Here is a 230,686-nt window from a genome sequence, read left to right as displayed (position 1 = left end):
CCACTTCGTGGTGATTTGGGCCGGCCGGCTTGCAGCCACGTTAAACAAGTTGCTAAAAAGGCCGGAGGTGAGAACCCCGGTCTTGAGGCTGGGGTTTTTTGCGTTTGGAGCGGAATGAAAGACATGACTGAGACCACCAAGACCGGAAACAAGAACTGGCGCCCTGCAACCAACCTGGTTCATGGCGGCACCATGCGGTCACCGTTTGGTGAGACCTCGGAGACCATCTACCTGACCCAGGGCTTCACCTACAGCGATGCGGAAGCAGCCGAGGCGAGGTTCAATGGAGAGAACCCGGGCTATGTCTATTCCCGCTATGCCAATCCGACCGTCACCATGTTCGAGGACCGCATCAAGGCACTGGAAGGGGCCGAGGCAGCAAGGGCGACGGCCAGTGGCATGGCGGCCGTCAACCTGGCGCTGATGGCTTCGGTCAAGGCCGGTGACCATGTGATTGCCGCCAAGGCCCTGTTCGGCTCCTGTCGCTATATCTGCGAAACCCTTTTGCCGCGCTTCGGCGTCGAAAGCACGTTGGTCGACGGAACAGATATCGAGCAGTGGAAGGCGGCCGTCCGGCCGAACACCAAGGCGCTGTTCCTGGAAAGCCCCACCAACCCGACGCTGGAAGTGATCGATATCGAAGCCGTGGCGCAGATCGCGAAGGAAGCCGGAGCCCGGCTGATCGTCGACAACGTTTTCGCCACCCCGCTCTATCAATCGCCGTTCAAGCTTGGTGCCGATGTAGTTGTTTACTCAGCCACCAAGCACATTGATGGCCAGGGCCGGTGTCTCGGCGGCGTGATCCTGTCCGACGAAGAGTGGATCAACGACGAGGTGATGCCCTTCATCAAGCACACCGGACCGCACATGAGCCCGTTCAGTGCCTGGGTGCTGCTGAAAGGTCTGGAAACGCTGCCGCTGCGTGTCGCTCGTCAAACGGAGACGGCAGGCCGGATTGCCGATTTCCTGGCCGGTCAGTCCAAGCTCAAGCGGTTGATCTATCCGGGCCGGGACGATCATCCGCAGGCCGATGTTGCCAAGCGCCAGATGAGCGGCGGTTCCACCATGCTGGCGCTGGAAGTCGAAGGCGGCAAGGAAGCCGCGTTCCGCTTCACCAATGCGCTTGAGCTGATCAAGATCTCCAACAACCTCGGTGACGCCAAGAGCCTGATCTGCCATCCGGCGACGACGACGCACCAGTCGATCGGCGAGGAAGCCCGCGCGGAACTCGGCATCACCGACGGCATTCTGCGCCTGTCAGTCGGTCTGGAAGATCCGCAGGATCTGCTGGAAGATGTTGAAAAGGCGTTGGCGGCGATTTAACGGCCTGAACGTTGCAGCGCCCGGATGCCTATAAGCACCCGGGCGCCGGCAGACACAAAGCAGACAGCTGCAAACCCGTAGGCCAGCACCGGAAACCAGGCGGGTACCAGCGCCATGAGCAGAAACAAGGCGATTGTTTCAGCGCCTTCAGCAAGACCGCCGATGTAATAGAGCGATTTGGAGCCCTGAGCGTCGGTCGTAAGATTGTTCTTTTCCGCCATGATGGCAAAGGCCAGGAAGGCCGAGCCGTTGGCGTAGAAGCTGGCGAGAAGAGCGGCCGCGGGCAACGCATTGCCGGCAGGATCGTGAATGGCAAAAGCAAGCGGGATTGCGCTGTAGAAGAAGAAATCCAGCGTGATGTCGAGATAACCACCGAGGTCCGTCTTGGTGGTCGCGCGGGCCAATGCACCGTCGAGGCCGTCGGCAAAGCGGTTGAGCGCAATCAGGAAAAAGCCGGCCATTGTGTGGCCTGAGGCAATGGCAACAGCTGCTGCCATGCCGGCGACAAAGCCCGCCAGAGTTACGCTATTGGCCTTGAGACCCGTGCCGGCAAGGGATTGGCCCAGCCGGTTGAGCGGCGGATCGATCAGCAGGCGCAGGCGGGCATCGAACATGAGGAGGTCACTGTTTTGGGTCTGACAGATCGTGTTCATGCAAAATCCAGCTTCAAATCTCAAGCAATTCCAGCCTCAGATGTCACAAGCCTCTTTCACGCTTGCGTCATTCGCCCTATAAGCGCGTCCTGAACGAGCGGGTGCGTCCCGTGGAAGTCACTTCGGACCGGTCTATTTCAAGGTCCGTAGTTCTGAAATTAAGGAAAAGTCGTGTCTGGCAGTTACACCGCCATCACCCAAGGGATCGAAGTCTCCGTCGAGCCGTTTTATCTGGACGATGAATCGCGTCCGGAAGAGAGCGAATACATCTGGGCGTATATGGTCGAGATCCACAACGGTGGCAGCGAACCGGTGCAACTGAAGACGCGTTACTGGCAGATCACCGACGCCAGGGGACGCCAGGAAGAGGTAAGCGGCGAGGGCGTGGTCGGCGAACAGCCGGTGATAGAGCCCGGCGAAACTTATGAATATTCGTCGCACTGTCCGCTTTCGACCGACAGTGGCATCATGGCCGGGTCCTATTCGATGGAGCGTCCGGACGGGTCCATGTTCGATGTCGCCATTCCGGCGTTTTCACTCGACCTGCCTGATGCGATCCACAGCCTCAATTGAGGCTTGCGGCCAATCAGATACTGAGTAGCCCGCCGACGAAGCCGATCAGCAGCCACAAGATCCACTTGCGGCGGTTGAAGGCCGTCAGCAACGTGACCGCAAGAATTCCGAATATCAGATAGATGATATGCCCGGCGAAGCCGGTGCCGAGCACCCAGGCAAAGAGGTCCGGATCCCGGTCTTTTGCCAGGTGGAAGTGGTCTTCGGCAAACATCACCAGGGCGTCGGCTGCAAGGCCGCAAATGAAGCCCGCAAAGGCAATCATCATTCGCGCACCCCAGTTTGCCTGCTTCGGAGCGGTGCGAACCTGGACGTAACGGACAGCATAGGGCATGGGCCGCTGCACCCGGAGCCTCTGGCGGCGCCGCCTCAGCGGATAGCGCACGCTCGTCCGCTCTCCGATTGCCTGATTGCTCATGTCCCCGTCTCCGCGCTGAAGGACCCGTAGGTCGCGGCAGCCCACAAGCGGCTGACCCCCGCATCGGTGATAGAGCGGGCCGAATTGAAGGACCGGAAACAAAAAGAGTTCAATTTGAACGAACGGATGAAGTTGACCGGGTGTTTGCGGAGGCCGCCTGTTCCTCTATCCAGGTGGTCATGGTTTCCAGTGCGCCCGGCGCGTAGGCACGGCGCCCCAGAACCATGAACAGGGTCCTTCCCCAGGAAGGCATTTGCCCTTCGAGCTGGTAGTTGAAGGCTTCCGCCCTCAGGAGCGCATGGCTGGCGTTCGGGACGATGACGAAACGATTGCCGGGATTGCGAGCCTTGAGGGTCTTTCGATAAACGCCGGAATTGAAATAGGGATCGACATTGAGGTCTTCGCCGCCATGGACCGTCAGAACAGGGGCACAAACAACTGTCAGGCTTTCGCTGGAATCGGAAGCCGCATTCCGGTGAGCGAAGGCGAAGCGGTCTTCGGGCATCGGAACCTTGTCCATGCCGCTGTCGAGATAGTCCTGATAGGAAAAATCCCGGTCGAGAAACGTTTGCCCATCCCTCGCGTCCTGCGCGAGGGCTTCATCGATCGTCTTGAGATCGGCCCCTGCAAGTTCCAGCCTGCGCCGGGTATAATAGCCTGCCTGCCGTAACCAGTTGACCGCGCCGCCGACAATCACGAAGAAATCGCCCTGTGCGGGCTCTTCCGCCAGAATTGGCAGCACCCAGCCAGCCTGGGAAAAGCCGAGAAACCCGGCTGGAGACATTCGCAATTCAGGCTGTTCTTTTGCTGCAGCAAGGGCCATTGCGGCGAGGCGAGCTCTGTCAGCCATCGAAAAGGACAGCCAGTTGCCTTCGCTCTCGCCAACCCCGGGTTTGTCCCAGGAAAAGACGGCAAGGCCGCTGTCCAGGAGGCTGCTGACAAGAGGCAGGTAACCACCTCCGGAATACCTGTCGGCAGGGCCATCCCCATGAACGAGCAGCACCAGGGTCGGGGGGGCAGGCTTTGTGTTTTCGGGGAAGGGCAGATGCAATGTGCCTGCAACGGAATATCCGTCGAAGGAAAAGACAATCGGTCGCGTCTCGTATTCAGAAAGCTCGAAATCCTGAAGTCCCTGGAAAACCAGGAAAACACCCGCCAGGACGGCAATGGATGCCGCCCCGACCCAGGCGAGGGCCTTCGATGCTTTCAAATACCCGCTCCGAGAGGATCAGATGGTCCGGTGACGAGCGATCGCACCGCGCTCGATTGCGGCAACGGTCAGTTTGTCGAGTTTGAAACGGTCGCGCAGAAGCTGGAGGATACGCAATTCCTCCTTCTCGACATGGAGATCGGCAGCCGCCACTTCGACCCCAAGGGCATAGGCCGTGTCATAGAGCTTTGCCGGAAGCACGTCGCCAACCAGTTCCAGCACAAGCTGCAAGCCGTTGTCTTCCTGCAGGATGTCGCCGCAGCGCTGGGCCGCCGGGATGATCCGGTTGCCGTCGTAGCCATTGAAAACGGGCAGCATCTTGATCATGTCGCCGATGGTGGCCAGTTCGTTGTCGGTCATCTGGTTGTCAGACGCCGAGACGATAACCATCACGTAGATAAGGGCTTCCTGTACGCTGATCGGCTCATTCATAGACACTATTCATTCTCCCGTAGCGCCAAAAGACGGAGTGTTCCTGCTTGATCGTGCGCCCGATGTAACGGGTTGGGAGGCAAGCTTCAAGTCACCGCCATGCGACAATCGTCAGACCGGTGCAGCCTGCTTTTTTTCCGCAAGCTGCGTCAGCAGGCCGAAAGAGTGCGCAAGGCCCATGGTTTCGGTCAACTTAGCTGTGGTCATGTGATTGCACATGCAGGCGTGTTGATCTAGTGTCGCGCCGCAGCAACCGGCCGAAAATCCAAAACTGCGACCGGGCTGCATTCCATCCATTCTCATGAACAGAACGACTTGAAAAATGACCGAACAATCCCTGCCTCCGCTTGACCTTTCGCAAGAGTTTGTCGAGGCGGCCACGAAATCGAAAGCGTGGCCGTTCGAAGAAGCGCGAAAACTGGTCAAACGGATCGAGAAAAAGGGAACGGACAAACCGGTTCTGTTCGAGACCGGCTACGGCCCGTCAGGCTTGCCGCATATCGGCACCTTCGGCGAAGTGCTGCGAACCACCATGGTGCGCACGGCATTCCGCCTTTTGACCGAAGACAAGATTCCGACCCGGCTGCTGTGCTTCTCCGACGATATGGACGGCATGCGCAAGATCCCGGAAAACGTGCCGGATCGCGCAGCGCTCGAGCCCTATCTGCAGATGCCGCTGACCGCCGTGCCGAACCCGTTCGGCGGCGACTTTGACAGCTTTGCCGCCCACAACAACGCCATGCTGCGCCGGTTCCTGGATACTTTCGGTTTCGACTACGAGTTTGCCAGTGCGACGGAATACTACAAGGCGGGCAAGTTCGACGACGTGCTCATCCGGGCGACCGAGAAATACCAGAAGATCATGGACGTGATGCTGCCGACCCTTGGCGCTGAACGTCAGGCGACCTATTCGCCGTTCCTGCCGATCTCGCCGACGTCGGGCCGTGTGCTCTATGTGCCGATGAAGGACGTCAACCCGAAGGACGGAACCATCACCTTCGCGGACGAGACGGGAGAAGAGATCACGGTGCCGGTCACCGGTGGCAAGGTAAAGCTGCAGTGGAAGCCTGACTTCGGCATGCGCTGGGCCGCGCTGGATGTCGATTTCGAGATGTTCGGCAAGGATCACATGACCAACGCGCCGATCTACGACAAGATCTGCAACATCCTGGGCGGCTCCGCTCCGGAACACTTCGTCTACGAGCTGTTCCTGGACGAGAAGGGCGAGAAGATTTCCAAGTCCAAGGGCAACGGTCTGACCATCGACGAATGGCTGACCTACGCCGCGCCGGAAAGCCTTGCGCTCTACAATTTCCAGAAGCCGAAGACGGCCAAGAAGCTCTATTTCGACGTCATTCCGAAGGCGGTGGACGAGTATTACACCTTCGTCCAGAAATACGAGCAGATGCCGGTGGAGCAGAAGCTTCAGAACCCGGCCTGGCATATCCATTCGGGCAACATTCCGAAGATCGACATGCCGGTGCCCTTCGCCATGCTGCTGAACCTCGTGTCCGCCTCCAATGCGGAAAACAAGGACGTGCTGTGGGCATTCATTTCCCGCTACGCCCCGGGCGTGACGGCATCGACCCATCCGGAACTGGATGCGCTTGTCGGCTATGCGATCCGCTACTTCGATGATTTCGTCAAACCCGCCAAGTCCTTCAAGGTGCCGGACGACGTCGAACGCACTGCCCTGGAAAAGCTGGACGAAACCCTGGCAGCCCTGCCGGCCGATGCGGATGGCGCCGCCATCCAGGATGCGGTGCTGGACGTTGCCCGCTCCATCGAGCGTTATCAGGACCCCTCGAAAAAAGGCCCGGATGGCGGTCCCGGCGTTTCCGTCGTCTGGTTCTCCGCGCTCTATCAGTTGCTGCTCGGGCAGGAAAAGGGGCCGCGTTTCGGGTCCTTCGTCGCTCTTTACGGCATTGCCGAAACGCGTGAGATGATCCGCAAGGCACTGGCGGGTGAACTGACGGCCTGATTTGATCGCCGGATATCGGGAAAGGCGGCGCATCTGCGCCGCTTTTTCTTTGTTGAGCGCCTGCATTCGGCAGGAAGAGGAGGATGGTCAATCCGGACCGGCAATGGTCCTGACGCGTTCGGTGCTGGCTTCCAGCCCTTCGCCGATCAACCCGGCAATGCCCAGCTCCTTCAATTTGACCAGACCGGCTGCGGTCGTTCCTGCGTAGTCGATCATTTCCTGAACATGCTCTGCCGGAGATCTGGCGTCTTCAGCCATGATCTGCCCGGCCGACAGGATCAGTTGTTTTGCTGCGCGTTCGGCAATGTGCCTCTCCACCCCGTTGGCGCGGGCATAATCAACGATACAGTCGGCGAAGAAGGCGGCAAACCCGGGAACTGGCCCGGTTATGGCGGTGAAAACCTCGATCTGCCCTTCGTCGGAAACCTCATCGCTCGGGCCACAGGCCGATAACAACGACTGGACGAGGTCCCTGTATTCCTGCGAAAGCGACGAAGCCGCACACCAGGGGGAGTAGGCCAGCTGTTTTCCCGCCGCCGGGCTCGACATGGCACGAACGACCTTTTCGGAGCCTGTGAGGGCTTTGAGCCTCTCACGCGAGACACCCGCCATGACCGAGAGGATCAGTTTGCCGGGAGCCGAAATCCTGACCGTTTCGACAAGCGCTGGTGGAACGGACAGAAGGATGACATCACAGGCATCAGCCAGAAGCTGATTGGATGCGGTGAAGGTGATCTCCGGCCAGCTTTCGAAGCCTGCGGAGGTTCCGGAGCGATTGGATATCCAGAGATGATCTGGTTTGACGCAGCCACTGTCCAGCCACGCCGTTGCGATGGCGCTGCCGAGCTGGCCGGTGCCGCCAATGATGCCAACCGTCATTTCTCCAGTCATGAAAACTCCAGGGTTCGGTCATTTCGACCCAGGGAGCGTAATGCCATTCTCGACAGAAAAGAACCCGGCCGCTTGTTCCGGGAGTGCGGTCCTGCCAGCCAAACTTCACCGCGCTGATTGAAAGGCGGTGAAGTCGGCTCATTGTAACGTGCCTGCCAGACGAGCCGGAGCAGCGCCCGGAAGTGGCCTGGCCTGATAAAGACGGGAGGCAGAGGGGGGGGGGGCTCGCAAGGGTTTATTTGTCTTCGTCGAAGTACTGGGCGCCCGCCCTCGTACCATCCACCCAGATGATATGAGCAAGCCGTTCCTTGTCCTCGCTCCGAATGCACACGGTTTTGCCCGCCTTGGCACCCGTTATGCCTTTCAGGCCGACGCCGGTCACAGAGACGTTTTCGAGTTCGACCTGCTGGATGCTGTCGTCAATCAGCACCTCGGCTTTTTTGCCGACGTCCTGTCTTGGTGACTTTCGTGGTTCCGCGTCCTTCAGATCGGTATCCATGGCTACGGCGAGATCTGTCAGGCCTTTCAGGACTTCCTTGCTGGCCTTGTCCAGATCGACAAGCGCTGCAAATGCTTCTGTGGAATTGCCCTGCTCGGCAGCGTGCAGCGCCCGGTGGCCTGCGTCGTGAACGGCCTTGTGCGGCGCGACAAGACTGCGGAACGCGGGATGTGATTTGATCTTTTCGTTCTTGATGGCGTCATACCATTTGCCGAGCCGGCAATGATGATGATCGGGCATCCCGGACGATGCCCAGTCGTCGTGTCCGGTGACGGTGTCGATAACGCGTTTCTTGAACAGAACGTGGTCTATCTTTGCCATCTCCAGCAGGGACTTGTCCGAATTTGCGTCGAAGAAGTTCTTGGCGGAACCGCTGAAGCTGTCGTTGCTCTGTTTCAGGACGCGCTGCATGGCGCTGAGCTGCTGATCCGTGTTCTGGTTGGATTCCGCGACATTGGCGACATTGCGGGCGATTTCGTGGCTGGCTTGTTTCTGCTGGTGCAGGATACCCGTTATCTGGGTGACGCGTTCGGAAACATTTCCAACCATATTGTCGATGGACTGCATGAGCTCGTTGGCGGCCGCAATGGCATCCTCACCGTTCTTGATAGCACCTTCCGAGCTTTGGATGGCCGTCTGGATCGTTTCCATTCCGGCCGTCAATGCTTCAATCCGTTGAGCAATGTCTTCCGTTGCCTTGCCGGTTTGAGAGGCCAGCGTTTTGACTTCGGACGCAACGACGGCAAAACCCTTGCCGGCTTCCCCCGCGCGGGCGGCCTCAATGGTGGCGTTCAGCGCCAGAAGATTGGTCTGGTCGGCGATCGACTGAATGACAGACAGGAATTCGCCGATCTGCGATGCAGCGTCGCTGAGGTCTGCAAGGCTCTGCGAGGTTTGCCGCGACGTCGAGGAAATGTCACCGATCGCGCTAGATACGGCAGACATCTTGTCGAGACCATCCTTGGCCGCGTTGTTGGTTTGAATGGCTTCGTTCGCCGCCCCTTCGCTGTTCTCTGAGATCTGGCCGATCGAGGTTACCAGCTGATCAGCGGCGGCGGAAATGGACTGGCCATTTGTGTTGGCTTCCTGAGTATTGCGCGACAGCAATGCCATCGCCATGACGATCTCGTTCAGCTCGCTGATGGTGTTTGCGGTCGTCCGCAGGTTTTCCAAGCCGATAGTGCCACGCATTTCGGCGTCTTCGATGCGTCGCTGTTCGGTCTCGAAGGCGCGCTGCGCCAGGATCATGTCCAGGAAGAATCGCGTCACCACGGCTTGCATTTCGGCGATCATGGCCTTTTGCGAGAACCGGTGTTTCTTGACGATGACGGGCAGGATCTCGTTGAGCAGACGGCCAAAGGCCGACATGAGCCATTCGGCCCTCAGTCCAATCTTTACATGCGCCTGACCGATACGCGCGGCCTGTCCGATGAACTCCAGATCAGGATCATGATTGAAAATGTATTCCCAGTGTTTGGTCTGCGCGTTTTTGAGCGAACTTGTGTTCTTCTCGTGCGCGCCCATTTTCTGGCGCAACTCCTCTTGGGACAGGATTTCATTGTAAAAGCGGTCCAATATGCCCGGAAGGTGCTTCTGAAGCGAGCTCCAAGCCGTCTGCGCAGAAGCCGTATTGCTTCCGGTACTCGACATGAACTTGATATATTTTCCGATATTGTCAGTTTCGACAGTGTTTTTTGGGGCCGGTGCGCTCATACGTCTTTGGTCCTTGCAATGGACTGATAGTGTTTGAGCCAGTTTCTCTTGAGTGCGTAAAAATATTTCTAATTCGTCGCGCTCGGGTTTCTACCTGCTTACTCTATTTGCCTAGGGTATGAGCTGCCTTGGGCAATTGAGACGTCAGACAACGCGGGTAAGGCCTACGGCTTGGTTTCAGACCGAACAGCTGGCGCTCCAGACTTAACGCACAGGCCGGTCCGCTTGCGGGTAGTCCTCGACTGCCAGTGAACCTTCGCCCGGTTGTTCCGGTTCGGACCTCAGGCTCCACTCGATGATTTCAGGCGCAAGTTCCTCAAGTCCCGGCAAGGCGGACGGCACTTCAGTGTCCAGCTCTGAGGTCGGCAGTTCGTTCAGCCACTCCGATTGCCACTTGCCGATCTTCCCGTCTTTGGCTTTCCGGGCGAGGTCCGCAAGGTCCGCGGGTGCGCCCGGTGCCGGATCCGCCCAGCCGTAGCGAACGAGACGTCTGCTGAGGTCCATGGAGCCGCGGGTACAGGTGGCCAGGATCTGTTGAGGACCGGTTTCCTCGATCTTTTCGCACGTCACCTTCAACTGCCGCACCAGTCCCCTCAGGAAGGTGCGCGCCCTGGCGCCGCAAGGCCACGTTCCTCCCAGCCGCGAAATACAGGTTTCGTCTGATTTCAATGGAATGATATGGGCAAGCGTGACCGTCAGCCGGTCCGATTTGAGGTGCCCGCCGTCGAGAACCTGTACCCGCATGAACTCCAGCGGGCCGTCCGGAACCGGTTCAATCGGAGGGTTCTTCAGTTCCAGATAGCGTTTGGAGGGTTCAATACGTTTCAGGTCGCCTTGGACCTTCGGTGCCGACACGCCTTCCGGCGAGACGTTGCGAATGGCGTCCGGCAGAGGTGCTGCGGCAATGACAACGGGTTCGCTCTGCGTCGATGGCTGTGTCCGGGATTGGGAAGCTTGAGGGGCCGTCTCGATCGTCTTTTCCGGCCCGCTGGCTTCTTGTGCGGACTTGGTCACGCTGCCGGCCGCTACTGGCTCTTCCTGTTGAGACGGCGGGTCGACAAACAACAACCAGGCGAGCAGACCACTTGCGGTGGTCAGCACGAGGGCAGGCGTTATGAGAGGCCGCAGCTTCATCAAGGTGTGCTCGCAGGTTACTGGCTTGCCCAGATAATACGGGCAGTCCATTCGATTGCCGAGTGCCGATGGCGCACAGGCTGTGAATTGTCCCCGATTGTACGGACTTCCAGATCCTCTGCGCTTATTTCCTGAAGTGTATAAAGCGACAGATCGCCATTGTTTAGCTTGATTGCCAGCCTGTCCCCGGCGCGAAGCGGGGCGGCGGGGGCGACCACGACGATATCACCGTGCCGGTACAGTGGCTGAAAGTCTTCGCCGCTCACCTGAAGTGCGAAAGCTGCGTCGAATTTGGGGAAGCTGAAACCTTGCCAGCTCGCTCCGGACGGACGGCCTGCGCTGTCAAAGGCATCGTGGTCCGAAGCCGCTTCCAGTCCGGCAATCGGAACCAGTGCCGGTGCACCCGCATACGGATCTTCCGGAGGTTCAACTCTCGCTGCGAAAGTGTTCAAGGCTTCGCCGGTCGCCGCCAGCACCTTGGCAAGAGACTCGGTGGACGGCCACCGCGGGCGTCCGTCCCCTGCCACCCGTTTCGAGGGGTTGAACGCAGTCGGATCCAGTCCGGCCCGCCGGGCCAGGCCAGACGGCGAAAGGCCGTTTTGCGAGGCCAGGGCATCGATGGCCGCCCAGACTTTTTCGTGTGAGAGCACGGTTACCGGTTTCTCCGAGTTGCGCGACAGGAATAAATACCTTTCGCTCATATGGGTTTTCCCGGCCAAAATGCAAAAGAAACGGTCGGGTGCCGGTTGTGCGGCTTGTTCGGCGCGGTTCGGATGAGTAGTGTCCCGACCGGCTGAGCATGTGCCGGGCCTTTGCCTGCCATGCAGTCCCTGGCAAGAGGCAAAGCGGGCAGATGACACTGATATTTAAGATCGTTCCGAAATCCATGTGGCAGGAAGCAACCGCCGAAGGTGTCTTCAAGGGTGCGCCGGTGGATCTTCAGGACGGGTTCATTCATTTTTCCGCCGAAGATCAGGTCCGGGAGACGGCAGCAAAGCATTTTGCAGGTCAGCGGGATCTGCTGCTGGCAGCCTTCGATGCGGACGGTTTTGGCGAGAAACTGAAATGGGAGACCTCCCGGGGCGGCGCTCTTTTTCCGCATCTCTTCGACACGCTGGATCCATTGACCGCGCTCTGGGTGAAGGATCTGCCGCTCGCGCCGGACGGGTCACATGACTTTCCGGAGCTGGGTCGATGATACCGCCCTTCCTTGAGAACGCGGCACTGAAGGGGCTTCAGTGCCTGGACGCCGAAACCGCGCACCGTGCAACCATTCTCGCTCTGAAATCCGGACTGATGCCGCCGCGCAGGAAGGTGTCCGATCCGCGTCTTGCCGTGAAGCTCTGGGATCTGACCTTTCCCAACCCGCTCGGCATGGCGGCTGGCTTCGACAAGAACGGTGAAGTGCCAGATGCCCTGCTGAAACTAGGGTTCGGATATACGGAAGCCGGGTCGGTTACACCCAGACCCCAGCCCGGCAATCCGCGGCCGCGTGTGTTTCGGCTGCCCGCCGATGAAGGTGTGATCAATCGCTATGGCTTCAACAATGAAGGCCATGCAGCATTGCGTCAGCGGCTGGAAGCCCGGCGTCGGTTGACGGGAATCGTCGGCATCAATGTCGGCGCCAACAAGGATGCTTCCGACCGGATTGCCGACTACGTTGCCGGCATCAACGCTTTTGCCGATATGGCATCGTATTTTACGGTCAATATCTCCTCCCCGAACACACCGGGATTGCGTGACCTGCAGGCCCGGTCCGCGCTGGCGGACTTGCTGACTGCCGTTATCACTGCGCGGGACGAGTGCACGCAGACGCTCGGGCGCCCCGTTCCTGTGCTTTTGAAGATCGCACCGGACGTGGCTGATGAGGACCTTCAGGATATTGTCGAGGAAGTGCTTGCCAAGAATGTCGATGGCCTGATCGTGTCCAATACGACAATCGGGCGGGAAGGCCTAAGCGGTAGGGGACCGGCACAGGAAACCGGCGGCTTGTCCGGCAAGCCCCTGTTCCGCAAATCGACCATCATGCTGGCACGGGCCCGGAAACTTGCCGGACCGGACCTGCCGATCATTGGTGTTGGCGGTATCGACAGCGCGGAAACCGCCTGGACGAAGATCACCGCGGGTGCGGACTTGCTGCAACTCTATTCCGCCCTTGTATTCAAGGGCGCCGGGTTGATTGACGAGATTCTGGCCGGTCTGTCCGCAAAACTGGATCAGCACGGGATTGCATCTTTGCGCGAAGCCCGTGACGCCAATGTGGACGCCTGGGCGGCGGAAACGGCCTAGACACAGTTGCACTCAGGCACTGCCGAACGTCTCCGCCGCCCGCTTTCTGCAGGCGGCCAGCAGCGTCAGGCCGCGCGTTCCGAAAAAGAGCAGGAAGGCCAGCCAAAGGCCGTGATTGCCGAAGACCGGAAACAGCAGGTAATAGGCTGCCAGATAGACGGCCAGCGACAGCAGCATCATGTTGCGCATGGTTGATGACCAGGTGGCGCCGATAAAGACACCATCCATCTGGAAGGCCAGTACGCCGAACACGGGTGTCAGAATGGCCCAGACAAGATAGGTTGCTGTCACTTGTCGGACGTCTTCGGCTGTCGTCATGAAATCGATCATGTACTGACCGAAAAGCCAGAACAGGGTCGACAGGATCCCCGCCAGGGCAAAACTCCAAAGTGCCGTCAGTTTCAGTGCACGGTCGAAGGCCGGCCGGTATCTTGCGCCGACAGCTCGGCCGGCAAGCTGCTCTGCTGCAGTTGCAAGGCCATCCAGAAAAAACGCCGCCAGCATGATGAACTTCTCAAGCAGCGCGTTTGCTGCAAGGACGATGTCACCCTGGTCCGCCGAGCGTGCCGTGAAGAATGCGAAGGCGAACAGAAGGGTGAAGGAGCGGATCATGATGTCCCGGTTGACAGCCATCATGCGGAGCAGAAGCCGGCGGTCGAAGATCACCTGCAATGCCGGCCAGGACTTTTTGCCGGTGGTGAAAACCACCAGGCAGATGCCAAGTGCCGTAGCCGCGATTTCGCTCAGGACAGTTGCCAGCGCAACACCTTCCACGCTCCAGTCCAAGCCGATGACGAACCAGACGCTGAGGCCGATATTGAGCCCGTTCAGAACAAGCTGAAGCACCAGCCCGGTTCCCGCACGTCCGAGGCCGATGAACCAGCCGAGCATGGCGTAGTTGGCAAGCAGAAAAGGGGCGCTGTAAACGCGGATATCGAAGTAGCGGCTCGTGGCGGCCTGCACATCCGCACTGCCACCCAGGAACCACAGTCCGGTTTCCCGCAAGGGGCTCTGCAGCAGGATCACCATTAGACCACCAATGGCCGCAATCACGAAGGCGCGGAGCAAGGTCGCCCTGACTTCTTCCTCGTTCTGCGCGCCGAAGGCCTGCGCCGTCAGCCCCGTCGTGCCGGATCGCAGAAAATTGAAGGTCGTGAACACCAGATCGAAAATGATGCCGCCAATGGCGATGCCGCCCAGCAAGGCCGGGTTTCCCAGGCGGCCAATCACCGCCATGTCGACAATGCCAAGCAGGGGCGTTGACAGATAGGCCAGCGTCATCGGAATGGCGATGGCCAGAACGGAACGGTGTGTCACCGCAAAGGCCAGCTTTGGCCGGTCGACGGTTGCTGAAAGTTGGGGCATCGATGGCTCGCTTCGAGAGGAGGCCTTCATGGCCGCCCGGCCTCGGCGCGTCAATTCTTTTCCGCACATACCCGGTATTCGTTTTGGCGGCTGCCCAGGGAGTGGCAGTCGATGCACTGGTGGTCCGAAAAATAGGACTTGCATCGGGTGCTCAAGGGGTGCCCGCGACGCCGAAGGCGCCTTATATTGCGCACAGATGACCCTGCCAATCGTTCACCATCCGGCCTATTGCGCCGATCTTCCCGCCAATCACCGGTTCCCGATGGACAAGTTTCGTGCCGTCGCCTCGCTGATACGGCAGGAAGGTCTGTTGGGGACCAGCCCCTTCTTCAGGCCTCGTCCAGCCCCTTTCGAGTGGGTCGCGCTGGCGCATGAGCCTGCCTATGTGGATCAGGTCTTCAACGCGCGTGTTCCGGACAAAGTGGCGCGGGAAATCGGGTTTCCGATGCGCGAAGACATTGCCCTTCGCGCACGCTGTGCAACGGGTGGGACCGTGCTGACGGGATATCTTGCACTGGAGCACGGTATTGCCTGCAACACCGCCGGAGGAAGTCATCACGCCCGGCGGGCACATGGGGCTGGGTTCTGCGTCTTCAACGACGTTGCTGTTGCCATCAAGGTGTTGCAGGCGGACGGGGCCATTAGAAAGGCATTGGTGATCGACCTGGATGTCCACCAGGGAGACGGTACCGCGGATATTTTTCAAGGTGATCCGGATGTCTTCGCGTTCTCGCTTCATTCGGAAAAGAACTACCCGGTGCGCAAGGTTCCCTCTCATCTCGACATTGGCCTTGCCGATGGCACGGGAGACGAAGTCTATCTTGCTGTTCTGGAGGAGGTGCTGCCAGACCTTCTGAGCCAGGGGCCTTGGGACATCGTCTTCTTCAATGCTGGTGTCGATCCCTATTCGGGCGACCGTCTCGGCAGGCTGTCGCTGTCCCGTGATGGTCTGCGCCGGCGTGACCGCTATGTCATCGAAACGGTGAGAAGAGCGGGGGTGTCGCTGGCCGGCGTTCTGGGCGGAGGCTATTCAACGGACATCGATGAACTGGCCGACCGTCATCTCACGCTGCATCGAACAGCGAGGGCAGTGCTGGTGGAGGAGGCGTCGTCTGCGGCGGATCAAGAACTGTCGGCACGCTAGTGCAAGGTGTCAAACCACGATATCCGATATCTGTACGGAAACATTTGCGGAAACGTTTGCCACTGAAACAGCGTCCGTACTGCCAGTGGCAACGGTCGAAGGTGTTTCCGGTTGTGCGCTGAAGTTTGAGTCCCTCAGTGCCTTGATGCCGTCCTTCAGGTCGTCGCGGACATCTTTCAGGTCTTTTTTGGACTCGCGGTTGTCACGCTTGAGCAGACGTTCGATCTGTGCAGCAAGCGACTTGATGTCGGCTGCAATCTTGGCAAGGGCTTCCTTGTCGCCCTGAAGCCCCGACCTGCGGCTTGCGGCATGGGCTATGTCCGTTTCCTGTTGCCGCTCCGTGTAGGTGAGAATGGCTGCCTTGAGGTCTTCCTGCCAGCTCTTGGACCCTTGCTCCTCAGGGGAGGTGCCATCCTTTTCCTCACCGTTTTGACTTTGGCCTGCTTGGTCTTGACCTGTCGGGCTGGCGTCTGTGACCTGGTTTTCCGAAGCCAGAGACGCTGCGTCTGCTTCGGATGCGGGGGCTGTCACGTTCGCCTGGGAAATGCTTGTGGTCGCGTCCATGGCCGTAACCGGTGCCTGCGTCCCGGCAACTTGCAGTCCCGCGCCTGCGGTGACGGCTGCCGCGCCGGTGACGTTTGACATACCCGCAAGAGCGCTTGGCCCCGATAGCCCACCGCTCAGGCTCTGTCCTGCCGATTTCAGGTCCTGTGAAGCGGATTTGAACTCCTTGGAGATCTGTTTCAGCTCCTTGAGCAGCCGCTTGGCCTGCTCCGGCGTTGCGAACCGAAGCATTTCCTTGAGCCGTTCGATACGCTCCTTGGCCTTGTTGATCTTCTGGCTGCGCAACGCATCCTTGTTGGCTTCCACTGACCGGGAAAGGCTGTTGTTGAGCTCAACGGAGTCCTTGTAGGTCTCGAACAGGGATTTTGCCTTGTCCTCGGCGTCCGCGGAGCCGCTGGCACCCAGGAAGGTTGTCAGGGTTTGCGCGGTCGCGAGCGAACCCGTGCGATTGCTCGCAAGAGTGCTAGAGCGCGAGTTGGCTTGAAAGGGGGCGGAGAATTTCGACGTTGCGATGGCAGACATGGGGGGGCCCTTCCAGGCTCGGGGAGGCCCCGCCAGTGTCGGTTAATCATGATTAAGAAAGCGTTAATTTTCGCGTTGAGGTTGCGTGTACGCTCAAGGCAGGACGGAGCGTTAAGCTGCCCCTAGCGGTCGCGTCCCATGGAGAGGATACGTGTAACCAGCCAGATCGGGACGACAACCATTGCGCCGATCACCAGGTACTTGCCCAGGCGTCCGAGTGCGTTGAAGCCCATGTTCCAGAGCCGTTCGACAAAATCGATTGCCATGGTGACAAGGTCAAGCGGGTCTAGGTTCAACGCGGACAGGATAATGCCGACAACGAACGACAGAAACACAAGCCGCAAAAGCACCTGGGCTGGCGAGCCTCCAAGAAAACGGCTCAGGCCGGTGTCGGACATATGGGTCTCCTGCATGACGTTGGTGGCAATCCTGGCCAGAAGTTAGGAATATTCGGAGCCGATTACAATGAGGCCAGAAAATCATGGCAGGTCTTCTGGACGGTTCCGGGGCGGTTCATAAATTTTCTTATTAAATAAACCTGGTGCCGTAATTCGTTAAGTTCTGTTCGTTTCCTGCCAATGACACCGGAGCAGGGGTAGCGTATCAAACTTTCAGGAATGTGCATCTTGATCGTTTGCGACCACCCACACCCGCTTGCGATCTGCCTTCCTCTACCTGCGGTGAAAGACAGCCGCCGGACCAGCCTTGATGCTGGACTGGCAGATAAGGCGCGCACATTGCGGGATGGGCCAGCCGCCATCGACCTGACCTGTCATTCAAGGTATTGAATGGACAGCCGGCGGCGGCATTGGTGGTGTCTGTCGAAAAGCCTCGACGATATCACCGGCAAATGAAACGTTCTCTGGCACGGTGGTGTAAGCCCGAATTCGCCACCGTGCCGCAATTCTCCAAATAAACCGGTTTTTCAGTTGAACTGGCCCTTCATGAGAGGCTTGCCGTGATCTTGCTTCGCGGCTGAGGATTTCCGGGACGTGGAGGAGGCTGCTGCTCCCTGGGGCCGCCTGTCCGGTTGCTCTCGCCGTGGCGCCGACAGATTTGCAGAGCGAGGTCTGGAGCGTGGCGCGTCCCGGACCTTCTTGGGCGAGATGCCGAACCAAGTCTTGACGGCCCTTGAAAACGTGCTCAGTTCCGAAAAGCCCAGGAGATAGGCGATCTCCTTCATCGGGAGATCCGTTCCCAGAAGATATCGTTCGGCGGCAGATCGTCGGATCTCTTCGCTGAGCTGGCGGAAGCTGGTGCCTTCCTTTTCCAGAAGCCGTTGAACCGCGCGCTGGGACATGCCGAGTTTGGAGGAGATCTGCGGCAAGGTGCAGGCACCGGTCGACAGGTTGGCGGCGACTTCATTGGCAATCCGCGACAGGGGTGATTCCTGCTGGCCGAACCTCTTCAGTTCCGCGTTGGCGGATGTGAGAATGATCTCGTAAAGATGGGCATCATGGCGCTGGAGGCGACGGGAGAGCAGCGAGCGCGGGAAGGAAATCCTGTTGCGCGACGCACCGAATTTGATCCGGCCCTGATATTTTTTCTGAAAGTTGGAAGTGCACCGTGGCTGCGCCGTTGCAAGCTCGATCAGGATCGGAGGCACCTTCATGTCAAGCGCGTGTTCAATCTGCTGGGTTGCCCAGCCAATGCGCGCAAACATGTTCTGCCGCCATTCCCCGCGTCCTTCCAGAATGGGCCATTCGACATAGCCGCCAGTCTCGTCCTCCTCGAATATCAACCGGTAGGCGTTGGTCCTGATCGGGCTGAACCTGACCCAGGCCTGACAGGCTTCCCTGAGCGACGGGGCACAGGCAAACAGATAGTCGAAGATGGAAAAACAGCCGATGTCGATGGTGTTGAAAATATCGAACAAGGCGGCGTCGTCGTCCAGAGCATCGGCAACATGCTCAAAAACGGCGTGCCAGGCTGGAATCGGAACCGTGCCCTGTGGATCGTCCAGAGTGCCGAGATCGAAGTCGTAGACCCTGGCCATATGTGGCCAGTCCAGATCGGCCTTCGAACAGATGTCGCGCAAAACGCGGAAGACATCGGAGCGCGCCCATTCGCCTTCAAGCGGCATTCGTTTCTCCAGCCTGCCCATGCCGTATTCGAGGCAGAACTGTGCATGACAAGTCATGCAGGATCAAGTTTTGTCGTAAAATGCTAACAAAGGACGGGCTCCATCGGCCCAATGTGGCGATGCCGCTCCGGTCAGGGAGCGGCATCGGATCGTGATCAGGCGGCGTCCTGGACCTTGGCTTCCGTCTTTGGCGGAAACTTGCCATAGAAGGTTTCGTTTTCCTTGGCCATGTCCTTGAGCAGCTTGTTGGGCTTGAAGCGCGGTCCCCATTTGCGAGTGAACTTCTTGCACAAGTCGACGAAGGCAGGTGTCCCCATCATGTCGATGTAGCTGAGTGTGCCTCCGGTGTAGGGAGCAAAGCCGAAGCCAAGGATCGAACCGACATCGGCTTCACGCACATCCGTCAGGCACTTCTCCTCGAAGATGCGGGCGGTTTCGAGTGCCTGCATCACCAGAAGCCGCTGTTTGAGCTCTTCGATGTTGAAGCTCTCGGCGGGTTTCGGCTGTCCCGTCACTTCCGGAATGCCGGGCCACAGGCTCTTGTCCTTGCCTTTGTAGTCGTAGAAGCCCTTGCCGTTCTTGCGGCCGAAGCGCTCCTGCTTGACGACCATCTCTTCCAGAATGTTGTCGAGCGGGCCTTCGACATATTTGACGCCGAGGTCCTTCCGGGTGGCGGACACGATCTTCCAGGCAAGATCCAGCGCAACCTCGTCGCCGAGCGACAGCGGTCCGACAGGCATGCCGGCCATCTTTCCGGCATTTTCGATCATGGCAGCCGGAACACCGTCCGCCAGCATCATCAGCCCTTCGCGGATATAGGTCATGACAACGCGCGAGGTGTAGAAGCCACGGCTGTCATTGACGACGATCGGGGTCTTCTTGATGGCCTTGATATAGTCAAGGGCCATGGCAAGCGCGCGGTCGGACGTGCGTTTGCCGAGGATCACTTCCACCAGCATCATCTTGTCGACAGGCGAGAAGAAGTGAATGCCTATGAAGTTCTTCGGCCGCTTGGATGCCTGCGCCAGGGAGGTGATCGGCAGCGTCGAGGTGTTGGAAGCGTAGATGGCGCGGGACTTCATCACTGCCTCGGCCTGCTCCGTCACGGCTTTCTTGATCTCGCGGTCCTCGAACACGGCTTCGATCACAAGATCGCAATCGGCAAGGGCCTCGTAATCGACGGTCGCGGTGATCTTCGACAGCAGCTTTTCCTTCTGCTCCTCGCTTGCCCGGCCACGCTTGATGGCCTTGGTGATCAGCTCTTCGGAATGGGCCTTGCCCTTGTCGGCGGCCTCCTGGCTGCGGTCGATCAGGACGACGTCGATCCCTGCCTGTGCCGTGACATAGGCAATGCCGGCGCCCATGAACCCGGCACCCAGAATACCGATCTTGCGGATCTTGTTGGGCCGCTGGTCCACCGGGCGGCGGGCCAGCTTGTTCAGCTCCTGCATGGAGACGAACAGAGAGCGGATCATGTTGGCTGCTTCCGGGGTTTGCAGCACCTTGGCGAAGTAGCGGCTTTCCACCTGAAGGGCGAGATCCATCGGCAACTGCAGACCTTCGACGACGGAACGAAGCAGGTAGCGGGCGCCCGGATAGTTGTCATAGGTCTCGCGGCGATAGATGGCGTTGGCAGCCGGCCAGAACTGGAAGCCGGCCGGTGAATAGACCTTGCCGTTCGGTAGCTTGTAGCCCTTCTTGTCCCAGTCCTTCACGGGGTCGAGACCGGCTTTCAGCATCTTCTTGGCAGCGGCGATCAGTTTCCTGGTCGGCGCGACCTCATCCACCAGTTTCATCTGCTTGGCCTGCGGGGCCCGCAGCGTGCGACCCTGCAGCAGGAATTGCATGCCCTGCTGGCCGTCGGTCATGCGCATGACGCGCTGCGTGCCACCGGCGCCCGGGAAGAGGCCAACCTTGACTTCCGGCAGACCCATTTTCAGACCCTCATCGACAACCCGGCCATGGCAGGCCAGCGCCAGCTCCGTGCCGCCGCCCATGCAGGTGCCGGCAACCGCCGCCACGAAGGGTTTGCCGCAGGTTTCCAGCTTCCGGTAGACCTGAGACAGCTTGCGTGATCCTTCGAACAACGCCTTGGCAGCCGCTTCCGCGTCGTTGCCGCGCTTGATGTGGAAGTCCTTCAGAAGGCCTTCCAGCATGGTCAGGTCGGCACCTCCGGAAAAGGCGGATTTGCCGGACGCGATCACCGCGCCCTTGATAGCCTCGTCTCCGGCAACCTGATCGACAATCGCATCCAGCTCGTCCATGACCGACAGATCGATGACGTTCATCGATTTCTCCGGCATGTCCCAGGTGATCAGGGCAAAACCGTCCTCATCGGTTTCAACGGTGAAATTCTTGTAGCTCATTTGATGGTCCTCCTCGGGTCAGACGCCGGTCGACTGCAGATGGGCGCGCTGTTGCGCAGCCGTCTTCGTGCCGTCGACGACAACGTCGCCGGTGTGTTTGGTCTCTGCGGGTTCGAACAGCATCACCCAGCATTCGTCTTCGGCGAGCGGATTGTGCTCGACACCCTTGGGCACGACATGCATGTCGCCGGCGTTCAGAACAACGTCGTCCCGGTCGCGGTAACGGATCGTCAGACTGCCCTTGACGATGAAGAACAGCTCGTCTTCGTCCTGGTGGTCGTGCCAGACGAACTCGCCCTTCAGCTTCGCAATCTTGACGCTCTGAGCGTTGACATCGGCCACCACACGCGGAGACCAATAGTCGGTGATCTGGGCGAACTCCCTGTCGATGTTGCTGATCATGGTCAGACCCGCTCGATGATGGTCGCCGTGCCCATGCCCGCGCCGATACACAGCGTAACGAGGGCGGTGTTGAGATCGCGGCGCTCCAGTTCGTCGAGCACGGTGCCGAGGATCATGGCGCCGGTAGCTCCCAGCGGATGGCCCATGGCAATCGCACCGCCATTGACGTTGACCTTTGCCATGTCGAGATCGAAGGCCTGCTGGTAGCGCAGAACGACCGAGGCAAAGGCCTCGTTGATCTCGATGAGATCGATGTCCCTGATGTCCATCTTGGCGTTTTTCAGAAGCTTTTCGGTGACATCCACCGGGCCGGTCAGCATCAGGGCCGGTTCGGACCCGATGTTGGCGAACGCCTTGATGCGTGCGCGGGGCTTCAGGCCGGAGGAGCGGCCTGCGGTGCTGGAACCGATCAGGACCGCGGCAGCCCCGTCAACAATGCCGGACGAATTGCCCGCGTGGTGGACGTGGGTGATCTTTTCGATTTCCGGATGAGCCTGAATACCGACCGCGTCGAAGCCGCCCATGTTGCCCATCATCTCGAAGGAGGGGTTGAGCGAGGCAAGCGACTGCATGTCGGTTTCCGGCCGCATGTGCTCATCGCGGGCCAGGATGGTGATGCCGTTGACGTCCTTCACCGGCACCACCGATTTGGCAAAGCGGCCCTCGTCCCAGGACTTGCCGGCACGCTTCTGGCTTTCCACTGCATAGGCATCGCAGTCATCGCGCGAGAAGCCGTATTTGGTGGCAATCAGGTCGGCCGACACGCCCTGAGGCATGAAATAGGAGGGAATGGCCACTTGCGGCTCGATCGGCCAGGCACCACCGGAGGCGCCAAGACCGACACGGCTCATGCTCTCCACGCCGCCGGCGATAACCAGCTTGTGCTGGCCTGCCATGACCTGGGCCGAAGCCATGTTGACCGCATCAAGACCGGACGCGCAGAAACGGTTGATCTGCATGCCCGGAACCGATTTGTCGTAACCGGCCGCAAACACCGCCGCACGGGCAATGTCGCCACCGGCTTCCCCAACAGGGTCGACGCAGCCCAGGACAACATCGTCCACCCGGGTCGTGTCGAGACCGTTCCGGTCGCGGATCGCCTCCAGCGCGGTGGCCGCAAGGCGGACGGCCGGCACTTCGTGCAGCGAACCGTCCTTCTTGCCGCGTCCGCGCGGGGTGCGCACGTGGTCGTAAATATAGGCTTCGGGCATCAGATCCTCCTCTAGATCGGATTCGCCTCAGGTCTTGTCCGGCAAGGGATGACCGGGCATGAGGTCGTAAGGATGTTTCCAGCCGGGCAGAGCCTTGATCCGCCCCAGCCACTTGGTGACATTCGGATAAGCGTCGAGATCGATCCCGAGCTCACCTTCGTAAAAGAGGTAGCTGCACAGCGAGAAATCCGCGCTGGTCGGCTTCTTGCCAATGGCGAACTCGTTCTTGGCAAAATGCTTGTCCAGGATGGCAAGAGCAGATTTCGAACGTCCGTCGAGCCATTTGACGACGTCCGTTTCGCCGGTCTTCATCAGTGTGCGCAGGAACCGCAGCGGGCCGAGCAAGCCGGAAACCTTCTGGTTGTCGAAGATTGTCCAGCGCAGGATCTCCCGCCGTTCTTCGTCATTTTCCCAGCCGAAGGCACCGAATTTCTCGGACAGGTCGTCCATGATGACGGCGGACTGGGTCAGGATGTCGTCTCCGTGAACGAGCACGGGGACTTCTCCCATTTCGTTCAGCGTGTCCCTGAATTCGTCCGTACGGGTCGCCCCGTTGAAGAAGTCGACCCATTCCGGCTTCCAGTCGGCGCCGCAAAGTTCCAGCATCAGGGCCACCTTGTAGGAGTGCCCCGACTGGGCCATGCAGTGAAGAACGTATTCAGCCATAACTTGAAAATCCCCTCGCAAATCAAATTGGAACGCGACTATAGCCGCCGGTTTCGATTTGCGGGCTCAAATTTCCGCCATCAGCAAGCCAGTCCCCGGACGCCTCAAAAGGCGTCCGCGGCAACCGACATCATGGTTTCGGAGCCGGAGGAAATCCGGGCGAGGTGCGCGGCCGTTTCCGGAAGGGTGCGTTCCATGAAAAAACGGCCGAAGGTGAGTTTGGTTTCCAGCCAGTCTGCCTTGTCGCCGGCACTATCGGCGATCTTTTCCTGAATGGTCTTGGCGATCTTTGCCCACATGTAGCCAAGGGCGACAAGACCGAAGAGGTGCATGTAGTCGACAGAACCCGCACCGGCATTGTCCGGGTTCTTCATCGCGTTGTTCATGAACCACATGGTCGCGGCCTGAAGATCGTCCATGCCTTTCTTCAGCGGACCGGTGAAGGCGGCAAGGGCTTCATCGTCCTTGTTGTCCTTCAGGAAGGTATTGACCTCGTTGAAGAAACTCATGACCGCGCGGCCACCGTTCGCCGGCAGCTTGCGGCCGACGAGGTCCAGGGCCTGGATGCCGTTGGCGCCTTCATAGATCATGGCGATACGGGCATCGCGAACGAACTGTTCCATGCCCCATTCGCCGATGTACCCATGTCCGCCGTAAAGTTGCTGGGCATTGACCGCATTGGCGAAGCCGGTGTCGGTCAGAACGCCTTTCAGCACCGGGGTCATCAGGCCCATCATGTCGTCGGAGAACTGCTTGGACTTCTCGTCGTCGGAGCGGTGCGAGACATCGCCGTGGAGCGCGGTCCAGATGACAAGGGCCCGGGCGGCTTCGTTGAAGGAGCGAATTTGCATCAAGGTGCGGCGCACGTCCGGATGCACGATGATCGGGTCGGCAGGCTTGTCCGGGCTTTTCGGTCCGGTGAGCGAACGGCCCTGAATGCGGTCCTTGGCATAGGTGGCGGCATTCTGATAGGCGACTTCCGACTGGGAAAGGCCCTGTACGGCAACGCCAAGGCGGGCTTCGTTCATCATGGTGAACATGGCGCGCAGGCCCTTGTTCTCCTCGCCGACCAGCCACCCGGTGGCATCGTCGTAGTTCATGACGCAGGTCGCGTTGCCATGAATGCCCATCTTGTGCTCGATGGAGCCGCAGGAAACGCCGTTGTTGTCACCGACCGAACCATCGTCGCCGATCGCGTTGCGCGGCACGACAAACAGGGAAATGCCCTTGGTTCCTTCCGGTGCGCCTTCAATGCGGGCCAGCACCAGATGGATGATATTGTCCGCCATGTCGTGCTGACCGGCGGAGATGAATATCTTGGTGCCGGTAATCTTGTAGGAGCCGTCGGTCTGCGGCACCGCCTTGGTGCGGATGAGGCCGAGATCCGTTCCGCAATGGGGTTCCGTCAGATTCATGGTGCCGGTCCAGGTACCGGCGATCATGTTGGGAAGATATTTCTGTTTCTGCTCGTCGGTGCCGTGGATGGTCAGGGCGGCAACGGCGCCCGCGGTCAGGCCCGGATACATGGAGAAGGCCATGTTTGCGGATGAGGCAAATTCGTTGAAGACGGTGGTCAGCGTGTGCGGCAAGCCCTGTCCGCCATACTCCGGGTCTGCCGACAGCGTGCCCCAGCCGTTTTCGCAAAAGGCCTTGTAGGCTTTCAGAAATCCTTTTGGTGTGGTGACGGTGCCGTCGTCATTGCGCGTGCAGCCTTCGCTGTCGCCCGTCTGGTTCAACGGCTGGAGAACTTCTTCCGCGAACTTGCCCCCTTCGCGCAGGATCGCTTCCACCAGATCGAGCGGCGCATCGGCAAAGCCCGGCAGGTTGGAATAGCGGTCGTATCCGAATACGTCCTTCAGCAGGAAAAGCGTGTCATCGACGGGAGCGGTATAGCTCGGCATGGAAATCCTCCCAGATTTGCCGGTTATGTTTGGACCTTACGTTTCCGTAAACGTCACCTTGAGGCCTGTATACGCGGTATGTTTTTTGTCGGCAAGTGGTATCCCAACGGAAGGGGTGGCAAAAAAATACGCCTAAAACATGCTGATGGGAATGATTCCCGCAGGTCAGGGACACGAATTCGTGTTGTGGAGGCGTATTTTTGACGACATTCGCCAGTTTTGGAAAATAGCGTAGCTTCCCGCAATACGTGTGAAGTGGCGGTTCCACAAACGAAAACCGCCGGCGTTGCCGCCGGCGGTTTCAAAAAACTCTGTAGCTGAAAGGGGAGGGCTTATGCCTCTTCCGCTTCCTTGTGCTTCAGCATGCCGGAGACGATCTCGACGGTGCGCGACAGTTCCTCGATGGCCTGTTCGATGTCTTTGCGCTGATCTTCCAGAACGGCGATCTGCTCGTTGAACTTGGACAGGGCGACGCGCAGTTGGGTCACCTGACCGTCGCGCAGGTCGTAGAGATCGAGCATGTCGCGGATTTCCGACAGGGAAAAGCCGACGCGTTTGCCCATCAGCACCAGCTTCAGGCGGGCGCGGTCGCGACGGTTGTACACTCGGTTCAGGCCGTCACGCTTCGGGTTGAGCAAACCCTTGTCTTCGTAAAAGCGCAGCGTACGCAGAGTGCAATCGAATTCTTTCGCCAGGTCGCCGATGGTGAACTGGGTTTTCTTGGTGCTGTCGTCGGTTGCGGACACGACGTCCACAAGATCGTCTTCATTAAGGATCGAAAGAGCTTCGCTCATAGCAGTTTGTTCTCGTTTTCCAGCCGTTGTCCGGCTCATCGTTGATGTTATGCAGTTTTCGAAACCCGCGCCGAAGACATGATCTCCGTTGCGTTCGCAGGCGATGCGGTTGTGTGCACAGTGGCTCAGCCGGTTTCTTGCGCACTGTTTAGCTTACGTTTGCGTTAAGGTCCAGTCACGGAAGGTCACAGGCAGAAAATTCGTTAACGCAGCGTTTGCCGATTCGCGTCACCCTGATCCTGTGAACAGCGGATTTTCATTCGAAAACAGTCGGTTTTCGCATTTAGCAAGCCCAATTAACGGCCTGTTTACCCTAAAACGCCAAAGTCTTTCAAAACGCTGCGCCTGTCCCGTCCCCGACGGAAACTTGGTGCAGCCTGCTCCATCAGCGGTCTGAATGACCGTCAGCCCAGGGTCAAGAGATGCCGGCTTGGAAGAAAAACGAGGCAGGACGCCGCGGCCGTGATGCGTATGAAGGCGACGACTTTTACGATGCACCACGCCGCGAGCCGGCGCGAAACCGGATCGAACGGTTGACGCGCACTGCAACGGCGCTCGGCGGACACGACCGTTATCCCTCCGAGGAGCGGGACGATGATCTGGACGCCGTGGCCGACGAACTGGACCGGTTGCTGGCCGACCAGACCGAGGCCCACCGGCCGGAACCACGCAGTTCCGAACCCCGCAGACCCGAGCCACGCCGGCCCGAGCCGCGCCAGCCTGTTTCGCACGGCAGAGCACCGCGCAGGGAACCGGGCATTGATGAAGTCATGGGGGCACTGGACCGTCTGGACGAACAGGTTCAGGGACTGGCAAGACCGGACCCGAGGGAAGATTATCGCCAGGCGCATCACTCGGACTATCGGGATGAGCCGCTTCGCTCCGCATCGAAATCGCGGCCGCGTCCTGGCAGATACGCAATCGACAATCTGCCGGCCGAAGATCCCTATTATGACGAGGACGACGCCTACGCGGCTGACTATGCCGCGCAGCCGGTCCGCCAGCGTGACCGGGACGTCCGCGGCAGAAGCGATGCGTCCATGCATATCTACAAGGATCTTGGCCGCCGTATCGACGCCCTGAGAGCGCCTCAGGAACAGGCCTTCAACCAGGTGCGCGACGAACTTGGCTCGTTGCGCGAGGCGCTTGGCGGCCTGTCACGTGGCACCAATGAGACGGTGAACCGGCAGAACGCCGAACTGCGCCGCCTGTCCGACATGGTCGAGCGTCTGCGCGCCGACAAGAAGAACGATCAGCTTGCCCGTGATATCCGCAAGGAAGTCGCGGATCTGAAAGACATGGTTGGCCGCACGAATGTGGAAGGGGCCTTGCAGACCCTCGAGCATGGTTATGCCCACATTCTGCAACGCCTCGACGAACTGTCCCGAGCCTCGGTCGACCCCCGTGTCCTGAGCGGCGTGACGGCTCGTCTCAACGAAATTGAGGACGCCTTCGCCGCTCTGCCGCGTTCCGAGCACATGATCGTGCTGGAAGACCGGGTCGTCAGCATTGCCGAGCGCATGGAAGAGCTGCTGCAACGCAAGGGGCATGCCGAAATCGAACCGCTCCGGGCAGAGTTGCGTGAAGTACGCGGCTTCGTCGAGCAGATCGACATCAAGGGCCTTGTCGAGGGCATCGACGACCGGATGAAATTCGTGTCCAGCCGTCTGGACGATCTGGAAGTGCTGGCACGCGAACAGCGTGGTCTGGACAGCCGCCTGTCCGCCATGGAACAGCGCATGCCCGAGCCGGAAACGATTTCCAGGCTGCAGGGACGGCTTGAAGACATTGTCGGCATGATGGCCGACGACCGCGCAGCTCCGGTCGATACCCAGCAACTGGGTCAGGTCGACCGGCGTCTCAATGATATCGTCGACCGCCTCGAGCGGATGGAGCAGGCCGGTCCGCTGCCTTCTGCGGACACGGGAGCCTTCGCAGCGCTGGAAGAGCGCCTGGAGCTGATTTCCGGCAAGATTGACGCCATCGAAAAGAAGTCGGCGCGCCCAGTGCCCGTTCTGGATGCGGCAGCCATGCGGGCCGGGGGCACGACCCCGGACACCAAATTCCTTTCCCAGCTGCAGGAACGTTTGAACGACCTTACAACGCGCCTGGACCAGCCGAAGGACACGGTCACCACATCCGATCTCGACAAGCTTCGAGCGGAAATCGGGTCCATGCGCGCCAGCGTTTCCGCACCTGCTTCGACCGAAGCTCTGGAGCAACGGATCGCCGATCTGGCACAGATCGTGTCGAAGGGAGCTGAAGTCACCGACGACAGCCGCTTCGAGCAACTGGGTGCCAAGGTTGCCGCGCTCGCGGAGCAGATCGAAAGCACATCGTCCCGGGCATTCAGCATCGAGCAGTTCTCGCCGTTTCTGGAGCGGATCGAAAAAGGTCTGGAACAAACCCGTTCCGACGTTGCGGGGATCGCCCGTGAAGCTGCCAGGGAAGCCATTGAAAGCGCACCGGCAGCGAAAAGCGGCCAGTATGACCAGGCCATCACGGAGCTTCAGTCCGATCTGAAGCGGTTGCTCGATGCCGCTGAAGGCAGCGACGAGCGGACCCGGAACACTTTTGACGGTGTCAAATCGGTTCTCGGATCCCTGACCGAGCGCCTGGACAACCTGGAACGTGCCGAACAGTTCGGCGATGCACCGTCAGCATCGGCTGCCGGCTTCTCGCCGATCAAGGTCGATGAACCTGCTCCGCTGTTCTCCAAGGCTCCCCAGTCCAGGAAACCGGAAGACGGACAACTGCCGAACGATGCCGCTCAGGCACCGCGTGCGGACGACCGGACGCGTGACCGTAAGGCCGACTTCATTGCGGCAGCCCGCCGTGCCGCACAGGCAGCCTCTGCAGAAGCCGCCCAGCTGGAAAAACGGCAGAAGGTGAATGAGGAGCCGGAAGAGGCCGATGAAGAACGTGGCAAGGCGCGCGTCGGCTGGCTTCGGAACGTTCTCAAGCGCGACAAGTCTGCCGCAAAAGAAGACAAGGTCGAACCAGTCGAAGATCTGGAGCTGAATGCCGAGGACGTTGCCGACCAGGCGTTCGAAACCCAGGATTCGACTGTTCTGCCGGGCGACCGCCCGGCACCGGAAGCCCCGCAGTCCTCCAGCGGCCGTCGCCGCGCCATCCTCTATACTGCCGCCGCCGTTGTCCTGTTGATCGGAACCCTGCAGGTCTTCCGCCTGGCGACCGGTGGTCCGGAAGAGGCCGATCAGCTTGCCGCCAACACGCCGGAAACCGTCGAAGCCATTCCAGCGCCGGAAATGGCCGATGCCGGCCCGGCACAGTCCGAGTTTCTGCCGGAGGCTGAAGTTGCGAGCGAGGTTGCCCTTGCCGAAAGCCGGGGTGTCGGATCGGGAGACGCCGGACCTGGCAGCGCTCTGCCGGAAGAGGCCGGTGACGCAATGACGCCGGAAGCACCGGCTGTGGCGGTTGCTTCCTCAGCTCCAACCGGGACAGCACAGTCCGCTCCGAACCTGTCGGCGCCGGTGACAGAAAGCAATAGCGTTCAGGCCGCGTCTGCTTCCGGGCCTCTTGCTCCTGAAACCGAACTCGCCTTTGCACCGCCTGCGGGCGTTGCCAGCAGCTTCGGTGAAGCGGGTGAAGGCACTGTATCCGGTTTCCAGCCGGCAAGCGAAGCTGGCGCTCCTGCAAGTCTTCTTGCCAACCTGCCGCCTGAAGGCGTCGGTCCAATGGCTCTGCGCAGCGCGGCTGCCAGCGGCAATGCGGCTGCCGAGTTCCTCGTGGGTGTGAAATACACCGAAGGCAGTGGTGTACCGGCGGATCTGTCCAAGGCGGCGGTCTGGTATCAGAAAGCGGCCGACAAGGGCCTGGCTCCGGCGCAGTACAGGCTCGCAAGCCTTTACGAGAAAGGCCGCGGCGTCGACAAGGATTTGCCGAAAGCCAAGGCCTGGTATTCCAAGGCAGCAGAAGCCGGCAACGCGAAGGCCATGCACAATCTCGCGGTTCTGTTTGCGGAAGGTGGCGGAGACCAGCCTGATTATGCCGCTGCTGCAAAATGGTTCGAGGAAGCTGCCAATTACGGCGTCAAGGACAGCCTGTTCAATCTGGGCATCCTCTATGCCGGTGGTATCGGTGTCGATAAGGATCTGGTCGCCAGCTACAAGTGGTTCGCGATCGCGGCCGATCAAGGCGATCCGGAAGCTGCCAAGCGCCGCGACGACGTTGCCAACATGATGGATCAGGAAACCCTGGCCAATGCCCGGCTTGCAGTCGAGAACTTCAAACTGAAGACACCGAACGCGGCAGCCAACAAGGTGACGATGGAACCGGGTTGGGTGGACAGCGCCTCGCTGCCGGCGGAAAAGGCATCGATCCAGGCTCCCGACAACACGGCCATGGTCAAGGAAGCCCAGGACAAGCTGAACTATCTCGGCTTTGACACCGGTACGCCGGACGGTCAGATGGGGCCGCGCACGCGCAGTGCAATCCGCGCTTTCCAGCGCAGCCTCGGAATGCCGGAAACCGGAGAAGTGGACCGCCGTCTGCTGGACGAACTGAAAAGCCAGGCGATCTAGGCCAGTCATTCGCTGAGCCAGCGGAAATGGCGTGAGTTTTGCCGATTTGCAGAAAGAAAAAACGCCCAACCAGGCTGACTGCCCGGTTGGGCGTTTTGCATGGCGGGCTGGCAGCATTGCAATTGCAGTTGGCCTTGGATCCTCGCCAAGCCAGGACCGTCCAGACGACCGTCAAATGTTGGAGCCGTGAGCCAAAAGGCGGTGTTGGAAGAGGTGGATCTGATGGCGGGATATATTCGCAACGGATTTGTCGAAATCCGCCCGGAACTGGTCTAAAATCGGCGAAGCGAACCAAACCGGTCCGCTGGTTGGTTGACATGCCGGAGGGTACAGGTCTTTAACCATTTCATCGTAATCTTTACGCAGTCTTTTCTGCAGTTTTCCGGTTGATCCCGTGCAATTATACCTGCCCATAGCCGAGATTCCGGTGAATATCTTCGTGATATTCGGCATGGGCGGCGCCGTGGGGTTTCTCTCGGGGCTGTTCGGTATCGGCGGTGGCTTCCTGCTGACACCTCTTCTGATCTTCTCGGGCATTCCTCCTGCGGTCTCTGTGGCCACTGTCACGACCCAGGTCGTGGCCTCGTCATCATCGGCGGTAGTCACCTACTGGCGCCGAAAGGCCATCGACTTGAAGCTTGGCACGATCCTGCTTTGCGGCGGTGTCATGGGGTCGCTTGTCGGTGTCATATTGTTCGAGGTTCTGCAGTCCATCGGACAGCTGGATGTCGTGATTTCGCTGTCCTATGTGACGTTCCTCGGCGCCATCGGCGGCCTGATGCTGTTCGAATCCATTCGCGCCATCCGTCGGCGCAAGTCCGGCGTTGCGCCGAAAGCGCGAAAACCCGGCCAACATAACTGGATCCACGGCCTGCCGCTCAAGGTGCGTTTCCGCCGTTCCAAGCTTTATGTCAGTGTCATTCCGGTTGTCGGGCTCGGCGCGATCATTGGTTTTCTCGGCACCATCCTTGGTATCGGCGGCGGCTTCATGATGGTTCCGGCGCTGATCTATCTGCTGCGTGTGCCCACCAGCATCGTGATCGGTACTTCCCTGTTCCAGATCCTGTTCACGATGGCAGCCGCCACCGTGTTCCATTCCATGGGCACCAAGACAGTCGATATCGTTCTGGCCATGACACTGATGGTCGGCGGTGTTATCGGCGCCCAGTTCGGGGCACGCATGGGGCAGAACCTGCGCGGCGATCAATTGCGCCTGCTGCTGGCCCTGCTCGTGCTGGCTGTCGGCTTGCGCTTTGCAGTCGATCTCCTGCTGACACCGGACGACTTCTATTCCATCGCGATCCGGAAGGGAGCGGGGGCATGAGCCGTCTGATCCTGCTTCTGTCGATTGTCCTTGGTCTGGCAACGGGCGCAGCTGCCCAGAGCCGGCCCGGCCAGGAACTGGTGACGTCCCTGTCGTCGGATCTGATTTCAATCCAGTCGAATTTCACAGGCACTGAAATCGTCATTTTCGGCCAGGCCAGCAATATCGAGCGCCAGCCCAACGACCCGAGCGGATATGAACTTGCGATCGTTGTCGAGGGCCCGCCACAGGACATCACCACGCGGCGCAAGGGCCGGTTTCTGGGTGTTTGGGTGAACCGGGAAGCCGAGCGGTTTCAGCACGTTCCTTCCTACTATGCCGTCGCCAGCACCATCAATATCGGCAACCTTGCGGACCGCACGGTTCTTGACGATCTTGGCATCGGGCTCAACCACATCAACCTGGCTGTCTCGGGCGTTTCCAATGTAGCGCTGTCCGACAGGGATGATTTTCGCCGCGCCTTCGTCCGGCTGCGGGAGCAGATGGGTCTTTACTCGGAACAGCAAACCTCGATCACCTTTCTGACCGACACGATGTTCAGAACCAATATTCCCCTGCCGGCCAACATCCCGGTGGGCGACTACAAGGTGAAAAGCTTCCTCTTCTTCCATGGCGAGGTGGTGGCCCGGACGGAGCAGACGCTGGCGGTCGCCAAAAGCGGCTTCGAACAGGTCACTTTCGAATTGGCCCAGACCTACCCCTTCTTCTATGGCCTTCTTGCCGTCTCCCTGGCCATTTTTACCGGTTGGCTTGCCGGCGTGATCTTCCGCAAGGATTAGGGCAACCGCTCAAAGCGGATGGCTGTCGGCTTCCGCCTGGACGGGTTACGTCGTTCAGGCACCACTTTTGTTGTCTGTGGGCACCTCCGTGTGCTGTCGATGGAAACCGCAGATCCGCGCACTTTCCGCTGGCGATTGCCGCCACCGCCGCTATTCTCGAGTCTGCAGATTTTTCAGACTGTTAGGGCAGGCGGATATGACAGAAGTACCCTCATCCACACCACGGGTGGAAACAGTTGTGAAACCGGACCCGACACTGGATGCAAAGGTCATCGACGTCGCCATTCGTCTGGGCGTTCTGGGGCTTTTTGCATATTTCTCGCTTCAGCTCGTGGCGCCGTTCTTTCTGTTTCTGGTCTGGGCGGTGGTGCTGACCGTTGCGCTCTATCCTGTCTTCGACTGGCTCTCGGCCAAGCTCGGCGGACGCAATGTCCTGGCCGCGGTCCTGATCACGCTCTGCTGCCTGGCGATCGTCATCGGCCCCGTGGCCGTGCTGGTCGTCAGTCTCGTCGACACGCTTCAGGGATGGTACCACGGCGTTGCCAACGGCGTGCTCAAGCTGCCGCCGTTGCCGGAGAAACTTGCCGGTTTGCCAGTCATCGGCGCAAAGATTTCGGGTATCTGGCATCTTGCCGGCCAGGGTCTGGAACAGGTGTTTGCCAAGGTTGGACCGACACTTGTGCCTGCCGGCAGCCGCATCCTCGGGGTTCTGGCATCGTTGAGTGGCAGCGTTCTGTTCTTCGTTGTCTCCATCGTTCTGTCAGGCTGCCTGTTTGTTCCAGCGCCTGCCCTCGCGAAAGGCATCAAGATGTTTGCCGACCGGATCATCGCTCCGCGAGGATCTGAATTTGTCGATCTGGCCGGCGCTACCATCCGCAATGTCTCGCGTGGTGTCGTCGGTGTCGCCGTTGTCCAGGGTCTGCTGACAGGCACCGTATTGATCGTGTTTTCCGTGCCGCTTGCCGGTGTCCTGACCTTCGTGGCCCTGATCCTGTGTATCGTTCAGATCGGTCCCGCGCTGGTGATTATTCCAACCATCATCTGGGCGTGGAGCTCCTGGGATCTGGTGCCGGCGCTCCTGTTCACCGTGCTGATGGTGCCGGTGATGCTCATCGACAATGTCTTGCGGCCGATCCTGATGTCCAGAGGCCTCGATGTGCCGATGCTGGTGATCCTGATCGGCGTGCTCGGTGGCACTATCGCTTATGGCCTGATCGGTCTGTTTCTCGGCCCGGTTATCCTTGCGGTATTCTATGAACTGGTCATTGCATGGGTGAAGGCAGGCGAGAAGCGGCCGCCTGATGAGGCGGCCACACCCTAGAGCGCCCGGAAATATCCGCTCTCAGGATCTTCTGCGAGATGGCCCGCAATCGTGGCCCAGGTTCCCTCGGCAACCAGTCCGTCAATATGCGCCTTGTGGATTGCCTCGCTCTGCCAGGTTTCGACCAGTGTAAACCGGCATGCATCCTCCTCATGTCTCAGAACCTCGACGCCCTGACATCCGGCTACGCCCGGAAGATCGGTCGCGACGGATCGCATGATGGTTTCAAATGCGCCTTGCCGGTCCTTGAGTGCCTTGAAGTGTACGACAACTTTGATGGCCATGAATGGTCCCTTCCGCGTTGGCTGTGTATTGCCGTGTCGGGATAAGGCGGGCGAGGAGACAGCGACAGATCCGTTCCTGCTGAACGCCTGCCTGATCCTGCGGAAAGGTTCAGGTGTCGTGCTTGACGGGTTTGTTCAGAGCGTCCGCATATTGACGCGGTGCCATGCCGAAAGCGGACTTGAACTCGCGTGTGAAGTGAGACGTGCTGGCATAACCGGCGATCTCGGCCGCACGCGCCACGCTGGTGTCTGACATCAGAAGATGCTGGCGAGCCCGGTCGAGGCGTATCTGCTTGCGGTATTGAAGCGGCGCTTGAGCGAACAGGGCAGTAAATCCATGCGCAAAATGAGAGGGGCTCATTGCAACCTCGCTGGCGATCTCCGCAACCGTCAGATCCGGTCGTTCCGCATGGGTCTCGATATAGCGCAATGCCTTCACCAGCCTTTCATCCGTCGCGCTGACCAAGGTTCGCAGCACGCTGAAGGCATCGGATCGGAGAATGCGGTAACAGATTTCCTGCAGGCACAGCGGTGCCAGAAGATGGCAGTCCGCCGGATCCTGAAATGAGGCCATCAGGCGCAACAAAGGACCGGCGAGGGCGTCATCCAGCGGTTCGCAGGAGATCACTGTGTTATTGGCTGCGCGGGGCACATCGGCATCGGTTTCGGCAAGACGGACCAGCGTTTGCGCGATAAGATCCGGTGGCAATTGCAGCTTGAGGGCCAGATACGGTTCGGCCGAAGACCCCTCGACAACGGCGCTGTAAGCAGTGTCGCCGTGAAACGCGATCACATGGCCGCGGTCGTTGACGATCTCGCTGTCTCCCAAGGAGACGCTCTTTCGTCCGGACACGGCGACGGCAATCGACAAGCCCCGGTTCCGGCCACGGTGGTAGGGAATATTTTCCGAAAGACGCAGCGCCCAGACAGTGGCGATCGGGGAGAGGGTGACGCCTTCTGCTGTCGCAAACGTCCGAACGGCGTGGGCCAGTTCGTCAAAAGCCGGTGAGGCGTGTTCCGTCCTGCCGGAGCTGGAGATTTGCGGGGGAGAGGTCGTCAGCATCACTCTGGCTTAGCCAAAGGAAGGCATTTGCACAAGCACTGCCAGAGAAGGTGTCAGTCCCCGACCAGCCGGCTGGCGGTGAAGGGGAACAGGCGGTCGTTGCCAAGCATGAAGACCGAAAACTGGCGACGCCGGAAAAGCATGCCATAGGCTTCATCGGTGACGTTGAGCCCGCCGGTCAGCGCGCCAAAGGCGGGCAGGACAAGACGAGTACCATCCGTGACAAAACAGGCCCGCCGGATCGAGCGGCCGAACCTGCGCACGCGGGCAGCCGGATGCAGATGGCCGCAGATTTCTCCAGCGGTGGATGTCGAGCCGACCTTTTCGATCGGTTCGTGGCGGAAAGTCAGCGGTCCGATGGTGATTTCATCGACAGTGACACCGCACAGGCGGACCGGAGCGATCGGGTCATGATTGCCGGTGACCCAGATCCATTCACGGCCGAGCTGCAGGGTTGTCAGCATCGCCCGGTAAGGCGCGGGCAATCGGTCGGAGCCGTCGGGATCGTGGAAACTGTCGCCAAGGCAAATGACGCAGGCCGGATCAAAGGCATCGATCACGCCTGCAAGTTTCTCCAGCGTTGCTCCGGTGTCATAGGGCGGCAGCATCACGCCGCGCCGGGCATAACTCGAGCCTTTTTCAAGATGGAGATCCGCGACGATCAGGGTGGATTCGTCCGGCCACCACAAGATCCCGCTGTCGTGCAGCCCGACCAGTTGGCCATTGACCTGAATGTCATGACATACCGGCGCAGCAGCATATTTGCGCAGATGGGATGTCAGGGCACTCATTCCATAGCCTCCAGTACGAGTTCTTCGGCTGCCTCGGCCAGCAGCGTGTCCATGGCCTCCCCGTAGACCGGTTCCTTCCCTATTTCCAGGAGAATTGGCACGGCGAGGGGAGAGACGTGCGGAAGGTCAGTATGCGTGATTCGTCCACGGATCCGGGCAAGAAGTTCCCCCAAACGCGAGATATCCAAAAGTCCTTCGGCGGCATCGTTCCAGGTTGCCTTGAGTAATATGTGGTCTGGTTCATGGGCTCGCAGCACGTCGTAGATCAGGTCAGAGGATACGGTTACCTGCCGCCCCGACTTCTCCAGCCCCGGATGGCGGCGTTCGATCAGACCGGCAATGACAGCACAATTACGAAACGTACGTTTCATGAGGCTGGATTCGGCGAGCCAGGCATCAAGATCGTCTCCGAGAATGTCTTCCTCGAACAATTGATCCAGCGGAATCCTGCCGGAGGAAAACTGCAGGGACAGATCGCCAAGCCCCCAAACGGCAAGCGCATAGTCGTTGGCAACGAAGCCGAGCGGGTTGGCGCCCAGGCGTTCAAGACGCTTGGTCAGCAGCATGCCGAGGGTCTGGTGCGCAAGGCGCCCTTCGAACGGGTAACAGACCATGTAATGCTTGTTGGCGCGGGGAAACGTCTCCACCAGCAAGCCGTCCCTCGACGGCAGCACGGACTTCTCCCGCTGGATATTCAGCCAGTCGCGCACCTGTTCCGGCAGGGCCTTCCAGGTTTCCGGTGTTGCCAGCATCGTGCGGACACCTTCGGCGAGATAGGTGGAGAGCGGAAACTTGCCGCCCATGTAGGACGGGATCATCGGATTGTCGGATGTCGTGCGCGAGACATAGGCCTCGTTTTCGCGGATGCCTTCGAAACGCACCACCTCGCCGCCGAAGAGGAACGTGTCGCCTGGAGCCATCTGCTCCAGAAAATACTCCTCCATCTCGCCGAGCACACGTCCGCCGCGGCCGACAGGCGCCCGTCGTCCGGCGGCCTTGGACCGCACCAGCCGCACTTTCAGCATAGGCGCTTCAACGATAGTGCCGACATTCAGCCGATATTGCTGGGCGATCTTGGGATGGGAAATGCGCCAGAGCCCGTCCTTGCCCTTTCGGAGCTTGGCGTATTGTTCGTAGCTCTTCAGCGCGTAGCCGCCGGTGGCAACGAAGTCGAGGACACGCTCGAAGGTTTCCCAGTCGAGATGCCTGTAGGTTTCCGAAGAGCGTATCTCGTCGAAGACATCCACTGCATCCAGCGGGTCAGCGCAGGCCAGACCAAGCAGATGCTGGGCGAGCACGTCGAGAGCGCCCTGGCGCAGCGGAGGCGTATCCTGGTCACCGCGCATGGAAGCAGCAAGCGCGGCCTGACACTCGAGCACCTCGAACCGGTTGGAGGGAATGAGGATCGCCTTCGACGGTTCGTCCATGCGGTGGTTGGCACGGCCAATCCGTTGCGCAAGGCGGCTTGCCCCCTTTGGTGCGCCGATATTGACCACCAGATCGATGTCGCCCCAGTCGATGCCCATGTCGAGCGAAGAGGTCGCGACCACCGCCTTCAGGGCTCCGGAGGCCATCGCCGTTTCCACCTTGCGCCGCTGGCCGACATCGAGAGAGCCATGATGAAGCGCGATCGGCAGCGTGTCGTCGTTGATGCGCCAGAGTTCCTGAAACACCATTTCGGCCTGGCTGCGCGTGTTGACGAACAGCAGAGACACGTTGTGCGCCTTGATCAGCTTGTAGATGTCGGCAATGGCATAACGTGACGAGTGGCCGGACCAGGGTACACGTTCCTCGCTGTCCAGGATCGAGATGTCGGGCTTGGCACCACCGGCGACCTCAACGACATGAGACAGGGTCCGTCCTGCCGGGTCGGGCTGATCCACAAGATAGGCGCGCAGGTCATCGGGTTCGGCGACGGTTGCCGACAGGCCGATGGTTCTGAGGTTCGGGGCAAGCCGCCGCAGACGTGCAAGGCCGAGAGCCAGCAGATCTCCGCGTTTGGACGTCACCAGAGCGTGCAACTCGTCCAGGATGACGGTTCGAAGCGAGGCGAACATGCGGGCCGAGGCCGGGTCTGACAGCAGCAGGGCAATCTGCTCCGGTGTAGTCAGCAGAATGTCCGGCGGATTGAGCTTTTGCCGCTGGCGCTTGTGTGACGGCGTGTCGCCGGTACGGGTCTCCAGCCGGACGGCGAGATCCATTTCCGAAACGGGAGCTTCCAGATTGCGGGCAATATCGACGGCAAGCGCCTTCAGTGGCGAAATGTAAAGCGTATGGATGCCGTTGCCCGCAGACCCCGGTTTGCGTTTTCCCCGTGCTTCCAGTTCCACCAGACTGGGCAAGAAGCCTGCCAGCGTCTTGCCGGCACCCGTTGGGGCAATCAGCAGCGTGGAATGGCCCTGCTGAAGATGATCGATCAGTTGAAGCTGATGTGGCCTCGGAGCCCATCCCCGTGAGGCAAACCAGCTCTGGAATCTGTTCGGTAGCAACTGCACGTCCATGGATTGGTTTTAGGCCAGGGCTTGGCGAAAGGCGAGGGGGATGTTCCTAGATTGTTCGGCTTGTATTCAGGTGACTGATGGTCAACGCTACCGAGGTATGACCTTGGTCGGTTCTTTTGAAATTATTGGATTTTTGAGAGCTCTATTGGCCACGGTTCTGTCTGCCTGTGTGGGCGCAAAGGTTTCCGAAAGCTTCGCCTGCCGCTGCACTCTCCGAAATCAGTTTGCCTTCCAGCAGCGGTATCGCGGCAGGCGAGAGCGAACAGGCAGCGATGAATTTTGCCATGCCCGGGTGCTTGAACAGCGGTGCAAGCAGCTGCCGCATCGAGTATTGCCATTACCATGATCCAAGACACCGCCATGCAGCCTTTTCGCCGCAGGGCCATGGCACAACCGCAAATCTGGCTTATCTTGCGACCGATGTCCGATCTTCTGACGCTCACACCCGAAGGCCTTTATTGCCCTGAAGCAGGTGTCCATATCGATCCTGTCCGCCCGGTCGAAAAGGCTGTCATCACGCATGGTCACGCCGATCACGCCCGGTCGGGCCATGGCGCGGTGCTGGCGACCCGCCAGACACTCGACATCATGGCAATCCGCTATGGCGAGAATTTCTGCGGGTCGGCGCAGGCAATCGATTATGGCGAGACGCTGTCAATTGGTGGTGTCGAGATCTCGCTTCATCCGGCAGGGCATGTGCTCGGCTCTGCCCAGGTTCTTCTGGCAACCAGAGATCAGCGGATTGTCGTCTCCGGCGACTACAAGCGCCAGGCAGACCCGACCTGTGTTCCGTTCGAGGTGGTCCCCTGCGATACCTTCGTGACCGAGGCAACCTTCGGCTTGCCGGTGTTTCGCCATCCCCCGGCGCGAGGGGAAATTGCCAAACTGCTCTCCTCGCTGGAGCTGTTCGCGGAGCAGACCCATCTGGTCGGCGCCTATGCGCTCGGCAAGGCGCAACGCGTCATCGCCGAATTGCGGGCGGCCGGTTATGAGAAGACGATCTATCTGCATGGCGCGCTGGAAAAGCTGACGGCCTATTACCAGAGCCAGGGGATCGATCTTGGCAACGTCGAACCTGTCGGTCAGCGTGGCAAGGAACTGGCCGGTGAAATCGTTCTGTGCCCACCCGGACAGCTTTCAGACCGATGGTCACGCCGCTTCGGCGATCCGGTTGCGGCTATGGCGTCGGGCTGGATGCGCGTCAGGGCCCGGGCTCGCCAGAGGGGGGCCGAGTTGCCGCTGATCCTGTCCGACCATGCCGACTGGGACGACCTCTGCCGAACCATTCTGGAAACGGGTGCCGGACAGATCTGGGTCACCCACGGCGCAGAGGAGGCACTTGTCCACTGGTGCGAATTGAATGGACGAAACGCCCGCCCGCTCAATATGATAGGCTATGACGACGGCGAGGACGTCGAGGTTGCGCGGGCCACACAAGGCTGACGAGCCCACGCGGAATTGCGGCACAAAGTTCCTTTTGGGGGAGAGGCAGTCATGGCAGACGACGGTGGATTTGCAGGTGCCGGAAACGGCCAGTCAAACGGTGCCGGAACTGGAGCCAATGGTGAAGCTGAAGAAGCGATCGCCCAGCTCTTCGACGACTATCAGGCCGGTTTCAACGACTACGATATCGACAGGATCTGCGATTGCTTCGCGCTGCCGACCATTATCTGGCAGCACGAGAAGGGCCATGTCTTCAACGATGACGAAGAACTGATCGAAAATATCGAGGCGCTTCTGCAAGCCCTGGAGAAGGAGGGCGTGTCCCATTCGGACTTTCACGTCGTCTCCAGCCACGTCAGCGGCTCGGCCGCACTGGTGACGCTGGACTGGAGCCAGGAAACGGCCGACGGCGAGGCCGTTTTGGAGTTCACTTGCCATTATCAGCTCATCCAGGACGGAGCGGATTGGATTATTGCCTGCATCGTCAATGAATAAAACGAAGGGCCGGAGGGCAGGACGTATTGTCCTGCTGATCCTTTGCCTGCTGTCGTCCGTTTCTGTACGGGCAGCAGCAGAGACACCGGAAACCTATGGTGCACTGACACCTGCACCGGAAGCCTTGAAAGACTGCGCGCTCCCGGCCGTGACCTCGGGCAAGGTGCTGCTGGAGACAGATTGCCGTTATACGAATCCAATTGTGATCTCAACAGGCAATGTCATTCTGGATTGCCGGGGAGGCACCATCTCGGGCATGCATCGGCGCGGCATCACCATCCGGCCGGGCCTGAAGAACGTCACCATCCGCGATTGCCGCCTGGACGATACCGGCGGCATCCTGATCGAAGGTCAGACGCCGACGGACGATGCGGCTGCACGTGACGAGGCGCGGGCAAACTCGTCGCAAGGCGTCGTGCTCGACCATCTGACCATCACTCAGTCCTACATGACCGGCGTCTTTGTCGATCACTATGTGGTTGGCGCGACGATCCGCAATTCCATCGTCGCGGATGGCCACCATGTCGGCATCTACCTGGAGCACGGATCGCAGAAGAACGTCGTTTCGGGCAATCTGATCCGCAACAACGGCCTGTTCACCAACAAGGGTATCCGGCGCATCGGCCCGACCCGCCGCGAAGGCCTGTCCGTGGATGGATCCGCCTACAATCTCATTGAAAACAACATCTTCGACAGCAATGCCTTTGGCGGCATCTTCCACTACAAGAACTGCTGGGAATTCCACACCACCAACCCGGAAAGCCGCCCGCGCCTGCAAGGATCGGACGGCAACGTCATCCGTGGCAACGTCTTCCGCAACATGGACATCGGCATCTGGGTCGCTTCGCGTCAGGCGCGGGATCTGGTGATGTGGGACTGCGGCGACAAGAGCCCCTATGACAAACCGGTTTCCCTGAACCTGATGATGGGCAAACGTCCTTGGGGGCAATCGGACAATTTCCTGGGCTACCGCTTCAATCCGGAGCTGATTGCCGGCCTTGTCGACAAGAACGCGCTTGCACCGCGCTGGCCGTTCCCGACGGAACTGCACCTCTATGAGGATTTCGCCGAAGACAATACCTATGAGGGCAACTGCTTCGAGAACCTCTTGACCGGTATCCGGATCGAGGATGACGGCAACGAGGTAAGGAACAATCTGTTCCTGGGAGATTTCGAATATCTTTATCTCGGCAGCCCGTTCCGTGCTCGGATGTTGAGCCGGCCGATAAAGGGAACCGTGATCGAGGGAAACCGGAGCGTCTCTCCCTCGGGGCGAAGCTTCCTGCAGAACAGCTTCCTCGCTGACGGTGAGTACACGGATACCGTTATCGATCAGCCAGACCCAGCATCGGCCGGGCAGAAACCGGACGTCTGCGAAACTGGGCGGAGCTAGACCAGCCAAAAGAAAAGGCCGGTGACGCTGGTCACCGGCCTATTATCAGGGCTTGGTTTTCGAAGCCTTGCGCTCCGAGCGCGAAGGCTTGTTTTTCTTCGCGGCCTTTTTCTTCGGTGGTGCGGCACTTGCGGCCGACCGGCTACGCGGCTTGCGGCGCTCGCCGTCGGGGCCATCAGCAGGGCGATCCTTCCGTTTGGAAGCGCGATCGTCGCCATCAAGGTCCCGAGCCAGTTCCTTGGTATTCAGCGGTTCATAAGCCGGGTGGTTCGGAACGAAATCATCGTCACCTGACCGGCGGCGTGGCTTGCCGCGTGGCCCGTCGAACTTGCCTCTGGGACCATCGAACTTGCCCTTGCCGTCACGCTTCGGTCGGCCGGACTTCAAGCTGTCTTCAGGTCCGAGGTTTTCATAGTCCGGTGCATCGGCACCGCGCGGACGGCGCTTGGGCGGACCCGAGCGGTCACGGCGAAAACCGTCGTCCTTCGGCGGAGCGGGTATCTTGCCACCACGCGCGTCGAGCAGCGTGATGGTCGCATTTTCCTCGCCCGTGCCTTCGCGCTTGACCACATCGGCGAAGCGCTGGCCATGGCTGCCGGCGATCTCGAAATACAGTTCGTTCTGGAAGATCTTGATCGCGCCGACTTCCTTCTTGGTGACATGGCCGGCGCGGCAGATCATCGGAAGGATCCAGCGCGGTTCCGCGCGCTGGCGGTGACCGAGCGACAGCGAGAACCAGATGCCGTCTTCAAACTTGCCGGTGATTTCCGCATTGCGGCCACCGCGTGAACCGGCATCCCGGCCCTTCAGAGACATGTCATCCAGGCCCGATACTTCTTCCGGAGCGGGCAGACGCGACTGACGCAGTTTGACAAAGGCGGCCGCCAGCTGTTCCGGGCTGTGCAGCGCAAGCAGTTCGGTGGCGATTGCCAGTTCTTCTTCTTCCAGCTCCACCTTGAGCGCCGGATCGGCCAGAAGGCGTTCCTTGTCCTTCGCACGGATGTCGTCCGCGGTCGGAGCGCCTTTCCAGGTTGCCGTGATGCCGGCAAAATGCAGAACGCGCTCTGCCTGGCGGCGGCGCGGGAAGGGCACCATCAGCACGCAGGTGCCCTTGCGCCCGGCGCGGCCCGTACGGCCGGAACGGTGCAGCAGCGCCGCCTTGCCTGTCGGCAGGTCTGCATGGATCACCAGATCGAGATTGGGCAGGTCGATGCCGCGCGCGGCAACGTCCGTTGCCACACAGACGCGGGCACGGCCGTCTTTCATCGCCGCAAGTGCGCTGGATCGCTGTTCCTGACTCAGTTCGCCGGACAGGGAGACGATGGAAAAACCGCGATTTGCGAGGCGAGATGTCAGCCGGCTGACTGCTTCACGGGTCGAGCAGAAGACGATTGCCTTTTCCGCCTCGTGCTGACGCAGCACGTTGATGATCGCGTTTTCGCGTTCGTTCGGAGCAACCGGATGAGCGACATAGTCAATGTCGCCATGCTGTTCGCGGGCATTGATGGTCGTCAGGCGCACGGCGTCCTTCTGGAAGCGCTTGGCCAATTCCGCGATCGGCTTGGGTACCGTCGCGGAGAACATCAGTGTGCGCCGGTCCTGCGGTGCGGCGTCCAGAATGAACTCCAGGTCCTCGCGGAAGCCCATGTCGAGCATTTCGTCGGCTTCATCAAGCACGACGGCCTTGATCTCGGACAGGTCCAGGGCACCACGTTCGATATGGTCGCGCAGGCGGCCCGGCGTTCCCACGACGATGTGTACGCCGCGCTCCAGGGTCCGCCGTTCCATACGAGGATCCATGCCGCCAACACAGGAGGCCGTTACGGCGCCGGCTTCATTATAGAGCCAGGTCAGTTCTTCCTTCACCTGAAGGGCAAGTTCGCGGGTCGGTGCAATGGCCAGCGCTATGGGCGCACCTGCCCTGCCGAGGCTGTCCTGTCCGTCCAGCAGGGTGGGAGCGAGTGCGAGGCCGAAGGCAACGGTCTTGCCGGACCCGGTCTGCGCGGACACCAGAAGGTCGGCTTCCGGTGGGGCGTCGGTCAGAACGCTTTCCTGAACGGAGGTGAGGTTTTCATAGCCACGTTTCGCCAGCGCGGCCTTCAGCGCCGGGGCGATAGAAGTCAAATCGGTCATAGAAATCTTTCAACTGCTCCGGATCTTCTGCATGCCAGTCAGCAGTCTACCGGATAGGGCCATCCAGTTATGGGCCCATGGATGGCCGCGGCTTATACAGGCATTTTCCGTTTCCGTCCATCCCGCATTTTGGGAGGCCGGGCATACCCTTGCTAAAATCGCCAGGGTTTACCGGGGAGGGCTCGGCTAAAGATTGGCATTTATACCATAGGTTTGGTTGTGCCCAATTCTTCATCTTCAGGTTATTCAATTTGTTAACTTGCCCTTGCGTTAGATTGCGCATCTTCTCGCTGGGGATAAGATATGTTGAAACCAATTCGAGTTCAGATCGCGCTACTGGCGATCGTTCCATTGCTTGTTTTGTCGTACTTGGGGCAATGACAATAGAAGAGGCTTGCCGGGAAAGCCGGCATGCGTCTGAAATTCTGCCTATCGCCGAAATGGCCAAAAAATCGGAAGCCGTTCTGCACGAATTGCAGAAGGAGCGCGGCCGCACGGCAGTGCTGATTGCCTCAGAATATGCCGTGGAACCACAAGGCCTTCTCCAGGAACAGCGCGCCGCAACGGACGAGGTCGTTGAGCAGCTGGTCTCCGGTCCGTCCGTCGATCAGGTCGCGACCGAGATGGCCGATGGTATTGAAGGATACCTGGAAGAAATGACGCGCGACGTCGAGGAGCGCTGCCGGGCAAGCCGCAAGCAGGAAATGGGGCAGCAGGTGAAGCTTGTGACCCAGGTGGAAAATCGTTTGAGACCCGCCTGATGAACAGTTCCGAAGGGGGCATAGGCGTGATGTATTTCGATGGCGCCCGTGTTGGCCAGTTGGTGACCTATGAGGACTTTTTCGGCCGGAAGTTTCCGATGGAAGTCAAGTGGGTGAGGGGCGACACGGTCGGGCTTCAGTATCGCGCGGAGGCTGGCAGTATGGCCGATGCAGCCTGATTGGCTGTAAGCTACCTCTCGCATCAGGCACTATAAAACTGTTGGTCTGGCCGGGCGCCTTGAAGGACGCCGGCCAAACCTTCGAAAGAAAATCCATCAGGTCTTGCAGTCCGGGTACTTTCTCGGTTCGTATAGCGCCTATGCAGGCCTTTTCTCATTTGCTTGACCGGCTTTCCCTCGAACCCAGACGTCTCGCCAAGGAAGCGCTTCTGATGCGCTACTTCCAGGACGTCGCGGACCCGGACCGCGGCTACGCCCTGGCGGCGCTGACTGGCGGGTTGCGTTTCAAGAACGCCAAACCAGCCCTGCTGAGAGCTTTGATCGGTGAGCGGACAGACCCGGAGCTGTTTGCGCTTTCCTATGATTTCGTCGGCGATCTGTCCGAAACCATTGCACTGATGTGGCCGCTGGCAACATCCGGGGATGTTGCCGTGCAAGACACAGCCCCAACGCTGTCTGAAGTGGTCAATCGGCTGGAAAACGCCGGCAAGAGCGAAGTACCCGGCTTGCTGACCGACTGGCTGGACGCACTCGATGAAACCGGCAGGTGGGCTCTGTTGAAACTGGTGACGGGCGGTTTGCGCGTCGGGGTTTCTGCAAGACTGGCAAAAACGGCGGTTGCCAGGCTCGGCGGCCTGGATGTTGCTTCGGTGGAGGAAGTCTGGCACGGGCTGGAGCCTCCCTATGAGGCATTGTTCGCTTGGGCAGAAGGCCGGTCCGGTCCGCCCGATACATCCGATCCGGCTCCATTCCGACCCGTGATGCTGGCGCACCCTCTGGACGAAACCAAAGACATGGGCCAGCTGGATGCACAGGACTTTGCCGTTGAGTGGAAGTGGGACGGAATACGCGTGCAGGCAGCCGCTGGCCAAAGCGACAACGGAGACCGCGTGCGTCGTCTGTTCAGCCGGACCGGCGAAGACATATCAAAGGCATTTCCTGACATTCTGGAACTTCTGACATTCGATGCCTGCATCGATGGCGAACTGCTGGTGGTCACGGAGGGCAAGGTCCGTCCCTTTGCAGATCTTCAGAAACGCCTCAACCGCAAGACCGCGGGGTCAAAGCTGATCCGTGAGTATCCGGCTGCGATCCGTGCCTACGACCTGCTGAGTGTCGGCGGCACCGATTTAAGGGAGTGGCCGTTTAAGGAGCGGCGCAAGGCGCTTGAAGCATTTATCGCCGGTTTGCCGGAGGGAAGCATTGATCTGTCTCCCGTGGTGAATGTAACCGGGTGGGAGGAAATCACCGCAGCGCGCGCCGATCCCAATGCCCATCTGCCGGCCGCCGATGCCGAGGCGGTTGAAGGCCTGATGCTGAAACGGTGGGATGCGCCCTATGTCACGGGTCGTCCAAAGGGACTTTGGTTCAAATGGAAGCGGGAGCCCTACCTGATCGATGCGGTGCTGATGTATGCACAGCGCGGCCATGGCAAGCGCTCCTCGTTTTATTCCGACTACACCTTCGGTGTCTGGCGCGAAGGAGAGACCGGTGCCGAGCTGGTTCCGGTCGGCAAGGCCTATTTCGGATTTACCGACGAGGAGCTGCGTGAAATCGATCGCTACGTGCGAAACAACACCATCAACCGATTTGGTCCGGTTCGGGAGGTTGTTCACGGCACCGAAAAGGGGCTTGTTCTGGAAGTCGCTTTTGAGGGTCTCAATCGCTCCACCCGGCACAAGTCCGGCGTCGCCATGCGCTTTCCACGCATTTCCAGACTGCGCTGGGACAAGCCCGCAGCCGAAGCTGACCGGCTGGAAACGCTTCAGGCAATGTTGCCCGGCGAGATTGGCTGAAGCCGGAGTGCGCCAACTGGTTTTTGAAAACCCTCCCTTAAGTCGTGCTTTGGCCATGGAAATATGGCACCCATGGGAAGACACAAACGGCCAGTTGCCATCTTTTCCTGTCTTATGGAACGAGCAGGGTGAGGAATGCGCAAGGCCGACAACCGGAGAGGCAATATGACGATCCGCAGCAAATTTCTGACTCCCGCACTCGGCGGGCTTGCCGTAGCCGTTCTTTTGGTCCCGACTGCCTTCGCTCAGGACAAGGTCGCACCTGAAATCGCAGATGCAGTCACAAAAGGACAGGCCGATCGCTATTCCCTGGTCAAGGTCGATGACGATATCCTGAGAGTGGACCGGCAAAACGGTACGGTTTCCATTTGCCTCGAGCAGAGCGACGCGTGGCGTTGCAACCCGGTGCCGCTGGCTGAAGATGCATATTTGGCGGAAATCAACGAGTTGGCCGGCGAAGTGGATCGCTTGACGGCCCGGCTGGAAGAGCTGGAAGGCAATGGCGAAAAACCCGGCAAACAGTTGCCGCCAGGCTCGGCACTCGACCGTCCGGCGCCCGGTTCAGACAAGAACGGGCGCAGTCCGTCGGCCACCGAGGAAGATGAGGAACTTGAGAAAGTTCTGACTTTCACCGAAAGCGCCATGCGCCGTTTCTTCGGCATGGTTCGCGAACTGCAAAAGGACTTCGAAGGCGAGGCCAACTGAGCGCTTGAGTTTACGCCACCCGCGCATCAGAGGTCCGGGCAAACGGAATACGGCGTATCCCGGTCAGGGGTACGCCGTTGTTTGTAAGGGGGCTTGCTCTTGCCAGAGCGCTCAGTCGATCAGCATCTTGTTGATGCTCTGATAGGCTTCGTCCGGCTGCTCGACGGCCACCCGTTTTGTCAGATCCATCGTCAGGGCGACAACATCGAGCACGGCGGCAAGGCGGTTCGTGCGGCTTTCGAACAGATGATGGCGCATGCAGAAGGTCTTCGGATGGACGCCTGTGAAGCCTGAAATCACCAGCATCGCGTCACCTGTTTTCAGAGGTGTGATCCAGGTCAGTTTCATTTCGACGGCCACCCTGCCAAAGCCATTTTCCGTCAGATAGGCGTGGGTCATGGGCGTGCGCTGCCAGACATGGGCAACGCCGTCTGTGCAGCACGACAAGGCAAATCTGTCGTCGGCTTTCCCGTCGGGGCCGATGTCACGGGGCAAGACGGTGCCTCGATAAACGATCTGGGCTCCCTTTGCCTGAAGACTGGCAAGCGTCGCGCGCGGGTTCGCCGGACCGGCGGAAATCCCCCTCGGTCCCGCCTCGGCAATCATCGGTGTCTGGAAGTCACGAAACCTTTGCCGCAGGGTTTTGGCGGCACTTGCGCTCGGCTCGTATCCGTCGAGGGCCGTTGCGGTGAGTGTGCCAGTCGACCCATCACGCATTTCGTGAATGACGGTAAGCATATGCGGGCCGTCGAAGGCGATGCTGGAATGAACCGTGATCAGGTCACCAGTGCGCATCTCCTTGTGGTAGCGCACATGGCGCACCCGGCGGGCCCCGACGACTGTTTCGCTCAATCCGGTCATGAGCCGGAACTGGCGGTCTGCTTCCTCGAAGCGGCTGAAGTAGAACTGGACGTTCAAATGATCATTTTCGTCGCATTCCCAGCGGTTCACAAATGAAAACAGCGTCGCCTGAATTGTCATAATTGTTTCGTGTACTCAGTGATTTTGATAATGCGATGTGTATTTAGACAGGTCATTTGTTGCTGTCTTTGTGTTGATTATCAACAAGAAATGTACACTGTGGAAAATTAGCTTAGGAAGTGCTGAGGAAGTGGATAAACTGACAAGAACAACTGCGGTAGCTTTTTTTAAACTTTCGGTTGTTTTTTGAATTGGTTCTAATTTTGCTGGATTTTCTTTCGGGTCTGACAGGCTGTTAGCCGATCCGGAAGTGCCGGCAAGGCGAATAAACAAACCGGGTTGGTCAAAAGCATGGTTTGACTTGCGCGTAACCCATGTTGCAAACATACTTCGCAAAGGCCGCAACAACGGGGCTTCGCCACAAAATCAAGAAGCGAGCGGGTGCAGGACGACTGCAACGCAAAGCTCAGGCGGATCCTGCGGGCACAAAAGGACCGTTGAGGGAGGAATAACAACGTGTCGGCGACATCGTATCGGTTCATTATCGCGGATGATCATCCCCTGTTTCGGGGTGCTCTGCGTCAAACGCTCGAAACACAATACCCGGATGCTGTGATCGAGGAAGCCGGTGCGTTGGAGGACGTCACGGCTCGGCTTGAACAGGATGGTGAAGTCGATCTCATTCTGCTCGATCTGTCCATGCCGGGCATGCGCGGCTTTTCCGGGCTTATGTATCTGAGGGCGCAATATTCCGGCGTTCCGGTGGTGGTGGTGTCGGCGAACGAAGATCCGCAGGCCATCCGGCGCGCCGTTGAATTCGGCGCATCCGGCTTCATTCCCAAGTCCCACGGCATTGATGTTATCCGGGAAGCTATTTCGGAAGTCATGACGGGCAACATGTGGACCCCGCCGGATGTGGACCTTGCCGCCGACGATGGCAGCGGCGACCTGGTGCAGCGCCTTGCGACGCTCACTCCTCAGCAGGTGCGCGTTCTGATGATGCTGTCGGAAGGCTTACTGAACAAGCAGATCGCCTACGAACTGTCCGTGTCGGAGGCTACCGTCAAGGCGCATGTTTCCGCGATTCTGCAAAAGCTGGGCGTGGAAAGCAGGACCCAGGCCGTCATCGCGGCTTCCAAGATCGAAGCGGGGCAATGGCAGCTCGGTGGAGAAACCACCGAGACCGCGCAGGCCCAATAAGGCGTACGCTTCCGCGTAGGTCTTCTTCATCAGTTTCCAGTGTCGGGCACGTTCTCCAATCATGGAGAACGTGGGCTTTGTCGTGTTGCCCGGAGCAATCCTGTGGTTGCAATTTAAAATGGGTAATCAACAGTCCTCCAGTCATGATTGCAAAAACATGCCTGAATCCTGACCATCGTTTTTACCGGAATTTCAGGGAATGGCTGTAACCGTCAGTGCTGCGGGGCGCTGCCACGCACAGTGCGAGTAGCCACCCTGGAGACAAGATGCGGCTCAGCTTCAATTGGCGACTGATCTTCCAGACGATCGGCATGGCCTTCCTGGTGCCAGGTCGTCAGGTCAAGGCTGACTTGCGTTTTGAAGCCGACCCACAAACCGGCAAGCAGGAAAACAATCCCATCCGGGCATTCATGCTTGCCTTCGGCCATCCGGTTGTCGACGAACTGCTGGCCCGCAGGGTTCGTGCTGCGCAGATTGCCAGCATAGCCCGACTGACACCCTTCATTTTGCTGGCAAATGTCGTCAACGTGATCGTCATCACGCTCGCGTTTCGCGATTTCATGCCCGTCGGCTACATCGCCGTCTGGATCGCGGCCATAGGCAGCTTTCTGGCCTACACCCTGTTCAAATGGCTGAAAGCCAACAGATCGCCCATACACTTTGCGTCGCGCCGGTCCCTGAACAAGGCCGTTTTGCACGCGACGATTTTCAGCAGCCTGTGGGCTGTCGTCCCGATTTCCGCCTTTGCCTATGGCGATCCCGACGGCATCTGGATCGCCTCCTGCGTGACGACCGGCATGCTCTGCGGGGGCGGCTTTACGCTGGCAACGGTCCCTCAGGCAGCGTTGCGCTGGGTCGCGATCCTGTTCCTTGCGTCTCTCGCTTCCTTCGCAATCGGGCGCAGCGCCGAACTGTGGCCGCTGCTTTTCCTGCTGAGCAGCTACACGCTGGTCGTTGTCGGCAGTGTCGCCTCGGCGGGATGGCTGTTTGCCTCGCATTTCCTTGCAGAAGCCGAGCTTGAGCAGCGCGGCGAACTGATTGCACTTCTGCTCAACGAGTTCGAGGAAAAGTCCAGCGACTGGCTGTGGGAGTCAGACAGCCAGGGCAATCTGCATACAGTTTCCGAGCGGTTTCTGCATGCCAGCGGGCGGAACAGGGCGGAGCTGGAAACCATGCGGATGGTCGATCTGGCCTATTCCCTTGACGAGAGTGACGCCCGGTCCGCGGTGACAAAGCTGGAAAACGCCATGAAGCGTCAGAAGGCTTTTCGCGAAATCGTCATCGGAGTGGACGTGAAGGGCGAAGAACGGTGGTGGTCTCTCGCTGCACGTCCGGTCTATGACAATCATGGTTCCTTCACCGGTTACCGCGGTGTCGCCTCCGATATTACCGAGGCGCGCAGGGCGAGCGCCCTGGTGTCGCATCTTGCCGAACACGATTCCCTGACTGGCATCGGGAACCGGAGCTGGTTCCTGAAACAGGCCGAAGAACAGCTGGAAGAGCAAAACCTCGCCGGTCAGAATACGCTTACCCTGTTCCTCATCGACCTGGACAATTTCAAGGTGGTGAACGACACCAGCGGCCATCCGGCCGGGGACGAGCTTCTGCGCCAGGTCGCGAGCCGCTTTACCGCGCTTGGCGAGGGCCGCACGGTGCTTGCCCGTTTCGGTGGTGACGAATTTGCCGCGCTCGGCCAGTTCGTCAACGATCAGGCCGCCTTGGCATTTGCCGAAGAACTGGTTGCTGTGACGCGCAAACCCTTCCGGATTGGTCGGCGCGACTTTGCCATCGGTGCCACCGTCGGGTTTGCCCGCCTGTGTGACAGCCGCGATACGGTTGATGATCTGATGCGCAAGGCGGACATTGCGCTCTACAAGGCCAAGGAAGGCGGCCGGGGACGGTCGCTGGCGTTCGAGCAGGACATGGAACGCGAGGTTCGCGAACGCCGCGAACTTGAATCCGATCTGCGTGAAGCTTTCGAATACGGCAAGCTCAACGTCGATTTCCAGCCCATCGTGGACGCCCGGTCCGGCAAGGTGGTGTCCAGCGAGGTGTTGGTCCGCTGGCTGCATCCGGAGCGCGGCGAGGTACCACCGGATGTGTTCATTCCGATCGCCGAACACGCCGGCCTCATTCTGCCGCTTGGCAGCTGGGTTCTGAAGAAGGCTTGCGCTGCCGCCGCGCAATGTCCGGACCTGGAAAGCGTCGCGGTCAATCTGTCGCCGGTCCAGTTCATGGATCCAAGTCTTGTGGAACAGATCCTGGGCGTGCTGCAGGAAACCGGTTTCCCGCCCGAACGTCTCGTCCTGGAAATAACCGAATCCGTGTTCCTGCGTGACTTCGGCACCGCCTCGATCAAGCTTCAGAAACTGCGTGACCTCGGTATCCGCATCGCACTGGACGACTTCGGCACGGGCTATTCATCGCTTTCCTACCTGCGGCACTACAAGTTCGACAAGATCAAGATCGACAAATCCTTCGTCGACGAAATCGGCGAGCGCAGCGACGGCCTGGCTATCATTTCGGCGGTTATTGCGCTGGCGCATAACCTTGGCCTCGAAGTCACCGCAGAAGGGGTTGAGCGGCAGTTCCAGGTGGACGCGTTGCGGACGCTCGGCTGCGATACCATGCAGGGCTATTATTTCGGCAAACCTGATCCCAACCCGATGCAGATCACCAAGATCCGCAAGGAAGACTGGCAAGATCGTTCGCCGAGTACCGCACCCAAGGACCCTGCAGCACTGCGTTCCGTGTCCTGATCTGCCTGTGCGGATGATTGCCTACGCAAATCGGTCTTCGAAGCGGGCCTATTCGGCAGCCTGGCCCGCCTGACAACGCGCCAGATGGGCACGAAGGGCAGCCGGTTTCAGAGGCTTGTTGAAGAAGGCGATATCCTTTTCCTCGGCCTCCGTGCGCACCGCGCGGCTACGGTCCGCGGTGATCAGGATTGCGGGGATCTGGCGCCCGAACTTCCATCTGAGCTTGAGGATCGCCTCGATACCGGTTCCGTTGTCCAGGTGATAATCCGCCAGGATGACATCCGGTGTCAGGCTGGCCTTGCTCAGATCATTGGCCGCCTCCACATCGTCGGCCGCCGCGATCACCTTGCAGTTCCAGTTCGTCAGCAGGTGCCGCATCCCGCTCAGGATGTCCGGCTCGTTGTCGATGGCGACCACGCACAAACCATCGAGCTGTCCCGTCATTGCGGGTGCCTGCGGGATAGGAACAAGATTGGGCATGTCGGCCGAGCGTGGCAGTTCCACAGAAAAGCATGAGCCCTTATTGGCTTCCGAGCGCAGTTCAACCGGGTGGTTCAGGACATGGCTGATCCGCTCGACGATGGACAGCCCGAGCCCCAGACCCTTGGCAACGCGCATGCCGTCGTCCAGCCGATGGAACTCCTGGAAAATCGCCTTCTGCTTGCCCTTCGGTATGCCCATGCCGGTGTCGTGGATTTCCACGATCACCCGATTGCCGCGCCTGCGGCAGCCAACCAGGACGCGGCCCTCCTGCGTGTACTTCAGAGCGTTTGACACCAGGTTCTGCAGCAGGCGCCGCATCAGCCGCCTGTCGGTCCGCACCGACAGGGAGGTCGGCATGATCCGCAGTTCCAGCCCCTTTTCCTTTGCGACCGGCTGGAAATCGAGATCGATCCCGCGCAAGAGCTCGTCCAGACGGAAGACCGTCGGCTCCGGTTTCAGGGCGCCGGTATCGAGCCGGGAAATGTCCAGAACAGCGCCGAGAATGTCTTCGACCGATTCCAGTGCCATTTCCACATTCCGGACCAGAGAGCCGTCTTCGCCATCCTTCAGCTTGTCGACGAGAACCGAGGCGTACAGACGTGCCGCGTTCAAGGGTTGAAGGATGTCGTGCCCGGCAGCCGCCAGGAAACGGGTCTTGCCGATGTTGGCCTCCTCCGCGGCGCGGGTGGCTTCCACCAGCCGTACGTTCACGTGGGTCAGTTCTTCCGTGCGTTCCCTGACCCGGCGCTCCAGTGTCTCGTTGGCGCGCGCCAGAGCTTCTTCTGCCAGCACCCGTTCGGTAATGTCGGTGTAGGTGGTCACGATCCCGCCGTCGGGCATCGGGCTGATGCGGACTTCGAACACCGCTCCGCTCGATGCCAGCTTTTCCTGAAAGGTTTCCTGGATCAGCACCAGCTTCTCGATCCGGTCGGCGACAATCGCCTCGACCGGTCCTGGTCCATGCTCGCCCCGTTCGGCGTTGAAACGCAGGATCGCGTCCAGCGTCGTGCCGACCTGGCCGTATTCGGCAGGCAGACCCAGAAGGTCGCGGAATTGCCGGTTCCAGCAGATCAGGCGCAGATCCCGGTCGAACACCCCGATGCCCTGGCGCACCTGGTCGAGCGCTGTCTGCAGCAGATCACGGTTATACTGGATGGCGATGGAAGCATCGTCGAGCAGCTTCACCGCACCCTTCGTTGAAGGGTCGTGCCGCTTGAGCATCAGGGTCAGCACCAGGCGGGACGAAGCCGCACCGATGGCACTTGCCAGAAGTTGCTCGGAGAAGCGTAGCAGGTTGGCGTCCGCCAGTGTTTTCGGATCGAGCTCGATACCGCGTTCGCTGGCAAACCTCCGGAACGAACGCGCCGTGCGTTCCTCGCCGAGATAGCGCGCAACCGTCGCCTGAAGATCACCGGCGGTAACGGACGTGCGCCAGTACCGCAAGCTGGGGGAGGGGGCGAATTCCGCAGGCACAAAGACGTTGGCCTGAAGGGTTTCCGCAGGCAGTGGTTTTCTCAGGAAGGAACCACCCACAAACAGCACGATGTTGACGAAGAGGCTCCACAGGGTTCCGTGGATGAAGGGATCGATGGTGATCCCGAGCAGAGCCTGGGGGTTCAGTTCGGTAATGCCGAACGGGCCGGTTTCCAGGAAGCCGTCCGAAATCAGGCCGGACTTGGCAAAGGTAGGCAGCAGCAGCGTATAGGCCCAGAGCACGAACCCGCCGCTGAGACCGGCAATGGCGCCCAGTGACGTGGCGCGGCGCCAGAACAGGGCGCCGATGAAAGCCGGCGCGAACTGCGCGATCGCCGCAAAGGACAGCAGGCCGATGGAGACAAGCGCAGCGGTATTGCCGGCTGCCTTGTAGTAGGCATAGGCCAATAGCAGAATGCCGAAGATGGCGAGGCGCCGGATTGTCAACAGGCGGTCGCTCATGTCCTGGCCGCCGATGTTGACGATGTCGTCCTCGCTGTGCCGGCGCAGCAGCAGCGGCACGACTATATCGTTGGAAATCATGATGGCCAGCGCAACCGTTGCGACGATGACCATGGCCGTTGCGGCGGACAGGCCGCCGATGAAGGCAAAGAGGGCCAGCCAAGGATATCCGGCATCTATGGGCAGCGCCAGAACGAAGGTGTCCGGATTGACGTCCTGCCCGAAGCGCAGCAGACCGGCCGCCGCAATCGGGATCACGAACAGGTTGATCAGCACCAGATAGAGCGGGAACATCCAGGTCGCGCGGCGCAGCTCGGCGTCGGAATTGTTCTCCGTCACCGTGACGTGGAACTGGCGCGGCAACAGCAGAACCGCAAAGGCAGACAGGCTCGACATGACGAGCCAATTGCCGATATTCAGCGGCTTTTCGAAAATCTGGGCAACTTCTGGTGCTTCCGAGATCGAACGGATCAGGTCAACCGGACCGTCGAAGAGTGAATAGGTGACCCAAAACCCCACCGCGAGAAAGGCAATGAGCTTGACCACCGCTTCAGCGGCAATCGCGAGCATGAGCCCTTCCTGGTGCTCCGTCGCATCGATATGCCGGGTCCCGAACGCCCAGCTGAAGATGGCCATGCCGAGGGCGATCAGCAGGGTGACGTCGTCGAACACCGGCGTGAAGATGTCGCCGGGTGAAATCAGCGGTCCGATCATGGTCGTGATCGACAGCGAAACGGCCTTCAACTGCAGGGCGATATAGGGAATGACACCGATGACCGCGATCAGTGTGGCGAGGGCCGCGACCGTCTGACTCTTGCCGTATCGGGCGCCGATGAAGTCGGCAATCGACGTGATGCTCTCGGTCTTGGAGATCTGGATGATCCGTTGCAGCAGGGGATACCCGAGTGCGAAAACCAGCAAGGGGCCGATGTAGATGGTCAGAAATTCGATGCCTGTGCGGCTGGCGTTGCCGACAGAGCCGTAAAAGGTCCAGGAGGTGCAATAGACCGACAGCGACAGGGCGTAGATGAAGGGGCGGCCGCCTGTGCGCGACGAATACCGGCGCGGCATCCGGTCGCCGTAGCTGGCGATTGCGAACAAGCACAGGATGTAGGCCGTTGCGGCCAGTATCACGAGCCATCCATGCAGCATGATCTGGTAACCGTCCTCCCGAGCGGTTTGGGTTCCGGCAGCCTCTTGTCGGGCCGGCTCAGACCTGTTTTTCGGCAAGCCCTTGCGCTGCCTTGCCCGATCCGAGCACAGCCAAATCAATCTGTCTATTCGCCTTGCGACTGAGTGCCGCTCACACCTTCACCAGGGTGCCTGATTGATCACCTTTGGTGAAGTCTTCTTCACATCCTTTCATGGAACATGATCACCCAAACCCGATATGGTGACGCCAGTTGACAACGAAGGACCTGCTAAGTGACCAGCCTGATCGAGCGATTGAGCCCGGAAGCCAGAACCGCGCCGGAAAGCGGTATCGTCGAAGTTTTCAATGCCGGCCGCGACCGGGAAGACCTGATCCCGCTATGGGCGGGCGAGGGCGATTTGCCGACGCCGGAGTTCATTCGCGAGGCGGCAAAAGCCTCTCTCGACCGGGGCGAGACGTTCTACACCTACCAGCGCGGTATTCCGCCGCTGCGTGAGGCCCTGGCGGCGTATCACCAGGACCTTTACGGCAAATCATTCTCGCCGGACCGATTCTATGTGACCGGCTCGGGCATGCAGTCGATCCAGCTCGCCGTGCAGGCGGTCGCGGGTGCTGGACGGGAGGTTATCGTGCCGACCCCCGCCTGGCCGAACGTGGCTGCAGCCATTGAAATTCATGGCGCCCGGTCGGTCAGCGTGCCGATGCGGGAAGGCGAAGACGGCTGGAAGCTGTCCATCGAGGATGTCGAGGCAGCCATTACACCGCAAACGACGGCTCTCTTTCTGAACTCACCCTGCAACCCGACCGGTTGGGTTGCCGATGAAGATCTGCTGAAGGCCTTTCTGCAGCTGGCGCGCAAGCACGGCCTGTGGATCATCGCTGACGAGATCTATGCGCTGTTCTATTATGGGGAAGGCACGCGCGCGCCCTCCTTCTATGATATCGCTGAAGACGACGACCGCATCATCTTCGTCAATTCCATGTCCAAGAACTGGGCGATGACCGGATGGCGTGTCGGCTGGATATCGGCACCGCCGGAACTGGGCCAGGTGTTCGAAAACCTGATCCAGTATTCCACTTCCGGCGTTCCGTCCTTTTCGCAGTGGGGTGCTGTCGCCGCCCTGACCGAAGGGCAGGCGTTCCTGAAGGAGCAGGTTGCACGGGCCCGAAGGGGACGCGACTGCGTTCTGAAGGGCCTGCAGGGTCTCAACCGCGTCAAGGTTCAGCCGCCCGATGGTGCTTTCTATCTCTTTTTTGCCATCGAGGGTGTTACGGATACACGCAACTTTGCGCTGGACCTCGTGCGCCAGACAGGTGTGGGCCTTGCACCGGGAACCGCGTTCGGCAAAGGTGGTGAGCATTACCTGAGGTTATGCTATGCGCGGCGAGAGGATCACCTGGAAGAAGCGGTGCGTCGAATTAGCACTTGGATACCAGAGATTTAGGTGCCCGACGGGTTGCTGGCCTACGGGAAAACCCTTAAACCTAGAATGGATGTGAATTCCATTTAGGTGCAGGGATGGTGGGCGACGGCGTTTTAGATCATGACGACGACAATGCAGCCGTAACGGAAGCGCGCCTTGCCAGTGTTTTCGATACGGCCGCAGACGGCATTGTCGTCATCAATGATCGCGCGCAGGTTCTTGCCTTCAACAAGGCTTGTGAGCGCCTGTTCGGCTATGAAGCGGCGGATCTTCTGGGGCGGAATGTCAACCGGATCATGCCGGAAGAATACGCCCGCGCGCATGATCACTACGTGAACAACTATCTCACCACCGGTCATAAGAAGATCATCGGCATCGGCCGCGAGGTTCAGGCCCGCCACAAGGACGGTACGGTCTTTCCCATTGAACTGTCGGTGGGTGAAGCATGGACGCCGGCCGGTCGCCAGTTCATCGGCATCCTGCGCGATCTGCGCTCGCGCAAGCAGATGGAAGACCGGCTGGCCAAAACCCAGGCGCAGCTCTTGCACATGACCCGGATCAGCGCTCTGGATGAGATGGGCGCGGCGATTGCGCATGAGCTCAACCAGCCGCTGACCGCTGTCCTGCTTTACCTCCAGTCCGTGTCGCGCAAGACCCGGGCAGACAATTCGCTTGATCCCTTCATCATCGAGGTGATCGACAAGGCGGTGCGCGAGGCGGAGCGGGCAGGGGAAATCATCCAGCGCATGCGCCAGCTCGTGGAAAAGAAGACTCCGAACCGCCAGGTGATCGAGGTTCGGGACTTTGTCGCAAGCTGTCTGGAAATGGCGGAACTCGGCAGTGGCGAAGGCGGGTCGATCATGACGGCCGAGGTAGCGGAAGAATTGCCGTCACTGATGGCCGATCCGGTGCAGATCCGTCAGATTCTCATCAACCTCCTGAGGAATGCGCGCGAAGCCGTTTGCGAGCAGGCCGATCGCAAGGTGGTTCTGGCCGTCTGCCGCAATGGCGATCGTCTCGAATTCCGGGTCACGGACAATGGTCCGGGGGTTCCCGAAGAGCTGGTAGACAACCTTTTCCGGGCCTTTACCGGTGCCAAACACAAGGGTGTGGGACTGGGTTTGGCAATATCCCGTTCGATTGCGCAGAACCACGGCGGTGATTTGCGTCTGGAACAAGCGGCAGATGGACGCGGAGCGTCCTTCCTGTTGTCATTGCCAATAGACCCACCCGAAGAAGATGTTGCAGAAAGGGCCGAAAATCACGGTCCGGCTGAAGATGAATTGAGGAAGTAATGGACATGAAAGCTGACGCGGAGGCCATATACATCGTTGACGACGACCCGGCGGTGCGCGATGCGCTGTCGGTGCTTTTCAATATGGAAGGCTATGTGGTCGAAACCTTCTCCGATGGCGATACTTTCGTGCAATCCGCGAGCAAGGCCGTGCCGGCCTGTGTCATGCTGGATGTCCATATGCCGGGCCGCTCCGGGATCGAGATCCTCAAGGCGCTGAATGCGGAGAACTATCCGGCGCCGATCTTCATCATTTCCGGCCAGGGCGATATCCCGATGGCTGTCGAAGCCATCCGCAACGGTGCTTTCGACTTCGTCGAGAAACCATTTTCCGCCGAGACAGTTCTGGAGCGGGTGAAGGAAAGCATTGCGATCACCCGGCAACGCAAGGATGAGGTCGTCACGGCTTCCTTCCAGGGGGCGGAACTGCTGACACGCCGGGAACTGGAAGTTCTCAAGGAAATTACCGACGGGGCTTCCAACAAGGAAGCCGGGCGGAGCCTTGGCATCAGTCCGAGAACGGTGGAAGTCCACCGGGCGCGGATCATGGAAAAACTTGGCGCGCGCAACGCGGCCGACCTCGTCCGCATCGTTCTGGGGCATCCTTCTTCAGGATAAGCCAGGTGCCTGTGAACGGCCGAAATGCATTTCCGATGGCCGTGAATGCCCAGACGTATTTCTGCGTACATCCGGCGCGAAAATTTTCGCGTATGAATGGAGACCGCCAGCACCTACGGCAGGGTTCGAGGATCTACATTCGTGGTTGTTCACATTGTCGAAGATGATGAAGCAGTCGCCGATGCATTGGCGATTGTGCTCGAGGATCTCGATCATCATCCGATTACATACAAGAACGCTGAAAGTTTTCTTGCCGGCGCGGCTCCCTCGTCGGACGACTGGGTAATTGTCGACATCGGGCTGCCGGACAGATGCGGCACCGAGGTGGTTCGCGAACTCATGGGGCTGCCCAGGCCTCCGAGTATCCTTGCCATCTCCGGCAAATCGAAAGTGAACCTGCTGCATCAGCTCCGTGAGCTTCCTGACCTGAAGGTTTTGCGAAAACCGCTGTCGATGGACATGCTGACGGCGGCGATGGCTCCGAAGGCGATGGCCTGAGGCCGTTTCGTCTCAATTCTTCGAAAAAACATCTCTGCGTTCGGGGCTGGAAAGTGCGGTCTTCGATCCACCGCGCATGCTCTGCGATTAGCAGATTTTCGACAGACTTAGACCTTCGTCGCCTGCGTCCTTACAACTCATATGTAGTTTATCTTACGCAGTCGACCGAATTCCCTTCTGTGCATTCCGCGTTTTAGAGTGCAACCTGCAAGCTGCGGGGTGTCGGACGGGACATCTGCAAGCAGCGGTCGATCATTCGAGCGGTGTGGACGTGAAAGCACTCATGAATGGAGACCATTCGCTGACGTAGCAAGTGAAAGCCGTGCTTCAGGCACGAAGGAGGGACATATGGCTTATCTCGACGCGGGTATCCCTGGCCAGGGCGCAGCACCAAGACTGACTGGTGCTCCCATCTGCACAACCAGCAAGACATCTTTTTCGGAATTCGGCGGCAAGGCCGTTCAGTACGATCCCCACGCTGTAATCTATTACGAAGGCGACCCAGCCAAGCGGCTCTATGAGCTGGTGAAGGGCTCGGTGATGCTTTACAAGCTGCTGCCGGACGGACGCCGCCAGGTTGTCGAGGTCCTTCGTCCCGGTGACATTTTTGGTCTCGCAGGCAGTGACGAGAACGATTGCACCGCCGAGACACTGACCAACGCCGAAATTCAGGAAATCGACCTGAAACAGGTCGAACGGTCCGATGCGCTGCAGCGCACCCTCACCAGATGCCTGACCAACCAGATGCGCGTGCTTCATGAACATGCCGTTCTGCTCGGCCGCAAGTCCGCCGTCGAGCGGGTTGCAAGTTTCCTGCTGCATCTTGTTCCGGATCGTGGTGGTGTCGGCTGCGTTGGTCCGAGCGATGACAGCAACGACGGTTTCGATTTGCGCCTTCACATGACCCGGCAGGAAATCGCCGACTATCTGGGCCTGACTATCGAAACGGTCAGCCGTGTGGTGTCCGACCTGAAACGCCGCGGCGTTATCCGGGTCGACCGCGCCGACCAGATCCATCTCAACAAGGTCTGCAGCCTGTGCCAGATGACAGGCATGCATTGATCCCTGTTTGATGTTTGACTTCCAGGGGCTGCGATTTTCGCAGCCCTTTTTCGTGGCCGGCAGCCGGTCATCAGCCTGACACCGATGGACTTCACATCAGGGGACGGACAGCCCGGGATTTATCCGGGGCTGCTGCCATTCAGACTGCTGCTGAGTGCCGGGCTTTTCCGCTGGCCTGACTTGCCGCAAGATAGGCGTCGAAAGCTGCCGCCGCGAGACGCACGTAAGGCCGGCCGGCCTCCGTCACCTCAACCCTGGCCGTTTCATCGCCTTGCTCCAGCTGAACCAGCCCATCAGCGACAAGGTCCTGCAACGCGTCGAAAGCATCGGCCAGGTGGCTTATTGTCAGTCCGAATGCCTGGCAGGCAGGTGCAACATCGCAGGCGTAGTTGGTCATCAGCTCTTCGATGATCCGTCCACGCAGCCGATCGTCGGCGGAGAGCGCCAACCCTTTCGAGACCGGCAATTCGCCTGCCATGATTGCCCGGCGCCAGTTGCCGACATCAGACAGGTTCTGAACATATCCGGCAGACAGGCGTCCGATGGACGAGACGCCGAAGCCGACCAGCTGTTCTCCCTGATCCGTCGTGTAGCCCTGGAAATTACGCTTCAGGGATCCGTCCGAAAGGGCGATGGCCATACTGTCATCCGGCCGGGCAAAATGGTCGAGGCCGATGGCGACATAGCCGGCCTTCAGCAGTTCCGCGCGGGCAAGATCCGCCAGGGCCAGCCGTTCAGCGGCGTCCGGCAGGGTGCTTTCGTCGATCAGGCGCTGGTGTTTGCGCATCCAGGGCACATGGGCATATCCGAACAGGGCTATGCGCCCCGGAGCCAGCGAGAGCGTTTTTTCCACCGTATCGAGGATCGTTTCCGGCGACTGGTGAGGCAATCCGTACATCAGGTCGAAATTGAGTGATGTCAGTCCGGCTGCCGTAAGAAACTCCACGGCCTGCTTGACGACCCTGTAAGGCTGCGGCCGGCCAATGGCCTTTTGCACGATGGGATCAAAATCCTGAACGCCAAGACTGGCCCGGTTGACACCGATGATGGCAAGTGTTTCGGCAAGCTGTTCCGTGACGAGCCTTGGATCGAGCTCGATGGCATGTTCAAGATCCGCTGCCAGGTCGAAATTGACACGCATCAGGCCCGTGAGATCGATCAGGCTCTGTCGCGGCAGGAGGCTTGGTGTGCCGCCGCCCCAATGGATATGGCGAACAGGGCCGGCCTGCCGCAGGTGCCCGGCAACCAGGTTTATTTCCTGTCCGAGTGTCGCTGCATAGGCCTTGAGTGGCGCATCCTGACGGGTTGCCTTCGTATGGCAGCCACAATAATGGCAAAGCTCACGGCAATAAGGGACATGCAGGTACAGCGAGAGCGAATCCTGCGGTGACAGCGCCTCGAGCCAGTCCGCATACACACCGGCCGTTACGCCGTCATGAAAATGCGGTGCTGTCGGATAGCTGGTGTAGCGCGGTACGTTGCGCATGGCGTAGGAGAGCGGATCTTTCATCATGTGTTGATCTATCCGTCCCGCGCCGGGACGCGCCTTGATATCGCTCAAGTTCCCATGGTGGAAAGAAACACAAATCGAGGAAGACATCCTGCGTGACCGATTTGCAGCCCGTAACCGAAGAAAAACCGCGCTCGATGTGTCTTGACCGGTACCGTCTGCACGGATCCCCGGACAGCGCTAACTTCATCGTCCGAATGGTTCTGGAAGAGCTCGGCCAGCCTTATGACTACGTGCCTGTCGACAGGTTGACCTCCGAACAGAACTCCGAGGCTTATCGACGGCTCAATCCGCAAGGCTTGATTCCGGTTCTGGAAGTGCCGGGGCAGGACGCTCCCATGTTTGAAACAGCGGCGATCGTCCTCTATCTGGCGGATACGCATGAAAGCCTTGCCCCGGAGCCTGCCTCATCGCAACGTGGCCGGTTCCTGAAATGGCTGTTTTTCCTGTCAAACACGCTGCATGCGGATTTGCGGATATCCTTCAAGCCGGAAAGATACACTCCGGAAAAAGAGTCCGCCTCGAGCCTCCACGCCGGTTTGATGCGCCGGATTGCCATCGGTTTCGGACATCTGGAAACGGAAGTTGCCGCGCGGCGCGGGCCCTATCTTATGGGGAGCGACGTTTCCGTGCTGGATCACTATCTCGCCGCTTGTGCCAGATGGGCGCAGATTTATCGCAATGCGGGCTTGTGGTCCCTGGCGGCGACACCGCACCTGCACGCCGTGTGCGAACGGCTGGAAACACGCCCTGCCATAAGCAGGGCCTGTGCACTGGAAGGAATTGAGGGTAAACCTTTCACACTGCCCCGCCCTGTTCAGTTGCCGGGGACGACTGCCTGAAAAAAGTTATGGCCGTACATGTTGATCCATGCAATCAACCATGCGCTGGCCGATCAATCCATTTATAGCTCAAGGAGCCTATCCAAGCTCAACGGTTCCCGATGCCCGCCATCTCGTTTCAATCTGCCGCCGGAAGACTGGCGGTCACGCTTCTCATTGCTGCTGCCGGAGGGGCCACCTTCAACCTGCTCGGGCTACCGGCGGCCTGGTTGTCGGGAGCGATGGTGTTTGTCGCGATAGCAACGTTGGCGCAGGTGCCGACGCTCATGCCGACGCTGCTGCGTGACGCGCTCTTCATCATGATCGGCATTTCGATGGGGGCGGGGGTCCATCCGGATATCGTCAATCGGGTGGCCGAGTGGCCGGTGTCCATGGCCATGCTGATCGTGGTCATGGTGGCTGTCACCTTTGCCGGTTACGCGGTTCTGCACTACGGTGCGAAATGGTCGAGGGAAACGGCCTATTTCGGGGCCATCCCGGGCGCGCTTTCCTATGTCATCGCTCTTGCCACCGAAAGGGGCGCCGACCTTCCACGCATCGCTTCCAGCCAGTCCTTGCGTCTGTTCGTTCTGGTGGCGGTTCTGCCCTTCGCCGTCGTGTCCTCGGCCGAACCGGCGGGCGGCGGCAGCGGTGCTGTTTATGTGTCCGGTCTCAAGGATTTCCTGATCGGCATACCGCTCTGTCTCGCCGCAAGCTGGCTTGCTATCAAGACCAGAGTGCCTGGAGGCGGTCTAACGGGCGCCTTCTTCATGAGCGCGGGTCTCAACGCGTCCGGTCTGCTTGTCCTTGTTTTGCCGAATTACGTCGTGCTGCCGTGTTTCGTGATGATGGGCGCTCATATCGGCTGCCGATTCGCGTCCATGACACTGCGCCAGTTCCTCAGCGTTCTCGGCGCATCCATGGCAGCCTTCGCAGCAGCGTTTCTGACCTCTCTTGCCGGGGCTTGGATTGTCGCCGAGCTGGTGGATATTCCCTTCGGCCAGGCGTTGCTGGCCTACGCACCGGGCGGTCTGGAGGTCATGACGCTGCTCGCCTTCATGCTGGATCTCGATCCGGCCTTCGTTGCAGCTCACCAGATTGCACGGTTCACCGGAATGGTGCTGCTGCTCCCTTTCATCACCGGACTTGTGCTGGGGCGACGAAGCTCCTGAGCCTGATCGGCTATCCGGTGCTTCGAACCACGCCGTTTGCAGAGAAAAAAGATGTTTCGGCCAATGCTTCTTCGTGCTGATTAGGAGTGAGTTCTTACGGACGGATGAAATGGAGCGTGTTGAAACTCTGCCGCCACGTGGCGACACGTCCTGCCATCGCTTCCGGATCATTCGAACGCAGGGCTTCGGCAATCAGCTTGGCCAGTTCGGCCATGTCGGCCGTTTTCATACCCCAGCGAACCAGTTCCGGCGTTCCGAACCTGAGGCCGTTCATGTCTCCCGCGACGGAGGCAATCGGCAGGCCGATGCCACAGGCCAGAAAACCTGCCTTGCGCAGTTTCTTCGAGGCTGCCTGACCGCCGCCGAAGGCGGCCGCTTCCAGGGCAAACTGGTGTGAAGAGGTTGTCCCCTTGGCGGTTGAGAACACCGGCATTCCCTCTGCTTCGAGAGCAGCGGCGAGCGCACCAGCGCTGGCGGCCATTTCGGCAGCGTAGGCCTTGCCGAAATCGCGCCAGTCCAGCAGGGTGACGGCAAGTGCGGCCGATTTTGCAACGTCGAAATTTGCGGTCAGTCCCGGAAACGCAATCCCGTCGAGCTTCCCGGCAAGGTCCTGTTCATTGGTCACGATAAGTCCGCCAGCGGGGCCGCCAAGGCTCTTGTAAGTGCTCATGGTCATCAGATGAGCACCTTCCGACAGCGGATCAGAAAAGACACCTCCGGCAATCATGCCGCACTGGTGCGCTGCATCGAACAGGACAAAGGCTCCGACTTCATCGGCGATGGCGCGGATTTCTCTCACCGGGTGGGGGAACAGGTTGAGGCTCATGCCGATCGTGATCAGCTTGGGCCGAACCTCCAGCGCCAAGACGCGCAGGCCCTCCAGATCGATCGTGTACCCGTCGGCGTCGACCGGTGCCTCATGGATGTCCAGACCGTAAAGACCGGCGCACCCCGGAGCATGATGGGTCACGTGGCCGCCGACGGATGCCGGCGGTGCGATGATGGCATCGCCCGGTTTGGTCGTTGCCATGAACGCATAAAGGTTTGCCAGCGCACCTGAGGCGACCCGGATCTCCGCGTGATCCGACTGGAAGATCTCGCAGGCAAGGTTCGCCGCAATCACCTCGATTTCCTCGATGGCTTCCAGGCCCATTTCATATTTGTCGCCAGGGTAGCCAAGGGAGGGACGGGACCCCATGCCACTTGAAAGCAGGGCTTCGGCGCGCGGGTTCATTACGTTGGTCGCGGGGTTGAGGTTGAAACAGTCCTTCTCGTGGATGGTCCTGTTGTCCTCGGCCAGGGTTTCGATACGCGCTGCAATCGCTTCAGATCCGAGGGACGCGGTTGCCTGGGTGATCTCATCGATACGGTTGGCCGCCAGGCTGGGAAGCCAGGGACACTTGTCTTGTGCGCTCATGTCGAAACTCCGGTTCAATCCAGGCAAGGTTTCCATGCCGGCTTGTCTTTGTGCAAACCAGATTTTAGAAATTTAAGGGCTAGAAAAATTAAGGCTCCTTTATGTCGGTCTCTCCTCCCGTCCCCAGACTACCTTCGCTGAACGCACTCAGAGCTTTTGAGGCCTCGGCCCGCCTCGGCGGGTTTGCCCAGGCGGCCGCGGAACTGCAGGTCACACCGGGTGCGGTGGCGGCGCAGATCAAGTCGCTGGAGCAGGAAATTGGTGCAGCGCTGTTCGTTCGTCATGCCAGAGGCGTACGCCTGACGGCCACCGGACAGCGGGCACTACCGGGCTTTGTCTCGGCATTTGACCAGTTGGGAACAGCCGTGCGCGACCTGAGACGTGACGCTGCACCCGGCAAGATCCATATTGCGGCCTTGCCGGCGCTGGCACAGCTTTGGCTGGCTCCCAGGCTGCCGCTGCTTCGCGAGACGCTGCCCGAGATCGATATCTCCGTCACCGCCATGGAGACACCACCAAACCTCAAGCGCGTCCCGTTCGATCTCTGTCTGTTTTATTGCGACACGGTCCCGGAAAACGGGGTTGCGTTTTCCTTCGACGAATTGCTGCCGGTCTGCACCCCTAGGCTTGCGGATGATCTGAAGCAGCCTCTGGATCTGAAACAGGCGGTGTGCCTGACGGACACCGCCTGGGCGGACGACTGGCAGTTATGGGCGGATGTCGCCCTGCCTGGGGCAGGGTTTGCTCCACGCGGTCCGGTCTTTTCGCTTTACGCCCTGGCGGTGGAAGAAGCGCTCAACGGGGCAGGGGTTCTGATGGCACACCGCGCTCTTGTTGCCGAACAGCTTGCGACGGGGGCATTGGTGGCCCCCTTCTCAAGTGCCGTTCCGCTGCAAGGCCGGATTTGCCTGTGGAGTCTCCCGGCGAGCCGAGGCAACAGCGCAGCCGCTGACGTGCTGGCGGCGTTACAGCGCGCAGGTTAGGAGCCTGCAGGTGGGTTCGGATCTGAGGACTGCGTGGATTTGGCTCTGTTGCCGCGCCAGAGAATGAATAGTCCCGATCCGACGATGACGGTGCAGCCGATCAGCATTTGCGTGTCGATCCGCTCATCGAACCAGACGGCGCCGAGCAGGACACCGAAGAGGAGCCGCGAATAGCGGAACGGAGTAACGGTTGCGATCTCGCCGGTGCGCATGGCCTTCATCAGGGCGCTGTAGGCAAAGACACCGCAAAAGACCGCGGTTCCAAGCGCAACGAGCGAAGCCGTTTCCGGCATGACGAAAGCTGAGCGGTCCCAGAGAGCGTAGACAACACCTGCGACGATGATCGTCAGAAACCCGTAGAACCCCAGAATATTGGTGCTGAGGGTCGCGGGGGCTGCGCGGCTGGCCAGGTCGCGGCCGGAAAATCCGAGCATGCCGATGACGGCCAGTATCGAGAGTAGGGAGAAGCTGTCACTGGTCGGGCGGAGCACGATCAGTACGCCCACCAGACCGATAAAAATAGCTGTCCACCTGCGCCAGCCGACCTTCTCGCCAAAGAACAGGGAAGCGCCCAGCACCACGAAAATCGGTGTAGCCTGCAGAATGGCCGTTGTGGAGGAGAGCGGCGTCAGCGCCAGTGCCAGAACATAGAAAAGCCGGCCCACAAGCTCGAAGGCAAAGCGAACCTGCATGACCCGCGAGAAGACGTCCCTGTTCAGAACATGCTCCCCTTTTGCTGCTGAAAGTCCGAAAAAGGCGATGGATCCTCCAATGCCGAACAGCACCAGGATTTCCGCGACAGGCAACTGTGTGGCTGCATGTTTCACAAAGGCATCTTCCAGGGCAAAGGCGGCCATTGCGGCCACCATCCACAGGCTGCCAATGATGTTGGGATGCAGACTTGCGCCTTTTTTGAAAGCAGAGGTCAAGGGACTGGTCCGGTGTCGAAGAGGGTAGAGAGATGCGTCAGGCAGGTGCTTTGGGACGGGCGAGGGTGTTGCCGTTCGTCAGCGGGGAAGACCGGGGTAACACGTTTCACCGTTCTTGGCTGCGGAAAACCGTGGGACCGGCGGATCAGAGGTGGTCCATCTTGATTGATGATGGTTCGAGTGCCTTGCCGGGGTGTGGAAATCGGGCCGTCGTCACATCCCTTTCACGGCCTGTCTTCATCCTGCCCGCGACAATTTACGCAATGCAATCTGACCTTTGGAGGCTGTTCCGACATCGTCAATTGCTGGCATGTTGATATGAATCAACGCGGCATTTTCAGAGTCGTGTGCATGGTCGTGCCATCGTTGGCACCTTGTAACGATTTCAAGACTGGGGCGCTAAAATGGCACAAAACAAGGCCAAAATGATCTCGCTCGAGGAAGGCGGCTTCGCCATCTTCCTTGTGCTGCTTGCGTTTGCCTGCATCATCGTGGCGGGCAAGACATTCGATCAGGTCATGGCATTCCACGCTGGCATAGGCGCATTGTTCGCCGCCGTCAGCGTGTTTCTGATTTTCAAGAACTACTTCGACGACGGCGGGGAAGTCATCCCGGCCGAGATCGACGGCAAACCGAACTACAACATCGGACCGATCAAGTTCGGTGCTGTCGCGGCAATGTTTTGGGGCATAGCCGGTTTCACGGTCGGTCTGATCATCGCTCTTCAGCTGGCCTGGCCTGCGCTGAACTTTGATCTGCCGTGGACCAATTTCGGGCGGCTTCGCCCGCTGCACACGTCCGCGGTGATCTTCGCCTTCGGCGGCAACGTCCTGCTGGCAACGTCCATGTATGTGGTCCAGCGCACCTGCCGCGTCCGCATGCCCGGCAAGATCCTGCCCTGGTTCGTGATCCTGGGCTACAACGCCTTCATCGTGATCGCAGGGACCGGGTATCTGCTCGGCGCCACCCAGAGCAAGGAATATGCTGAGCCGGAATGGTATGCCGATCTGTGGCTGACCATCGTCTGGGTCTTCTACCTGCTGCTGTTCCTTGGCACGCTTTGGAAGCGCAAGGAGCCGCATATCTATGTGGCCAACTGGTTCTATCTGGCGTTCATCGTCACGATTGCCATGCTGCATATCACCAACAACCTGACCATTCCGGTCTCGATCTATTCGACCAAGTCCTACATCGTCTGGTCGGGTGTTCAGGACGCCATGGTGCAGTGGTGGTACGGCCATAACGCGGTGGGCTTCTTCCTGACCGCCGGCTTCCTGGCCATCATGTATTACTTCATCCCGAAGCGCGCGGAGCGGCCGGTCTATTCCTACCGTCTGTCCATCGTTCACTTCTGGGCACTGATCTTCATCTACATCTGGGCAGGCCCGCACCACCTTCACTACACGGCTCTGCCGCAGTGGGCGTCTACGCTGGGTGCAACCTTCTCCATCATCCTGTGGATGCCGTCCTGGGGTGGCATGATCAACGGCCTGATGACGCTTTCTGGCGCCTGGGACAAGCTGCGGACCGACCCGGTTCTGCGCATGATGGTGGTTTCGGTCGCCTTCTACGGCATGTCCACCTTTGAAGGTCCGCTGATGTCGCTGCGTTCGGTCAACTCCCTGTCGCACTACACCGACTGGACCATTGGCCACGTGCACTCCGGTGCTCTGGGCTGGGTTGGCTACATCTCGTTCGGCGCGATCTACTGCCTGATCCCGTGGTTGTGGAACAAGCGTCAGCTGTATTCGCTGAAACTGGTGAACCTGCACTTCTGGCTGTCCACGATCGGTATTGTTCTCTACATCACCGCGATGTGGGTGTCCGGTATCATGCAGGGCCTGATGTGGCGTGCCTACGATCAGCTCGGCTTCCTGGAGTACTCCTTCGTGGAAACCGTCGAGGCGATGCATCCCTTCTACATCATCCGTGCTCTTGGCGGTGCGCTGTTCGTGCTCGGCGCCGTGATCATGGCCTACAATCTCTGGATGACCGTCCGTCACGGCGAGGCTGAAGAAGCCGATGCCACGCCGGCTGGCTCCCTGGCTCCGGCCGAATAAGGGAGGGACAGACAATGTCTGCATGGAAAAAACACGAAGTCTTTGAAAAGAACTCCTTCGTTCTCTTGATCGGCATTCTGGTCATGGTCGCCATCGGCGGCCTGGTCGAGATCGCACCACTCTTCTACCTGAAGAGCACGATCGAAAAGACTGAAGGCGTGCGGCCTTACACGCCGCTCGAACTGGCCGGACGCAACATCTACATCCGCGAAGGCTGCTATCTGTGCCATTCGCAGATGGTGCGTCCGATGCGCGACGAAATGGAACGCTATGGCCATTTTTCACTGGCGGCGGAGTCGATGTACGACCATCCGTTCCAGTGGGGGTCCAAGCGTACCGGTCCGGACCTTGCCCGCGTCGGCGGCAAATACTCCGATGACTGGCATGTGGAGCACCTGAAGGATCCGCGCGCGCTGGTTCCCGCCTCCATCATGCCCGGCTATCCGTTCCTGGCTGAAAACCGCCTGAACACCCGGGACATCGAGTCCCACCTGACGGTCAACACCGTGATCGGCGTGCCTTACACCGAAGAACAGATCGCAAATGCTGCATCTGACATCATCGGACAGGCGAAACCGGATACGGAAGCCGCAGACGGGTTCGAGGAACGCTGGCCGAACGCCACGATCCGCGACTTCGACGGCAACCCGAAGGAAGTCACCGAGATGGACGCGCTCGTCGCCTATCTGCAGGTTCTCGGGACCATGGTCGATTTCTCGATCTATGACGACAAGGCAAACGCGAGGTAAGGGCGATGAACGAGACATACTCCGCATTCGCAGGCTTCGCGCAAACCTGGGGCCTACTCTATTTCATGATCCTGTTTGGTGTCGTTCTGGCCTACGCATTGTGGCCGAAGAACCGGAAAAAGTTCGACGACGCTGCTCAAATCCCGTTCCGGGAGGACTGATCCATGGCAGACACACATAAAAAGGAAGTCGACCAGATTTCCGGGGTCGAAACCACCGGCCACGAATGGGACGGTCTGAAAGAACTGAACAACCCCTTGCCGAAATGGTGGCTGTATCTGTTCTACGCCTGCATAGTCTGGGCGGTGATCTATTGGGTTCTCTATCCGTCCTGGCCGCTGGTCTCCAGCTACACCACCGGTGTTCTTGGTGCCAACCAGCGGACCGAGGCCATCGCGGCCTATGACAAGGGCATTTCGGACCGGTCGGTCTTTGCCGACAAGATCGTGGCAGCCTCGCTTGAGGACATCTCCACGGATCAGGAGTTGCTGCAGTTTGCCCGGGCCAACGGCCAGGCAGCTTTCGGCGACAACTGTGCACCGTGCCACGGTTCCGGCGGTACCGGAGCGGAAGGCTACCCGAACCTGCAGGACGATACCTGGCTGTGGGGCGGTACGCTGGACGACATCCACACCACGCTGGAGTTCGGTATCCGGTCCGGTCATGACGAAGCACGCATCGGCGAAATGCCCGCCTTCGGCCGGGATGAGCTGCTGAGCCGCGAGGAGATCAACCAGGTCGCCAACTTCGTCGCATCCCGGGCAGGTCTTGAGACCGACGAAGGCATCGATCTGGCAGCGGGGCAGACTGTCTACGACGACAATTGCGCGGCCTGCCACGGCGAAGACCTGAAGGGTATTCAGGATGTAGGTGCACCGAGCCTCCTGTCCGCAAACTACCTCTATGGCAAGTCGCTGGACGCCATCAAGGCGCAGATCAACAATCCGCGCAATGGTGTGATGCCGGCCTGGGTCGACCGTCTCGACCCGGCGACCATCAAGTCGCTGACAGTCTATGTCCACTCCTTCGGGGGCGGGCAGTAATTCCTGCGGATCTGGTGCGACAAATGCGCCAGATAGCCTGAACGATTTGATCCGGCGCAAAGTGTGACGCTTTGCGCCGGTTTATTTTGAGCACTCGCTGCTAATGGTGAGTGGCGAATGATTTTCCAAAGATCCTATTGGGGCAGGATCGCGTTGAAGAGGACGGACGGTATGTCTACGGACACCGAGACGCAAGAGGGCGCGCAATCCGAAGAGTGGTTTGCATCAGCCAAAAAGATCTATCCAATGGCGACGCATGGCCTGTTCCGCAGGATCAAGTGGACGCTGCTTTTCATCACGCTGGGCATCTATTATTTCCTGCCCTTCATTCGATATGACCGCGGGCCGGATGCGCCGAGCCAGGCTGTTCTTGTCGATATGGAAGGGAGCAGGGCCTATTTCTTTTTCATCGAAATCTGGCCCCAGGAAGTCTACTACCTCACCGGTCTGCTGATCCTGGCAGCCCTGACGCTGTTCCTCATGAATGCGGTCGCCGGGCGTGTCTGGTGCGGCTATCTGTGCCCGCAGACGGTCTGGACGGACCTGTTCCTGTGGGTCGAACGCAAGGTTGAAGGCGACCGTCGCGACCGCATGGCGCTCGACAAGGATCCCTGGACCTTCGACAAGGTCCGCAAGCGCGTGACCAAGCACTTCCTGTGGCTGATGATCGCCTGGTGGACCGGCGGTGCCTGGGTGCTTTATTTCAATGACGCGCCGACCCTGGTCTGGGAACTCCTGACATTCCAGGCACCTATGATTGCCTATGTCTGGATCGCCATCCTGACGACGACAACTTACCTTCTGGCTGGTTTCATGCGGGAGCAGGTGTGCATCTACATGTGCCCGTGGCCGCGCATTCAGGCAGCCATGACCGATGAAAAGGCGCTCAATGTCACCTATCGCTGGGACAGGGGAGAGCCGCGTGGATCCTTGAAGCAGAACCAGAAACTTGCCGAGCAGGGCCTGCCGGCGGGTGATTGCGTCGATTGCTACCAGTGTTTCCAGGTCTGTCCGACCGGCGTCGACATCCGCAAGGGCATGCAGCTGGACTGCATCCAGTGCGGTCTGTGCATCGATGCCTGCGACAACGTCATGACCAAGATCGGCAAGCCGAAAGGGCTGATCGGCTACGATACGGACGAAAACATTCAGCGCCGCCTGGAAGGCAAGGAGTCGATCTACGAGATCGTTCGCGTCCGAACGGTTATTTATGTCGGCATCATTGCCGTGGTCTGTGGCATCATGCTGTTCGCGCTGCTCAACCGAGACTTCGCCGATATCAGTGTTCTGCATGACCGGAACCCGGTGTTCGTTGAGCAGTCGGACGGATCCGTACGCAATGGCTACACCGTTCGTCTGTCCAACAAGCGCCGCCACGAGCGCCACTTCATGCTGCATGTGGAGGGCATGCCGGCCAACACGCTGGTCGAAGCTGTCGGTTCGGAGGACACCTTCGCCGGCCGTCCGATCATCTCTGTCGGTCCCGATACGACCCGCGAAGTCCGTATTCTCGTGACGTCGCCACCCTGGGCAAAAATGCCGCATTCGACACCGGTCACCTTCCGGATCACTGAAAGCGTGATGGGCGAGGTGGTTACCGCCAATGATACGTTCAAGGCACCGGAAAAACCTTGAGGAGCAAGGAATGACGATGGTTGAACCGAACATGAAGGATCCCAAGGCGATTTCCGGCAAGACGGTGCTGGTCTGGCTGTTGGCCTTCTTCGGGGTGGTCTTTGCCGCCAACGCGGTCTTCATCTATCTCGCGCTCGGGTCTTTCCCGGGCGTGGTGGTGGAAAGTTCGTATGAGGCGGGACAGACCTACAACGAGGAAATCGCGGCCGCCAAGGCCCAGTCGGAACTGAACTGGCAGGTGTCGACCGAATTTGTCCGCACAACCGGTGCGGACGGCAGGTTGGTCGTCACGGCCAAGGACGCGCAAGGCACGCCTCTCTACGGGGTGGCGCTCAATGCCCTCCTGCGCAATCCGGTCCATGACGATGCCGACGTCAAGGTAGACTTCACGGCCGATGGCGGCGGGCGTTATGTCGGCGAGGTTGAAAGCCTTGCCGACGGCAACTGGACACTCATCCTGGAAATCGAAAAGGATGGTGAACGGAAATTCCGGTCCGAAAACCGGATCTTCGTCAAGAACTGAGGCAATTGCCGTGACGGTCCATCAGCGTGATTGGCAGGCGTTCGTAACACCGGGCGAAGACGGTGCGGTCCATATGGATCTCGCTGTCGACGGCATCACCTGCGCTGCCTGCATGGGTGAAATCGAAAGAGGCCTGAAACGGCTTCCGGGAATTCTTACTGCGCGTGTCAACCTGACCAGCCAGCGCCTGGCCGTCGACTGGTCCGAGGACCAGACGGGGGCGGATGAAATCGTCGCCGAGCTGGAACGCCTCGGGTACAAGGCGCACCCTTTCGATCCGGCCAGCCAGAAGGAACGCCAGGACAGGACCGGCAAACAGCTGCTGCGCTGTCTGGCGGTCTCCGGTTTCGCCGGCATGAACATCATGCTCCTGTCGGTCTCCGTATGGTCGGGCAATGCCACGGATATCACTCCGGAAACGCGCGATTTCTTCCATTGGCTGTCGGCGCTGATCGCTTTGCCGACGGTGGCCTACTCGGGGCGGCCGTTCTTTCGCAGTGCCTTCAATGCGCTTGCGTCCGGCCGCCTGAACATGGATGTCCCGATCGTGATCGGCGTGTCGCTGGCCGTTGCGCTGTCGGTCGTCCAGACCATCCAGCACCAGCATCACGCCTATTTCGAGTCCGCGGTCATGCTGTTGTTCTTCCTGCTGGTCGGGCGGTATCTCGACCACAACATGCGGGGGCGAACGCGGTCCTTTGCCGAAAATATCGCCGCACTGAAGGCGGAGGTCGCCGCGCGGATCCATCCCGATGGTGCCGTTCGCGAGGTTCCACTTTCGAAAATTGCCGCAGGTGACCTGGTCCTGGTGTCCGGCGGCGAGCGGGTTCCGGTGGATGGCATTGTGGAAACCGGCGTTTCCGAGATCGACCAGAGCCTGGTGACCGGCGAAAGCGTTCTGGTCCCCGTAACGGCTGGTCAGCGGGTCTATGCCGGCACGTTGAACGGGGCGGGGGCGTTGCAGGTTCGCGTCCAGGCGGCGTCCGGCGCAACCTTGCTGGATGAAGTCAACCGGCTGCTGGAAGCCGCGTCCCAGGCCAAGTCGAAATATGTGCGCATTGCCGACCGCGCAGCCCGCCTTTATGCGCCGCTTGTGCATGGAGCCGCTGCGCTGACGTTTCTCGGATGGCTGCTCGCGGGGCTCGACTGGCAGCCGGCTCTGATCATTTCAATCTCGGTTCTGATCATCACATGCCCCTGTGCTCTGGGCTTGGCTGTTCCCGCCGTACAGGTTGTGGCATCCGGTCAGCTTTTCCGGTGTGGCATCCTGCTCAATTCCGGCGATGCCATTGAACGGCTGTCGGACATCGACACGATCCTGTTCGACAAGACCGGAACCCTGACCCTCACTGAGCCGGATCTGTGCGGCACGATAGATCCGAACGACAAGACACTTGCTCTGGCAGGGCGTCTCGCCCTGGCCAGCCGGCATCCATTGTCGGCAGCTCTGGTCAAGGCAACTGGAGCGCTGCAGCCCCTGCCGGACGTTAGCGAGACATCCGGTGCCGGCCTTGAAACCACGGTTGCCGGACAGCGGCTGCGTTTGGGCAGCCCGCTGTTTTGCGAAGCCTCCGAAGACCACGTGGAAGCTGCGCTGCAGGCGAACCCGGGAGCCTCTCTGCTTGCCATCCGCTTCGGTATGGAGCCTGCTCGACTGCTGGCTTTCCGGCAAAGACTGCGGCCGGATGCCGGGGCGGTGATCGACCGGCTGAAGGCGGATGGCTACGCGCTGGAAATCCTGTCCGGCGACACCAGGCCCGCCGTTGCCGATTGCGCGGCAGTTTTGGGTGTGAAGGACTGGCAGGCCGGCATGAAACCGGCCCAGAAGATTGCGCGCCTGGAAGAGCTCCAGGCCAGTGGTCGAAAGGTCCTGATGGTCGGAGACGGCCTGAACGATGCTCCGGCGTTGGCTGGTGCGCATGTATCGCTTTCGCCGGTGTCGGCCGTGCATCTCAGTCAGGCCGCTGCGGACGCCGTTTTTCTCGGCGACAAATTGCAGCCGGTTGCCGATGCGCTGAGGTTGTCGAAGCGGGCAAGGGCGGCGATCGAGCAGAACCTCTGGATCTCGGTCGTCTACAACATCGTTGCCGTGCCCATTGCCGTGGCCGGTTTCGTAACGCCTCTGATGGCTGCCGCAGCGATGTCCGCATCGTCGCTCGCTGTGACTGCGAACGCACTCAAGCTGCGTTGGGGCGCTGGGGACGCAAACAAGGGAATCGAGGCCCAGGGGGCTCGTGAACCACAGGCCGCGGAATGAGATCCTCATGGACGTTCTGATCTATCTGATACCGATTGCGCTGCTCCTGGGAGCGCTGGGGCTCGGAGCCTTCCTCTGGTCGCTAAAAAGCGGTCAGTATGACGATCTTGAAGGTGCCAAGTGGCGCATTCTTGACGACGACGACCTTCCGGACAGGTGATCGCCGGCGCTCTTGACTTCAGAAGTGTGCAAGCCTAGCCACATGTCTTTGATTTTGTGATTGGAGCATTGCATGGAACAGTTTCCGGAAGCGCACAAACCGGGCTATGCCGTATATTCCAGAACATCGCTCGCTATTTACGATGCCCTGGTGCTGGGTTTGTCGAACCGCTGGATCTGGCGTTGCCCGAGCTCCCATTTGGTCGCGCTCTATAATCGGCATGTTTCCGCCAATCATCTGGATATAGGCGTGGGTACCGGCTACTTTCTGGACAAGGCCAGTTTTCCCGTTTCAGATCCAAAGGTGACTTTGCTTGATCCCAACCAGGAATGCCTCGACAAGGCGGCCGCGAGAATTGCCCGCTTGAGCCCAGTCACCATTCAGGCCGACGCACTGGTGCCATGGCCATCGGCTGTCGGCGCGTTCAAGAGCATCGGTCTCAACTACGTACTCCATTGCCTTCCGGGAACCATGGCTGAAAAGGCGGTTATTTTCGATCATGCGATCCCGCATCTGGAAGAGGGCGCAATAGTCTTCGGTGCCACCATCCTGCAGGGCGACGCACCGCGGTCGGGTGCCGCTCGCAAGCTGATGCAGATATATAACCGCAAAGGCGTCTTTTCGAATGAAGCCGACACGCAGGAAAATTTGCGAGCGGAACTTGAAAAACGCTTTGTCGAGGTGGCAGTGGAAATGATCGGATGCGTGGCTCTCTTCAGTGCCGGGAAGCCGCGGCTTGCCTGAGCCCTGTGGCGGCAAGACGCTACGGGACTACTAGGAGAGGACGTTTGACAGGGCCATGCCTGTAGCAAGCAGGACGAGCCCTATGCCGGCAAGCAGAAGGAGATTGTCTCTCAGTCTAGCGTGTGTGCCGAGGTCGGACTGCTCGTGCTCCATAGGGAGCGGATCGTCTTCCCCGAAGGTTTCTGGATCCCGGGACATGGTTCTTACAATCGTTTGCAATGGCTGCTCATTCGGTTCAATTTCTTGCCCGCAAGATGACGGCGGACAATTGAAAGTCCCGTTAATATCGGGACAGCCAAAAGATTAATTGAGCGCAATATTACCAATACGTGAAATCCCGAATTGTATTGCGATCAATTTCTCAGCCTTTCCGAAACTATCCAAAGTCGAACTCGCTTCAGCGGATGATTGAGGCGTGCCCTCGGCACGGGACTAACCCATTGTTCAGACTTTCATGGCAAAGGTTAAGTCAAACAAGGAGGATTAGGTGAGCCTGGATCTTGCCTCTCTGACATTTTTGCTGGTCGAAGACAGTGCCTACATGCGGACCATCCTGCGCACCATGCTGCAGGGGTTCGGTGCGCGGCGCATTGTCGAGGCCGAAGACGGCGCGTCCGGCCTGGAAGCCATGGACCGGGCGAACCCTGATATCCTCATTCTGGACTGGGTGATGCCTATCCTGGACGGTGCGGACATGGTGCGCATGATACGCAGTCCGAACAATCCCTTCGCCTATATTCCGATCATCATGGTGACGGCTCACACCGAGCGTAGCCGGATCGTCGAGGCGCGCCGGCTTGGCGTGCACGAATTGCTGTCAAAGCCTATCTCGGCGAAAGCTCTGTATCAGCGCGTTTCCAGCGTGATCCTGCATCCTCGGGATTTCATCAAGACAGCCACCTATTTTGGACCGGCGCCGCGCGAAATCCGGAACCGTCAGAAGATCTGGCAAGGTGGTCCGGGGCAGCCGCAGTCTCCGCCTCAGGGTGAAGGCGACGCCAACCTCACCGCGATCGGTTGATAGCAACAATCAGTTTCGGATGGAATGCGAAAGCGTCAGGCGGCTGACTGTGCCGCTGCGCGATTTTCCGCTGCCGGGTAGGACGTCGAGCTTTGCGCGTTGGCGGATTCGGCCGCTTCCGCAAATTGCGCGAGAACGTCAAGATCCACCGTGTAGTGGTCAAGCAGGAATTGGGAAAGTACATCGATAGGGAGGTGATGATAGCCTTCGATGGCGGCCATCAAAGCTTCAAGTGTGTCCAGCCGTTCGCGGAGTTTAATCATGATTACCCGATGAGCCGATTTTTTCTCACACTGGAATTTTATAGTTAATAATGCGTAAATCCGAGCGTTGCAAGGATGCGCGCACGCGGTATCACCTCCGGCACTGACCGTCCACAAACTTTTGCCGAAAATCACCGAATTTCTTGGTAAAAATCGCCAGTGCGAGGCAAGTTGTCGGGGAACGTCTGGGGAAAAACAATGGCAAGAATCATCTATGTTCTGAACGGTCCGAATCTCAATCTGCTTGGCAAGCGGCAACCGGAGATCTACGGGGCGCAGACCCTGGATGACGTCCGTGCAATGTGTGAAGCGGCAGCAGAAGCCGCGGGCCTGCAGATCGTCTTCCGTCAAAGCAATGCGGAGCACGAGCTGATCGACTGGATCCACGAGGCGCGGGAAGGCGCGGCAGGCATCATCATCAACCCGGCTGCCTATACGCACACGTCGGTTGCGATACTGGACGCCCTGAACGCCTGCACCTTTCCGGTGATCGAGGTTCATATCTCGAACATCCACAAGCGCGAGAGCTTCCGCCACCATTCATATGTTTCAACGCGGGCTGATGCGGTGATTGCCGGCTGTGGTGTCGAAGGTTACCTGCTGGCCCTGCAGCGATTGACGACTTTGTGCGCCAAGGCGTAACGCCAGGTTGATGCCAGGGAGGCCGTTTGAGGACTTTCGGACGGCTTAGTAGCCGTTGCCGTTGAAGAATTCCTTCGCGATGGTAACCGCGAGGATTTTAGCGTCCAGGGCAACTGACTGGCGCTCGACATAGGCCAGATCATAGGCCAGCCGCATGCGGGCTGCGTAGGGATCTTTTGTCTCTCCGCGGAAGCCCTTGACCTGCGCAAGGCCGGTTATTCCCGGAAGCACCTTGTGACGGTCCATATATCTGGGATGAAACTCTTCATACGGCACGCCAGCCGCCAGCATGCCGGGAACATGCGGCCGGGGTCCAACCAGAGACATTTCCCCCCGCAGGACATTGATCAACTGCGGCAGTTCATCAAAGTTGCTTTTGCGAAGAAAAGCACCGATCAACGTCACGCGCGGATCATTGGCAACGGTCTGGGTGATCCCGGAGCAGTCGCATTGGTCGGCATACATCGTACGGAACTTGAGAACGGCGAATTTTCTGCCGTTCAAACCATAACGCCATTGACGGAAAAACACCGGGCCACGGCTGGTCAGTTTTATTGCAACCGCGAGTGCAACAAATAAGGGAAAAAGCAGTGCAAGACCGACTCCGGCGCCGATCAGGTCGATGAATTTTTTCAGTCCGTTTTGGAAATACGTGCGTACTTGCCGGAGGTCGCTCCGGTCGCCGCTTGCCGTGTCGAGCCGGTTGGCATGCTGATAGCCCCACGTCGCGAGGCTTGCAATATTCATCGCATCGCGGCCGTGATCATCTGCGTCGTAAGATACTGTTTCGTCTGCCAAGATTTGCCAGCCTCAACCCGATTTACGAAACCATTCGATACGCGCCAACACCTGATCCGGAGGAAGTCGCAATCGCTATCGCATCGTTAGCAGCTGGTTAACAATATCGGGAAAATTGTTATCCATTAAGGGTTTGGTTACCATAGTGACGCGACGGGAGCAATGCGCCAAGGGCAAAAGTGATGTGAATTTTAATTAATTATTAAAAAGCAGAACGCCGGGCTAATGCCAGCCCGGCGTTTGGTTCGAGTGCAAAATTTTTTGAAAAACAGGGCCGCTTAGTAGCTGCGGCCAACGCTGGTGTATTCGAAGCCGCGGGCTTCCATGTAGTCCGGTTTATAGATGTTTCGCAGATCGACGACCTTGGGTGCGGCGACCAGTGTCTTGACACGATCAAGGTCAAGAGCGCGGAACTGATCCCACTCCGTAACGATTACAACCACGTCTGCATTTTCTATGGCGTGATAGGGTCCATCACAGAACATGACGCCCGACATCACCTTCTCGGCCTCTTCCATGCTCGCCGGGTCGTAGGCACGGATCTTGGCACCGGCGGCCTGAAGTTTTTCCACGATGTCGATGCTCGGGGCTTCACGCATGTCGTCCGTATTGGGCTTGAAGGCGAGGCCGAGCAGCGCGATGGTCTTGCCGCTGACGTCGCCGCCCATGAATTCGATGACCTTGTCGGCCATCTTCTTCTTGCGGGCCGCGTTCACCTCGATGACGGAATCGACGATCTTGAGATCGGAATGCGCGTCCGCCGCGATCCTGGAAAGAGCGAGTGTATCCTTGGGGAAGCAGGAACCACCATAGCCAGGGCCTGCATGCAGAAACTTGCCGCCGATGCGGTTGTCGAGACCGATACCCCGCGACACTTCCTGAACGTTGGCGCCGACCTTCTCGCAAAGATCTGCAATTTCGTTGATGAAGGTGATCTTGACGGCGAGAAACGCGTTGGCGGCGTATTTGGTGAGCTCGGAAGTACGACGCCGTGTCACGATGATCGGCGTTTCGTTGAGATACAGCGGGCGGTAAAGCTCCCGCATCACGTCAGCTGCCCGTTCGTCTTCGGTTCCGACGACAACGCGGTCAGGGCGTTTGAAGTCGTTGATTGCAGCGCCTTCGCGCAGGAATTCCGGGTTGGAAACGACGGCGAATTCCGCATCTGGGTTCGTCTTGCGAATGATCGCTTCCACTTCGTCGCCGGTACCGACCGGAACGGTGGATTTGGTGACGACAACGGTGAAACCCTCGATCAGGCCTGCGATTTCCTCAGCAGCCGCATAAACGTAGGACAGGTCGGCATGACCGTCTCCGCGGCGGGTCGGCGTACCGACGGCAATGAAAACGGCATCCGCCTCGCGGATAGCGTCTTCAGGAGCAGTGGTGAAGAAAAGGCGTTCTTCGGCAACGTTCTTGGCAACGAGATCCTGCAGGCCGGGTTCGTAGATCGGGATCCGTCCGTCATTGAGCGCGTCGATCTTGCTCGCATCCTTGTCGATGCAGGTCACGACATGGCCGAAATCGGCAAAACAGGTTCCTGACACCAGACCGACATAGCCGGTTCCAATCATAGCAACACGCATTGTAAATTTTCCTGCTTCTAGGTGGTCTTCAGGTGCTAGTCAGTCACCGTAAGCCTGCTAACTGCTGCCCGAATTACATGGATCGGCAGCAAAAGACCAGATCGTTGAAATCGTATGGTTTGAAATTTTGAAATTTTGCTCCGTACACTACTTTAAACCGGACAGGACAAGGCTTCTGCAATTGCCCAATCGCGTCCCAATAGTGCAGCCTAGTGGAACGACACAAAAAACGGGAGCATTTTTCTGGCTCGAGTGGTCATGGGACACCCCGCACAAAAAGCCCCTGTGCGATGGGTGTCCCGAAAAACCGGAGCAGTTGAGCCGGACTACCTTGGCGCGATGCCGCACCAGGCGGCGGAAAAGAGGGCGATCGTCTTGGTTACCCTTTTCAATGACGGCAGGTTCACGCATTCGTCGATGCCGTGAATGTTCTTTGTCAGCGGGCCATAGGTAAGTGCGGGAATGCCGCAATGGTTCATGTAGAGCGCGGCATCAAGATAGCAGGCCATGATCGACCGATTGAGATCTGTACCGGAAATGGTCTTGTGTGCGACGCCGAGCGCATTTTCCGCATCGCTGCCTTCGGTCAGCAGATACCCTGCCTGGCAAGTCCCGATCCATTCGAGCCGAGGGTTGGCTTTTTCCAGCCGGGGATCCTTTGTGCCGAGCGTTTTCAGCATCTGTTCTAGGCTGGCCATCCTGTCTTGCGGGGCGTCGCCGGGATAAAACCCGATCCTGCCTTCGAAACGGCATTCGAACGGGATGGAAGCCGGCCACTCGCCGCCGTTGATGGTGCCGATGTTGAGACTTGCAGGATTGTGCAAGGCGTCGAAGCCGGGATGTCCTGTCTTCTCTTCATTCCACCGTGCTTCGAGTGCCTTCAACTCGTTGATGACCAGAAAGGCTGCCTCGATGGCGCTCAGGCCGGACTCCGGTTCGCGCGGATGGGCAGAGACGCCTTGAACGCTGATCCTGAATTTGATCACGCCGGAATTGGCATAAATGACGTCTTCGTCGGTCGGTTCGGGAATGAGGACGGCGTCGGCAGTCGCGCCCTGCAGGATGGCGGCTGCGGTGCCGTTGCCGGTCACCTCTTCATCGATGACTGACTGGAACTCCAGAGGGCCTTGCAAGGAGAATCCTGCGGCCTCGATGGCTTCGACGGCAAAGAGATTGGCTGCAAGCCCGGCCTTCATGTCACCGGCACCGCGTCCGAAAAGCCAGTCTCCTTCGCGTACAGCGGCAAAGGGCGGATGGGTCCAGCAGGAAGGATTGGCGGTGGGGACCACGTCGACATGAGCGTTCAGGATCAGCGAGCGCCCGCCGTGTGCCGAGGCCTTGCGGCCGCTGACATTGAACGTATCCCTGTAATCGATCGTGGCGGGGGAATAGGCCGGGTGGGACTGCAGTCGGGCCACGTCGAGCGGACAGGTCTCGACCTCGTAGTCACGGCTGCGAAGAGCATCGGCAATAATGCGCTGAACACCGGCCTCTTCACCGCGCAGGGACGGCGCCCGGACGATTTCCTGAAGGAAGGCAATCTCTTTCTCGAAGGCCGTGTCGACAGCAGCGGTGATTGCGGAAATGGCTTCGTTGGGTAGTGGTTCTGACATGACGGTCCGGTTGGGATGAGTGAAGAGGCGGGCAACGAGCCCGCACCCTATCAACTGCGCCGCAGCCGTCAAATGATGGTGTGCATGAACCTGAACACCCTCTCTTGTCCGTTGAGGCAGGCGTTCGGCCTTTCTCAAGGTGAGGGGAGGTTTGCTGAAAAGCGTGTTGCGTCGGCGGCAGGGAATTGCTTGCCCGGCTTACACCGTCAGATACCGCCGGACCTCGGTTTCCGACAAATCCGCCCCGGAACCGGAGAGCACTACCTCGCCGCGGTCCATGACGGCATATTCATCCGCGAGGTCCCGGGCGAACTCGAAATATTGTTCCACCAGCACGATGGCCATGGTGCCCTGGTCGCGCAGCCAGGAAATTGCCCGGCCGATGTCCTTGATGATCGAAGGCTGGATGCCTTCTGTCGGTTCATCAAGCACCAGAAGTTTCGGACGGGTGACGAGGGCGCGGGCAATCGCAAGCTGCTGCTGCTGCCCGCCGGACAGGTCACCGCCCCGGCGGGACAGCATGTCCTTCAGCACCGGGAAGAGCTCGAAGATCGTATCGGGAATGAACCGTTCCTTGCGTGGGATCGGTGCATAGCCGGTTTCAAGGTTTTCCTTCACCGACAAGAGGGGAAAGATCTCGCGCCCCTGCGGTACGATGGCAATGCCTTTCTTGGCACGGGCGTGGGCGGCAAGGGAGGAGATGTCCTCGCCGTCCCACAGGATCTTTCCCGCGCTGATGCCGTGCTGGCCGGCAACCGCACGCAAGGTGGAAGTTTTGCCGACGCCATTGCGCCCCATCAGGCAGGTCACCTTGCCGGTCTCGGCCTTCAGCGAAACCTTTTTCAGCGCCTGCGCAGCGCCATAATGGAGATCGATGTTTTCAACTTGCAGCATGGGCTGACTTCCCTTGGCTGATCGGGATGCGATGGAGGGCCGTCTCAATGCGCCCGCTCGTCACTGCAGGAACATGACCGGCAATAACGGCGGCGAGGAGCAAGGCCTACTCGTCATCGTCCGAGATAAACTTCCACGACACGTTCGTTGGCTGAGACATGGTCGAGTGAACCTTCGGCCAGGACCGAGCCTTCGTGGAGAACGGTGACTTTGACGCCCAGGGAGCGCACAAACACCATGTCGTGCTCGACCACGACGACCGAGTGATCATTGGCGATATCCTTCAGCAGTTCGGCGGTTTCTGCGGTTTCGGCATCCGTCATGCCGGCAGCAGGCTCGTCCACGAGAAGAAGTTTCGGGTCCTGGGCCAGCAGCATGCCGATTTCCAGCCACTGCTTCTGACCGTGGCTGAGGTTGGCAGCAAGCTCGTCCCTCTTGGAGCCGAGGCGGATCAGATCGAGCAGATATTCGACCCGTCTCTTTTCGCCGCCGGAAATGACGTGAAACAAGGTGGCAAAGGGGCCACGTGGAGCCTTCAGCGCCAGTTCCAGGTTGTCCCAGACAGTGTGGCTCTCGAACACCGTCGGTTTCTGGAATTTTCGGCCGATACCGAGCTCGGCGATGGACGCTTCGTCCTCGCCCGTGAGGTCCACCGTTCCGTTGAAATAGACCTCGCCGGTGTCAGGCCGGGTCTTGCCGGTGATGACGTCCATCATCGTGGTCTTGCCCGCACCGTTCGGACCGATGATTGCCCGCATCTCGCCCGGGGCAATCGTCAGCGACAATTCGTTCAGCGCCTTGAAGCCGTCGAAGGAAACCGACACGCCGTCGAGATAAAGAAGACTGGAGGATCGTGCCATGGCTTTACTCCGCGGGTTGGGGTTCGGCATCCGCCGGAATGGTCGAGGCTGATGTCTTCTGACTGACATTGGCCGGTGCTGCCGGTGAATGCGGTGCCTGGCTCGGCGGTTGGTCCGACCCGGCCTCGAAATCCTCGGAGACCTTCCGTTGCCGCAAGGCTGTCCAGCCCTGCGAAACGGTGCCGACGATGCCTTTCGGCAGGAACAGTGTCACGACCACGAAAAGGCCGCCGAGAGCAAAGAGCCAGATGTCGGGCAGCGCGGCGGTGAACCAGGTCTTGGCGAAGTTGACCAGAACGGCGCCGAGCACGGCACCGACCAGCGTTCCGCGTCCGCCAACAGCAACCCAGATCACCACTTCAATGGAGTTGGCGGGAGCAAACTCGCCCGGATTGATGATGCCGACCTGCGGCACGTAAAGCGCTCCGGCAACACCGGCCATCATCGCCGAAAGTGTCCAGACGAACAGTTTGTAGTGTTCCACCCTGTAGCCCAGGAACCGTGTCCGGCTCTCCGCGTCGCGCACGGCGACCAGCACCTTGCCGAGTTTCGATCGCGTGATCGCCCGGCAGATGAGGAAACACAGGACCAGCGCCAGACCTGAGGCTGCAAACAGGCCGGCGCGGGTCGTGTCGGCTTGAATATCGAAGCCGAGAATGTCCTTGAAGTCGGTCAGGCCATTGTTGCCGCCAAAGCCCATGTCGTTGCGGAAAAAGGCGAGCAACAGCGCATAGGTGAGAGCCTGGGTGATGATCGAGAGATACACCCCGGTCACGCGGGAGCGGAAGGCGAACCAGCCGAAGATGAAGGCGAGGACACCCGGCACCAGCAGCACCATCAGCGCCGCGAACCAGAACATGTCGAAGCCGTACCAGTACCAGGGCAGCTCACCCCAATTCAGGAACACCATGAAATCCGGTAGCACGGGATCGCCATAGACGCCGCGAGTTCCGATCTGGCGCATCAGATACATGCCCATGGCGTAGCCGCCGAGCGCGAAGAAGGCCGCGTGACCGAGCGAGAGAATACCGCAATAACCCCACACGAGATCTACCGCCAGCGCAAGCAGGGCGTAGGTCAGGTATTTGCCCATCAGCGTGACCGCGTAGTTCGGCACGTGGAAGGTGGAGCCCTCGGGCATGAGCAGATTGCCGGCCGGTACCAGGACAATCACGGCCGCCATGATGGCGAGGAATATACCCGCTCGGGCATCCATGGCGCGGAAGAGAAAGGAGGACATCATGCTTCAACTGCCCGGCCCTTGAGGGCGAACAGCCCCCTCGGACGCTTCTGGATAAAGAGAATGATGAAGACGAGCACGAAGATCTTGCCGAGCACGGCTCCTGCGTATGGTTCGAGGAACTTGTTGACCACGCCAAGCGTCATGGCGCCCACCAGCGTGCCCCACAGGTTGCCGACACCGCCGAAGACCACGACCATGAAACTGTCGATGATGTAGCCCTGACCGAGGTTCGGCGAGACGTTGTCGATCTGGCTGAGTGCGACACCTGCGATCCCTGCAATGCCTGACCCGAGCCCGAAGGTGAGGGCGTCGATCCAGGGTGTGCGGATGCCCATGGAGGCGGCCATACGACGGTTCTGTGTCACGGCACGGGTGTAGAGGCCGAACGGCGTCTTCTTCAGGACCAGCATCAGTCCGGCAAACACCAGCATCGCGAAGACGATGATCCACATGCGGTTATAGGTGATCGTCATCTGGCCGATTTCGAAGGCTCCGGACATCCAGTCCGGATTACCGACTTCCCGGTTGGTCGGGCCGAAGATCGACCGCACCGCCTGCTGCAACACCAGAGAGATGCCCCAGGTCGCAAGCAGCGTTTCCAGTGGCCGCCCGTAAAGCCAGCGGATGACGCCGCGCTCTATGGCAACACCCACCAGCCCAGACGTCAGAAAGGCCAGCGGCAGGGCGATGAACAGCGAATACTCGAACAATTCAGGTGCGGACGAGCGGATGAATTCCTGAACCACGAAGGTGACGTAAGCTCCGATCATCACCATCTCGCCATGTGCCATGTTGATAACGCCCATGACCCCGAAGGTGATTGCAAGCCCGATGGCGGCCAGAAGAAGGACCGAGCCAAGCGACAGGCCGTACCAGATATTCTGCGCGGCATCCCAGGCCGCGATGGATTTCTCGATCTTGGTGATTTCTTTCGTCGCCGCTTCGCGCACCGCGCCTTCGGATGAGGATTGTACGGCGATCAGAAGCGAGAGCGCGTCGCGGTTGCCCATCGTGCCGAGGGTCGAGACCGCTTCCAGTTTTGCGGCTTCATCCATATTCGAGTTCAGAACCGCTGCAGCCCGTGCCTCTTCCATTACCTTGCGAACGCCGTCGTCCGTTTCGGCGGCAATGGCGGCATCCAGCGCTTCGATACTGTCCGGGTCCTTGGCCTTGAACACGGCTTCCGCTGCCGACAGGCGTACCTTCGGATCCGCGGCCATCAGGGTCAATGACCCGAGTGCGGACCGGATAACCCGGCGCAGCTTGTTGTTCACCTTGATCTTCTTGATCTCGCCCTTGGACGCCTCGCCGGTGGTTTCCGACGTCAGCGGATCAATCAAGACGTAGGCCTTGCCGGCCTTTTTGATGATGAAGACCTCGCCGTCGGCCTTGCGCACGTAAAGATCGCCGTTGCTCAGGGCTTCGAGGGCTGGGGCGACGGCAGGGTCGCCGGTTGCCACCAGCGCTCCGATCTGCTTTTCCGTTTCGGAATATTTTCCATTGGCCAGCTCGTTGATCAGCGGACGAAGCGTCTGCGGATCGCTTTGTGCCAGCGCCGGTGCGGCGAGGAGACTGGCAGCGAGGCTGAGGAGCAGTAGGAAGGATCTCATCAAGGACATCATGTCCACCGGTGTTTTGAACTTTCACCTGACGACCTCATCCTGAAGAGCCGCAGTGCGGCGTCTCGAAGGATGGGCCACTTGCTTCCGGGGTTGCCGCCCATCCTTCGAGACGGACCTTGTGGTCCTCCTCAGGATGAGGGGAGAGCTAGGAGCGTCTCTCCAGGCAAACCTTTCCGGTTGGAAAACCGGGGGAAGAAGAGGACGGGTCTCGTAAGACCCGCCCGAACTCCGTGTCCTCCCTTAAGACCCGGAGCCGCCGCACTTGCCGGTGGCGGTGTTGAAGTTGCCGCAGGAAAGCGGCGCGCGCCAATCGGAGATCAGGTCCTTGGAACCGTCCAGGTAATCCGACCAGGCATCGCCGACAACCAGGCCGGAGGTTTCCCACACGGTCTCGAACTGACCGTCTTCCTGGATTTCACCGATCAGCACCGGCTTGGTGATGTGGTGGTTCGGCATCATGGCGGAGTAGCCACCGGTCAGGTTCGGAACGCTGACACCGACAATGGCATCGATCACGGCGTCCGGATCGGTGCTGCCGGCCTTCTTGACCGCTTCAACCCACATGTTGAAGCCAATGAAGTGGGCTTCCATCGGGTCGTTGGTTACGCGTTTTTCGTCACCGATGTAGGCGTGCCAGGCGTCGATGAACTCGGCGTTGGCTTCGGTGTCTGCGGACTGGAAGTAGTTCCAGGCAGCCAGGTGACCGACGAGCGGAGCGGTGTCGAGACCGGCGAGTTCTTCTTCACCCACGGAGAAGGCGACGACAGGAATGTCTTCAGCCTTGATGCCGGCGTTGCCGAGTTCCTTGTAGAACGGCACGTTGGCATCGCCGTTGATGGTGGAGACCACGGCGGTTTTCTTGCCGGCAGAGCCAAAGGTCTTGATGTCGGACACGATCGTCTGCCAATCGGAATGACCGAACGGCGTGTAGTTGATCATGATGTCTTCTTCAGCCACACCCTTGGACTTCAGGTAGGCTTCAAGGATCTTGTTGGTCGTGCGCGGATAGACGTAGTCGGTACCGGCCAGAACCCAGCGCTCGACGCCTTCTTCGTTCATCAGGTAGTCGACGGCCGGAATGGCCTGCTGGTTCGGAGCTGCGCCCGTGTAGAAGACGTTGCGCTGGGATTCTTCGCCTTCATACTGGACCGGATAGAACAGCAGCGAGTTGAGTTCTTCGAATACCGGCAGAACGGACTTGCGCGAAACGGACGTCCAGCAGCCGAAGACGGCATCGACGTCGTTGACTTCGATCAGTTCACGCGCCTTTTCGGCGAACAGCGGCCAGTCGGATGCCGGGTCGACGACGACCGCTTCCAGTTTCTTGCCAAGCAGGCCACCCTTCTTGTTCTGCTCTTCGATGAGCATCAGCATGGCGTCTTTCAGGGTGGTTTCCGAAATGGCCATGGTGCCGGAGAGCGAGTGCAGGATGCCGACCTTGATCGTGTCTTCCTGGGCGGATGCGCCGCCGATCATCGTGGAGGCCATCAGGCCTGCCAGTGCGAGTTTGGTGAATGAGTTTTTCATGGATGTTCCCCTTTGCTTGACGTCACCGGTTCCCACGCCGGTGATTGGCGGCTGGAAGGAGTGCCGCTGTCAGGAGAGGATCGTGCACTGGCACGACTGCACTGCAACATACGTCAATTGACGTAACCGGCTTGAAAGGCCGCCCCGCCATGCCGAAGGCGAAGACGGCATGAAATGTGCTGGGTAGAGGGGCTGAATAAAAAAAACGGGGCGGAATTCAGGCAATGAACAATGGCGATTGCCGAATAAATAGTCACTTGCCCGGGAATTGGGCAGATTGTGCCGGTATGGGGATGGCGACGTGAGGGCACGTCAACGCATTCTGCCGGTCAGGCGCCAGTACAACAAATGGGTCAACAACCAGACCCTGGAAGACTATGCGCTCAGGTTCACTGCCAAGAGCGCACGCCGCTTTTCCTCCAGGGCGATTTCCCAGACGGCGATCGGTGCGATTTCTTTCCTGGCACTGGAAGCCATCGGCGGGGCGATCACCCTGTCCCACGGAACGGCCAATGCGTTCCTGGCCATCCTGGTCGGCAGCCTTGTGCTGTTGATCGTCGGCCTGCCGATCAGCCGATATGCCATGCGGTACGGCGTCGACATTGATCTGCTGACGCGCGGTGCCGGGTTCGGCTACATAGGATCGACCGTTACGTCGCTGATCTATGCCAGTTTCACGTTCATACTCTTTGCGATTGAAGCCTCCATCATGTCGAGCGCGCTGGAGTTTGCCTTCGGTGTGCCCTTGTGGCTCGGCTATGTCATCAGCGCGATTGCGGTCATTCCGCTCGTCACCCACGGCATTACCTGGATCAGCCGCTTTCAGCTCGCGACCCAGCCTTTCTGGATCATTCTGAACATCCTGCCGTTCGTCTTCATCGCCTTTACAGACTGGCAGGCCGTCGGCGAATGGCTGACGTTTTCCGGCATCGATCCGGTCACACAGGCGCCGCGCACGACAGTGGGGGGCTGGGACAGTATCAACCTGGTCAGTTTCGGTGCGGCGTCTGCGGTCATCCTGGCCTTGATGGCCCAGATCGGCGAACAGGTGGATTTTCTCAGGTTTCTGCCTGCGCAGGATTTTGCCCGCCGCAGGCACAGGCTTGCCCTGTTCCTGGCCGGGCCTGGCTGGGTCGTTCTCGGTGCTCCGAAGATGATAGCCGGGTCGTTTTTGGCGGTGCTTGTGCTGTCGCACGGTGTTCCGGTTCAGCATGCCGACGAACCTTCGCGCATGTACGCCATTGCCTTTGGCTACATGATCCCGAACGAAACCGTTGTCCTTCTGCTGATGGCGGCCTTCGTGGTGGTGGCGCAGCTCAAGATTAACGTGATGAACGCCTACGCGGGGTCGCTCGCCTGGTCGAACTTCTTCTCGCGCCTCACCCATTCTCATCCGGGGCGTGTGGTCTGGCTGGTCTTCAATGTCGGTATCGCCCTGCTGCTGATGGAACTCGGCATCTACCGGCTGCTGGAGGAAACCCTTGGCGTTTTTTCCATCATTGCAATGGCCTGGCTATCGGCCATCTCGGCGGATCTCTTCATCAACAAGCCTCTCGGGCTGTCGCCTCCGGGCATCGAGTTCAAGCGCGCGCATCTCTATGACATCAATCCGGTCGGCACCGGTGCGATGCTGCTGGCCGCCGGTCTGGCCCTTGCCGCACATTTCGGCGAATTCGGCAAGACCGCCGAAGCCCTGGCCACTTTTCTGGCCATGGCCATCGCCTTCGTGGCCGCACCTCTGATCGCCTATGCGACCAGGGGACGGTTCTATCTGGCCCGCAAGCCGCGCCAAAGTTGGCAATCGAAGGATCACATCGCTTGTTCGATCTGCGAAAACCCGTTCGAGCCGGAAGATATGGCCTATTGCCCCGCCTATCAGTCGCCGATCTGCTCGCTGTGCTGTTCGCTTGATGCCCGCTGCCATGACAGCTGCAAACCGAAGGCGCGGTTGTCTTATCAGGTCGGCACCGTCGCGGGCCGGGTTCTGCCGGAAAGGGCGATGGAATTCCTGCAATCCCGGTTGGGGCGCTACGCGCTCATCTCGGTCCTGTCCAACGCCGCGATCGGCCTGGTGCTCTGGATTATTTATGCGCAAGCCGAGAACCGTCTGGGAGATCCGACCGGCATCATCGGCCAGACGGTGCTGTTGATCTTCTTCGTCTTTGCCATTGTTGTCGGCATTGCCTGCTGGTTCCTGGTGCTGGCCCATGACACCCGCCGGGTCGCAGAAGAAGAATCCATGCGCCAGAACGCGTTGCTCCAGAAGGAAATCGATGCCCACAGCGTTACCGATGCGGCCCTTCAAAAGGCCAAGGAAAATGCCGAAGCGGCCAACCTTGCCAAGAGCCGCTACGTGGTTGGCCTCAGTCACGAACTCAGAACGCCACTTAACGCCGTCATGGGCTATGCCCAGGTTCTGGAACGGGACGACAGCGTGCCCACGGCCCGCAAACCGGCCATCAGCACCATCCGACGCAGTGCCGAGCACCTGTCGGGCCTGATCGACGGTCTTCTGGATATTTCGCGCATCGAAGCGGGACGGCTGCAGATCTATTCCAACGAGATCAACATTCATGAGTTCCTGGACCAGATTGTCGACATGTTCCGCATGCAGGCAGCCGCCAAGGGACTCGGCTTCAGCTATTCCCGGGCACCCAATCTTCCGGCTTTCGTCAGGACCGACGAAAAGCGCCTGCGACAGATCCTGGTCAATCTACTGTCCAACGCGATCAAATTCACCTCCGACGGCACCGTTTCACTTTCCGTCAGCTACCGGTCGCAGGTGGCCAGCTTTGTTGTGACAGACAGCGGACCGGGCATCGCACTTGATGAGCAGGTCAAGATTTTCGAACCGTTCGGCCGCAGCAGGACCGCCGACGGTGCCAAGACGCCGGGCCTGGGCCTCGGGCTCACCATCACCAAACTTCTGACGGAAACCATGGGCGGAGCCATTGCACTGTCCAGTGAACCGGGCCAAGGCGCCTCCTTCGAAGTTCGGCTGATGCTGGCGGCTGTCGACCGGCCGGTCGACACCATCCGTCTGGAAAAACAGGTAAGAGGCTACGTCGGTCCTCGGAAAACGGTGGCCGTGATCGATGATAATCCGGATCACCGTTCGCTCGTCTGCGATATCCTCAAGCCCATCGGCTTTGCCGTTGTCGAAGCCGACACAGGCCGGGCCTGTCTTGAGACCGTCGAGCCGCTCAAGCCGGATCTCTACCTGATCGACATCCTGATGCCGGGAATGAACGGTTGGGAGCTTGCCGAGGAATTGCGGGACAGGGGCGCGGTGGCGCCGATCATCATGCTGTCCGCCAACATCGGCGACAAGGCCTTGCGACCTGACGGCCCAGCGCATCATTCGGCGACCCTTGCAAAGCCCTTTGGTATCGGCCAGCTTTACGACCTGCTGCAAAAGCACATGAGTGTTGTGTGGACCGAGCTGCCCGTCGAACGGAACGTGGAACCAGCCCGAAAGGTTCCCTTGAAGTCGCCCGGTGCCGATCATGTCGCCGACCTGATCTCGCTTGCTGAGATAGGCTACGTGGAAGGCATTGAGGCCAAGTTGAACGAGTTGGCGAAAGCACCGGAAAACCTGCCCCTGATCGAAGCATTGAACACCCATCTCGCCCGGTTCGATTTCGATGCTTACAAAAACGTCTTGAGTGAATTGGAAACACATGACGGATGATCGTCGCGATACGGTTCTTGTGGTTGACGACAGTCCGGAAACGCTCGGCTTCGTCACAGAAGCCCTGAAAAAGACCGGCATTGCCGTTCTGGTGGCGACCAGCGGGGAAACCGCGCTGAACATCTGCAACAAGGTGACGCCGGACACGATCCTGATGGATGCTGTCATGCCAGGCCTCGACGGTTTCGAAACCTGCAGGCAGATCAAGGAAAATCCGGCGCTCCAGCACGTGCCGGTCATATTCATGACCGGACTTTCGGAAACCGAACATATCGTCAAGGCACTGGAATCAGGCGGTGTCGACTTCCTGACCAAACCGATCGACGTCGATGAGCTGAAGGCGCGGATCAAGGTACATTTGAAGAACGCCCGTTCGGTTCAAAGTGCGCATGTGGCGCTGGATGCAGCAGGCCGCCATCTGGTGGCCGTGACGCAGGAAGGGACGGTCCTGTGGTCGACACCGCAGATTCAGAATCTGCTTGCAAAAACGGGTGCTGCGGAAACCAGCCTCTTCAGGTTGGGTCGGGCCCTGGGGGATTGGCTGGACGGGCCGCATTCTGCGGGCGAGCGGCGCAAGAGTTTCATGCTCGGACTGTCGGAAAATCTTGCTGTTCAGCTTCATCCGCTCGGCCGTGTGGGCCCGGACGAGAACCTGTTCCGCGTCACTGCGGAGGATGAAGCCGGTCAGGTTCACGCGCTGCAGGGCAGCTTTGAACTCACACAGCGTGAGGCGGAAGTTCTCATCTGGATCGCCAAAGGCAAGTCCAACAAGGATATCGGCGAAATTCTGGGGCTGTCGCCGCGCACCGTGAACAAGCATCTGGAGCAGATTTTCGTCAAACTCGGCGTCGAGAACCGCGCCTCCGCCGCCGTGCGCGCCGCAGAGGTGATCTACGCGCTTTAGGACTTCCAGGTGGAACGGGTCTCTTAGCTCCCTCTGCAATCTGATAGCCCAATTGCGTTCAACCGGCGAGAATGGCGGGTTTCCGCCATCTGAAACCACTGTGCCGATTGGCTCGACAAGCACACGTGCTTAGCCTATGGATGCATTAAGCCGTTGAAGAACACGAATAACCCAGCGGCAATGCAAAGAGGAGCCCGGCATGGCGGAGTTTCGGGAAGTGCGTCGGTCGTCGCTGTTGCCGGACCGCATCGCTGCGGACATCATGGCAAAAATCCAAGATGGCGAACTGATGCCCGGCGATACCTTGCCGACTGAACATGCTCTTGCCGGAACCTTTGGTGTCAGCCGGAATGTGGTGCGGGAAGCCATTGCCCGGCTCCGGTCTGATGGCGTCATAGAATCGCGTCAGGGGCGCGGTGCCGTTGTCAAACCTGTTTCAGAACGCGAAACCTTCCGGGTCGACATACGGTCACTCGACAAGTCGGGAAATCTCGCCGACCTGTTCGAGTTGCGCGGTCTCCTGGAAATCGAAGCCGCCGGCCTTGCCGCCATGCGGCGCACCGGAGCCGACCTCAGGGAGATGCGGGCTGCGGTCGCCATTCTCGAGGGGTACAAGCAGTTCGATGAACAACGGCTGGAAGCCGACGCCGTGTTTCACAGGGCCATCGGCAAGGCGGCCGGAAATTCCTATCTTTTTGCCATCATCTGCTACATTTCCTCGCGGTTGAAGGAAACCACCCGCGTTACCTCGGATCTCTATGCAAAAGACAATCTTGTCGAGATCACCTTCAGCGAGCATAGCCGGGTGCTGGAGGCAATCGAGGCAGGCGACAGGACAGGCGCTCGTGAAGCCATGGCAGCCCATGTTCAGGGAGCAGCGTCCCGCCTCAACGTTCAGGTCAAGTTGGGCTCCAGAGTTTAGCGCAGTCGGCCCTGTTCGGTTCAATCGAACGTTGTGAGCGCTGGTTGGCAGGCCTCAATGTTTTCCGAGATACAGATTTCGTCAACATCCATTGCCGCAGTTCCCGGCAATCCGGCTCTGTAGACGCCGAATTTGAATTTCACCTTGCCGGGGTTTGCCTTTTCGTAACCGATGAGACCGGTCACGCGGGTGATAAAGGATCCGTTCGCGTAAATATCGATCAGCCCGTCGTGCCGGTCTGTCCCCTTGATCCGGTAGGTCATCGTTACCCAGTCCTTTTTCGGATCTGGCAAACGGGGCGGGGCGGTTCCGTCGATTGTCAGGAGCTTGAAACCCGAAGGAGTGCAGCTGGGCGGAGACCCATCGAAATCCTCGCCGGACAGGAAACATTTCAGCGGGGCCGTCTCTTTCAACCTCTCGGCGGTCAACGTCTCCGGTGCGGCGAATGATTGGGCCACTTCAGGCTTGAAGTACGGATCGCCATCGGCAACCGCAACCATGCAACGGCACCGCTCGTTCTGGACGGTGACATGCAGAACGCCGTTGTCGAACCTTTGCGCCACGACGGGATTGGGTTTGTAATCCTTGTGCTGCCATTTCTTCTTGAATTTGTATTTCCACTGAGCAGTGATCCAGCGGCTGGAGCCGCAAGGTGGGATGTCGCCATTGAGGCGAAACCGAATGGAATACCAGTGAGGATCGACCACATTGTGAATGTGCTTGTTTTGCAGCAGGCGTAACTCGTTGCGCTGGACGTTGTCTTCATCGCCATCGTCGCACTCTGCCGCGCTCTCCAGGCTTTTTGGGGCAATCAGGCTCATTCCGAAGTCGGACAGGAAATCCTGCGACATGTCGTCAAACCGGATTTCACCCTCTTCAGGCGCTTGCAAATCCGTGGCCGTCTCCAGATGGACGCACTCGTCAACATTACCGCGATCCTCGTCGATCGACAGAGAAAGATAGCGCTGTTTCGGCTCGTTCTGACCGTCTTCGCGGAATGCGACGAGCCTTGGGTAGTCAGCCTGGCAGACATCCCAGATCGCCTGGTCGAGGTTGCCAGCATCGAATTTTTCAGAAAGTTCAGCCGATGAGGCCGGAACGGTCAGACCTGTAAGAAGAAACAGTCCCAAGAGAAATCTGAAAGTCATTTGCTCCCCCAATTTACATTCGCGGGCCAGATGAACTCCTACGGTCTTGGCCAGTTCTCAAATCAGCTTGCTTGAGCGTGAAGCAAAACGCGCAATAGGTGTCTAAATTAGCAATTAAACCGGGAATAGAGTAGCCCGGGACCACAAAGGTCCGCAAGGTAAGGTAGGCGTTTGTGCAGCTAAAGACGGAATTCGGTTATTCAGTTACTCCAGAAAAAAGGCTGGATGTCATGGTCGATGCGCGAGACCTGTGCGCCAGAGCCGCCGGTACCCGCTTCGCGAGCGTGGTGAAGATATGTACTCCAGTTCTGGACGAATTGGTGCCGAGGCGATTTGCAGACCATTGGGCACGGACGGCGCCGCGGACTTGAAGCATATCGAGGCATTGGGCCGTGCGGTCCAGCGCGTTGACCACGTGTGTCTGCAGTGACACCGCGTAGTAACAGGAACGTTTGTCTGACCTTGTTTCGTGCCGATGGATGTTCTGCAATTTCCAGTCCGCAGCAGGGACAGGTTCAAACTCCGTACGCGCAGAAGCTTCTGATGAGACGTCAGCGCCCGAACAGTCCCGTTCGCTTTACAAGGCGCGTCAGCTTGCTGCTGTTCCGGTCGGATCGCATCGTCTGGTAAAGCCGAAGATCAAAGGCATTATGCGTTCTGATCACGTCCATCTGGTCTTCCGAAAGAGAAAGCGAAGGATAGCGGCTCGGATTGTCCCGTCGCATCGCCAGGGACAGACCTGTTTTCTGCGAGATCTGTTCGAAGAGATTCGGCATGTCATCGGTAAATCCAAGGATATCCACGGTGCGACCAGCCGAAATGGCCCGTTTCAGAAGAGCTTCGGGATCATCAATCGGGTCGGTTTTGGAAGCAAGGAGCCGGTTCGAAAGCTCTTCACCTTCCGCCTGAATAGGGAAATCACCCAGATACCGGCACATCGCATTGTCAGGAACAGGCAATGTTCCCTGATCCAGGCTTTCCCGGGCATCTGCCTCAGTCATTCTTCTGTCTGCCAGATGGTGCCGAATGAGGGAAACGGTCCGCTCCACCGGATCTCGCAGCACTGCGATCGTCAGAACGTCTTTCGGAAGATATTTTCGAACCCAGTAGTTGTAGTGCCCCCGAAACAGGCGGTACTCGGGTTTGTCCTGCAGTTCCTGCAAGGCTTTGTGGAGTGGCGGGTAGCGGCCTTGATACAGGGAAATCAGCGCTTGAGAGGGTACGACGGCTGCTTCACCAACAGCCTGTTGAAGCGCCAGGCGCAAAGATGTGCCGGCTGTTTTGGGGATGTGGCAAAAGAAAATCTTTTTTTCAAACGCCAATAATCCCTCCCGGCACCTGCAGAGTGTATCCTACACTTCGGTAGATCGGTACGGCCACACGGCACCAAACGATCATGAAAGCCTGGAAATCTTATTGGAAAGGCCGCGAAGATTGAAGGGCGCCTGTAGAGGAGGCGAGGGTCTGAGCGGTTTCGTGCGTACGGTTCCACTCGTTCACGTCCAGACCGGTGGCGGCCAGATTTGCGGTTAAGCGCACGCCCATCCTGCCGGGCTCTGCAAGTCCGACCTGCATCAGGCAGCCTTGTCCGGCCTGATGCCGGAAATGGCCTGGATGAGATTGTCTTCAGTGATTTCCTCGGAGGTGAACGTCCGGATGATCTCGCCGCTGCGCATGGCGACGATACGGTCACTGACATGCAGGACCTCCGGTATTTCAGAACTGATGACGATAACCGCATAGCCCTGACTTGCCAGATCACGGATCAGATTATGGATCCCGGATTTGCTGCCGACGTCGATCCCGCGCGTCGGTTCGTCAACGATGACTGCCTTGGCTTCCGCGGTCAGGACGCGGGCGATTTCCACCATCTGCCGGTTGGCGATGGAAAGGTCGCCGACACGCGTGCGCGCGTCGAAGCTGACCTTGAGCATCTCCGGAATGCGGTTGGTCTGTTCATGCAGTTTCTGCCAGTCGACCCGGCCGAAACTCTTCCTTGGTAGTTCACCGAGATAGATGTTTTCGGCAACCGCCAGTTCTTCTGCAAGGCTCAGTTCCTGAAGGACTATGCGCACCTAGGTATCGCGGTCGACACCGCCCACGGCTTGATGGTGCCCGTTGTCCGGGACGTTGACCGGAAAGGCCTCTGGCAGATCGCCGCGGAAATCGCCAATCTCGCCCTCAGGGCGTTGGAGCGCAGGAGCGCAGGAGCGCAGGAGCGCAGGAGCGCAGGGGCGCAGCGGCGCAAGGTGCGCCCTGACGAAATGGGCGGCGCGTCCATGACCATCACCAACCTCGGTGGCATCGGCAGAATCGCCTTCACTCCCATCGGCAACCCACCCGAAGTCGCCATTCTCGGCATCACCCGCACCGAAGTGGCCCCTGTCTGGGACGGCGAGGCTTTCCAGCCCGTCCAGATGGTGCCCCTCGACCTCAGCTACGATCACAGAGTCATCAACGGCGCTGACGCGGCCCGCTTCCTGAGTTATTACGCAGGTCCGCTGAAGAAGCCTCGGTGGATGGTGATGTGAGGCGCGCGCGCTCGTCCGGCCTTCCAAGGAAGGTTCTTCCGACAGGCAATGCCCGAAGGCGAGCTAGGAGCTCTGGATGTTGAAAAAGTAAGGGTAGGAAGAATGGCGGAGAGAGAGGGATTCGAACCCTCGGTACGGTTGCCCGCACAACGGTTTTCGAGACCGCCCCGTTCAACCACTCCGGCACCTCTCCGCGGCACTTGCGATAAACGGGTCTCAAGTGGCGCGGAACATAGACACACTCTGCGCGCCCTGCAAGCCCGGAAATGAGTTCTTTTTTCAGTTTGTGGATTGGGGCCGTTTTCGCCCGGTTTGTCTGGTTTCGAGGCGTGGATTGACAGTCTATGGAAGCGGTTGCGCGTGTTGAAACCCTGTCTGGCAGAGGCTTCTGGAAAGGGCTGGAGGGAGCATCGCGGAGATTCGGATTGACCTGATGCGGGCCTGCCCCGATAACGGCTGGAGATGTGGATCAACGTTACCCCGTTTGCGGCAATCGCGATGAACGTTGAGAGAACCCGCCGCGAAGGCGCGGGCGCAAGGGATTCGAAAACAAGCGGTTATGCGGCTAAAAGGCCAGATTTCCGTTTGACAACGAACACGGGCCGACTATATTGCGCGAGCTCGAAAAGGTTCGCTTTTTCGAGTTCTGTTTGTCGTTCAAGGCCTGCCGGGCTTTAAAAGCTTCACGCGCAACCCGACACAAAGACTTGTCAGCCAGGATCAAGACCTGGAGGGACAGGCGCCTCGGTTCGACCTGAAAAGCAGCCGGTTCGATGGTGTAACAACCCGTTCCGGTGTGTCAAAAACGAAAAGAAGGACGTGCGAGACATGTTCGCAGTGATCAAGACGGGTGGCAAGCAGTACACTGTTGCCGCCGATGACCTCCTGAAGGTCGAAAAACTCGAAGCCGAAGCCGGCAGCACCATCACCTTTGAAGAGGTTCTGATGGTCGGCAATGGCACCGACACCACCGTTGGCGCTCCGCTTGTGGAAGGCGCTTCCGTGGTTGCTGAAGTGGTCGAGCAGGGCCGTAACCGCAAGGTTATCATTTTCAAGAAGCGCCGGCGTCAGAATTCCCGCCGCCGCAACGGCCATCGTCAGGCGTTCACCCTCGTAAAGGTGACCGACATCCTGACCGGTGGTGCAAAGCCGGCCAAGAAGGCAGCGCCGAAGAAGGCAGCGCCGAAGGCTGAAGAAACCGCTGAAGCCGCTCCGGCTGCAGCAGAAGGCGGCGATGACCTGAAGAAGCTGGACGGCGCTGGTCCGGCTGCTGTGAAGAAACTGAACGAGGCGGGTATCACCACCTTCGCTCAGATCGCAGCCATGTCCGCTGACGATGTCGCACGCGTTGAAGAAGAAACTGGCCTGAAGGGCAAGTTCGAACGCGGAAATTGGGTTGAGCAGGCCAAGGAACTGGCTGGCAACTAAGCCGCCGCTCCCGAACCTAACAAGTATTCGAAGAACGAGGAGTTCTAACGATGGCACATAAAAAGGCAGGCGGCTCGTCCCGCAACGGCCGCGACTCAGCTGGCCGCCGTCTCGGCATCAAGAAATTCGGCGGGGAAGCTGTGATTCCCGGCAACATCATCGCGCGTCAGCGCGGCACTACCTGGCACCCGGGCACCGGCGTTGGTATGGGCAAGGACCATACCATCTTCGCGACCGTGGAAGGCAAGGTAGAGTTCCAGGCGAAAGCCAACAAGCGAACCTACATTAACGTGCTCCCGGTAGCGGAAGCAGCGGAGTAAAGCCGACGTGAAGTTTCGAAACGCCGGCGTCCCGTAAGACCCCGGCAATTCGAGACAGGTCAGCAATCCGACCAGTCAGAGATCCAAGGGGGAGATGGGGCGCCATCTCTCCCTTGATTTGTTTTGGCTGGAGGAAAAGATGGTTGTTGAAAGTGATGGTTTATTAGACGAAAGCAGTCTGGCTGCGGCCCCATTGCCGCAGGAAGCGGTTCGTGTGCGGCTCGACAAGCCGCGTATGGACGATTTGGCCGATATGGTATTTCTGGCCAACAACAAGAAAGTGGCGGCAAACCTTTCCACCATGCCGCATCCCTTCACATTGGAGGATGCACGGTCGCTGGTCGCCAAGTCCGCGATCAACCAGCTCCATTCTGCAACCTTTGCCATCCGCCTGAAGTTAACCGGCCGGCTGATCGGCATCACGCGGTATGCCAATGTCGAGCCCGGCGGTCCGGTGCATGTCGGCTATTGGCTGGGTGAACCCTTCTGGGGCCAGGGTCTGGCAACCGAAGCGGTGCATGCACTGGTCGACCACGCCTTCACCTATCATGACATTGGCGAGCTGCAGGGATCCTGCAGGGTTACCAACCCGGCATCGCGCCGGGTGCTCGTGAAATCCGGATTTCAGTATCGCGACCAGGCCATGATCCGCTCCATCGGGGCGGGTGGCTCGGTGCCGATCGAGCGCTATACGCTGGAGCGGGCAGTCTGGAAGTCATTGAAAAGATGGGGGCAGGGACGATGAGCATGTTACCGGAACTGAAAACGAGACGCCTGATCCTGCGACCGATCGAACTGTTGGACGCCGAGGCCATGGTCGCCCTGGCAGGCAAGGATTTCGAGGTCGCCAGATGGATGTCCTCGTTCACCTGGCCCTATGAGGATGGTGCTGCCGAAGCGTTCCTGAAGACCGTCGTCGGCAAGGATCCGTTTGAAACAGAAGCGCTGTTTGCGATCACTCTCGGCGGGGTGTTCATCGGCGTGGTCGCCATCGAGCCTCCGGGCGATCTGGATGACCTGCCGAACCTGCCGACACTCGGCTACTGGCTTGGCCGGGCGTTTCAGGGCCATGGTTATGCCAGCGAGGCGGTTGAGGCTGTTCTCACCTGGGCATTCGAGGCTTTTGAGACAGATGCCATTGCAGCCCGTGCCTTTGAGGACAATTTCCGTTCACGCGGTCTTTTGCGGAAGATGGGTTTCAAGCCCTATTCCATGACGGAACGGTTCTCCAAGGCGCTGGATCGCAGGGTTTCCAATGTCATCGTGCGCCTTGCGCGGGCCGATTTCGACGCGCGCAAGGAAGCTGCCTGATGTTGCCCGTTCTGAAGACGGAGCGTCTGATCCTTCGAGCCCCGCGCCCGGAGGATCTGGACCGCTGCGCCGAGCTTCTGGGGGACTATGAAGTCGCCAAGATGCTGTCGCGGGTCACCTATCCTTACGATCTGGAGCAGGGCCGGGCCTATCTGGCACTTTCGGCAGAGCGCTGGTCGAACCGGCAGGAGGCAGAGGAACTTGGCTTCCAGATCGATTGCGACGGCCGGATGATCGGCGGTGTCAGCTTCAAAAAGTTGCGGGAGACCCCGGAGATCGGCTATTGGCTGGGGCGTGCCTATTGGGGCAAGGGATATATGAGCGAAGCAGTACAGGTGGTGGTCGCCTGGCTGTTCGAAAACACCGATCACCAGTTGGTCGCCTGCGAAGCCATGACGGATAATCCGGCGTCGCTTGGCGTTGCCCGGAAATTGGGTTTCCGCGTAGTAGGTGAAGTGGGCTGTGCCAGCGTGTCACGAGGCTGTACGATGCCGGCCATCCGCACCGAGCTGACACGAACAGACTTTCTGAACGGCCATTGATCCGACCGGGATCCGGCCTGAAACAGGACGAAAAGAGAAAAAGAAAATGAAATTCCTAGATCAGGCCAAGATCTATGTGCGCTCCGGCAACGGCGGTGCCGGCTGCGTGTCGTTCCGGCGCGAGAAATACATCGAATATGGTGGACCGGACGGTGGTGACGGCGGCAAGGGTGGCGATGTCATCATCGAATGCGTCGACGGCCTCAATACGCTGATTGACTATCGCTACAAGCAGCATTTCAAGGCTGAAACCGGCATTCACGGCATGGGCCGCAACCGCACCGGCGCTCATGGTGGCGACGTTGTGCTGAAGGTACCCGTCGGCACCCAGATCTTTGAGGAAGACAACGAGACACTGATCGCCGATCTGACCGAACTCGGCCAGACGGTGACGCTACTGAAGGGGGGCAATGGCGGCTTCGGCAATGCCCATTTCAAGTCTTCCGTCAATCAGGCGCCGCGCCGGGCCAATCCGGGCCTCGAGGGGGAGGAGAAATGGATCTGGCTGCGGCTGAAGCTGATCGCCGATGCCGGTCTGGTCGGTCTGCCCAATGCGGGCAAGTCCACGTTTCTGGCAACGGTTTCCGCTGCCAAGCCGAAGATCGCCGACTATCCCTTCACGACCATTCACCCCAACCTCGGCATCGTGCAGATCGACGGCCGCAGCTTTGCCATGGCCGACATTCCCGGCCTGATCGAGGGCGCCCACGAAGGCACCGGCCTTGGCGACCGCTTCCTCGGCCATGTCGAGCGCACCCGCGTGCTGCTTCATCTGGTGGACGGCTCCGGCCAGGAGGATCCGGGCGAAGCTTACCGGGTCGTGCGTGGTGAGCTGGAGGCCTATGGCGCAGGGCTTACGGAGAAGCCGGAAATCGTGGCGCTCAGCAAGTGCGACGCACTCAACGAAGAGCTGATCGCGGAAAAGGCGGCCAGCCTGGAGGCGGCCTGTGGCCAGAAACCGCTGATCCTGTCCTCGGCCAGCGGTCTCAATGTCGACCGGGCGCTGCGCATGATCGTGCGTGCCATCGACAGGGACAAGGAAGAGGAAGCCAATCAGGTGCCTGCACCCGAACAAGAGGGCTGGCATCCCTGATGTCCCGCAGTCTGAAAGACTTCAGCCGCATCGTTGTCAAGATAGGCTCCGCCCTGCTTGTCGAGAAGGGGGAGCTGAAGCGCACCTGGCTGAATGCGCTGATCGCCGATGTGGTCAAACTGTCCGATGCCGGAGCCGAGGTGCTGGTTGTCTCCTCCGGATCGATCGCGCTTGGCCGGGGTATTCTGGGCCTGCCCGGCGGGCCGTTGAAACTCGAGGAAAGCCAGGCGGCAGCCGCCGCCGGACAGATCGCGCTGGCGCAGGCCTATGCGGATGCACTCGGTGCCCACGGCAAGAAGGCCGGTCAGATCCTCCTGACCCTCGGCGACACGGAAGAACGCCGCCGCTATCTCAACGCCCGCGCCACCATCGGCACCTTGTTGAAACTCGGGGCCGTGCCGATCATCAACGAAAATGATTCCGTGGCCACGTCGGAGATCCGCTACGGCGACAATGATCGTCTGGCCGCGCGTGTTGCGACCATGGCCAGCGCCGACTGCCTGGTGCTGCTTTCGGATATCGACGGGCTTTATACCGCGCCCCCTCAGCAGGACCCGGATGCGGTGTTCCTGCCGGAAGTGCCGCGCATTACCCACGAAATCGAATCCATGGCCGGTGCCGCCGGATCGGAGCTTTCGCGCGGTGGCATGAAAACGAAGATCGATGCAGGCAAGATCGCGACGGCTGCCGGAACATCAATGGTGATTACCTCCGGCAAGGAGCTCAATCCGCTTCAGCGGCTGGATCAGGGCGCCCGTGGAACCTGGTTTCCGGCGCTCAGCTCGCCGGCCAGTGCCCGCAAGGCCTGGATCGGTGGTCATCTGGAGCCACGCGGCGAAATCCGGCTGGACGCAGGCGCGGTCAAGGCGATGGCTTCCGGCAAGAGCCTTCTGCCCGCCGGCGTGACCTCCGTGTCGGGAAGTTTTTCGCGTGGCGACGCGGTGATACTGCTCAATCCGGAAGGCCGGATCATCGGCCGGGGGCTGATTGCCTATGACGCTGACGAAGCGCAGCTGATTGCCGGGCGCAACAGCCGCGAGATTGAAGCCATTGTCGGCTATCCGGGTCGTGCGGAAATGATCCACCGGGATGATCTGGTTCTGGAACTGCCTGCGCTCGATTGAGTGTGAACGATCAGATGGATGCCTTTTGGAGCGGAACGCGCTAAAACGCGGGAAGACTGGCGGTGGTGAACACCGCAAAACGGGAGCAAGTGAGTATGCTGGAAGTAGTCGAGGCAAAGACGACCGAGGACTTGATGGCAGAGATCGGGCAACGCGCCCGCGCTGCCGGCCGGATCCTTGCCATCGCTCCAGCAGATCAGAAGAACAAGGCCTTGAGTGAAATGGCCGCGGCCGTTCGCGCCGCGACACCGGACATTCTTGCCGGCAATGGGCTTGACATCGAGGCGATGAAGGCAGGCGGCCAGACGGCAGCCTTTCTGGACAGGGGCACGCTCACCGAAGAGCGGATAGAGGCGATTGCCAAAGCCCTTGAGGATATCGTCGCGCTGGACGATCCCGTCGGCAGCGTGATTGCCGCCTGGGATCGGCCGAACGGCCTGAAGATCGAACGCGTGCGCACGCCGCTCGGCGTTATCGGTGTCATTTACGAAAGCCGCCCGAACGTGACGGCGGATGCCGGCGCTTTGTGTCTGAAGGCCGGAAACGCTGTCGTTCTGCGCGGTGGCTCCGATACCATCAATTCCAATCGTGCGATCCATGCGGCCCTGCAGCAGGGGCTGGCGGCGGCAGGACTGCCGGAAGATGCGATTCAGATTGTCCCGGTAACCGACCGTGCCGCCGTTGGCGAAATGTTGCGCGGCCTTGACGGCAATCTCGATGTCATCGTCCCGCGCGGTGGTCGCAGCCTGGTCGAGCGCGTGCAGAGCGAAGCCCGCGTGCCGGTCTTCGCCCATCTGGAAGGCCTGGTTCATATCTTCGTCGACAAGGCGGCGGATCTCGAGACCTCTGTCGAGGTGGTCGTCAATTCAAAGCTGCGCCGGACAGGCATCTGCGGCGCGCTTGAAACGTTGCTGGTGCATGAAGACGTGGCCCACAGCCACCTGCCGGTGATCGTGAAGGCACTTCAGGAAAAGGGCTGCGAGATCCGTGGTGGTGCCGTTGTGCGCGATATCTGCGAGAACATCGTGCCGGCAAGTGAGGACGACTGGTCGACCGAATATCTGGACAAGATCCTGTCGGTGAAGGTGGTTCACGATCTCGATGCGGCGATGGAGCATATCGCGCGTTATGGATCCAACCACACCGACTGTATCCTGACCGAGGATCAGGCGGCTGCCGACCGATTCCAGCGGGAAGTCGACTCCGCCATCGTTCTGCACAATGCTTCCACCCAGTTTGCCGATGGCGGCGAGTTCGGCATGGGGGCGGAGATCGGTATTGCCACGGGACGCATGCATGCACGGGGCCCGGTGGGCGTCGAGCAGCTGACCAGCTTCAAATACAAGGTGCATGGCACCGGCCAGACACGTCCGTGACCGGCCAATTGTGAGTTCGCCCAGATGAGCCCCTTGAGTCTTGGCGCGGGACTGGACCGCGACTGGATGAAGCTGCCCCATGCCGAGCCGGGCAACCGCATCGGCATTTTCGGCGGGTCCTTCAATCCCCCCCATTCAGGTCACCGGCTGGTGGCGGCAACCGTGCTGAAGCGGCTCGGGCTGGATCAGGTCTGGTGGCTGGTAACACCCGGTAACCCGCTCAAGAGCCATTCGGACCTTGCGCCGCTGGAACGGCGGTTGCGGCTGACGGCTGATCTTGCCGGCCATCCACGCATGAAAGTGACCGCCTTCGAGCAGGTACTGGGAACGCCCTATACAGCCAGAACGCTCGTCGCTCTGCGGCAGATGCGGCCATCTGTCCGATTCGTTTGGGTCATGGGGGCTGACAATTTAGCCGGCTTCCATCGCTGGCAGGATTGGCGCGCCATCGTCGGCTCGGTGCCGATCGCCATTGTCGACCGGCCTGGAGCTTCGCTGTCGGTGCTGTCGTCCCCAATGGCAAAAGTCTATGAAAAATATAGGCTTCCTGAAGAGGATGCGGCACTTCTGCCGGAAATGGAAGCGCCGGTCTGGACCTTTTTACACACGCCCCTGGACCGGACTTCATCCACCGATCTGCGCCTGAAACAAAAGCGGTAAACGGCGGATTTGCCAAGATTTCCCGCGTGTCTTGAAAATGCCAAACGGGAAGCGGTATTATAAGGACGGTCGCGATGAGCGCGGCCGAGGTACGGTCAACCGGTCCTGCATCCAAAACGGGTGACGTACGAAGTCGGACGTTTCAGTTCGTGACGACGTTGGGCGCGGGACGGCATAAACGGCGAAAGGCACAACACCTGACCATGACCTTTGAAAGTGGGCGGACAGACATGTCCTCTCCTCTGCAGGCTTCCGTAGGTAAAGAACTTGCGGCAGACCTCCTCGATACGGTCCTCACCAGTCTTGACGACTCCAAAGCTGAGGACGTTGTTACTCTCGACATCGCAGGCAAGAGCTCGCTGGCCGATTACATGGTAATCGTGTCCGGTCGTTCCCATCGTCACGTGGGGGCGATTGCCGAGCATTTGCTGAAAGACCTCAAATCGGCCGGCGCCGGATCGGCAACGGTTGAGGGTCTGAACATTTGCGATTGGGTGCTCATCGATGCGGGCGATGTGATCGTACACATCTTCCGTCCGGAGGTTCGCGGCTTCTACAATCTGGAGAAGATGTGGGCACCGGAAGAGGATGCGGCACCGCATTACATCGGCTGAGCCGGCATTGAGGCCCTGACACGGGGCCTCCGTCTGCTGCCGGGCAAATTTTTCACCGGATCGATTTCCGGCGGGGACCTATGCGCTTTACGCTCTTCTGCATTGGCAAAATGAAAGCCGGTGCGGACAAAGAACTTTTCGACCGATATATCGACCGCGCCCGGAAGTCCGGCCGCGGTCTTGGGATCACCGAAGTCAGTCTCACCGAAATGCCGGAAAGTCGTGCGCAGCGCGCCGACGACCGCAAGACCGAAGAGGCGCGGGGCATCGTTGCCGCGCTCAATGCGGGGGCGCGGCTGGTGGTGCTGGACGAGAACGGCAAGAACCTGACCAGCCCGGCCTTCAGCCGGAAGCTGGAAGACTGGAAGGACGAGGGCGTTCCCGATGTGGTCTTTGCCATTGGCGGGGCTGACGGCCACGGTCAGGAGGTCCTGGGCCGTGCCGACCTTAAGCTGGCCCTGGGCGCCATGACCTGGCCGCATCAGATCGCCCGCATTCTGCTGGCAGAGCAGATCTACCGCGCCATGACGATCCAGTCCGGCCACCCTTATCACCGTGTTTGAACCATCTGAAAAAACTCTGGGAGAGAACCGGTGATACCGGCACTTGAAACCGAAAGGCTGATCTTGCGGCCGATGACCATGGCGGACTGGCCGGACTACGAGGCGCTGATGGCTTCCGACCGGTCCCAGTACATGGGCGGTCCGATGTCACGGTTCTCCGCCTGGGGCATGTTTTGCAATGACGTGGCGCAATGGCAGTTGATGGGACATGGTGCGCTGATGATGGAGACGCGTGGCTCCGGTGAGGTTCTGGGGCAGGTGGGCATCAATCACGGGCCGCTATTTCCCGAACACGAACTGGGCTGGTTCGTTTATGAACATGCGGAAGGCAAGGGCTACGCGCTTGAGGCCGCCAGGGCCTTTCGTGACTGGGCCCGGCAGGACCGCCAGCTGCCGTCGCTGGTCAGCTACATGGATGCCGACAACACCCGCTCTGCACGGCTTGCGGAACGGCTTGGGGCCACCCTGGACACGTCTGCGCCCAGACCGGACCCTGATGATATTGTCTACAGGCATTACGGATAGTGAGAGACAGGGATATGGTTTTTGCAGGCAAACCTGTTGTCGCTACGTCACAATGACAAAAATTTAACGATTGAAATGGCGGAAAATCGAGAGATTGCCTGTATCTCGCCGCATTCGCCACGTAACGGTCGATGACCAGACAGAAGAGGGAATGCGGTACCCGGTGGGAGCAGAAAGTTAATCGTCCGGTCATTAGGGTAAACGGTTCGTTAACGCAGACTGTGTATCGCATTAGAAGATAACCCTTTGGGAGCTTAGGCAGGTTGATAGCGGATCGCATGACAGCGGCGCGTTCGGAACTTGAGAGACGGGTGAAATTCCGCCCTTTCTTGAGCGGCCTGACTGCGGCCTTGCTCGCTCTGCCCCTGCCTGCCGGGTCGACCGAAAGCGTCGATGAAACAACGACCCAGGAACAGGCCGCGCCTGCTCCCGAAGTCAGTGCCGCACTGGAACGCAAGAAAGAACGCGAACAGGAACTTGCCGCACTGTCGCGCGATATCGAGGTTTCGACAGACCGCCAGGCGGCGATCGCGCGGGAAATCCGCGCTCTCGATCGCGACCGGGATACGCTGAACGCCAAGATCATCAGCACCTCCGACACGATCAAGGGGCTGGAAACAGAGCTGACCGATACCGAACGCCGGCTGCGTGCCCTTGGCGAGAACGAGGATGCGGTTCGCCAGTCGCTGATTGCACGCCGTGACGTGTTGTCGGAAGTTCTGGCCGCCCTGCAGCGAATCGGGCGCCGTCCGCCGCCGGCACTTGCCGTACGCCCCAGCGATGCGCTGTCGGCCGTGCGCAGTGCGATTCTCTTGAACGCGGTCATGCCGGAGCTGAAGGTGGAAACCGAGGCGCTGGCTGCGGATCTTGAGGAATTGCACCGGCTGAAGACGGTGATTGCGGAAGAAAAAAACCGCCTGCGCGGCGATGCGATGCGATTGGCTGAGGAAAAGTCCCGGCTTGAGCTTCTTCTGAGCGCGAAAAGGCAGGAACATCAAAGATCGGTACAGGACCTTCAGGAAGAGAAGGAACGTGCGGCGGAACTTGCGGACAAGGCCGGATCTCTCCAGGAATTGATCGCAACCCTGGAAGTGGAAATTGAAAGCGCGCGGGAGGCCGCGGAAAAGTCGCGCCAGGCGGCGCTAGAGGCCAGGAAACATCCCTCGCGCAGTTTTGATCCCTTTGCGGATCCGGGGCGTCTGGCGCCTGCCATTTCGTTCCAGGATGCCAAGGGACAGTTGCCGCAGCCTGTTGCCGGCACGCTTTTGAAAGACTATGGCCAGGAGGACGATTTCGGCGGTGTGACGGAGGGTCAATCTATCGCCACGCGTCCTGGCTCGAATGTGACTTCGCCCGCGGATGGATGGGTGGTCTACTCGGGGCCGTTCCGTTCGTTCGGACAGCTCTTGATCCTTAATACCGGCGACGGCTACCATGTGCTGCTTGCCGGAATGGACCGGATCGATGCGGAGTTGGGGCAATTTGTTTTGACCGGGGAACCGGTTGGTGTGATGGGCGCAACCCAGTGGGCGAGCGCTTCGACGTTCGGTTTGGGCTCGACCCAGCCGATCCTTTATGTTGAATTCCGGAAAGACGGTCGTGCGATCGATCCCACGCCTTGGTGGGCACGCACAGAAGAAGAAAAGGCTCGCGGATGATACGGAAAGCTTCCTTGCTGCTTGTGGGTGCTCTCATGGGAGCAGCGGCAATCACGACACTGTCCCAGATGCCGATCAATGTTTCGGTAGCGGCCAATGCGGCGGCAACAGATACGTACCGGCAGCTTAACCTGTTCGGCGACGTGTTCGAGCGCGTGCGTTCGGACTATGTGGAAGTCCCTGATGACGCCCAGCTCATCGAGAGCGCCATCAACGGCATGTTGACCTCGCTCGATCCGCACTCCAGCTACATGTCTCCGAAAAGCTTCCGGGACATGCAGGTGCAGACCCGCGGCGAGTTCGGTGGCCTCGGCATTGAAGTCACCATGGAAGAAGGCCTGGTGAAGGTCGTGTCGCCAATCGACGACACGCCAGCCGCCAAGGCCGGGGTTCTTGCAGGCGACTACATCACCTACATTGACGGCGAACAGGTCCAGGGCCTGACCCTCAACGAGGCTGTCGAAAAGATGCGCGGTCCGGTCAATACGGACATCGTGGTCACCGTGCGCCGCAAGGGCCGCGCCGAGCCGTTCGACATCACCATCACCCGCGACATCATTCGCATCCGTTCGGTGCGCTGGCGGGAAGAGGGTGACGTTGGCTACGTTCGTGTCACCCAGTTCAACGAGCAGACCTTCGACGGCCTGAAGGAAGGCATCGAGGAAATGACCGCGAACATCGGTGAAGACAAGCTCAAGGGCTTCGTCATCGACCTGCGGAACAATCCGGGTGGTCTGCTGGATCAGGCAATCGCCGTTTCCGATGCGTTCCTGGACCGTGGCGAGATTGTTTCGACCCGTGGCCGCGAAGCTGACGAAACCCAGCGGTACAACGCCCGTGCAGGCGATCTGACAACCGGCAAGCCGGTGATCGTCCTCGTCAACGGCGGCTCCGCCTCTGCATCGGAAATCGTCGCCGGCGCGCTGCAGGATCACCGCAGGGCGACCATCCTTGGCACGCGGTCCTTCGGCAAGGGCTCTGTTCAGACGATCATCCCGCTTGGTGCAAATGGCGCCATCCGCCTGACCACCGCGCGGTACTACACTCCGTCGGGTACGTCGATCCAGGCCAAGGGCATCGTTCCGGACATCGAATCCCTGCAGGATCTGCCGGACGATCTGGTCGGCCGGGTCGATACCAAGGGTGAAGCCGGTCTGCGCGGTCACCTGGAAGCTTCCGAAGGTGAGGAAGGTTCCGGCAGCCAGGCATATGTGCCGCCGGATCCGAAGGACGACACGCAGCTGAACCTGGCGCTCGATCTTCTGCGCGGTACCCAGGTGAACAGCGCGTTCCCGCCGGTCTCCGACAGCGCGGCTGTCAAAAACTAAGTCAAGAAACGCGCGCCGGTCCGCCGGCGCGCGGCTTCCCGTTCTCGTTCTGCGTATATCAAAAACAAACTTTCCGGTTCGGGAGCATCCTGAAACCGGGCAATAGGCTCAGGACGGTATGTCGAGCGAAGATCTCACAGCTCCTTTAGGCATGGGCAAGCGGCGGCTGGTCAGGCTGCCGTTCGGTCTTATCGGGGTCGGAATTCTGAGCGTCATTCTCACATCGACGCTTGTCTGGATCACCGTTGTTGACGACCCGCTGGGTGGGGAACCCGTTGCCGTTCTGCCGCTCGACGCCATTGTCGAGGGCGTGACCTCCCAGGACATCGAAGTGGTCGAGATCCGTCCGGGCATCAACGGCGATCTGGGCCCGAACCTGCGCCCGGAAAGCAGCAAGGATCTGCTTGGCCCGCGCTATGACATGGTCATGCGCCCCGACGGCCTGGGTCCCGATGCGCCGGTGACCGGACTGTCGATCAATCCGGACAGCCGTGTCAGCGAACGGTCCGATTTCGGGTTCCTGCCGAAAGTCAGCGACGCCGGCGTTCGTCCGCTGGATGCTTACGCCCGGCCCATCGTTCGCGAATTCACGTCCATACCGAAAATCGCGGTCATCGTGACCGGTCTCGGGCTGAGCGAAGCCGGCACCCAGAATGCGATCTCCCGGCTGCCGGCCGATACGACCTTTGCGCTTGCCCCCTACGGCGAGGATCTGGACCTGTGGATGCAGCAGGCAAGAACCAAGGGCCATGAGCTGCTGCTGCAATTGCCGCTGGAGCCGTTCGATTTTCCGGACAACGACCCGGGACCGCACACGCTGCTGGTCAGCCTGCGCCCCAACGAGATGATGGATCGTCTTGGGTACCTGCTGACTCGGGCAACCAACTACGTCGGCGTCATCCCCGAAATGGGCGCCCGCTTCACGGCGACAAAACCATCGATGGAGTTCCTGCTGGAAAAGCTGAAGGCTCGTGGCCTGATGTTTGCCGACAATGGCGCGTCTTCCCGCTCCATCGCGGACGACGTCGCCAAGGAAAAACGCATACCGTTCAGTGGGGTAGACGTGGTGCTGGACGAAGTGCCGCGTGAAGACGACATAAACGCCAAGCTGCTGCAGCTGGAAAGCGTTGCCCGCGCCCGGGGGGTGGCAGTGGCAACCGCTTCCGCATTGCCCGTCACTGTGCGGCAACTTGAAAAGTGGGTGCAGGATCTGGAAAAGCGCGGTCTTCAGCTCGTGCCGGTCAGCGCAACCATCGATCGATGATTTTAGCAAATTGAGCACCAAGAGGTTTTCGTGACGAAGCTGGCACTCGGACCGGAATTTCCGGAACCTGTCGACGGTCTTCCTTACCGGCCCTGCGTCGGTATCATGCTGATCAACAACAGCGGCAAGGTCTGGATCGGCAGCCGCGATGATGGCGGCAGCTCATCCAACTACGAATATTGCTGGCAGATGCCCCAAGGGGGCATCGACAAGGGAGAAGCGCCCGAACCGGCCGCCCGCCGCGAGCTTTACGAGGAAACCTCGATCAAGTCCGTGACCCTTCTGGAGGAAGCCCCGGAGTGGTTCGCCTACGACTATCCCGAAGACGTTGTCCGTGCGTCTCGCAAGGGCAAGTATCGCGGCCAGGCGCAGCGCTGGATTGCCTATCGGTTCGACGGGTCCGAAGACGAAATCAACATCCTGACCCCGCCGGATGGCCATACGGCGGAATTCAGCGACTGGCGCTGGGAAGATGCCGACCGCCTGCCCGGCCTGATCGTGCCCTTCAAGCGCCCGGTCTATGAGCGCGTCGTTGCGGCGTTTTCACATCTGACGTCTTGAGACGAAGCTCATTGAACGCTCGCTGAGCGAACCCCGGGAACCTGCTGGATTTTCCGTTCTTTTTGCCTGCGAGGAACTTCAAAGCGTCAGCATTGGAGTGCCGTTTGTCGTTTTTCAAACAGACAGGCTGAATCGGCGCGGCTAACATCCGGTCCAAAATGCGGGGTAGGCTGGAGGTTCGCCCGTGCGAACCGCGGGTCGGCTCCGCGAAGGTCAAGAGGGGAGCGCGGACGCGAAATCCAGATGCGCTCCAATAAAACGGGAGGTACGCCAATGTCTTTCGGCAAGGGGCTTTCACGCAAGCCGTCCCAGCCAAAAGGGCGTCAGTTGGAAGATGCGGCCCTGGACGACGTCCGGAACTTGCTGGGCGAGGAGCCGCGCCGGCGCGACCTGCTTATCGAACATCTGCACAAGATCCAGGACGCTTTCGGCTGTCTGGAAGCCCGGCACCTGCGGGCCCTGGCAGAAGAAATGCGCCTGTCGCAGGCGGAGGTCTATGAGGTCGCGAGCTTTTACCATCATTTCGATATCGTGCGCGAAGGCGACGCAAAACCGGCACCACTGACCGTTCGCGTCTGCGACAGTGTTGCCTGTGCGCTGAAGGGAGCGGACGCTCTGGCGGCGGCGCTTGAGACCGGTGTCGACCCGGCGAAGGTCCGCATTCAGAAAGTTCCCTGCATTGGCCGTTGTGCCGGGGCTCCGGCCGTTCAGGTCGGCAAGCATGCCATCGACAATGCCAGCGAAGTGAGCGTGCGCGCAGCCTTGTTCGAAGGCGCATCCGAACACGCGGTCCCCGACTACATCAACCTGGACGCCTATCGTAGCGGCGGTGGTTATGCCTTGCTGAACAGGGTGCGCGCTGGTGAACTGGATGCAGCGGCAATCGCGGACAAGGCCCTGGAAGCTGGTCTTCGCGGTCTTGGCGGGGCAGGGTTTCCAACCGGCACGAAATGGAAGATCGTCCACGATCTGCCAGCTCCGAAATTCCTCACCATCAACGGCGATGAAGGGGAGCCGGGCACATTCAAGGACCGTGTCCACCTTGAGCGCGACCCGCACCGGCTGCTTGAAGGTGCGCTGATCGCAGCTCATGCTATCTCTGCCGCGCGTATCTACCTCTACATGCGCGATGAATATCCGGCGGTCCTTGAGATCCTGCGGACGGAAATCGAAGCGCTACGAGAGGCCGGCATCATCACGACCATCGACATCGAACTGCGCCGCGGGGCTGGAGCCTATATTTGCGGCGAGGAAAGCGCGATGATCGAATCGATCGAGGGCAAGCGCGGCCTGCCGCGTCACCGGCCGCCTTTCATTGCCCAGGTCGGCCTGTTCGGGCGACCGACGCTCAACCACAATGTCGAGACCCTGTTCTGGATCCGGGACATCGTCGAAAAAGGACCGGAATGGTTCGCTGGCCATGGGCGCCGCGGCCACAAGGGCTATCGCTCCTTCTCTGTCTCCGGCCGCGTCAAGGAGCCCGGCGTCAAGCTGGCCCCTGCCGGGATCACCATGAACGAGCTGCTGGAAGAATTCTGCGGTGGCATGGAGGAAGGTCACGTTTTCAAGGGGTATCTGCCGGGCGGGGCTTCCGGAGGCATCTTGCCGGCCTCTCTTGCCGATGAGCCGCTCGATTTCGGTACTCTCGACAAATATGGCTGTTTCATCGGCAGCCACGCCATCGTCGTTTTCTCCGATCAGGATGACATGCGCGACGTGGCATTGAACCTGATGCGCTTTTTCAAGCACGAAAGTTGCGGCCAGTGCACGCCGTGCCGGTCCGGAACCGAGAAGATGGAACATCTGCTGGCGGCAGGTGACTGGGACGAGACGAAAATCGCGGATCTCGACGCGGTCATGCGCACTGCGTCGATCTGCGGGCTCGGTCAGGCGGCCAGCAATCCGGTCACATCGGTGCTGAAGTTTTTCCCGGAGGAGTTCGAGAAATGAGCCAGATCACTTTCTCTCTCGACGGTCGGATGGTCACCGCGGAAGACGGCGAAACCATCTGGCAGGTTGCCAAGCGTGAAGGCGTCGCCATTCCGCATCTCTGCCACAAGGATGCTCCGGGGTATCGCTCCGACGGCAATTGCCGGGCGTGTATGGTCGACATCGAGGGCGAGCGAGTGCTTGCCGCCTCCTGCATTCGCACACCCGCCGATGGCATGGTTGTGAAGACAGCCAGCGAGCGTGCGTCCAGGGCCCGCGAGATGGTGTTCGAGCTGCTGGCAGCCGACCAGCCCTCCCGCGACCACCATCCGGATCCGGAGAGCGACTTCTGGAAATGGTCCGACCGGGTCGGTGTCTCTTCCAGCCGTTTCGCCCCCTGCGCCAAACCGGCCCAGGACGTTTCCCATCCGGCTATTGCCGTCAATCTGGACGCATGTATCGCCTGCAACCTGTGCGAACGGGCCTGCCGGGAAGTGCAGGTCAACGATGTCATCGGCATGGCCGACCGGGGATCACACACGGTGCCGGTGTTCGATCTGGCGGACCCGATGGGCCTTTCCACCTGTGTTGCTTGCGGCGAATGCGTGTCCGCCTGCCCGACCGGAGCACTGATGGAAAAGAGCCTGCTGGATGCGACGTCCAGCAAACGCGAGATCTTTGCCGAAGAAACCGTCGATAGCGTCTGCCCCTTCTGCGGCGTCGGTTGCCTGACCAGCGTTTCGGTGAAGGACGGCAAGATCGTCAGCGTCGAGGGTCGGAACGGCCCGGCCAACGAAAACCGGCTCTGCGTCAAGGGCCGCTTCGGCTTCGACTATGTGTCCAGCCCGGAACGCCTGACCAAACCGCTGATCCGCCGGGACGATGCGCCCAAGCGCGGCGACATCGCCATGACGCTGGAAAATCATCTCGACTATTTCCGTGAAGCCACCTGGGAAGAAGCGCTCGACCGGGCGGCCGGAGGCCTGAAGGCTGTCTATGACGCCAAGGGCGGCCGGGGCATTGCCGGCTTCGGTTCGGCCAAGGGATCGAACGAAGAGGCCTATCTCTTCCAGAAGCTGATCCGCCAGGGCTTCCAGACCAACAATGTCGACCACTGCACGCGCCTGTGCCACGCTTCGTCCGTGGCCGCACTCATGGAAGGCATCGGTTCGGGCGCAGTGACAGCCCCCTTCAATGCCGCCGGTGATGCCGACTGCATGATTGTGATCGGCGCCCGTCCGGAACAGAACCACCCGGTGGCCGCAACCTACATCAAGCAGGCAGCCAAGAACGGTACCAAGCTGATCGTCATGGATCCGCGCGGCCAGGGGCTGATGCGGTTTGCCGACTATGGCTTGAAGTTCAAGCCGGGCACGGATGTGGCGATGTTGAACGCCATCCTCAACGTCATCATCACCGAAGGTCTGTACGACAGCCAGTACATAGCCGCCCATGTCGACGGGTTCGACGCCCTGAAGGAAAAGATCATCGACTTCACGCCGGAAGCGATGGAGCCGGTCTGCGGCATTGACGCACAAACCCTGCGGGAAGTGGCAAGGCTCTATGCCACCAGCGCCAAGTCGATCATCTTCTGGGGCATGGGCGTGTCGCAGCATGTGCACGGCACCGATAACGTTCGCTGCCTGATCGCCATGGCACTGACAACCGGCCAGATCGGCCGTCCGGGCACAGGCCTGCATCCGCTTCGCGGACAGAACAACGTGCAGGGCGCGTCCGACGCAGGGCTCATTCCGATGGTCTTCCCGGATTACCGCTCGGTCGAAAATCCGGACATCCGCGCCGAATTCGAAGATGCCTGGGGCCGCACGCTTGATCCCGTGCGCGGTCTGACCGTGGTGGAAATCATGGATGACATTCTTGCCGGCGGCATCGAGGCGATGTTCGTCCAGGGCGAGAACCCGGCGATGTCCGACCCGGACCAGACCCACGCGCGCAAGGCGCTTGCCAGTCTGAAGCATCTCGTGGTTCAGGACATTTTCCTGACCGAAACAGCCTGGCATGCGGATGTGATCCTGCCGGCGTCCGCCCATGCGGAAAAGCTCGGCACCTACACCAACACCAACCGTCAGGTCCAGATTGGCCGTCCCTGCGTGCCGATGCCCGGAGAAGCACGAGCCGACTGGCAGATCCTGATCGACATCGCCAACCGCCTTGGTCTTGACTGGACCTATGACGGTGTCCCGGAGATCTACGAGGAAATGCGTTCGCACATGAACTCGCTGAGCAACATTTCCTGGGAACGGCTGGAGCGAGACGGCACGGTCACCTATCCGGCAGATGCCCCGGACAAGCCGGGCAACGAGATCCTCTTTGGCCAGTTCTTCCCAACGGCGGACGGCCGCGGACGCATCGTACCGACCGATCTGGTGCCGCCGGACGAGTTGCCCGACGACGATTTCCCGCTGGTACTAACCACAGGCCGCATGCTGGAGCATTGGCATACCGGCGCCATGACACGGCGTGCGGAAGTGCTCAATGCCATCGAACCGGAGCCGGTTGTCTCCATGAATCCGCGCGACATCGAGCGCTCGGGTCTGGATGTCGGCCAGCAGGTGAGGGTGGAAACGCGGCGTGGGGCAATCACTTTGACCTTGCGTGCCGATCGGGACGTGTCGACGGGCATGCTTTTCATTCCATTCTGCTTCAACGAAGCACCGGCCAACTTCCTCACCAACCCGCAGCTCGACCCCTTCGGCAAGATCCCGGAGTTCAAGTTCTGCGCCGCACGGATCGGATCGGTGGCACAGCAGCAAGCGGCGGAGTGACGCCGCTTGCGAAGGATGAGACGATCATCATAAGGCAAAAAACAGGGCGGCCACCGGCCGCCCTGTTAATTTTTGCGCTCAAAAGGTCGGAGCGGTCAGTTCGCGACGATCTTGACCGCCAGAAGATCCGGCAGGGTCTGCGGTGCAGCCATCGAACCGAGGATCTGCGCCAAAGGAACAGGGTTCGGCGGTGTCAGGGTCACCTTCAATTCACCCGGATTGTTGAGGAACTTCGAGGCTGCTTCGCTGACCATCTGCGTGAAGGCCGCGTTCTGGATGGGCGCAGTCATTTCCGCTGCTTGCGCCACCAGGGCCTCCCGGAAGACGTTTTCCGGAATATTCTGGGCTTCGGCAATATGGGCGAGGCCCTTTTTGGTGAGGCCGGCATCCTTGAAGGTGAGCGACGCGTCGACGAATTGTGCAACGACAAGGGCCATCTGTCCCTGGTTTTCAGGATCCTCGAACAGGGATTTCGGAACGTTGGCAAGACGCGCAGACAATTCGGCACGGCCAAGGCCTTCGACATCCACCATCATGCGCTCCAGGCGCAGCTCCAGCGTTGCCTCATCCCAGTAGAGCCGGGTCTCGTCGGACCAGACGACTGTTTCCAGACCGAGCGCTTCCAGCAGGGCCTGGGCTTCCGGGTCATCGACGGCCGCAACGGGCACTTTCAACCCTTCGGTTTTGGCGTGGAAGCTGGTCGGGATCGGCGGCACCGTGGTGGACAGCGTCATCTCGGTCTTGCCGATTTCGGTCCGGCCGAGATTCGGAACGGTGACGTCCAGTCCCTCAAGCTCATAGGCGAACGAGCGTGGCATGAACGCGCGGGCGACGTCCATCGGATGGTCCTCGCTGAAATTCGGATCGGCCATCAGCGTGCTGATCATGGCGCGCATGGGCGTATATTCGGCAAATTCGATGTCGCCGATGGCCGCCCAGTCCAACTTGACCGACGCACCGTCCGGCAGGTCCGGGGCATCGAGACCAACCATCATCATTTCACCGATGCCGTCGGAATTGATCTCAGACATCGCCATTTCCTTGATGGCAATATCGATTGCCTTTTCAGGACCAGGCGTCGGAACAGTCACATTGATGCCGCTGATGCGGGCATCGGTGACCCCGAATGACCGGTAGAACTGGAAGACACCGGTGATCAGCTCTTCCGGCGCCGGAACCTGCTTGGCAAACAGGCCGTCGAACAGCGACAGGATATTGTTGTCGCGCTTCAGGACGGTGACCTCGTCAATCGAGGTTTTGTCGATAGTGATTTCCAGTGCGAGGCCGTCGCCGATTTCCTGGCTGGACTTGTAGTCGATCGCCGAAGCCGACCCGAGCATGACCACTTCATCGCCGGTTTCGGGAACGGCTGGGTCGAACAGATCCAAGAACGCAGCTGCGTCCATGTCCGAATAAACGGTTTTGCCCTGGCTGGTGGTCTGGTTCAGCATCTGGCCCGATCCCGGGTCCAGCGTCTGCAGGGACTGGCTCATGCTGTCGATCGTGTATTCGCCGATCCTGCCATCTTTGGCATCGGCCATGCGGTAGCCGGCGATCTGAACGGTACCCGACAGGACAAGCGAGTCCTTGCCGTCTTCAGTCTCATGGGCCTCGATGGTCATGGCCGTGTTGTCGGCCTTGACTTCATCATACGAGGTCAGCAGGGCGGCTTTCACGAACGGGAGCCAGCGGCTTACCTGATGCGCCTCGTCTTCCACCGGCACTTCCGGCATGGTGAAGCTGTAATTGGTGGCGGAAACGCCGCTCAGGCGGCCGTCAATCTTCAGCCGGCCCTTGCCGTCCGCACTGGCGGACAGAGCCATTTCCGTGTCGTCCGAATAGACCCAGCTTGCGGCGTCGAAGTTGCCATTCTCATGGCTGAGACCCGTGATGGTGACGGTACCGCTGCTGAGGGAAAGCGAATAGGTCAGGTCTGTCAGCTTTGCCGGATCGATATCCGTCGTACCGTCATTGCCCGTGATATCCGTTTCCTCGGCGGGGAGATCCTCAATCGTTCCGCTCAAGGTAATTGTACTGTCTGTGAGGGTCAGCGTGTCGCTGCCTTCATCGTAAGCGACGCTGCCATTCTCGACCTTAAGACCAAGATCCTTCAAACCTTCGACATAAGCCTCATAGGCGACCTCGCCGGTGTCCTGGGCAAAGGCGGAGCCGGAGGTCAACGCAAGTGCGGTGCCGAGCATGAGAAGCCGGGCGCGGGCCCTGGCCGGTCTGGATGAGAAAACGGAGGCAGGCTTAAAATTCAATGTCGTGGCTCCAATAAAATGATCGGAATCGAGTGGTTGGAACAAGGTCGGTGCCGATAGGGTCGGACATCTAAGTCCTCATCAAGACCTAGGCCATCCATGACTATGTACCAATCACATGACAAGGTCGAATCGGGAAATGACCGATCAGCTTTCCGTCAGAAGCCACTCGGCGCGCACGCTCTCGTCGGATTCAACGCGCAACGCCGCGGTTTTGCGCTCCTGAAAATCTTCCTGTGAAGAAAGTTGGCTGAACGCCCACACGGCGGTGCCGCGAACGAGCGCATCGGGATCGTCGAGCAGTGTCTCGATCTTCTCAAGCAACGCCGTTTCACCGGAGTTGCCGGCCGCGATCAAGACGTTGCGAAGAAACTTTCCCCGACCAATGCGTTTTACCGGCGATCCGGAAAAAAGCTTGCGGAAAGCGGCATCATCCAGAGACAGGAGGTCTGCGATCTTCGGGTTGATCAACTCTTCCCGGGCAATCAGCTTGGTCTCCCGGGCAGCTTCGGCAAACTTGTTCCAGGGGCAGGCAGCCAGGCAATCGTCGCAGCCATAGATCCGGTTGCCGATGGCTTTGCGAAACACGTCCGGAATGGGGCCGGGGTGTTCGATGGTGAGGTAGGATATGCAGCGCCTTGCATCGAGCTGATAGGGCGCGGGAAACGCGTTTGTCGGGCAGCTGTCGAGGCAGGCGCGGCAGGACCCGCAATGATCGCGCTCGCCGCCGCTTGGCGGCAGGTCGAGCGTGGTAAAGATCGACCCGAGAAAAAACCAGGACCCGAGCTCGCGCGACACCAGATTGGTGTGTTTGCCCTGCCAGCCCAGCCCGGCAGCCTCTCCAAGAGGTTTTTCCATAACCGGTGCGGTGTCGACGAACACCTTCACGTCTCCGCCGGATCGGGACACCAGGAAGCTGGCCAGTTCTTTCAGGCGCCCCTTGATGACGTCGTGATAGTCGCGGTGGCGCGCATAGACCGAAATACCGCCGGTGGTCTTGTCGGCAAGATGGGCGAGGGGATGTTCGTGCGGTGCATTGCCGGGGCCATAGTTCATCGCCAGCATGAATACAGAACGAACCTCCGGCCACAGCGCCTGTGGTGAAGACCGGCGGTCAGCGGTTTCCGCCATCCAGCCCATGCCGCCCTGATAGTCCCTGTCCAGGAACTGACGCAGGCGGTCACCAGCCTCAGGAATACTGTCGGCGGCCGCGATCTTCACGCCGTCGAAACCGAGGGCATGTGCCTTTTCCTCAAAGGCGGTCAGAAGCTTTCGGGTCTTTGGGTCCAAGGCTTTCGACTGCTCGTTGGAACAACGGACATTCAACCGGAATTGGTTGAACGCAGGAAGAATGCGTCAGAAATCGAGATCCGCATAGGTTTGTGCGGCGGGCATGCCCAGGACCTTCTCGCCCAGGAGCGGGCGCATCGACGGCCGCGATTTGACCCGTGCATACCAGCTCTTGATGTCCTCCTGGTCGCTCCAGGGCACTTCCCCCAGATAGTCGGCACACGAGAGTGCGGCCGCAAGGGCGAAATCCGCGAAGGTCAATCGGTCGCCGGCAACCCAACGGCGCGAAGCGACCAGATAGCCAAAATATTTGAGGTGGTGGTGGATGTTTGCCCGGGCAACGCGCAGGGCTGCGGAATCCGGTTCGCCGCCACCGGTGGATTTCGGCATGATCTGCTTGTAGATGCGCTCTCGCACCAGATGGCCGATGACTTCCTGATCGAACTTGCCGAGGCTCCATTCGACAAGGCGCCTGGTTTCGGCGCGGGCATCGGGATGGTCCGGCATCAGCCGGCGGTCCGCAACCGCATAACCACGAGTTTCGTCCAGATACTCCATGATCGGTCCGGCTCCGCAAATGGCGGGGCCTTCGTTTTCCACAATCACCGGCACGGTGCCAGCCGCATTCAGCATCAGGAGTGCCTGCGGTCGTTCCCAGGGGTTCACGTGGTGCTCCTCGAAGGCAGCCCCGTATTCGCTCAAAATGAGCCGGATGAACCTTGAAGATGGCGAGAACGGATGATGGTAGAGCGTGAGCATGAAGGGGTTAAGAGCCTGAACTGTGGCAAGACTACGTCGAAGCGGTTGCCGAATGCTGCAACCGCCTTAACGGAGAGTTTGCCCCGAATATGGTTATCAAGGGTTTGACGGCGTGACTTCGCTTCGTCAAATAAGCGGCGGCTTGGGAGACGCCCTGAGTCGCGAGACATACTTGGTCAGGCTGGTTTTCATCAAGCCATTTGGAGACAAGATACACAATGGACGGCCAAACGATTGTTAATGCTCTGATTTTGGGGATCGTCGAGGGGCTTACCGAGTTCATTCCCGTCTCCTCAACCGGTCATATCCTGTTGCTCGGCCATTTTCTGGGGTTCGACAGCACAGGCAAAACTTTCGAGGTATTGATCCAGCTCGGTGCCATTCTGGCAATTCTGTCGGTCTATTTCGGCCGTTTGTGGACCCTCCTGATCACCTTGCCAAGCGATCCGGCAAGCCGGCGCTTCGTGGCCGGCATCCTGATCGCCTTCCTGCCTGCCGCTGTCATCGGTGTTCTGCTGCACAGTTTCATCAAGGAAGTGCTGTTCGAGACGCCGTCGCTGATCTGCACGACACTGCTGCTCGGTGGCATCATCCTGTTGTGGATCGACCGCCTGCCGCTGAAGCCGCGCTACACCAATGTGATGGACTATCCGCTGTCGCTCTGTCTGAAGATCGGCTTTTGCCAGTGCCTTGCCATGGTTCCCGGGGTTTCGCGGTCCGGTGCAACCATTGCCGGTGCGCTGCTGATGGGCACGGACAAGCGTTCGGCGGCAGAATTCTCGTTCTTTCTGGCAATGCCGACCATGGCCGGTGCCTTTGCCTACGATCTTTACAAGAACCGCAACGTGCTCTCCATGGATGATGCCATGCTCATCGGCATCGGCTTCGTGGCGTCCTTCATCGCGGGTGTCTTCGTGGTCAAGGGCCTGCTCGACTTCGTCTCCAAACACGGCTTCGCGCCCTTCGCCTGGTGGCGCATCTTCGTCGGTCTTGCCGGTTTCGCCGGACTTTATTTCCTGGGCTGAGGCTGGTTTTCAAAGGCCAACCGAGTTCCCTGACATCATTCCGGGCAAGCGCAGCAATGACTGCGCGCCGATCCGGAAACCAGAGATCCTGCGCGCGAAGGCCGGCAAATTTCCTTCAAGTGCAGTCTGCTCCGCTCACGTTGACGCTGCTGGGTTCCGGATCTGCGCGCGACTGCACCGGCCGTGTCCGGATTGACAGAGCGCGGGGGACGCCTTGCCTCAAGCCGAACGGCCGAGCTGCCTGTTAGCGGTGTAGATCCCCGCCAGTGCCTCCAGCTCATCTGCCAGCTCGCGGCGAAGGGTCTCCGGGCCGACAAGTTCCGCCCCCGGGCCCAGCCAGCGCACAAGCGGCAGGATCCGGGCGCGTTCCGTCGACGGGATACTGACCAAAATCCTTCCGTCACCGGCAGGGGTGAAGACCGCATGGCGGTAGTACCAGTCGGCGCTCAGTTTTTTCGCCTGGGAAGGAGTGATCAGGATTTCAGCGATCTGCTCTTCCTGTTCCCACCGGCGCATGGCCTGGGACAGCCAGGCACCGCCAAGCAGGCTTTTGATCGAAAAGGTCTTGTCGGGACGGAAAAACAGCCCGCTGATTTCCAGATCCCGCACCCGGTCGGCCCGGTAGACCTTCAGCGTGTCGGTGTCGACGCAGCGCCCCGCCAGGTACCAGAGGTCCCTGTCGAACATCACGCCATAGGGTTCGACATCATGGGCCTTCACGGTCCTTCGTGCGGGATTGACGTGCTCGAAACGGACCCGCTTGCCGTCCAGGATCCCGGACATGAAGCCGTCCAGCGCCTTTTGCCAGTCGCCGGTCGGTTCCGCCTTGGTTCCCGAATGAAAGATGTCGGGCGGGATCGGTTCGATGCCGACGATCCTGTCCGCCTCCTTCAGGAGGCCGTGAACCGTTTTGGGAAGGGACGCCAGCAGCTTCTTTTCCGCCGACGTGAGGTCATCTGCCAGGGGAACGGTGCGGCTGGAGCGCACAAGTGCCATCGCAGCGAGCAGAGCCGCTGTCTCATTGCGGGTGAGGGCCACAGGCGGCTGAAGATAACCACTGGCGAGCCGGTAGCCTCCTTCCGCACCTCGCTCCGCATCCACCGGCACACCCAGCGCGATCAGCCGGTCAATGTCGCGATAGATCGTTCGAAGCGACACGTGGAACCGTTCGGCAAGCACGGTTGCCGGGACAAGCTTGCCGCCGGTCAGCAGGAGAAGGATGCCGAGTGCGCGTTCAATCGGGTTCATGGAAAATCGGGCTCTGCGAGGTCGGAACAAAAAAAATCATAACCTGAGAACAGAACGGGATCAAACATGACTCACTGCTGTCAGGATTGATTTGTCATTCTCATCTCGTCCCCAGGAAGGAACGGGCGTTCAGCCCATAGGAGAAGTGAGATGAGCCTTGAGATCGACACCATTTTCCGCAGCCGCGCAAACAGCCGCAGTGTTCTGTTTTCTGCCCTTCGTGTTTGTGCCGCAGAGTTCCGGAATTATCTTCGCCGCCGGGAAACTAACCGCGCGCTTTCTCGCCTGAGCGAGAGCGAACTGAAGGATATCGGCCTGCAGCGCACGGAGCTTGGCTACAACGAGTTGCACGACGACCGCTTCAAGTTGGGGCCGCGGCGTGGATAAACACTTCCGGCGGCTGGCAAGTTCTCCTGTCAGCCGCCGGCCCCGCGCATCAATGCCTTTATCTCCGGCTTGTTCCAGGCAAAGAACATGACCACGAGCGCGGTGAGCGCCGCGATGATCACGCCGTAGAAGGGCAGATCCAGATCGAGCCCGATCAATTCCCCACCCAGCAGCGAGATGACGCCGGCCACGAGTGTGAATACGGCGATGGTGACACCCATGACCCACCCCTGTTCCTTGTCGCTGACCGCCGCCGAATAAAGCCCGAGAAAGGTCGGGTAGGCGATGCCGAAGGCAAAGTAGAAGCAGAAGACGGGGATATAGGTCATCAGTGCATTGGGCGACGCGACGAAGGCCGCCGCTGACAGTGCCCACACAGTGAAGGTCATGCCCAGGATAGCTTCCTTGCTGAACCGCTTTTGCGCAGGCACCACCAGAAAGGTGCTGGAAAAGGCGAGGGCGATACCGATGGTCAGCATCACCATCGATCCGCCGAGCGTGCCGTAGCCGAACCGGCTGGTCAGGTAGTTGTCGACGAAGATGTAGAACGACAGGTTGGCTATGTGGAAGAAGAAGAACACCGCTGTCAGCCGCATCACCGTCGGGTATTTCCGGATACGCCACAAGAGTTCGAGGATTTCCGAAGGCCGGAACACGAATTTTTGCCGCTCCGCCTCGGCATCGTGCGCATCACGAAACGACAGAAGCACGAGCAGGATCGCGATCAGCACCAGCCCGAAACAGGCGTAGAAGGGCAGCCTGATGCTGGCAAGAGCGCCGAGCAGGATCGGATCTGACAGGAGACCTCCCAAAAGCGGGCCGCCAACCAGCCCGAAGCTGACGCCGGTGATGATGTAGCCCATGTTGCGGTTGCGGTCTTCGTCGTCGGTGCTGCCGTCGATCATCGCAGCCTGGGCTATCGGCTGGTTGCCGGCAGTCAGTCCGGTAATCGCCCGGCCGAGGATCAGCAGCGCGAAGCTGTTGAGATGAAGCGCGACGATGGTCAGCGCGTAGCCGCCGAGTGCACCGAAAAGGCAGATCAGAATGGCGTTCTTGCGGCCGATGACATCCGACAGCCTGGAGATGTAGGGCGCACCAAAGAACCAGCACAAGAAGAAGACGCCGATGATGAGGCCGTAATCGAAATGGCGCATCGCGTCGCTGGTGGCTTTGGGCAGCATTGATGTCGACGGTTCCATCACCAGGGAATTGATGATCGGAAACACCAGGCCCTGGCCGAGCAGGTCGACAAAGACAACAAAAAGCAAGGTGACCTTGGCAAGAAATGACATCTGCGCCTCCCGTCACTTGACGTTAGGTGAAGGAACGGGATGGGGCAACGAAAAGCTGTGGTGGGCAGCACCTGGCGGACAGGCGCACCCCGCCTGACGCCGGGCGAGTGTCTTGCCAAGCAAAACGGGCCCCGAAGGGCCCGTCGAAGAAGTCTTGTGCAGAAAAGCTTACGCCGGCCGGTGGGCGTCGTACTGGCCGTGCTCGCGGTAGCGGTTCAGATAGGTCGGCAGGAGCGTCGCCAGCGTTGACGGGCGAATGCCGATGCCTTCCAGGGTCCGTCCGTCGGCTTTTGCTGCCTCGGACACCACGTTGTCGGTTTTCAGAAGCTCGACCTGGTCGGCCGTGAACGGCGCATAGGGGAAGAGCTGCAGCACCTTGCCCATGGCGGACGCAACCGGGAAAGGCAGCGGCAGCAGCACGCGGTTGCGCCGGGTAACGTCCAGAACGTCTTCCAAGCACGCCCTGAAGCTTTTCACTTCAGGTCCGCCGAGTTCGTAGGTGGTGCCGCCGGCAAGCTGACCATCGACAGCGCGGGCGACAGCTTCGGCGACATCGCAGACATAGACCGGCTGGAATTTCGAACCTCCGCCACCAAGCAGCGGCAGCACCGGCGAGAACCGGGCCATATCGGCAAACTTGTTGAAGAATTCGTCTTCCGGACCGAACACGATGGACGGCCGAAGGATCACGCTTCCGGGCAGGGTTTCCAGAACACCGGCTTCGCCGACAGCTTTGGACCGGGCGTAGGCCGACGTGCTGTGTGCGTCTGCGCCGATGGCGGACACATGCGTGATTCGATCGAGCCCGGCGGCGCGTGCGGCTTCCGCGATGGCGCGCGGGCCAAAGCCTTGCACCGCGTCGAAACTCTGTTTCCCGCTTGGCGCCAGGATGCCGACGGCATTGACCACTGCATCGGCACCGATCACGGCCCGGTCGATCGACCAGCGATAGCGCAGATTTGCCTGCACCGGCATGATCTGGCCAACGGCGCCAAGCGGCTGCAGGTGAGTTGCCAGATCGGGACGGCGGACGGCCGCGCGCACGCGATAACCGCGCCGGGCGAGGGCCTGAACGATATGACGACCGAGAAAACCCGATCCGCCGAAAACCGTAACGAGTTTGCCGTTAAGTGCTGTGGACATCCTGAAAATGCCTTCTGTCGCGTCCAAAAGGAGAGGCGGCCTGGAATTTGGCCGGCCCGGTCTGGGAGTTTCTTAGCCCTTTGCTGCGGGTCTGTGAAGGGCTGGTTGTGAATGAATAAAAAAAGTCACACAGAGTGATTGACAAGCCCCGGAACCACCCTTACAAGCCCCCCTCACAGCCCAGGTGGCGGAATTGGTAGACGCACTAGCTTCAGGTGCTAGCGCTCGCAAGGGCGTGGAGGTTCGAGTCCTCTCCTGGGCACCAAATTCCGGTTTTGGACACACTACCAAGGTCCGAAACAATCTAAAAAAGCTCCGGTTCGCCGGGGCTTTTTTTGTTTCCGGCGTCCGATGTCGTCCGGTGGGGTTTGTTGGTATCCGGCGCATTTGTTGGTACCATTTCCCTGAAAAGACCAACAGGCTTGGGATTCGTGTTGGTCTTTCCGGAAATGCGAGACCAACAATGCCGCTTACCGATGCCCAGATTCGCCGGCTGAAAGCGCCGGAAAAAGAGAAAAAGCTGAGCGATAGCGAAGGCTTGTATCTCCTGCTGAAGCCATCGGGTGGTCGATTGTGGCGCATGGCCTACAGGTTCGCCGGAAAGCAGAAGGCCTTGGCGCTGGGCCAGTATCCGCATGTTGGTCTCCTGGAGGCCCGGCGTAAAAGGGATGCTGCAAAGGCTCTGCTTGCCAGGGGACTCGATCCGTCCCAGGAAGCGAAGGCGGAGAAGGCTGAGGCTGCGCTTTCGAACGGGAACACGTTCAACCTCATTGCCGACGAACTTCTCGAGAAGATGGAACGGGAAGGCCTGGCCAAAACCACGCTGACCAAGCGGCGCTGGCTGCTGGACATGGCGAGGGCAGATCTCGGCAAGCGCCCGATCAGGGACATAACGGCATCTGAGATCCTTGTCCCTTTGAGGAAAGTGGAGGCGCTGGGCAACTACGAAACGGCCCGCCGGCTGCGCGCGACTGTCGGTCAAGTGTTTCGCTATGCGATCGCAACGGCGCGTGCAGAGAACGACCCGACCTTCGGTCTCAAGGGTGCGCTGACGACACCCAAGGTGGTTCACAGGGCGGCCATCACCGACTGGCAGCGCCTGGCAGGCCTCATTCGCTGCATCTGGGACTACGAAGGCTCCTACGAGACCCGCGCCGCGCTCAAGCTGATGGCGCTTCTCTATCCGCGGCCCGGTGAGCTGAGGCTCGCCGACTGGACCGAGTTCGATCTCGCAAAGGCCACCTGGACGATCCCCGCGCCACGAACCAAGGTGCGCCGGGAACACAAAAAGCCCCTGCCAGCCGCAGCAGTCGAAATCCTTCAGGACTTGCATAAGCTGACCGGCCACCGGCCGCTCGTCTTCCCGTCCGTTTCATCTCCCAAGCGCCCCATCAGCGAAAACACCATGAACGCCGCTCTAAGGAGGATGGGCTTCACCAAGGATGAAATGACCTCGCATGGTTTCCGGGCGACGGCGTCGACCTTGCTCAACGAAAGCGGCAAGTGGAACCCGGATGCCATCGAGGCAGAGCTCGGGCACGTGGGGGCAGATGAAGTGCGAAGGGCCTATCACCGTGCTGCCTACTGGGAAGAGCGTGTACTGATGGGGGAGTGGTGGGAAAGAGAGCTTCTCGCCAAGCTGACGCCATAAACGGAAAGGGCTTGAGATGACTGATTACGAGGAATACGCGTCACTTGAGTATTGGTTTATCGAGGAAGCGGCGCAGCTCTGTTTCTATCCGGATCCAATCGACCATGACTACGAAAGTTATGATTACCTTCCAGAAGGGCTACCCGAGGAATGTCCTGAAGAAGTCAAGCGCATGTACGATAGGATGAAGCGTGCCATCAAGACCAGAGTTTTACGTGCCAAAGAGAAGACGGATGACCACGGCAGCTACAGACTTGTAGTTGAGCCAATGGACTTCTTTTCCTGGTGTGATGTCGAGAAGGTCGAGCTTCCATCTGAATTTGTTGAGGCGGTCCATTCTTATTTTGATAGGAGAGTGCAAAATCGAATCGATGTGTCAGGCTCAGAAGAAGCACCAGAAACCGGCGGCCGGCGCCAAAAGTATGATTGGGAGCTGTTTCACATCGAAATTATTCGCGTCGCGAGTGGAATTAACGATTTGCCGTCTAATCAATCCGACTTAATTAGGCACATGCAATCCTGGTATGCCGATCGTAATGAGGAAGAGCCAGCATTTAGCACTCTAAAGTCGAAAGTATCTAGAATTTACAAATATTTAGAAACGGATAAAAAGTCCAAGAGCTGAGTTATTATCCCTTTCTGGCTTATTAGCCTTTCAGGATCTGACAGTTGGTAACCGTCATTAACGGACGGAGACAAATCATGTCAGACCGATTCGAACTTCCCCAGACCGGTTTCCTCCGGTTGAAATCCATTATCGCTCCCAATGGGCCTATCCCGGTCAGCAAGTCGACCTGGTGGGCAGGCGTCAAGGACGGACGGTTTCCGCCGCCCGTTAAGCTAGGTGAGCGCATCACCGTTTGGCGTGTCGAGGACATCCGTGATCTTCTGGATAACGGGGTCGTCAGAGATGACCGGTAAGCGTCCAAGCGGACGCCGGATCAAGATCCATCGGACGTACACAGTGGACGAAGTCTCGCGGCTGCTGGGTGTCGCCAAGATCACTGTCAGGCGCTGGTTGAAGGAGGGGCTGCCTTGCCTTGATGACCAGCGTCCTGTCCTGATCCTCGGGCAAGACCTCAAGACTTTCCTGAAGAACCGGCGCACTCAAAAGCAGAAATGCCGCATTGATGAATGCTTCTGCTTGTCATGCAAGGTGCCACGAAAACCTGCTTTCAATGAAGTCGAATTTCATCCAATGGGTCCGAGCGGAGGCAATATTCGAGCGCTTTGTGGGCACTGTTCGAATGTGATGCACAAACGCGTCTCACAGGATGGATTGAACGCTTTGAAGCCGATTTTGACAGTGACGGAAGTGCAGGCGGAAAGACGCCTAAGAGATGGCAATGCCCCTTGCACACATGATCACTTCGAAAAGGAGCCAGAAACCCATGCGTAAGCGCAATCCCAAAAATGAACGGGTCAAGCGTCGCTATCTGACCTATCTGGAAGACGCCAGTCGTCAGTCAAAGAAAACCACAGACCAGGTGGCTGCCTCGCTCTTTCAGTTTGAGAACTCGTCCGGCTTCAAGGATTTTGCAGCCTTTCATATCGAACAGGCTCGCAAGTTCAAACGGGATATGGAAGGCTTCAAGAGCCCAAGGAGCGGGAAGCCCTTGGCCAAGGCAACGATGAAGTCTCGCCTCGCTCATGTGAAGGCGTTCTTCCAATGGCTGGCCAGGGAGCCGGGATACAAATCCAAGATCCGCTACTCGGATTGTGACTATTTCAATCTCTCGGCCAATGACACGCGCATCGCTACTGGAACCCGGGAGCAACCAGTCCCAAGCGCTGAGCAGATCCGTCACGTGCTCAATTCCATGAAAACAGAAACCGACATCGAAAAACGTAACCGAGCTTTGATCGCTTTCACCTTCCTGACGGGTGCGAGGGACGATGCAATTGCATCGCTGTCGCTCAAACATGTTGATCTGGAAAACCGGAAGATCTTTCAGGATGCACGTGTCGTGCGGACAAAGAACCGAAAGACGATCACATCCTGGTTCTTTCCGGTCGGAGAGGCGGTTGAGGAAATCGTCCGCGATTGGGTTCGCTTCCTCCTCCATGAGAAACTTTTTGGTCCGGACGACCCGGTTTTTTCTTCTACCAAGCTAGGACAAAGGAATGATCACCGCTTCGTGGCCGTCGGAATATCGCGAAAACATTGGGGTACTACCGGGCCCATCCGCAAGATTTTCAAGGAGGCATTCGCAGGCGCTAGGCTGCCATATTTCAAACCACACAGCTTTCGAAGTACGCTTGCCCAGATTGGCGAGAGGGTGTGCAAGACACCTGAAGAGTTCAAAGCCTGGAGCCAGAATTTGGGTCATGAGAAGGTGATGACGTCCTTTACAAGCTACGGCGCCGTTCCGAGCCACAGACAGGCGGAGATTATCCATTCCATAGCGCAGAGGTCTGATGCCGCAGCAACTGCGGCGGCCAACGAACCTGACGAAGCCACTATCCAGAGGGTAGTAGACCATCTCAGGAAAAAATCTGGCTTCTAATCACACTGTCGTATCGTGGGGATGAACTAAAATAAGTGCCTGCCTAAGTGTTGCTCTTGATACAAGCAGGGGTTTGCAATGATTCTTTCACCAGTTGCCTTATCGAAACGCTATTTGGCTTTGCGTTAGTTTTGCTTGTGGTGCGTGGTCGCCGAGAATGTGTTCTAATTCAGCGATTACCTTGGTGCCGGCGCGAGGACCGACTATCACCTCTAGCTCGTCCAGCGCCGTAGGGTCCAATGGGACAAACAAAGCTTCAGTTTCAACTGGAAAATTAGCGAAGTCTAAAGTTACCTCATTGAAGTAGCGGTCGTCTGGGAACTGTGTCTCGGTTGACACCGCCGCAATTTTGAAGCGCCATTCTTCCTCATATGCCCAGTACGTACTCTTTACCATGCCCAGATCGTATGGAGTAAAATGTGCTTTTCCACCCGTGCGATGGACCAACTTTCGATTCCGATACTTTGGATCATTGCTGTAACAGATTTTGTTCGGTCCTATAATACAGCGACCGTTCGTGCCCAACGCTGGTTCCTTGCGCGCAATGCTAAATTGACCGTCGAAGGAGGAGAACGCTCCGCCTTTCTCGAACACCTTCGGCGTCTCGCGCCCTGCAAACATGTTGATTGGCAGTCCGATCCGCACGCCTTCGAAATGAGCGCCATACATTGACCACATCGGAATACGTTCGACCTTGTCTGCAGACCAGCAGGACACAAAAACCGAAGTTGCTGCCAAGGGGACGTCAGCAGAGGTTGCTTCCTCTGGATCGTTCATTGTATCGAGCCGCGAAAAGCGCAGGCTACGGCTTGCAAGTATCTTTCCTAGGGAATCGATCGAAGTGTACTGAAAGAGCGTCGTCGGTAGCGCCTTGACGCCCATGATATCAAACATGAAATCGTCGGTGTAAAAGCTTTCCGGATCATCAGTCATCGTTTCCACTTTCCCGCGCCGACCGCGTGTGATGTAGCAACTAGAGAATGTTAATCGAGTGACGGATACCACCAAAAATGAAGACTGCCACGCATGCGTGTATCAATTTGCAATGCCTTCCATGTTGCAACTAGAGTTGCATCCTCGATTGCAGCACGAGAACCAGTGGCGGGACGTGATGGAGGCAAAAAATACGTACAGGTGAATGCTTGCCGAACTCCCGCGGAAAATACTCAGAATCAGGTTGAACAAAGGGCAGAATAAAGATGCAGTGCCGGGCGGAGCAGGGGGAAACAAAAGTTGGGAGACCCAATCAAGAATCCTTCTGTGACTACACCGTGTCCAATGGTGTCGTAGCAGTTTCCCCCCAAAAACACGCACGAGTGCATGCCGGCTCAGTCGAAAGTGGTCTAGTGAAAAAGTCAAAATACAAGGCAGATATTGCGGGTGGGTCTCTAAAACTCCAGGAAAGTCGAATTGTCGCTGATCTCTTGCTGAAAGGTGTTTCGGCCGAGGAGTGGCGGAATGCCATCGAAGAGCAGAACGTCTTGCAGAAACGCTCCCCTGGAACAGCGATGCGGCAGGCTTCACTTCTCAGGACGAGGCTTCAGACCATGCAGCCGGAGCTGTGGCACCTTGTTCGCGATGGCTCGAAGGAAACTGCGACGCACGCGCTTTTTGCCGCCGCTATTAAGCACAGTGCAATTCTAGGAGAGTTTCAGGATCGCGTCGTGCGAGAGCAATTTCGAACTTTCAAACACGATTTGCCGCGCAAACTCTGGATCGAATTCGTTGAGCATCTGCGCAACGAAGATGAAGCGATGCCAGTTTGGAACGACGCAACGACCAACAAACTCGGCGATAGCATTTTTCAAATTCTCAAAGAGGTTGGCTTCATCACGGATACGAAGACCTATCGGTTACAGCCCGTGCAGATTTCTTCAGAGGTTCTGGCTTACCTGCGTGAGCACGAGGAGTTCTACGTAATCGAGAGAATGCAGGTGACACTGTGACTGACCTCAGCGGGCGCCTGAATAAGATTCTCGACAGAGTGACATCCGATGATTTCCTCTCGGGACGAAGGCTGTCTGGAGAAATTCCATTCTATGCCTTTGACTACGATCCCAAGGCCGAGCCGCTGGTTCGCGAGCACATTCAATTTGTACTTTCCCAGATCGCAAAAAGACGTCCAGAGCTGCGTGTAATGCACGTGAACTTGTGGGAGCTGGTCGTGAACTACCTGCAGGAGCGTAAGCTCTATGACCGAGCAGTGGAAATGCAACGCGTCAAAGGGGATGACGCCGCTCTCAAAGCACTCAAGGCGCCACTGGACGCCGCCAAGCTGGCAAAAGCTCTGGTCGAACAAGCGCCTCCCGCAGAGCAGGACCTAATCATTGTATCCGGCATTGGCGCCGCCTACCCGCTCGTCCGGACCCACAATCTTCTGAACAACCTGCATTCGCTAATGGGGGGCACACCGCTAGTGCTGTTTTACCCCGGAAAATATGACGGACAAAGCCTTCGACTCTTTGGCCTCCTGAAAGACAACCCTTATTACCGCGCCTTCCGGCTGGTGGACTAAGAAGAGAATTAAGATATGGATGTGAAGTCTCTATTTGAAAGACGCATAGACAGGCCAATCAACGGGGTGATTAAGGCCGAGCAATTTGATGCAGACTCCGTCTGGCAGGAACTTGACGAGTATGTCGTTACCAAAGAGCTCGACATTCACCTTCGAAAGTTTTTTGAGGCTTATCTGAATGCCATAGAAAACTCCCGCGATCCGGATGTTGCGAGCAAAGTCGGCGTCTGGGTTTCCGGGTTCTTCGGTTCGGGTAAATCCCACTTCATAAAGATCCTCTCATACCTTCTCGAAAACCGGGAAGTCACCAAAGACGCGCAGACCAAGCGTGCAATCGATTTCTTTCAGGAGAAGATTCAAGACCCGCTGCTGGCGGCTGACATCAAGCGGGCCGTCGGAACCGACGTCGACGTGATCCTGTTCAACATCGACAGCAAAGCCAGCAACGCTGACGGGCGAGATGTCATCCTGCGAGTCTTCCTGAAAGTGTTCAACGAGCGGCTCGGATATTGCGGGGACCACCCGTATATCGCGCATATGGAGCGTTACCTCGACAAGAAGGGTAAGTACCAAGCTTTCAAGGACGTTCTGAAAACTGAACATGGTCTGGTCTGGGAAGACGAGCGGGATGCCTATCAGTTCCATTCTGATGCGTTGGCGGATGCGCTTTCCAAGTCGCTCGGTGAGGATATCAAAGACGCAGATGCCTGGCTCGAACGGTTCGAACAGGACTTTTCGCTTTCGGTTGAGAGCTTCGCCAGATGGGTCAAGGAGTACCTGGACAGCAAAGGTCACGATCACCGCATCATCTTCCTAGTCGATGAGATTGGCCAATTCATCGGCCAGGACACTCACCTGATGCTCAATCTCCAAACGATCACCGAGAACCTGGGGACGACGTGTAACGGTCGTGCATGGGTCTGTGTCACATCTCAGGAAGACATGGATTCTGTACTAGGTGAGCTCCGGGCGTCCAAGTCGAATGACTTCTCGAAAATTCAAGGACGGTTCAAGACACGCCTGTCATTGTCGGGTGCCAATGCCGACGAAGTCATTCAAAAGCGACTTCTTTCCAAGGTTGAAAAAGCCAAAGGCGAGCTGGGCAAAGTTTATGACCTGAAAGCTGACATTCTGAAGAACCAGCTAAGCTTCAAGAACGTTGGCATGACCTTGAAACCCTATGCCGACAAGGAGGACTTCATCGATGTCTATCCTTTCGCCCCTTACCAGTTCCAGTTGGTACAAAAAATCTTCGACAGCAGCCGGCGCTACGGCGCGACGGGTCTTCACCTTGCCAAGGGTGAAAGGTCAATGCTCGATGCTTTTCAAACTGGCGCAATGGATGTTGCGGACGAGGAGATCGGCGTCCTCGTCCCGTTGTATCGCTTCTATCCAGCTATCGAGAGCTTCTTGGAAGGTGTGGTTCGCAGGGCGATAGAGAGCGTCAAAGGCAACCCGAATCTCGAAGAATTCGACGAAAACGTCCTAAAGACGCTCTTCCTCATTCGTTACGTCGACGAGATTACCGGGAACGTCGACAACCTCGTCACGTTGTTCGTCGACGAAATAGATGCCGATCGTCTGGATCTCCGCAAGAAAATCGAGGCTAGTCTCCAGAGATTGGAGAAGGAAACGCTCGTTAACCGAAACGGCGAAGACTATTTCTTCCTGACCAATGAAGAGCGTGACATCAGCCGGGAAATCAAAGACGTCGATCTCGGGTCGGGTGAGGAAACCAAGCTCCTGGGTGACATCATCTATGACGAAGTGCTCGGAAGCCTCCGGAAGTACCGATACCCCGAGAACAATAAGGATTTTGGCCTTTCACGACTTGTGGACTTGCACCCGTATGGCACTCGCAGTGAAGGCGATCTTGTTCTTTCCGTTGTAACGCCATTGTCTGAAGAATATGACCGGTTCAACGATGCCCAATGCATCACACACAGCACGGCGGACGACGGCCAGGTGCTCGTTCGTCTCGATGACGACAAGGCGCTGGCCCGCGAACTCCGCACCTATCTTCAGACCGACAAATACGTCAAGCGGAAGAATGATGGGACGGCGACGCCGACTACACTCAAGATCCTGCGCGAGCGCCAAGAGGAAAACCGTGAGCGGAAAGACCGACTGAAGGCGATTATCGAACGCCTTATGAAGGAGGCCAAGTACTACGCTGCCGGACAGGCACGACCGGCTCCATCGGGTTCGGTGGGCGCGGCCATTGAAGACGCTTTGGGGTATCTCGTTAAAAATACCTTCCCGAAGTTAGGCTATCTCAAGCATTCCGTCACCAATCCGCAGGCCGAAATCCGGGCAGTTCTGAGCGCCCCGGCCGACGATCGTTTGGAGCTTGCCGATAGCGGTGTTGCTAATGAGGAGGCGCTAAAGGAAGTTCTCAATATTGTCGCTCTGAAGTGTTCCAAAAACCATCTCGTCGTACTCTACGATCTCGTCGAGGATCGATTTGGACGTCGGCCCTATGGTTGGAACGATTGGGAGACAGTTCTCCTGATTGTGCGCCTCGTCATGATGGGAGAGCTCAGCCTCGTTGCCAACGGGGATCAAACGCTGACCCCTGACGTAATCTACAGCGCCATTGACGGACCAAACAAATGGCGCCGGATCAACGTCGTCAAACGTCAGACCGTGGACCGCGACAGTCTTCAAAAGGCCCGCACTATCGCCAAGGACGTATTTCAGATTATTGCCCCGGACGGCGAGGACGCACTCAACGCCCATGTACGAAACCAGCTGTCCGGTTGGCAAAACCAACTTAATTCGTGGAAGCCCCTCGCCGATACTGGCAACTATCCCGGCGCATCAGACATCGCTGATGCGCAAGGCGTCATCGCCAAGGCGCTGCATATTCAGGACAGCTTCCAGCTCCTGAATCATTTGATCGACTACAAGGATGATTTCATTGATCTGGCAGACGGCGTAGCCGAGCTCAGGAACTTCTACGAAAATCAGAAAACGGCGTGGGAAAAGCTCCGCAGTGCGAAGCAGCGGTTCGATCAGAATCGTCACGAGCTCATCAAGGACAGTGATGCTGAAGCTGCTCTCAAACGGATCGACCAGATACTGGGCGCCGATGCACCTTATGGCATGATCAAGGACGGCGAGACGCTGATCGGTCGCGTAGGTGACATCAACAAGGAGATTGTCAAAAAGCGTCGCGATCACGCCCTTCAGCGCATTGATGAGCACATTGCAAAAGTGAAGATGGAGCTGGACGAGGTTGGCGCGTCTCCCGAGCTTCGCAACAGCAGTCTTTTCCCGATCCAGAACATCCGAAAGCGGATCGAAGCTGAAGAGAGTATCGCACACATATTGGCGATGCAAAGCGAAGCGCGCGATGCCGCAGATACTGCTTTTTCGGACATTGAAACGGCGTCTCGCAAGGTAGTGCCCCCCCCTCAACCCGATGGCTTCGGTGACAAACCCGCGCCGTTTGACCCTCGGGAGCCGAAGGTCCAGAAACCGGCTCCCCGCAGAAGACGTATCGTCGAGCCCACCCGCCTTGCGGGTGCCGGCTACATCGAAACCAAAGACGATATCGACGCCTTCCTCGATAAGCTCCGAAGCGAGCTTGAGGATGCCATTTCAAATAATGAACGCGTCGAAATACGTTGAGGAAGACGATCACTATGCAGATCAACAGAAGTGCACTCAAGACTTATGCGCCCAAAGCCCGCAAAGACTTCATCGCGGCCATGGTCGCGCGGGCGGCCAGGTTTGGGATCAGCAAGTCCGAAATCGTCGACGCGCGTGAACAGGGTGACGTTGTCATCATTGGTGCGGACGCCTTTCCGCGAAAGGTCGGTGCGCAGCGCCGCAAACTCATTGCGCGGATAAAGCTCCATGGTTTCGATCAGACGATGGAGGAAGTGGCCTACACATGGTTCAACCGTCTTCTCGCCATCCGCTACATGGAGCTCCACGGCTATCTCGATCATGGCTACCGCGTGCTCAGTCACCCAGCTGGCAAAGAACTTCCGGAAATCCTGGAACATGCCGAACACTTTGATTTCGCAGGGCTCAACAAGAACAAGGTGATCGATCTGAAGCTCGACGGCACCAAGGATGCGGAGCTCTACAGGTTGCTTCTGATCGCGCAGTGCAATGCGTTGAACACTGCAATGCCGTTCCTGTTTGAGCGGATCGATGACGAGACCGAGCTTCTGCTACCGGACAATCTTCTGCACACGGATTCATTGATCCGGAAACTAGTGACGTCCATCGACGAGGCGGATTGGCAAGAGATCGAAATCATCGGCTGGCTCTACCAGTTCTACATTTCGGAAAAGAAAGATCAGGTGATTGGCAAGGTCGTGAAATCGGAGGACATTCCGGCGGCGACCCAGCTCTTCACACCCAACTGGATCGTCAAATACATGGTCCAGAATTCGCTCGGGGCACAGTGGCTGGCGACCTATCCGGACAGCCCGCTCAAGGCGCAGATGGAATATTACATCGAGCCGGCGGAACAGACCGAAGAGGTTCAGCGCCAGCTCGACGACATCACGCCGAAGGAGCTTAATCCGGAAGAGCTGACGCTTATGGACCCAGCCTGCGGATCCGGGCACATTCTGGTTGAGGCCTATGATCTCTTTAAGGCGATCTATCTGGAACGCGGCTACCGCCTGCGCGATGTGCCGCGCCTGATCCTCGAGAAAAACCTATTCGGCCTTGATATTGATGACCGCGCCGCGCAGATGGCTGGATTTGCGCTGCTGATGAAGGCTCGGGAGGATGATCGGCGGATACTATTACCAGACAATCCACCTACTCTGAACGTCATGGCAATCACGGACAGTAAGGCGCTGAATGCAGATGAGATCGCGCGCACGCTCATACCTAATGGTAGATTTGACCTGCTGCCAAATGACGATCTATTGCCAAATTCGGTCGTGCAGCCAGTGCTTTCCGTAAAAACGAACTCAAGCATTAATTCTGCGGAATTTTCTGAATTAATTAATTTATTTCAGGAAGCGAAAGTCCTCGGTTCGTTGCTTAAAGTAGACAGTTCGATTGCTGGCCACCTTGCACGATTTTCTCAGCTAATAAAAGTTAATCAAAACGACAGTATTTTTGAGGCTCAGGCAAAAAATTTACTGCACCCGGTAGTAACTGAAGCCGAATTGCTTTCGAAGAGTTATGATGTGGTTGTCGCCAACCCTCCATATATGGGTCTTCGAAACATGAACCCAATGGTTAAGGCGTTCCTCAAAGAAGAATACAAAAGCTCCAAGAATGATCTCTACTCCGCATTTGTTGAGCAGGCGTACAACATATGTAAACGTGGCGGTACCATTGCGTTTGTAACAATGCAGTCTTGGATGTTTCTGTCTAGTTATGAAGGTTTTCGTAAATTTCTGATAGGTAATTCGATAGTTCAAAGTATTGCGCAATTTGGCGCAAATGCTTTTGAATTTCTGATCGGGCCTACTGTACAAACATGCGCGTTCTCTCTGAGGAAATTTTCTTGCCAAAGTTATCGAGGAGCATATTTCGAGTTGACTGCCGGGGATTTCGATGAGAAAGCCCGAGCGCTTCGAGCTAATGAAAACTGCTATTCTAATCTTTCACAGGATACATTCCTGTCCATCGAAGGATGTCCTATCGCCTACTGGTGTAGCGCCTCGGTCCTCAGCGCCTTCGCCAATGGTGATCGAATTGGCGATTACTTGACGCCCAGGCAAGGGATGGCCACGTCAGACAACGCAAGGTTTCTACGCCAGTGGCATGAGGTCAATTCGCAAACATTGGATAATGGTTCAGCGACGCAAGAAGAAGCGGCTTCGAAGAAAAAGAAATGGTTCGCATACAATAAGGGTGGAACTCCTAGGCGTTGGTTCGGAAACCGAGAAAACGTCGTGAATTGGGAAAATGAAGGGTTGGAGCTCCTTCAGTATGCGGCTGAATTGTACGGTTCTCCTACAAGAACAATTAAAAATATATCACAATACTTCAAGGAATGCCTGACCTGGGGAGACATCTCTTTCAAGTCAAGTAGTGGTTCTGTTGGCTTTGCTGCCCGATTTTCGCCGGCGGGCGCCTTATTCGATATTACGGGGCCAAGCGGTTTTCCGAAAAAAGAAGACTCATTGGGACTTCTTGGCGTACTAAATAGCAAAATCATCTCGGTGTTCATGCCAATTTTGAATCCGACTATGCACTTCCAAGTAGGTGATATCGCGAGAGTTCCAGTCCAGCCAGAAGTCATTCGATCGCCTGATTTGCGCTCCTGCGTTCAAAGGTGCATTGAGATTTCGAAAGATGACTGGAATTCCTACGAAAGGTCTCAAGACTTTTCTTCTCCCAGTATAATGCGGAACTTAGGACATAAGACTAGAATATCGGCAGCCTTTGACGCCTATGTAACATCCTGCCTGGAACAGGCGAGTGAATTGCGCGACTTAGAGGAGAAACTCAATCGGATACTGATATCCTCCTATGGTCTTTCTGGCGAATTAGAGCCGGCTGTGTCCTTATCGGAAGTCACTTTGACGTCGAACCCTTACTATCGCTATAGCGTAGACCTCGATAAATCAGAACGTGGACTCAAGCAACGTACAGATACAATTAGCGAACTAATATCCTATTCAATCGGATGCATGATAGGACGCTACAGTCTCGCTAAACCGGGCTTGATCTATGCGAACTCTGGCAATAAGGGTTTTGATCCATCCAGCTATGGCGATTTTCCCGCCGACGAAGACGGGATTATACCCATCACTCAGCTTGAATGGTTCGACGACGACGCGGCAGTCCGATTCGAGGAGTTCCTGAAGGCTGCTTGGACGCCCGAAACCTTGCGCGAAAATTTACGCTTCGTCGCTGAGAGCCTCGTGGCGAACGGCAGGAATGATCCTGAAAAGGCGATCCGGACCTATTTCTCCAAGAGCTTTTTCAAGGATCACCTGAAGACGTACAAGAAACGCCCGATTTATTGGTTGTTCTCAAGCGGCAAGCTGAAGGCATTCGAGTGCCTAGTCTATCTCCATCGCTACAACGAGGGCACGCTTTCGCGCATGCGAATGGAATATGTGACACCGCTGCAAAGCCGCATGGCTGCACGGATCGACAGTCTGGAGGATGACACCGCCAATGCGTCATCCTCGGTCGCTCGCACTAAGGCGCAGAAGGAAAAAGACCTGATGGTCAAGCAGCTTGAAGAGCTGCGTGCATTCGATGAGGAGCTCCGCCACTACGCCGACCAGCGGATCACGCTCGACCTCGACGACGGCGTAAAGGTCAATTACGGCAAGTTCGGCAATCTTCTGGCTGAAAGAAAAGCAATTACCGGCGAGAAAGACTAGGCAGATGTATCAGACAGGTGGAACCATAAAGGAAACACTGGATCAGATCGGTAGCGGAAGCTTCGTTCTACCCGCCATCCAGCGCGAGTTTGTCTGGAAACCTGCGCAAATCAGTGGGTTCTACGACAGCCTGATGCAGGGTTATCCCTTCGGAACGTTCCTCTACTGGCGCGTTGCGGCCGAGAGCGTCGGAAAATTTAAATTCTATGAATTCATGCGCCATTACCATGAGCGCGACAACGCGCATTGTGCGCCTATCGAAGACGTCGCAAACGGACCACTCACCGCAGTCCTGGACGGCCAACAGCGCCTGACCGCCTTAAACATTGGCCTACGCGGCACGATGACTTGGAAGCTACCCAACAAGTGGTGGAACAACCCAAGCGCGTTTCCTAAGCGCAAGCTGCACCTTGATCTTCTAAGTGGAGGAGAGCCGGATGAAGACGGAATCCGATACAGGTTCGCGTTTCTGAGCAAGGAGCAGCTCACTCAGAAGGATGAGAAGCGTTGTTGGTTCCCTGTGCCTTCCCTCATGGAGATGGAGGACGCTACGGAGCTGCTTGTGTGGGTCAGTGGAAAGCTTGACCAAGAAAAAACAACCAGAGCATTTAAGGTGCTGAACCAGCTGTTCAAGGTCGTTCATGACCATCACCTGGTCGCATTCTATGAGGAGAAGGGTCAGGAGCTTGAAAAGGTTCTGAACATCTTCATCCGGATGAACAGCGGCGGCACGGTTCTTTCCTATTCGGATCTGCTTCTGTCCATCGCCGTAGCACAATGGAAGAAGCACGACGCGCGGGATGAGATCCACACCCTCGTGGATGAGATGAATCGCATCGGTGACGGTTTCGATTTCTCGAAAGACCTTGTGCTCAAAGCTGGTCTTATGCTCAGCGACATCGGTAATGTTGGCTTCAAGGTCGAGAACTTTAACAAAGCTAACATGGCGGTCCTTGAGAAGAAATGGGATAGCATCAAGGATGCCTTGCTGCTCACTGTACAACTGCTCTCTACATTTGGCTTCAACGGCCAGACGATCCGTGCGGATAGTGCCATTCTGCCAATTGCGTATTACTTACATCACCGCAACCTGGGTGAAGCCTATCTTGCGCGTTCCTCATTTGAGCAGGATCGCGAAGCTATTCGAGAATGGTTTATCAGAAGCCTTCTCAAGGCGTCTGGTATCTGGGGCAGTGGTTTGGACACGTTGCTCACAGCATTGCGTGAGGAAATCCGCGAGCACGGTTCTGACCGCTTCCCGTACAGTGAGATTCGGGAGGTCATGGCACGGCGCGGGAAGTCCATAGGCTTCGAACCCGAAGAAGTCGAAGAACTCGCTGACATGGCTTATGGCGACAAGCGCTTGTTTGCACTGCTGTCACTGACCTTTCCCTTCATCAAGCACCAGCACGTGTTCCACGTCGATCACGTGTTTCCAAAGGGACGTTTTACCACTAGCAAATTGCTGAAATCCGGAATTCCGGATAGCCAGATTGAAGAGGTAAAAGAACACTCGGACAAGCTTGGCAATCTTCAACTGCTCCTCGGCGCAATTAATAATGAGAAGCGGACGAAGTTGCCATTAGAGTGGCTTGAGCAGGCCTATCCAAATGCTGATGGTCAACAGCAGTACATCCAACAACACTTGCTAGCTGGTCTCTCAAACGACCTGGGCGATTTTCCTAAGTTCTATGCGAAACGCCGGGTTGCGCTAAAGAAGCACATTGGCAAGATCTTAAACGTGCCACTGTCGGTCAACGAAGCACAAGGGGTCAGCCAGGGAGATACGGGCGAGGCTGTGGATGGACTTTAGCCAAATCAAATCTAACCTGCAGCAACTCTTTGCCCGTGGTGCGCAGGTCGTCTTTTGGCGCGACGAAGACGGTGAGTTTGAAGAATTGCTGCCGTCCCTTGGGCTCGAGGGCGTGGAGCTACGGCTTGTCGCTGGTGTGCCAGCACTTGCTCTCAAGTCAGAACTTACGAGCAACGAAAGAGAAGCGTCCTTTCTTCTCTATGAAAAAGGACCTGCGCCCGCGCCCGAGAAGGACTGGCTTCTTGACGTCCGCTTGTACGCAGAGCCGTTTGCAGCTGATCGCTCTACCATGATCCTGCGAGAGCTCGGGATCATGGAGCAAGCGCTCCGCGATCACATTGCCGCGCGAGGTAAGTTTTTCGCCAGCAAGGAACGTCTTGCAAGGGCTGGAAAGTTCATTGAACCATCTGATGATGCGCAAGCAATTGATCGCGCATTGATGGCTGCCCTCCTTCGCACCGAGCAGACGGACATATTCTCACTGGTTCGCGCTCTGCTCCATATGATTGATCCGGACAATCTGGACTCAGATCCCTCTGTATGGTCGGACCTCGAGAAATTCGACCTGGCAGAGAGCTTTTGGGACCAGGTGAGGGATACCTTTGGCTTTAACGAAGCCGAACCAAGCCTTAAATCCTTCCTGATGCGCCTGTTGGTAACTGACTTCGAACGCAGCCTTGAAGGCGCCTGTCCCGCGGCGCTTGCGCATCTCGTTCTGCCAACCAAGGGCGCTTCGAACGCTGTTGTTTGCGTAGGCCAGTGGCGTGACAGCGCGCGGCTGCATGAAAGCTACGATGCACTTTCAGCGACGATCGCTGAACTGCTCAAACTGGCCGAACACCATAGCGATCTGGATGTCGAAGACCTGGTGGAGTCTCGTACGTTCTTGCTGACTGAGAAGTACATCGCCAGTCTCCTCCGTGACCGGATCATCGACACCGCCGAAACTATCAATCTCGAGGTCATCCGGGATGTCGTCACACGGCGTCAAAACGGCTACTGGGCAAACAGCAAGCTGCCTTCCAGCTCTAAAGCACCCAGACGAGCACTTGATCAAGTCTACAAAGCTCTGATGTCAGCCGGCGAATTCCTGGATCTGCGTGGAAAATACCCGAAAGGCTTCAACTACAAAGACGGAAAGGCATTCTTCGATGCCTATGTCGGCGAGCTTTATCAGTTCGATCAGCTTTATCGCCACTTCTGCTCCGCCGCGGACACCGCGGAGGCCGAAGGGTGGGACATACTCAAGGCGCTGCGCGAAAAGATCGAAGATGCCTATGGCAATTGGTATCTCGGCTCATTGTCTGTGCGATGGGGCGAAGCACTGGAAGGGGGCGGTCTGCTGGATAACTGGCAGTTGCCCGGCGTCGACCGGCAGCAGGATTTCTTTAAACGCAATCTGCAACCCAGGTTGGACGAGGCAGATGATCGCCGCGTTTACGTGATCATCAGTGACGCTTTCCGCTACGAAGCGGCGCATGAACTGCTGCAAGAGCTCAACAGTCGTTATCGGTTTTCAGCGACGCTCAAGCCGCAACTCGGCGTCCTGCCGTCTTACACCGCTCTGGGCATGGCAAGTCTTCTACCGCACGAAACGCTCAGCTACACCGATGCGGGGGCTGTTATGGCGGACAATATGCCGACCAGCGGTCTCGCCAACCGACAGAAAATACTCGCCAAGGTGAATGGCACGGCGATCAAGGCCGACGACTTCATGGCGATGAGCAAGAGTGATGGCAGGGCGTTCATCAAGCCCTACAGGGTCATCTATATCTATCACAACCAGATCGACCAGACGGCAGACACCGGAAATGAAGAAAAGACCTTCGCGGCAGTGCGCGACACGATAGACGAGGTCGGGAACATCGTTGCCAGGCTCGTCAACAGCTTGAACGCCAACTATGTTTTGGTCACGGCGGATCATGGTTTCCTGTTTCAGGAAAGCGCGCCGACGGCGAGCGATAAGAACCCAATAACCAACAAGCCATCTGGGGCCGTGATCAGCAAGAAGCGCTATCTACTTGGAAAGTCACTTCCGGACCATGCTGGTGCTTATCATGGCAAGACAAAGATCACGGCATCGGCAGATGGCGACATGGAGTTTTGGGTGCCTCGCGGCACAAACCGCTTTCACTTTGTCGGAGGTTCGCGCTTCATACACGGTGGCGCCATGCCCCAGGAGATTGTTGTTCCCGTCATTCAAATTGCGCAGCTAAAAGGCAAGAGCGCGGTAAGGACGCGGACCAGAACCGTCAGCATCAGTGTGCTCGGATCAAACTTCAAGATCACGACCAATCGCTATCGCTTCAAGTTTATCCAGACCGAAGCGGTGACAGAGCGCGTCAAGCCTCTCAAGGTAAAGGTCGCGATTTATCTCAGAGATGAGCCCGTCACCAATGTCGAGACGCTCTCTTTCGAAAGCGATTCAAGTGATATGAACGAATGGCGCAAAGAGGTTTGGTTGACGCTGGCGAGCAGAAACTTCGATAAGAAGAGCCGCTACCAACTCATTGCCCGGAACGCCGAGACGAGTGTCGAGGAAGTACGGATGGACGTAACGATAGACCTGGCATTCGATAATGACTTCTGAGCTGACAATTGACACTGGGCTCGACGAGCAGCTGAACCGTTATTTTGCGGGTAAGGTCGTTCGGAAAGACCTCACCAAACTGTTGAAAGAAGGCGCGAATGTTCCCGTCTACGTCCTTGAGTACCTGCTTGGGATGTACTGCGCCTCTGATGACGACGAGATTATTCAGGAGGGACTAAAGACCGTTAAGAAGGTGCTTGCCGAGAACTATGTGCGTCCCGACGAGGCCGAGAAGATCAAGTCGAAGATTAAGGAGCGCGGGAGCTTCAAGGTCATCGACAAGGTGACGGTCAGGCTCAACGAACGCCGAGACATCTACGAGGCTCTTCTTTCCAATCTCGGGATCAAGGACGCCGAGGTTTCTGCGAGCGACGTCAAACGTTTCGAGAAGCTGCTCGTTGGTGGCATATGGTGCATTGTCACCGTCCATTACTATCATGAAGAAGGCCAGAAGGGCTCGCCATTTACAATTGGGGACCTTAAGCCGATTCAGATGCCCAATATGGACATGGAGGAGTTCTTCGAAGGCCGGAAGGCATTTAGCGAAGACGAGTGGATCAACGTCTTGCTCCGCTCGACGGGCATGGAGCCGACGGTGCTTGATGAGCGCGTGCGGTGGCACTTACTCGCGAGGATGGTTCCCTTCGTCGAGAACAACTACAATGTCTGTGAGTTGGGCCCGCGCGGTACTGGCAAGAGCCATATCTATAAGGAATGCAGCCCGAACAGCATCCTGATATCAGGTGGGCATACGACAGTTGCGAACCTGTTCTACAACATGAGTCGGCGCCAGGTCGGGCTTGTCGGAATGTGGGACTTGGTTGCATTCGACGAAGTTGCCGGGATCTCGTTCAAAGACAAAGACGGCGTCCAGATCATGAAGGACTACATGGCCTCCGGATCGTTCGCGCGCGGCCGTGATGCGATATCGGCCTCGGCCAGTATGGTGTTTGTAGGCAATATCAATCAGCCGGTCGATACGCTTGTGAAGACCAGCCACCTTCTGGCGCCGTTCCCGGAGGCGATGATCGACTCTGCGTTCTTCGATCGCTTCCATGCCTATATTCCTGGCTGGGAAGTGCCGAAAATGCGGCCTGAGTTCTTCACCAACCGCTACGGGCTCATCACCGATTATCTGGCTGAATTCATGCGTGAGATGCGTAAGCGCACATCAGCAGATGCGATCGACCAGTTCTTCAAGCTAGGCAACAATCTAAATCAACGCGATACCATCGCGGTGCGCAGGACGGTGTCGGGTCTGCTGAAGCTTCTGTATCCCCATGGCGAGTACGACAAGGAAGCCGTACGACGCTGCCTGGAATACGCGCTTGAATCGCGGCGGCGTGTGAAGGAGCAGTTGAAGAAGATCGGGGGTATGGAATTCTATGATGTGCATTTCTCTTACATCGACAACGAGACCCTCGATGAACACTTTGTCGCCGTGCCTGAACAGGGTGGTGGCAGCCTCATTCCCGCAGGACCTTTGAAGCCTGGTGTCCTGCATACGGTTGCAACTGGAAGCTCTGGTCACTTGGGCCTCTATCGCCTTGAAACACAAACGACCGCAGGCAATGGTAAGCTTACGACCTCCGGTTTGGGGTCAAACTCGGCCGCGAAAGAAGCGCTCCGTGTCGCTTTCGACTACTTCAAGGCTAACGTCTCCCGGGTGAGCGGTATGTCGAAGGCCAGTGATCATGATTACCATCTTCACTCGGTAGAGCTTCACAACACGGGTCCCACAAAGACCATGACACTGCCTGGCTTTATCGCTTTTTGCTCCGGGCTGATGCAGAAACCAGCTCAGGATCAGCTTGTAGTGCTTGGCGATATGAGTCTTGGCGGAAGCATTGTTCCAGTCGAGAATCTCGCAGAGTGTTTGCAGGTCGCTTTTGACAGCGGTGCCAAGCGAGTGTTGCTGCCCATGGCAAGTGTGGGCGATATTCAAACGGTCCCTGGAGAGCTCTTTGCCAAGTTCCAGACGTCGTTTTATGCTGAACCTGTTGATGCCGTTTTTAAGGCGCTGGGCGTTGAGTAGCTCTTACCCAATTGCCTACCCAGTCGTTCGATAATTGGCGTCGAGCACGTCACCGGATCCAGGAATTTTCTGTAAAAGCTTCATGGCTGTCTCCTGAACCGCTTGCGGTCGCGGCGACGATGTCGCTGAGTTTCATGGTAGAGGGTGATTAGTGTGTCGCCTTCAACAATAACCTTGCTGCCCCGAAGGCGTTCAAGTTGTCGCATTTCACGTTTCATTTTTTCAATGGCGTCGGCGACATCCTTGTTGGTCAGCTGGACGGCATCCTTAGCAACCGGGGTTCCCAATCGGTACACGATCTCGGCGTCATTTTCCCGAAAGCCGCGTTGCCGCGCCCGTGCCAAAGCGTGATGAGTGAAGTTTAGTTCAGTCATTGTTGCCTCCGTCAGGTGACTGCTTGGGCTTGGTGCCGAACAAGGCATCCAGATTGAGCTGAGCGCGCATTTCTTCGGAGTGTTTCCTACGTTCTGCGAGCTCTTCCTCCGGTATCTGGGCAATCATCCAGGCAACCCGCTCGTCAGCTTTCTCAACCACGTTAAGGTCCCGGGGGATATCCTTGATACGCACATGGCCACGCATGAGCGCATATTCTGCGTCGGAGTTCCCATTTGTAAGCTGGTCGATTATCTCCGCCCCGATGCGATATTCTGGAAGCCCTGGGCTTGTTTTCCATCCAGGTTCTTCGTCGAAGGAGACGATGTCTGCGGCCACATCTCGAGCAAATTCCTTTAGATAGTCTGCAAAGGGATTGTTGACCGAGCGATCGTATCCGCAATGAAAGGCATCGTCGGAGACGTCGACACCAAAAACATCTTTGTTCGCTATGGAACTTCTTTCTTCCGCTGCCCCCTCATCCACTCTCCCTGCCATGTAGGCATAGCAAGAGTGGCCGCGTGCAAGGCTTTGAAGTTCGTCAGATGCCGCCTCGATTGCATCGACTTGCTTTCGTCGCCAATCGAGACTGCCTTCAGCGAAAAGGGCCATGAACAGTGGCGCCATTTCGATCTGGGCACGAACTGGAATGCCGTATACTTCTTGCACCATATTGAAAGCGAGCGCTGTTTCAGGGTCGATCATTGTACGAAAAGGCCGATAACCGAATTTGCGAAGTGTGGTTTCAGCTTTGTCTCGCTCAGTCGGCTCTTTGCTAAGGTCTTCGATATTAACGCCTAGAGCATTCGCTAATGTGACCGCTACACGGTCCTTGGCGGAATAAAATTCGCCTTTCGCGCTCTCAATTCGTTTGATGGTCGCAAGGCTGACCTTGTTTGGGCCTCGTGTAGCGTCACAGAGCCCTTCCTGCGTCAAGCTCAAGCGTGAGCGAAGTGATTTCAAAGCTTTGGGGTATATTGGGATAGTCATTTTCTCTCTCCAGTCTCTAATCAAAAATATGATGCTTGAATGGGTAAAAATATAGCATCATATTTATTCAAAGAGCTGAGAAATGACACAAAAATAGTTCGAAATAAGGTGGGCGGGTATCACAAGGTGAGGTTTTTCGTGCAACGTTTTCCTGCAAGGAAGGTGATGACACGTTTTGTGAGGCAACAAAGTCTCACTAGGCAGTTTGTTAGGTTCTCTGAGACGTTGTTGTGTCTTCAGCAGAGGTCCTTAAGCTTGTATATCCCTTCAAAGCCAGGCCGGGAGGGGACACAAAGCATATGGGGGCAAGCACATGCGATTTCTTGGATATGACCCAGGAGGGAAAGGCACTCATGGTGTCGCGGCTATTCAGGTTTCAGAGGTAGGCGAAATCCTTGGGGACCCTCTCTGCGAGGTCGTTGAAGATGCTGAAGCCGCTTGGACCTGGCTTTCGAGCTACACTGATGCGCAGGCGCTGGGCATTGATACGCTTCTTGCTTGGTCCCCCTCTGGGAGCAGAGAGTGCGACAATGCTTTGCGGCGAAAATACCTGGAGCATGCACCAACTGTGATACCACAGAATGCCTTGTACAGTTCAATGACGCTAAATGGTGCCATGGTTGCAAGACGAGCGGCGGAGCATGGCCTTCCTCTATTCGAGAGCCATCCCAAACTGCTCACCAAGGTCATGCCTATCGTGGACCCCGCCAGTGAAAGCATCTTGAAGACGTATGCAGGATTAAAGGCCAGTGGCGATGGTTCGAAGAGGGGCGCAAAGCACGCCGATGATATGGCCGATGCAGTCGTTGCTGCCTGGTGTGCTGCACAAGGTTTCTCCACCCGTTGGGTCATTGACCTGTTCCAAACGCCAGGAGACAAGCTAGAGACCGTTGCAGATAAAGCGCGATACCCATGGCATGAGGTAGTTTGATGAGATGCTCCAACTGATACTTAGATGATCTCATGTGAATTGCGCAAAGGCTTGAGACGGTCGGGCAGCGGACGTTTTCTTCAAGATAAATGTTGGCTTCACTATCGAAAAAATCTAACTGTTCGGTTCAAGCGATTACATTCTTCCGATTGCTGCCGGACAAGAGCGCGCTCTTTTCTTTGATCCATTCAACGGTGTCCGCTCCAGAGGAACCTTGGGTTTCTAAAACTGGTCAAAGTCTGGCTTGAAACAAGTCCATGGACTTCATTTTTTGTCGGCGCTACTATCAATGGTGGTTTCGATAAGGCATTGCATTTTTTAGCTGCATTTCAGAAGGCGACCGAGTATCGATGTCACATTGGAAAACTGTGCTCAAAAATCTGTGGCCGGTTGCGCCGAGAACGCCATCAGATAGCTACTTGAAAACTAATATCGAGACGATCCGGTCCACTCTGAAAGGACAAGGCCCCCATTCTAGGCAGCAGGATCAGAACCGAGGCATGCAGCTGGTGTTCAACCTATCAGCGCGCCATGCCGTGAGTTTTCTGGACGTTCAGTCCGGGTTGCCAGGACGGGGACGCTATTTGAACCGGGCAGCGGTGACTCATCTTGCAGGCAAACCTCTTACAGGTACGACCGTACGTGAACGCGTCGATCGGGTTGTAACAAGAGTGGCCGCGAGTGTTGGGCGGAGCGTAGCCACCACAGATATTCACTTTGGGGCAGCGGAACTCAACAGTTCCGGCATTGCTTATTTCGGCGATGTTTGCCTGGTGCTGAAGAGCGACAAAGTGCCGGGCGGCCTTCTGTCCCTTTTGCGCAACTCCTACGATTTGACGGTCGCGCCTGTGTTCGCACAGATCTACGTGAATGGGAACCGAAGCAAAACTGAGGACAACGCGGTTCGCGTCATGACGGAGTGGGCAGGGACTTGGCCGGATGAAACAGGGGACTTGGTGGTCGTCAAAATTCTGCAATATGCGCCACCATCGGAACGCCGTTTGACAACAGGGCTGATTTCAACCGGCGTGCTGCAGGATGAAGATTTTATCGAAGTTGTATATGAAAAGAGTTTCACACCGAAAGAAGTGCGGGAAATTCGTCTCTCGCCAATGGACGTCGCTCGAGAAGCGCAGATTGCCGATCGCACCATGCGCGGACCAAGCCCTTCGGCCGCAGACATGCTTTGGCGTTATCGAAGACGCCAAGTAGAGCGAGACGCCAAACGGGTAGGCCTGACATGCAGGGTGGTGACTCATTCAGGACGGAGCCGCGCCTGATGCCCTGGTTTTACATAGATGCCTTGGATCCGCTTGGTGGTATCGCCTTTGCTAGCCTGCGGGAGCCGGATTTGACGGCGGAAGCCGTTACGGATGACGTTCCGTGCTGGTACATAGTCGCGCCGGAATTCGAGCCAGTCCCGGTGAGCAGTCGCGTGATCGGATTGGCTGCAGCGGCGCGTGGAACTTTCCAACTTGGGTTCAGTCTGGATGGCGAAACCGAATTGGCCTTCCCGACACTCGCCGCATTGGCGGAATTTGTAAGGCGCCTTTATTTGAGTGGGGGCGCCGGCGACGGCCCAGGGGGCATTGGTCCAGATTGGCCTGTAGAACCCCCCGAGGGTGGCGGACGGCCAGAAGGCCTTGAAGAGTTTTCGGTAGAAGGAGAAAACATTCGCAATATCCTGATCGATTTTGCTGAACAGATAAGCACGGCAAGCGGAGAGCTGTCTCTAGTAGGAGACCCTAATAAAGCGGCAAAGGCTCTGGACCTTGGGGTAAGGCAAGCTCCTACAGTTTTGCGATTGGGCGAAGAGGCATTTGCGCTCAGCAGTTATGCTATATTTTGCGTTTCACACGCAGCCTTTGATCTTGTTCGCAGCCGAGAAGATCTTTCAGAAGAAACCATGGCAGAAATGTCCAAGTCGATTCAAGTTGTAACAAACTGGATTGGCGCATTTCGATTGACCAGTCCTTATCGCCGACAACTAGCCGCGTCGCTGCGGGACCGTCTCAAAGAAAACCCAACCCTGTTTGACACAGTTTTTCCTGATTTTTTCGGCGGTGGGGTGTCACTGCCGCCGGTTTGGTCCCGAGATCCTTTGGATTTGCTGGCGACACTCCCTGTGCCGGATTTTGTGCTTAGAGAGGCGGATAGGGCGTCACACCGAACATGGCGAAGTTTGAAGGATCTGTTTTTTGGATGCTTGGGCAGCCCTGAGCTTTTGATTTCAGGTGTGCACAGCGCTGACAGGCAAGCTTTGTTTTGGCTGGCCGCAGTCGTTTTGTGCCAAGGGGGGCAAGGTGTTCCATTTTCACTGGCGACAAGTCGATTGGTCGGCGCGGATGATCGATTTTTTGCAGATGTTTTGGCTTGGCTGAAGGCGCAAATGCCGACCCATGCTTACGCACCGGCCCTCGAAACTGGAATCGAAGAATCTGGGAGGGTCTAAAGATGGCGGATAACAAAGCGGGCGATACTAAGCACGTGCCGCAGGATTTGCGCATTGGAAATGATGTAGGTTTGATTACCAAAGGGCGTTTTTCCCGCGCTCTAAGAGCAGTATTAAAGCAAAGCGCTTTTAATCCTTCACTCGGGAGCAACGCAACACGAAATTCCGATGGCGTTACGTCTCATAAACAGGATTGGTCACTAGCGTCGTTCTTAAGAGCTGTCGCGATGTTGAGGACGACGCAGGATAGTTCGGCATCCATTATTAAGAACAACTCAGCATTCACATCAAGCATCACTGACCACCCAAACTGGCCGGCCGGACAGGACGGGTCTCTTGGAACGTCCCGTCTGGCAGAAGCCTTGCGGGATGCCATCAAATTGCGCGAGCAAACCGGCGGGAAGGATAACTTCCTTGGTTTGCGTCACGCCTTGTTCTCGATTCTCGTTCCCGCAAAACCCGAAGAGCAGCTAGCATTATATCAAATGATTGCCGAGGCGGGTTCCGACCCCAAGAAGATGGCTCAGGATATTGCAGACTTCTGCCGGCAGGCTATGGAGCTCGGGGAGGACCAGCAGCCAATTGAGAAGAAACAGGTCTGGGAGAACACAATCGATAGTCGCCTACCTCGCGTTTTGGCGCTCGACTTGCAACTGCAGCGTTCCGAGGAAATTGCCGCGGCACGCAGCGACGACCCCTGGGCCGGAGACATTGTCGACAGATCCGGGGCTGGGTCGGAGGCTGAAGCATTCGCTTCGATGATCTGCTGGAAAGATTTCAAGCCGCCGATTGCGGTCGGGGTGTTCGGTGACTGGGGCTCAGGCAAATCCTTTTTCATGCGTCTAGTGCATGATGCAATCCAGCGGCGCTGCACGGTAAAGCAACGGGCTGAAGCAGCTGAAGAGCGTCAATTCTTGGATCATGTGGTCCAGATCCGCTTCAACGCTTGGCACTATGCAGAAACCAACCTGTGGGCCAGCCTTGTGGATCACATCCTGACCGAGTTGGACAATTGGGCGCAACGTCACAGCTTCGGCAACGAATCTCAAACTATGTTCAATCAACTTGAGACCGCGCGAGAACAAACGCTCAAGGCGGCGCGGGGTCTGTTAGAGAAACGTAGGGTCAAAAATGAGGCTGAGGACGCGCTGAAAACAGCAGAAACAGCGCTAGAAGAAAAACGCAAAGAACTACTTGAGGACCCCCGAACGTGGGTTGCGAGCGCTTGGGAAGAAACTTGGAATAGTGCGGTAAAGCCGCAATTGCAAAACGCTACGCAGGATCTGGGACTAACCGACAAACTGCCTGAGACTGCAGAGGAGTTGCGCCAGGCTGTGGCGCTCTACGATCCGAACAAGGGCTCAGGTGTCATACGGGACTGGCTACATTTCATCGCACGCAGACCGTGGCACGCAGCATTATTAACCTTTTTTGTGCTTGCCTTGCCGACAGCACTGGCAGCGCTGCTGAGTTGGTTTGAAGCCTCCACGGTCGGTGGTGTCGTGGCCGGTGTGTTGGCTCCTTTGCTGGCGGGCATGACAATCGTCTCCGAGGGCTTGCGAAGTGCGCATGCCAAGCTGAGCGATGTGCAACTGAAAGTTCAAGACAAGATTGCGGAAAAGGCAGCCGAGCACCAAAAGTCGCAAACAGCTGCAGCGGTCGCAGTTGAACGAGCAGAAGCGGATCTGGCTGCTGCCACGCAGCGCCTAAAGGACACTGAAACGGCCCTGAAAAAGATCAAGCGGGACTACCTGAACCAGGAGGGCAAGGGTCGGGTTCTGAAATTCGTAAGGGATCGGGTTAGTGCGGGTGATTACCGCAAGCAATTGAGTTTCGTAGCTGAAGTTCGCCGTGATTTTGATCAATTGAGTTTTCTGATGAATCGGAAAACAGCTCCACAAGATTCGCAGGAAAGGTTGGTACAGCACCAAAAACAAGTCGAGGCTCTAATAAAGGAAGGTCAAAAGGAGAATCTTTGGGAAGCGCTGGAGGTGGACCGGCTACGAGCGACTGCCGCGCCGCCGGAGCCCCCCATGCAAACGCCAGTGTTTGAAAGGATCGTGCTCTATATTGACGATCTGGACCGTTGCCCGCCTGATCAGGTAGTCGTGGTTCTACAGGCCATTCACCTTTTGCTGGCATATCCTCTCTTCGTTGTCTTCGTTGCGGTCGATGTCCGCTGGCTGAGGGCAGCGCTGGAACAAGAATATCCGCAGTTTGCCCGCCAGATGCAGGCTACAGGGATGCCTTTGCCGGAAGCGGGAGCCCAGGCTGAGCCTAGCGACTACCTGGAGAAGATTTTCCAAGTGCCATATTGGGTGCGCGCGATGAGCAATGCGAACACTCATGACCTGCTTGCAGACCTGATGAAGGTCGATTTCACTGAGTCTGACGTTGATCATTCTCAATCCTACATGCCCAGCACAAATGAAAAAACGGTTCAAGGACAAGACGCTCAGGAGTCAGACCTGCCCGAACCTGTTGCAGGCAACGCCAACAAATCCGAAACGGAAGTCCCATTGCAGGCTGTGCAGTTAAAGTTCAGCGAAGAGGAGCAGACCTTTGTAAAGACACTTGCAGCGGGATTGGATGGCTCTCCGCGGCGAGCACTGCGTTTTATCAATTCCTACAGGCTGATCAAGGCTAGTCTGCCGGTGCAAAGACGGCCAATGGTAGCTCAAGGCGGGTGCCGCGCAATTCTGGCATTGCTAGCCATTCAGGTTGGGCAGCTGGGGAAAATAGATGGTGAGGAGGCTTATACCGCAGTGGTGAAACAGCTGAACGAAAATGCCTCAGAGCTGTTAACTTGGGTGAAGGGTCATCCGCCTAGCGATGGGTGCACTCGCTTGGCATATATTCTTGAAGAATTCGAAAAAGCAGGAGGGACCTGGTCAGACCTCAAGGACCACGCAGATCTCGTTGCCAGGTTTGGCTTTAACATGACGGGCTGAGCCACTTGACGATATCGATACGCAGCTTGTGCTATATGCTTGAACTAGAGTTTCATCATTGGTTTCAGGGTCAAAAACAAGTCCGGTCGGGAGTGTAAGACCATAGCAGCGATGTTTTGTGGAGAAACAGGGTCCTATCGATGGGCATATGAATTGGCAGCGCCTGTTCCGGCTTGGACTGCGTACATTAGTTAAGACATTCGCAGAACACGAGATTAAGTTAGGTATCTGTTTTGAAGGGTGCCGTGAAATTTCAGCGCCTTCGACCAAAATGCGGTTGAGAGTGAAACCTATCGAGTACCTGACAAGCGTGAGCGACCGCAGGCTGCCTAATATGTCTTTGTTTGCCCATATCAGGTGGAGCTTGATGTTAGATAATGCATTGAGCCATTAGATATTTTGTTGGTCTTTCTGTTGGTCTTTTGAAAAAATAACAAAAAAATACTCATATAAAACAAATAATTGTTGACTAAATCACATGCCTCTCCTGGCACCAAATTCCGGTTTTGGACACACTACCAAGGTCCGAAACAATCTAAAAAAGCTCCGGTTTTCCGGAGCTTTTTTCGTTTCTGGGGCTGTTTCGGCGTTTTGGCCTAATGACCCACGGATTTCGAGAAAACATTGATGATCACCACCCCGGCCAGGATCAGTCCGAGGCCGATCAGGGCGGGCAGATCGAGCTTTTGGTCGAAGACCAGCCAGGCAACCATGGTGATGAGCACGATGCCGGCACCGGACCAGATCGCGTAGACGATTCCCGTCGGCAGAACACGAATCGGGTAGGACAACAGCCAGAACGAGACAGCATAGCCGGCCACCGTGATGAGCGACGGTAGCAGGCGGGTGAAATTTTCGGTTTTTGCCAGCGCGGAAGTTGCGATCACCTCGGCGACGATGGCCGCGATGAGAAAAAGATAGGTGGCGGCGAGGCTGTTCGGCATCTCGGGTTCTTTTCGGCGGTGAGAGAGCCCCCGCACAAAAGCGCGGTTGATCTTCAGGGGGGCATGCGGCTGCTGTATCACCGGTTTATACGAAAAAGGCCCTCGTGCGCGGACCTTTCTGATCGCTGGACGTCGTTCCGCCGGTCGGGTTTCTAGAGCAAATCGCGATGCAGGATCTTTCTGGTTAAACGCGACACGCTCTAGAAGGTGTATTTGCTTTCCAGCAACAGGCCGTAGCGGTGATAGTTCTGGTCGAGAACCACTTTCTCGCCAGTGACGACATATCTGCGGTCAAAATTCGAGTGGAGCCACCAGTAGCGACCGCCGACGCCCAGCTGCCAGTTCGGGGTCAGGTCGACATTCAGCATCGCGTCTGCTTCAAGACCATAGGTCCAGTCGCTTTCCCAGGTCTCTATCTTGTTGTAGCTCCAGGGGACGCCCGCCACATCGACGGACCAGCCGACGCGTTGGCCGATGTCGCCTTCAGCAGTCATGCCCAGACGGATCGCGTGCCAATCGCGGGACTGTTCTACGGTCAGGTTGCCGTATTTCGCCGAAACGTCGTCGGAGAGATACTGGTAGCCGACAAATCCTTTCAGCCGCACCTGGTTGTTGGCAAACTGGGCGAAGCCCCAACCGCCGTCGATAACGACATATCCGAGCGTCGTCTCATCGGTGTTGTCCATCTCATAGCCTGCGAAATGCACATCGCCGCCATCATTTCTGCCAAGGCCGACATAGCCTCTGACGAAGGTCCCGGCCGTCGTGTCTTCGAGCGTTCCGACCAGTTCAGCGGTGTTCGAGGTGACATTATCCGTGCTGGAAATGTCGAACCCGCTATTGTCCAGATCGGAGCGCGACTGGCTGTACCAGTAACGCAGGCCGATGCTGCCGCGCAGCGTTGAAGGCTGGTAGAGCTCGCCGGAACCTGAGTAGAGATCGGCGGCGGAGGCAAGGGGCGCCAAGGAGAACACCAGGAAGGCCGCAATCGGAAGTGACTGACAAAGTCTTTTCATGACTGAAATACCGCTTGTATGAAAACGCGGAAATGCGCGCTATTGGTGTGTCAGCTATTGCAATTTATGGTTAACAGTGCGTGAAGGCACACTTGATCAATACAGGTGAGGAGGCATGAATTGCCTTCATGCCGTAAGGTAGAAGTCTCCTCGACCTTGCTCAATGATCCGGCGGTGCGGAAAGCCTGACCCGGATCGGGAGAGCTGCCCGTTCGAACAATAAGCAATTGTCCGCCTTGACCTTCCAGTGACTGGAGGTCCTATTTGATGGAGAGAGTAGAAATCCATCGAGGCGAGTATCATGCAGAATACAGCCACCATTCCGGACCGGGACGGCGACGCGGGCAAGGTCACCGACCCGGTCTGCGGCATGTCGGTCACTCTCGGTAAAGGCAAGCCGAGCCTGAATTACAAGGGTGAGGAGTATCATTTCTGCAGTCCGAAGTGCCACGACAAGTTCGAGGCCGACCCCTATTTCTACGTCTCCGGCAACAGCAGCAAAAAAAACTTGATGGAGGCGGAACGCTCCGCCAAGAGTGCGCTTTATACCTGTCCCATGCATCCGGAAATCGTCCAGGAGGGACCGGGTACGTGCCCGATCTGTGGCATGGCACTGGAACCGCAGAGCGGGGTTTCCGACGAGCCCAACCATGAACTGGTCGATTTCACCCGCAGGCTCTGGGTCAGTGCTCTGGCGGCGGTCCCGCTGCTGATCCTGACCATGGGTCCCATGGTCGGCGTGCCGATCCGCGACTGGATCGGCGAAGGTATTTCGATCTACCTGGAAGTCCTGCTGGCCACTCCGGTGGTGCTATGGGCGGCCTTGCCATTCTTCCAGAGAGGCTGGGCGTCATTGGTCTCCCGCAATTTCAACATGTGGACGCTGATCATGATCGGGGTCGGCGCGGCCTACCTCTATTCCATGATCGCTGCGTTTCTGCCTTTCCTGTTTCCGGAGGCGTTGAAGAGCCCGAGCGGACACATGCCGGTTTATTTCGAGGCCTCGGTTGTGATTATTGCGCTGGTCTTTGTTGGCCAGGTTCTGGAACTGAATGCACGCGAACGCACCGGCGACGCTATTCGCGCGCTGCTGGATCTCGCGCCCAAAACCGCTCGGCGGATCACACCGGAGGGCGAGGAATACGATGCCCCGCTCGAAAATATCCTGGCAGGCGATCTGTTGCGCGTGCGCCCGGGAGAGGCGGTTCCTGTCGATGGCGTGGTCAAGGAAGGCGGTTCGTCCGTCGACGAAAGTCTGGTTACAGGCGAACCGGTGCCGGTTGAAAAGAATCCGGGCGACAAGGTCACCGGCGGCACGCTCAACAAAACCGGATCCTTCACCATGGAGGCGGAACTGGTGGGTGCGGACACCATGCTGTCCAAGATCGTGGACATGGTGGCCTCCGCTCAACGTTCGCGCGCGCCCATCCAGGGGCTGGCCGACCGGGTCGCGAGCTATTTCGTGCCGGCGGTTATCGGCTTCGCTATGCTGGCTTTTCTCGTCTGGCTGCTTGTCGGCCCAAGTCCGGCTTTCGTTCACGCGGTGATCGCTGCCGTTTCGGTTCTCATCATCGCCTGCCCCTGCGCTTTGGGGCTGGCGACACCGATGTCGATCATGACGGCAACAGGCAGGGGCGCGCAGGCCGGTGTTCTCGTCAAGACCGCCGAAGCGCTGGAACGTCTGGCGGCGGTAGACACGATTGTCGTAGACAAGACCGGAACGCTCACCGAAGGCAAACCGGTCGTCGATGAGGTTGTCGTGGCGACAGGCGGGAGCGAAGCAGATCTTCTCCGGCTGGCCGGTGCACTCGAAAAAGGCTCCGAACACCCGCTTGCCGAGGCGGTCCTCGGGGCGGCCGGAAAAAAGGAACTGGATCTGCCAACGGCGGACGACTTCGAAGCCGTGACGGGCAAGGGGGTGCGGGCCAGGGTCGAAGGCGACGACGTCCTCTTCGGCAACGCCGCATTTGCGGACGAAAGTGGCGCCGATCTGTCAGAGCTTCGCGATCGTGCAGAGGAACTGGCAGAACTGGGCAAGACGGTCATGTATCTGGTGAAAGGGTCAGGCGATTCTGCGAAATTGCTTGGCCTCATCGCCGTTGCCGATCCGGTCAAGGCAAATGCCCGGGCAGCCATCAGGGCGCTGCATGACGATGGCATCAAGATCGTCATGGCGACAGGTGATGCCCCCCGAACGGCAGATGCAGTTGCCAGGGTTCTGGGGATCGACGAGGTTCACGCCGGTGTCCTGCCGGAAGGCAAGAAGAAGCTGATCGAGGATTTGAAATCCAGGGGCGCAACGGTTGCCATGGCTGGTGATGGCGTCAACGATGCGCCTGCCTTGGCGGCTGCCGATGTCGGCCTTGCCATGGGCACGGGCGCTGATGTGGCGGTGGAAAGCGCCGGGCTGACGCTGCTTAAAGGTGATCTGGACGGCATTCTGCGTGCCCGGAAACTTGCCCGCGAAACTGTCCGCAACATCCGGCAGAACCTCTTTTTCGCCTTCGTCTATAACGCGGTCGGCGTGCCGGTTGCTGCCGGTGTCCTTTATCCGGTCTTCGGCATTCTTCTGTCGCCGATGCTGGCAGCCGCCGCCATGAGCCTGTCTTCGGTTTCGGTCATCAGCAACGCGCTGCGCCTGCGCACGATCAAGCTTTAAGGGAAACGCCCATGAATATCGGAGAAGCCTCCGAACACAGCGGCTTGCCAGTCAAGACCATCCGTTATTACGAGGGCATCGGTCTCGTCCGGCCGCTGCGCAGCGAGAACGGCTACCGTGACTTTGTCGACACGGATCTCCAGCGACTGAAGTTTCTTCAAAGGGCGCGGAGCCTCGGTTTTTCCATCGACGAATGCCGCGAACTCCTCTCGCTTTACGAAGACCGCAACCGGGCAAGCGCCGACGTCAAGGAGATAACCCGGGCGAAGATCAGGGAAGTGGACCGCAAGATTGAAGAACTCCGGTCCCTCAAGAAGGTTCTGTCACAACTGGTGACGGCCTGCCATGGCGATGACCGGCCCGACTGCCCCATCATTGACGATCTGTCCGGCGGGCACGATCACGACCCGTTGGACGAAGTCAATGGACAGTCCTGATGCTTAGGATCTTTCTGACGATTTCAGCGGCCCTGTCCGTTGCTGTGCTGGGCGTGCTGCTCTGGGGGCTGTTTTCAGAGAAGGAACACCCTCCTGTGGCCAGCGGGGCAGCGCTTGTTGCTGTTCAGGTTCCGGCTCTGGAGGGGGACGCGTTGACCGGCGAAGCCCTTTATCGCGACAACTGCGCCGGCTGCCACGGAGAAAACGCCGGCGGACGCGATGGTATCGCTCCACCGCTCGTTCACAAGATCTACGAGCCTGACCATCACGCAGATGGCGCGTTTCTGCTGGCGACAACCCGCGGAGTGCGTGCGCATCACTGGCCATTTGGCGACATGCCGCCGGTCGACGGTGTCAGCCAGGCGGAAGTGGAAAAGATCGTTGTTTATGTTCGTGCCTTGCAGCGGGCAAACGGGATCAATTGAAATTGAGATGCATATTGGGGTGTGCATCCTGATCCACCGCAATCCGGAGGGCCGCCACGAAGCGTTTCGGACCGGGAAGTAGCATTCTCTTCACGTATCGTCATGGTTCTGCGGTCAACCGGCTTGCCTCATCCCTCTGCATGTTCTACCTGACGGACAACTTATTCGTTCAAGCGGCGTTCATGTGCCATTGCGTAAATGCAGGTGCGCCAATTGACAAAAAGAACAGCGGTGTGTCCTGCCGGTCATGAAGGCAGGAGCCCGGATAACAGTTGTGCTCGGGACAGGCCAGAGGAGACGAAACGTCATGACCATCCGCTATCACAAGGGCGATCTGCCCGATCTGAAAGCCTATGAAACGGCGAATGCGGTGGCAGTCGATTCCGAGACCTTGGGTCTCAATCCGCATCGCGACCGGCTTTGCGTGGTGCAGCTTTCTCCGGGTGACGGCACCGCGGATGTGGTCCAGATCGCCCGTGGCCAGAGCGAGGCACCCAACCTTGCCGCGTTGATGACGGATCCGGGCAAACCGAAAATATTCCACTTCGCCCGGTTTGATGTTGCAGTGCTTCAGCACTATCTGAACATTCGGGTGTCGCCGGTCTGGTGCACGAAAATCGCATCCAAACTGGTGCGGACCTATACGGATCGCCACGGACTGAAGGATATTACGCGTGAACTTCTCGGGGTCGAGCTGTCCAAGCAGCAGCAGAGTTCTGACTGGGCGGCAGAAACCCTGAGCGATGCGCAGCTGGCCTATGCGGCTTCGGACGTGCTCCACCTGCACGCCCTGAAGGAGCGGCTGGAAATGATGTTGGAGCGTGAAGAACGCAGCCATATTGCCCAGGCCTGTTTCGAGTTCTTGCCGATGCGCGCGGAACTTGATCTGAAGGGCTGGGAAGAAAACGATATTTTTGCCCACTCGTAACGGCATTGCGGCCGGTTAAAGGGCACATGGTTTCGGAGAATGGATTGAGCGCTGTTGGCGACCATATGCAGGGGCATGCGTCCAGGCGGCCTTTGAGCCGGGCCCAGCGGGCTGCGCGCAGGCACAGCCTGATGGTGCGCATCATGCGCTGGCTGTTCCCGGGCGTCGGACTTTTGATCCTGGCGGTTATGGTCGGGCTTGTGGTTCTGTTCAATGTTCTCAACAGCCTTGGTGCCAGCAACATGATGCTGACCAGTGAAGGGCTGGTGATGGATCATCCCGAGCTTTCCGGCCATGACGGTGAACGCTCCTACCGGGTGACGGCCTACAGGGCGATCCAGCGGCTCAGTGATCCGCGGATCATCGATCTTGAAACCATCCGGGCCGACATCACGCTCAGCAAGGATCAGAGCGCGCAGATTGTGGCGTTGAAGGGGACCTACAACAACGCCACGGAGAGCCTGCGTCTGTATGAAGGCATTCAGCTGGAATGGAGTGAGGGCTACACGGTCGATTTGTCCGAAGTGGAGATCGACCTCAGCAACGGCGCCCTGAAGACTTCGAACGTCGTGTCCATCCGGTCCGATCAGGGTCGTGTCGTGGCGGGCAAACTCGACTATGATAAAGCCAAGGGAATCGTAAGGTTCTCCGACGGCATCAAGATGACCCTCAATCCTGCTTCGCAAGGACAGTAAGAGATGACTTTTCTGAAACGCATGACGATTGCCGCCACCGCAGCCTTCATTGCCGGTTCGGCCCATGCCCAGACCTTCTCCGATGCCTTCGCCGGCTTTGGTTCAAATGAAGGCGAACCGATCGAGATCGAGGCGAGTGAACTGCGGGTTGAAGACAACAACAATACCGCGACCTTCGTAGGCGACGTGCTGGTCACACAAGGTGAGACCAGCCTCAAGACGCAGCGTCTCAAGGTGTTCTACGTCGGTTCTGGTGCCGAAAAAACCGAAGACAGCGCCGTTCAGCAGCGGATTTCCAAGCTGGAAGCGGAAGGTGGCGTGTTCATCACCTCCAAGGATCAGACCGCAAAGGGCGATGAAGCCAGCTTCGACATGAACAGGGAAATCATGGTGATGACCGGCCGGGAAGTCGTGCTCAGCCAGGGGCCGAACGTTGTCGTTGGCAACAAGCTGACCGTAAATCTGAAGACCGGCAAGGCCAACCTGAGTGCCGGCGGCGGCAAGGTGTCGGGCCAGGGAAGCGGCCGCGTCAAGGTGCGCATTCAACCCAACAGTGTGAACAACGGCCAGAACGGCAACTGAATTTGACGGCTGGTCTGACTCGACAGTGTCGGTCGCAGACCTTATGTGGAGCCGCGGCAATGATCGGATGGACGGCGCGCCAGTGAAGAGAACGTCTTCGGAGTATAACGGATTGCAAGGAAGCATGCCGGAACCGGGCCATGATGGCGAAGATCTGTCGCAGGCGCTGGTCGTCGAAGGCATTGGCAAGACCTATGGCCGCCGTCAGGTGGTGAAATATGTCAGCCTGTCCGTGAAGCCGGGGGAGGCCGTCGGGCTTCTGGGGCCGAACGGTGCCGGCAAGACCACCACCTTCTATATGATCACCGGGCTGATCCGTCCGGACCAGGGGCAGATCACCCTGGAAGGCTTCAACATCACCCGCATGCCGATGTATCGCCGTGCCCGGCTCGGCATCGGCTATCTGCCGCAGGAAGCGTCCATTTTTCGCGGCCTCACGGTGGAGGAAAACATCCGCGCCGTGCTGGAAGTGGTTGAGCCGAACCGGCAGAAACGCCGCGAAGAGCTTGATTCCCTGCTGGCGGAATTCGGGCTCACCCACTTGCGCAAGTCGCCCAGTATCGCGCTGTCCGGCGGGGAACGCCGCCGTGTCGAAATTGCGCGCGCGCTGGCAAGCCGCCCGTCTTTCATGCTGCTCGACGAACCCTTTGCGGGTATCGATCCCATCGCGGTCGGCGATATTCAGCAGCTCGTGCGCCATCTCACCCAGCGTGGCATCGGCGTCTTGATTACGGATCACAACGTTCGCGAGACGCTCGGCCTCATCGACCGGGCGTACATCATTGCCTCGGGCGAGGTGCTGACGGAAGGGTTGCCGCAGGAAATTGTCACCAATCCGGACGTGCGCCGGCTTTATCTGGGTGAACAATTTACGCTTTGATGACACGCTGCCAGCTACGTTATACACTCGGCCTGCAAAGAATAAGCAAAAAGCAGACCAACTTGAAATAACGCTTGCCTGGGAACTCAATGGCCATTTCAACCAAGCTGGAGATGCGACAAAGCCAGTCGCTGATCATGACGCCGCAGCTCATGCAGGCGATCAAGCTGTTGCAAATGTCCAATCTCGATCTCGTTGCCTATGTCGAAGCCGAGCTGGAACGCAATCCGCTTCTGGAAAAAAGCGACGTTGCCGAAGGCGGAGCGGAGGGGGATGGCGGCAGGGACGCGCCAGCCGACCCATTTGGCGACGCCTCTGACAACCAGACCCGGCAAGGCGATGAGCCGGACACCGGCGACTGGATGCAGAACGACCTGGAAACCGGGTCGGAAGCGATCGCCTCGCGTATGGATACCGATCTCGGCAATGTCTTTCCCGATGAGCCGGGTGTGCCCGCATCGCCTGATCCAGCCCTTCTGAAAGCGGGAGACAGCTACAAGAACGCCGGCAGCAGCGGCGCTTCGGAAGACTATAACCTGGAAGCCTTCGTTGCCGACGAAGCCTCTCTCGTTACGTCGCTAGAAGAACAGATGCACCTGGCGATCGGCGACGAAGCCGACAAGCTGATTGCGACACATCTGATCAACTCGCTTGATGAAAACGGCTATCTCTACCTGGATTTCGTCGAAACGGCCGAGCAGCTCGGAGTTGAGAGCGAACGGCTGGAAAGTGTTCTTGCCGTCTTGCAGACCTTTGAACCCGCGGGTGTGTTCGCGCGCAGTCTGGCCGAATGCCTGAAGCTGCAGCTAATCGACAAGAACCGCTTCGATCCCGCCATGGAAGCTCTGATTGACAACATCGAACTGCTGGCGAGACGGGATCTGCCCGGCTTGCGGAAAGTCTGTGGTGTCGACGACGAGGATCTGGTCGAGATGATTGCGGAGATCCGCGCGCTCGATCCCAAGCCCGGCAGCTTTTTCGGTTCGGCACTGGTGCAGCCGGTCGTACCGGATGTGTTCGTGCGTCCGGCCAATGACGGAACCTGGGCGATTGAACTGAACTCTGACACCTTGCCGAAGGTGCTCGTCAATCAGACCTATTACGCCAAGGTCATCAAGACGGCCCGCAACGAGACCGAGAAGGAGTATCTGACCGACTCGCTGCAGACGGCCAACTGGCTGGCCAAAAGCCTCGATCAGCGCGCCCGGACGATCCTGAAGGTGTCAACGGAGATCGTGCGCCAGCAGGACGGCTTCCTGACCTACGGCATTGCCCACCTGCGCCCGCTCAACCTGAAGACGGTTGCGGAAGCGATAGGCATGCACGAATCGACGGTCAGCCGGGTGACGTCGAACAAGTACATGGCGACCCCGCGCGGCATCTACGAGTTGAAATATTTCTTCTCCTCAGCCATCTCCGCAACAGTGGGGGGCGATGCCCATTCTGCCGAGTCGGTTCGTCACCGCATCAAGCAGATGATCGATGCCGAAGACCCGAAGGCGATCCTGTCGGACGATACGATTGTCAAAATTCTGAAGGACGACGGCGTCGATATCGCACGCAGGACAGTTGCCAAATACCGCGAAGCCATGAAGATCGGATCGTCCGTTCAGCGCCGGCGGGAAAAAAACGTGCGGCTTTAAGTCCTGAAACAATCTGCCGTTAGGGCTCAATGGTGCAATATTTAAAATGTTTCAGAGATTTCCACTGAAACAATACAAGGCAATTACACGGCTCTTTTTCAAGATTGTTTCTTTAATTCATATTCAATTGACTCTTTGAGCGAGCGCAATTATAGCACCGCCCTCGTGACGTAAACAGGGGATGGCGCTTCGGCGCTGACTGGTCCATTCTGTAAGCTTGAAACGTCTCGCGTTTCAACACCGGCAGCAACGCCGGTGACCTATCGGTCAATAGAAAAAGAAGAGGTCCCCATGGCTTTGCGGATTTCGGGTAAGAATGTCGATGTAGGCGATGCACTGCGCGTCCACGTCACAGACCGAATCGAAGACGCTCTGGAAAAATATTTCACAGGCGGCTTCACAGGCCACGTTACGCTCAGCAGGGAGGGCACAGGCTTCAAGTCTGAATGCAGCCTGCATTTGGACACCGGTATTGTGCTTCAAGTGTCCGCGCAGGATCAGGACCCGCGCGCCAGCTTCGATCTGGCTGCGGAAAAGATTGAAAAGCGGCTTCGCCGCTACAAGCGCAAGCTGAAGGACCATCATGGCCCCAACGGCCACGACCGGGAGGCTCTTGAGGCAGCATCTTACGTGCTTGCTTCGCCCGAGGAAGACGAGGAAGTGCCGGTGGATTTCAATCCGCTGGTGATTGCCGAGACTTCCGCAAAAGTTAAAACGATGACCGTCGGTATGGCGGTAATGGAGCTGGATTTGACCGAAGCGCCGGTCGTGTTGTTCAAAAACGCGGCAAATGGCGGAGTCAATGTTGTCTATCGCAGGCCAGACGGCAATATTGGCTGGATAGACCCAGCATTGGTAGCCAATCAGGCTGCCGAATAAGGATGCGGATGGGGTCGGCTTCCTTCGGGAAGCCGGCTTCTGAAACTTGTAGGCGGACTAATGGATCTTAGTGATCTTCTGGGTAAAGACGCGGTAATTGCCGGGCTCAAGGCCAAAAGCAAAAAACAGGCAATTCAGGAACTCGCCGGAAAGGCATCTGAACTGACCGGTCTTTCCGAACGGGAAATCTTCGACACGCTTCTTCAGCGCGAACGTCTGGGCTCTACGGGTGTCGGTCACGGCATCGCGATCCCGCACGGCAAGCTGACGCGGCTCGACCGATTGGTCGGACTGTTTGCCAAGCTGGAAAAGCCGGTCGATTTCGATGCTCTCGACGACGAGCCGGTTGACCTGGTGTTTCTGCTTCTGGCGCCGGAAGGCGCTGGTGCTGACCATCTGAAGGCACTGGCCCGGATTGCGCGCCAGCTACGCGACGGTGCCGTCACTCAGGGCATTCGCGCGTCTCATGACGCGCAGGAGATCTATGCCCTCTTGACCCAGCCGCTGGCTTCTTCCAACGCCGCTTAATCGGTTCAAGGCTTCCTGACGCAAAAGAACCGGCCGCAAGGCCGGTCTTTTGGTTTGTGGGCGCTCCCCAGATCAATCTGACCGGACGCAGCGCTTCGCTCTGTGATCGGGAACTGGAGCGTGGCTCTTAAGCCTGACAGGGCACGAAACCCTGCGGCTCCCCGACCCGGTTCACGCTCTGCTTGGCCGGGACGACAGCACGGTTGTCTTTGGCTGAACCTGGCGTAGAGCGACCGCATGCCGGTCTTCTGGTATCTGTCCGGCACCTTGCCTGAGCAAAGAAACGTTGGACGCTACTTTCGGGTGTCGCCCCGGCCGCAGCGAGGCGGAGAGCCGGAACCTACCCGTTTCCAGAGCCTTTCGAACAGAGACGTGGCATTGCCCAGACGCAGTTTGGCAGCAGCGCTGATTTGAAAGCTGCCCCGGCCATTGGCTCGCACGTGGCCGGGGAGGGATTGTGTTGCAGATGCGTCTCAGGCTTTTGCCGGATTGGCATCGCCCTGTACAAGTCCTTGCTGCGGGGTGGAAACCGCGCCTTTGGTCAGGGCCGGAAGATGCAGGTCGGCCAGTTCCGCAGGCGGGTTTGTTTCCTCGGGAATGCGCCATAGGGTCGAGCGGATCGCGATCTGCCCAAGCGTTCTGGTGGAAGTTGTCACTGCGATCACTGCCGCCAGCAGCGGACCGATGGCAACGGGAATGACCGGCCACACCAGGTCGATGGGCTGGGTGGAAAGCCAGGCAAACCCGGCCAGTCCGAAGAGTGTCTGCGGCCAGAGCTTGCGCACTGCCAGCAGCATCGGCAGGCGCTGGACGCCGCGTGCCTGCGCGCCCCAGCCTATGGTCTTGCCGAACAGGAGCCCGCCCATGAAAAGCGAATGTGCCACCGCCATGATCGGTGCCAGCATCGCTGAATAGACGATCTCCGCCAGAACGCTCAAGACGACACGAACAGGGCCACCGAAAGCCTTGCGAAGATCCGGCCGGGCAAGCACGTCGGCGACTGTTGCCAGTTTCGGAGCGAACACCATTGTCAGAATCGTGAAGAAGAGCAGGGCGCCGGTATCGGGACGATAAGGCATATAGTCGGTGACCATGCCGAGGATGGCAGCAGAGGTCATGAAGCCCAGCCATGCGGGCGAGCCGAGAAACATCAGGATGGCCAGTAGGAGCTGCATCCGGCTGACGGGCTTGAGACCGGGCAGCGAAATCAGGCGGCGGTACTGTAGGTTGCCCTGACACCAGCGCAGATCCCGGCGGATAAACTCCAGCAGATGCGGCGGATTGGCTTCATAGCTGCCTGTTTCCAGCGGCAACACACGCACTTCGTAGCCGGCACGGCGCATCAGGACGGCTTCCACTTGATCGTGGGAGAGAATGGTGCCGGAAAGCGGGCCCGTACCGGGCAGCTCCGGCAGGCGGCACCTGTCCTTGAAGGGTTTGATCCGCAAAATGGCATTGTGGCCCCAATACGGTCCGCAGTCGCCCTGCCACCAGGCGCTGCCGATGGTGTAGGAGCGCATGCCGAGCCGCATGCCGAACTGGAAAATACGGGCAAAGGCGCTGTCCGTTGGCAGGCCGACCACCAGGCTTTGCAGAATGCCAAGCTGGGGATTGGCTTCCATGCGGCGCACCAGGCCGATCACGGCTTCGGCGGACATATAGCTGTCGGCATCCAGAACCAGCGCGAACTCGTGACGATCGCCCCAGCGATCGCAAAAATCTTCGATATTACCTGCCTTGAAGCCGCGATTGTCCGTGCGGCGCCGGTAGACCACGTCCATCTGGCCGCCGAAGCGATCCTTCAACCGGGACGTCATCTGCTGCTCCTGAAGGGCAACATCGTCCATGTTGGTGTCGCTCAGCACGTAAAGGGTGAACCGGCCCGCTTCGCCTGCGCGTATCAGATGAGACACCATGGCGTTCAGGTTGGTTTCCAGGCTTTCAGTGTCTTCGTTGCGGACGCAGGAAAGCAACGCCGTCGAGCTTCGCAGTGGCTGGGTCGGATCACCGTGGTCGATCGGGCAGACGGCGTCGGCCGGGTTTTTGGCAAGCCGCATGATGAGCAGGCCGATCACGGCGTTCCAGAAGCCGATAATGGTCCAGGGCAGCGTGATCAGGAAACAGATGAGAATGAAGACGTCGAGACCCGTATAGCCGCCGGGAGAAAGCGTCAGCGTCATCAGGGTGCCTAGGCCGGCAAAGCTGAGCCCGAGAAGGGCCGCGAAGGTCAAACGCCGTGCGGTCATGGTTGTAAGTGATCCATTGAATTTTGGCATGTCAAAGGCTCGAAACATTTTTTTGACTTCCAATCGGAGCAATCATCGCAATAGTGCGCATGTCAAAATGTCCTAACGTTGACAAAGGCAAGGGTTGATGACCGCAGAGGATAAAGGATGACCGCAGAAGCACCGGTGACGCGCGACACAGGCAATGCGCAGGCGCTGTGGTACACCGAACCTGGTCGATGCGGACTGGAGACTGTTTCCTTGAGTGAGCTGCAAACCGGAGAAGTGCTGGTCGGAACGCTCTTTAGCGGGATAAGCCGGGGAACGGAAGGCCTTGTCTTTCGCGGCGACGTTCCGCCGAGCGAATGGCAGCGCATGCGCGCGCCGCATCAGGAAGGTGAGTTCCCGTTTCCGGTGAAATACGGCTACGCAAACGTCGGCAGGGTCCTTGCGGGGGACCCGGATCTCAACGGCCGCCTCGTATTCTCGCTCTTCCCTCATCAAAGCGTCTTTACGCTCCCCTCCATGTCGTGCGCGCCGGTTCCCGATGGCGTTTCCGCCGAAAGGGCCGTCTTGGCGGCCAACATGGAAACGGCACTTAATGCGTTATGGGACGGAAAACCATCACCTGGGGATCACATCTGCGTGGTCGGAGGTGGTGTTGTCGGTCTCCTGACCGCATACGTTGCCGGGCGGTTGCCCGGATCAAAAGTGACGGTCGTTGATACAAACCCTGACCGTGCGGAAGCTGCCATGGCGCTGGGATTGGAATTTTCGCTGCCCGAAGACGCGCCGGGCAATCAGGACCTGGTGTTTCACACGAGTGCGACATCGGCCGGCCTTGCCACGGCGCTTGCCTGCGCCGGAGACGGCACATCTATCGTCGAGTTGAGCTGGTATGGCGCGCAGGCGGTCTCGGCACCGCTCGGAGCAGATTTTCACTGCCGCCGCCTCAAGCTGGTCTCAAGCCAGGTTGGAACGATCCCGGTGGAGCGCCAGGCACGCTGGACCTACCGCCGCAGGCTGGAAACGGCACTTTCCCTGCTGGCCGATCCGGTGCTCGACTGTCTCATCACCCACAAGGTGGCTTTTCAGGATCTGCCACGGCAGCTTCCCGACTTGTTGAACAAGGCGTCGGATGTGCTTGCCGCGCTTGTTGTGTATGACAGACCCAACCAGGCCGTCCTCTGAGACGCCCTCCAATTTTCCTCGTAATTTCAGGATAATAATATGTTTGCAGTTGAAGTTCGCGATCACGTCATGATTGCCCACTCGTTCAAGGGAGAACTGTTCGGTCCCGCCCAGGCGTTGCATGGCGCCACCTTCGTGATCGATGCAGCGTTCCTGGCCGAAAGCCTCGATTCCAACGGTGTGGTGATCGATATCGGCCGAGCCCATGAAGCCTTGAAGGAAGTTCTGCTACCGTTGAACTACAAGAACCTCGACGAGGTTCCGGAATTTGCCGGCGTCAACACCACGACCGAGTTCCTGACCAAACATATTCATGACCACCTTGCCAAAGCGGCAAGGGATGACCGGCTGGGGCGCCCGGGGTCGGAACTGAAGGCGATCCGCGTGACGATCTCCGAATCCCACGTCGCCCGCGCCTGGTATGAAGCCGGGATCTGACCGGCCATGCCCGCGCTTGTCTTTGCCTATCCGGGAGACCTGGACACACCAACCGGCGGCTACGGCTACGATCGCAGGATTGTAGACGGTCTGCGCACGCTCGGCTGGGATGTCGATCTTGTTTCTCTCGGAGACGGCTTTCCGTTTCCCACCGAAGAAACGCTTCGGCAGGCCGAATACCGGTTGTCGGCGGTTCCGGAAGGGTCGATTGTCGTCGTCGACGGCCTTGCCCTCGGTGTAATGGCGGCAGCCATGGAACGGCTGCAGGAAAGGATCAGACTGGTTGCTCTGGTGCATCACCCGCTCTGCCTTGAAAACGGTCTGTCGAAGGATCAGGCCGAGACGCTTTTCCAGAGCGAGAACAGCGTGCTGGCTTTCGCGCGCCACATCATCGTGACCAGCCCGGCAACCGGAGCACAGGTCGAAGATCTGTTCGGCATATCGCCGGATCGTATTACGGCGGTTCTGCCTGGAACGGACAAGCCTGAGCCTTTTGAGCGTTCTCGAAACGACGTCACAAGGCTTCTGTCGGTCGGCACCTTGCTGCCACGCAAGGGGTACGACCTTCTGGTGTCCGCGCTGTCCAGCCTCAAGGCGTTGCCCTGGCACCTGAATATCGTCGGCGGGCTTGAAGCCGATCCTGCCTGTTACCAGGCACTTCTGAACCAGGCACGCGAGTTTGATCTTGTCGACAGGATCACCTTTCACGGTGCCCTTCCAGCGCAGAAACTCGCCGGCTATTATCGCTCGGCGGACGTATTCGTGCTGGCGAGCCGATATGAAGGTTACGGCATGGCCTACACGGAAGCGCTGGCCCATGGCTTGCCGGTGATCGGCAGCGGCGGTGGTGCTGTAAAGGAAACGCTGCCGGAAGGGGCGGCGATCTATTGCGGGGTCGAGGATGTCGATGCTTTGCGCTGCGCACTTGAGACACTGATTTCCGACCAGAATGAGCGTGCAAGATTGAGCGCCGAAGCCAGAAAGGCCGCAGAGATGTTGCCCGACTGGACAGACGCCGCGCGCCTGTTTGCATACCTGTTACAGGACGTTTGACGATGACCGGTTTTTCGCCCGAATGGCTTGCCTTGCGCGAGCCGGTCGACCTCGCGGCCAGAAACGAGGAAGTGGAAACCGCGTTCTTCACTGCTCTCGGCAGTGGACCCTCGCGCATCATGGACCTTGCAAGTGGTGCCGGGTCGACTGTCTCGGCTCTTTCGCAACGCCGACACAGCGCAGTGGAGTGGCTCCTGACCGACTATGATCCCGCGCTGTTGAAGGTTGCCGGAGAGCGTTGGAAGGATAGTGTGACAACGCGGCAGATCGACCTTGCACGCGACCTGGAAGAGCTGCCATTCGCCGACGTCGATGCGGTGACTACATCCGCTTTTCTGGATCTCGTCTCCGAACCGTTTCTGGTCCGGCTCGTTGACCGTGTGGTGCAGGCGAAAAAGCCGTTTCTGGCAAGCCTGACCTATGACGGACGTGCGGCGTTCTCACCGGAACTTGCCTTCGACGCCACGCTTTTTAAAGCTCACAACACGCATCAGTTGTCTGACAAGGGGTTCGGGCCCGCTCTCGGTCCGGCCGCCGCCATGCGTGCCATCTCGCTGTTCCAGGATCGGGGCTACAAGGTGGTGCAGGGCCGGTCCGACTGGCAGGCGGACCAGTCTTCAGCGGAGTTTCTGATGGAACTGCTCGGAGGCTGGCGAAGTGTCGGCAGGGATGTTGCGCTGGATGAAGCGGAAGTGGCGCAGTGGTGGTCGGTTCGGGAGGAACAGATCCGCTCCGGGAACGTCCATCTCACCGTAGGTCACGTCGATTTCACCGCCTTGCCGTAAAACACCTGTTGCGGGCTTCTTTCCGGGGCTTGTTGAAAGCTGGCGGTCTGCCTAGACTGTGTGCAGGCAGGAGAGGAGAGGTGCGATATGGGCGCAAGTGACGAACGCTATAGCCCGATTGCCCGGCTGATCCATTGGCTGACTGCCCTTTTGGTGCTGACCATGGTTCCTGCCGGCCTTGTCATGATCCGGATTGACGGAGGGGCTCTGCAGAACCAGCTGTTCGATTTCCATCGCTCGGTCGGCGTCGTGCTTATGCTGCTGACCGTGCTGCGTCTCGTTTACCGGCTCACCCACAAACCGGCTCCCTTGCCGGACAGTATGCCGCTCTGGCAACAATTTGCGGCCAGGATCACCCACGTTTTCCTGTACGGGTTCCTGTTGGTCAATCCGTTTATCGGCTGGGTGGCAACCTCCGCATATGGTGCGGCAATCTCGGTCTTCGGTCTGTTCACCATGCCAGCCATAGTTGCCAAGGACCGTGCGTTGGCCGACCAGCTTTTCCAGATCCATCTTGTGCTAGGGCTACTCTTCACGGCCGCCGTGGTGTTGCATATTGCTGCCGCGTTTTACCACGGACTTGTTCGCAAGGACGGTGTTCTCAGTCGCATGATCTGAGTTTTTGCAGGGCAATTTCTGCGAAGGCGGGAAATATCCGCAAGTCCAGGCAAAGTTTGAAGAAGCGTTAACTTAACAAACTTTAATAGTTCTCGTTTTGTAATTTTTTACCATGCCCTTTAAGTACAGTTTATTGTTTTTTGTTCTAAATGACGCTTCGGAATTCAGGAACCGGTTCAAGTGGAACCGTTAGAAAATGGTAAGGACTAACATGAAACAGACCATTCGGACCCTTCTGGCAAAACATGGCAATCTGCCGGTTTCTATCGATGACGTCGCGGACGGTGCTGACCTCTACGATGCCGGTCTGTCTTCTTTTGCATCCGTCCAGGTAATGCTGGCGCTCGAGGAAGAATTTGACATCGAATTCCCGGAGCATTTGCTGAACCGCAAATCTTTCTCGTCCATTGACGCGATCGACGCTGCTCTGACCGAAATCCTGAAAGAACAGGCTGCCTGATCCATGACCGCCGCAGCCAAGATCACTGCCATGGGGTTGGCAGATCGCGCCAAACGTGCCGCCAAGGTCGCCGCCGAATTTGCCGACAAGGTTGATGTGGAAGGCCGTTTTCCTGCCGAAGGCATGAACGCCTTGAAAGCGGAACGGCTGATGGGTGTCATGATCCGTCCGGAATTCGGCGGGGAAGGGGCAACGCTGACCGAGATCGCCGATATCTGCGCAATCCTCGGACAGTCCTGTGCCGCCACAGCGATGACCTACGCCATGCACCAGATCCAGATTGCCAGTCTGGCGGATTATGCCGTTGACAGTGCCTGGCATGAAGCCTTCCAGAAGCGGATCTGCAACGAACAGCTTCTGATCGCCTCTGCGACCAGCGAGGCCGGGATTGGTGGCAACCTGCGGAATTCGATCTGTGCGATCGAGGTTGAAGGCGACACCGTGCGCCTCACCAAGGATGCGACCGTGATTTCCTACGGCGCCAATGCGGATGCCATCATGGTGACGTCCCGCCGGCACGTGGATGCAGCGCATTCCGACCAGGTCGCGACCATATTCCTGAAAGATCAGTACACGCTTGAGCAGACCAGCAAATGGGACACGCTCGGCATGCGCGGAACTTGCTCCGACGGATATATTTTCAAGGCAGAAGCTCCGGCCGAGCAGATCCTGCCGCGCCCCTTCGCGGAGATCGCGGCGCAATCCATGCTGGCGGTCTCCCACCTGCTGTGGGGCGCGCTCTGGTACGGCATAGCCGCTGACGCGGTTGCGCGCTCGCAGAGTTTCGTCAAGGCTGCCGCACGCAAGACGCCGGGACAGGTGCCTCCGGGTGCGCTGCGTCTGGCCGAAGCGTCCAGCCTTCTGCAACTGGTCAAGGCCAATGTCGTTGCCGGTCTGAAGCAGTTCGAAGGCTGCAAGGGTGACAGCGATGCGCTGAATGCCATGAGCTTCTCCGTTGCCATGAACAACGTGAAGATCGGCACGTCGCAGACGATCCTGACGATCATCAACCATTGCATGCTGATCTGTGGGATCGCCGGCTACAAGAACGGCACGCCGTTCAGCCTCGGCCGCCATCTGCGCGACGCGCATTCGGCGCAGCTGATGATTTCCAACGACCGTATTTTGGGCAATACGTCCACGATGCTCCTGGTCAACAAGCAAGACACCAGTCTTTTGGGGTAATGATGGACGCGCAAGTCTCTTTTCTGGATCAGCTCTTTGCCAAAGGCGTGCTGCATGACAGCGGCGTCGACGGTCTTTATGCCCGCAGCGGCGAATTTGAAGACGTTATTGCCCGTTTCGAAAAATTTGCACTCACTTACGGGCAGGACGAAATCTCTGAAGCGATGGTGTTCCCGCCGGGAATGACCATGCAGGATTTCGAAACCAGCGGCTACATGAAGAACTTTCCGCAGCTTGCGGGAACGGTTCACGCCTTTTGCGGCACCGACCATGACCACATGGGGCTGTTGCAATGCATGGCTGCGGGGGAGGACTGGTCCAAGGACCAGAAGCCGACCCAGGTGGCGCTGACCCCGGCTGCCTGCTATCCGCTTTACCCCATCCTGTCGCGCCGCGGCCCATTGCCGTCGGAAGGCGCCTACGTTGCGTTGCAGTCCTACTGCTTCCGCCACGAGCCCTCCAAGGATCCAGCCCGGATGCAGATGTTCCGTCAGCGCGAATACGTGCGGGTCGGCTCCGCCGAACAGACCATGGCTTTCCGCGAAACCTGGAAACAGCGCGGCTCGGACATGATGGAACGGCTGCAGCTGCCGCATCATGTCGATGTGGCCAATGATCCGTTCTTCGGCCGTGCCGGCAAGATCATGGCCTCTGGCCAGCGGGAGCAGGAACTGAAGTTCGAAATGCTGGTGCCGATCACATCGGAGGAAAACCCGACGGCCTGCATGAGCTTCAACTACCACATGGATAACTTCGGCAAGGCCTGGGACATCCGCCAGGCCGATGGCACGCCCGCCCACACCGCCTGTGTCGGCTTCGGTCTGGAGCGCCTGGCGCTTGCGCTCTTCCGCCATCACGGTTTCGACACGTCCAAATGGCCTGAAGGCGTCCGTGCCACGCTTTGGGCATAAGGGGACGCAACATGACGCAAGCCGTGTTTGACCGCTTCAATGCGGCGACTTACGTGCGGGGCCCGCTTCACTCCCAGGAGCGGGACTGGCCCGAAACCAACTGCTATCTAGATGTCTGGATCGAGGTGTTGCCGTCTCTCGGCCTGCCGGCGGAGGCCTGTCTTTCCTATTCGGTCACTCAGGATTTCGAAGGCGACCAGTTCACCTTCTTCAAGGTGCCTCTGGAAGACCTGGAAGCGCTTTACGGCCTGAAGGTTACAGAACTGGCGATCTACGACCGTGTCGAGGCCCATGTTCAGCAGCAGATCGAACGGGGCCGGCTGTCCTTGGTTGAAGTGGACAGTTACTTTCTGCCGGATACGCAAGGCGTCGGCTATCACGAGGCGCACGGCAAGACCACGATCGCGGTCAACTGGATGGATTTTGAAGCCCGGACAATGGAATATTTCCACGGACTGGGCCTGCACCGGCTTGAAGGGGACGATTTCGACGGGGTGTTCCAGCGAGGCGTGCATGAAAAGGCGACGCCGTTCCTGCCTTACACGGAATTCGTGAAGCTTCCAGGCACGCTGCCGACGTCAGGTCACATCCTCAGTGTTTCGGAAAGCCTGCTGCGCCATCATCTGAAGCGCCGACCGCAGCAGAACCCGATTGCCGCATTCGCAAGCGTCTTTCCGGCACAGGTGGAAAAGATCTGCGAACGCGAATTCGGCTTCTTCCACCTTTATGCCTTCAACACGCTGCGCCAGCTCGGTGCGAATTTCGAGCTGTTTTCATCCTATCTGGAGTGGCTGGTGGCTGAAGGAAGGACCGACCTGACCGGTGGTGTGGAAATGGCCAAAACCATCTCGTCCACGTGCAAGATGATCCAGTTCAAACTGGCCCGCGCCGTCATGCGCAAGAAGTTCCAGGGACTGGACGAGGGGCTGCTGCCCGCAGTCAACGCCTGGGACAACCTGATGCAGTTGCTCGACCTTCACTATGGCGATCAGGAACCCCGGTTCAGTCCAGTTGTCAGCGCAGCCGGGGCTTGAATGATCGACCTGAGCGAAGCGACCTGGTCGCTGTCTCTGACAGAGCCTGGAGCCTTTGAAACACCGCTTGCGACAGGCCATCAGTGGGAACTTGTTCCTGCAAGTGTTCCGGGCACGGTCGCAGGGGCTCTCGCGAAAGCCGGTCGCTACGATCCGGACAATCCTGTTCCCCTTCATGGCAAGGATGTCTGGTATGAAGGCTGGTTCGACGCCGAGCCAGGTCGATACCGCCTGTGCCTGGACGGACTGGCGACCATTGCGCAGGTTTATCTGAACGACGTTGAGGTTCTCTCAAGCCGGAACATGTTCCGGAAATACAGCCTGACCGTCGAACTTGCCTCACGCAATGTTCTGAAGATCTGTTTCCGTGCGCTTGAACCGGAGCTCAATGCAAAAGGCCCTCGTGCTCGCTGGAAACCGCAACTCGCAACCAGCCAGGGCCTCCGGCTGGTGCGGACCACGCTGCTCGGCCACATGCCCGGCTGGTGTCCGGAAATCCATGCGGTCGGCCCGTATCGTCCGATCCGGCTTGAGCCCGAAGCAGCGCCGCGCATCGTCTACAAGCACATTCTCGCGGACTTGGCACCGGACGGCAGCGCGGCCCTGTCGGTAACGGTCAGGCTTGAAAACACGGAAGCCGTTCCGGAGCTGAGCTGTGCCGGTGCATCGGTGAAGATGACCCTTCAGGACGATGGCACCTTTGCGGCAACCCTCCTCCCTGAGGGCGTTACACCCTGGATGCCGCACACCCACGGTGAACCTGCGCTTTATGATGTGACAATTCAGTGCGCAGACCAGACGTTTTCGCTGGGAAAGACCGGGTTTCGCAGGATCGAGACAGACCACGGTGCTGATGGAAAGGGCTTTGGCCTGAAGGTCAACGGAGATCCCGTCTTTTGCCGCGGAGCCGTCTGGACCAATGCGGATCTGTTGACCCTGTCGTCCGGCCGCGAGGCTTATCGTCCGCTGTTGGAAAGGGCACGCGATGCCGGCATGAACATGCTGCGCGTCGGCGGCACGATGCTTTACGAGAGCCGTGCCTTCTTCGAGCTTTGCGACGAACTCGGCCTGCTTGTCTGGCAGGATTGCCAGTTCGCCAACTACGACTATCCCGTGAAGGACGATGCCTTTGTCGGAGAGGTTGACGCGGAACTGCGCGACCAACTGGATGAAAGCATGGGTTGCCCGTCGCTTGCCGTATTGTGTGGCGGCAGCGAGATCTACCAGCAGGGCGCCATGATGGGGCTTCCCGAGGATCGCTGGAAAGGCCCGCTGTGCGAGGAGATCCTGCCGGCCATTGCCGCTGCGCTGCGCCCGGATGTACCTTATGCAGCGAACTCGCCATGTGGTGGTGTCCTGCCGTTTTCCCCCAATGAAGGCATCGCGCATTATTACGGCGTTGGAGCATATTTGCGGCCGTTGGAAGACGCGAGGAGAGCAGATGTCCGCTTTGCGGGTGAATGCCTTGCCTTCTCCAACATTCCCGTTCAGCAGAGCCTGGACGACGGATTGCCGGTGAAGCCCGGCCATGATCCGCGCTGGAAAGCAAGGGTGCCACGCGACCGCGGTGCCGGCTGGGATTTTGAGGATGTGCGCGACCACTATCTGAAGCGGCTCTACGGTGTGGAGCCTGCCAGCCTGCGGTACGGCGATCCGGACAGGTATCTCGACCTGGGCAGAGCTGTCACCGGCGAGGTCATGAGTGAAACTTTTTCTGAATGGCGGCGACCCGCATCCAGTTGCCAGGGTGCATTGGTCTGGACTTTGTCCGACCTTGCCATCGGCGCCGGCTGGGGACTGATTGATGCGGCCGGACGGCCCAAGCCTGCCTGGTATGCGCTTAAACGGGCATTTCAGCCGGTTCATGTGTGTGTGAGCGACGAAGGTACCAACGGGCTTGCCATCCACGTCATCAACGAACGGGCTGAAGAAAAGCCGGTCAAGCTCAGCATTGCCTGCCTCCGGGATGGACAGGTTCCGGTGGTTTCCGGCGAGCAGGATCTGGTTCTGGAACCGCGCAGTGCCAGGACGCTCAATGCGGTTGAGCTGATTGGAGCCTTCTTCGACGTTACCTACGCCTACCGGTTCGGTCCCGCGTCGCACGATGTCACCGTAGTGCGTCTTGCGGATGCGCAAACTGGTGAACTGATCTCTGAAGCCCACCATTTTCCGCTTGGTCGCGGTCAGCAGCACCATTTCGATGCACCCGAGGTAAGCGTGGAACAGGACGACGGCGGGACCTGGTCGCTGAAGGTCAGCGCCAGACGGTTCCTGCAGTCGGTAGCCGTTGACGTTTCCGGATTTGAACCGGAAGACAACTGGTTTCACCTGGCTCCGGGTGATGCCAAGCAGATCAGGCTGATACGGAGTAGTTCATCGGACGAAACGTTGAAACCCGCGGGTGTGCTCAAGGCAATCAACCTTGTTAGACAAATGACCTTCAAATCGACAGACAATGAGTGACCGGGAACTGGGATAGTATGACCGCTTCGTCAAAGGTGCCTTCACGGGTTACCATGCAGATTAATACCTATCCGCTCGACCTGCCGCATATCGAAGCCACACTGGCCCACAAGATGCGTACGTTCGGGTCTCAGGTGGACCGTACGATCGTCACTGTCGACGTTCGTCCGCCCCAGTCCGGCCGGTACAAGGGCGATCCAAGGGCGGATCGTTACATGAGCAGCTTGGAGCAGTTCCGGTCGTTGTATCCGGTGCTTGAAAGCAAATACGAAAATCTGTCCTTTCACGAGGTCGACTACAGTGAGACGGAAAAGGACGCCGTCTCGAAATATTTCCTCGGTTCGGTGGAAATGCCGGACAAGGCATGGGATGGCGGTCCGTTCTATTGCTATTTCCAGGGTATTCTGGAGTCGGACAGCGACTACGTTCTGCACATGGACGCGGACATGCTGTTCGGAGGACAGAGCCAGACCTGGGTGGCGGAATCCATCGCCTTGCTGCAAGAACGCGATGATCTGCTTTTCACCAGTCCCTTGCCGGGCCCGCCTCATCCAGATGGGCTGAAGGGCAAGCATGTCGGTGCCGACGCGGCGTTCGATGAGGTTCTTGTGAATGGACGCCCCGCATACCGCTTTCACTTCGTCAGTACGCGCATCTTTTTGATGGACATGAAGCGCTTCAAGTCCAGTGTGGGAGTGCTGCACCTCGACACACCTCCGTTGACCTATCGACTGCGCGGTGTCCTGTTGGGTAATCCGATCAAGGCTCTCAGTGCGGAACAGGTCCTGAGCCTGACCCTGCAGAAACATGGCCTTGGCAACATGTGCTTCTCCGGATCGGGAGACGGTCTGTATTCGCTGCATCCGCCATATCATTTTCCGGCGTTTCACAAGGCACTACCGGAACTGATCGCGCGGGTTGAAAGGGGAGATATTCCCGACGGGCAGCTTGGTGACTACGACATCAACGACAGTCTGTTCGACATGTCGGAAGCACGTCAGAACCACGCGAAGCACAGACGGATAAAGCGGCGCTTGAAGGATCTGGTCACCTATTGGAGTGCGCGCTTGAAAGCATCCTGACTGGGACTTGTTCCGGGACCGGTGTCAGTCGCTGGACGATCCGTTTTTGTCGTCTATCTCAGCTCTTTTGCGCCCGATCAGGCCCCAGGTCAGGGCGACAATGGCGGCCTGAAGCAGCATGCGCGACAGAACGGCTCCTTCAAGTGCTCCAAGGTCACAACCTATCCAGACGACACCTACGATCACGAAATTCGACACGAACACGAGGATGACGCGCGTTCCCTGCATGCCGATGGAACGCATGATGTCCGCACCGATACCGGCTGCGCCAAGCAGCAAGGGATAGATGGCAAGAAGACGGATCAGACCGACCGTTTCTTCATACTCTGGACCAAGCAGCAGTGGCACATAGCCGGCGATCAGGAAGATGAAAACGGCAACAAGGACACCCAGTCCGGAAACGATCGGAAGGACCCGAAGTCCGAAGGCGATACCATGCTCTGTGCCTTTGTCGGCGTGGCGGAAGTAGCGGGTATAGGTCGCGTAGAGGGCTGCCTTGATCGGTGTCGTGGCGGCATCGATGATTCGGAATGCTGCGGTGTAGATACCTGCCTGTGTCGGACCGAGCAGTTCGACGACAACAGGTTTGTCGAGGTCACGCATGCCTGAAACGGACGTGAATTCCAGGCTCAGCAGAAAGCCTTGCTTGAACTCGAAGCCTGAGAAGACAGGGCGAGGCAGGCCGTAATCTCTCAGAACCATGATTAGGGACACACCGGAAGCCAGCAAGCTGGCGCAGACGTACCAGAGCGCCCAGGTGTCCAGGTCCACCGTGTAGGTGGTCAGCGTCAAGGCGGCGACGGCCAGAAACCGCAGGATCATGATGGCATTGTCGATCGCAAATTGTTTTCCTGCCCGGTCATGAGCCATGTAAGTGGCCGAGCACAGGAAGGAGATTTTCCGGAAGATGCACTCGGCCGCCAAAATGCAGAGTAACCCCCAGATACTGAAGGATCCTGTGTCGAGGAAATGGAAAATACCGAGTGCGATCGCAATGGCGGGCACAAACGTTATGAGCATCATCGCAAGCGCACGGCCAAAATACTGAGCAAAGGACTCGCGGTTGACGGCAATCCTTTGAATGAGCAGATGGTCGCTTCCCAGACCAACGAAGACACTCACCATGAGGGAAACCGCCGAGACGCTGGCAAAGATGCCGTATCCGCTTGGACCGAGCACACGGCTGATCAGGGCAAAGAAGCCGAACTGGGTGATGATCTGAAGACCGAAATTGATGCCGTAAAACATTGTGTTACGGACGACGGGGCGAGCGCTGATCTCCTGAAGTTTTTCGATCATGCCTTCCGGCTTCCGCTGCTCTGGCTGGGGCAGCTCACTCACCGGCAAACCTCACGGTTGATTTGGGGATCGACATGGCAAGGCTTTGCATTGATTTGATCAGCTCATTGTTCTCGGATGAGTTCGTACGGTTCATGGGAACCCGATCCATAGCATTTCATCAGTTAACATTCTGATCCGGTGACGCTTTTTTCAAGATATTCGCGTTATTGGTTCGCTGGAATATTCTGCTGGCAGATCGTGGCAGAGTTTCACGCAGAATATGCAGCAGTCGAGAGGTCGCGAGGGGTCCATGCTGGCCACAACTCAAGTTCTTACTTTTCATGGCATAGGCGCGCCGGCGGTACCAGTTTCTGCAGATGAGCAGCGCTACTTCGTTTCGGCCGACATATACCGAACGACAATCGGCAGTTTGTCCGCGTTGGAAAAGCGTCATGGCATTCGGCTGGCAGTCACGTTTGATGATGGAAACCTGTCCGATTTCGAGATCGGACTGCCGGCACTTGTAGAGGCCGGTCGGTCTGCAAGGTTCTTTGTCTTGGCGGGCCGCATCGGTGCGCAGGGGTACCTGTCTGCAGACCAAATGCGCCAGATCCTCGCGGCAGGTTCGTCCATCGGCTGCCATGGCTTCGATCACGTCGATTGGCGTACGCTGGATACAGACGGATTTCAGAGGGAAATCGTTGATGCCCGGCGGAAAATTGAGGACGTGGCGGGCCAGGAGGTTTCAGAGGCAGCCATTCCGTTCGGCGCTTTCAACAGCCGAGTTTTGCATGAACTGAAGGCCGCGGGCTACAGACGGGTCTTTACCAGCACTTCGGGTCTGGCATACGACGATGCCTGGTTCAGCCCGCGCTGGTCCGTCACCGACAGCTTCGACCCTGACCGGGATGTCGGCCCAAGGGTTGGCTCCAAGCAGAAATTCGAGAGTTCGCTTTACGCCCTGGCGCGGCGTTTCCGTTACCGGATCTAATGTGGTTCTACAAATCAGATTTCCGGTAAAGCTCGGCTAGTGGCAGGCCGAAAACCGCGCGCAGTTTGCCTTTGTTGAGCGCCAGTTTTTGCCGCATGCGGAAAGAACACCCACGGTCGAACAAACGGGTTGCGACAGCCAGAACACCAGCGGCGGCACATTTTGTTAGCGCGGCAAGCGCAAAGACGACATGCCACATCGGGTCGGGATGTCGGGTGAGGCGCATCTGGCCGTATGACTGACCAGAACGCACAGCGCGACTTAGAATGTAATTCACAGACAGCCGATCCGCCGGGACATGTTCACGCGCAATCGCGTCGTCCGTTGCAAAGATCCGGGCACCTCTTTCGGCGGCCTGTGCGAAAAAAATTGTATCCTCGCCTCCGGTGCGGCCAAAGGCCTCGTCAAATCTGAGTTCCAGCGAGCGAATAAGGTTCATCCTCACCAGCGTGTTGCCGCCACGCCCGGTGTAAAGGCGTTTGCCGCGGAAACCCCAGTCGTTGTAGAGCGGGTTGGCGGCCTTGAGCCAGTCTGGTGTCTGCTCGGGATAAACCGGATGCACGGGGCCAATCACAACATCGGCCTCAAATTCCTGCTGGCAGGCGAAGAGTTTTGTCAGCCAGTCCGTCTCGACCCATTCGTCGTCATCGACAAATATCAGCCAGTCGCCTTCAGCGGCGTTCAGCAGGGCGTTCCGCGCTGTCGAGATGTTGCCGCTGGCAACTTTCAGGCAGGTGATCTGAAGGTTCTTGATCGGATGAGCTGCAACAAGACTGATTGCGGATCCATCCTTGGAATCGTCCGCGATCACAACATCCAAAGTCATCTGGGCCGGCAACTGGACCCTTGCAAGCGACTGGAGCGTATCGAGCAGGGAGTCGCGGCCGATACTGGCGATGGCCACGGAAGTTTTAATCATTTCAGCTTTGCTCCGATCCGGGGTTAAGACCTTTTTGAGAGAGGCTGTGCTCTGTAATGCACTCAAGACTGCTGCTTCATTATTAAAGAAAGGTTCGGGGCAGCCTGACAACATTCGGATTATCTTGTCGCGAAACATGCGACTGTCGCACTCACCCTTCGCCAAGTATCTTCGGAACGGTTGCCCTGGAATGGACCTACAAGTGATCGACAAGCAGGCCTCTCCCGAGAGAAGCGGATCCCTGGACCCGGCGCGCCCCTTTTTCTTCGAAGGGCTGGCCGGGTACTTTCATCCTGCCGGAGGCAGCACGGCCATTCTTCTGCTGAGCCCGTGGGGCTATGAGGAGCTCTGCTCGCGAAAAAGCTACCGAATGCTGGGTGAGAAACTGGCCGCTGCTGGGTATCCCTGTCTGCGTTTCGATTATCCCGGGACCGGGAATTCAGCGGGAAGATCGGATGCCGTTGATGATAGCAGCGCATGGCGAACCGCCGTCAAGACAGCTCTGACGGAATTGCAGAGGCATACCGGAGCCAGGCGACTTCTGGTCATTGGGCAGGGAGTAGGCGCAAGCCTTGCCGGTGTTGTGGCGCAGGAGGCATCTCTGGCGGGGCTGGTACTGCTGGCACCTGTGCTTCCAGGGCGCGCCTATCTGCGGGAGCTTGCCGCCTGGACTGCCATGACGCAGCCGACTTTTCTTGTCAACTCGTCCGACGGTCCGGAAGGTGGCCTGATGGCTGGTGGGTTTGTGCTGTCTCGGTCGACAGCCGAGGAACTCAAGACCCTCAATCTGCTCAAGGTGAAGCTCCCGGCCGAGCTGCCGACGCTACTGATGGAGCGCCCGGATCATCCAGGCGATCAGAAACTTGCGGATCAACTTTTGGAAGATGGCGTTTCCCTGGAACGTCTACCGTTTGACGGCTATGCCGACTACGTGTCCGATCCGACGCTGTCCGTGGTGCCCGAAGCAACCTTGGACCGGATCGTGTCCTGGGTCAGAGACAGGTTGCCGGAAGACTGTGCCAACAAGAAGACAGCTTCTGCCGACCAGGTTGCTCCTGACAATCGCTGGTCTGCCGACGGCCTTAACGAAGAGCTGGTACGCTTTGGGAAGGGAAACATGTTCTTCGGAGCTCTTACCCTGCCTGCGGACAAATCGGTGGACACGGCGGTCGTGATTCTCAATTCCGGCTACGACCATTCCATTGGCTGGGCGCGAATGGCCGTCGATTTCTCCCGTGCGTTGGCGGAGAGCGGCGTTGCTGTACTTCGCGTGGACCTGGCAGGTATCGGTGAAAGCCGGTACTGGCCGGACCAGCAGCCTCAAGTGCTTTACTCAGACCGTCAGGTTGCCGATGTGACGGCAGCGGTCAACTGGTTGAGTGAGCGCTTGCAGGTGAAGCGGATCATTTTGGCAGGGCGCTGTAGTGGTGCCTACCTGACCCTGCTTGCGGCGGCGCAGGAACCGAGTGTGTCTGCAGCTTTCCTGATCAATCCGCGGCGACTGGTCTGGGATCCTGATGAAGATGTCGATCAGGCGATCCGGGAACCGATCGAGACTCTGGGAACCTATAGTCAAAAGCTTTTCGAAAACGAAACCGTCAGGCGGGTACTGTCCGGTGATATCAATCTCCTGTCGGCGGGCAAGAAGGTTGCTCGTGCCCTTTCGACAAAAGCAGACAAGGCCCTTGCACCGGTAATCCGCTCTCTTTCCAAGCATCACCGCCTGTCATCCGTTCTCTTCAACAGACTGGATTCGCTTCAGAACCGCAATGTCCCCGTTTGCCTGGTTTATAGCGAAGGAGATCGGGGCTTGGGGGAATTGGCTCTTTGGTTTGGCGCTGACACATCAGGCCTCAAGGCCTATCCGAACGTGACCGTAGCCTCCATTGCGAATGCCGATCACAATCTGACCCCACTGAAAGCAAGGCAAGAGGTTGAGACGCTTTTGGTTGATTTTGCGTCGGGCGTTGGCCGGCTGGATTAGGTTTCGTCACAGGTCTGGCCCTGCCGTTTTGCAGGACTGGCGCTTCTCAAGCACTGAGTGGCTCAAATCGTTGAAGGTTCAAAGCTGCCGCGAACAAAACCGGCTGCGGAATTTCTGCTGTCGAAATCCTGTTGCGGTCCTGCGCTTTCTACCAGCCGTCGCGCCGACCGGAAAGATACCGGGAATCCCCGGTTGACGGTGTCCCCGTCGAACCGGATTTCAACCAGCAGGCGCGCCGTTTCTTGCTGTCGGAATGTGATGCCCGTGCATAGGTGAAGGCCTTGCAACTCGAATCCTCTTCGCAGGCGGTGACGCATTCCTGGACACTGTTGACCTTGACTTCCTCATAGTCACCACCGGGAATGTCAACATTGTCGCGAATTTCGAGTATCTCGCTCGTTACCGCCTTGTCGGCGTTCTGAAACGTCTCCCATTCCTCTTCCGTCAACAACCAGCCGTCATCATATGTCGGCAGGGTCCGATCTTCGGGGAGACCTGGAAGCCCGATGATCTTCTTGATTTCCGCTCTGAAGGTCAGACCAACAGCGGTTGCCACGGCACCACCAATTGCGACGCCGCCGACACCAAGAAGAAAGTCTCGTCTTGAAACAGGCTTCATCATGCGTTTCCGGATATCTTGTCGCCCAACCTTGCGGCAAGGGCCATGATCGTCAGGGTCGGATTTGCGTAACCACCGGTCGTGAAGACTGATGACCCCGCAACAAAAAGATTCACATATCCGTGGACGCGGCAGTCCTTGTCAACGACGCTTGTCCGCGGAGAGGTGCCCATACGTGTGGTGCCCATCGTGTGGCCTCCGCCGGTCACCTGTCGGGCGATCTCATCATTGCGGATGCTGAGCCGAGACGGGCCGTCTTCGATGAGTGTGTTGCTCAATGCCTCCAGGGCAGAGTCCACTGCCCGGAACGTATCAGTACCAATGTAGCAGATCGCTCTGACACGGCGCAGACCCGACGGATCGCGCCCCTCTGCGAGCGTTACTCTATTTTCGGGTTCAGCGCGCATTTCAGCGCGGACATTCAGATCATAGGCTTTGGGGCCAGAGCTGAACCTGCTTGTAAGGAATCTTTCCACAGGGTCGTCCAGATTCAGGTCGCTGTCGAGAAACTCGAGCGACATGTCCAATGACCCGAGTTGCTTGTAAAGCTCATCGTCCGGTATAATCGCCGGAATGGCTTCGCCAAAATTCTTCGGGACCGTGGGCAGGCTCAGGTTCGCGGCGGCCAGGATGCGTCCACAATCATAAAAATGAGGATGCTCCATCAAATAGCGGCCAACCTGGTCCTCGTCATTGCCGACGGCGTTTCCTGTGTCGGTACTGGAATTGAGAAGGATCTGAGCATTCCCGATGCCTCCGGCGGCAAGCACGAGCGTCTGGCCTTCACGCAATTGCATGACAATTTCCGAACCATCCGGAGTGTAGATAGAGACCGCCTTTACCGAACGCCTGTCTTCAGAGGGCAGCACGCCGTTGAGAGTTGAATTCAGTGCGATGTCGGCGAGTGGAAGATCCACAAGAAGATTTGGCTCGGCATTCAGGTTGAGGGCGGAGTCTGCCGAAAACGGCCGGTATTCGAATCCAGGCACGAAGGGTTTTTCGTATGTGAGAAAATCATCGGTCCGTCGCAAATATTTGGCCGCAAGAAGATAATAAGGCTCAAGCTCCTTGCGCGAAATGGGCCACTCCTTGAAATTGCGTTCTGTCAGAGGCGTGCACCACCCGGCCCAGAAAGCCGACGTTCCCCCGAGCATGCGCCCCCAGTGCAATGGCCAGTACTGTGCATCGAAGTGACCGCGGCCGAACATCCTGGTGAAGTTTTCCTGCAGAGTTCCGTCGTATTCGACCTTGCCGCTTTCGAGCATCAGTGCAGATTTGCCGGCCCTTCCCAGTCGTTTCACGAGTGCAAAAGCCGCCAGTCCGGACCCAGCCACGATGACATCGTAATTCTCAAACTGAATTTCGTTGATATTGACGTACATTGAACAGGCCCAGTTGAATGCTGACGCGGTATGACAATTGTCGAAACGGCTGGCAGAGTTTTACGTTTGAAGTGCAACAAAAGCGGTGTTTGTTGTGTAAATCACGGGAATTAAAAATAGGTTCTCGTACAGACGAGAGAACAGATGCAGGTGTGCTGATTGCATGCCACTTTGCCAGCTGAATTCAGGCGTATTTACGTCCCCGTGGAACGGTTCCATTGGTCATCGTACGCACGAGGCCGACCGGACGGTCTGCGGCGATTGTAAGCATATCCTTGGCCAGTATTGGCATCGATATCTGCTCTTCTTCGTGTTCTGCCACCGTCACCAGGAAATTGGTGGCCAGACCAACGAGAGGGTCGTCCTCCGCCAGTTGAGGCAGGGCGACACCATCGATGATGACGAGATCGTAGTTCCGGGCAATATCGGCAAATTCGAATGCGTCTCGAATATTCATCCGATGGTGCTTGTACTTCGGCAGTCCGGAAACGAGAGAGACAAATGAGATGCCAAGCTCGCTATAGTCCCTGACGCGCTCACGCAATGGGCCGTCCTGTTCATCCTGATCGATGCTTAGGTCATGGCTCAGCATTCGCTGTTTTGGTTCGCCGTCCGCCAGAAGAACCTCAAGTCCCTGATGTGCGGCGCACACGGCCAGGGCAAACGCGGTAATCGTTTGTCCGTGTCCGAGCGTCGGCGAGGTCAGGAAGGAAACATGCGCGACATGGTTGGCTGGTGTTTTCAGGATTTCCGCAACTATCCGGTCAACGGCTTCGGCGAACCGTGTGTTGGGACACCTGATGCCTATCGCGTAACGGGCGAGGGTTTCCTGCACGGTTGCAATTGCGTCGGAAGATATTGGTTGCTCAATCCCTACCTGGTCGGCTTGCGAGAGCCAGGGCAGTTTCGCGATCACTTTCAGATTTTTTTCCGGGCGACTGTCGGTATCGGCCTTGGGACGGGACCGAGCCTTCTTCAAGGCGAGCAATCTGGCAGAGATGTTCTTTTCTTGCGACGTGCCTGTTTTATGTCGGTCGATAGGTTCTGGCGCTGATGGAATGGCCGGATTTGTCAACGCGGATGATGCGGCTGCCATTTCGGGGAATTGAGCGAAGAAATGTCTTTTGGCTATCCTGATGGCCTCACCAGTGACGGCCAGGATCGTGCCAAGCATCAGGCCCAGCAGGCCTGCCAGGATCACCATGATCTTTCGTTTCGGATATATAGAGCTTTCTGGTGGTATGGCGGGGGAGATAATGCGTGCGTTAGGCACCACGACCTGTTCGAGCTGTGAGATTTCCTTGGCTCGACTAAGGGCGATTTCGTAAAGCTGGCGGGTTGCCTGGGCCTCTGTTTCCAATTCGCGCAATTTGATCGAAGCCGTTTCATCCGCATTGGACAGACCTCTCGCGGAATCCAGCTGCTGTTCGAGTTTGGCGACTTGCTCTTGACTGACCTGAAGGTCAATACGAGCCGACTGGGCAATCCGCTCGACTTCGTCCCGAATAAGTCTGCGAAGGCTTTCCAACTGCGAACGTGCACGGATGACAGATGGATGAGAAGGCAGAAGAGCAGCCAGCAATTGCGCCTCGTTTCGCGCAGCCTGGGCATATTGCTGACGCAAAGACGAAATGGTTCCGGAATTCACAACATCGCCAATGGCCTCGGCGTCCACTCCGTTTTTCAGAACGCGTTGGATCTCATCGTATTTCGCAGTTGCCGTCGCCAGTGATGAGCGAGCCTCTATCAGGCGTGAGTTGACGCCCGACAATTCCTGGTCCGTCAGCAACAGACCTTCGTTGGAGCTTTGAAGCTTATTCTGCGCCTTGAATTTCTGGATGTCGTATTCAGCTTGACGGAGGCGTTCACGCAGGTCGACCAACCGGTCGTCAATCTGAGCCGCCGTTTCCTCGGCAGCTCGGCTGACTTGTCGCCTCTGATCTGCCAGGTAACTTTCCGCAACCGCATTTGCCAGCACAGCGGCCTGCATCGGCGAGGGCGCTTCGGTGGAGATATTGATGACGAAGGTTTGACCAACGCGTTTGGCGGTGGTCGCTTCGGAAAGAGCTTCAACGGCAGCAGACTCCTGAGCTTCGAGCGTGAGCGCATCTTTCTTCTCGGCGCCGAAGACAAAGGCCTTGAGCTGGCTGAAGAGGCCTGGCACGCCTTCGCCAAAATAGGGGTCCTCGACCAGCTTGTTCTCGCGCGCTACGGGTCGCAGGACGGTGTCCGAGTTGATCACCGAAATCTGGCTGTCCATGACTTCGGAACTCTGGCCGGTTCGGCTCGGCCGGTTGGGATCATCGAATGGCTGGCGCACCAGGGGCTCAAAAAGCACCTGCGACGAGGCGCTGAAAATCGGAGTTAGCGTCAGGGAATAGGCTGCGGTTATTACTGCGAAGATGACCGCCAGGCCTATGATCAGCGGCAGCCTACGGCGAACGATCCGCACGATAGACAAGATATCAAGCGCAAGGTTTTCGCGCCCCTCAGAGCGCGTGGCAGTATAATCCGGTTCTCTAAAATGCTGGCTGTCCACCAAATTTCATCCTATCGCCAAGCAGGCACTTCTCTTCACTTGTAAGCACTTATGGTTAGTGAACTGCTAATTTTAGGCGACTGTGGGGACGAACAAGGGGCCAAATTGACTTCGGCCTAGCTTGTGTTGATCTCCCTCGAAGTACGTGCCAAGGCGCTTGGCAACAACGCTGCATACATGAAAATGATCCAATTCAGCGAGTAAGCGCGAAACCAGCTGCTTTCCAGGGCGTTGTGGCAGATTACGAACAGCAACAGCGAGTAGCACAGGAAAGCCGTTTGTCGGTCCAGCGACACAACCTTGGCTGCCGAAAAAAGTGAAGCGAGTATTAAAAGCATCAGCAAGGTCAAGCCCAGCACACCGAGTTCAACCAGCACGTCGAGATAGCCGTTATGGGCCTGGGTCAAAGCTTCCACGAACCCTGGCGCTTCCCGAAATGCGATCGAGTCCGAACCTGTTGCCCAGAACGATGCATAGCCTTGACCCAGGATTGGTGCCCGCGAAATCACATCGACAATGAATGCCCAGATAAAGGTACGTCCGGTAAAGGTTTCGTCATTGAACAAGAACATGGACAGGTCGCCGAAGTCGAAACGCGTCATCGTGGACAGAAACGACCAGCCGACAACGACCGTGGCGGCTCCGAACAGCAAAAGTACCGCAGCATTTATGCGGAAGAGAAACGCCATACCTACCAGGACGTAGGCGACTACCGGACTCAGAAATGCAAGTCCGAGAGAGGTCTTTGATTGACTGAGAATTAGCAGGGCGAACGCCAGTGCCGATATGATCAGCATGCCGAAACGCTTCCGAAATCCGCGCGTACTCACAAGGCCATACAGGTTAAACAGGAATGCGAGCGCCATGATCGCACCAAGTGTATTTTTTTGCGAATAGATGCCGGCATGTCCGATCGGTGTTGGAGGAAGCACCGCCACAGCGACCACATTCATCAACACGACTAGATTCATCAAAACCAGCAGTCGGCCGAGCAGCGCACGGGCATCATCGGTGAACGAGACCGAGATCAACAGACTGAAAACGATAATAAGTTGCAGCGCCACCCGTCGGAACGCGATACCGGGTGCATGTGACCACGTTACGCTCAAAACGGCCAAGCCCAGATAGGCGAGCAGTATCCAGACCACAGGGCTGCGCAAGATCGTGAACGTCTTCAAAAGGCGTTTGCCGGAAGAAGCGAGTGTCAACGCGAGCAGGGCGATCCAGAAAAGCTGGTTCAGGGAATTCGAATGCGACCGTCTCAGATTGGCCGGGCCGTCAAATTCTTCTGCATAACTCGCCAGAAAGGGGGCGATGAGAATCGGATAGGCGAACAACAACACCGGGATCAGGTTGAAGATCCGGTCCAGAAACGTGCTCCGGCGCGTGCCGGCTTGCTGCCGGGATTGTTCAACAGGGTGAACTGTCAAAGCCTTCTCCGGAATGTCGAGACCTTGCTCATGCTTCTGCGATTCCTGCTCAACTCCCTTGTCTTGTCTTCAACACGGGAGGACGGGTCGATTGGCTCGGGTACTTACTGTTCGATGGGCAGGTCAATTGCGTCGGCGTTCAGGCCGAGTGCCTCTACAATACCAACGTCCAAGGTTTTGGCTTCCCGATCAGTCAATATGCCGAATTCGGTGTCATAGGACCAGAGTGCCCAGCCATATCCCAGGCCTTCGACCACTGTGCGGACATCGCGGATCCAGGCTAGCCTGCTACCGTCATCGGGAATACCTTCCGGCGGTCTGATTGCGCTGAATTCACCGAGCACAATTCTATCCGGCGCAATGTCGTACTTGGCGGACCATTGAGCCAACGTGTCGAAGCGGCTCTCGATATAGGCAAGATCTGGTCGTTTCCTGTTATAATAGTCGCGAATACCCGACATCGCTTTGTCGAATGCGTCCTCCGGCAGTTCTTTGCCTTTCTTCTTGAGGAGATCCTGGTACTGGCGCGTGAGTTTTTCTGCGTATTCGATGTTACCACTGGTCCAGGGGTAGGTTAGCCCGGCGATGTAGCGGAGCGGGAACTGGGCCCACGAAATGGACTGATGGGTGAGGTAATAAGGGTCGTAGAAGTGAAAATCGAAAACAGTTTTGTCGTCGTAGCCTTCAAGGTTCATGTTTTCGAGACCTTCGAGCGTATGCCAGCACGCCGGCGTCAGAGCGATTGGCAGGTCCGGGGCAACGGTCCGCACGCTGTCAAAGAGCCGTTTTTGGGTTATGGACCAGTCTTCTCCATCGTCGCGGTAGCAGGGTGACTGCGGCTCATTCATCAGCTCCAAGGCAACCTTGTCCGCAGGCAGGTCTCGAAGGCGTTTGGCCAGGTCCACCAGAAACGCGTCGTAAGCCTTAAAACGAGGGCCATGGGTGTCAGCCAATATGTCCTTTGGCTTCCAGTCGGAGCTATAGGTTGCAGGATGACTGTCGACCATGACGCCGAAGCCGGAATCGATCAGGCGCACGATGAGATTTTTCAGGTTATCGAGCAGGATTCTTCGCTCGGGCTCGGTTGCCGTCAGAAATACACCCGCATCGACCGGCAGCCTGAAGAAATCCATGCCGAGTTCACTTAGCCGTTGCAGTTCACTGTCCGTGATGTTGGACAACGAGCCCTGAAACGGAGGCCAAAGATATTTGCCTGGTCGATCTGGGTCTCGAAAGGCGTAATTTTGCAGCCGGGACAGATTAACGCCACGTCGGAAGTGCGGAACTGTTGCATTCTCGCTGCTTATGGCCAGTGCGACATGTTCCTTGATCCGCTGATCCCGGAGCTGCATGACGAAAGCGCCTGCCACTACGCATATGAGAACTACGCCGGTAAAGAGAAACCATAGCCGGGACCGTCGGGTCCAAAATGTCATATCGCGCGGCTCCGTCGCAGCTGGGGTGTCAGAAGGTCTTCGATATCCTGACGATAAACTGCGCCGATCATTTCAGGGTTGAACCGGTCGTGCAACACTTTGGAAGACGCCGCAATTTCCCGGCGTAAAAATGAATTTTTCTCCAAAAGGGTCTGGAAAGCTTCGGCAATCCCGTTGACGTCACCTGGTCGCACTGCGACGCCGGCCTGAATATCGTCAAGATACCCGTCGATCCCGGTGTCTTTTCCATATGCGATTGGAATTCCGGCAAAAAGCGCTTCCAGATAAACCATGCCGAAAGTTTCGTTGTGACTGATCAAGGCCATGCCAAGATAGGTTGGAAGAACCGTAAAAAGCGCGTCTGCGTTCATCGGCCCGATAAGGCGTACACAGTTCTGCAGACCGAGTTTCGAAATTTCGGTCTTGATAGCCTCTACCGATTCCGGATTGCCGGGGCCGATGAGGTCAAGTTCTATGTCCGGATGGTCTCGTCGAAATTCCGAGAAACCCTTCAGTAGAGCAGAAGCACCTTTTCTCCTGCGGATATCCAGATTGAAGATGCTCACGAACCGGTTATTGGCTGCACAGGTGCGAACCTCAGTGGTCGTGTTGCCTACGATGTTGGGTAAGAGACGCTCCTTGTCGGGCTGGTGCGGGAGATGCGTGTGAAACATCCCGCGGAACCACGCCGAGACATGGTAGATCCTCTTGGATCTGTCAGCGATACGGCGCATGAGCTGCCGATAGGTCGGCTTGAATAGAAGAACCTTCCGGTCGGCTTCCCCGCGCACCGATGTAAAAAGTTCGACATCGGCTCCAAGCCGCTCACAAAGCCAGAGGGCGGAAATGCCCTCGAATGCAAATTTGTGCGCATGGATGATGTTCGGGTGAAGATTTTCCTGCTGCAGAAATGCCAACACGCGGCGCGCGGCGACACGCATGCAACTGGCCAGAAAGACGGCCATAGGGGGAGCGAAATAGCGGAAAGCGATCAGGCGAATGTTGTTCGTCGTCCCGCAATCGATGAAGTGGGTCTTGAAGGGGTTACTCGTTCTGGTCAGCGAGATAACGACGTGATCCGCGTCCGGTACTTTCTTCACCAGCCGCTCAACCGCTGTTGTTGCCCTGTCCCTGTGAGGGTTCGGGTAATCAGCACTCAAATGCAGGATGAGTGGGCGATCATGACGGCGCTCCCCATGGCGATGAATACGTCTGGTATCGTTTGTCAACGTTGTGGACGGCCCTTCGGCGTATCTGGCGGAACCGGGTCTTCGACCTTGATGTTCACAGATAAAGCGCCTTTCTGCGCGTTATCTAGGGATAGTTGGAGAACCTGTGAAATATCCGGTTTGCATGAAAGGTTTGTTACTGAAAACTCGGCCGATGAATACTCTGAGGAACGTGGCAGCGCAGATCTGTTCGGAAAACTGTTTTGAGAACTGTACAGGCGAGAATTATCTCAAGGGTCAAATTGCCGCGGAAGCCTTTGTAGGTCCCGGTGTGCGCGTCGGTGAGGGTGCTGTTCTGGGAGCTCGCGCGGTGACGGTCAAGGATCTGGCACCTTGGACAGTTTATGCCGGCAATCCGGCCAAGCCGCTCAAGGAGCGGCAGCGTTTCGAACGGACCGACGTGCCGAAACGGGGCTGGCGGGAACCGCTGGATTCCGAGGGCTGATTTCCTGGTCGATTTGGGTCCGTCTGGCGGCTCATTAATTATCAGTAACTACGATCTTTCTAACAGCTATGTTTACAACTGCTTAGAGACAAATCGGGTATTGCTCCATTGTGGTTGCCGCCGACATGAGCCTGGGCGGGTGCATCGGAGAGACTGGGAACGGAATGCTGGCAAGAGATTTCGAGAGTGAATTGCTGGGGAGCCGGGTCGAAGCAACCGCTATCGGTCCGTTTGCCATCGGGCGTCTGCGCTCCCGGGATGCAATTCAACTCGTCGAGGCTGCTGTTAAAAAGCGGCAGAAACTCGATATTGCCATCTGCAACGCCCACACACTCCTGTCTGCAATGGACGATCCCCGATACGCTGCAACACTTCAGAAAATGACACTTCTGAACGACGGCGTCGGCATTAGTCTCGCCAGTAAGCTACTCAGCGAAGAACCCTTTCCGGAGAACCTGAACGGTACGGATCTGATTCCGCGCATCCTGGCGAATATCGGCATTCCGCTGCGGATCTATCTGCTTGGCGCCAAGGACGAACAGGTGCGCCGTGCCAAGGAGCATATCGAGACCGCTTATCCGAAACACCAGGTGGTCGGGTACCGGGACGGATATTTCTCAAACGAGGAAATTGACGGCTTGTGTGAGGGGATCAATGTGGCGAAGCCGGACCTGTTGCTGGTGGCGATGGGCAATCCGCGGCAGGAAAATTTCATCGTGGAAAACCGGGCCGCTTTGTCTGTGCCAGTCGCAATCGGTGTCGGGGCCCTGTTCGACTTCATGTCCGGAGCCGTTGTCCGCGCTCCGAAGATTTTCCAGGCAGCGGGCCTCGAATGGCTGTTCCGGCTGTTGCAGGAACCACGCCGCCTGTTCCGCCGATATGTGATCGGCATTCCGCGCTTCCTGTTTGCGCTCCTGAAAATCAGGTTCTCCGGGTCACGTCGCTCGCATTAGCCTCTGCCGGCAAGGATTTTTCCCAACCGATCGACAAGTGCCTGAATCGTCGGGGCAGTTTCCGCGTCCGGAAGTTTCGGCCGGTCGATCATGATCACGTCTAGCTGCAAGGACCGCGCTGCCTCGATTTTGGCGTAGGACCGGCTGCCGCCGCTGTTTTTCGTCACCACGTGGCTGATGTGCCTTTCTCGAAACAGCGAGATCTCCTCTTCCGCAGATCCAGGTGGACGAGACAGGATCAGTTCCCAGGAGGACGGCAGCGGCGTCTTTGGTGGCTCGATCATCCGCGCGAGACCGAAAACATCGGTTCGATGGCTGAAGCGCTCGATTTCCTTGCGGCCGATAGCCAGAAAAGCGCGGGCACCGGCAGGCAGGGCTGCTGCGGCGTCGTCCATGGTCCGGACATTTGTCCAGCGGTCGGTTTCACCGGATTGCCAGCACGGCCGTTCCAGGCGTACCAGCGGCATTTTGAGTATCCCGGCTGCATCGGCCGCATTGCGGCTCATCTGGGCGGCGAAAGGATGGGTCGCATCGACGATGGCCGTGATCTCTTCGTGTCGCAAATAGGCAAGCAGGCCTTCAGTGCCGCCAAAGCCGCCAACTCGCGTCGGAACACCAAGATCGGGCAGGTCGCGAACCACTCCTGCAAAAGAGGCGGTCAGGCGACTGTCTGGAAGCCTCTCTGCCAGGGTTCTGGCAAGCTGCCGGGCTTCGCTTGTTCCGGCAAGCAGCAGGATATGTTCGGCCCTAGCGGTCAAAGCCGGTTTCTCCCAGAACCTTGCCCTGTCGATCAGTGATCAGCACTTCCACATCCACCGGTGCATCCCGCAGGATTTGACGGACAGCGGTCTTCGTCCGGTGGGCGAGCGGGGCGCTGAGATCGATACCGGCTGCCAGTGACGCATCGAGAACCTCCTTGGCCGTATTGGCCGAGGCGGCCTGTTCGATCAGGTCCGCGGAAGCGTTTGCCTGCCGAAGAAGACCCTGCAGGAATTCAAAGTCGACGGAACTGCGGGCGGAATGCAAGTCGAGCGCGCCCTGCGCCAGCTTGGTGAATTTCGCAAATCCGCCGGCAAGGGTCAGGCGATCCACCGGATGACTGCGCAGGTATTTGAGCAATCCGCCGGCAAAATCACCCATGTCGAGAAAGGCGGTTTCGTCCAGGTCGTAACGGGCTTTTACCGCGTCTTCGGAACTGGCGCCCGTCGCGCCGACCACATGGGACAGCCCGACCGCGCGGGCAACATCGATACCCCGGTGAATGGAGGCGATCCAGGCGGCGCAGGAAAACGGCCGGACGATACCGGTCGTGCCCAGTACGGACAATCCGCCGAGGATGCCGAGCCGGGGGTTCATCGTCTTGAGCGCGAGATCAACTCCACCGTCGATCGATACCGTTATCTCGACATCGCCAGCACCTCCGTGCTGCTGGGCAATCTCTTCGATCGCGGTCCGCATCATCTGCCGTGGAACCGGATTGATGGCAGGTTCTCCAGGCGGGATCGGCAGGCCGGGCCTTGTGACGATGCCGACACCCTCTCCGGCCTTGAAGAGTACACCAGAGCCGGGAGGTAGCAGGCTGACATGTGCACTGACCAGGGCTCCATGTGTCACGTCAGGATCGTCACCAGCATCCTTGATGATGGCGGCGGACGCAGATTTACCAGAAAGTGTGTGGCGGGTGAGGGCAAAGGTGGTTGTTCCACCCTTGGGCAGGGTGATTTCGACCGGATCGGGAAAATCGCCGGTCAAAAGGGCCTGATAGGCCGCCTTGGTGGCTGCTGTCGCACAGGCTCCTGTCGTCCAGCCCCGCCGCAGTTCTTTAGGCTCTTCCTTCGACATGCTCTTTCTATAGACGATGAATTTCCGCTTTGTGCAGATTAGTTTATGTGCGCGATGAAATGTCGTTTTCCCGTCTTTTTTGATCGGCGAAGCGCTTGGCGTTGGCGGGCCACACGGGTAAACAGGAACCATGATTGGTGAAGACGACAACAACACACTGCTTGACGGATTGCCGGGAAGCCTGCCTGGAGGGTTGCCTGTGTTCGAACCCGGCTGGGTTTGGCTTGCCGGTGCGGGGCCAGGTGATCCGGGCCTCTTGACGCTGCATGCGCTCAATGGTCTGCGTCAGGCGGATGTCGTCGTCTTTGACGCCCTTGTCGATCAGAGCATTCTTGCCTGGGTCAAGCCTGGGGCCGTGACAGATTATGCCGGCAAGCGCGGCGGCAAGCCGAGCCCGAAACAGCGCGACATTACGTTGAAGCTGATCGACTATGCCCGCGAAGGCAAAAGGGTGCTTCGTCTCAAGGGAGGAGACCCTTTCGTCTTTGGCCGTGGCGGTGAGGAAGCCCTCGGACTTGTCGAGGCCGGCGTGCCGTTCCGGATCATTCCGGGCATCACGGCCGGTATCGGCGGTCTTGCCTATGCGGGCATTCCCGCAACGCACCGGGACTGCAATCAGGCGGTCACTTTCCTGACCGGTCATGACCAGACGGGCCTGACGCCCGATGCAATCAACTGGGACGGAATTGCCAAAGGCTCGCCCGTTATCGTCATGTATATGGCGATGAAGCATCTGGACGTCATAGCCGGCAAATTGATTGCCGGTGGACGATCTGTGGATGAGCCTGTGGGTATCGTGTGCAATGCGTCGCTTGCGGGGCAGGATGTTCTGGAAACCACACTCGGCCGCTGCGCAGAAGAGGCGAGGGCTGCAGGCATCGAACCTCCCGCGGTCGTTTGTGTCGGTGAGGTCGTCCGCCTGCGCAAGGGCCTCGACTGGCTCGGCGCCCTGTCCGGCAAGGTGCTGCACAGCGATCCGCTAGACCAACGTGAATCCTCCCGTACCGCCGATGCCGGCTGATATTGCCAGGGCAGGAGCCAGCGGCGTTCTGATCGCGGCGCCGTCGTCGGGCGCCGGCAAGACCACCTTGACGCTTGCATTGCTGCGCGCGTTGAAATCCGCGGGGCGCTCTGTCGTCTCGGCCAAATCGGGCCCGGATTATATCGATCCTAAATTCCACGAAGCTGCCAGCGGAGCGCCCTGCATCAACCTGGACGCATGGGCCATGGACAGTGCGACACTGCAGATGCTCGCGCGCCGTCAGTCCGAGGGGCACGACGTTATCGTGGTGGAAGGTGCTATGGGGCTGTTCGATGGCGCGGCCAGCGGCAAGGGCTCGGCGGCCGATCTGGCGGCCAACCTGCATCTGCCGGTGATCCTGGTCGTCGATTGCGGCAAACAGGCCCAGTCGGTCGCAGCGCTTGTTCATGGGTTTCAAAGCTTCCGGCCGGATATCAATCTGGCCGGTGTCATTCTCAACCGGGTCGGAAGCCCGCGTCACGAAGCCATGCTGCGCAAGGCTCTGGCTCCACTGGCTATCGAGGTTCTCGGTGCATTGCCACGGTCGCAGGAACTTGTCCTGCCTGAACGCCATCTTGGGCTTGTCCAGGCCGGAGAACACCCGGATCTGGAAGCCTTCCTGGAAAAGGCCGGCGACCTTTGTGTCCGGCATGTCGACCTGAACCGCCTGGAAGCATTGGCTGTACCGCTGCGGCCTGCCGGTGATGACAGGGAAAACCTGCCCGCACCGCTTGGCCAGTGCATTGCCATTGCCAGGGACGTTGCCTTTGCCTTTTCCTATCCGCATTTGTTGGAGTTCTGGCAAACGCAGGGTGCGAGGCTCGTGTTTTTCTCGCCGCTTGCTGATGAAGCAGCATCACCTGATGCCGACGCAATTTTTCTGCCTGGCGGTTATCCCGAGCTTCATGCTGGAAAGCTGGCAGCGGCAGATACTTTCAGGGACGGCATCTTGACCGCGGCGCATGGCGGCAAGCTGATTTATGGCGAATGCGGTGGCTACATGACACTCGGCAAAGGCATGATCGATGCCGATGGCACCCGCCATGAAATGCTGGGTCTTTTGCCACTGGAAACTTCGTTTCAGACCCGCAAGCGTCACCTCGGCTATCGGAAAGTTACGCCGCTGGGCGGCCTGCCGTGGCAAATGCCGCTTGCGGCCCACGAGTTCCACTATGCCTCCACAATGTCGGAAGGCGGAGCGGAACGGCTGTTTTCGGCGGAAGATGCGGAAGGCACTGAACTGGCGCAAATGGGACTGCGCGTGGGATCAGTCATGGGCTCCTTTGCCCATGTCATTGCGTCGGCCTAGACCACTTCAAGAACAACCAACTCGCAATAAACGTCTTCCTTGGTGTGATAGGGACTGTGGGTGATCTCCAGCGTTCTTGTCTTGCCGTCCTGCTCCAGCTGATCGATCCTGACCTTGAACCCGTCGGCCTCCCAGGCACTGTCGCGCACGGTCAGAACGATGGGAGCGCCGGGTTTGGCGATGCGCAGCAGTTCGTGGATCCCTTCCGGGCCGACGTGGCCGTTGGTGAAGACGCCTGCGCTGACGATGCCGTCATAACTGTCGTCGTCAATGTCGGAGAGCGGGCCCATCATGTCGGCCAGGGAAAGGTTGCGGTAGGTTCCCCGGCTGCGCGAATGCTCCAGCATCGCCGGTGTCAAATCGATGCCGTCAATGGTCAGGGCTGAATTGCGACTGATCAGCTCGCTCCCGACAAGACCAGTGCCGCAGCCGGCGTCCAGCACGAGGGCTGTTTCCGGCACGCGCTTGACCAGCGCTTCCGCTGCAATTTTGGGACCGACATACCCTATGGCCTCAAGCAGATCGTCGTCGTATGTGTCTGCCCAATTCGCGTAAAAGTCGCGTATCGCATCGGGATCGCCGGTGAGAGAAATCGCCTGTTTCAGAAGTGGGTTTTCTTCGTGCATGGCGCGCTCCTGTCTGGCTTGTTTCCCAGCACAATAGGCGAGGGCAGGAGCGCGATGCAAATGACCGATCGCGGTCAGGCAAATCATCGCTCGAGAAACCTGCGAAGCGTTCCGCGACCTTCAACTCGCCACCAGCGGCAGGTAGTGGAAGGTCGCGAAGCTTGAAATTTCCGCCGGTTCCTCAGGCCTTTGCCTTCTTCTTCGGGCGCAGAACATGCACGTGGTCGGCATCGTAAAGGGCGCTGTCGCGGAAATCCGCAGCAGGTTTCAGGGCATGGCCGACGAAGACCAACGCCGTGCGGGTGATCTTGGCGGCACGCACTTCCGCGGCAATTGTCGATAGCGTGCCGTGGATGAAGGCTTCATCCGGCCAGCCGACACGGTAGGCGACGATCACCGGACAATCCGCACCGTAATGCGGTGTCAACTGGCGCTCGACTTCCCGCAGGTTCCGGATCGACAGGTGTATTGCCAGCGTCGCCCCGCTCTTGCCGAGCGTGTCCAGGTCCTCGTTGTTCGGCATCGCCGAAGATTTCATCGCCGTGCGGGTGACGATGATGGTCTGGGCAACTTCCGGGATGGTCAGCTCTGTCTTGAGTGCGGCGGCAGCCGCGGCAAAGGCCGGTACGCCGGGCGTGACGTCATAATCAATACCGAGCGCGTCCAGCCGGCGCATCTGTTCCGCGGTAGCGCCATAGATGGACGGGTCGCCGGAATGAACCCGGGCAACGTTCTGGCCCTTTTCGTGGGCGGCTTTGATCTCCTCGATGATCTCGTCCAGCGTCATTGGAGCCGTGTCGATCACCCGCGCGCCTTCGGGAGCAGCGGCGACGATCTGTTCCGGCACCAGCGAACCCGCATAGAGACAGACCGGACAGGACTGGATGAGTTTCAGGCCGCGGACGGTGATGAGGTCGGGATCACCTGGACCGGCGCCAATGAAATGAACAGTCATGCTTTGTCTTCCGTTTCGAGAATGTCGGCAATATCGGTCGTTTCGTCTTCTGTCCGCGATGAAGGCGCCGCTGCAGCGGGAGCCGGTGTTGAGTTCGTTTCAGCCGCCTTTGGCGCATCGATCCGCTTGGCATAGCCGCGCGGCGTATAGACGAAGGGTTTTCCGTCGCCGCGCATGACGGTGCGTGTGTTGGTCGAGCCGACCAGAACGGTGGTCAGCATGTCGACATCATCGACGCTGAGTGCATGCAGGCTGGTGACACGGATGGTTTCTTCCGGACGGCCGAGATTGCCCCCGAGAATGACCGGGGTCGCCGCCGAGCGATGCTCCAGAAGGATTTCCTTTGCCGCTGCCAGCTGGGTGCGGCGGCGTTTGGACACCGGGTTGTAGAAGGCAATCACGAAATCGCCCTCGGCTGCCGCATGCAGACGTTTTTCGATCGCTTCCCACGGGGTCAGAAGATCGGACAGAGAGATCGCACAGAAATCATGACCGAGCGGCGCACCGATGCGGGCCGAGCAGGCCTGAAGGGCGGAGATGCCCGGCGCGTTGGTGACGCTGACACGCTTGGCGGCATCCGACACGCCGCCATATTCCTCGTTCCGGTGCAACAGCTCATAGACCAGCGAACCCATGGCATAGATGCCGGCATCACCTGAGGAAATCAGCGCGACGTTCTTGCCCTTGCCGGCTTCTTCCAGGGCAAAGCGGACCCGGTCTTCTTCCGCTCCGAGCGGGAAGTTATGGTGGGTCTTTCCGGTGATGTGCTGCTCGACAATGTCCAGATAAAGCGAATAACCGACAACATCGGTCGCCTCGGCCAGAAGCTTGGTGGCTTCCGGTGTGCGCCAGTCGTCTTTGCCCGGGCCGATGCCGATGACCGACAGATGCCCGCGAGCGCGGCCGACCGTGTCGCTGTCGATCCACTTCGGAGATCGCGCAATGGCACAGGTCGCATTTTCGGTTTTCTGTTTCTCAACCTTCAGTGTTCCGAAGGCTCCGGACGCGGCAAGGGCAGCCCCTTCCGAAACGCCGTAACAGCCGACTTCCTTGAAGACGACCGGGGACGGGTTTTTCAGCCGGGGCGTCTCGCGCTGCAGTTCTTCTGCGGAAAAGACGCGCAAGGGCACATCCAGATGCGCGGCCAGAGCATTGACGGCGGCTTCATCTGCCTTGAGGTCGATGGTTGCGATGCACGCAACGGCGCCCTTTGCAATATTGGCACCAGTCAGCTCCGTCTCGACCAGTTCGATTAGTTCGGCCGCATCGCAGCCACGCGCACAGCCGACGCCGACGGCATAGCGTTGCGGGTGGTAGACCAGCCGCGTCGGACCGGCCTCTTCCGGCTGTTCGGTTGCTGACAGCGTGATGGCGGCATCCTCTGCCTGCTGCAGCTTTGCCTCTTTCAGCCAATCGGCCCGGCCTTCCAGGCGCACGGGTGCGCCGGACAGCAATTCGGCCATCACCGGCTTGGCATCTTCCGGGTTGGCAAGGCGCCAGCCGCGCGGCGGCGCATCCAGTGCAACCCCGAGCTTGGTGTCTCCGGCGGTCGTTATCGCCGCATGGCCACCGAGCGCGGCCGCCAGCAGTTTCGCCAGTTCGTTGGCGCCGCGATGGCCACCGAGCAGAGGAACGATACTCTTGCCGTCTTCGGATACGGCAATGACCGGCGGTTCGCTTGTCTTGTCGGACAGGACCGGAGCAAGCGCCCGGATCAGGATGCCACTGGCGCAAAAGCCGACGATCGGATGGCCGGCCTGAAACAGCAGGCGGATATGGTCGATCGTTTCGTTGAACTGGGTGTCCGCCGTCGGCACACGTCCGGCGAGCCCGTGGATGCGGGCTGTCGAAAACCGTCTGGCAATCACTTCGGCAGCGGCAAGGCCGGCCTGGTTCAGGACGAGTAGGATGGGGGAAGCGTCCACGCTTCTTCTCCCTTGTAGATGAGGATCATGGAAAAATAGGGGGCGGTGTCGATCTCGAGATCGATGAGCCGATGCACCTTCTGTTCAGGCAGGCTGGCACGTTCCACGTAACCGGCCTTCTCCAGCAGCCCCATGTCGGAAAGAAGTGTCTTCAGCCGTGTCAGGTGGCGGCCGACCTTCATGATGGCAACCGCCTGGGCTTCTTCGATCTTGCGGCGGATTTCCGCGTCCGGAAGCGGACCGGGAATAACGGTGAGCACATCGTTTCGTGCCGTCAGCGGCCGCCTCAGCTGGGCAGCACAGGCGGTCAGCGAGGTAACTCCGGGCACGATTTCTATCGTGAAGCGGTCGGACAGCCGCTCGAACAGATACATGAACGAGCCGAAAAAGAAGGGGTCTCCTTCGCACAGGGTCACGACATCCTCACCGCTTGCCAGAACGGTGGCGATCTCCTCGGCGGCCTTGTCATAGATCTCCTGGGCCGGAAACCGGTCGACCCGCATCGGAACGACAATCGGGATTTCCCGCACGCCCTTCGGGATCGCGCCGACGGCAATCGAGCGCGCAAAGCTCTCGCCTGTATCGGGTGCGGGATAGGCGATCACCCGGGCCCCGGCGATCAGACGGTGGGCCTTCAGGGTCATCAGCTCCGGGTCACCCGGGCCAAGACCGATGCCATAGAGCGTGCCTGTCATGATTTGGTCAGGCTCCACTGTGTCACGGGCATCAACGGACGCCATCCGGTCAAGCCGCCGACGGCGCTTGCCCGGTGAACGGAAACTTTCTTCAAAGTGCCTCCATGAGACTGATAGGCGGAGAGAAGTATGGCTTCGCTTTCCAGGGTTACCGCATTGGCGACAATCCGGCCGCCTGGGCCAAGCGCGGCAAGGCAAGCCCCGACGACACCGGGTGCCGTCAGGCCGCCGCCGATGAAGATGGCATCCGGCTGTGGCAGACCTTCCAGACCATCAGGAGCGGTGGCATCCAGCAGTTCCAGGTGCGGAACGCCGAGTGCAACAGCGTTTTCGGCGGCCATTTGCCGTCGCTCCACATGAGGCTCAAGTCCGATGGCCCGGGTACGCTCGGCCGCCCGCAACCATTCGATGGCAATCGAGCCGCAACCCGCACCGACATCCCAAAGGAGCGCGCCGGGATGGGGCTTAAGCTCGGCCAGGGTGATGGCGCGGATGTCCTGCTTGGTCATCTTGCCGTCGTGGCGAAAGGCATCGTCGACAAGGCCGGGTGTCCGCGCCCGGAAACGCACTCCAGGGTCGGCAACCACTTCCAGCGCTAGCGTGTGAAAATCGTCGACGCCGGCAGACCAGTCTTCAGCGGTGCCTTCGACACGCCGCTCCTTGCGCCCACCCAGATGCTCCAACACGGTCATCCGGCTGCGCCCATAGCCTTCGTCAGCCAGCAGATCGGCCACCTGCCGGGGCGAATCCGCGTTGCTGGTGAGGCAAAGGATTCGCGCACCAGGATAAAGCGAGGCCCGCAGCAGATCGACGGGACGTCCGTGAACCGACAGGCACTCGGTTTCCTGCAATGCCCACCCCATGCGCGCGGCTGCCAGCTGGAAGGCAGAAGGTGACGGCAGGACGATCAGCTCTTGCGCATTGAAATGTTTCAGCAAGGACGAACCAATGCCGAACCACATGGGATCGCCCGTTGCCAACACCGCGACGCGTTTGTTCGAAAGCGCTGCCAAATCGTCAAACACGCTGGCAAAGGGGCTCGGCCATGTCCGCTTCTCGGCGGTGATCCCCTCCGCCAGTTCCAGATGGCGAGCGCCACCATAAACGATATCAGCGCCTGCCAGCGCGCCTTCGCCACCCGGTGCCAGAACGCCATCTTCGCCCAGGCCGACCAGCGTCAGCCAAGGGCGTTTGTCGGTGCCGGAGGTCATTTGTCCTCCAGACGATAAGGTTTGATTGCCGGTTTTATCGAAAGATCCTGCGGCTTGCCGTCGCCGCTTGGCGCAATGTGCCGGGCACCGCGTGAACGGTGACGGATCGGCTGACCGCCATCATCGTCTGCAGTTAGCTTCGCCGAGCCACCCGGCTGGGACAGGAAACCGCGCGACCGCATGGGTTTTTTGCTGCCCACGGATTTCAGGGTAGATTTTTTGCCGCCGTCCTTCAGGTGGTCTGACGCCATCTTACGCTTCCTCCGGCAGGCCCGCGGCAAGGGCGTTGACCGCAGCCGCAGCCATGGCCGATCCCCCTCGGCGGCCGCGCACGGCCAGAAATGGAAGCTTGAACGGATTTGCGACCAGGGCGTCCTTGGATTCGGCCGCGCCCACGAACCCGACCGGAAAGCCCAGAACCAGCGCCGGCTTCGGTCCACCGGCCGCAATCATTTCAAGCAGGTGAAACAGGGCTGTCGGTGCATTGCCGATGGCAACGATTGCCCCGTCCAGCCTGTCGCGCCACAGGTCGACCGCAGCGGCTGAGCGGGTCGTGCCGAGGGTTTTCGCGAGTACTGGAACCGCGGGGTCGTTCAACGTGCAAACCACGTCGCAGCCAGCGGGAAGGCGGGATCGAATGAGGCCATGGGCCACCATTTCCACATCGCAGAACACAGGCGCGGACCGCGCGAAGGCGTCCTGCGCTGCCGAAAGGATATCTTCCGACCAGGCCAGGTCCTGCGGCAGATCCGTCATGCCACAGGCATGGATCAGCCGCACCGCAACCGGTTTCAGCCCGTCGGGAAGATGAGACAGCTCTGCTTCCGACCTCACGATGGAAAAGGACTGGCGGTAGATCGCCGCCGGATCCTTTTCATAGTCGTAGGTCGGCATGGTTTCGGTGCTCACGGCAGCCTCAGTCTCCGCGGTTCAACGACCGGGGGCCGTGCGGATGGTCTGCGTGCGGGTAGGGGTGGTGGTGATGATCATGATCGTGATCATGCCCGTGAGTATGCCCATGATCATGAGAGTGCCCATGGTGATGGGCGTGATCATGACCATTGTCATGGGAATGATCGTGATGATGGTGACCATGGTCGTGGTGATGATGGCCGCCCGCCTGCACCTGCTTTTCGCAGGCTCCGGTGCAGATTTCATCGCACAATTTGCATTCCGCTTCCGCGCCGAGGCCTTCCACATGGTGGTGGTGGCTTTCCTGGGCCAGACCGACTTCCGCCTCGAAGCCAAGCACCTGTTCGCGGTACTTGCACATCTGGCAGTTCATCAGATTGGCACCCTGCAGGATCTCCTGCACACGATCGGCCATCGTGTCGATGACCTGCGGGTGGTCGTTCAGATAACCGGCTTTCAGAAACTCGATCTCGGGGTGCTTGGCGGCGATTTCATCCGTGGTCGAATAGATCCGCTGCACCAGAACGCCGGTGAACAGGAAATAGGGGAACACGATGACACGCTTGTAGCCGAGCTTGGCTGCATGTTCGAGACCGGGGCCGACCAGCGGGAAGGTGACGCCGGAATAACAGGTTTCCGCCCAGCCGAAGCCAAAGCCTTCCCAAAGCATGCGGGTGATCTTGCAGACGTTGGAATTGGCGTCCGGATCGGAAGCCCCGCGTCCGACCACCATCAGCAGTGTCTCGTGCAGCGGCACGTCACTGTCTGCAGCGTCGATCGCTTCCTGAACGCGGGCCGCGGCGGCTTTCACCATGCGCGTGTCGACAGCCAGTTCGCGGCCGTAGGAGATCGTCATTTCCGGGTGCATGGCCTGATAGGTGTTCAGAACCGAAGGAATGTCGTTCTTGGCGTGACCTGCGGCAAACAGCATGCCCGGCACGGCCAGCACACGGGTGCAGCCGGCCTCGCGCAGCTTGTTCAAGCCGTCATGAATCACCGGGTTGGCGAATTCCAGATAGCCATATTCCACCGGCCAGTCGGGAAACCGGGCCGTCAGGCCTTCCGCCAACTGGGCAAATTGTTTCACGGCACCCTTGTTACGGCTGCCATGGCCGCAGATCATCAGTCCGAGTTTTTCGCTCATTGAGCCGCTTCTCCGGCAGTCTCGTCGTCTTCCGGACGAGCTTCTGGCGCGTCTTCGGCTTTTTTCTGCTTCTTGTCTTTGAGGGCGATGATGCCGGCGACGAGCGCGGCACCGGCAAGGGCTGCTACACCGACCCAGTGGGAGTGACCGGCGAGTTCGCCGAGATGGCCCCCATGGGCAAAGGCGGAGGTAGGCAGCACGGCGGCAAGGCCTGCAAGGATGGTCCGTCTGATCATGTCTCTCCCCAGTGGCTGATACCGGATCGGCAGTGTGGCAACAGGCGTCGGGAAGAATGAAAGCAAACACGCGCAAAAGCCGGCCAGGCCGGTTGATTTGCTGATGCCTTGGACAGCTCCGGCCTTGGCCCCCTGTTTGGGTCAACCTCATCCGGAATCGCTTTCAGTCCCTCCACGGGACGCCGTCAGGTGGCGGCACCTTAGGGGAGCGCCAGTTGGGGATCAAGCATGAAAGCGACATTATTTGGCACGTTCGGACCACCCCCTCGCAGCAATTAATTGCTGTTCAGGCGCAGCCTTTTGCGTCTTTGCTAAACGATGGTTTGTCTTGCGGGCTCTATTGGATTACAGAAGGGCCGCTTTCTTTCTGAAGGATGTGAATTTGGGGCACTTCCGGCGAAAATATCCGGACTTGATGGCAGCAGTCAGGCTTTTGCTGCTGCTGCCGTTCGTGCTGACGGCACTTCTTCCCAAAGGCTTCATGCCGGACGTGCGCGCGGATGGCGGCTTCACGGTCACGCTCTGCACGACGGAAGGCCTGCGCACAGTCACGCTGGATGCAAATGGCGTTGAAATACCGCCGGCATCCGACCAGGACAGCCCCGACGACAAAACCTCACACCACTGCGTTTTTGCCGGTATCGGTGCCCTTGCGGTTCCTGGCAAGGTTTCCTTCGTCTTCGGACAGGAGGAGATCGCCCGCCAGCCGGTGTCTTTCTCCGCGCATGTGTGGACTGCCAGCACATCCCGTGGCCGGAACTTTGCTCGCGCACCGCCGCTCATCGTCTGATCTTCCCGAACCTTCATCTGAATAATGTGAACCCGAAGTCCAGCCGGCCTTTTCTGCCAGGTGCGCTTCGGTGTGGAGATCCCATGAGCAAAATCTCTTCGGGCGCAACGGATGCGTCCACCCCCAGCCGGTTTTACCTTGCCGCCTGGCGCTGGCATTTTTATGCCGGTCTTTATGTCGTGCCGTTTCTGGTCATGCTGGCCGTCACCGGACTTGCAATGATGTATATTTCCATTCTCGACGGCCGTGACGGTGAATACATAAGGGTCGCCGTTTCCGGTGAACCTGTGTCGCTGTCAGGCCAGGCGGAAGCCGCGCTTGCCTCCCGCGGGGAGGAGGCAAACCTGGTGGAATGGATCGGCGCGAAATCTGCCGAGGGAGCAAATGTCTTCCGTGTCGAGGATGCGGGCACCAATTACATGGTTGCCGTTGATCCCTATACGGGCTCGGTCATCGAGAGCTGGGTCCGGCGCGACGGCTGGTACGATCTCCTGAACGACATTCACGGGACACTTCTGATAGGTGACGTCGGCGACCGCCTGATCGAGATCGCGGCCGGCCTTGCCATTGTGCTGGTCGTGACCGGTCTTTACCTGTGGTGGCCACGTGCGGGCAGCGGCTCCGCCTTGGTGCCGGATTTTCGCACCAGTGGCCGTGCACTCTGGAAGAGCTTGCACAAGGTGATTGGGGCCTATGTCTCTCTAGTCCTGCTGGTCTTCCTGGTCAGCGGCCTTTCCTGGGCGGGTGTCTGGGGAGAGAAATTCGTTCAGGCCTGGAGCACGTTTCCCGCCGAAAAATGGTCCAACGTGCCCCTTTCCGATGATACTCACGCATCGATGAACCACGGCGCGATCAAGGATGTGCCCTGGGGACTGGAGCAGACCAGGATGCCGCTGTCCGGTTCAGGCGCCGGCATCGACGCAATAGCTCTGGGCACGCCCGTGGATCTGGACAGTATTGCCGCGTTCGGTCGGCAGATCGGCTATGAGGGGCGGTTCCGGGTCAACTTCCCCGGCAGCGAGACCGGGGTCTGGACTATCAACCAGGATTCCATGAGCAACGATTCGGAAAACCCGACGGTCGACCGCACGGTGCATATTGACCGGTACACTGGCCGGATCCTCGCAGACGTCGGCTTTAAGGACTATTCGCTGCCGGCCAAGGGCATGGCTGTCGGCGTTGCCTTTCACGAAGGCGACATGGGCCTGTGGAATGTGGTGCTCAACACCCTGTTCTGCCTGTCAGTGATCTTTCTGTGTGTCAGCGGGCTGGTCATGTGGTGGCTGCGCCGTCCGAAGGGGGCGGCCCTTCGCATCGTTGCCCCGAAAACACCGGACGACCTGCCGCACTGGCGCGGTGCGATGATCCTGATGCTCGCCATGTCTCTGGCCTTTCCGCTGGTCGGCATCACGCTGCTGAGTGTGCTGGCGCTGGATTATCTCGTCGTCAAACGTGTGCCGATGCTGAGAAAGGCGATCGGTTGAGGAAAACGCAAAGCGCCTGAACAGGCACCCATCCCCTGGGATGGGTGCCTGTCATGACCGCCAACCTCGTGGCAACCATTGGTGTAACCCCGGACGACCGTAAGGAGACCCGGGGCTCACTCGTTTCCAGAGCAAGTGCGAGATGTGGCGCCTTCAGAAAAGCAACACCGGCTTCAGCAAGCTGTATTGCGAATAGGTCCGGGATCAGCGCAGTGATTGTCCGGGGTGATGTTGAAAAACTCTGTGCGTCTGGTGTCAGGTGGCAGCATTCATCTGCTGTCACCCCTCTACTTGTGCCGGATCACCATCAGCGTGATGTCGTCATGAACGGTCTGCGTATCGATATGGGCCTTGAGGTCTGCCAGGATGCCTTCCAGCACCCGCGCCGCATTGGGCGCTGCATTCTGGCGGGCGCTCGCGACCAGCCGGTCCAGGCCGTACAGCACCCCGTCCGGGTCTTCCGCTTCGGTAACACCATCCGTGTAGAGGATGATGATATCCCCCGGGCCGAAAGCCAGTTCTCTGGTTTCAATGAAGGGTTCTATGTCTTCGTCGAGACCGATCAGGAAGCCGAGATCGACCGTGTCGATGATGTCGCAACGGCCATCTTCGCGCAAAATGATCAGTTCCTCATGCTGCCCTGACAAGGTCACCTTGTTCGATTCGAAATCGAGGAAAGACAGGGTCAAATGCTTGTCTGTCTTGGTGCGCTTGAGGTTTCGGCAGATGGCGCTGTTGAGCGCGACCAGGAACTGGCGCGGGTCTGACGGCCCGCGCTCCTGCAGGGCGACCGCGATGGATTGAACCATCAGCATCAGGACACCGCTTTCCAGACCGTGGCCGGTCACGTCGCCGATGCCGACCTTCACCTTGTCGTCCAGCTGCAGCACATCGTAATAGTCGCCGCCGACCTCATCCGCCGGCTCCATGAAGGCCGCGATTTCCAGTTCATGGATACCGCCAAGCTCGTCTTTCGTCGGCAGCACCATCATCTGGATCTGCCGGGCCACCTCGATTTCCGCTCCCAGCCGGAGGTTTTCCGAAGTGAGCTGCTTGTTGAGATGCGCGATTTCCGTATTCGCCTGTTCCAGGTCGACGTTCATCCGGTGAAACCGGGTCGCCTGGTGCCACTGCAGGGCCGTGACCGCGGCCCCGATGGCACCGGCACTGGCAAAATAAAGCAGCAGATACCGGAACGACCATAGGTTGGCGGCAATCGGCTGGCTGATGGTGATCGCCTGGATGCCGCGCACGTCGCCTGTATTCCAGTCTGTCTTGGGGCTTTCCGGGTGGCTGTTGTGACAGGAGACGCAGGCCGCCCCCATCATGACGGGTGAGGCTATCTGGATCTTGCGGTCGAAGATCGAACCTTCATAGGCGATCTCCAGGTCTGCCGGATCACGGCTTTCGCGAAAATCCTTCAGCGCCTTGATCTCGAATGGCGTCAGATTGTGGGATCCACGGTCCAGGAAAGGCAGATCCGACACGAAGCGGTATTGCAGATTATGGTCGTTTCCACCGATCACCTCGCCAAGCTCGATGGAGAGCGTTGCCGGGATCGGGATGCCGCCGGGGGTGTCGTGATATTCATGGGTCGGGGTTATGTCGCCCGGCGCTTCCTGCACCCTGGCAATCACGTTTTGCGCGTAATAGGTCCGGATCTTGCCGATGGCCTGGTCCAGATCGACCGCTTGAGAGCGCAGAGAGGCATCCGAAACGGCGCGCAAGTCCATCCACACCGCAACCGGCAACATGCCAAGGCCGATCAGCACCAGAACAAGGAATACCGCCGGACGTTCGATGAGCGTGAGCCAGAATTTGTCGACGCGGCGGGGATCTGTCTGCTTCATGGGAAAACCTGATTTTCAATATCAATTGAGACGAAATGGGGATCTGCAAGCATGTCTTGAGGGAAACCGGATCAGTGTCGCTATTATACGGTTGTCCGCCGCCACGGCCACAGCCGCAGATGAGATTTTGCAGTCTTGTTTTCAGCACGTTGAGACTGTCTAGTAGGAACGTCGAGTTCCAATGCGCAAGCGGGGCATCATGCAAACTCATCTTGTTTTTACGGTCATTGCAAAAGACCGGCCTGGCCTGGTCGAGCGGATGGCAGACATTATCGCCGGCACCGGTGGCAACTGGATCGAAAGTTCCATGGCCCGGCTCGGCGGCGAATTTGCAGGCATCGTTCGGATTGCGATCGAAGGGTTGCGGGCTGACGAACTGGTGGAAAAGCTGCAGGCCCTTTCCGCCGATGGCATAGACATCACGCTTCGCTCCGACCAGACCGGTGCCGAACTGCCGCAAGGCGCATTCGCCCATCTCGACCTGGTGTCTCAGGACCACCCGGGTATCCTTCGCGATATCACTCGCGTCCTCTCCGAACAGGGTGTCAGCATCGAACACCTGGAAACGGAAGTCGTCACCGGATCCATGCAGGGAGAAGCGCTGTTCAAGGCCTCAGCCGACCTGCGCCTGCCGAGCGGGTTGGATCCGGCAACCTTGAGTGATGCGCTTCAGGAGACGGCAGGAGACCTGATGGCGGATATCAATCTGATTGACTGATGTTGTTCCGTCCTGCCAGACGAAAGCGTTTCGAAACAGGTCTGGCGGGGAGGAGCCTGCGGCAAAATGCTTGATCGCCTTGATTTTTCTGGAGAACTCTGGCTGTCCGCCGGTCCTGGTGGCTGGACCTTCGTGACATTGCCAGCCACATGTGCCGAACAGATCCGGTTTTTCACCGGCGGCCGACAAGGCAGAGCCTGGGGCATGATCAAGGTAAAGGCGCGGATCGGCGTGGCTGAATGGAGCACAACCATCTGGCCGGACAAGGCGTCCGGCTCGTTCCTGCTGCCGGTGAAGGCTGCCGTGCGCAAGAAAGAGAAGATCGCAGCCGGGGACAATGTTGACGTAAGCCTGTGGCTACAGGTGCCGCCAGGCTTTTGAAAGGCGAGGACGGTTTGAACCGCTGTTCTCTTTCAGCCAGTCTCGGCCAGCCGGATCCAGGCGGGCGACTTTAAGCTGCAAGCGCCCAGTCGGCTGCATCCGTCCGCGCGCCGATCAGCGCAAGGCCGTTGGCAACGGACGTCAGCTCGTTGCCACCGGAAATCCGCTCCTGCCCAAACCGCTCGGCGAACTGGCGACGCACGGCAGGCACGAAGGACGTGCCGCCAGTCATGAACACCCGGTCGATATCGGCTTCGCTCAAGCCTGCCTTTTCCAGCGTAACGTCAAGCGCCAGGTCCATCTTCTTCAGGTCCGGCGCGATCCAGCCGTCGAAGTCTGCGCGCTTCACGGTTGCCCGGAAGTCCGAACCGAGCGGTGCAAAGGTCAGTTCCGCCTCGTCTTCGGTTGAGAGTAGCGCCTTCGTTTCCGAAACGGATTTGTAAAGCGGGTAGCCCTGATCCTCTTCCACAAGGTCGATGAAGAGCTCGATCTTCTCCGGCTCGATGCAGTAGCGCAGCAGCTTCTTCATTTCCTTGAAATCATCGGAGGTCTTGAAGATCGACAGCATGTGCCAGCGGGCGAAATTGGAAAAGAGGTTGGGCGGGATCTCCAGGATCTTGCCCATGCTCTGGTAGCTGGTGCCCTTGCCGAGCTTCGGCAGCACCACATTGTCGATGATGCGGTAATCGAACGTATCCCCGGCAATGCCGACACCGCCACGGCCAAGCGGCGTGGCCTTCAGGTGCCCGGCTTCTGTTTCGAACCGCATGATCGAATAGTCGGTGGTACCACCGCCAAGATCGGCAACCAGGATGGTCGTATCCTGTTCCAGCGATTGCGCATAGGAAAAGGCGGCGCCGACAGGCTCCATCACAAAGAGGATGTCTTCAAAACCAACCTTCTGAAACGCCTTGCGGTACCGCTCCATCGCCAGAGCCTCATCCGGATTGTGCCCGGCAAACTCCACCGGCCGGCCGACGACAAGCCGCGTCGCCGCCGGATCAAACGCGGCTCCGGCCCGCTCGAACGCCCGCAGCAGAAACGTCGCCATCAGGTCTTCGAATTCAAACCGGACACCGAACACGCCTGTGCCCTTGAAAACCCGGCTCGCCGCAAACGTCTTCAGCGACTGGATGAACCGTACGTCCCCAAAGCTCTCCAGAAACTGCCGGATCGCCCAGGGCCCAACCTCCGCATTCAGTGCCTTGGCCGGCCCACGGTCGAGAAAACTGAGCACGGTCGGAAGCGACGTGAAACTGTCGTTGCCATCAACAAAACTGATCGGCTCAGTCGCCCCCACTGCCTGCGCAGAAACCGCGACCGTGTTGGAGGTGCCGAAGTCGAGGCCGATGGTCTGTTTCATGGCGAAATCCTCTTGAAAACGATAAGCCGGTGCTACTGCCGATTCACGACTGTGCAGCACTCGTCCGGCCGTACTTGATCGCAGAGTGCATCAAGGCGATCGGGTCGCGGTAATTCTCTGAAAATGGAATGGGGGTGCGGGATAGGCGGGAACAGACGGAAAAGCAAGCGGAAAATGGCCGGTTTCCATGCAGTCCATCCAGCAAACGTGAGCAAGTCAGTCATTGAGCCGTGAGGACTGTGAGGTGAAAAGGATTAGCTGGAAAATGGTGTCAGCCGCTTGTCCTCAGGACATGGCATTTTGGATGACTGCTTTGTACAGACCATTCGCAGCGTAATCGCACCCAATAAACAGGTTCCGTGATCGTGACATTCTGACACTATGTTGCTGTGCGGAAATCCGTTATGTTAAAATCTGTCGCCAAATGGACATGGACTGACTAAAGGTCTAATCAAGACAGCCGGTTGACGTCCGGACCGGGCGTCAGCAGAGATCAGTAACTGCAGATTGGCAACATGCACTCAGAACCTTTGCGCCAGGGCCTAAAACGCCAATTCGCGATCACTTTCGCCCTGATCGTCCGCGAGATGACCACTCGTTACGGCAACAAGTTCGGCGGCTACATGTGGGCGGTGCTGGATCCGGTGTTGACGATTGCAATTCTAACAACAGTGTTCTCTGCGGTCGCTCATGTCCCGCCGCTGGGAAGAAGTTTCACACTGTTTTTTGCTACCGGTTACATTGCGTTTTACATGTATCGATCGACTTCCGAGCAAGTTGGTTCGGCAGTAGAGGCAAATAGAGCGTTGTTGAATTACCCGGTTGTTCGACCGTATGATACGATTATTGGTCGAATTTGTTTGCAGATAGCTACGCTTTTCGTCGTAAATGCTCTTCTTTTTGGGGTGCTTTATTTCGTGGTTCCGTTTGAGCGTATCGACTTGGCACCTATCTTCCTGGCTTCCCTGATTGCAATTGCACTTGGTGCAGGAGTAGGGGCTTCGAACATCGTATGGTTTCATTTGAGCAGTACCTACCAGCAGATCTGGGGAATTATTAACCGGCCGGCATTCATAGTTTCCGGAGTGTTTTTCCTGCCAGACACCGTTCCGCATCCTTTCAGGGAATGGCTCATGTGGAACCCGTTGGTTCATATTATTGGCCTTTTCCGAACCGGGTTCTATCCTACCTACCGGGCTTCTTATGTCGACATGCCTTACATCGTAGGGCTAACCGTGTTTTCGATTGTTTTCGGCTTCTTTCTGGTTTGGCTTTATGATGCACAACTGCGGGAGCCGAAATGATCAGATTGGATCGTCTTACCAAACGCTTCAAGCTCAAGGGAGAGATGCGTTATATCGCCAAGGATGTGTCGTTCACTGTTCCCAGAGGCAACAGCATTGGGTTGCTTGGCCGCAACGGCGCCGGTAAATCCACCCTCCTCAGGCTTATTGCTGGAACGATCAAGCCCACTTCCGGGCGGATTATTCGTCTCGCCAACGTGTCGTTTCCTCTCGGTTTTCAGGGCAGTTTCAATGGATCGTTGACCGGAGAGCAGAATGTTCGCTTCGTTGCCCGCATTTATGGACACGACACGGAAGCGCTGGTCGATTATGTGCAGGATTTCGCCGAACTCGGAAAATCCTACTACATGCCGGTGAAAAGCTATTCCTCCGGGATGAAGGCGCGGCTGGCCTTTGGCGTCAGCATGGGGATCGATTTTGACTATTATCTGGTTGACGAAATCACCGCAGTCGGCGACTCGAACTTCAGAAAAAAATGCAAACTGGTTTTTGAAGAAAAACTCCAGAATTCCGACATCATCATGGTGTCTCATTCAAATGCTTCGCTTAAAGAGTACTGCACGACTGGAATTGTGTTAGAAGATGGGAACTTAACCTTTTTTAACGATATTGACGATGCAATTAACATGCACAATGACAACATGGCACGCCGATAGGCCGGTCTCTGATTACTTGAAGGTTTGATTGAACATGTCAGCTGTCGAAAAAATCCCTGGAGAAAAAACCGACGAGATCAGTCAGGGAACGGTGTTCAATCTTCCGTCGAAAAAGGGAGCTGCCGTCGCCAAGACAAAATCGAAGGACGGCAAACTCATTACGAGGCTGAAAAAGTCCGGCCTCGATCCGCAGAAGCTGCTTGATCTGGCGTTGCCAGGGGCGACCGCGAAATCCGCGACCAAGATGCGGCACAGGATGATCCTGTTGGGCTTCATGCTGTTTGTTGCAATGCCTGCCGCCGCATTTTCCGCTTATATGTTTTTCTGGGCAAGCGACCAATATCACAGCATGACGGCATTTGCTGTCCGCAGTTCCCAGCCCGTCGCGGCGACTGAAGTGCTTGGCATGGTGATGGGAAATGCCGGAGGCGAGTCGGCAACTTCGAATAGCTATATCGTTACGGACTATCTCCAAAGCCAATCCGTGTTGGAGGACCTTCCGGAAAATCTGGATTTGCAGACCATCTTCAATCGCGAATCCTCGGATTTTCTGTTCAGCATGGGCAGCGATCTGCCGATTGAAGACCGCTTGAGTTACTGGAACGACATGGTCGACGTCAGTTTTGATGCGACCTCAGGGGTCATTCAGGTTGAAGTGCGCAGCTTCCGACCTGAGGATTCGGTCGAGATCGCCAAGGCAATCCTCAAGCGCAGCGAAATACTCGTTAATCAGCTTTCAGAGGCAAACAGGCGAGAAACCGTACGTTTTGCGGAAGAAAGCGTTGCGCGCGCCGAGGCACGCCTGAAAGCAATTCGCAAGCAAATGCTTGCATACAGGAATGAGACACAGGAAGTCAGCCCGGAAGAAAATGCGCGTTTGGCTTCGGAAATGATTGCCGGTTTGGATCAACAAAGGGCAAGCCGGGAAGCGGAAAAAAAGACCCTGATGAGTTACCTGGACGAGGACTCACCGCGCATCCGGCTGCTGAACCAGCAAATCGAAGCCCTGGAAGGTCAGATTTCAAGTGCACGTGAACGCCTTGGCTCCGGTACATCGCCGTCTGGCTCTTCAGGTACGAACAGGACAGCACTTTCCTTCCGTCTTGCTGATTATTCGGAACTTGCATTGGAAGAAGAATTTGCACAGCAACTGTATGTAACGTCACTTGCCAGCCTGGAAACGGCTCGTCAGGAGGCTGACAGCAAACATCTTTATCTTGCGACATTCATCCAGCCGACCCTCTCAGAAGACGCACAGTATCCACACCGTTTGTTATATTCTCTTGCCTCATTTTTGCTGTTGGCTGGAGCGTGGTCTGTCATGGTCTTGATGTATTACAATGTTAGGGACAGAACGTGACGCAGCACAATCAGCTGCGGTGCTGTTTGTGACTCCAAAAAGAATACAGAAACCGTGCGATGTGCCCGGAAATCTCACTTATGCGACCTATTTCAACTAGCGGAAGAAGTACGCGGGGCTGATGTCGTCAGAGATGAAGCGGCTTCGGGAGCTGGCGCAGGAGAATGCGCGACTGAAGAAGATCGTCGCGGACCTGTCTTTCGACAAGGACATGCTTCAGGACATCTTCAAACGAAAGCTCTGAAGCCTGCCCGGAAGAGAATGCTGGTCGACGAGATACGATCGGACTGGTCGATGCCATTCGCCGTGCCTGCGCGGTGATCCGGTTTGATCCGACGACCTATCGCAACAGAATCCCGTCGATCCGGGCAGGCCGCTTTGGAACAGCGTATCAGGGAGATTTGCCAAACCCGCGTCCGGTTCGGATACCGGCGCGTGCATGTTTTGTTGCTTCGGGAAGTCTGGTTCATCAACATGAAGAAAACACGGCGGATCTACAACGAGTTGGGCTTGCAACTGAGGAACAAGCATCCCAAGCTTCCGGGAAGACAGGCAGGAAGCTGTTGGACCGAATGATGTCTGGGCCATGGATTTTGTGCATGACTAGCTCGCGACCGGTCGGATCCGCGTTTTGACAGTGAGCGGCACCTACTCCCGCTATGTGCCGACACTTAATCCCCGCTTCAGTTACTGCGGCGAGGATGTGGTGAGAACCTTGGAAACCGTCTGCACCCGTATTGGCTATCCGAAGACAATCCGCATCGATCAAGGCTCTGAGTTCATTTCGCGAGACCCCGATCTATGGGCCTATCGAAGGGGCGTTACGCGACTTCTCCAGGCCGGGGAAACCGACGGACGACGCCTTTCATCGAGGCCTTCAACGGACGGTTCAGGGTGGAGTGCCTGAATGCACACTGGTTTCTGAGCGTTGCAGATGGAGCTGAAAAGTTGGAGGATTGGCGCAAGGACTACAACGAACACAGACCTCATGGTGCCATCGGCAACAAGGTGCCGTTGGACCTGATGAAATCAGAACCCGCAGCCAGCCCGTGTTCCTGATTTGGTCCGGAAAACTCTAGTCCACCCCGAGGGCAAGTTGTGTAGCACTCCAGTTTTCGTGTCCTTCGTTGCTGCAACCTCATCGATCGCCTCAATATAAAAAGAAGCAATCGAGTTGAATGAAAGTAATGCCAAAACAATATTGTTGCAATAACTACTCTCAAAATATAAAGGGCCATTTGATTAGAGCAACGGTTCAAGGTAGTTTTGTGGAGAATATAGATTCAATCGCACGTTTCAATTCATCTGCGGTTTCCGAGATGTAAACGCCTTCAATTTTTGGATGAAATTTAAATTCTTCTGCCCCAAGTCTATTTGTGATCACTGGTCTTTGGGCTGCGTGTGCTTCAAAGATTTTAAAATTCAATCCGCCTTTTACTGTGATGGGGGCAAAAACTGCGTCCACGAACTTATAAAACGCTTCTGGATTTTTAACATAACCAAGGTTAACTATGTTGGGCTCGTTTGACGCTAGAAATTTTGCTACGTCGCCAGCTACCACAAAAGTACCACCAGCTAGAAAAAAACCTGCTTCTTTAAGTTGCTGAATGCTCACGTTAAGCGCTTCGACATTTGCCTGCATTCTACCACCAAAGAATCCAATTCTAAGGTTCAACTTTTTAGATTTAGCAATAGGTGAGATCCATTTGAAGCTAGGTGGAAGATACTTCAATTTACAATCTCGAGACAACTCCTTAAATCTATTAAAATCTTTCCTTGATATAGCAAGAAAGGTATTTGCCTTTTCTAAAATCGCGTCTTCAGTTTCCTTCTCTTTTTTTAGAAGCCATCTATCAATTGCGCTATTGGTTAGTATACTTGCAGCGCGATCTTGCATAACGTCATGTGTGTCAACAAAAAGTCTTTTTACCTTAAACCTGTTGTCGTACGTCCATATGTAAGAACAAATCAGTACATCAGGATCCATAGCGTTTATAGAACGGACATCTTTATCAGACATCTTGCACGCTAGGAGGCGAATATAAGTTGGTATATAGTCGTCTTTTCGACGGATAAACTTTAAGAGAGAATTTTGTATTTTGTTTTTTATTCTTGCTTTCAAATTTGTACGGTAGCTTTGGAAAGTGACCCCCATTGCGTATAGGAGTGTACGGTACTTTTTAGGAATCTTTACTCCAGCAGGAATAAATATCGTAAGATCAGTTTTTGTGCATAGCGATACCGCTATATCAAAGCATCGCATTGCAGATCCGTTTCGAATCGGGAGTAGCTTTCCTGGGTAAATAAGAAATATTTTCTTTCTTATTGCTTTTCTGTTTGAGAAGTGATCCGAAATTGGTGTTAGGTTATTTTCAAAAAAAACGTAAATACTAGAAACAGCGTGGTTTAATGTTTGAAAAATTGCTTCACGAAATTGATCGACGTTGGGTGAACCAACAAAAATAATCCGCTGCACCTCGAATGGTAACGAAGCAATTTGATGCATCTCGTTTATAAGTATACAAGTTTGATCTATATTGACACTCTCGCGGTCGAGACCATAAACAGCAAAAATGCCGTCGTTAGAAATCCTTGTATTTTTTAAGAGTAGGTTCAGTTCAGAAGTGCAGGTGCATAAGACTAGTGTGCTCATTTTACTTTTTTCTGTAGGCCTCAACCGTTTTTGAGAAACGATCTACAAACTGCTTCGCGGGGATAGAATTTCCAAATTCAGGGTCCACGTATAGTGAACTTTCAAGCCACAAGGCGCAAATAATATCCACAATAGAACGCGACTGGGTTCGAGAACTAATAATAACTTCGTCATGCGTTAGTCCCCAATTGCTATAATATGGTACTCCAAAACACCTGACTGGCTTTTCTGCTATCAATGCCTCAAAACCCATTCCTGAGGTCACAACAAAAACTTTGTCGACTATGTCGAATAGCGAATGAGGGTTAACTTCAGTGTCTATTAAGTGGACTCTGTCTAACGATCTAAATGATGCTATTCTTGAATTGGAAAAATAGCTACTCATCCCGCCTACTGTGGCATCTGGATGTCGCTTCAAAATAATGTCATGGTCTGTATGATCCAAGATCGCCGTTTGTAGCATCCTGTTAAATGATTGCTCATCAGCTAGGCCAGATTTAATTGAAGCATCGCCGAAACGTTGGTCTATTAGAAGTATTTTTTTCCGTTCATCTCTATACTGGTCGAGTGAAAGGTCGGGAGCATGATTATACTTTGATAGACGTTTCTTTCGATAAGAAATCAGAAAATCTGACGCTATTCGAGCGAGTTCTGGAGTAGGCGTCCAATCGCTATTCAGTGTTTGCTGGAATCTATTTTCTGAGCGTGCATCGTAATATGCGCCCAGATCATCACACAAAAAAGATAGTCCTGGACTACCTGTCGCGCCTATTTCAATTGATCGAATGAACCCATCTTCAATTTGAAAGTACGGTCTACCAAGCTTCTTAGAGTTGGTGTCAAACTTTTTCCTAGTGCGGCTCAGAGAAGTGCCCCACCTTAGAAAAATGTCACTACGTGCGCTTTCGTCAGATAGAGAGTACCTATTTCCACCAAATGTTCTTCCTTTAGATTTAGTAGCCTCTAAAATGTATTTTTGCACACCGTTGATGACTTCTAAGTTGTCGAGTTTATTAGCTAAAGAAACACTGTGTACACCGCTATTCATAAATTGCTTGTACTGCTCAAATGATTGGTCACATTCACTTAGAAGGTTAGAAAGGAAAAATGTTGATGAGATATCACGCAGTCCACAAATGCTTGCGCTAGGAAAATAGAGCCTGTTCGTTCCCAAATACAAGAGGTCATCTAAAAGAGCTATTTTATCAACTTCCGTAAGAAAGCCAGCAAAGCCTGATTGAAGCAGATTGGTGACTTCATCGTCGCTGAATATTTTTCCTGATAGGACACCTACATTAGAAAAAGATAAATATTTGTCATAGTTTTTTTCAAATTTTTTCGACACATCTACGATTACGACCGGGTTACCAGTTCCTTCTGCGTATCGTACGACATTCCAAATGATGTTGTCGTCATTTAGTTTGTCAGTGAATAAGAACGTTGGTTTTCTATTATAGTGAAGGCCGCAATGGTATATTACATTTCGAACCTTCATTTCCAAGGGTTTGCTTATATCAATAGGTTGGTATGATCTCGTGTATTCCGACATCGGTAGGCAATCAAAGCCAATTTCCGCAACCGCTCGAGCTATTACGTCTTTATAAGGTACTGAGTCATCCAGGAGCGCAACGGACAGTACGCCCATTTCAAAGTCTTTTTCACATTTAAGTATAGCTGAAATGAGTCTAGTTTTTAGTATCGAAATTATAGAATCTTCAAATAAGTTATCTATCTTTAGCAGAATTGGATTAAATTCATCATTTTTCGCGTCAATCAGAAGATTCCTATGGGAGACAACGATAAGACCTACCTTATTGCCACCGCCAAACGTAGTAAATGCAGTGATGTCGGGATGAAGCGTTCTCGTAGGAGAAGCTGCTGGTTCACCTTCGTCGCCTTTGAAGATATAGTTGTAGGTCTCTACAGCCCAAGGCTGATTCTTTAGCCATTTTGGGCTTCTCTTTTCAATAAAAGAAGAAAGCTTAAATTTACTCATTTTCACTACTATCCTCATCGATCGGAAGTAGCAAGAAGTCTGAGCCAAATGACTTTTTTACGTAATAATTGTGATTGTCGCATAGTGACTTTATAGTGTTAATTTCACTACCAAAAGCCTCCAGCAGCAATATTGGCTTATCCCTTTTAATTGTTTCGATTGCGCCTCCGACCACTTTATCTAGCATACCTTCCACGTCGATTTTTACGAAGCCGACTTTTTCTTCTCTAAAGAGATTGTCGATGCTATCAATTTGGATTTCTCCATCTATATTTTCTTGTATTTCATTTCCGCCAATATTGAAAAAATTATTTTCGTGTAAGGAACCGCGCCCACTACCAGAACCAAGTGCTATGTTATGGAGAACAATGTTTTCGAGATTGTTTAGGTAGATGTTTTGTTCGAAGATAGAAAGTACATGTTCGTTCGGCTCAAATGAAAAGACTTTGCCTGCTCCACATATCATACTAAAGAAGATCGAATGATTGCCAATATTAGCCCCTACATCAATCACATTAAGATTTTTAAGGTCGATTCCGATATTCAACAGGTAGCTAAGTATCTTTATTTGATAAAAATTTCGTCGCCGAATAATCTCGCGTTGCAAAAAATCATAATTCCCTTCAGGAAGATACATTTTAACTAATTTATTTTTGTAATTAAAAGAAAATATACTATCTTCCTGAGCATGAAACTTCTCAATTGCAAAAATAGATCCCTGGAGAAATTCAATGTGATTGCAGATTTTGTCAATTTTGTGAGATAGGCTTTCAATCATTTTTAACAATTGAGCGTCGTTTTCTTCGTGATTGTCAGTCATACTACCTCTATTTTTGCTTCTGCACTTTCTGAGTGGGGCTAACGGCGATGATAGCCAATTAATCTGGTTGTGATTAATCCATGACTGGCTTGGGGTCCATATAATTTGCACGAAAATTCAGTGATTATGTAACTGCTTGCTATCTTAATAAGCAACTTATTTCCAGTCTGAGTGGTAATGCTCATATATCTCGGCAAGTCTCCCCGCACCTACCAAGCTTCATTGGTCGATTGCCCGACTCTAACTGAGTGTTGAATTTACTCAGGTCTTTATAGGCTAAAAAATCCAGATGCATCTCGGTGAATGACGTGCTCATCATATCATGGATCAATTTAGATATTTCTATCTATCCTAAGTGCATTTTAGAACATTTCGTGATTGTCGTACTTTGAAACTTGTAGTTAACTGTAAGTAGTTCTTCTGCGAAGCGTTGCGTCGTTAATATGTCCAGCCGAACTGACTGCGGTGCAAAATACTCTCTTGAATAAAGTGGGGGTTGGGATAAGTCTTCGGAATTAAAGAATTTATTGAATTTATTGGGAATTTTGATGGTGCTGCCGGAGAGATTTGAACTCTCGACCTCTCCCTTACCAAGGGAGTGCTCTACCCCTGAGCTACGGCAGCATCTGGCTTGTCTTGAGGACAGGCGCGGCGTCGAACTTTTTGCTTGAAAAGCTTGAGTTGCGAGACGCAAGTGCTGGTGCCGATCAGCGGTGCCGACCGGAATGAGGGGGCTTTTGCCATAAGAGCATCTAGGACGCAAGCAGTGTTTTGGGATTTTTTTCCGCCATCTTGTGCCCCATTCGGACAAAGCATGGGCGATTGACAAGATAGCAGCGGAAAGCCTCGGCTTTTGCGCCAGTTTCGTCTGTGGATATTAAGCAATCTCAATAGCTCTGGTGAGAAGCGGACTGATGATCTCAGGCCTGGTGCGGCATCCGGTTCCGGAGCGAGGCGGCAGAGGAGGTGGCTGGAGAAGTGGAGTGCTTGGCCGGGAGGCAGGTGCCGGGCACAGCAAGGTGTGCCGGCCCACACAGGCATATATGTGCGGGCCTTCGTGCGGCAGCGCGGCGGGTCCTCATCTGATACCGGAGCGGTGCTCAAGGCCGGATGCCCTTGAAGGGGCAGAGACCTTATCAGTTGATAAGAGAACGCATCCCGTCTGTTCTTGAGAATGGGCAGGATGCCTAGGCAAACTGTGGGCAGGTTGCTAGACAGGTGGATGACGACATCATCATACAGGCGCACCATGGCCGACAAAGACCAGCAGCACCAGTCCGTTGGAAGCGACGGCGACAAAACCGGTAAAAAACGGGATGAAAAGCCGGCTGACAAAGCGGGCGCAAAATCCCGCGACGACCGGCTGGCCGAAGCCTTGAGGGCCAATCTGCGCCGCCGCAAGTCTGCAGCCAGGACGCGGGACATCGACTGAGGCCGGTAAATCGGGCCGCGGGTCCGAAACCCGTGGCCCAGAATTTGCCCGCTTGCCGCCGGTTGCCTGCCTTGCATGGGCCATAAGTTGCGTGTAGACCGCACGCTTGATGTGAGTTTATTGACGTTTGCAAAGGGATGGCCGTGCGCTCTGCACGGTTTTGTTCGGGGAAAAACATGGACAGTATCAAGGTTGTTGGCGGTGCGGAGCTGAATGGTGTCATTCCGATCTCCGGTGCCAAGAACGCGGCACTGCCGCTGATGATCGCATCGCTCCTGACGGACGAGACCCTGACACTGTCCAATGTGCCGCGCCTGCGCGACGTCGCTCAGCTGATGCAGATCCTGTCCAACCACGGTGTTGATTATTCGGTCAACGGCAAGCGCAGCGGACAGGACGATCTGGCCGGGCAGACACTGAACCTGACGGCTCGGGAAATTGTCGACACCACCGCGCCCTATGAACTTGTCTCGAAGATGCGTGCCAGCTTCTGGGTTATCGGTCCGCTGGTGGCCCGCAGCCACGAAGCCCGTGTGTCGCTGCCCGGCGGTTGCGCGATCGGCACACGCCCGGTGGATTTCTTCATCGATGGCCTGGCAGCGCTCGGCGCCGATATCGAGATCGACGGCGGCTATGTGATCGTCAAGGCTCCTGGCGGGCTGAAAGGTGCGCGCGTCGAGTTCCCGAAAGTATCCGTTGGCGCGACCCATACCATCATGATGGCGGCGACGCTGGCCAGCGGCGAGACGGAAATCGTCAATGCCGCGCGCGAGCCGGAAGTGGTCGATCTTGCCAAATGCCTCAAGGCCATGGGTGCGAAGATCGAAGGCGAGGGGACATCTACCATCCGCATCCAGGGTGTGCCGCGCCTTCATGGTGCGCATCATGCCGTCGTTCCGGACCGTATCGAAACAGGCACCTACGCCATGGCGGTTGCCATGACCGGCGGCGACGTTCTTCTGCAGGGAGCCCGTTCGGACCTTCTGGAATCGGCGCTTGAAACCCTGCGCCAGACCGGTGCGGACATCACGCAGACTGCAGACGGCATCAAGGTTTACCGAAACGGCAACGGCATCCAGCCGGTGGATATCACCACCGAGCCGTTCCCGGGCTTTCCGACCGACCTTCAGGCCCAGTTCATGGCCCTGATGACAATGGCAGGCGGCACAAGCCGGATCACCGAAACCATTTTCGAAAACCGCTTCATGCACGTGCAGGAACTGGCCCGCCTCGGCGCACAGATCCATGTGGACGGCCGCACGGCGACCATCGACGGCGTTTCCACGCTTCGTGGCGCACCGGTCATGGCAACCGATCTGCGGGCGTCCGTGTCGCTGGTGATTGCCGGTCTGGCCGCGGAAGGCGAAACGACGGTCAGCCGCGTCTATCACCTCGACCGTGGCTTCGAGCGTCTGGAAGACAAGCTCACCCGCTGCGGCGCGAAGATCGAGCGCATCTCGGCCTGATCAAGCTTTGATTTTCTTTGTTGAAGGCCAGGGCAGGTTTTTGTCTGCCCGGTTGAAACGCGGAGAAAGCTCTGCGGAGCTGAACTCTTTGCCCGTAACACCGTCTGCCTGAATATGATGCCATTTGTCGGATCAGGTCCGGCAACGACGGTTTGCGAGCGGTGACAAGACACACGCCGTCCTTTGGATGGTTTGCTTTCCTGAAACCTACTCCGCCCCGCGCCGTTTGATCACACGGCCTCGCGAGGTAAAGGACGGGCCTGGGCCGCCGCTGCCGCTGGTCATGATAGCTTCGGCAATCGGGCTGAGGGCAGGGCTCTGCGACGACCACACGAGCAGGAAATTTGCGCCGACACCGCCGGTGGTATCGTTGATCGGGATCAGCACGGACTTCGACTGCAGGGGAGCCATGTCCAGCGGTGTCTCCAGCAGCTTGCGCAACAAGATGCCGTCCTCGTTGTGATAATCGATCTGCTGGAGCGTGATTGTGGTTTCCGGGTCGACATTGTGAACCGCAAGCGTTGCTGCCAGAAGGTCGGACCGGTTCGGGTGGGAAAAGACCCGGGAATAGGCCGGCACGTAGATGGTTTCGCCGAGCACCTTTTCTGTGAAGTCCTGTGCCTTGGCCCGGGGATGTGCCGGAAAGAAGAACAGGCTGCCTGCCAGCAGTCCGAGACAGGTCAATCGTTTCAGCATTTCGTGCCCGAGCGTTCGTGTGATGATAGGGTCCCGGAGATACTTTCCAGAATGCATGCCCTGATTGCAAGATGGAAGGACGCTGCGGGCCGGCTTTGAATGGTGTTGGAATGGCCTGCGGGAAGATGTTGGAGCGACTGCATGAATGCACAGACAATCCGTTTTCTGGTCCAGCTGGCCTTTGCCTTTGCGGCCTTGTTCGCCGTCGTCTTCGTTCCTGCACCCTATGGGCCGTCGCTCGGCTTTTTTCTGCTGGTCTTCGGGCTCTGGCTCGGCCGGCGGATCTTCAAGCGGATTGCCTCGCTGGATGAGATCAAGTCGGATTTGCGCCAGCGTGTGGACGAGGGGCCTTGAGCATAACATGAGGGCCGTCGGTGGGGTCCTTGCTGCTGCCGGGCCTCTTTCACGGCATTGGAGATTGCCAAATCTGTTATTCCCCATTAGGCAACAGCCTTGGGACCGGGCAGAAAACGCTTATATGCGTCCTGCCTGACAACGCATGACCGGATCAGAACAAGACCAAATGGATCAGCTGAAACTTGCCGCCCTTGACCAGGAAGACCTTCAGGTTCTCTCCGCCCATCTGCAGGACGCCGTGATCACCGTCGCGGATATCCGGTATCTGCCGAACGAGCAGAAGGCCGTGTTCGTGATGAACCGGTTCGTCTGGGACAAGCAAGCCGACAAGAGGTCGAAGAAACACGAGCGCCGGCGCGCGGCGCTGGCCTTTGCCCAGGTCAAGGCCATGAAGGCGCAGAACATCAACCAGAAGGCCAAAGGCGCCGTTCTGGAACTGCTCGCCGTCACCTTCGAGCCGGGAGAAGAGCCCGCCGGCACGATCCAGCTCGCCTTTGCGGGCGGCGGCAGCCTCTTGCTCGAGGTCGAGTGTATCGAGGCTCAATTGTCGGATCTGGGAGCTGCCTGGTCCACGCCGAACCTGCCGCAGCACGATCTCGGCTAACACCCCGCACGGAATGACAGACGGTGCCCGGCACCGCACAGGATGGAGAAACGCGTGGTTCTACGCCTTAACATCAAAGACGCCCGCTTTGAGGACCAGTTCAAGGCGCTCCTTTCCGGCAAACGGGAAGTGTCGGAGGATGTCGATCAGATCGTCCGGGACATTCTTGAGCATGTGCGCAGGGAAGGCGACAAGGCCGTCCTGGACTATACGGCGAGGTTCGACCGACTGCAGGCAGAGAGCATGGCCGAGCTGACGGTTTCCGCTGCCGAGATTGATGCGGCACTTGCGAAGGTGCCGCAAGAGACGCTGGACGCCCTGCAACTTGCCCACGACCGCATCCATGCCCACCATGCGCGCCAGATGCCGAAGGACGACCGCTATACGGACCCCATCGGCGTGGAACTGGGCTCGCTCTGGACTGCGGTCGAGGCGGTTGGCATCTATGTGCCCGGTGGCACCGCCAGCTATCCGAGTTCGGTTCTGATGAACGCGGTACCGGCCAAGGTTGCAGGCGTGGAACGCATCGTGATGGTGGTGCCGAGCCCGGACGGGGTGTTGAACCCGCTGGTGCTGGCCGCTGCCAGAATTGCAGGCGTCACGGAAATCTACCGCATTGGCGGGGCCCAGGCTGTCGCGGCGCTTGCCTATGGGACGCAAACCATTGCCCCGGTCGCCAAGATCGTCGGACCGGGCAACGCCTTTGTGGCGGCCGCCAAGCGTCGTGTCTTCGGCACGGTCGGCATCGACATGATCGCCGGCCCGTCCGAAGTGCTGATCCTGGCGGACAGCGGCAACAATGCCGATTGGCTTGCAGCCGACCTGCTTGCCCAGGCCGAGCACGATACGGCCGCCCAGTCTATCCTGATCACCGACAGTGATGACCTTGCGAACCAGGTGGAAGCTGCTGTCGAGGCTCAGCTGAAAACCCTGCCGCGCGAGGACGTCGCCCGCGCAAGCTGGCAGGATTACGGCGCCATCATCCTGGTGGACGACCTGGAGGCCGCAATGCCGCTTGCAAACCGGATCGCCCCGGAACACCTGGAGCTGGCCGTCACCGATCCGGAAGCGCTGTTGAAGAAGGTGCGCAATGCCGGAGCCGTGTTCCTGGGGCATTATACGCCTGAAGCGATCGGCGACTATGTCGGCGGGTCCAATCACGTGTTGCCGACGGCCCGTTCTGCCCGGTTTTCTTCCGGCTTGAGTGTGCTGGAATTCGTCAAACGCACCTCGATCCTGAAATGCAATGCGGATAATCTGCGTCAGCTCGGACCAGCGGCAATCGCTCTTGGCGAATCTGAGGGGTTGTCGGCGCATGCGCGCTCTGTTTCCATCAGGCTGAATATGTAGCTCCCGACTTGAACAAGAGGCTTCGACCAGATGAGCGAACCGCAACCGGATCCCGAACCGCAGAAAACCGGCAGCAGGCTGGTCGACGTGGTTTTGGACGAAGCCTCCATCGCTCGCTCGACGCCGGAAGTGGAACACGACCGCGCCGTTGCGATCTACGACCTGATTGAGGAAAACACGTTCCAGCCGGTCGGGCATCCGCCCGCCAACTACGTGCTCTATCTGTCGGTGATCGAAAAGAAGCTGGTATTCCGCATCAGGACCGATGATGACATCGAAGTCGTCACCCATGTTCTGTCGCTGTCTCCACTGCGCAAGATCGTCAAGGACTACGACTTGATCTGCGACAGTTATTACGAGGCGATCCGTCACGCGACGCCAAGCCAGATCGAGGCAATCGACATGGGGCGGCGCGGCGTTCACAACGAAGGCTCTGCCATTTTGATGGAGCGGCTTGAAGGGAAGATAGAAGTCGACATGCAGACAGCGCGGCGGCTGTTTACCCTCGTTTACGCCTTGCACTGGAAGGGCTGACAGATATGGCCGGGCCGGGCATGCGTCCGACTGCGGTGCTATTTGCCTGCGGAATGAATTCCGTACGCTCGCCTATGGCCGAGGCGCTGACAGCCAAACTCTTCCCGGGCCAGATCTATGTTCGCTCGGCCGGAGTGCGATCCGGCAAGGTTGACCCCTTCGTGGATGCGGTGATGGCGGAAATCGGCGTCGACATGAGCCGGCACACTCCCAAGACCTTCGAGGACCTGGACGAATCCGGTTTCGATCTTGTGGTCACTCTCGCTCCAGAAGCGCACCACAAGGCCCTCGACATGACGAGAACGGAAGCGGTCGAGGTGGAATACTGGCCGACACTCGATCCAACCCTTGCCACCGGCAGCCGGGAACAGATCCTGGACGAATATCGGGCCGTGCGCGATCAACTGATGATGCGCATCAAGAAGCGCCTTGACTGGGCCCCGCCACCAAGCGGCTGAACCTGAAGGAAACGAATGAAATACGAGATTACCTCTCCGGTCCTGACCGACCGGCTGGTGCTGCGACCTATGGAAGCTTGCGATGCTGAGGCTCTTCATGCCTACCAGTCTTTGCCGGAGGTCGCGCGTTACCAGTTTTGGGAACCACGAAGCCTGGAGAAGATCCGGAAAAAGCTGACCGAATGGACAGAAATGCGCCGGCTGGACGGAGAAGGAACATTGGCTTTCGCGGTCGAGAGCAAAGAAAACGGCGCACTCATCGGTGACGTCTCCCTTCGCGTGACCAATGTCGAGGCCCGCCAGGGAACCATCGGATTCACCTTGAATCCACAGTACCAGGGCAGGGGCTATGCCACGGAGGCCGGCCGCGCGCTGCTGTGCATGGGGTTTGAGGATCTCAATCTGCATCGCATCTTCGCCAGTTGTGATGCCCGCAATGATGGCTCCTGGGGTGTGATGGAGCGTCTGGGGATGCGCAGGGAGGCCCATTTTCGCGAACATGCCCTGTTCAAGGGCGGTTGGGACGAAGAGTTCTTTTATGCATTGCTTGAAGACGAGTGGCGTGAACAGCAGGCAAATGCCGGGTTTTCCGGTTCTGACCGCGCAGGAAATGTAACTTGCCAAGGGTGAAGCAATAGATCTGGCAGTTTCTTTGCATAGCGGTGGAAAGAAAGGTTCACTTTCTGTTGCTAATCCGTTAGTTTCCCCCGCACCCGCGGGCAGGGCCCGCTTTATTCAGGATATCAAATGGCCAAAGAAGAAGCTCTGGAGTTTCCGGGCGTCGTAACAGAACTGTTGCCGAATGCGACGTTCCGCGTAAAACTGGAAAATGATCACGAAATCATCGCCCACACGGCAGGGCGTATGCGCAAGAACCGGATCCGCGTCCTGGCGGGTGACAAGGTCCTTGTCGAAATGACCCCGTATGATCTTACCAAGGGGCGGATCACCTACCGCTTCAAGTAAGCGGTTCCTTCATGGTGACCCCGGCTGCAAGGCTCGCTCTTAAATGACCAATGCCCCTCAGTTGATCCTGGCCTCCGCCTCGCCGCGCCGCCTCGCGCTGCTGCAGCAGATCGGACTGGAGCCGGATCACCTTTTGCCGGCCGATATCGACGAAACGCCGAAAAAGCACGAAACGCCGCGCAGTCTTGCGCTGCGCCTGGCGCGGGCCAAGGCTGAAGCCGTTCGACAGATGGCCGATGCGTCGGAAACCATGCAGGACAGTGTGGTTCTGGCTGCCGATACCGTGGTTGCGGTCGGCCGCCGGGCATTGCCGAAGGCCGAACTGACCGATCAGGCGCTCATGTGCCTGTCTCTCTTGTCCGGCCGCGGCCACCGGGTGTTCACCGGAGTGGCCGTCGCAGAGGCAAACGGCAAGGTTCGGTC

Annotated in this window: 201 protein-coding genes, 3 tRNA genes, 2 pseudogenes and 1 riboswitch (2 of these 207 only partly in view); of the genes and pseudogenes, 124 read left to right on the top strand and 82 right to left on the bottom strand. The window is 58.0% G+C overall.

All coding sequences use genetic code 11. From position 1 onward, the window contains the following. Positions 1–77, top strand: a riboswitch (SAM riboswitch) (it extends 3 nt beyond the left edge of the window). Between the two features lie 37 nt (positions 78–114). Next, positions 115–1,323: an O-succinylhomoserine sulfhydrylase gene (locus ACYQ54_RS13610; RefSeq protein WP_460083124.1), complete on the top strand. Its 1,209-nt coding sequence runs from the start codon at positions 115–117 to the stop codon at positions 1,321–1,323. Here the strand turns inward: ACYQ54_RS13610 and ACYQ54_RS13605 are convergent. Then, positions 1,320–1,937 carry a CDP-alcohol phosphatidyltransferase family protein gene (locus ACYQ54_RS13605; RefSeq protein WP_460084796.1) on the bottom strand — a complete coding sequence of 206 codons (618 nt, stop codon included), beginning with the start codon at positions 1,935–1,937 and terminating at the stop codon, positions 1,320–1,322. The two genes, ACYQ54_RS13610 and ACYQ54_RS13605, sit on opposite strands and share 4 nt — an antisense overlap. Before the next feature lie 210 nt (positions 1,938–2,147). On the opposite strand from ACYQ54_RS13605, the gene apaG reads away from it, so the two are divergent. Continuing rightward, entirely contained in the window at positions 2,148–2,549 is a 402-nt protein-coding gene (gene apaG, locus ACYQ54_RS13600; protein ID WP_460083121.1) for a Co2+/Mg2+ efflux protein ApaG, read from the top strand. 13 nt (positions 2,550–2,562) lie between these two features. Here the strand turns inward: apaG and ACYQ54_RS13595 are convergent, their stop codons facing one another. The 3 genes from ACYQ54_RS13595 to ACYQ54_RS13585 form a co-directional block, all read right to left on the bottom strand. Then, on the bottom strand, positions 2,563–2,967 hold the full coding sequence (locus tag ACYQ54_RS13595; RefSeq protein ID WP_460083118.1) for a hypothetical protein: 405 nt from the start codon (positions 2,965–2,967) through the stop codon (positions 2,563–2,565). A 109-nt stretch (positions 2,968–3,076) separates the two neighbouring features. Further along, on the bottom strand, positions 3,077–4,177 hold the full coding sequence (locus tag ACYQ54_RS13590) for an alpha/beta hydrolase family protein (protein ID WP_460083116.1): 1,101 nt from the start codon (positions 4,175–4,177) through the stop codon (positions 3,077–3,079). An 18-nt stretch (positions 4,178–4,195) separates the two neighbouring features. Continuing rightward, positions 4,196–4,609 carry a tellurite resistance TerB family protein gene (locus ACYQ54_RS13585; protein WP_023001795.1) on the bottom strand — a complete coding sequence of 138 codons (414 nt, stop codon included), beginning with the start codon at positions 4,607–4,609 and terminating at the stop codon, positions 4,196–4,198. A gap of 322 nt (positions 4,610–4,931) precedes the next feature. Here ACYQ54_RS13585 and ACYQ54_RS13580 point away from each other — a divergent pair, with 322 nt between their 5' ends. Then, positions 4,932–6,590: a lysine--tRNA ligase gene (locus tag ACYQ54_RS13580; protein WP_460083113.1), complete on the top strand. Its 1,659-nt coding sequence runs from the start codon at positions 4,932–4,934 to the stop codon at positions 6,588–6,590. A gap of 87 nt (positions 6,591–6,677) precedes the next feature. On the opposite strand, the gene ACYQ54_RS13575 is transcribed toward ACYQ54_RS13580, so the two are convergent. The 4 genes from ACYQ54_RS13575 to ACYQ54_RS13560 all read right to left on the bottom strand — a co-directional run bounded on the left by ACYQ54_RS13575 (position 6,678) and on the right by ACYQ54_RS13560 (position 11,528). Further along, positions 6,678–7,481: a pyrroline-5-carboxylate reductase family protein gene (locus tag ACYQ54_RS13575; protein WP_460083111.1), complete on the bottom strand. Its 804-nt coding sequence runs from the start codon at positions 7,479–7,481 to the stop codon at positions 6,678–6,680. A 235-nt stretch (positions 7,482–7,716) separates the two neighbouring features. Beyond that, positions 7,717–9,693, bottom strand: coding sequence for a methyl-accepting chemotaxis protein (locus ACYQ54_RS13570; protein WP_460083108.1), 1,977 nt, complete (start codon positions 9,691–9,693; stop codon positions 7,717–7,719). A 204-nt stretch (positions 9,694–9,897) separates the two neighbouring features. Next, the gene (locus ACYQ54_RS13565) at positions 9,898–10,827 is read right to left on the bottom strand and encodes a thermonuclease family protein (RefSeq protein WP_460083106.1); all 930 of its coding nucleotides are present in this window, start codon (positions 10,825–10,827) and stop codon (positions 9,898–9,900) included. A 17-nt stretch (positions 10,828–10,844) separates the two neighbouring features. Continuing rightward, positions 10,845–11,528, bottom strand: coding sequence for a S24 family peptidase (locus tag ACYQ54_RS13560; protein WP_460083105.1), 684 nt, complete (start codon positions 11,526–11,528; stop codon positions 10,845–10,847). Between the two features lie 152 nt (positions 11,529–11,680). On the opposite strand from ACYQ54_RS13560, the gene ACYQ54_RS13555 reads away from it, so the two are divergent. Next, positions 11,681–12,025, top strand: a complete 345-nt coding sequence (locus ACYQ54_RS13555; RefSeq protein ID WP_460083103.1) for a DUF952 domain-containing protein — start codon at positions 11,681–11,683, stop codon at positions 12,023–12,025. Then, a complete protein-coding gene (locus ACYQ54_RS13550; protein WP_460083100.1) occupies positions 12,022–13,116 on the top strand; it encodes a quinone-dependent dihydroorotate dehydrogenase in 1,095 nt (364 codons plus the stop codon). The genes ACYQ54_RS13555 and ACYQ54_RS13550 overlap by 4 nt, the downstream gene beginning before the upstream one ends. A gap of 12 nt (positions 13,117–13,128) precedes the next feature. Here ACYQ54_RS13550 and ACYQ54_RS13545 read toward each other — a convergent pair whose 3' ends face one another. Beyond that, positions 13,129–14,481 (bottom strand): MATE family efflux transporter, encoded by a 1,353-nt coding sequence (locus ACYQ54_RS13545; RefSeq protein WP_460083097.1) that lies wholly within the window; start codon positions 14,479–14,481, stop codon positions 13,129–13,131. Between the two features lie 196 nt (positions 14,482–14,677). Between ACYQ54_RS13545 and ACYQ54_RS13540 the strand changes: the two genes are divergently transcribed. Further along, complete coding sequence (locus ACYQ54_RS13540) at positions 14,678–15,625, top strand: histone deacetylase family protein (RefSeq protein ID WP_460083095.1); 948 nt, start codon at positions 14,678–14,680, stop codon at positions 15,623–15,625. Positions 15,626–15,634: 9 nt separating this feature from the next. Here ACYQ54_RS13540 and ACYQ54_RS13535 read toward each other — a convergent pair whose 3' ends face one another. The 9 genes from ACYQ54_RS13535 to ACYQ54_RS13495 form a co-directional block, all read right to left on the bottom strand. Next, positions 15,635–16,711, bottom strand: a complete 1,077-nt coding sequence (locus ACYQ54_RS13535; protein WP_460083093.1) for a hypothetical protein — start codon at positions 16,709–16,711, stop codon at positions 15,635–15,637. A 122-nt stretch (positions 16,712–16,833) separates the two neighbouring features. Continuing rightward, positions 16,834–17,109, bottom strand: a complete 276-nt coding sequence (locus tag ACYQ54_RS13530; RefSeq protein WP_460083090.1) for a DUF6460 domain-containing protein — start codon at positions 17,107–17,109, stop codon at positions 16,834–16,836. Positions 17,110–17,636: 527 nt separating this feature from the next. After that, entirely contained in the window at positions 17,637–18,794 is a 1,158-nt protein-coding gene (locus ACYQ54_RS13525) for an AraC family transcriptional regulator (RefSeq protein WP_460083088.1), read from the bottom strand. A gap of 155 nt (positions 18,795–18,949) precedes the next feature. Further along, a complete protein-coding gene (locus ACYQ54_RS13520) occupies positions 18,950–21,160 on the bottom strand; it encodes a 3-hydroxyacyl-CoA dehydrogenase NAD-binding domain-containing protein (RefSeq protein ID WP_460083085.1) in 2,211 nt (736 codons plus the stop codon). A gap of 18 nt (positions 21,161–21,178) precedes the next feature. Beyond that, a complete protein-coding gene (locus ACYQ54_RS13515; protein WP_460083083.1) occupies positions 21,179–21,562 on the bottom strand; it encodes a cupin domain-containing protein in 384 nt (127 codons plus the stop codon). Between the two features lie 2 nt (positions 21,563–21,564). After that, positions 21,565–22,773 (bottom strand): acetyl-CoA C-acetyltransferase, encoded by a 1,209-nt coding sequence (locus ACYQ54_RS13510; RefSeq protein ID WP_460083081.1) that lies wholly within the window; start codon positions 22,771–22,773, stop codon positions 21,565–21,567. 27 nt (positions 22,774–22,800) lie between these two features. Beyond that, positions 22,801–23,439, bottom strand: a complete 639-nt coding sequence (locus tag ACYQ54_RS13505; protein ID WP_460083079.1) for a glutathione S-transferase family protein — start codon at positions 23,437–23,439, stop codon at positions 22,801–22,803. A 104-nt stretch (positions 23,440–23,543) separates the two neighbouring features. After that, positions 23,544–25,340 (bottom strand): acyl-CoA dehydrogenase C-terminal domain-containing protein, encoded by a 1,797-nt coding sequence (locus tag ACYQ54_RS13500; protein WP_460083076.1) that lies wholly within the window; start codon positions 25,338–25,340, stop codon positions 23,544–23,546. Positions 25,341–25,672: 332 nt separating this feature from the next. Beyond that, on the bottom strand, positions 25,673–26,134 hold the full coding sequence (locus ACYQ54_RS13495; RefSeq protein ID WP_148584879.1) for a MerR family transcriptional regulator: 462 nt from the start codon (positions 26,132–26,134) through the stop codon (positions 25,673–25,675). Positions 26,135–26,556: 422 nt separating this feature from the next. Here ACYQ54_RS13495 and ACYQ54_RS13490 point away from each other — a divergent pair, with 422 nt between their 5' ends. From ACYQ54_RS13490 to ACYQ54_RS13475, 4 genes are all read left to right on the top strand, one after another. Continuing rightward, positions 26,557–30,678: a peptidoglycan-binding protein gene (locus ACYQ54_RS13490; protein ID WP_460083073.1), complete on the top strand. Its 4,122-nt coding sequence runs from the start codon at positions 26,557–26,559 to the stop codon at positions 30,676–30,678. Between the two features lie 394 nt (positions 30,679–31,072). Continuing rightward, positions 31,073–32,002, top strand: a complete 930-nt coding sequence (locus ACYQ54_RS13485; protein ID WP_460083071.1) for a sulfite exporter TauE/SafE family protein — start codon at positions 31,073–31,075, stop codon at positions 32,000–32,002. Further along, positions 31,999–32,781 carry a TIGR02186 family protein gene (locus tag ACYQ54_RS13480; RefSeq protein WP_460083070.1) on the top strand — a complete coding sequence of 261 codons (783 nt, stop codon included), beginning with the start codon at positions 31,999–32,001 and terminating at the stop codon, positions 32,779–32,781. Before ACYQ54_RS13485 ends, ACYQ54_RS13480 begins: the two co-directional genes overlap by 4 nt. Before the next feature lie 196 nt (positions 32,782–32,977). Continuing rightward, positions 32,978–34,102: an AI-2E family transporter gene (locus tag ACYQ54_RS13475; protein WP_460083069.1), complete on the top strand. Its 1,125-nt coding sequence runs from the start codon at positions 32,978–32,980 to the stop codon at positions 34,100–34,102. On the opposite strand, the gene ACYQ54_RS13470 is transcribed toward ACYQ54_RS13475, so the two are convergent. The 5 genes from ACYQ54_RS13470 to ACYQ54_RS13450 all read right to left on the bottom strand — a co-directional run bounded on the left by ACYQ54_RS13470 (position 34,099) and on the right by ACYQ54_RS13450 (position 39,066). Then, positions 34,099–34,386 carry a putative quinol monooxygenase gene (locus ACYQ54_RS13470; protein WP_460083068.1) on the bottom strand — a complete coding sequence of 96 codons (288 nt, stop codon included), beginning with the start codon at positions 34,384–34,386 and terminating at the stop codon, positions 34,099–34,101. The two genes, ACYQ54_RS13475 and ACYQ54_RS13470, sit on opposite strands and share 4 nt — an antisense overlap. A 109-nt stretch (positions 34,387–34,495) precedes the next feature. Next, positions 34,496–35,449, bottom strand: coding sequence for an AraC family transcriptional regulator (locus ACYQ54_RS13465; RefSeq protein WP_460083067.1), 954 nt, complete (start codon positions 35,447–35,449; stop codon positions 34,496–34,498). A gap of 53 nt (positions 35,450–35,502) precedes the next feature. Next, positions 35,503–36,240, bottom strand: coding sequence for a ligase-associated DNA damage response endonuclease PdeM (gene pdeM, locus ACYQ54_RS13460; protein WP_460083066.1), 738 nt, complete (start codon positions 36,238–36,240; stop codon positions 35,503–35,505). Continuing rightward, positions 36,237–38,741, bottom strand: a complete 2,505-nt coding sequence (locus ACYQ54_RS13455) for a ligase-associated DNA damage response DEXH box helicase (protein WP_460083064.1) — start codon at positions 38,739–38,741, stop codon at positions 36,237–36,239. Before ACYQ54_RS13455 ends, pdeM begins: the two co-directional genes overlap by 4 nt. Before the next feature lie 142 nt (positions 38,742–38,883). Then, positions 38,884–39,066 (bottom strand): hypothetical protein, encoded by a 183-nt coding sequence (locus ACYQ54_RS13450; RefSeq protein WP_460083061.1) that lies wholly within the window; start codon positions 39,064–39,066, stop codon positions 38,884–38,886. Positions 39,067–39,161: 95 nt separating this feature from the next. On the opposite strand from ACYQ54_RS13450, the gene ACYQ54_RS13445 reads away from it, so the two are divergent. From ACYQ54_RS13445 to ACYQ54_RS13435, 3 genes are read left to right on the top strand one after another with little or no spacing between them, the layout of a single operon-like run. Beyond that, the gene (locus ACYQ54_RS13445) at positions 39,162–40,184 is read left to right on the top strand and encodes a ligase-associated DNA damage response exonuclease (protein ID WP_460084793.1); all 1,023 of its coding nucleotides are present in this window, start codon (positions 39,162–39,164) and stop codon (positions 40,182–40,184) included. A 51-nt stretch (positions 40,185–40,235) separates the two neighbouring features. Continuing rightward, a complete protein-coding gene (locus ACYQ54_RS13440) occupies positions 40,236–40,679 on the top strand; it encodes a DUF4440 domain-containing protein (protein WP_460083059.1) in 444 nt (147 codons plus the stop codon). After that, positions 40,672–42,072: a right-handed parallel beta-helix repeat-containing protein gene (locus ACYQ54_RS13435; protein WP_460083056.1), complete on the top strand. Its 1,401-nt coding sequence runs from the start codon at positions 40,672–40,674 to the stop codon at positions 42,070–42,072. The genes ACYQ54_RS13440 and ACYQ54_RS13435 overlap by 8 nt, the downstream gene beginning before the upstream one ends. Before the next feature lie 45 nt (positions 42,073–42,117). On the opposite strand, the gene ACYQ54_RS13430 is transcribed toward ACYQ54_RS13435, so the two are convergent. Beyond that, positions 42,118–44,205, bottom strand: a complete 2,088-nt coding sequence (locus ACYQ54_RS13430) for a DEAD/DEAH box helicase (protein WP_460083054.1) — start codon at positions 44,203–44,205, stop codon at positions 42,118–42,120. 377 nt (positions 44,206–44,582) lie between these two features. Here ACYQ54_RS13430 and ACYQ54_RS13425 point away from each other — a divergent pair, with 377 nt between their 5' ends. The 4 genes from ACYQ54_RS13425 (at position 44,583) to ACYQ54_RS13410 (ending at position 47,646) form a co-directional block, all read left to right on the top strand. After that, complete coding sequence (locus ACYQ54_RS13425) at positions 44,583–44,966, top strand: nitrate- and nitrite sensing domain-containing protein (protein WP_460083052.1); 384 nt, start codon at positions 44,583–44,585, stop codon at positions 44,964–44,966. After that, the gene (locus tag ACYQ54_RS13420) at positions 44,966–45,145 is read left to right on the top strand and encodes a hypothetical protein (protein WP_460083050.1); all 180 of its coding nucleotides are present in this window, start codon (positions 44,966–44,968) and stop codon (positions 45,143–45,145) included. The genes ACYQ54_RS13425 and ACYQ54_RS13420 overlap by 1 nt, the downstream gene beginning before the upstream one ends. Before the next feature lie 140 nt (positions 45,146–45,285). Next, positions 45,286–46,941, top strand: coding sequence for a cisplatin damage response ATP-dependent DNA ligase (locus tag ACYQ54_RS13415; RefSeq protein WP_460083047.1), 1,656 nt, complete (start codon positions 45,286–45,288; stop codon positions 46,939–46,941). A 165-nt stretch (positions 46,942–47,106) separates the two neighbouring features. Beyond that, positions 47,107–47,646: a hypothetical protein gene (locus tag ACYQ54_RS13410; protein ID WP_460083044.1), complete on the top strand. Its 540-nt coding sequence runs from the start codon at positions 47,107–47,109 to the stop codon at positions 47,644–47,646. Positions 47,647–47,757: 111 nt separating this feature from the next. Here ACYQ54_RS13410 and ACYQ54_RS13405 read toward each other — a convergent pair whose 3' ends face one another. Continuing rightward, positions 47,758–48,627 carry a thioesterase family protein gene (locus tag ACYQ54_RS13405; RefSeq protein ID WP_460083043.1) on the bottom strand — a complete coding sequence of 290 codons (870 nt, stop codon included), beginning with the start codon at positions 48,625–48,627 and terminating at the stop codon, positions 47,758–47,760. A gap of 456 nt (positions 48,628–49,083) precedes the next feature. On the opposite strand from ACYQ54_RS13405, the gene ACYQ54_RS13400 reads away from it, so the two are divergent. Together ACYQ54_RS13400 and ACYQ54_RS13395 are read left to right on the top strand one after the other, a co-directional pair. Continuing rightward, positions 49,084–49,767, top strand: coding sequence for a response regulator transcription factor (locus ACYQ54_RS13400; RefSeq protein ID WP_460083040.1), 684 nt, complete (start codon positions 49,084–49,086; stop codon positions 49,765–49,767). A gap of 266 nt (positions 49,768–50,033) precedes the next feature. Beyond that, entirely contained in the window at positions 50,034–52,526 is a 2,493-nt protein-coding gene (locus tag ACYQ54_RS13395) for a putative bifunctional diguanylate cyclase/phosphodiesterase (protein ID WP_460083039.1), read from the top strand. A gap of 48 nt (positions 52,527–52,574) precedes the next feature. On the opposite strand, the gene ACYQ54_RS13390 is transcribed toward ACYQ54_RS13395, so the two are convergent. After that, complete coding sequence (locus tag ACYQ54_RS13390) at positions 52,575–56,096, bottom strand: PAS domain-containing hybrid sensor histidine kinase/response regulator (protein WP_460083036.1); 3,522 nt, start codon at positions 56,094–56,096, stop codon at positions 52,575–52,577. Positions 56,097–56,369: 273 nt separating this feature from the next. On the opposite strand from ACYQ54_RS13390, the gene ACYQ54_RS13385 reads away from it, so the two are divergent. From ACYQ54_RS13385 to ACYQ54_RS13365, 5 genes are all read left to right on the top strand, one after another. Beyond that, positions 56,370–57,542: a pyridoxal phosphate-dependent aminotransferase gene (locus ACYQ54_RS13385; RefSeq protein WP_460083034.1), complete on the top strand. Its 1,173-nt coding sequence runs from the start codon at positions 56,370–56,372 to the stop codon at positions 57,540–57,542. Between the two features lie 77 nt (positions 57,543–57,619). Further along, positions 57,620–58,816, top strand: coding sequence for a two-component system sensor histidine kinase NtrB (locus ACYQ54_RS13380; protein WP_460083032.1), 1,197 nt, complete (start codon positions 57,620–57,622; stop codon positions 58,814–58,816). Then, positions 58,816–59,433 carry a response regulator transcription factor gene (locus ACYQ54_RS13375; RefSeq protein WP_460083030.1) on the top strand — a complete coding sequence of 206 codons (618 nt, stop codon included), beginning with the start codon at positions 58,816–58,818 and terminating at the stop codon, positions 59,431–59,433. Before ACYQ54_RS13380 ends, ACYQ54_RS13375 begins: the two co-directional genes overlap by 1 nt. A 141-nt stretch (positions 59,434–59,574) precedes the next feature. Next, positions 59,575–59,931: a response regulator gene (locus ACYQ54_RS13370; protein WP_460083027.1), complete on the top strand. Its 357-nt coding sequence runs from the start codon at positions 59,575–59,577 to the stop codon at positions 59,929–59,931. A gap of 348 nt (positions 59,932–60,279) precedes the next feature. Beyond that, positions 60,280–60,993 (top strand): helix-turn-helix domain-containing protein, encoded by a 714-nt coding sequence (locus ACYQ54_RS13365; protein WP_460083025.1) that lies wholly within the window; start codon positions 60,280–60,282, stop codon positions 60,991–60,993. A gap of 139 nt (positions 60,994–61,132) precedes the next feature. Here ACYQ54_RS13365 and hemN read toward each other — a convergent pair whose 3' ends face one another. Further along, positions 61,133–62,506, bottom strand: a complete 1,374-nt coding sequence (gene hemN, locus ACYQ54_RS13360; RefSeq protein ID WP_460083022.1) for an oxygen-independent coproporphyrinogen III oxidase — start codon at positions 62,504–62,506, stop codon at positions 61,133–61,135. Between the two features lie 92 nt (positions 62,507–62,598). Here hemN and ACYQ54_RS13355 point away from each other — a divergent pair, with 92 nt between their 5' ends. Next, positions 62,599–63,345 carry a glutathione S-transferase family protein gene (locus ACYQ54_RS13355; protein WP_460083021.1) on the top strand — a complete coding sequence of 249 codons (747 nt, stop codon included), beginning with the start codon at positions 62,599–62,601 and terminating at the stop codon, positions 63,343–63,345. A 101-nt stretch (positions 63,346–63,446) separates the two neighbouring features. Beyond that, positions 63,447–64,496 (top strand): AbrB family transcriptional regulator, encoded by a 1,050-nt coding sequence (locus tag ACYQ54_RS13350; RefSeq protein ID WP_460083019.1) that lies wholly within the window; start codon positions 63,447–63,449, stop codon positions 64,494–64,496. A 94-nt stretch (positions 64,497–64,590) separates the two neighbouring features. Here ACYQ54_RS13350 and ACYQ54_RS13345 read toward each other — a convergent pair whose 3' ends face one another. Beyond that, positions 64,591–65,913, bottom strand: a complete 1,323-nt coding sequence (locus tag ACYQ54_RS13345) for an aminotransferase class I/II-fold pyridoxal phosphate-dependent enzyme (RefSeq protein ID WP_460083018.1) — start codon at positions 65,911–65,913, stop codon at positions 64,591–64,593. A 101-nt stretch (positions 65,914–66,014) separates the two neighbouring features. On the opposite strand from ACYQ54_RS13345, the gene ACYQ54_RS13340 reads away from it, so the two are divergent. Continuing rightward, positions 66,015–66,896 (top strand): LysR family transcriptional regulator, encoded by an 882-nt coding sequence (locus ACYQ54_RS13340; RefSeq protein ID WP_460083016.1) that lies wholly within the window; start codon positions 66,015–66,017, stop codon positions 66,894–66,896. Here ACYQ54_RS13340 and ACYQ54_RS13335 read toward each other — a convergent pair. Then, positions 66,893–67,825, bottom strand: coding sequence for a DMT family transporter (locus ACYQ54_RS13335; RefSeq protein WP_460083014.1), 933 nt, complete (start codon positions 67,823–67,825; stop codon positions 66,893–66,895). The genes ACYQ54_RS13340 and ACYQ54_RS13335 overlap by 4 nt on opposite strands. A gap of 404 nt (positions 67,826–68,229) precedes the next feature. Here ACYQ54_RS13335 and ccoN point away from each other — a divergent pair, with 404 nt between their 5' ends. The 9 genes from ccoN (at position 68,230) to ACYQ54_RS13290 (ending at position 76,996) form a co-directional block, all read left to right on the top strand. Then, on the top strand, positions 68,230–69,885 hold the full coding sequence (ccoN, locus tag ACYQ54_RS13330) for a cytochrome-c oxidase, cbb3-type subunit I (RefSeq protein ID WP_460083012.1): 1,656 nt from the start codon (positions 68,230–68,232) through the stop codon (positions 69,883–69,885). A gap of 14 nt (positions 69,886–69,899) precedes the next feature. Further along, entirely contained in the window at positions 69,900–70,634 is a 735-nt protein-coding gene (gene ccoO, locus ACYQ54_RS13325) for a cytochrome-c oxidase, cbb3-type subunit II (protein WP_460083010.1), read from the top strand. Between the two features lie 5 nt (positions 70,635–70,639). Then, positions 70,640–70,795, top strand: a complete 156-nt coding sequence (locus ACYQ54_RS13320; RefSeq protein WP_006933670.1) for a cbb3-type cytochrome c oxidase subunit 3 — start codon at positions 70,640–70,642, stop codon at positions 70,793–70,795. A gap of 3 nt (positions 70,796–70,798) precedes the next feature. Further along, entirely contained in the window at positions 70,799–71,677 is an 879-nt protein-coding gene (gene ccoP / locus ACYQ54_RS13315) for a cytochrome-c oxidase, cbb3-type subunit III (protein WP_460083008.1), read from the top strand. A gap of 171 nt (positions 71,678–71,848) precedes the next feature. Then, positions 71,849–73,312, top strand: coding sequence for a cytochrome c oxidase accessory protein CcoG (gene ccoG, locus ACYQ54_RS13310; protein ID WP_460083006.1), 1,464 nt, complete (start codon positions 71,849–71,851; stop codon positions 73,310–73,312). 10 nt (positions 73,313–73,322) lie between these two features. After that, positions 73,323–73,835, top strand: a complete 513-nt coding sequence (locus ACYQ54_RS13305) for a FixH family protein (protein WP_460083004.1) — start codon at positions 73,323–73,325, stop codon at positions 73,833–73,835. A 10-nt stretch (positions 73,836–73,845) separates the two neighbouring features. Continuing rightward, a complete protein-coding gene (locus ACYQ54_RS13300) occupies positions 73,846–76,092 on the top strand; it encodes a heavy metal translocating P-type ATPase (protein WP_460083002.1) in 2,247 nt (748 codons plus the stop codon). Between the two features lie 7 nt (positions 76,093–76,099). After that, positions 76,100–76,252 (top strand): cbb3-type cytochrome oxidase assembly protein CcoS, encoded by a 153-nt coding sequence (ccoS, locus tag ACYQ54_RS13295; protein WP_459358411.1) that lies wholly within the window; start codon positions 76,100–76,102, stop codon positions 76,250–76,252. Between the two features lie 72 nt (positions 76,253–76,324). After that, positions 76,325–76,996, top strand: coding sequence for a class I SAM-dependent methyltransferase (locus ACYQ54_RS13290; protein WP_460083000.1), 672 nt, complete (start codon positions 76,325–76,327; stop codon positions 76,994–76,996). Positions 76,997–77,026: 30 nt separating this feature from the next. Here the strand turns inward: ACYQ54_RS13290 and ACYQ54_RS13285 are convergent, their stop codons facing one another. Beyond that, positions 77,027–77,194, bottom strand: coding sequence for a hypothetical protein (locus ACYQ54_RS13285; RefSeq protein WP_460082999.1), 168 nt, complete (start codon positions 77,192–77,194; stop codon positions 77,027–77,029). A gap of 289 nt (positions 77,195–77,483) precedes the next feature. On the opposite strand from ACYQ54_RS13285, the gene ACYQ54_RS13280 reads away from it, so the two are divergent. After that, positions 77,484–78,017: a response regulator gene (locus ACYQ54_RS13280; RefSeq protein WP_460082997.1), complete on the top strand. Its 534-nt coding sequence runs from the start codon at positions 77,484–77,486 to the stop codon at positions 78,015–78,017. A gap of 35 nt (positions 78,018–78,052) precedes the next feature. Here the strand turns inward: ACYQ54_RS13280 and ACYQ54_RS13275 are convergent, their stop codons facing one another. Then, positions 78,053–78,280 (bottom strand): hypothetical protein, encoded by a 228-nt coding sequence (locus tag ACYQ54_RS13275; protein ID WP_460082995.1) that lies wholly within the window; start codon positions 78,278–78,280, stop codon positions 78,053–78,055. A gap of 198 nt (positions 78,281–78,478) precedes the next feature. On the opposite strand from ACYQ54_RS13275, the gene aroQ reads away from it, so the two are divergent. Beyond that, positions 78,479–78,922 carry a type II 3-dehydroquinate dehydratase gene (gene aroQ, locus ACYQ54_RS13270; RefSeq protein WP_460082993.1) on the top strand — a complete coding sequence of 148 codons (444 nt, stop codon included), beginning with the start codon at positions 78,479–78,481 and terminating at the stop codon, positions 78,920–78,922. 45 nt (positions 78,923–78,967) lie between these two features. On the opposite strand, the gene ACYQ54_RS13265 is transcribed toward aroQ, so the two are convergent. The 8 genes from ACYQ54_RS13265 to urtA all read right to left on the bottom strand — a co-directional run bounded on the left by ACYQ54_RS13265 (position 78,968) and on the right by urtA (position 89,065). Continuing rightward, positions 78,968–79,720: a sugar transferase gene (locus ACYQ54_RS13265; RefSeq protein ID WP_460082991.1), complete on the bottom strand. Its 753-nt coding sequence runs from the start codon at positions 79,718–79,720 to the stop codon at positions 78,968–78,970. A gap of 278 nt (positions 79,721–79,998) precedes the next feature. Then, positions 79,999–81,306 carry a UDP-glucose dehydrogenase family protein gene (locus ACYQ54_RS13260; protein WP_460082989.1) on the bottom strand — a complete coding sequence of 436 codons (1,308 nt, stop codon included), beginning with the start codon at positions 81,304–81,306 and terminating at the stop codon, positions 79,999–80,001. Between the two features lie 326 nt (positions 81,307–81,632). Next, complete coding sequence (locus tag ACYQ54_RS13255; protein WP_460082988.1) at positions 81,633–82,919, bottom strand: ArgE/DapE family deacylase; 1,287 nt, start codon at positions 82,917–82,919, stop codon at positions 81,633–81,635. A 198-nt stretch (positions 82,920–83,117) separates the two neighbouring features. Further along, a complete protein-coding gene (urtE, locus tag ACYQ54_RS13250; protein ID WP_460082986.1) occupies positions 83,118–83,813 on the bottom strand; it encodes an urea ABC transporter ATP-binding subunit UrtE in 696 nt (231 codons plus the stop codon). Positions 83,814–83,926: 113 nt separating this feature from the next. Then, on the bottom strand, positions 83,927–84,673 hold the full coding sequence (gene urtD, locus ACYQ54_RS13245; RefSeq protein ID WP_460082984.1) for an urea ABC transporter ATP-binding protein UrtD: 747 nt from the start codon (positions 84,671–84,673) through the stop codon (positions 83,927–83,929). Positions 84,674–84,677: 4 nt separating this feature from the next. Continuing rightward, positions 84,678–85,916: an urea ABC transporter permease subunit UrtC gene (gene urtC, locus ACYQ54_RS13240; protein WP_460082982.1), complete on the bottom strand. Its 1,239-nt coding sequence runs from the start codon at positions 85,914–85,916 to the stop codon at positions 84,678–84,680. Continuing rightward, positions 85,913–87,535, bottom strand: coding sequence for an urea ABC transporter permease subunit UrtB (gene urtB / locus ACYQ54_RS13235; RefSeq protein WP_460082978.1), 1,623 nt, complete (start codon positions 87,533–87,535; stop codon positions 85,913–85,915). Before urtB ends, urtC begins: the two co-directional genes overlap by 4 nt. A 243-nt stretch (positions 87,536–87,778) precedes the next feature. Further along, positions 87,779–89,065 (bottom strand): urea ABC transporter substrate-binding protein, encoded by a 1,287-nt coding sequence (gene urtA, locus ACYQ54_RS13230; RefSeq protein ID WP_460082976.1) that lies wholly within the window; start codon positions 89,063–89,065, stop codon positions 87,779–87,781. 301 nt (positions 89,066–89,366) lie between these two features. Between urtA and ACYQ54_RS13225 the strand changes: the two genes are divergently transcribed. The 3 genes from ACYQ54_RS13225 to ACYQ54_RS13215 all read left to right on the top strand — a co-directional run bounded on the left by ACYQ54_RS13225 (position 89,367) and on the right by ACYQ54_RS13215 (position 94,582). After that, on the top strand, positions 89,367–92,756 hold the full coding sequence (locus ACYQ54_RS13225; RefSeq protein ID WP_460082973.1) for a hybrid sensor histidine kinase/response regulator: 3,390 nt from the start codon (positions 89,367–89,369) through the stop codon (positions 92,754–92,756). Beyond that, positions 92,746–93,660, top strand: coding sequence for a response regulator (locus tag ACYQ54_RS13220; RefSeq protein WP_460082970.1), 915 nt, complete (start codon positions 92,746–92,748; stop codon positions 93,658–93,660). The genes ACYQ54_RS13225 and ACYQ54_RS13220 overlap by 11 nt, the downstream gene beginning before the upstream one ends. Positions 93,661–93,859: 199 nt before the next feature. Continuing rightward, the gene (locus tag ACYQ54_RS13215) at positions 93,860–94,582 is read left to right on the top strand and encodes a FadR/GntR family transcriptional regulator (protein WP_460082967.1); all 723 of its coding nucleotides are present in this window, start codon (positions 93,860–93,862) and stop codon (positions 94,580–94,582) included. 20 nt (positions 94,583–94,602) lie between these two features. Here the strand turns inward: ACYQ54_RS13215 and ACYQ54_RS13210 are convergent, their stop codons facing one another. From ACYQ54_RS13210 to ACYQ54_RS13195, 4 genes are all read right to left on the bottom strand, one after another. Next, the gene (locus tag ACYQ54_RS13210) at positions 94,603–95,730 is read right to left on the bottom strand and encodes a heparin lyase I family protein (protein ID WP_460082964.1); all 1,128 of its coding nucleotides are present in this window, start codon (positions 95,728–95,730) and stop codon (positions 94,603–94,605) included. Between the two features lie 551 nt (positions 95,731–96,281). Continuing rightward, entirely contained in the window at positions 96,282–97,052 is a 771-nt protein-coding gene (locus ACYQ54_RS13205) for a sulfotransferase family 2 domain-containing protein (protein ID WP_460082962.1), read from the bottom strand. A gap of 91 nt (positions 97,053–97,143) precedes the next feature. Then, on the bottom strand, positions 97,144–97,275 hold the full coding sequence (locus ACYQ54_RS13200; RefSeq protein ID WP_460082960.1) for a hypothetical protein: 132 nt from the start codon (positions 97,273–97,275) through the stop codon (positions 97,144–97,146). 29 nt (positions 97,276–97,304) lie between these two features. Continuing rightward, positions 97,305–97,805 (bottom strand): ATP-binding cassette domain-containing protein, encoded by a 501-nt coding sequence (locus tag ACYQ54_RS13195; RefSeq protein ID WP_460082958.1) that lies wholly within the window; start codon positions 97,803–97,805, stop codon positions 97,305–97,307. A 33-nt stretch (positions 97,806–97,838) separates the two neighbouring features. Between ACYQ54_RS13195 and ACYQ54_RS13190 the strand changes: the two genes are divergently transcribed. Further along, positions 97,839–98,261, top strand: a complete 423-nt coding sequence (locus tag ACYQ54_RS13190; RefSeq protein ID WP_460082956.1) for a 2-oxo acid dehydrogenase subunit E2 — start codon at positions 97,839–97,841, stop codon at positions 98,259–98,261. Positions 98,262–98,364: 103 nt separating this feature from the next. On the opposite strand, the gene ACYQ54_RS13185 is transcribed toward ACYQ54_RS13190, so the two are convergent. Continuing rightward, positions 98,365–98,454: transfer RNA gene (locus ACYQ54_RS13185), tRNA-Ser, on the bottom strand. Between the two features lie 635 nt (positions 98,455–99,089). Here ACYQ54_RS13185 and ACYQ54_RS13180 point away from each other — a divergent pair. The 18 genes from ACYQ54_RS13180 (at position 99,090) to fdhF (ending at position 117,343) form a co-directional block, all read left to right on the top strand. Beyond that, positions 99,090–99,689, top strand: a complete 600-nt coding sequence (locus ACYQ54_RS13180; protein ID WP_417708389.1) for a 50S ribosomal protein L21 — start codon at positions 99,090–99,092, stop codon at positions 99,687–99,689. Between the two features lie 50 nt (positions 99,690–99,739). Next, positions 99,740–100,009: a 50S ribosomal protein L27 gene (gene rpmA / locus ACYQ54_RS13175; RefSeq protein ID WP_006933726.1), complete on the top strand. Its 270-nt coding sequence runs from the start codon at positions 99,740–99,742 to the stop codon at positions 100,007–100,009. Positions 100,010–100,148: 139 nt separating this feature from the next. Beyond that, on the top strand, positions 100,149–100,754 hold the full coding sequence (locus ACYQ54_RS13170; RefSeq protein ID WP_460082953.1) for a GNAT family N-acetyltransferase: 606 nt from the start codon (positions 100,149–100,151) through the stop codon (positions 100,752–100,754). Further along, positions 100,751–101,320: a GNAT family N-acetyltransferase gene (locus tag ACYQ54_RS13165; RefSeq protein ID WP_460082950.1), complete on the top strand. Its 570-nt coding sequence runs from the start codon at positions 100,751–100,753 to the stop codon at positions 101,318–101,320. The genes ACYQ54_RS13170 and ACYQ54_RS13165 overlap by 4 nt, the downstream gene beginning before the upstream one ends. Beyond that, positions 101,320–101,862 carry a GNAT family N-acetyltransferase gene (locus ACYQ54_RS13160; RefSeq protein ID WP_460082948.1) on the top strand — a complete coding sequence of 181 codons (543 nt, stop codon included), beginning with the start codon at positions 101,320–101,322 and terminating at the stop codon, positions 101,860–101,862. The genes ACYQ54_RS13165 and ACYQ54_RS13160 overlap by 1 nt, the downstream gene beginning before the upstream one ends. A 46-nt stretch (positions 101,863–101,908) precedes the next feature. After that, positions 101,909–102,955, top strand: coding sequence for a GTPase ObgE (gene obgE / locus ACYQ54_RS13155; protein ID WP_460082946.1), 1,047 nt, complete (start codon positions 101,909–101,911; stop codon positions 102,953–102,955). Then, positions 102,955–104,079, top strand: a complete 1,125-nt coding sequence (gene proB, locus ACYQ54_RS13150; RefSeq protein ID WP_460082944.1) for a glutamate 5-kinase — start codon at positions 102,955–102,957, stop codon at positions 104,077–104,079. The genes obgE and proB overlap by 1 nt, the downstream gene beginning before the upstream one ends. Before the next feature lie 65 nt (positions 104,080–104,144). Then, positions 104,145–105,455: a glutamate-5-semialdehyde dehydrogenase gene (locus tag ACYQ54_RS13145; protein ID WP_460082941.1), complete on the top strand. Its 1,311-nt coding sequence runs from the start codon at positions 104,145–104,147 to the stop codon at positions 105,453–105,455. Positions 105,456–105,479: 24 nt separating this feature from the next. Then, complete coding sequence (locus tag ACYQ54_RS13140; RefSeq protein ID WP_460082939.1) at positions 105,480–106,115, top strand: nicotinate-nucleotide adenylyltransferase; 636 nt, start codon at positions 105,480–105,482, stop codon at positions 106,113–106,115. A gap of 230 nt (positions 106,116–106,345) precedes the next feature. Beyond that, positions 106,346–106,729 (top strand): ribosome silencing factor, encoded by a 384-nt coding sequence (gene rsfS / locus ACYQ54_RS13135; RefSeq protein WP_460082937.1) that lies wholly within the window; start codon positions 106,346–106,348, stop codon positions 106,727–106,729. 80 nt (positions 106,730–106,809) lie between these two features. Next, positions 106,810–107,292 carry a 23S rRNA (pseudouridine(1915)-N(3))-methyltransferase RlmH gene (gene rlmH, locus ACYQ54_RS13130; protein WP_460082934.1) on the top strand — a complete coding sequence of 161 codons (483 nt, stop codon included), beginning with the start codon at positions 106,810–106,812 and terminating at the stop codon, positions 107,290–107,292. A gap of 30 nt (positions 107,293–107,322) precedes the next feature. Beyond that, positions 107,323–107,817: a GNAT family N-acetyltransferase gene (locus ACYQ54_RS13125; RefSeq protein ID WP_460082932.1), complete on the top strand. Its 495-nt coding sequence runs from the start codon at positions 107,323–107,325 to the stop codon at positions 107,815–107,817. Positions 107,818–108,095: 278 nt separating this feature from the next. Continuing rightward, a complete protein-coding gene (locus ACYQ54_RS13120) occupies positions 108,096–109,475 on the top strand; it encodes a murein hydrolase activator EnvC family protein (RefSeq protein WP_460082930.1) in 1,380 nt (459 codons plus the stop codon). After that, positions 109,472–110,803 carry a S41 family peptidase gene (locus ACYQ54_RS13115; protein WP_460082928.1) on the top strand — a complete coding sequence of 444 codons (1,332 nt, stop codon included), beginning with the start codon at positions 109,472–109,474 and terminating at the stop codon, positions 110,801–110,803. The genes ACYQ54_RS13120 and ACYQ54_RS13115 overlap by 4 nt, the downstream gene beginning before the upstream one ends. Positions 110,804–110,921: 118 nt before the next feature. Continuing rightward, complete coding sequence (locus ACYQ54_RS13110; protein WP_460082926.1) at positions 110,922–112,067, top strand: divergent polysaccharide deacetylase family protein; 1,146 nt, start codon at positions 110,922–110,924, stop codon at positions 112,065–112,067. A gap of 30 nt (positions 112,068–112,097) precedes the next feature. Next, positions 112,098–112,628 (top strand): RNA pyrophosphohydrolase, encoded by a 531-nt coding sequence (locus ACYQ54_RS13105; protein ID WP_460082924.1) that lies wholly within the window; start codon positions 112,098–112,100, stop codon positions 112,626–112,628. A 273-nt stretch (positions 112,629–112,901) separates the two neighbouring features. Beyond that, complete coding sequence (locus tag ACYQ54_RS13100; protein ID WP_460082922.1) at positions 112,902–114,578, top strand: NAD(P)H-dependent oxidoreductase subunit E; 1,677 nt, start codon at positions 112,902–112,904, stop codon at positions 114,576–114,578. Beyond that, the gene (fdhF, locus tag ACYQ54_RS13095; RefSeq protein ID WP_460082919.1) at positions 114,575–117,343 is read left to right on the top strand and encodes a formate dehydrogenase subunit alpha; all 2,769 of its coding nucleotides are present in this window, start codon (positions 114,575–114,577) and stop codon (positions 117,341–117,343) included. The genes ACYQ54_RS13100 and fdhF overlap by 4 nt, the downstream gene beginning before the upstream one ends. A gap of 95 nt (positions 117,344–117,438) precedes the next feature. On the opposite strand, the gene ACYQ54_RS13090 is transcribed toward fdhF, so the two are convergent. The 3 genes from ACYQ54_RS13090 to ACYQ54_RS13080 all read right to left on the bottom strand — a co-directional run bounded on the left by ACYQ54_RS13090 (position 117,439) and on the right by ACYQ54_RS13080 (position 121,656). Continuing rightward, the gene (locus ACYQ54_RS13090; protein ID WP_460082917.1) at positions 117,439–119,607 is read right to left on the bottom strand and encodes a hypothetical protein; all 2,169 of its coding nucleotides are present in this window, start codon (positions 119,605–119,607) and stop codon (positions 117,439–117,441) included. Positions 119,608–119,754: 147 nt separating this feature from the next. Next, positions 119,755–120,897, bottom strand: a complete 1,143-nt coding sequence (gene queG, locus ACYQ54_RS13085; RefSeq protein ID WP_460082916.1) for a tRNA epoxyqueuosine(34) reductase QueG — start codon at positions 120,895–120,897, stop codon at positions 119,755–119,757. 66 nt (positions 120,898–120,963) lie between these two features. Then, complete coding sequence (locus tag ACYQ54_RS13080) at positions 120,964–121,656, bottom strand: glutathione S-transferase family protein (RefSeq protein WP_460082913.1); 693 nt, start codon at positions 121,654–121,656, stop codon at positions 120,964–120,966. A 218-nt stretch (positions 121,657–121,874) separates the two neighbouring features. On the opposite strand from ACYQ54_RS13080, the gene ACYQ54_RS13075 reads away from it, so the two are divergent. Beyond that, the gene (locus ACYQ54_RS13075) at positions 121,875–122,681 is read left to right on the top strand and encodes an undecaprenyl-diphosphate phosphatase (protein WP_460082911.1); all 807 of its coding nucleotides are present in this window, start codon (positions 121,875–121,877) and stop codon (positions 122,679–122,681) included. A 219-nt stretch (positions 122,682–122,900) separates the two neighbouring features. On the opposite strand, the gene ACYQ54_RS13070 is transcribed toward ACYQ54_RS13075, so the two are convergent. Beyond that, positions 122,901–123,929, bottom strand: coding sequence for a helix-turn-helix transcriptional regulator (locus ACYQ54_RS13070; RefSeq protein WP_460082909.1), 1,029 nt, complete (start codon positions 123,927–123,929; stop codon positions 122,901–122,903). Positions 123,930–124,079: 150 nt separating this feature from the next. Between ACYQ54_RS13070 and ACYQ54_RS13065 the strand changes: the two genes are divergently transcribed. Then, positions 124,080–124,316 (top strand): DUF1127 domain-containing protein, encoded by a 237-nt coding sequence (locus ACYQ54_RS13065; RefSeq protein ID WP_460082907.1) that lies wholly within the window; start codon positions 124,080–124,082, stop codon positions 124,314–124,316. Positions 124,317–124,345: 29 nt separating this feature from the next. Here ACYQ54_RS13065 and ACYQ54_RS13060 read toward each other — a convergent pair whose 3' ends face one another. Together ACYQ54_RS13060 and ACYQ54_RS13055 are read right to left on the bottom strand one after the other, a co-directional pair. Further along, positions 124,346–125,608 carry an MFS transporter gene (locus ACYQ54_RS13060; protein ID WP_460082906.1) on the bottom strand — a complete coding sequence of 421 codons (1,263 nt, stop codon included), beginning with the start codon at positions 125,606–125,608 and terminating at the stop codon, positions 124,346–124,348. 168 nt (positions 125,609–125,776) lie between these two features. Next, a complete protein-coding gene (locus tag ACYQ54_RS13055) occupies positions 125,777–126,751 on the bottom strand; it encodes a complex I NDUFA9 subunit family protein (RefSeq protein ID WP_460082904.1) in 975 nt (324 codons plus the stop codon). A 178-nt stretch (positions 126,752–126,929) separates the two neighbouring features. On the opposite strand from ACYQ54_RS13055, the gene ACYQ54_RS13050 reads away from it, so the two are divergent. The 6 genes from ACYQ54_RS13050 to ACYQ54_RS13025 all read left to right on the top strand — a co-directional run bounded on the left by ACYQ54_RS13050 (position 126,930) and on the right by ACYQ54_RS13025 (position 130,909). After that, positions 126,930–127,016: transfer RNA gene (locus ACYQ54_RS13050), tRNA-Leu, on the top strand. 198 nt (positions 127,017–127,214) lie between these two features. Further along, complete coding sequence (locus ACYQ54_RS13045) at positions 127,215–128,402, top strand: tyrosine-type recombinase/integrase (RefSeq protein WP_460082901.1); 1,188 nt, start codon at positions 127,215–127,217, stop codon at positions 128,400–128,402. Positions 128,403–128,418: 16 nt separating this feature from the next. Continuing rightward, complete coding sequence (locus ACYQ54_RS13040; protein WP_460082899.1) at positions 128,419–129,027, top strand: hypothetical protein; 609 nt, start codon at positions 128,419–128,421, stop codon at positions 129,025–129,027. A 77-nt stretch (positions 129,028–129,104) separates the two neighbouring features. Next, positions 129,105–129,323, top strand: a complete 219-nt coding sequence (locus tag ACYQ54_RS13035) for a helix-turn-helix transcriptional regulator (protein WP_460082898.1) — start codon at positions 129,105–129,107, stop codon at positions 129,321–129,323. Positions 129,324–129,366: 43 nt separating this feature from the next. Then, positions 129,367–129,801: a helix-turn-helix domain-containing protein gene (locus tag ACYQ54_RS13030; protein WP_460082896.1), complete on the top strand. Its 435-nt coding sequence runs from the start codon at positions 129,367–129,369 to the stop codon at positions 129,799–129,801. Continuing rightward, positions 129,794–130,909: a tyrosine-type recombinase/integrase gene (locus ACYQ54_RS13025; protein ID WP_460082895.1), complete on the top strand. Its 1,116-nt coding sequence runs from the start codon at positions 129,794–129,796 to the stop codon at positions 130,907–130,909. The genes ACYQ54_RS13030 and ACYQ54_RS13025 overlap by 8 nt, the downstream gene beginning before the upstream one ends. 99 nt (positions 130,910–131,008) lie before the next feature. Here the strand turns inward: ACYQ54_RS13025 and ACYQ54_RS13020 are convergent, their stop codons facing one another. After that, entirely contained in the window at positions 131,009–131,842 is an 834-nt protein-coding gene (locus ACYQ54_RS13020) for a DUF2971 domain-containing protein (RefSeq protein WP_460082893.1), read from the bottom strand. Positions 131,843–132,255: 413 nt separating this feature from the next. Between ACYQ54_RS13020 and ACYQ54_RS13015 the strand changes: the two genes are divergently transcribed. The 7 genes from ACYQ54_RS13015 to brxL are packed head-to-tail and all read left to right on the top strand — an operon-like array spanning position 132,256 to position 147,184. Next, positions 132,256–132,855 carry a DUF1819 family protein gene (locus ACYQ54_RS13015; protein ID WP_460082892.1) on the top strand — a complete coding sequence of 200 codons (600 nt, stop codon included), beginning with the start codon at positions 132,256–132,258 and terminating at the stop codon, positions 132,853–132,855. After that, positions 132,852–133,424, top strand: coding sequence for a DUF1788 domain-containing protein (locus ACYQ54_RS13010; RefSeq protein ID WP_460082889.1), 573 nt, complete (start codon positions 132,852–132,854; stop codon positions 133,422–133,424). The genes ACYQ54_RS13015 and ACYQ54_RS13010 overlap by 4 nt, the downstream gene beginning before the upstream one ends. A 15-nt stretch (positions 133,425–133,439) precedes the next feature. After that, entirely contained in the window at positions 133,440–137,057 is a 3,618-nt protein-coding gene (brxC, locus tag ACYQ54_RS13005; RefSeq protein WP_460082888.1) for a BREX system P-loop protein BrxC, read from the top strand. Between the two features lie 14 nt (positions 137,058–137,071). Then, positions 137,072–140,746 (top strand): BREX-1 system adenine-specific DNA-methyltransferase PglX, encoded by a 3,675-nt coding sequence (gene pglX / locus ACYQ54_RS13000; RefSeq protein ID WP_460082886.1) that lies wholly within the window; start codon positions 137,072–137,074, stop codon positions 140,744–140,746. A gap of 4 nt (positions 140,747–140,750) precedes the next feature. Continuing rightward, on the top strand, positions 140,751–142,559 hold the full coding sequence (locus ACYQ54_RS12995; protein WP_460082884.1) for a DUF262 domain-containing protein: 1,809 nt from the start codon (positions 140,751–140,753) through the stop codon (positions 142,557–142,559). Then, the gene (pglZ, locus tag ACYQ54_RS12990) at positions 142,549–145,149 is read left to right on the top strand and encodes a BREX-1 system phosphatase PglZ type A (protein ID WP_460082883.1); all 2,601 of its coding nucleotides are present in this window, start codon (positions 142,549–142,551) and stop codon (positions 145,147–145,149) included. The genes ACYQ54_RS12995 and pglZ overlap by 11 nt, the downstream gene beginning before the upstream one ends. Beyond that, complete coding sequence (gene brxL / locus ACYQ54_RS12985; RefSeq protein ID WP_460082880.1) at positions 145,139–147,184, top strand: protease Lon-related BREX system protein BrxL; 2,046 nt, start codon at positions 145,139–145,141, stop codon at positions 147,182–147,184. The genes pglZ and brxL overlap by 11 nt, the downstream gene beginning before the upstream one ends. Before the next feature lie 80 nt (positions 147,185–147,264). Here the strand turns inward: brxL and ACYQ54_RS12980 are convergent, their stop codons facing one another. Beyond that, a complete protein-coding gene (locus tag ACYQ54_RS12980; protein WP_460082877.1) occupies positions 147,265–147,558 on the bottom strand; it encodes a hypothetical protein in 294 nt (97 codons plus the stop codon). After that, the gene (locus ACYQ54_RS12975; protein ID WP_460082875.1) at positions 147,551–148,546 is read right to left on the bottom strand and encodes a hypothetical protein; all 996 of its coding nucleotides are present in this window, start codon (positions 148,544–148,546) and stop codon (positions 147,551–147,553) included. Before ACYQ54_RS12975 ends, ACYQ54_RS12980 begins: the two co-directional genes overlap by 8 nt. 313 nt (positions 148,547–148,859) lie before the next feature. On the opposite strand from ACYQ54_RS12975, the gene ACYQ54_RS12970 reads away from it, so the two are divergent. From ACYQ54_RS12970 to ACYQ54_RS12955, 4 genes are all read left to right on the top strand, one after another. After that, the gene (locus tag ACYQ54_RS12970; protein WP_460082873.1) at positions 148,860–149,477 is read left to right on the top strand and encodes a hypothetical protein; all 618 of its coding nucleotides are present in this window, start codon (positions 148,860–148,862) and stop codon (positions 149,475–149,477) included. A 500-nt stretch (positions 149,478–149,977) separates the two neighbouring features. Then, positions 149,978–150,757: a hypothetical protein gene (locus ACYQ54_RS12965; RefSeq protein WP_460082870.1), complete on the top strand. Its 780-nt coding sequence runs from the start codon at positions 149,978–149,980 to the stop codon at positions 150,755–150,757. After that, positions 150,757–151,929: a hypothetical protein gene (locus tag ACYQ54_RS12960; protein WP_460082869.1), complete on the top strand. Its 1,173-nt coding sequence runs from the start codon at positions 150,757–150,759 to the stop codon at positions 151,927–151,929. Before ACYQ54_RS12965 ends, ACYQ54_RS12960 begins: the two co-directional genes overlap by 1 nt. Positions 151,930–151,931: 2 nt before the next feature. Continuing rightward, a complete protein-coding gene (locus ACYQ54_RS12955; protein WP_460082867.1) occupies positions 151,932–154,880 on the top strand; it encodes a P-loop NTPase fold protein in 2,949 nt (982 codons plus the stop codon). 596 nt (positions 154,881–155,476) lie between these two features. Here ACYQ54_RS12955 and ACYQ54_RS12950 read toward each other — a convergent pair. Together ACYQ54_RS12950 and ACYQ54_RS12945 are read right to left on the bottom strand one after the other, a co-directional pair. After that, a complete protein-coding gene (locus ACYQ54_RS12950; protein ID WP_460082864.1) occupies positions 155,477–155,824 on the bottom strand; it encodes an SMR family transporter in 348 nt (115 codons plus the stop codon). 200 nt (positions 155,825–156,024) lie between these two features. Beyond that, the gene (locus tag ACYQ54_RS12945) at positions 156,025–156,840 is read right to left on the bottom strand and encodes a hypothetical protein (RefSeq protein WP_460082861.1); all 816 of its coding nucleotides are present in this window, start codon (positions 156,838–156,840) and stop codon (positions 156,025–156,027) included. 301 nt (positions 156,841–157,141) lie between these two features. Here ACYQ54_RS12945 and ACYQ54_RS12940 point away from each other — a divergent pair, with 301 nt between their 5' ends. The 10 genes from ACYQ54_RS12940 (at position 157,142) to ptsN (ending at position 166,496) form a co-directional block, all read left to right on the top strand. Further along, positions 157,142–159,499: a heavy metal translocating P-type ATPase gene (locus ACYQ54_RS12940; protein WP_460082859.1), complete on the top strand. Its 2,358-nt coding sequence runs from the start codon at positions 157,142–157,144 to the stop codon at positions 159,497–159,499. 11 nt (positions 159,500–159,510) lie between these two features. After that, positions 159,511–159,936 carry a Cu(I)-responsive transcriptional regulator gene (gene cueR, locus ACYQ54_RS12935; protein WP_460082857.1) on the top strand — a complete coding sequence of 142 codons (426 nt, stop codon included), beginning with the start codon at positions 159,511–159,513 and terminating at the stop codon, positions 159,934–159,936. Beyond that, positions 159,936–160,361: a c-type cytochrome gene (locus tag ACYQ54_RS12930; protein WP_460082856.1), complete on the top strand. Its 426-nt coding sequence runs from the start codon at positions 159,936–159,938 to the stop codon at positions 160,359–160,361. The genes cueR and ACYQ54_RS12930 overlap by 1 nt, the downstream gene beginning before the upstream one ends. Positions 160,362–160,668: 307 nt before the next feature. Continuing rightward, positions 160,669–161,289, top strand: a complete 621-nt coding sequence (locus tag ACYQ54_RS12925; protein ID WP_460082853.1) for a ribonuclease D — start codon at positions 160,669–160,671, stop codon at positions 161,287–161,289. Between the two features lie 44 nt (positions 161,290–161,333). Continuing rightward, on the top strand, positions 161,334–161,984 hold the full coding sequence (lptC, locus tag ACYQ54_RS12920; RefSeq protein ID WP_460082850.1) for an LPS export ABC transporter periplasmic protein LptC: 651 nt from the start codon (positions 161,334–161,336) through the stop codon (positions 161,982–161,984). A 3-nt stretch (positions 161,985–161,987) separates the two neighbouring features. Then, positions 161,988–162,566, top strand: coding sequence for an LptA/OstA family protein (locus tag ACYQ54_RS12915; RefSeq protein WP_460082848.1), 579 nt, complete (start codon positions 161,988–161,990; stop codon positions 162,564–162,566). Between the two features lie 124 nt (positions 162,567–162,690). Further along, a complete protein-coding gene (lptB, locus tag ACYQ54_RS12910; RefSeq protein ID WP_460082847.1) occupies positions 162,691–163,446 on the top strand; it encodes an LPS export ABC transporter ATP-binding protein in 756 nt (251 codons plus the stop codon). Positions 163,447–163,535: 89 nt separating this feature from the next. Continuing rightward, the gene (gene rpoN, locus ACYQ54_RS12905; protein WP_460082845.1) at positions 163,536–165,089 is read left to right on the top strand and encodes an RNA polymerase factor sigma-54; all 1,554 of its coding nucleotides are present in this window, start codon (positions 163,536–163,538) and stop codon (positions 165,087–165,089) included. A 291-nt stretch (positions 165,090–165,380) separates the two neighbouring features. After that, positions 165,381–165,968 carry a ribosome hibernation-promoting factor, HPF/YfiA family gene (hpf, locus tag ACYQ54_RS12900; RefSeq protein ID WP_460082843.1) on the top strand — a complete coding sequence of 196 codons (588 nt, stop codon included), beginning with the start codon at positions 165,381–165,383 and terminating at the stop codon, positions 165,966–165,968. Positions 165,969–166,028: 60 nt separating this feature from the next. Next, entirely contained in the window at positions 166,029–166,496 is a 468-nt protein-coding gene (gene ptsN / locus ACYQ54_RS12895) for a PTS IIA-like nitrogen regulatory protein PtsN (RefSeq protein ID WP_460082842.1), read from the top strand. Positions 166,497–166,969: 473 nt separating this feature from the next. On the opposite strand, the gene mdoH is transcribed toward ptsN, so the two are convergent. Next, positions 166,970–168,742: a glucans biosynthesis glucosyltransferase MdoH gene (gene mdoH, locus ACYQ54_RS12890; protein WP_460082840.1), complete on the bottom strand. Its 1,773-nt coding sequence runs from the start codon at positions 168,740–168,742 to the stop codon at positions 166,970–166,972. 147 nt (positions 168,743–168,889) lie between these two features. On the opposite strand from mdoH, the gene ACYQ54_RS12885 reads away from it, so the two are divergent. From ACYQ54_RS12885 to ACYQ54_RS12835, 11 genes are all read left to right on the top strand, one after another. After that, on the top strand, positions 168,890–169,912 hold the full coding sequence (locus ACYQ54_RS12885; protein ID WP_460082838.1) for a zinc-dependent alcohol dehydrogenase: 1,023 nt from the start codon (positions 168,890–168,892) through the stop codon (positions 169,910–169,912). Positions 169,913–169,951: 39 nt separating this feature from the next. Then, positions 169,952–170,350, top strand: a complete 399-nt coding sequence (locus ACYQ54_RS12880) for a 6-pyruvoyl trahydropterin synthase family protein (RefSeq protein ID WP_460082836.1) — start codon at positions 169,952–169,954, stop codon at positions 170,348–170,350. A gap of 6 nt (positions 170,351–170,356) precedes the next feature. Then, positions 170,357–171,403 carry a glycosyltransferase family 4 protein gene (locus ACYQ54_RS12875; protein ID WP_460082834.1) on the top strand — a complete coding sequence of 349 codons (1,047 nt, stop codon included), beginning with the start codon at positions 170,357–170,359 and terminating at the stop codon, positions 171,401–171,403. Between the two features lie 2 nt (positions 171,404–171,405). Further along, positions 171,406–172,188, top strand: a complete 783-nt coding sequence (locus ACYQ54_RS12870) for a class I SAM-dependent methyltransferase (protein ID WP_460082832.1) — start codon at positions 171,406–171,408, stop codon at positions 172,186–172,188. A gap of 87 nt (positions 172,189–172,275) precedes the next feature. Then, complete coding sequence (locus ACYQ54_RS12865; RefSeq protein ID WP_460082831.1) at positions 172,276–172,806, top strand: cytochrome b; 531 nt, start codon at positions 172,276–172,278, stop codon at positions 172,804–172,806. Positions 172,807–173,017: 211 nt separating this feature from the next. After that, complete coding sequence (locus ACYQ54_RS12860; protein WP_006933785.1) at positions 173,018–173,266, top strand: acyl carrier protein; 249 nt, start codon at positions 173,018–173,020, stop codon at positions 173,264–173,266. A gap of 3 nt (positions 173,267–173,269) precedes the next feature. After that, positions 173,270–174,451 carry an acyl-CoA dehydrogenase family protein gene (locus ACYQ54_RS12855; protein ID WP_460082829.1) on the top strand — a complete coding sequence of 394 codons (1,182 nt, stop codon included), beginning with the start codon at positions 173,270–173,272 and terminating at the stop codon, positions 174,449–174,451. Between the two features lie 2 nt (positions 174,452–174,453). After that, positions 174,454–175,362, top strand: a complete 909-nt coding sequence (locus tag ACYQ54_RS12850) for an amino acid--[acyl-carrier-protein] ligase (protein ID WP_460082827.1) — start codon at positions 174,454–174,456, stop codon at positions 175,360–175,362. Positions 175,363–175,373: 11 nt separating this feature from the next. Further along, positions 175,374–176,396: a DUF1839 family protein gene (locus tag ACYQ54_RS12845; RefSeq protein WP_460082824.1), complete on the top strand. Its 1,023-nt coding sequence runs from the start codon at positions 175,374–175,376 to the stop codon at positions 176,394–176,396. After that, positions 176,397–178,859 (top strand): glycoside hydrolase family 2 protein, encoded by a 2,463-nt coding sequence (locus ACYQ54_RS12840; RefSeq protein WP_460082821.1) that lies wholly within the window; start codon positions 176,397–176,399, stop codon positions 178,857–178,859. 17 nt (positions 178,860–178,876) lie between these two features. Beyond that, positions 178,877–179,941 (top strand): glycosyltransferase family 2 protein, encoded by a 1,065-nt coding sequence (locus tag ACYQ54_RS12835; RefSeq protein WP_460082818.1) that lies wholly within the window; start codon positions 178,877–178,879, stop codon positions 179,939–179,941. Between the two features lie 24 nt (positions 179,942–179,965). Here ACYQ54_RS12835 and ACYQ54_RS12830 read toward each other — a convergent pair whose 3' ends face one another. After that, positions 179,966–181,282 carry a lipopolysaccharide biosynthesis protein gene (locus ACYQ54_RS12830; protein ID WP_460082816.1) on the bottom strand — a complete coding sequence of 439 codons (1,317 nt, stop codon included), beginning with the start codon at positions 181,280–181,282 and terminating at the stop codon, positions 179,966–179,968. A gap of 370 nt (positions 181,283–181,652) precedes the next feature. Between ACYQ54_RS12830 and ACYQ54_RS12825 the strand changes: the two genes are divergently transcribed. Beyond that, complete coding sequence (locus tag ACYQ54_RS12825; RefSeq protein ID WP_460082813.1) at positions 181,653–182,213, top strand: polysaccharide deacetylase family protein; 561 nt, start codon at positions 181,653–181,655, stop codon at positions 182,211–182,213. Positions 182,214–182,220: 7 nt separating this feature from the next. Here the strand turns inward: ACYQ54_RS12825 and ACYQ54_RS12820 are convergent, their stop codons facing one another. Continuing rightward, the gene (locus ACYQ54_RS12820) at positions 182,221–183,270 is read right to left on the bottom strand and encodes a glycosyltransferase family 2 protein (protein ID WP_460082811.1); all 1,050 of its coding nucleotides are present in this window, start codon (positions 183,268–183,270) and stop codon (positions 182,221–182,223) included. A gap of 52 nt (positions 183,271–183,322) precedes the next feature. On the opposite strand from ACYQ54_RS12820, the gene ACYQ54_RS12815 reads away from it, so the two are divergent. Next, entirely contained in the window at positions 183,323–185,116 is a 1,794-nt protein-coding gene (locus tag ACYQ54_RS12815) for an alpha/beta hydrolase (RefSeq protein WP_460082808.1), read from the top strand. 148 nt (positions 185,117–185,264) lie between these two features. Here the strand turns inward: ACYQ54_RS12815 and ACYQ54_RS12810 are convergent, their stop codons facing one another. The 6 genes from ACYQ54_RS12810 to ACYQ54_RS12785 all read right to left on the bottom strand — a co-directional run bounded on the left by ACYQ54_RS12810 (position 185,265) and on the right by ACYQ54_RS12785 (position 193,751). Then, positions 185,265–185,735, bottom strand: coding sequence for a PAN/Apple domain-containing protein (locus ACYQ54_RS12810; RefSeq protein ID WP_460082807.1), 471 nt, complete (start codon positions 185,733–185,735; stop codon positions 185,265–185,267). Beyond that, on the bottom strand, positions 185,735–187,117 hold the full coding sequence (locus tag ACYQ54_RS12805) for a GMC oxidoreductase (RefSeq protein ID WP_460082805.1): 1,383 nt from the start codon (positions 187,115–187,117) through the stop codon (positions 185,735–185,737). The genes ACYQ54_RS12810 and ACYQ54_RS12805 overlap by 1 nt, the downstream gene beginning before the upstream one ends. Before the next feature lie 184 nt (positions 187,118–187,301). Next, on the bottom strand, positions 187,302–189,656 hold the full coding sequence (locus ACYQ54_RS12800; RefSeq protein ID WP_460082803.1) for an exopolysaccharide transport family protein: 2,355 nt from the start codon (positions 189,654–189,656) through the stop codon (positions 187,302–187,304). A gap of 116 nt (positions 189,657–189,772) precedes the next feature. Then, positions 189,773–191,086, bottom strand: coding sequence for an O-antigen ligase family protein (locus ACYQ54_RS12795; protein WP_460082801.1), 1,314 nt, complete (start codon positions 191,084–191,086; stop codon positions 189,773–189,775). 104 nt (positions 191,087–191,190) lie between these two features. After that, the gene (locus ACYQ54_RS12790; protein ID WP_460082798.1) at positions 191,191–192,438 is read right to left on the bottom strand and encodes a glycoside hydrolase family 5 protein; all 1,248 of its coding nucleotides are present in this window, start codon (positions 192,436–192,438) and stop codon (positions 191,191–191,193) included. An 80-nt stretch (positions 192,439–192,518) separates the two neighbouring features. Further along, positions 192,519–193,751 carry a glycosyltransferase gene (locus ACYQ54_RS12785; protein WP_460082797.1) on the bottom strand — a complete coding sequence of 411 codons (1,233 nt, stop codon included), beginning with the start codon at positions 193,749–193,751 and terminating at the stop codon, positions 192,519–192,521. A gap of 235 nt (positions 193,752–193,986) precedes the next feature. Here ACYQ54_RS12785 and ACYQ54_RS12780 point away from each other — a divergent pair. Both ACYQ54_RS12780 and ACYQ54_RS12775 read left to right on the top strand, forming a co-directional pair. Continuing rightward, positions 193,987–194,196, top strand: a pseudogene (locus ACYQ54_RS12780) (LbetaH domain-containing protein); the annotation flags it as partial. A gap of 164 nt (positions 194,197–194,360) precedes the next feature. Further along, entirely contained in the window at positions 194,361–195,149 is a 789-nt protein-coding gene (locus ACYQ54_RS12775) for a WecB/TagA/CpsF family glycosyltransferase (protein ID WP_460082795.1), read from the top strand. Here the strand turns inward: ACYQ54_RS12775 and ACYQ54_RS12770 are convergent. After that, entirely contained in the window at positions 195,146–195,907 is a 762-nt protein-coding gene (locus ACYQ54_RS12770; RefSeq protein ID WP_460082793.1) for a cobalt-precorrin-6A reductase, read from the bottom strand. The two genes, ACYQ54_RS12775 and ACYQ54_RS12770, sit on opposite strands and share 4 nt — an antisense overlap. Then, positions 195,897–196,991, bottom strand: a complete 1,095-nt coding sequence (locus ACYQ54_RS12765) for a cobalt-precorrin-5B (C(1))-methyltransferase (RefSeq protein ID WP_460082791.1) — start codon at positions 196,989–196,991, stop codon at positions 195,897–195,899. The genes ACYQ54_RS12770 and ACYQ54_RS12765 overlap by 11 nt, the downstream gene beginning before the upstream one ends. Positions 196,992–197,121: 130 nt before the next feature. Between ACYQ54_RS12765 and cobA the strand changes: the two genes are divergently transcribed. After that, complete coding sequence (gene cobA / locus ACYQ54_RS12760; protein ID WP_460082788.1) at positions 197,122–198,012, top strand: uroporphyrinogen-III C-methyltransferase; 891 nt, start codon at positions 197,122–197,124, stop codon at positions 198,010–198,012. Then, entirely contained in the window at positions 198,002–199,321 is a 1,320-nt protein-coding gene (locus ACYQ54_RS12755; protein WP_460082787.1) for a cobyrinate a,c-diamide synthase, read from the top strand. Before cobA ends, ACYQ54_RS12755 begins: the two co-directional genes overlap by 11 nt. On the opposite strand, the gene ACYQ54_RS12750 is transcribed toward ACYQ54_RS12755, so the two are convergent. The 9 genes from ACYQ54_RS12750 to ACYQ54_RS12710 form a co-directional block, all read right to left on the bottom strand. Continuing rightward, positions 199,318–199,947: a class I SAM-dependent DNA methyltransferase gene (locus ACYQ54_RS12750; RefSeq protein WP_460082784.1), complete on the bottom strand. Its 630-nt coding sequence runs from the start codon at positions 199,945–199,947 to the stop codon at positions 199,318–199,320. The genes ACYQ54_RS12755 and ACYQ54_RS12750 overlap by 4 nt on opposite strands. A gap of 181 nt (positions 199,948–200,128) precedes the next feature. Continuing rightward, on the bottom strand, positions 200,129–200,902 hold the full coding sequence (gene cobM / locus ACYQ54_RS12745) for a precorrin-4 C(11)-methyltransferase (protein ID WP_460082781.1): 774 nt from the start codon (positions 200,900–200,902) through the stop codon (positions 200,129–200,131). Continuing rightward, on the bottom strand, positions 200,899–202,827 hold the full coding sequence (gene cobJ / locus ACYQ54_RS12740) for a precorrin-3B C(17)-methyltransferase (RefSeq protein WP_460082778.1): 1,929 nt from the start codon (positions 202,825–202,827) through the stop codon (positions 200,899–200,901). Before cobJ ends, cobM begins: the two co-directional genes overlap by 4 nt. After that, on the bottom strand, positions 202,797–203,522 hold the full coding sequence (gene cobI / locus ACYQ54_RS12735) for a precorrin-2 C(20)-methyltransferase (RefSeq protein WP_460082776.1): 726 nt from the start codon (positions 203,520–203,522) through the stop codon (positions 202,797–202,799). The genes cobJ and cobI overlap by 31 nt, the downstream gene beginning before the upstream one ends. After that, positions 203,519–204,733: a precorrin-6y C5,15-methyltransferase (decarboxylating) subunit CbiE gene (gene cbiE, locus ACYQ54_RS12730; RefSeq protein WP_460082773.1), complete on the bottom strand. Its 1,215-nt coding sequence runs from the start codon at positions 204,731–204,733 to the stop codon at positions 203,519–203,521. The genes cobI and cbiE overlap by 4 nt, the downstream gene beginning before the upstream one ends. Beyond that, positions 204,730–204,984, bottom strand: coding sequence for a hypothetical protein (locus ACYQ54_RS12725; RefSeq protein ID WP_460082770.1), 255 nt, complete (start codon positions 204,982–204,984; stop codon positions 204,730–204,732). Before ACYQ54_RS12725 ends, cbiE begins: the two co-directional genes overlap by 4 nt. Before the next feature lies 1 nt (position 204,985). Continuing rightward, on the bottom strand, positions 204,986–205,627 hold the full coding sequence (locus ACYQ54_RS12720; protein WP_460084790.1) for a precorrin-8X methylmutase: 642 nt from the start codon (positions 205,625–205,627) through the stop codon (positions 204,986–204,988). Positions 205,628–205,649: 22 nt separating this feature from the next. Then, positions 205,650–206,789 (bottom strand): sirohydrochlorin chelatase, encoded by a 1,140-nt coding sequence (locus tag ACYQ54_RS12715; RefSeq protein WP_460082768.1) that lies wholly within the window; start codon positions 206,787–206,789, stop codon positions 205,650–205,652. Beyond that, positions 206,786–207,025, bottom strand: coding sequence for a DUF6732 family protein (locus tag ACYQ54_RS12710; RefSeq protein ID WP_460082765.1), 240 nt, complete (start codon positions 207,023–207,025; stop codon positions 206,786–206,788). Before ACYQ54_RS12710 ends, ACYQ54_RS12715 begins: the two co-directional genes overlap by 4 nt. Positions 207,026–207,440: 415 nt before the next feature. Between ACYQ54_RS12710 and ACYQ54_RS12705 the strand changes: the two genes are divergently transcribed. Together ACYQ54_RS12705 and ACYQ54_RS12700 are read left to right on the top strand one after the other, a co-directional pair. After that, complete coding sequence (locus tag ACYQ54_RS12705) at positions 207,441–207,815, top strand: DUF2946 family protein (protein ID WP_460082763.1); 375 nt, start codon at positions 207,441–207,443, stop codon at positions 207,813–207,815. A gap of 83 nt (positions 207,816–207,898) precedes the next feature. Continuing rightward, entirely contained in the window at positions 207,899–209,299 is a 1,401-nt protein-coding gene (locus ACYQ54_RS12700) for a PepSY-associated TM helix domain-containing protein (protein ID WP_460082760.1), read from the top strand. A 287-nt stretch (positions 209,300–209,586) separates the two neighbouring features. Here ACYQ54_RS12700 and ACYQ54_RS12695 read toward each other — a convergent pair whose 3' ends face one another. Then, on the bottom strand, positions 209,587–211,149 hold the full coding sequence (locus ACYQ54_RS12695; protein ID WP_460082758.1) for a SpoIIE family protein phosphatase: 1,563 nt from the start codon (positions 211,147–211,149) through the stop codon (positions 209,587–209,589). Positions 211,150–211,348: 199 nt separating this feature from the next. On the opposite strand from ACYQ54_RS12695, the gene ACYQ54_RS12690 reads away from it, so the two are divergent. Beyond that, a complete protein-coding gene (locus ACYQ54_RS12690) occupies positions 211,349–211,867 on the top strand; it encodes a glycine cleavage system transcriptional repressor (RefSeq protein WP_460082756.1) in 519 nt (172 codons plus the stop codon). 66 nt (positions 211,868–211,933) lie between these two features. Further along, positions 211,934–212,248 carry a DUF1905 domain-containing protein gene (locus ACYQ54_RS12685; protein WP_460082754.1) on the top strand — a complete coding sequence of 105 codons (315 nt, stop codon included), beginning with the start codon at positions 211,934–211,936 and terminating at the stop codon, positions 212,246–212,248. Positions 212,249–212,318: 70 nt separating this feature from the next. On the opposite strand, the gene ACYQ54_RS12680 is transcribed toward ACYQ54_RS12685, so the two are convergent. Then, positions 212,319–213,611: an Hsp70 family protein gene (locus ACYQ54_RS12680; protein WP_460082753.1), complete on the bottom strand. Its 1,293-nt coding sequence runs from the start codon at positions 213,609–213,611 to the stop codon at positions 212,319–212,321. 515 nt (positions 213,612–214,126) lie between these two features. Between ACYQ54_RS12680 and ACYQ54_RS12675 the strand changes: the two genes are divergently transcribed. From ACYQ54_RS12675 to ACYQ54_RS12660, 4 genes and pseudogenes are all read left to right on the top strand, one after another. Further along, entirely contained in the window at positions 214,127–214,915 is a 789-nt protein-coding gene (locus ACYQ54_RS12675; protein WP_460082751.1) for an ABC transporter permease, read from the top strand. Beyond that, a complete protein-coding gene (locus tag ACYQ54_RS12670) occupies positions 214,912–215,571 on the top strand; it encodes an ABC transporter ATP-binding protein (RefSeq protein ID WP_460082750.1) in 660 nt (219 codons plus the stop codon). Before ACYQ54_RS12675 ends, ACYQ54_RS12670 begins: the two co-directional genes overlap by 4 nt. A gap of 34 nt (positions 215,572–215,605) precedes the next feature. Beyond that, a complete protein-coding gene (locus ACYQ54_RS12665; protein WP_460082748.1) occupies positions 215,606–216,931 on the top strand; it encodes an RkpR, polysaccharide export protein in 1,326 nt (441 codons plus the stop codon). Positions 216,932–217,004: 73 nt separating this feature from the next. After that, positions 217,005–217,990, top strand: a pseudogene (locus tag ACYQ54_RS12660) (IS3 family transposase); the annotation flags it as partial. 196 nt (positions 217,991–218,186) lie between these two features. Here the strand turns inward: ACYQ54_RS12660 and ACYQ54_RS12655 are convergent. The 4 genes from ACYQ54_RS12655 to ACYQ54_RS12640 form a co-directional block, all read right to left on the bottom strand. Then, a complete protein-coding gene (locus ACYQ54_RS12655; protein WP_460082746.1) occupies positions 218,187–219,584 on the bottom strand; it encodes a glycosyltransferase in 1,398 nt (465 codons plus the stop codon). A 1-nt stretch (position 219,585) separates the two neighbouring features. After that, positions 219,586–221,580, bottom strand: coding sequence for a capsular polysaccharide export protein, LipB/KpsS family (locus ACYQ54_RS12650; protein ID WP_460082744.1), 1,995 nt, complete (start codon positions 221,578–221,580; stop codon positions 219,586–219,588). Continuing rightward, a complete protein-coding gene (locus ACYQ54_RS12645; RefSeq protein ID WP_460082743.1) occupies positions 221,573–222,400 on the bottom strand; it encodes an FkbM family methyltransferase in 828 nt (275 codons plus the stop codon). The genes ACYQ54_RS12650 and ACYQ54_RS12645 overlap by 8 nt, the downstream gene beginning before the upstream one ends. A 549-nt stretch (positions 222,401–222,949) precedes the next feature. Beyond that, a tRNA-Thr gene (locus ACYQ54_RS12640) sits at positions 222,950–223,024 on the bottom strand. 598 nt (positions 223,025–223,622) lie between these two features. On the opposite strand from ACYQ54_RS12640, the gene ACYQ54_RS12635 reads away from it, so the two are divergent. Both ACYQ54_RS12635 and murA read left to right on the top strand, forming a co-directional pair. Continuing rightward, positions 223,623–223,832, top strand: a complete 210-nt coding sequence (locus ACYQ54_RS12635) for a hypothetical protein (RefSeq protein ID WP_460082741.1) — start codon at positions 223,623–223,625, stop codon at positions 223,830–223,832. A 176-nt stretch (positions 223,833–224,008) separates the two neighbouring features. After that, positions 224,009–225,298, top strand: coding sequence for a UDP-N-acetylglucosamine 1-carboxyvinyltransferase (murA, locus tag ACYQ54_RS12630; RefSeq protein ID WP_460082740.1), 1,290 nt, complete (start codon positions 224,009–224,011; stop codon positions 225,296–225,298). A gap of 207 nt (positions 225,299–225,505) precedes the next feature. Here the strand turns inward: murA and ACYQ54_RS12625 are convergent, their stop codons facing one another. After that, on the bottom strand, positions 225,506–225,994 hold the full coding sequence (locus tag ACYQ54_RS12625) for a DUF3124 domain-containing protein (protein WP_460082738.1): 489 nt from the start codon (positions 225,992–225,994) through the stop codon (positions 225,506–225,508). Between the two features lie 141 nt (positions 225,995–226,135). On the opposite strand from ACYQ54_RS12625, the gene ACYQ54_RS12620 reads away from it, so the two are divergent. The 8 genes from ACYQ54_RS12620 to ACYQ54_RS12585 form a co-directional block, all read left to right on the top strand. After that, on the top strand, positions 226,136–226,348 hold the full coding sequence (locus tag ACYQ54_RS12620) for a hypothetical protein (RefSeq protein WP_460082737.1): 213 nt from the start codon (positions 226,136–226,138) through the stop codon (positions 226,346–226,348). Between the two features lie 169 nt (positions 226,349–226,517). Next, positions 226,518–226,955 (top strand): DUF2948 family protein, encoded by a 438-nt coding sequence (locus ACYQ54_RS12615; RefSeq protein WP_460082735.1) that lies wholly within the window; start codon positions 226,518–226,520, stop codon positions 226,953–226,955. A gap of 42 nt (positions 226,956–226,997) precedes the next feature. After that, positions 226,998–228,305, top strand: coding sequence for a histidinol dehydrogenase (gene hisD, locus ACYQ54_RS12610; protein ID WP_460082733.1), 1,308 nt, complete (start codon positions 226,998–227,000; stop codon positions 228,303–228,305). A gap of 30 nt (positions 228,306–228,335) precedes the next feature. Then, positions 228,336–228,839 (top strand): UPF0262 family protein, encoded by a 504-nt coding sequence (locus ACYQ54_RS12605; RefSeq protein ID WP_460082731.1) that lies wholly within the window; start codon positions 228,336–228,338, stop codon positions 228,837–228,839. 5 nt (positions 228,840–228,844) lie between these two features. Continuing rightward, positions 228,845–229,297, top strand: coding sequence for an arsenate-mycothiol transferase ArsC (locus ACYQ54_RS12600; RefSeq protein WP_460082729.1), 453 nt, complete (start codon positions 228,845–228,847; stop codon positions 229,295–229,297). Between the two features lie 15 nt (positions 229,298–229,312). Continuing rightward, a complete protein-coding gene (locus ACYQ54_RS12595; RefSeq protein WP_460082727.1) occupies positions 229,313–229,927 on the top strand; it encodes a GNAT family N-acetyltransferase in 615 nt (204 codons plus the stop codon). Positions 229,928–230,044: 117 nt separating this feature from the next. Beyond that, a complete protein-coding gene (gene infA, locus ACYQ54_RS12590; protein ID WP_006939340.1) occupies positions 230,045–230,263 on the top strand; it encodes a translation initiation factor IF-1 in 219 nt (72 codons plus the stop codon). A 43-nt stretch (positions 230,264–230,306) separates the two neighbouring features. Next, a protein-coding gene (locus ACYQ54_RS12585) for a Maf-like protein (protein ID WP_460082725.1) crosses the window boundary here: on the top strand, positions 230,307–230,686 show its 5' portion. Its footprint extends 247 nt past the window's final position; 380 of the gene's 627 nt are visible here — the first part of the coding sequence; it begins with the start codon at positions 230,307–230,309; its stop codon lies beyond the right edge, outside the window.

It is taken from the genome of Roseibium sp. LAB1 (assembly GCF_054658235.1).
This window is presented reverse-complemented; position numbering and strand designations above follow the sequence as displayed.

What these genes read in the sequence shown, in the direction of transcription:
- ACYQ54_RS13610 (WP_460083124.1), top strand. Translation starts at nt 115, where the DNA reads ATGAAAGACATGACTGAGACCACCAAGACCGGAAACAAGAACTGGCGC.
- ACYQ54_RS13605 (WP_460084796.1), bottom strand. Translation starts at nt 1,937, where the DNA reads ATGTTCGATGCCCGCCTGCGCCTGCTGATCGATCCGCCGCTCAACCGG.
- ACYQ54_RS13595 (WP_460083118.1), bottom strand. Translation starts at nt 2,967, where the DNA reads ATGAGCAATCAGGCAATCGGAGAGCGGACGAGCGTGCGCTATCCGCTG.
- ACYQ54_RS13585 (WP_023001795.1), bottom strand. Translation starts at nt 4,609, where the DNA reads ATGAATGAGCCGATCAGCGTACAGGAAGCCCTTATCTACGTGATGGTT.
- ACYQ54_RS13580 (WP_460083113.1), top strand. Translation starts at nt 4,932, where the DNA reads ATGACCGAACAATCCCTGCCTCCGCTTGACCTTTCGCAAGAGTTTGTC.
- ACYQ54_RS13575 (WP_460083111.1), bottom strand. Translation starts at nt 7,481, where the DNA reads ATGACTGGAGAAATGACGGTTGGCATCATTGGCGGCACCGGCCAGCTC.
- ACYQ54_RS13570 (WP_460083108.1), bottom strand. Translation starts at nt 9,693, where the DNA reads ATGAGCGCACCGGCCCCAAAAAACACTGTCGAAACTGACAATATCGGA.
- ACYQ54_RS13565 (WP_460083106.1), bottom strand. Translation starts at nt 10,827, where the DNA reads ATGAAGCTGCGGCCTCTCATAACGCCTGCCCTCGTGCTGACCACCGCA.
- ACYQ54_RS13560 (WP_460083105.1), bottom strand. Translation starts at nt 11,528, where the DNA reads ATGAGCGAAAGGTATTTATTCCTGTCGCGCAACTCGGAGAAACCGGTA.
- ACYQ54_RS13555 (WP_460083103.1), top strand. Translation starts at nt 11,681, where the DNA reads ATGACACTGATATTTAAGATCGTTCCGAAATCCATGTGGCAGGAAGCA.
- ACYQ54_RS13550 (WP_460083100.1), top strand. Translation starts at nt 12,022, where the DNA reads ATGATACCGCCCTTCCTTGAGAACGCGGCACTGAAGGGGCTTCAGTGC.
- ACYQ54_RS13545 (WP_460083097.1), bottom strand. Translation starts at nt 14,481, where the DNA reads ATGCCCCAACTTTCAGCAACCGTCGACCGGCCAAAGCTGGCCTTTGCG.
- ACYQ54_RS13540 (WP_460083095.1), top strand. Translation starts at nt 14,678, where the DNA reads ATGACCCTGCCAATCGTTCACCATCCGGCCTATTGCGCCGATCTTCCC.
- ACYQ54_RS13535 (WP_460083093.1), bottom strand. Translation starts at nt 16,711, where the DNA reads ATGTCTGCCATCGCAACGTCGAAATTCTCCGCCCCCTTTCAAGCCAAC.
- ACYQ54_RS13530 (WP_460083090.1), bottom strand. Translation starts at nt 17,109, where the DNA reads ATGTCCGACACCGGCCTGAGCCGTTTTCTTGGAGGCTCGCCAGCCCAG.
- ACYQ54_RS13525 (WP_460083088.1), bottom strand. Translation starts at nt 18,794, where the DNA reads ATGCCGCTTGAAGGCGAATGGGCGCGCTCCGATGTCTTCCGCGTTTTG.
- ACYQ54_RS13520 (WP_460083085.1), bottom strand. Translation starts at nt 21,160, where the DNA reads ATGAGCTACAAGAATTTCACCGTTGAAACCGATGAGGACGGTTTTGCC.
- ACYQ54_RS13515 (WP_460083083.1), bottom strand. Translation starts at nt 21,562, where the DNA reads ATGATCAGCAACATCGACAGGGAGTTCGCCCAGATCACCGACTATTGG.
- ACYQ54_RS13510 (WP_460083081.1), bottom strand. Translation starts at nt 22,773, where the DNA reads ATGCCCGAAGCCTATATTTACGACCACGTGCGCACCCCGCGCGGACGC.
- ACYQ54_RS13505 (WP_460083079.1), bottom strand. Translation starts at nt 23,439, where the DNA reads ATGGCTGAATACGTTCTTCACTGCATGGCCCAGTCGGGGCACTCCTAC.
- ACYQ54_RS13500 (WP_460083076.1), bottom strand. Translation starts at nt 25,340, where the DNA reads ATGCCGAGCTATACCGCTCCCGTCGATGACACGCTTTTCCTGCTGAAG.
- ACYQ54_RS13495 (WP_148584879.1), bottom strand. Translation starts at nt 26,134, where the DNA reads ATGAGCGAAGCTCTTTCGATCCTTAATGAAGACGATCTTGTGGACGTC.
- ACYQ54_RS13490 (WP_460083073.1), top strand. Translation starts at nt 26,557, where the DNA reads ATGCCGGCTTGGAAGAAAAACGAGGCAGGACGCCGCGGCCGTGATGCG.
- ACYQ54_RS13480 (WP_460083070.1), top strand. Translation starts at nt 31,999, where the DNA reads ATGAGCCGTCTGATCCTGCTTCTGTCGATTGTCCTTGGTCTGGCAACG.
- ACYQ54_RS13475 (WP_460083069.1), top strand. Translation starts at nt 32,978, where the DNA reads ATGACAGAAGTACCCTCATCCACACCACGGGTGGAAACAGTTGTGAAA.
- ACYQ54_RS13470 (WP_460083068.1), bottom strand. Translation starts at nt 34,386, where the DNA reads ATGGCCATCAAAGTTGTCGTACACTTCAAGGCACTCAAGGACCGGCAA.
- ACYQ54_RS13465 (WP_460083067.1), bottom strand. Translation starts at nt 35,449, where the DNA reads ATGCTGACGACCTCTCCCCCGCAAATCTCCAGCTCCGGCAGGACGGAA.
- pdeM (WP_460083066.1), bottom strand. Translation starts at nt 36,240, where the DNA reads ATGAGTGCCCTGACATCCCATCTGCGCAAATATGCTGCTGCGCCGGTA.
- ACYQ54_RS13455 (WP_460083064.1), bottom strand. Translation starts at nt 38,741, where the DNA reads ATGGACGTGCAGTTGCTACCGAACAGATTCCAGAGCTGGTTTGCCTCA.
- ACYQ54_RS13450 (WP_460083061.1), bottom strand. Translation starts at nt 39,066, where the DNA reads ATGCGGCAGCTGCTTGCACCGCTGTTCAAGCACCCGGGCATGGCAAAA.
- ACYQ54_RS13445 (WP_460084793.1), top strand. Translation starts at nt 39,162, where the DNA reads ATGTCCGATCTTCTGACGCTCACACCCGAAGGCCTTTATTGCCCTGAA.
- ACYQ54_RS13440 (WP_460083059.1), top strand. Translation starts at nt 40,236, where the DNA reads ATGGCAGACGACGGTGGATTTGCAGGTGCCGGAAACGGCCAGTCAAAC.
- ACYQ54_RS13435 (WP_460083056.1), top strand. Translation starts at nt 40,672, where the DNA reads ATGAATAAAACGAAGGGCCGGAGGGCAGGACGTATTGTCCTGCTGATC.
- ACYQ54_RS13430 (WP_460083054.1), bottom strand. Translation starts at nt 44,205, where the DNA reads ATGACCGATTTGACTTCTATCGCCCCGGCGCTGAAGGCCGCGCTGGCG.
- ACYQ54_RS13425 (WP_460083052.1), top strand. Translation starts at nt 44,583, where the DNA reads ATGACAATAGAAGAGGCTTGCCGGGAAAGCCGGCATGCGTCTGAAATT.
- ACYQ54_RS13420 (WP_460083050.1), top strand. Translation starts at nt 44,966, where the DNA reads ATGAACAGTTCCGAAGGGGGCATAGGCGTGATGTATTTCGATGGCGCC.
- ACYQ54_RS13415 (WP_460083047.1), top strand. Translation starts at nt 45,286, where the DNA reads ATGCAGGCCTTTTCTCATTTGCTTGACCGGCTTTCCCTCGAACCCAGA.
- ACYQ54_RS13410 (WP_460083044.1), top strand. Translation starts at nt 47,107, where the DNA reads ATGACGATCCGCAGCAAATTTCTGACTCCCGCACTCGGCGGGCTTGCC.
- ACYQ54_RS13405 (WP_460083043.1), bottom strand. Translation starts at nt 48,627, where the DNA reads ATGACAATTCAGGCGACGCTGTTTTCATTTGTGAACCGCTGGGAATGC.
- ACYQ54_RS13395 (WP_460083039.1), top strand. Translation starts at nt 50,034, where the DNA reads ATGCGGCTCAGCTTCAATTGGCGACTGATCTTCCAGACGATCGGCATG.
- ACYQ54_RS13390 (WP_460083036.1), bottom strand. Translation starts at nt 56,096, where the DNA reads ATGCTGCATGGATGGCTCGTGATACTGGCCGCAACGGCCTACATCCTG.
- ACYQ54_RS13375 (WP_460083030.1), top strand. Translation starts at nt 58,816, where the DNA reads ATGGACATGAAAGCTGACGCGGAGGCCATATACATCGTTGACGACGAC.
- ACYQ54_RS13365 (WP_460083025.1), top strand. Translation starts at nt 60,280, where the DNA reads ATGGCTTATCTCGACGCGGGTATCCCTGGCCAGGGCGCAGCACCAAGA.
- hemN (WP_460083022.1), bottom strand. Translation starts at nt 62,506, where the DNA reads ATGATGAAAGATCCGCTCTCCTACGCCATGCGCAACGTACCGCGCTAC.
- ACYQ54_RS13350 (WP_460083019.1), top strand. Translation starts at nt 63,447, where the DNA reads ATGCCCGCCATCTCGTTTCAATCTGCCGCCGGAAGACTGGCGGTCACG.
- ACYQ54_RS13345 (WP_460083018.1), bottom strand. Translation starts at nt 65,913, where the DNA reads ATGAGCGCACAAGACAAGTGTCCCTGGCTTCCCAGCCTGGCGGCCAAC.
- ACYQ54_RS13340 (WP_460083016.1), top strand. Translation starts at nt 66,015, where the DNA reads ATGTCGGTCTCTCCTCCCGTCCCCAGACTACCTTCGCTGAACGCACTC.
- ccoN (WP_460083012.1), top strand. Translation starts at nt 68,230, where the DNA reads ATGGCACAAAACAAGGCCAAAATGATCTCGCTCGAGGAAGGCGGCTTC.
- ccoO (WP_460083010.1), top strand. Translation starts at nt 69,900, where the DNA reads ATGTCTGCATGGAAAAAACACGAAGTCTTTGAAAAGAACTCCTTCGTT.
- ACYQ54_RS13320 (WP_006933670.1), top strand. Translation starts at nt 70,640, where the DNA reads ATGAACGAGACATACTCCGCATTCGCAGGCTTCGCGCAAACCTGGGGC.
- ccoP (WP_460083008.1), top strand. Translation starts at nt 70,799, where the DNA reads ATGGCAGACACACATAAAAAGGAAGTCGACCAGATTTCCGGGGTCGAA.
- ccoG (WP_460083006.1), top strand. Translation starts at nt 71,849, where the DNA reads ATGTCTACGGACACCGAGACGCAAGAGGGCGCGCAATCCGAAGAGTGG.
- ACYQ54_RS13305 (WP_460083004.1), top strand. Translation starts at nt 73,323, where the DNA reads ATGACGATGGTTGAACCGAACATGAAGGATCCCAAGGCGATTTCCGGC.
- ccoS (WP_459358411.1), top strand. Translation starts at nt 76,100, where the DNA reads ATGGACGTTCTGATCTATCTGATACCGATTGCGCTGCTCCTGGGAGCG.
- ACYQ54_RS13290 (WP_460083000.1), top strand. Translation starts at nt 76,325, where the DNA reads ATGGAACAGTTTCCGGAAGCGCACAAACCGGGCTATGCCGTATATTCC.
- ACYQ54_RS13285 (WP_460082999.1), bottom strand. Translation starts at nt 77,194, where the DNA reads ATGTCCCGGGATCCAGAAACCTTCGGGGAAGACGATCCGCTCCCTATG.
- ACYQ54_RS13275 (WP_460082995.1), bottom strand. Translation starts at nt 78,280, where the DNA reads ATGATTAAACTCCGCGAACGGCTGGACACACTTGAAGCTTTGATGGCC.
- aroQ (WP_460082993.1), top strand. Translation starts at nt 78,479, where the DNA reads ATGGCAAGAATCATCTATGTTCTGAACGGTCCGAATCTCAATCTGCTT.
- ACYQ54_RS13260 (WP_460082989.1), bottom strand. Translation starts at nt 81,306, where the DNA reads ATGCGTGTTGCTATGATTGGAACCGGCTATGTCGGTCTGGTGTCAGGA.
- ACYQ54_RS13255 (WP_460082988.1), bottom strand. Translation starts at nt 82,919, where the DNA reads ATGTCAGAACCACTACCCAACGAAGCCATTTCCGCAATCACCGCTGCT.
- urtE (WP_460082986.1), bottom strand. Translation starts at nt 83,813, where the DNA reads ATGCTGCAAGTTGAAAACATCGATCTCCATTATGGCGCTGCGCAGGCG.
- urtD (WP_460082984.1), bottom strand. Translation starts at nt 84,673, where the DNA reads ATGGCACGATCCTCCAGTCTTCTTTATCTCGACGGCGTGTCGGTTTCC.
- urtC (WP_460082982.1), bottom strand. Translation starts at nt 85,916, where the DNA reads ATGATGTCCTCCTTTCTCTTCCGCGCCATGGATGCCCGAGCGGGTATA.
- urtB (WP_460082978.1), bottom strand. Translation starts at nt 87,535, where the DNA reads ATGTCCTTGATGAGATCCTTCCTACTGCTCCTCAGCCTCGCTGCCAGT.
- urtA (WP_460082976.1), bottom strand. Translation starts at nt 89,065, where the DNA reads ATGAAAAACTCATTCACCAAACTCGCACTGGCAGGCCTGATGGCCTCC.
- ACYQ54_RS13220 (WP_460082970.1), top strand. Translation starts at nt 92,746, where the DNA reads ATGACGGATGATCGTCGCGATACGGTTCTTGTGGTTGACGACAGTCCG.
- ACYQ54_RS13215 (WP_460082967.1), top strand. Translation starts at nt 93,860, where the DNA reads ATGGCGGAGTTTCGGGAAGTGCGTCGGTCGTCGCTGTTGCCGGACCGC.
- ACYQ54_RS13210 (WP_460082964.1), bottom strand. Translation starts at nt 95,730, where the DNA reads ATGACTTTCAGATTTCTCTTGGGACTGTTTCTTCTTACAGGTCTGACC.
- ACYQ54_RS13200 (WP_460082960.1), bottom strand. Translation starts at nt 97,275, where the DNA reads ATGGGCGTGCGCTTAACCGCAAATCTGGCCGCCACCGGTCTGGACGTG.
- ACYQ54_RS13190 (WP_460082956.1), top strand. Translation starts at nt 97,839, where the DNA reads ATGGTGCCCGTTGTCCGGGACGTTGACCGGAAAGGCCTCTGGCAGATC.
- ACYQ54_RS13180 (WP_417708389.1), top strand. Translation starts at nt 99,090, where the DNA reads ATGTTCGCAGTGATCAAGACGGGTGGCAAGCAGTACACTGTTGCCGCC.
- rpmA (WP_006933726.1), top strand. Translation starts at nt 99,740, where the DNA reads ATGGCACATAAAAAGGCAGGCGGCTCGTCCCGCAACGGCCGCGACTCA.
- ACYQ54_RS13170 (WP_460082953.1), top strand. Translation starts at nt 100,149, where the DNA reads ATGGTTGTTGAAAGTGATGGTTTATTAGACGAAAGCAGTCTGGCTGCG.
- ACYQ54_RS13165 (WP_460082950.1), top strand. Translation starts at nt 100,751, where the DNA reads ATGAGCATGTTACCGGAACTGAAAACGAGACGCCTGATCCTGCGACCG.
- ACYQ54_RS13160 (WP_460082948.1), top strand. Translation starts at nt 101,320, where the DNA reads ATGTTGCCCGTTCTGAAGACGGAGCGTCTGATCCTTCGAGCCCCGCGC.
- obgE (WP_460082946.1), top strand. Translation starts at nt 101,909, where the DNA reads ATGAAATTCCTAGATCAGGCCAAGATCTATGTGCGCTCCGGCAACGGC.
- proB (WP_460082944.1), top strand. Translation starts at nt 102,955, where the DNA reads ATGTCCCGCAGTCTGAAAGACTTCAGCCGCATCGTTGTCAAGATAGGC.
- ACYQ54_RS13140 (WP_460082939.1), top strand. Translation starts at nt 105,480, where the DNA reads ATGAGCCCCTTGAGTCTTGGCGCGGGACTGGACCGCGACTGGATGAAG.
- rsfS (WP_460082937.1), top strand. Translation starts at nt 106,346, where the DNA reads ATGTCCTCTCCTCTGCAGGCTTCCGTAGGTAAAGAACTTGCGGCAGAC.
- rlmH (WP_460082934.1), top strand. Translation starts at nt 106,810, where the DNA reads ATGCGCTTTACGCTCTTCTGCATTGGCAAAATGAAAGCCGGTGCGGAC.
- ACYQ54_RS13120 (WP_460082930.1), top strand. Translation starts at nt 108,096, where the DNA reads ATGACAGCGGCGCGTTCGGAACTTGAGAGACGGGTGAAATTCCGCCCT.
- ACYQ54_RS13115 (WP_460082928.1), top strand. Translation starts at nt 109,472, where the DNA reads ATGATACGGAAAGCTTCCTTGCTGCTTGTGGGTGCTCTCATGGGAGCA.
- ACYQ54_RS13110 (WP_460082926.1), top strand. Translation starts at nt 110,922, where the DNA reads ATGTCGAGCGAAGATCTCACAGCTCCTTTAGGCATGGGCAAGCGGCGG.
- ACYQ54_RS13100 (WP_460082922.1), top strand. Translation starts at nt 112,902, where the DNA reads ATGTCTTTCGGCAAGGGGCTTTCACGCAAGCCGTCCCAGCCAAAAGGG.
- fdhF (WP_460082919.1), top strand. Translation starts at nt 114,575, where the DNA reads ATGAGCCAGATCACTTTCTCTCTCGACGGTCGGATGGTCACCGCGGAA.
- ACYQ54_RS13080 (WP_460082913.1), bottom strand. Translation starts at nt 121,656, where the DNA reads ATGCTCACGCTCTACCATCATCCGTTCTCGCCATCTTCAAGGTTCATC.
- ACYQ54_RS13075 (WP_460082911.1), top strand. Translation starts at nt 121,875, where the DNA reads ATGGACGGCCAAACGATTGTTAATGCTCTGATTTTGGGGATCGTCGAG.
- ACYQ54_RS13070 (WP_460082909.1), bottom strand. Translation starts at nt 123,929, where the DNA reads ATGAACCCGATTGAACGCGCACTCGGCATCCTTCTCCTGCTGACCGGC.
- ACYQ54_RS13065 (WP_460082907.1), top strand. Translation starts at nt 124,080, where the DNA reads ATGAGCCTTGAGATCGACACCATTTTCCGCAGCCGCGCAAACAGCCGC.
- ACYQ54_RS13060 (WP_460082906.1), bottom strand. Translation starts at nt 125,608, where the DNA reads ATGTCATTTCTTGCCAAGGTCACCTTGCTTTTTGTTGTCTTTGTCGAC.
- ACYQ54_RS13055 (WP_460082904.1), bottom strand. Translation starts at nt 126,751, where the DNA reads ATGTCCACAGCACTTAACGGCAAACTCGTTACGGTTTTCGGCGGATCG.
- ACYQ54_RS13045 (WP_460082901.1), top strand. Translation starts at nt 127,215, where the DNA reads ATGCCGCTTACCGATGCCCAGATTCGCCGGCTGAAAGCGCCGGAAAAA.
- ACYQ54_RS13040 (WP_460082899.1), top strand. Translation starts at nt 128,419, where the DNA reads ATGACTGATTACGAGGAATACGCGTCACTTGAGTATTGGTTTATCGAG.
- ACYQ54_RS13035 (WP_460082898.1), top strand. Translation starts at nt 129,105, where the DNA reads ATGTCAGACCGATTCGAACTTCCCCAGACCGGTTTCCTCCGGTTGAAA.
- ACYQ54_RS13025 (WP_460082895.1), top strand. Translation starts at nt 129,794, where the DNA reads ATGCGTAAGCGCAATCCCAAAAATGAACGGGTCAAGCGTCGCTATCTG.
- ACYQ54_RS13020 (WP_460082893.1), bottom strand. Translation starts at nt 131,842, where the DNA reads ATGACTGATGATCCGGAAAGCTTTTACACCGACGATTTCATGTTTGAT.
- brxC (WP_460082888.1), top strand. Translation starts at nt 133,440, where the DNA reads ATGGATGTGAAGTCTCTATTTGAAAGACGCATAGACAGGCCAATCAAC.
- pglX (WP_460082886.1), top strand. Translation starts at nt 137,072, where the DNA reads ATGCAGATCAACAGAAGTGCACTCAAGACTTATGCGCCCAAAGCCCGC.
- ACYQ54_RS12995 (WP_460082884.1), top strand. Translation starts at nt 140,751, where the DNA reads ATGTATCAGACAGGTGGAACCATAAAGGAAACACTGGATCAGATCGGT.
- pglZ (WP_460082883.1), top strand. Translation starts at nt 142,549, where the DNA reads ATGGACTTTAGCCAAATCAAATCTAACCTGCAGCAACTCTTTGCCCGT.
- brxL (WP_460082880.1), top strand. Translation starts at nt 145,139, where the DNA reads ATGACTTCTGAGCTGACAATTGACACTGGGCTCGACGAGCAGCTGAAC.
- ACYQ54_RS12980 (WP_460082877.1), bottom strand. Translation starts at nt 147,558, where the DNA reads ATGACTGAACTAAACTTCACTCATCACGCTTTGGCACGGGCGCGGCAA.
- ACYQ54_RS12975 (WP_460082875.1), bottom strand. Translation starts at nt 148,546, where the DNA reads ATGACTATCCCAATATACCCCAAAGCTTTGAAATCACTTCGCTCACGC.
- ACYQ54_RS12970 (WP_460082873.1), top strand. Translation starts at nt 148,860, where the DNA reads ATGCGATTTCTTGGATATGACCCAGGAGGGAAAGGCACTCATGGTGTC.
- ACYQ54_RS12965 (WP_460082870.1), top strand. Translation starts at nt 149,978, where the DNA reads ATGCAGCTGGTGTTCAACCTATCAGCGCGCCATGCCGTGAGTTTTCTG.
- ACYQ54_RS12960 (WP_460082869.1), top strand. Translation starts at nt 150,757, where the DNA reads ATGCCCTGGTTTTACATAGATGCCTTGGATCCGCTTGGTGGTATCGCC.
- ACYQ54_RS12955 (WP_460082867.1), top strand. Translation starts at nt 151,932, where the DNA reads ATGGCGGATAACAAAGCGGGCGATACTAAGCACGTGCCGCAGGATTTG.
- ACYQ54_RS12950 (WP_460082864.1), bottom strand. Translation starts at nt 155,824, where the DNA reads ATGCCGAACAGCCTCGCCGCCACCTATCTTTTTCTCATCGCGGCCATC.
- ACYQ54_RS12945 (WP_460082861.1), bottom strand. Translation starts at nt 156,840, where the DNA reads ATGAAAAGACTTTGTCAGTCACTTCCGATTGCGGCCTTCCTGGTGTTC.
- ACYQ54_RS12940 (WP_460082859.1), top strand. Translation starts at nt 157,142, where the DNA reads ATGCAGAATACAGCCACCATTCCGGACCGGGACGGCGACGCGGGCAAG.
- cueR (WP_460082857.1), top strand. Translation starts at nt 159,511, where the DNA reads ATGAATATCGGAGAAGCCTCCGAACACAGCGGCTTGCCAGTCAAGACC.
- ACYQ54_RS12930 (WP_460082856.1), top strand. Translation starts at nt 159,936, where the DNA reads ATGCTTAGGATCTTTCTGACGATTTCAGCGGCCCTGTCCGTTGCTGTG.
- ACYQ54_RS12925 (WP_460082853.1), top strand. Translation starts at nt 160,669, where the DNA reads ATGACCATCCGCTATCACAAGGGCGATCTGCCCGATCTGAAAGCCTAT.
- ACYQ54_RS12915 (WP_460082848.1), top strand. Translation starts at nt 161,988, where the DNA reads ATGACTTTTCTGAAACGCATGACGATTGCCGCCACCGCAGCCTTCATT.
- lptB (WP_460082847.1), top strand. Translation starts at nt 162,691, where the DNA reads ATGCCGGAACCGGGCCATGATGGCGAAGATCTGTCGCAGGCGCTGGTC.
- rpoN (WP_460082845.1), top strand. Translation starts at nt 163,536, where the DNA reads ATGGCCATTTCAACCAAGCTGGAGATGCGACAAAGCCAGTCGCTGATC.
- hpf (WP_460082843.1), top strand. Translation starts at nt 165,381, where the DNA reads ATGGCTTTGCGGATTTCGGGTAAGAATGTCGATGTAGGCGATGCACTG.
- ptsN (WP_460082842.1), top strand. Translation starts at nt 166,029, where the DNA reads ATGGATCTTAGTGATCTTCTGGGTAAAGACGCGGTAATTGCCGGGCTC.
- mdoH (WP_460082840.1), bottom strand. Translation starts at nt 168,742, where the DNA reads ATGACCGCACGGCGTTTGACCTTCGCGGCCCTTCTCGGGCTCAGCTTT.
- ACYQ54_RS12885 (WP_460082838.1), top strand. Translation starts at nt 168,890, where the DNA reads ATGACCGCAGAAGCACCGGTGACGCGCGACACAGGCAATGCGCAGGCG.
- ACYQ54_RS12880 (WP_460082836.1), top strand. Translation starts at nt 169,952, where the DNA reads ATGTTTGCAGTTGAAGTTCGCGATCACGTCATGATTGCCCACTCGTTC.
- ACYQ54_RS12875 (WP_460082834.1), top strand. Translation starts at nt 170,357, where the DNA reads ATGCCCGCGCTTGTCTTTGCCTATCCGGGAGACCTGGACACACCAACC.
- ACYQ54_RS12870 (WP_460082832.1), top strand. Translation starts at nt 171,406, where the DNA reads ATGACCGGTTTTTCGCCCGAATGGCTTGCCTTGCGCGAGCCGGTCGAC.
- ACYQ54_RS12865 (WP_460082831.1), top strand. Translation starts at nt 172,276, where the DNA reads ATGGGCGCAAGTGACGAACGCTATAGCCCGATTGCCCGGCTGATCCAT.
- ACYQ54_RS12860 (WP_006933785.1), top strand. Translation starts at nt 173,018, where the DNA reads ATGAAACAGACCATTCGGACCCTTCTGGCAAAACATGGCAATCTGCCG.
- ACYQ54_RS12855 (WP_460082829.1), top strand. Translation starts at nt 173,270, where the DNA reads ATGACCGCCGCAGCCAAGATCACTGCCATGGGGTTGGCAGATCGCGCC.
- ACYQ54_RS12850 (WP_460082827.1), top strand. Translation starts at nt 174,454, where the DNA reads ATGGACGCGCAAGTCTCTTTTCTGGATCAGCTCTTTGCCAAAGGCGTG.
- ACYQ54_RS12845 (WP_460082824.1), top strand. Translation starts at nt 175,374, where the DNA reads ATGACGCAAGCCGTGTTTGACCGCTTCAATGCGGCGACTTACGTGCGG.
- ACYQ54_RS12840 (WP_460082821.1), top strand. Translation starts at nt 176,397, where the DNA reads ATGATCGACCTGAGCGAAGCGACCTGGTCGCTGTCTCTGACAGAGCCT.
- ACYQ54_RS12835 (WP_460082818.1), top strand. Translation starts at nt 178,877, where the DNA reads ATGACCGCTTCGTCAAAGGTGCCTTCACGGGTTACCATGCAGATTAAT.
- ACYQ54_RS12820 (WP_460082811.1), bottom strand. Translation starts at nt 183,270, where the DNA reads ATGTTTCGCGACAAGATAATCCGAATGTTGTCAGGCTGCCCCGAACCT.
- ACYQ54_RS12815 (WP_460082808.1), top strand. Translation starts at nt 183,323, where the DNA reads ATGGACCTACAAGTGATCGACAAGCAGGCCTCTCCCGAGAGAAGCGGA.
- ACYQ54_RS12810 (WP_460082807.1), bottom strand. Translation starts at nt 185,735, where the DNA reads ATGAAGCCTGTTTCAAGACGAGACTTTCTTCTTGGTGTCGGCGGCGTC.
- ACYQ54_RS12805 (WP_460082805.1), bottom strand. Translation starts at nt 187,117, where the DNA reads ATGTACGTCAATATCAACGAAATTCAGTTTGAGAATTACGATGTCATC.
- ACYQ54_RS12790 (WP_460082798.1), bottom strand. Translation starts at nt 192,438, where the DNA reads ATGCAGCTCCGGGATCAGCGGATCAAGGAACATGTCGCACTGGCCATA.
- ACYQ54_RS12775 (WP_460082795.1), top strand. Translation starts at nt 194,361, where the DNA reads ATGCTGGCAAGAGATTTCGAGAGTGAATTGCTGGGGAGCCGGGTCGAA.
- ACYQ54_RS12765 (WP_460082791.1), bottom strand. Translation starts at nt 196,991, where the DNA reads ATGTCGAAGGAAGAGCCTAAAGAACTGCGGCGGGGCTGGACGACAGGA.
- cobA (WP_460082788.1), top strand. Translation starts at nt 197,122, where the DNA reads ATGATTGGTGAAGACGACAACAACACACTGCTTGACGGATTGCCGGGA.
- ACYQ54_RS12755 (WP_460082787.1), top strand. Translation starts at nt 198,002, where the DNA reads ATGCCGGCTGATATTGCCAGGGCAGGAGCCAGCGGCGTTCTGATCGCG.
- ACYQ54_RS12750 (WP_460082784.1), bottom strand. Translation starts at nt 199,947, where the DNA reads ATGCACGAAGAAAACCCACTTCTGAAACAGGCGATTTCTCTCACCGGC.
- cobM (WP_460082781.1), bottom strand. Translation starts at nt 200,902, where the DNA reads ATGACTGTTCATTTCATTGGCGCCGGTCCAGGTGATCCCGACCTCATC.
- cobI (WP_460082776.1), bottom strand. Translation starts at nt 203,522, where the DNA reads ATGACAGGCACGCTCTATGGCATCGGTCTTGGCCCGGGTGACCCGGAG.
- cbiE (WP_460082773.1), bottom strand. Translation starts at nt 204,733, where the DNA reads ATGACCTCCGGCACCGACAAACGCCCTTGGCTGACGCTGGTCGGCCTG.
- ACYQ54_RS12725 (WP_460082770.1), bottom strand. Translation starts at nt 204,984, where the DNA reads ATGGCGTCAGACCACCTGAAGGACGGCGGCAAAAAATCTACCCTGAAA.
- ACYQ54_RS12720 (WP_460084790.1), bottom strand. Translation starts at nt 205,627, where the DNA reads ATGCCGACCTACGACTATGAAAAGGATCCGGCGGCGATCTACCGCCAG.
- ACYQ54_RS12715 (WP_460082768.1), bottom strand. Translation starts at nt 206,789, where the DNA reads ATGAGCGAAAAACTCGGACTGATGATCTGCGGCCATGGCAGCCGTAAC.
- ACYQ54_RS12710 (WP_460082765.1), bottom strand. Translation starts at nt 207,025, where the DNA reads ATGATCAGACGGACCATCCTTGCAGGCCTTGCCGCCGTGCTGCCTACC.
- ACYQ54_RS12705 (WP_460082763.1), top strand. Translation starts at nt 207,441, where the DNA reads ATGGCAGCAGTCAGGCTTTTGCTGCTGCTGCCGTTCGTGCTGACGGCA.
- ACYQ54_RS12700 (WP_460082760.1), top strand. Translation starts at nt 207,899, where the DNA reads ATGAGCAAAATCTCTTCGGGCGCAACGGATGCGTCCACCCCCAGCCGG.
- ACYQ54_RS12695 (WP_460082758.1), bottom strand. Translation starts at nt 211,149, where the DNA reads ATGAAGCAGACAGATCCCCGCCGCGTCGACAAATTCTGGCTCACGCTC.
- ACYQ54_RS12690 (WP_460082756.1), top strand. Translation starts at nt 211,349, where the DNA reads ATGCAAACTCATCTTGTTTTTACGGTCATTGCAAAAGACCGGCCTGGC.
- ACYQ54_RS12685 (WP_460082754.1), top strand. Translation starts at nt 211,934, where the DNA reads ATGCTTGATCGCCTTGATTTTTCTGGAGAACTCTGGCTGTCCGCCGGT.
- ACYQ54_RS12680 (WP_460082753.1), bottom strand. Translation starts at nt 213,611, where the DNA reads ATGAAACAGACCATCGGCCTCGACTTCGGCACCTCCAACACGGTCGCG.
- ACYQ54_RS12675 (WP_460082751.1), top strand. Translation starts at nt 214,127, where the DNA reads ATGCACTCAGAACCTTTGCGCCAGGGCCTAAAACGCCAATTCGCGATC.
- ACYQ54_RS12670 (WP_460082750.1), top strand. Translation starts at nt 214,912, where the DNA reads ATGATCAGATTGGATCGTCTTACCAAACGCTTCAAGCTCAAGGGAGAG.
- ACYQ54_RS12665 (WP_460082748.1), top strand. Translation starts at nt 215,606, where the DNA reads ATGTCAGCTGTCGAAAAAATCCCTGGAGAAAAAACCGACGAGATCAGT.
- ACYQ54_RS12655 (WP_460082746.1), bottom strand. Translation starts at nt 219,584, where the DNA reads ATGAGCACACTAGTCTTATGCACCTGCACTTCTGAACTGAACCTACTC.
- ACYQ54_RS12650 (WP_460082744.1), bottom strand. Translation starts at nt 221,580, where the DNA reads ATGAGTAAATTTAAGCTTTCTTCTTTTATTGAAAAGAGAAGCCCAAAA.
- ACYQ54_RS12645 (WP_460082743.1), bottom strand. Translation starts at nt 222,400, where the DNA reads ATGACTGACAATCACGAAGAAAACGACGCTCAATTGTTAAAAATGATT.
- ACYQ54_RS12635 (WP_460082741.1), top strand. Translation starts at nt 223,623, where the DNA reads ATGACGACATCATCATACAGGCGCACCATGGCCGACAAAGACCAGCAG.
- murA (WP_460082740.1), top strand. Translation starts at nt 224,009, where the DNA reads ATGGACAGTATCAAGGTTGTTGGCGGTGCGGAGCTGAATGGTGTCATT.
- ACYQ54_RS12625 (WP_460082738.1), bottom strand. Translation starts at nt 225,994, where the DNA reads ATGCTGAAACGATTGACCTGTCTCGGACTGCTGGCAGGCAGCCTGTTC.
- ACYQ54_RS12620 (WP_460082737.1), top strand. Translation starts at nt 226,136, where the DNA reads ATGAATGCACAGACAATCCGTTTTCTGGTCCAGCTGGCCTTTGCCTTT.
- ACYQ54_RS12615 (WP_460082735.1), top strand. Translation starts at nt 226,518, where the DNA reads ATGGATCAGCTGAAACTTGCCGCCCTTGACCAGGAAGACCTTCAGGTT.
- hisD (WP_460082733.1), top strand. Translation starts at nt 226,998, where the DNA reads ATGGAGAAACGCGTGGTTCTACGCCTTAACATCAAAGACGCCCGCTTT.
- ACYQ54_RS12605 (WP_460082731.1), top strand. Translation starts at nt 228,336, where the DNA reads ATGAGCGAACCGCAACCGGATCCCGAACCGCAGAAAACCGGCAGCAGG.
- ACYQ54_RS12600 (WP_460082729.1), top strand. Translation starts at nt 228,845, where the DNA reads ATGGCCGGGCCGGGCATGCGTCCGACTGCGGTGCTATTTGCCTGCGGA.
- ACYQ54_RS12595 (WP_460082727.1), top strand. Translation starts at nt 229,313, where the DNA reads ATGAAATACGAGATTACCTCTCCGGTCCTGACCGACCGGCTGGTGCTG.
- infA (WP_006939340.1), top strand. Translation starts at nt 230,045, where the DNA reads ATGGCCAAAGAAGAAGCTCTGGAGTTTCCGGGCGTCGTAACAGAACTG.